This is a genomic window from Rhizobium sp. SAFR-030, from assembly GCF_059415005.1.
The window spans coordinates 112,767-340,370 of the sequence record NZ_JBPFDO010000003.1 but is presented as its reverse complement, the minus strand read 5'-3'; the positions used below and the strand labels follow the sequence as shown (position 1 = coordinate 340,370).

Annotated in this window: 217 protein-coding genes, 1 tRNA gene and 2 other RNA genes (1 of these 220 cut by a window edge); 100 read left to right on the top strand and 120 right to left on the bottom strand. The window is 63.5% G+C overall.

All coding sequences use genetic code 11. The annotated features are described in order from the left end of the window. The 5 genes from ACR65N_RS11165 to ACR65N_RS11145 all read right to left on the bottom strand — a co-directional run. Positions 1–300, bottom strand: the 5' end (the start) of a protein-coding gene (locus ACR65N_RS11165; protein WP_440457061.1) for an epoxide hydrolase family protein. The gene continues 852 nt to the left of window position 1, outside the view; only the first 300 of its 1,152 coding nucleotides appear in the window; the start codon lies at positions 298–300; its stop codon lies beyond the left edge, outside the window. Between the two features lie 163 nt (positions 301–463). Beyond that, the gene (locus ACR65N_RS11160) at positions 464–1,690 is read right to left on the bottom strand and encodes an aminotransferase-like domain-containing protein (RefSeq protein ID WP_440457060.1); all 1,227 of its coding nucleotides are present in this window, start codon (positions 1,688–1,690) and stop codon (positions 464–466) included. A 209-nt stretch (positions 1,691–1,899) separates the two neighbouring features. Continuing rightward, positions 1,900–2,919, bottom strand: a complete 1,020-nt coding sequence (gene ilvC / locus ACR65N_RS11155; protein ID WP_440457059.1) for a ketol-acid reductoisomerase — start codon at positions 2,917–2,919, stop codon at positions 1,900–1,902. 74 nt (positions 2,920–2,993) lie between these two features. Next, positions 2,994–3,590 (bottom strand): TetR/AcrR family transcriptional regulator C-terminal domain-containing protein, encoded by a 597-nt coding sequence (locus tag ACR65N_RS11150; RefSeq protein WP_430303918.1) that lies wholly within the window; start codon positions 3,588–3,590, stop codon positions 2,994–2,996. Between the two features lie 498 nt (positions 3,591–4,088). Beyond that, entirely contained in the window at positions 4,089–4,502 is a 414-nt protein-coding gene (locus tag ACR65N_RS11145) for a winged helix-turn-helix transcriptional regulator (protein ID WP_440457058.1), read from the bottom strand. 136 nt (positions 4,503–4,638) lie between these two features. Between ACR65N_RS11145 and ACR65N_RS11140 the strand changes: the two genes are divergently transcribed. Together ACR65N_RS11140 and ACR65N_RS11135 are read left to right on the top strand one after the other, a co-directional pair. Continuing rightward, positions 4,639–5,520 (top strand): SDR family oxidoreductase, encoded by an 882-nt coding sequence (locus tag ACR65N_RS11140; protein WP_440457057.1) that lies wholly within the window; start codon positions 4,639–4,641, stop codon positions 5,518–5,520. A gap of 88 nt (positions 5,521–5,608) precedes the next feature. Continuing rightward, positions 5,609–6,517: a bifunctional helix-turn-helix transcriptional regulator/GNAT family N-acetyltransferase gene (locus ACR65N_RS11135; RefSeq protein ID WP_440457056.1), complete on the top strand. Its 909-nt coding sequence runs from the start codon at positions 5,609–5,611 to the stop codon at positions 6,515–6,517. Positions 6,518–6,526: 9 nt separating this feature from the next. Here the strand turns inward: ACR65N_RS11135 and ACR65N_RS11130 are convergent, their stop codons facing one another. Both ACR65N_RS11130 and ACR65N_RS11125 read right to left on the bottom strand, forming a co-directional pair. Beyond that, positions 6,527–7,279 carry a pyridoxine 5'-phosphate synthase gene (locus tag ACR65N_RS11130; protein WP_440457055.1) on the bottom strand — a complete coding sequence of 251 codons (753 nt, stop codon included), beginning with the start codon at positions 7,277–7,279 and terminating at the stop codon, positions 6,527–6,529. 118 nt (positions 7,280–7,397) lie between these two features. Then, complete coding sequence (locus tag ACR65N_RS11125) at positions 7,398–8,522, bottom strand: ATP-dependent DNA helicase (protein WP_430303923.1); 1,125 nt, start codon at positions 8,520–8,522, stop codon at positions 7,398–7,400. A gap of 167 nt (positions 8,523–8,689) precedes the next feature. Between ACR65N_RS11125 and ACR65N_RS11120 the strand changes: the two genes are divergently transcribed. The 3 genes from ACR65N_RS11120 to ACR65N_RS11110 are packed head-to-tail and all read left to right on the top strand — an operon-like array spanning position 8,690 to position 10,419. Then, the gene (locus ACR65N_RS11120; RefSeq protein ID WP_440457054.1) at positions 8,690–9,073 is read left to right on the top strand and encodes a COG4315 family predicted lipoprotein; all 384 of its coding nucleotides are present in this window, start codon (positions 8,690–8,692) and stop codon (positions 9,071–9,073) included. Between the two features lie 60 nt (positions 9,074–9,133). Then, complete coding sequence (locus tag ACR65N_RS11115; RefSeq protein WP_440457053.1) at positions 9,134–9,649, top strand: RNA polymerase sigma factor; 516 nt, start codon at positions 9,134–9,136, stop codon at positions 9,647–9,649. Beyond that, complete coding sequence (locus ACR65N_RS11110; protein ID WP_440457052.1) at positions 9,646–10,419, top strand: anti-sigma factor family protein; 774 nt, start codon at positions 9,646–9,648, stop codon at positions 10,417–10,419. Before ACR65N_RS11115 ends, ACR65N_RS11110 begins: the two co-directional genes overlap by 4 nt. Positions 10,420–10,429: 10 nt before the next feature. Here ACR65N_RS11110 and ACR65N_RS11105 read toward each other — a convergent pair whose 3' ends face one another. The 3 genes from ACR65N_RS11105 to nthA are packed head-to-tail and all read right to left on the bottom strand — an operon-like array spanning position 10,430 to position 12,094. Next, on the bottom strand, positions 10,430–10,804 hold the full coding sequence (locus ACR65N_RS11105; protein ID WP_440457051.1) for a nitrile hydratase accessory protein: 375 nt from the start codon (positions 10,802–10,804) through the stop codon (positions 10,430–10,432). Continuing rightward, positions 10,791–11,450 (bottom strand): nitrile hydratase subunit beta, encoded by a 660-nt coding sequence (gene nthB / locus ACR65N_RS11100; protein WP_440457049.1) that lies wholly within the window; start codon positions 11,448–11,450, stop codon positions 10,791–10,793. Before nthB ends, ACR65N_RS11105 begins: the two co-directional genes overlap by 14 nt. Continuing rightward, positions 11,447–12,094, bottom strand: a complete 648-nt coding sequence (gene nthA / locus ACR65N_RS11095) for a nitrile hydratase subunit alpha (protein WP_440457048.1) — start codon at positions 12,092–12,094, stop codon at positions 11,447–11,449. The genes nthB and nthA overlap by 4 nt, the downstream gene beginning before the upstream one ends. A 192-nt stretch (positions 12,095–12,286) precedes the next feature. On the opposite strand from nthA, the gene ACR65N_RS11090 reads away from it, so the two are divergent. The 5 genes from ACR65N_RS11090 to ACR65N_RS11070 all read left to right on the top strand — a co-directional run bounded on the left by ACR65N_RS11090 (position 12,287) and on the right by ACR65N_RS11070 (position 16,695). Beyond that, positions 12,287–13,351, top strand: coding sequence for a helix-turn-helix domain-containing protein (locus tag ACR65N_RS11090; protein WP_440457047.1), 1,065 nt, complete (start codon positions 12,287–12,289; stop codon positions 13,349–13,351). Positions 13,352–13,747: 396 nt separating this feature from the next. Beyond that, positions 13,748–14,356, top strand: coding sequence for a RhiA family protein (locus ACR65N_RS11085; RefSeq protein ID WP_430303932.1), 609 nt, complete (start codon positions 13,748–13,750; stop codon positions 14,354–14,356). Between the two features lie 66 nt (positions 14,357–14,422). Next, entirely contained in the window at positions 14,423–15,046 is a 624-nt protein-coding gene (locus ACR65N_RS11080) for a RhiA family protein (protein WP_440457046.1), read from the top strand. Positions 15,047–15,182: 136 nt separating this feature from the next. Further along, positions 15,183–15,716: a hypothetical protein gene (locus ACR65N_RS11075; protein ID WP_440457045.1), complete on the top strand. Its 534-nt coding sequence runs from the start codon at positions 15,183–15,185 to the stop codon at positions 15,714–15,716. 133 nt (positions 15,717–15,849) lie between these two features. Further along, positions 15,850–16,695: an aldo/keto reductase gene (locus ACR65N_RS11070; protein WP_440457044.1), complete on the top strand. Its 846-nt coding sequence runs from the start codon at positions 15,850–15,852 to the stop codon at positions 16,693–16,695. Positions 16,696–16,786: 91 nt separating this feature from the next. Here the strand turns inward: ACR65N_RS11070 and ilvN are convergent, their stop codons facing one another. The 3 genes from ilvN to ACR65N_RS11055 all read right to left on the bottom strand — a co-directional run bounded on the left by ilvN (position 16,787) and on the right by ACR65N_RS11055 (position 19,378). Then, positions 16,787–17,359, bottom strand: coding sequence for an acetolactate synthase small subunit (gene ilvN, locus ACR65N_RS11065; protein WP_430303936.1), 573 nt, complete (start codon positions 17,357–17,359; stop codon positions 16,787–16,789). 29 nt (positions 17,360–17,388) lie between these two features. After that, positions 17,389–17,511 (bottom strand): hypothetical protein, encoded by a 123-nt coding sequence (locus ACR65N_RS11060; RefSeq protein ID WP_440457043.1) that lies wholly within the window; start codon positions 17,509–17,511, stop codon positions 17,389–17,391. A gap of 88 nt (positions 17,512–17,599) precedes the next feature. After that, positions 17,600–19,378, bottom strand: a complete 1,779-nt coding sequence (locus ACR65N_RS11055; protein WP_440457042.1) for an acetolactate synthase 3 large subunit — start codon at positions 19,376–19,378, stop codon at positions 17,600–17,602. Positions 19,379–19,753: 375 nt separating this feature from the next. Between ACR65N_RS11055 and ACR65N_RS11050 the strand changes: the two genes are divergently transcribed. Continuing rightward, positions 19,754–21,805, top strand: coding sequence for an ATP-binding protein (locus ACR65N_RS11050; RefSeq protein ID WP_440457041.1), 2,052 nt, complete (start codon positions 19,754–19,756; stop codon positions 21,803–21,805). 10 nt (positions 21,806–21,815) lie between these two features. Here the strand turns inward: ACR65N_RS11050 and miaA are convergent, their stop codons facing one another. Next, positions 21,816–22,724 carry a tRNA (adenosine(37)-N6)-dimethylallyltransferase MiaA gene (gene miaA / locus ACR65N_RS11045; protein WP_440457040.1) on the bottom strand — a complete coding sequence of 303 codons (909 nt, stop codon included), beginning with the start codon at positions 22,722–22,724 and terminating at the stop codon, positions 21,816–21,818. On the opposite strand from miaA, the gene serB reads away from it, so the two are divergent. Further along, the gene (gene serB, locus ACR65N_RS11040) at positions 22,723–23,613 is read left to right on the top strand and encodes a phosphoserine phosphatase SerB (RefSeq protein WP_440457039.1); all 891 of its coding nucleotides are present in this window, start codon (positions 22,723–22,725) and stop codon (positions 23,611–23,613) included. The genes miaA and serB overlap by 2 nt on opposite strands. Next, on the top strand, positions 23,610–24,197 hold the full coding sequence (locus tag ACR65N_RS11035) for a GNAT family N-acetyltransferase (RefSeq protein WP_440457038.1): 588 nt from the start codon (positions 23,610–23,612) through the stop codon (positions 24,195–24,197). Before serB ends, ACR65N_RS11035 begins: the two co-directional genes overlap by 4 nt. Positions 24,198–24,217: 20 nt before the next feature. On the opposite strand, the gene ACR65N_RS11030 is transcribed toward ACR65N_RS11035, so the two are convergent. The 5 genes from ACR65N_RS11030 to ACR65N_RS11010 form a co-directional block, all read right to left on the bottom strand. Next, a complete protein-coding gene (locus ACR65N_RS11030) occupies positions 24,218–25,774 on the bottom strand; it encodes a Do family serine endopeptidase (protein ID WP_440457037.1) in 1,557 nt (518 codons plus the stop codon). 160 nt (positions 25,775–25,934) lie between these two features. Further along, positions 25,935–26,927: a protease modulator HflC gene (gene hflC / locus ACR65N_RS11025; RefSeq protein ID WP_430303946.1), complete on the bottom strand. Its 993-nt coding sequence runs from the start codon at positions 26,925–26,927 to the stop codon at positions 25,935–25,937. Continuing rightward, positions 26,924–28,045 carry an FtsH protease activity modulator HflK gene (gene hflK, locus ACR65N_RS11020; protein WP_440457036.1) on the bottom strand — a complete coding sequence of 374 codons (1,122 nt, stop codon included), beginning with the start codon at positions 28,043–28,045 and terminating at the stop codon, positions 26,924–26,926. Before hflK ends, hflC begins: the two co-directional genes overlap by 4 nt. 145 nt (positions 28,046–28,190) lie before the next feature. Beyond that, a complete protein-coding gene (locus ACR65N_RS11015; protein ID WP_440457035.1) occupies positions 28,191–28,727 on the bottom strand; it encodes a dihydrofolate reductase in 537 nt (178 codons plus the stop codon). Further along, entirely contained in the window at positions 28,724–29,518 is a 795-nt protein-coding gene (locus ACR65N_RS11010) for a thymidylate synthase (RefSeq protein ID WP_440457034.1), read from the bottom strand. The genes ACR65N_RS11015 and ACR65N_RS11010 overlap by 4 nt, the downstream gene beginning before the upstream one ends. A 164-nt stretch (positions 29,519–29,682) precedes the next feature. Here ACR65N_RS11010 and ssrA point away from each other — a divergent pair. The 4 genes from ssrA to ACR65N_RS10990 all read left to right on the top strand — a co-directional run bounded on the left by ssrA (position 29,683) and on the right by ACR65N_RS10990 (position 31,261). Beyond that, positions 29,683–30,050, top strand: a transfer-messenger RNA (tmRNA) gene (gene ssrA, locus ACR65N_RS11005). A gap of 135 nt (positions 30,051–30,185) precedes the next feature. Beyond that, the gene (locus tag ACR65N_RS11000) at positions 30,186–30,689 is read left to right on the top strand and encodes an SspB family protein (RefSeq protein WP_430303950.1); all 504 of its coding nucleotides are present in this window, start codon (positions 30,186–30,188) and stop codon (positions 30,687–30,689) included. Between the two features lie 33 nt (positions 30,690–30,722). Next, a complete protein-coding gene (locus tag ACR65N_RS10995; protein ID WP_440457033.1) occupies positions 30,723–30,941 on the top strand; it encodes a DUF4169 family protein in 219 nt (72 codons plus the stop codon). 92 nt (positions 30,942–31,033) lie between these two features. Further along, a complete protein-coding gene (locus ACR65N_RS10990) occupies positions 31,034–31,261 on the top strand; it encodes a ribbon-helix-helix domain-containing protein (protein WP_440457032.1) in 228 nt (75 codons plus the stop codon). Positions 31,262–31,280: 19 nt separating this feature from the next. Here the strand turns inward: ACR65N_RS10990 and ACR65N_RS10985 are convergent, their stop codons facing one another. From ACR65N_RS10985 to ACR65N_RS10970, 4 genes are all read right to left on the bottom strand, one after another. After that, positions 31,281–34,931, bottom strand: coding sequence for an AsmA family protein (locus ACR65N_RS10985; protein WP_440457031.1), 3,651 nt, complete (start codon positions 34,929–34,931; stop codon positions 31,281–31,283). A 75-nt stretch (positions 34,932–35,006) separates the two neighbouring features. Beyond that, the gene (locus tag ACR65N_RS10980; protein ID WP_440457030.1) at positions 35,007–36,422 is read right to left on the bottom strand and encodes an FAD-binding oxidoreductase; all 1,416 of its coding nucleotides are present in this window, start codon (positions 36,420–36,422) and stop codon (positions 35,007–35,009) included. Positions 36,423–36,544: 122 nt separating this feature from the next. Continuing rightward, complete coding sequence (locus ACR65N_RS10975; protein ID WP_440457029.1) at positions 36,545–39,700, bottom strand: efflux RND transporter permease subunit; 3,156 nt, start codon at positions 39,698–39,700, stop codon at positions 36,545–36,547. After that, positions 39,697–40,887 carry an efflux RND transporter periplasmic adaptor subunit gene (locus ACR65N_RS10970; RefSeq protein WP_440457028.1) on the bottom strand — a complete coding sequence of 397 codons (1,191 nt, stop codon included), beginning with the start codon at positions 40,885–40,887 and terminating at the stop codon, positions 39,697–39,699. The genes ACR65N_RS10975 and ACR65N_RS10970 overlap by 4 nt, the downstream gene beginning before the upstream one ends. Positions 40,888–41,141: 254 nt before the next feature. Between ACR65N_RS10970 and ACR65N_RS10965 the strand changes: the two genes are divergently transcribed. Further along, the gene (locus tag ACR65N_RS10965; RefSeq protein ID WP_440457027.1) at positions 41,142–43,646 is read left to right on the top strand and encodes an ATP-dependent helicase; all 2,505 of its coding nucleotides are present in this window, start codon (positions 41,142–41,144) and stop codon (positions 43,644–43,646) included. A 25-nt stretch (positions 43,647–43,671) separates the two neighbouring features. On the opposite strand, the gene ACR65N_RS10960 is transcribed toward ACR65N_RS10965, so the two are convergent. Beyond that, positions 43,672–44,127, bottom strand: a complete 456-nt coding sequence (locus tag ACR65N_RS10960) for a winged helix-turn-helix transcriptional regulator (RefSeq protein ID WP_440457320.1) — start codon at positions 44,125–44,127, stop codon at positions 43,672–43,674. A gap of 140 nt (positions 44,128–44,267) precedes the next feature. Here ACR65N_RS10960 and ACR65N_RS10955 point away from each other — a divergent pair, with 140 nt between their 5' ends. The 3 genes from ACR65N_RS10955 to ACR65N_RS10945 all read left to right on the top strand — a co-directional run bounded on the left by ACR65N_RS10955 (position 44,268) and on the right by ACR65N_RS10945 (position 47,352). Further along, positions 44,268–45,026 carry an SDR family oxidoreductase gene (locus ACR65N_RS10955; RefSeq protein WP_440457026.1) on the top strand — a complete coding sequence of 253 codons (759 nt, stop codon included), beginning with the start codon at positions 44,268–44,270 and terminating at the stop codon, positions 45,024–45,026. Between the two features lie 105 nt (positions 45,027–45,131). Then, on the top strand, positions 45,132–46,133 hold the full coding sequence (locus ACR65N_RS10950) for a zinc-dependent alcohol dehydrogenase family protein (RefSeq protein WP_440457025.1): 1,002 nt from the start codon (positions 45,132–45,134) through the stop codon (positions 46,131–46,133). Between the two features lie 73 nt (positions 46,134–46,206). Continuing rightward, complete coding sequence (locus tag ACR65N_RS10945; RefSeq protein ID WP_440457024.1) at positions 46,207–47,352, top strand: amidohydrolase; 1,146 nt, start codon at positions 46,207–46,209, stop codon at positions 47,350–47,352. Positions 47,353–47,361: 9 nt separating this feature from the next. Here ACR65N_RS10945 and ACR65N_RS10940 read toward each other — a convergent pair whose 3' ends face one another. Beyond that, positions 47,362–48,729 carry a DUF2778 domain-containing protein gene (locus tag ACR65N_RS10940; RefSeq protein WP_440457023.1) on the bottom strand — a complete coding sequence of 456 codons (1,368 nt, stop codon included), beginning with the start codon at positions 48,727–48,729 and terminating at the stop codon, positions 47,362–47,364. Positions 48,730–49,016: 287 nt separating this feature from the next. Continuing rightward, entirely contained in the window at positions 49,017–50,243 is a 1,227-nt protein-coding gene (locus tag ACR65N_RS10935; protein ID WP_440457022.1) for a YeeE/YedE family protein, read from the bottom strand. A 188-nt stretch (positions 50,244–50,431) separates the two neighbouring features. On the opposite strand from ACR65N_RS10935, the gene pncA reads away from it, so the two are divergent. The 3 genes from pncA to ACR65N_RS10920 all read left to right on the top strand — a co-directional run bounded on the left by pncA (position 50,432) and on the right by ACR65N_RS10920 (position 52,207). Further along, positions 50,432–51,058: a bifunctional nicotinamidase/pyrazinamidase gene (gene pncA / locus ACR65N_RS10930; RefSeq protein ID WP_440457319.1), complete on the top strand. Its 627-nt coding sequence runs from the start codon at positions 50,432–50,434 to the stop codon at positions 51,056–51,058. Positions 51,059–51,191: 133 nt separating this feature from the next. Beyond that, positions 51,192–51,905, top strand: coding sequence for an AzlC family ABC transporter permease (locus ACR65N_RS10925; protein WP_440457021.1), 714 nt, complete (start codon positions 51,192–51,194; stop codon positions 51,903–51,905). Then, positions 51,902–52,207, top strand: coding sequence for an AzlD family protein (locus ACR65N_RS10920; RefSeq protein WP_440457020.1), 306 nt, complete (start codon positions 51,902–51,904; stop codon positions 52,205–52,207). The genes ACR65N_RS10925 and ACR65N_RS10920 overlap by 4 nt, the downstream gene beginning before the upstream one ends. A 25-nt stretch (positions 52,208–52,232) precedes the next feature. Here ACR65N_RS10920 and ACR65N_RS10915 read toward each other — a convergent pair whose 3' ends face one another. Beyond that, positions 52,233–54,062, bottom strand: coding sequence for an aminopeptidase P family protein (locus tag ACR65N_RS10915; RefSeq protein ID WP_440457019.1), 1,830 nt, complete (start codon positions 54,060–54,062; stop codon positions 52,233–52,235). 244 nt (positions 54,063–54,306) lie between these two features. On the opposite strand from ACR65N_RS10915, the gene ACR65N_RS10910 reads away from it, so the two are divergent. Then, complete coding sequence (locus ACR65N_RS10910) at positions 54,307–54,480, top strand: hypothetical protein (RefSeq protein ID WP_430303969.1); 174 nt, start codon at positions 54,307–54,309, stop codon at positions 54,478–54,480. A 114-nt stretch (positions 54,481–54,594) separates the two neighbouring features. Here the strand turns inward: ACR65N_RS10910 and ACR65N_RS10905 are convergent, their stop codons facing one another. From ACR65N_RS10905 to ACR65N_RS10895, 3 genes are all read right to left on the bottom strand, one after another. Further along, complete coding sequence (locus tag ACR65N_RS10905) at positions 54,595–55,476, bottom strand: 50S ribosomal protein L11 methyltransferase (RefSeq protein WP_440457018.1); 882 nt, start codon at positions 55,474–55,476, stop codon at positions 54,595–54,597. Between the two features lie 87 nt (positions 55,477–55,563). After that, positions 55,564–56,163: an SCO family protein gene (locus tag ACR65N_RS10900; protein ID WP_440457017.1), complete on the bottom strand. Its 600-nt coding sequence runs from the start codon at positions 56,161–56,163 to the stop codon at positions 55,564–55,566. 174 nt (positions 56,164–56,337) lie between these two features. Continuing rightward, on the bottom strand, positions 56,338–56,493 hold the full coding sequence (locus tag ACR65N_RS10895) for a hypothetical protein (RefSeq protein WP_430303972.1): 156 nt from the start codon (positions 56,491–56,493) through the stop codon (positions 56,338–56,340). 192 nt (positions 56,494–56,685) lie between these two features. Here ACR65N_RS10895 and ACR65N_RS10890 point away from each other — a divergent pair, with 192 nt between their 5' ends. Continuing rightward, positions 56,686–57,150: a chemotaxis protein CheW gene (locus ACR65N_RS10890; RefSeq protein WP_430303973.1), complete on the top strand. Its 465-nt coding sequence runs from the start codon at positions 56,686–56,688 to the stop codon at positions 57,148–57,150. Positions 57,151–57,243: 93 nt separating this feature from the next. On the opposite strand, the gene ACR65N_RS10885 is transcribed toward ACR65N_RS10890, so the two are convergent. The 10 genes from ACR65N_RS10885 to ACR65N_RS10840 form a co-directional block, all read right to left on the bottom strand. Beyond that, entirely contained in the window at positions 57,244–57,735 is a 492-nt protein-coding gene (locus ACR65N_RS10885; RefSeq protein WP_440457016.1) for a CreA family protein, read from the bottom strand. Positions 57,736–57,828: 93 nt separating this feature from the next. Then, positions 57,829–58,419: a 3'-5' exonuclease gene (locus ACR65N_RS10880; protein WP_440457015.1), complete on the bottom strand. Its 591-nt coding sequence runs from the start codon at positions 58,417–58,419 to the stop codon at positions 57,829–57,831. Between the two features lie 82 nt (positions 58,420–58,501). Continuing rightward, the gene (gene ligA, locus ACR65N_RS10875) at positions 58,502–60,661 is read right to left on the bottom strand and encodes an NAD-dependent DNA ligase LigA (protein WP_440457014.1); all 2,160 of its coding nucleotides are present in this window, start codon (positions 60,659–60,661) and stop codon (positions 58,502–58,504) included. A gap of 102 nt (positions 60,662–60,763) precedes the next feature. Then, complete coding sequence (recN, locus tag ACR65N_RS10870) at positions 60,764–62,437, bottom strand: DNA repair protein RecN (protein ID WP_440457013.1); 1,674 nt, start codon at positions 62,435–62,437, stop codon at positions 60,764–60,766. An 11-nt stretch (positions 62,438–62,448) separates the two neighbouring features. Then, positions 62,449–63,315: an outer membrane protein assembly factor BamD gene (locus ACR65N_RS10865; protein ID WP_430303978.1), complete on the bottom strand. Its 867-nt coding sequence runs from the start codon at positions 63,313–63,315 to the stop codon at positions 62,449–62,451. 186 nt (positions 63,316–63,501) lie between these two features. Next, positions 63,502–64,455 (bottom strand): UDP-3-O-acyl-N-acetylglucosamine deacetylase, encoded by a 954-nt coding sequence (gene lpxC / locus ACR65N_RS10860; RefSeq protein WP_430303980.1) that lies wholly within the window; start codon positions 64,453–64,455, stop codon positions 63,502–63,504. Positions 64,456–64,718: 263 nt separating this feature from the next. Then, the gene (gene ftsZ / locus ACR65N_RS10855; protein ID WP_440457012.1) at positions 64,719–66,515 is read right to left on the bottom strand and encodes a cell division protein FtsZ; all 1,797 of its coding nucleotides are present in this window, start codon (positions 66,513–66,515) and stop codon (positions 64,719–64,721) included. A gap of 87 nt (positions 66,516–66,602) precedes the next feature. Next, positions 66,603–67,934: a cell division protein FtsA gene (gene ftsA / locus ACR65N_RS10850; RefSeq protein ID WP_430303983.1), complete on the bottom strand. Its 1,332-nt coding sequence runs from the start codon at positions 67,932–67,934 to the stop codon at positions 66,603–66,605. Continuing rightward, positions 67,931–68,863, bottom strand: coding sequence for a cell division protein FtsQ/DivIB (locus ACR65N_RS10845; RefSeq protein WP_440457011.1), 933 nt, complete (start codon positions 68,861–68,863; stop codon positions 67,931–67,933). Before ACR65N_RS10845 ends, ftsA begins: the two co-directional genes overlap by 4 nt. After that, the gene (locus tag ACR65N_RS10840; RefSeq protein WP_440457010.1) at positions 68,851–69,777 is read right to left on the bottom strand and encodes a D-alanine--D-alanine ligase; all 927 of its coding nucleotides are present in this window, start codon (positions 69,775–69,777) and stop codon (positions 68,851–68,853) included. Before ACR65N_RS10840 ends, ACR65N_RS10845 begins: the two co-directional genes overlap by 13 nt. A 267-nt stretch (positions 69,778–70,044) precedes the next feature. Here ACR65N_RS10840 and ACR65N_RS10835 point away from each other — a divergent pair, with 267 nt between their 5' ends. Further along, entirely contained in the window at positions 70,045–71,349 is a 1,305-nt protein-coding gene (locus tag ACR65N_RS10835) for an MFS transporter (protein ID WP_430303987.1), read from the top strand. Positions 71,350–71,450: 101 nt separating this feature from the next. On the opposite strand, the gene ACR65N_RS10830 is transcribed toward ACR65N_RS10835, so the two are convergent. Continuing rightward, a complete protein-coding gene (locus ACR65N_RS10830; protein WP_440457009.1) occupies positions 71,451–71,819 on the bottom strand; it encodes a VOC family protein in 369 nt (122 codons plus the stop codon). Positions 71,820–71,891: 72 nt separating this feature from the next. On the opposite strand from ACR65N_RS10830, the gene ACR65N_RS10825 reads away from it, so the two are divergent. Continuing rightward, positions 71,892–72,338 (top strand): MarR family winged helix-turn-helix transcriptional regulator, encoded by a 447-nt coding sequence (locus tag ACR65N_RS10825; RefSeq protein WP_440457008.1) that lies wholly within the window; start codon positions 71,892–71,894, stop codon positions 72,336–72,338. A gap of 139 nt (positions 72,339–72,477) precedes the next feature. On the opposite strand, the gene murB is transcribed toward ACR65N_RS10825, so the two are convergent. From murB to ACR65N_RS10745, 16 genes are all read right to left on the bottom strand, one after another. Next, on the bottom strand, positions 72,478–73,452 hold the full coding sequence (murB, locus tag ACR65N_RS10820) for a UDP-N-acetylmuramate dehydrogenase (RefSeq protein WP_440457007.1): 975 nt from the start codon (positions 73,450–73,452) through the stop codon (positions 72,478–72,480). Next, a complete protein-coding gene (gene murC, locus ACR65N_RS10815) occupies positions 73,449–74,864 on the bottom strand; it encodes a UDP-N-acetylmuramate--L-alanine ligase (RefSeq protein WP_440457006.1) in 1,416 nt (471 codons plus the stop codon). Before murC ends, murB begins: the two co-directional genes overlap by 4 nt. Then, positions 74,861–75,982: an undecaprenyldiphospho-muramoylpentapeptide beta-N-acetylglucosaminyltransferase gene (gene murG / locus ACR65N_RS10810; RefSeq protein WP_440457005.1), complete on the bottom strand. Its 1,122-nt coding sequence runs from the start codon at positions 75,980–75,982 to the stop codon at positions 74,861–74,863. Before murG ends, murC begins: the two co-directional genes overlap by 4 nt. A gap of 7 nt (positions 75,983–75,989) precedes the next feature. Further along, a complete protein-coding gene (ftsW, locus tag ACR65N_RS10805) occupies positions 75,990–77,144 on the bottom strand; it encodes a putative lipid II flippase FtsW (RefSeq protein WP_430303995.1) in 1,155 nt (384 codons plus the stop codon). 1 nt (position 77,145) lies between these two features. Then, positions 77,146–78,552: a UDP-N-acetylmuramoyl-L-alanine--D-glutamate ligase gene (murD, locus tag ACR65N_RS10800; protein WP_430303996.1), complete on the bottom strand. Its 1,407-nt coding sequence runs from the start codon at positions 78,550–78,552 to the stop codon at positions 77,146–77,148. Positions 78,553–78,556: 4 nt separating this feature from the next. Next, positions 78,557–79,657: a phospho-N-acetylmuramoyl-pentapeptide-transferase gene (gene mraY, locus ACR65N_RS10795; RefSeq protein ID WP_430303997.1), complete on the bottom strand. Its 1,101-nt coding sequence runs from the start codon at positions 79,655–79,657 to the stop codon at positions 78,557–78,559. Between the two features lie 22 nt (positions 79,658–79,679). Further along, positions 79,680–81,116, bottom strand: coding sequence for a UDP-N-acetylmuramoylalanyl-D-glutamyl-2,6-diaminopimelate--D-alanyl-D-alanine ligase (locus ACR65N_RS10790; protein ID WP_440457004.1), 1,437 nt, complete (start codon positions 81,114–81,116; stop codon positions 79,680–79,682). Then, complete coding sequence (locus tag ACR65N_RS10785) at positions 81,113–82,573, bottom strand: UDP-N-acetylmuramoyl-L-alanyl-D-glutamate--2,6-diaminopimelate ligase (RefSeq protein ID WP_440457003.1); 1,461 nt, start codon at positions 82,571–82,573, stop codon at positions 81,113–81,115. The genes ACR65N_RS10790 and ACR65N_RS10785 overlap by 4 nt, the downstream gene beginning before the upstream one ends. A gap of 67 nt (positions 82,574–82,640) precedes the next feature. Continuing rightward, complete coding sequence (locus ACR65N_RS10780) at positions 82,641–84,386, bottom strand: peptidoglycan D,D-transpeptidase FtsI family protein (protein ID WP_440457002.1); 1,746 nt, start codon at positions 84,384–84,386, stop codon at positions 82,641–82,643. Further along, positions 84,386–84,856, bottom strand: a complete 471-nt coding sequence (ftsL, locus tag ACR65N_RS10775; protein ID WP_430304001.1) for a cell division protein FtsL — start codon at positions 84,854–84,856, stop codon at positions 84,386–84,388. The genes ACR65N_RS10780 and ftsL overlap by 1 nt, the downstream gene beginning before the upstream one ends. Before the next feature lie 2 nt (positions 84,857–84,858). Further along, on the bottom strand, positions 84,859–85,884 hold the full coding sequence (gene rsmH, locus ACR65N_RS10770) for a 16S rRNA (cytosine(1402)-N(4))-methyltransferase RsmH (protein WP_440457001.1): 1,026 nt from the start codon (positions 85,882–85,884) through the stop codon (positions 84,859–84,861). 14 nt (positions 85,885–85,898) lie between these two features. After that, positions 85,899–86,339: a division/cell wall cluster transcriptional repressor MraZ gene (gene mraZ / locus ACR65N_RS10765; RefSeq protein WP_440457000.1), complete on the bottom strand. Its 441-nt coding sequence runs from the start codon at positions 86,337–86,339 to the stop codon at positions 85,899–85,901. Between the two features lie 505 nt (positions 86,340–86,844). Further along, positions 86,845–87,276: RNase P RNA component class A (gene rnpB / locus ACR65N_RS10760), an RNA gene on the bottom strand. A gap of 54 nt (positions 87,277–87,330) precedes the next feature. Then, complete coding sequence (locus ACR65N_RS10755) at positions 87,331–88,518, bottom strand: NAD(P)/FAD-dependent oxidoreductase (protein WP_440456999.1); 1,188 nt, start codon at positions 88,516–88,518, stop codon at positions 87,331–87,333. 79 nt (positions 88,519–88,597) lie between these two features. After that, a complete protein-coding gene (locus tag ACR65N_RS10750) occupies positions 88,598–89,368 on the bottom strand; it encodes an N-acetylmuramoyl-L-alanine amidase (protein ID WP_440456998.1) in 771 nt (256 codons plus the stop codon). Then, the gene (locus tag ACR65N_RS10745; protein WP_440456997.1) at positions 89,365–90,105 is read right to left on the bottom strand and encodes a TerB family tellurite resistance protein; all 741 of its coding nucleotides are present in this window, start codon (positions 90,103–90,105) and stop codon (positions 89,365–89,367) included. The genes ACR65N_RS10750 and ACR65N_RS10745 overlap by 4 nt, the downstream gene beginning before the upstream one ends. Before the next feature lie 320 nt (positions 90,106–90,425). On the opposite strand from ACR65N_RS10745, the gene ACR65N_RS10740 reads away from it, so the two are divergent. The 3 genes from ACR65N_RS10740 to ACR65N_RS10730 all read left to right on the top strand — a co-directional run bounded on the left by ACR65N_RS10740 (position 90,426) and on the right by ACR65N_RS10730 (position 93,491). Next, positions 90,426–91,637 carry a pyrophosphate--fructose-6-phosphate 1-phosphotransferase gene (locus tag ACR65N_RS10740; protein WP_440456996.1) on the top strand — a complete coding sequence of 404 codons (1,212 nt, stop codon included), beginning with the start codon at positions 90,426–90,428 and terminating at the stop codon, positions 91,635–91,637. A gap of 63 nt (positions 91,638–91,700) precedes the next feature. Beyond that, the gene (locus tag ACR65N_RS10735; RefSeq protein WP_440456995.1) at positions 91,701–92,330 is read left to right on the top strand and encodes a hypothetical protein; all 630 of its coding nucleotides are present in this window, start codon (positions 91,701–91,703) and stop codon (positions 92,328–92,330) included. Between the two features lie 228 nt (positions 92,331–92,558). Beyond that, positions 92,559–93,491 carry a transglycosylase SLT domain-containing protein gene (locus ACR65N_RS10730; protein WP_430304009.1) on the top strand — a complete coding sequence of 311 codons (933 nt, stop codon included), beginning with the start codon at positions 92,559–92,561 and terminating at the stop codon, positions 93,489–93,491. A gap of 11 nt (positions 93,492–93,502) precedes the next feature. Here ACR65N_RS10730 and ACR65N_RS10725 read toward each other — a convergent pair whose 3' ends face one another. Continuing rightward, positions 93,503–94,858, bottom strand: a complete 1,356-nt coding sequence (locus ACR65N_RS10725) for a serine hydrolase domain-containing protein (protein WP_440456994.1) — start codon at positions 94,856–94,858, stop codon at positions 93,503–93,505. A 150-nt stretch (positions 94,859–95,008) separates the two neighbouring features. On the opposite strand from ACR65N_RS10725, the gene ACR65N_RS10720 reads away from it, so the two are divergent. The 4 genes from ACR65N_RS10720 to ACR65N_RS10705 all read left to right on the top strand — a co-directional run bounded on the left by ACR65N_RS10720 (position 95,009) and on the right by ACR65N_RS10705 (position 99,195). Beyond that, complete coding sequence (locus ACR65N_RS10720; protein WP_440456993.1) at positions 95,009–96,256, top strand: BtaA family protein; 1,248 nt, start codon at positions 95,009–95,011, stop codon at positions 96,254–96,256. Further along, a complete protein-coding gene (locus ACR65N_RS10715) occupies positions 96,253–96,924 on the top strand; it encodes a class I SAM-dependent methyltransferase (RefSeq protein WP_440456992.1) in 672 nt (223 codons plus the stop codon). Before ACR65N_RS10720 ends, ACR65N_RS10715 begins: the two co-directional genes overlap by 4 nt. 159 nt (positions 96,925–97,083) lie before the next feature. Then, on the top strand, positions 97,084–97,866 hold the full coding sequence (locus ACR65N_RS10710) for a glycoside hydrolase family 25 protein (RefSeq protein ID WP_440456991.1): 783 nt from the start codon (positions 97,084–97,086) through the stop codon (positions 97,864–97,866). A gap of 117 nt (positions 97,867–97,983) precedes the next feature. Further along, entirely contained in the window at positions 97,984–99,195 is a 1,212-nt protein-coding gene (locus ACR65N_RS10705; RefSeq protein ID WP_440456990.1) for a lytic murein transglycosylase, read from the top strand. A gap of 562 nt (positions 99,196–99,757) precedes the next feature. Here the strand turns inward: ACR65N_RS10705 and metF are convergent. The 4 genes from metF to ACR65N_RS10685 form a co-directional block, all read right to left on the bottom strand. Continuing rightward, positions 99,758–100,657 (bottom strand): methylenetetrahydrofolate reductase [NAD(P)H], encoded by a 900-nt coding sequence (metF, locus tag ACR65N_RS10700; protein ID WP_440456989.1) that lies wholly within the window; start codon positions 100,655–100,657, stop codon positions 99,758–99,760. After that, positions 100,654–101,670: an ArsR/SmtB family transcription factor gene (locus tag ACR65N_RS10695; protein ID WP_440456988.1), complete on the bottom strand. Its 1,017-nt coding sequence runs from the start codon at positions 101,668–101,670 to the stop codon at positions 100,654–100,656. Before ACR65N_RS10695 ends, metF begins: the two co-directional genes overlap by 4 nt. Positions 101,671–101,864: 194 nt before the next feature. Beyond that, on the bottom strand, positions 101,865–103,514 hold the full coding sequence (gene ettA, locus ACR65N_RS10690; protein WP_430304020.1) for an energy-dependent translational throttle protein EttA: 1,650 nt from the start codon (positions 103,512–103,514) through the stop codon (positions 101,865–101,867). Between the two features lie 109 nt (positions 103,515–103,623). Further along, a complete protein-coding gene (locus ACR65N_RS10685) occupies positions 103,624–105,402 on the bottom strand; it encodes a hypothetical protein (protein ID WP_440456987.1) in 1,779 nt (592 codons plus the stop codon). A gap of 171 nt (positions 105,403–105,573) precedes the next feature. Between ACR65N_RS10685 and ACR65N_RS10680 the strand changes: the two genes are divergently transcribed. From ACR65N_RS10680 to ACR65N_RS10670, 3 genes are all read left to right on the top strand, one after another. Next, a complete protein-coding gene (locus ACR65N_RS10680; protein ID WP_440456986.1) occupies positions 105,574–106,542 on the top strand; it encodes an alpha/beta fold hydrolase in 969 nt (322 codons plus the stop codon). Between the two features lie 82 nt (positions 106,543–106,624). After that, complete coding sequence (caiB, locus tag ACR65N_RS10675; protein ID WP_440456985.1) at positions 106,625–107,830, top strand: succinate--glutarate CoA-transferase; 1,206 nt, start codon at positions 106,625–106,627, stop codon at positions 107,828–107,830. After that, positions 107,827–109,476, top strand: a complete 1,650-nt coding sequence (locus ACR65N_RS10670) for a thiamine pyrophosphate-binding protein (protein ID WP_440456984.1) — start codon at positions 107,827–107,829, stop codon at positions 109,474–109,476. The genes caiB and ACR65N_RS10670 overlap by 4 nt, the downstream gene beginning before the upstream one ends. A gap of 195 nt (positions 109,477–109,671) precedes the next feature. Here the strand turns inward: ACR65N_RS10670 and ACR65N_RS10665 are convergent, their stop codons facing one another. The 5 genes from ACR65N_RS10665 to ACR65N_RS10645 form a co-directional block, all read right to left on the bottom strand. Then, positions 109,672–109,857: a hypothetical protein gene (locus ACR65N_RS10665; RefSeq protein WP_440456983.1), complete on the bottom strand. Its 186-nt coding sequence runs from the start codon at positions 109,855–109,857 to the stop codon at positions 109,672–109,674. A 190-nt stretch (positions 109,858–110,047) separates the two neighbouring features. Beyond that, positions 110,048–111,049 (bottom strand): hypothetical protein, encoded by a 1,002-nt coding sequence (locus ACR65N_RS10660; protein ID WP_440456982.1) that lies wholly within the window; start codon positions 111,047–111,049, stop codon positions 110,048–110,050. 401 nt (positions 111,050–111,450) lie between these two features. Beyond that, a complete protein-coding gene (locus ACR65N_RS10655; RefSeq protein WP_430304027.1) occupies positions 111,451–111,792 on the bottom strand; it encodes a RidA family protein in 342 nt (113 codons plus the stop codon). Positions 111,793–111,857: 65 nt separating this feature from the next. Beyond that, positions 111,858–112,196: a protein tyrosine phosphatase family protein gene (locus ACR65N_RS10650; RefSeq protein WP_430304028.1), complete on the bottom strand. Its 339-nt coding sequence runs from the start codon at positions 112,194–112,196 to the stop codon at positions 111,858–111,860. 109 nt (positions 112,197–112,305) lie between these two features. Then, positions 112,306–113,133: a DUF4432 family protein gene (locus tag ACR65N_RS10645; protein WP_440456981.1), complete on the bottom strand. Its 828-nt coding sequence runs from the start codon at positions 113,131–113,133 to the stop codon at positions 112,306–112,308. A 195-nt stretch (positions 113,134–113,328) separates the two neighbouring features. Between ACR65N_RS10645 and ACR65N_RS10640 the strand changes: the two genes are divergently transcribed. Continuing rightward, entirely contained in the window at positions 113,329–114,720 is a 1,392-nt protein-coding gene (locus tag ACR65N_RS10640) for a L,D-transpeptidase family protein (protein ID WP_440456980.1), read from the top strand. A gap of 76 nt (positions 114,721–114,796) precedes the next feature. Here ACR65N_RS10640 and ACR65N_RS10635 read toward each other — a convergent pair whose 3' ends face one another. From ACR65N_RS10635 to ACR65N_RS10600, 8 genes are all read right to left on the bottom strand, one after another. Continuing rightward, entirely contained in the window at positions 114,797–115,513 is a 717-nt protein-coding gene (locus ACR65N_RS10635) for an AAA family ATPase (RefSeq protein WP_440456979.1), read from the bottom strand. A 200-nt stretch (positions 115,514–115,713) separates the two neighbouring features. Beyond that, a complete protein-coding gene (locus tag ACR65N_RS10630; RefSeq protein ID WP_440456978.1) occupies positions 115,714–116,859 on the bottom strand; it encodes an iron-containing alcohol dehydrogenase in 1,146 nt (381 codons plus the stop codon). Between the two features lie 4 nt (positions 116,860–116,863). Then, a complete protein-coding gene (locus tag ACR65N_RS10625) occupies positions 116,864–118,243 on the bottom strand; it encodes an aldehyde dehydrogenase family protein (RefSeq protein WP_440456977.1) in 1,380 nt (459 codons plus the stop codon). A gap of 22 nt (positions 118,244–118,265) precedes the next feature. Continuing rightward, entirely contained in the window at positions 118,266–118,673 is a 408-nt protein-coding gene (locus ACR65N_RS10620; protein ID WP_440456976.1) for a type II toxin-antitoxin system VapC family toxin, read from the bottom strand. Beyond that, on the bottom strand, positions 118,666–119,139 hold the full coding sequence (locus ACR65N_RS10615) for a helix-turn-helix domain-containing protein (RefSeq protein ID WP_440456975.1): 474 nt from the start codon (positions 119,137–119,139) through the stop codon (positions 118,666–118,668). Before ACR65N_RS10615 ends, ACR65N_RS10620 begins: the two co-directional genes overlap by 8 nt. Positions 119,140–119,226: 87 nt before the next feature. Beyond that, on the bottom strand, positions 119,227–120,597 hold the full coding sequence (locus ACR65N_RS10610) for a glutamine synthetase family protein (protein ID WP_440456974.1): 1,371 nt from the start codon (positions 120,595–120,597) through the stop codon (positions 119,227–119,229). 60 nt (positions 120,598–120,657) lie between these two features. Continuing rightward, positions 120,658–122,160, bottom strand: a complete 1,503-nt coding sequence (locus tag ACR65N_RS10605) for an amino acid permease (RefSeq protein ID WP_430304037.1) — start codon at positions 122,158–122,160, stop codon at positions 120,658–120,660. Positions 122,161–122,281: 121 nt separating this feature from the next. Continuing rightward, on the bottom strand, positions 122,282–123,061 hold the full coding sequence (locus tag ACR65N_RS10600) for an N-formylglutamate amidohydrolase (protein ID WP_440457318.1): 780 nt from the start codon (positions 123,059–123,061) through the stop codon (positions 122,282–122,284). Between the two features lie 170 nt (positions 123,062–123,231). Between ACR65N_RS10600 and ACR65N_RS10595 the strand changes: the two genes are divergently transcribed. The 7 genes from ACR65N_RS10595 to ACR65N_RS10565 all read left to right on the top strand — a co-directional run bounded on the left by ACR65N_RS10595 (position 123,232) and on the right by ACR65N_RS10565 (position 130,677). Beyond that, positions 123,232–124,122, top strand: coding sequence for a MurR/RpiR family transcriptional regulator (locus ACR65N_RS10595; RefSeq protein WP_440456973.1), 891 nt, complete (start codon positions 123,232–123,234; stop codon positions 124,120–124,122). Positions 124,123–124,256: 134 nt separating this feature from the next. Continuing rightward, entirely contained in the window at positions 124,257–125,360 is a 1,104-nt protein-coding gene (locus ACR65N_RS10590; protein WP_440456972.1) for an ABC transporter substrate-binding protein, read from the top strand. Between the two features lie 102 nt (positions 125,361–125,462). Next, positions 125,463–126,353 (top strand): ABC transporter permease, encoded by an 891-nt coding sequence (locus tag ACR65N_RS10585; protein ID WP_430304040.1) that lies wholly within the window; start codon positions 125,463–125,465, stop codon positions 126,351–126,353. Next, positions 126,350–127,132 carry an ABC transporter permease gene (locus ACR65N_RS10580; protein ID WP_440456971.1) on the top strand — a complete coding sequence of 261 codons (783 nt, stop codon included), beginning with the start codon at positions 126,350–126,352 and terminating at the stop codon, positions 127,130–127,132. The genes ACR65N_RS10585 and ACR65N_RS10580 overlap by 4 nt, the downstream gene beginning before the upstream one ends. A 29-nt stretch (positions 127,133–127,161) precedes the next feature. Then, positions 127,162–128,223, top strand: a complete 1,062-nt coding sequence (locus ACR65N_RS10575) for an ABC transporter ATP-binding protein (protein ID WP_440456970.1) — start codon at positions 127,162–127,164, stop codon at positions 128,221–128,223. A 22-nt stretch (positions 128,224–128,245) separates the two neighbouring features. Next, positions 128,246–129,109 (top strand): hypothetical protein, encoded by an 864-nt coding sequence (locus tag ACR65N_RS10570; RefSeq protein WP_440456969.1) that lies wholly within the window; start codon positions 128,246–128,248, stop codon positions 129,107–129,109. Positions 129,110–129,333: 224 nt separating this feature from the next. Then, positions 129,334–130,677 (top strand): MFS transporter, encoded by a 1,344-nt coding sequence (locus tag ACR65N_RS10565; protein ID WP_430304044.1) that lies wholly within the window; start codon positions 129,334–129,336, stop codon positions 130,675–130,677. Positions 130,678–130,756: 79 nt separating this feature from the next. Here ACR65N_RS10565 and metH read toward each other — a convergent pair whose 3' ends face one another. Next, complete coding sequence (gene metH, locus ACR65N_RS10560; RefSeq protein WP_440456968.1) at positions 130,757–134,530, bottom strand: methionine synthase; 3,774 nt, start codon at positions 134,528–134,530, stop codon at positions 130,757–130,759. Positions 134,531–134,693: 163 nt separating this feature from the next. Here metH and ACR65N_RS10555 point away from each other — a divergent pair, with 163 nt between their 5' ends. Then, on the top strand, positions 134,694–135,941 hold the full coding sequence (locus tag ACR65N_RS10555) for an AGE family epimerase/isomerase (protein ID WP_440456967.1): 1,248 nt from the start codon (positions 134,694–134,696) through the stop codon (positions 135,939–135,941). A 51-nt stretch (positions 135,942–135,992) separates the two neighbouring features. Here ACR65N_RS10555 and ACR65N_RS10550 read toward each other — a convergent pair whose 3' ends face one another. Then, positions 135,993–136,199: a hypothetical protein gene (locus ACR65N_RS10550; protein ID WP_440456966.1), complete on the bottom strand. Its 207-nt coding sequence runs from the start codon at positions 136,197–136,199 to the stop codon at positions 135,993–135,995. 304 nt (positions 136,200–136,503) lie between these two features. Here ACR65N_RS10550 and ACR65N_RS10545 point away from each other — a divergent pair, with 304 nt between their 5' ends. After that, a complete protein-coding gene (locus tag ACR65N_RS10545) occupies positions 136,504–137,331 on the top strand; it encodes a polysaccharide deacetylase family protein (protein WP_440456965.1) in 828 nt (275 codons plus the stop codon). Between the two features lie 27 nt (positions 137,332–137,358). On the opposite strand, the gene ACR65N_RS10540 is transcribed toward ACR65N_RS10545, so the two are convergent. Further along, positions 137,359–137,586 (bottom strand): hypothetical protein, encoded by a 228-nt coding sequence (locus tag ACR65N_RS10540; protein ID WP_430304053.1) that lies wholly within the window; start codon positions 137,584–137,586, stop codon positions 137,359–137,361. A gap of 393 nt (positions 137,587–137,979) precedes the next feature. Here ACR65N_RS10540 and ACR65N_RS10535 point away from each other — a divergent pair, with 393 nt between their 5' ends. The 3 genes from ACR65N_RS10535 (at position 137,980) to ACR65N_RS10525 (ending at position 142,804) form a co-directional block, all read left to right on the top strand. Next, positions 137,980–138,240: a hypothetical protein gene (locus ACR65N_RS10535; RefSeq protein ID WP_440456964.1), complete on the top strand. Its 261-nt coding sequence runs from the start codon at positions 137,980–137,982 to the stop codon at positions 138,238–138,240. A gap of 55 nt (positions 138,241–138,295) precedes the next feature. Next, a complete protein-coding gene (locus tag ACR65N_RS10530) occupies positions 138,296–141,187 on the top strand; it encodes a hybrid sensor histidine kinase/response regulator (RefSeq protein ID WP_440456963.1) in 2,892 nt (963 codons plus the stop codon). A 576-nt stretch (positions 141,188–141,763) separates the two neighbouring features. Continuing rightward, the gene (locus ACR65N_RS10525; RefSeq protein ID WP_430304059.1) at positions 141,764–142,804 is read left to right on the top strand and encodes a fatty acid desaturase; all 1,041 of its coding nucleotides are present in this window, start codon (positions 141,764–141,766) and stop codon (positions 142,802–142,804) included. A gap of 20 nt (positions 142,805–142,824) precedes the next feature. Here ACR65N_RS10525 and ACR65N_RS10520 read toward each other — a convergent pair whose 3' ends face one another. The 3 genes from ACR65N_RS10520 to ACR65N_RS10510 form a co-directional block, all read right to left on the bottom strand. Then, complete coding sequence (locus ACR65N_RS10520) at positions 142,825–143,142, bottom strand: hypothetical protein (RefSeq protein WP_440456962.1); 318 nt, start codon at positions 143,140–143,142, stop codon at positions 142,825–142,827. A gap of 93 nt (positions 143,143–143,235) precedes the next feature. After that, positions 143,236–143,367: a hypothetical protein gene (locus ACR65N_RS10515; RefSeq protein WP_440456961.1), complete on the bottom strand. Its 132-nt coding sequence runs from the start codon at positions 143,365–143,367 to the stop codon at positions 143,236–143,238. A 3-nt stretch (positions 143,368–143,370) separates the two neighbouring features. Beyond that, entirely contained in the window at positions 143,371–143,604 is a 234-nt protein-coding gene (locus ACR65N_RS10510; protein ID WP_440456960.1) for a DUF4167 domain-containing protein, read from the bottom strand. 326 nt (positions 143,605–143,930) lie between these two features. Here ACR65N_RS10510 and ACR65N_RS10505 point away from each other — a divergent pair, with 326 nt between their 5' ends. The 3 genes from ACR65N_RS10505 to ACR65N_RS10495 all read left to right on the top strand — a co-directional run bounded on the left by ACR65N_RS10505 (position 143,931) and on the right by ACR65N_RS10495 (position 146,620). Beyond that, positions 143,931–144,953 carry an ABC transporter substrate-binding protein gene (locus ACR65N_RS10505; protein WP_440456959.1) on the top strand — a complete coding sequence of 341 codons (1,023 nt, stop codon included), beginning with the start codon at positions 143,931–143,933 and terminating at the stop codon, positions 144,951–144,953. Positions 144,954–145,005: 52 nt separating this feature from the next. Further along, on the top strand, positions 145,006–145,773 hold the full coding sequence (locus tag ACR65N_RS10500) for an ABC transporter ATP-binding protein (protein ID WP_440456958.1): 768 nt from the start codon (positions 145,006–145,008) through the stop codon (positions 145,771–145,773). 118 nt (positions 145,774–145,891) lie between these two features. Continuing rightward, positions 145,892–146,620 (top strand): ABC transporter permease, encoded by a 729-nt coding sequence (locus tag ACR65N_RS10495; RefSeq protein WP_440457317.1) that lies wholly within the window; start codon positions 145,892–145,894, stop codon positions 146,618–146,620. Positions 146,621–146,707: 87 nt separating this feature from the next. Here ACR65N_RS10495 and ACR65N_RS10490 read toward each other — a convergent pair whose 3' ends face one another. After that, the gene (locus ACR65N_RS10490; protein ID WP_440456957.1) at positions 146,708–147,289 is read right to left on the bottom strand and encodes a thymidine kinase; all 582 of its coding nucleotides are present in this window, start codon (positions 147,287–147,289) and stop codon (positions 146,708–146,710) included. Positions 147,290–147,687: 398 nt separating this feature from the next. Here ACR65N_RS10490 and ACR65N_RS10485 point away from each other — a divergent pair, with 398 nt between their 5' ends. The 3 genes from ACR65N_RS10485 to ACR65N_RS10475 are packed head-to-tail and all read left to right on the top strand — an operon-like array spanning position 147,688 to position 149,905. Continuing rightward, positions 147,688–148,242: a hypothetical protein gene (locus tag ACR65N_RS10485; protein ID WP_440456956.1), complete on the top strand. Its 555-nt coding sequence runs from the start codon at positions 147,688–147,690 to the stop codon at positions 148,240–148,242. Beyond that, positions 148,239–149,003, top strand: coding sequence for a hypothetical protein (locus ACR65N_RS10480; RefSeq protein ID WP_440456955.1), 765 nt, complete (start codon positions 148,239–148,241; stop codon positions 149,001–149,003). The genes ACR65N_RS10485 and ACR65N_RS10480 overlap by 4 nt, the downstream gene beginning before the upstream one ends. Before the next feature lie 35 nt (positions 149,004–149,038). Further along, positions 149,039–149,905 carry a hypothetical protein gene (locus ACR65N_RS10475; RefSeq protein ID WP_440456954.1) on the top strand — a complete coding sequence of 289 codons (867 nt, stop codon included), beginning with the start codon at positions 149,039–149,041 and terminating at the stop codon, positions 149,903–149,905. 8 nt (positions 149,906–149,913) lie between these two features. Here the strand turns inward: ACR65N_RS10475 and ACR65N_RS10470 are convergent. Next, positions 149,914–149,989: transfer RNA gene (locus tag ACR65N_RS10470), tRNA-Ile, on the bottom strand. A gap of 183 nt (positions 149,990–150,172) precedes the next feature. Between ACR65N_RS10470 and ACR65N_RS10465 the strand changes: the two genes are divergently transcribed. Continuing rightward, on the top strand, positions 150,173–150,979 hold the full coding sequence (locus tag ACR65N_RS10465; protein ID WP_440456953.1) for an SIMPL domain-containing protein: 807 nt from the start codon (positions 150,173–150,175) through the stop codon (positions 150,977–150,979). A 118-nt stretch (positions 150,980–151,097) separates the two neighbouring features. Here the strand turns inward: ACR65N_RS10465 and ACR65N_RS10460 are convergent, their stop codons facing one another. From ACR65N_RS10460 to dnaG, 5 genes are all read right to left on the bottom strand, one after another. After that, on the bottom strand, positions 151,098–151,421 hold the full coding sequence (locus tag ACR65N_RS10460) for a hypothetical protein (protein ID WP_440456952.1): 324 nt from the start codon (positions 151,419–151,421) through the stop codon (positions 151,098–151,100). Positions 151,422–151,545: 124 nt separating this feature from the next. Further along, positions 151,546–151,968, bottom strand: a complete 423-nt coding sequence (locus ACR65N_RS10455; protein WP_440456951.1) for a secondary thiamine-phosphate synthase enzyme YjbQ — start codon at positions 151,966–151,968, stop codon at positions 151,546–151,548. Positions 151,969–152,003: 35 nt separating this feature from the next. Next, positions 152,004–153,494, bottom strand: coding sequence for a DUF930 domain-containing protein (locus tag ACR65N_RS10450; RefSeq protein WP_440456950.1), 1,491 nt, complete (start codon positions 153,492–153,494; stop codon positions 152,004–152,006). 109 nt (positions 153,495–153,603) lie between these two features. Beyond that, positions 153,604–155,655 carry an RNA polymerase sigma factor RpoD gene (gene rpoD / locus ACR65N_RS10445; protein ID WP_430304087.1) on the bottom strand — a complete coding sequence of 684 codons (2,052 nt, stop codon included), beginning with the start codon at positions 155,653–155,655 and terminating at the stop codon, positions 153,604–153,606. A 393-nt stretch (positions 155,656–156,048) separates the two neighbouring features. Next, entirely contained in the window at positions 156,049–158,085 is a 2,037-nt protein-coding gene (gene dnaG, locus ACR65N_RS10440; protein WP_440456949.1) for a DNA primase, read from the bottom strand. A 484-nt stretch (positions 158,086–158,569) separates the two neighbouring features. Here dnaG and ACR65N_RS10435 point away from each other — a divergent pair, with 484 nt between their 5' ends. After that, the gene (locus ACR65N_RS10435; RefSeq protein WP_440456948.1) at positions 158,570–158,857 is read left to right on the top strand and encodes a BrnT family toxin; all 288 of its coding nucleotides are present in this window, start codon (positions 158,570–158,572) and stop codon (positions 158,855–158,857) included. Then, positions 158,820–159,149, top strand: a complete 330-nt coding sequence (locus tag ACR65N_RS10430) for a BrnA antitoxin family protein (protein ID WP_440456947.1) — start codon at positions 158,820–158,822, stop codon at positions 159,147–159,149. The genes ACR65N_RS10435 and ACR65N_RS10430 overlap by 38 nt, the downstream gene beginning before the upstream one ends. A gap of 37 nt (positions 159,150–159,186) precedes the next feature. On the opposite strand, the gene ACR65N_RS10425 is transcribed toward ACR65N_RS10430, so the two are convergent. After that, positions 159,187–159,639 carry a GatB/YqeY domain-containing protein gene (locus ACR65N_RS10425; RefSeq protein ID WP_440456946.1) on the bottom strand — a complete coding sequence of 151 codons (453 nt, stop codon included), beginning with the start codon at positions 159,637–159,639 and terminating at the stop codon, positions 159,187–159,189. Positions 159,640–159,957: 318 nt separating this feature from the next. On the opposite strand from ACR65N_RS10425, the gene carA reads away from it, so the two are divergent. Further along, on the top strand, positions 159,958–161,163 hold the full coding sequence (gene carA, locus ACR65N_RS10420; RefSeq protein ID WP_440456945.1) for a glutamine-hydrolyzing carbamoyl-phosphate synthase small subunit: 1,206 nt from the start codon (positions 159,958–159,960) through the stop codon (positions 161,161–161,163). A gap of 66 nt (positions 161,164–161,229) precedes the next feature. On the opposite strand, the gene ACR65N_RS10415 is transcribed toward carA, so the two are convergent. The 4 genes from ACR65N_RS10415 to ACR65N_RS10400 form a co-directional block, all read right to left on the bottom strand. Then, on the bottom strand, positions 161,230–162,606 hold the full coding sequence (locus tag ACR65N_RS10415) for an MATE family efflux transporter (protein ID WP_440456944.1): 1,377 nt from the start codon (positions 162,604–162,606) through the stop codon (positions 161,230–161,232). A gap of 239 nt (positions 162,607–162,845) precedes the next feature. Continuing rightward, positions 162,846–163,766 (bottom strand): LysR substrate-binding domain-containing protein, encoded by a 921-nt coding sequence (locus ACR65N_RS10410; protein ID WP_440456943.1) that lies wholly within the window; start codon positions 163,764–163,766, stop codon positions 162,846–162,848. Positions 163,767–163,900: 134 nt separating this feature from the next. Continuing rightward, the gene (gene ypfJ, locus ACR65N_RS10405) at positions 163,901–164,806 is read right to left on the bottom strand and encodes a KPN_02809 family neutral zinc metallopeptidase (protein ID WP_440456942.1); all 906 of its coding nucleotides are present in this window, start codon (positions 164,804–164,806) and stop codon (positions 163,901–163,903) included. Positions 164,807–164,905: 99 nt separating this feature from the next. After that, positions 164,906–166,114 carry an MFS transporter gene (locus ACR65N_RS10400; RefSeq protein ID WP_440456941.1) on the bottom strand — a complete coding sequence of 403 codons (1,209 nt, stop codon included), beginning with the start codon at positions 166,112–166,114 and terminating at the stop codon, positions 164,906–164,908. Positions 166,115–166,435: 321 nt separating this feature from the next. On the opposite strand from ACR65N_RS10400, the gene carB reads away from it, so the two are divergent. Genes carB through ACR65N_RS10380 form a run of 4 tightly spaced genes read left to right on the top strand, consistent with a single transcriptional unit; the run spans position 166,436 to position 170,886 of the window. Continuing rightward, complete coding sequence (gene carB / locus ACR65N_RS10395; protein WP_440456940.1) at positions 166,436–169,921, top strand: carbamoyl-phosphate synthase large subunit; 3,486 nt, start codon at positions 166,436–166,438, stop codon at positions 169,919–169,921. Between the two features lie 10 nt (positions 169,922–169,931). Then, entirely contained in the window at positions 169,932–170,189 is a 258-nt protein-coding gene (locus ACR65N_RS10390; RefSeq protein ID WP_440456939.1) for a DUF4258 domain-containing protein, read from the top strand. Further along, a complete protein-coding gene (locus ACR65N_RS10385) occupies positions 170,186–170,380 on the top strand; it encodes a DUF2283 domain-containing protein (RefSeq protein WP_440456938.1) in 195 nt (64 codons plus the stop codon). The genes ACR65N_RS10390 and ACR65N_RS10385 overlap by 4 nt, the downstream gene beginning before the upstream one ends. A 41-nt stretch (positions 170,381–170,421) precedes the next feature. Next, positions 170,422–170,886 (top strand): SRPBCC domain-containing protein, encoded by a 465-nt coding sequence (locus ACR65N_RS10380; protein WP_440456937.1) that lies wholly within the window; start codon positions 170,422–170,424, stop codon positions 170,884–170,886. 27 nt (positions 170,887–170,913) lie between these two features. On the opposite strand, the gene ACR65N_RS10375 is transcribed toward ACR65N_RS10380, so the two are convergent. Together ACR65N_RS10375 and ACR65N_RS10370 are read right to left on the bottom strand one after the other, a co-directional pair. Then, positions 170,914–172,413 carry a UdgX family uracil-DNA binding protein gene (locus tag ACR65N_RS10375; protein ID WP_440456936.1) on the bottom strand — a complete coding sequence of 500 codons (1,500 nt, stop codon included), beginning with the start codon at positions 172,411–172,413 and terminating at the stop codon, positions 170,914–170,916. After that, positions 172,413–173,645, bottom strand: coding sequence for a putative DNA modification/repair radical SAM protein (locus ACR65N_RS10370; protein ID WP_430304982.1), 1,233 nt, complete (start codon positions 173,643–173,645; stop codon positions 172,413–172,415). Before ACR65N_RS10370 ends, ACR65N_RS10375 begins: the two co-directional genes overlap by 1 nt. 229 nt (positions 173,646–173,874) lie before the next feature. On the opposite strand from ACR65N_RS10370, the gene greA reads away from it, so the two are divergent. Genes greA through ACR65N_RS10355 form a run of 3 tightly spaced genes read left to right on the top strand, consistent with a single transcriptional unit; the run spans position 173,875 to position 176,238 of the window. Next, positions 173,875–174,351, top strand: coding sequence for a transcription elongation factor GreA (gene greA, locus ACR65N_RS10365; protein ID WP_430304115.1), 477 nt, complete (start codon positions 173,875–173,877; stop codon positions 174,349–174,351). Positions 174,352–174,373: 22 nt separating this feature from the next. After that, a complete protein-coding gene (locus tag ACR65N_RS10360) occupies positions 174,374–175,441 on the top strand; it encodes a glycosyltransferase family 4 protein (RefSeq protein ID WP_440456935.1) in 1,068 nt (355 codons plus the stop codon). Further along, positions 175,438–176,238 (top strand): glycosyltransferase family 25 protein, encoded by an 801-nt coding sequence (locus ACR65N_RS10355; protein WP_440456934.1) that lies wholly within the window; start codon positions 175,438–175,440, stop codon positions 176,236–176,238. Before ACR65N_RS10360 ends, ACR65N_RS10355 begins: the two co-directional genes overlap by 4 nt. 25 nt (positions 176,239–176,263) lie before the next feature. Here ACR65N_RS10355 and ACR65N_RS10350 read toward each other — a convergent pair whose 3' ends face one another. Continuing rightward, a complete protein-coding gene (locus ACR65N_RS10350; protein WP_430304121.1) occupies positions 176,264–176,731 on the bottom strand; it encodes an Lrp/AsnC family transcriptional regulator in 468 nt (155 codons plus the stop codon). A gap of 242 nt (positions 176,732–176,973) precedes the next feature. Here ACR65N_RS10350 and trxB point away from each other — a divergent pair, with 242 nt between their 5' ends. The 5 genes from trxB to olsE all read left to right on the top strand — a co-directional run bounded on the left by trxB (position 176,974) and on the right by olsE (position 182,000). Beyond that, positions 176,974–177,948, top strand: coding sequence for a thioredoxin-disulfide reductase (gene trxB, locus ACR65N_RS10345; protein ID WP_440456933.1), 975 nt, complete (start codon positions 176,974–176,976; stop codon positions 177,946–177,948). A gap of 2 nt (positions 177,949–177,950) precedes the next feature. After that, on the top strand, positions 177,951–178,853 hold the full coding sequence (locus ACR65N_RS10340; RefSeq protein WP_430304124.1) for a LysR family transcriptional regulator VtlR: 903 nt from the start codon (positions 177,951–177,953) through the stop codon (positions 178,851–178,853). Between the two features lie 558 nt (positions 178,854–179,411). After that, positions 179,412–179,708: an ArsR/SmtB family transcription factor gene (locus ACR65N_RS10335; protein ID WP_430304126.1), complete on the top strand. Its 297-nt coding sequence runs from the start codon at positions 179,412–179,414 to the stop codon at positions 179,706–179,708. Between the two features lie 37 nt (positions 179,709–179,745). After that, positions 179,746–180,867, top strand: coding sequence for an alkene reductase (locus ACR65N_RS10330; protein WP_440456932.1), 1,122 nt, complete (start codon positions 179,746–179,748; stop codon positions 180,865–180,867). A 167-nt stretch (positions 180,868–181,034) separates the two neighbouring features. Continuing rightward, entirely contained in the window at positions 181,035–182,000 is a 966-nt protein-coding gene (gene olsE, locus ACR65N_RS10325; protein ID WP_440456931.1) for an ornithine lipid hydroxylase OlsE, read from the top strand. Positions 182,001–182,007: 7 nt separating this feature from the next. On the opposite strand, the gene ACR65N_RS10320 is transcribed toward olsE, so the two are convergent. After that, on the bottom strand, positions 182,008–182,277 hold the full coding sequence (locus ACR65N_RS10320) for a DUF2188 domain-containing protein (protein ID WP_430304135.1): 270 nt from the start codon (positions 182,275–182,277) through the stop codon (positions 182,008–182,010). 211 nt (positions 182,278–182,488) lie between these two features. On the opposite strand from ACR65N_RS10320, the gene ACR65N_RS10315 reads away from it, so the two are divergent. Then, positions 182,489–183,592 (top strand): calcium:cation antiporter, encoded by a 1,104-nt coding sequence (locus tag ACR65N_RS10315; protein ID WP_440456930.1) that lies wholly within the window; start codon positions 182,489–182,491, stop codon positions 183,590–183,592. Positions 183,593–183,804: 212 nt separating this feature from the next. Beyond that, positions 183,805–185,031 carry a PQQ-dependent sugar dehydrogenase gene (locus ACR65N_RS10310; protein ID WP_440456929.1) on the top strand — a complete coding sequence of 409 codons (1,227 nt, stop codon included), beginning with the start codon at positions 183,805–183,807 and terminating at the stop codon, positions 185,029–185,031. Between the two features lie 55 nt (positions 185,032–185,086). Here ACR65N_RS10310 and ACR65N_RS10305 read toward each other — a convergent pair whose 3' ends face one another. From ACR65N_RS10305 to ACR65N_RS10295, 3 genes are all read right to left on the bottom strand, one after another. Continuing rightward, on the bottom strand, positions 185,087–185,479 hold the full coding sequence (locus ACR65N_RS10305) for a type II toxin-antitoxin system VapC family toxin (protein ID WP_440457316.1): 393 nt from the start codon (positions 185,477–185,479) through the stop codon (positions 185,087–185,089). After that, positions 185,476–185,757, bottom strand: a complete 282-nt coding sequence (locus ACR65N_RS10300) for a type II toxin-antitoxin system Phd/YefM family antitoxin (protein WP_440456928.1) — start codon at positions 185,755–185,757, stop codon at positions 185,476–185,478. Before ACR65N_RS10300 ends, ACR65N_RS10305 begins: the two co-directional genes overlap by 4 nt. 94 nt (positions 185,758–185,851) lie before the next feature. Then, a complete protein-coding gene (locus tag ACR65N_RS10295; protein WP_440456927.1) occupies positions 185,852–187,054 on the bottom strand; it encodes a pyridoxal phosphate-dependent aminotransferase in 1,203 nt (400 codons plus the stop codon). Positions 187,055–187,360: 306 nt separating this feature from the next. Between ACR65N_RS10295 and ACR65N_RS10290 the strand changes: the two genes are divergently transcribed. The 3 genes from ACR65N_RS10290 (at position 187,361) to ACR65N_RS10280 (ending at position 189,394) form a co-directional block, all read left to right on the top strand. Next, on the top strand, positions 187,361–187,690 hold the full coding sequence (locus tag ACR65N_RS10290; RefSeq protein ID WP_440456926.1) for a hypothetical protein: 330 nt from the start codon (positions 187,361–187,363) through the stop codon (positions 187,688–187,690). Positions 187,691–187,837: 147 nt separating this feature from the next. Then, on the top strand, positions 187,838–188,740 hold the full coding sequence (locus ACR65N_RS10285; protein ID WP_440456925.1) for a DMT family transporter: 903 nt from the start codon (positions 187,838–187,840) through the stop codon (positions 188,738–188,740). 438 nt (positions 188,741–189,178) lie between these two features. Beyond that, a complete protein-coding gene (locus ACR65N_RS10280; RefSeq protein WP_046633016.1) occupies positions 189,179–189,394 on the top strand; it encodes a cold-shock protein in 216 nt (71 codons plus the stop codon). 126 nt (positions 189,395–189,520) lie between these two features. On the opposite strand, the gene ACR65N_RS10275 is transcribed toward ACR65N_RS10280, so the two are convergent. Continuing rightward, a complete protein-coding gene (locus tag ACR65N_RS10275; RefSeq protein WP_440456924.1) occupies positions 189,521–190,168 on the bottom strand; it encodes an MBL fold metallo-hydrolase in 648 nt (215 codons plus the stop codon). A gap of 70 nt (positions 190,169–190,238) precedes the next feature. Continuing rightward, entirely contained in the window at positions 190,239–190,424 is a 186-nt protein-coding gene (locus ACR65N_RS10270) for a hypothetical protein (protein ID WP_430304151.1), read from the bottom strand. A gap of 380 nt (positions 190,425–190,804) precedes the next feature. Between ACR65N_RS10270 and ACR65N_RS10265 the strand changes: the two genes are divergently transcribed. The 3 genes from ACR65N_RS10265 to ACR65N_RS10255 are packed head-to-tail and all read left to right on the top strand — an operon-like array spanning position 190,805 to position 193,412. Beyond that, entirely contained in the window at positions 190,805–191,272 is a 468-nt protein-coding gene (locus ACR65N_RS10265; RefSeq protein ID WP_440456923.1) for a MarR family winged helix-turn-helix transcriptional regulator, read from the top strand. A gap of 1 nt (position 191,273) precedes the next feature. After that, positions 191,274–191,978 (top strand): response regulator, encoded by a 705-nt coding sequence (locus ACR65N_RS10260; protein WP_440456922.1) that lies wholly within the window; start codon positions 191,274–191,276, stop codon positions 191,976–191,978. A 48-nt stretch (positions 191,979–192,026) separates the two neighbouring features. Beyond that, positions 192,027–193,412, top strand: a complete 1,386-nt coding sequence (locus ACR65N_RS10255; protein WP_440456921.1) for an ATP-binding protein — start codon at positions 192,027–192,029, stop codon at positions 193,410–193,412. Between the two features lie 54 nt (positions 193,413–193,466). On the opposite strand, the gene ACR65N_RS10250 is transcribed toward ACR65N_RS10255, so the two are convergent. The 4 genes from ACR65N_RS10250 to ACR65N_RS10235 form a co-directional block, all read right to left on the bottom strand. Beyond that, complete coding sequence (locus tag ACR65N_RS10250) at positions 193,467–193,808, bottom strand: tRNA-binding protein (RefSeq protein ID WP_440456920.1); 342 nt, start codon at positions 193,806–193,808, stop codon at positions 193,467–193,469. Between the two features lie 16 nt (positions 193,809–193,824). Further along, positions 193,825–194,643 carry a pyrroline-5-carboxylate reductase gene (gene proC, locus ACR65N_RS10245; RefSeq protein WP_440456919.1) on the bottom strand — a complete coding sequence of 273 codons (819 nt, stop codon included), beginning with the start codon at positions 194,641–194,643 and terminating at the stop codon, positions 193,825–193,827. Beyond that, positions 194,643–195,143, bottom strand: coding sequence for a type III secretion system chaperone family protein (locus ACR65N_RS10240; protein WP_430304157.1), 501 nt, complete (start codon positions 195,141–195,143; stop codon positions 194,643–194,645). Before ACR65N_RS10240 ends, proC begins: the two co-directional genes overlap by 1 nt. 465 nt (positions 195,144–195,608) lie before the next feature. Continuing rightward, on the bottom strand, positions 195,609–195,869 hold the full coding sequence (locus ACR65N_RS10235) for an accessory factor UbiK family protein (RefSeq protein ID WP_440456918.1): 261 nt from the start codon (positions 195,867–195,869) through the stop codon (positions 195,609–195,611). Between the two features lie 226 nt (positions 195,870–196,095). Here ACR65N_RS10235 and lgt point away from each other — a divergent pair, with 226 nt between their 5' ends. The 6 genes from lgt to ACR65N_RS10205 all read left to right on the top strand — a co-directional run bounded on the left by lgt (position 196,096) and on the right by ACR65N_RS10205 (position 202,152). Further along, positions 196,096–196,938: a prolipoprotein diacylglyceryl transferase gene (gene lgt, locus ACR65N_RS10230; RefSeq protein ID WP_440456917.1), complete on the top strand. Its 843-nt coding sequence runs from the start codon at positions 196,096–196,098 to the stop codon at positions 196,936–196,938. Between the two features lie 16 nt (positions 196,939–196,954). Next, positions 196,955–198,055, top strand: coding sequence for a class I SAM-dependent methyltransferase (locus ACR65N_RS10225; RefSeq protein WP_440456916.1), 1,101 nt, complete (start codon positions 196,955–196,957; stop codon positions 198,053–198,055). 122 nt (positions 198,056–198,177) lie between these two features. Continuing rightward, positions 198,178–198,969 carry a peptidoglycan editing factor PgeF gene (gene pgeF / locus ACR65N_RS10220; protein WP_440456915.1) on the top strand — a complete coding sequence of 264 codons (792 nt, stop codon included), beginning with the start codon at positions 198,178–198,180 and terminating at the stop codon, positions 198,967–198,969. A 1-nt stretch (position 198,970) separates the two neighbouring features. Beyond that, positions 198,971–200,122: a M24 family metallopeptidase gene (locus ACR65N_RS10215; RefSeq protein WP_440456914.1), complete on the top strand. Its 1,152-nt coding sequence runs from the start codon at positions 198,971–198,973 to the stop codon at positions 200,120–200,122. An 89-nt stretch (positions 200,123–200,211) separates the two neighbouring features. Continuing rightward, positions 200,212–201,063 carry a hypothetical protein gene (locus tag ACR65N_RS10210; RefSeq protein WP_440456913.1) on the top strand — a complete coding sequence of 284 codons (852 nt, stop codon included), beginning with the start codon at positions 200,212–200,214 and terminating at the stop codon, positions 201,061–201,063. Between the two features lie 156 nt (positions 201,064–201,219). Then, the gene (locus ACR65N_RS10205) at positions 201,220–202,152 is read left to right on the top strand and encodes a ribose-phosphate pyrophosphokinase (protein ID WP_430304165.1); all 933 of its coding nucleotides are present in this window, start codon (positions 201,220–201,222) and stop codon (positions 202,150–202,152) included. A 139-nt stretch (positions 202,153–202,291) separates the two neighbouring features. Here ACR65N_RS10205 and ACR65N_RS10200 read toward each other — a convergent pair whose 3' ends face one another. Continuing rightward, positions 202,292–204,334, bottom strand: coding sequence for a putative bifunctional diguanylate cyclase/phosphodiesterase (locus ACR65N_RS10200; RefSeq protein ID WP_440456912.1), 2,043 nt, complete (start codon positions 204,332–204,334; stop codon positions 202,292–202,294). A 270-nt stretch (positions 204,335–204,604) separates the two neighbouring features. On the opposite strand from ACR65N_RS10200, the gene ACR65N_RS10195 reads away from it, so the two are divergent. The 4 genes from ACR65N_RS10195 (at position 204,605) to pth (ending at position 209,439) form a co-directional block, all read left to right on the top strand. Further along, entirely contained in the window at positions 204,605–205,216 is a 612-nt protein-coding gene (locus ACR65N_RS10195) for a 50S ribosomal protein L25/general stress protein Ctc (RefSeq protein WP_430304167.1), read from the top strand. Positions 205,217–205,472: 256 nt separating this feature from the next. Continuing rightward, positions 205,473–207,851: an EAL domain-containing protein gene (locus ACR65N_RS10190; protein ID WP_440456911.1), complete on the top strand. Its 2,379-nt coding sequence runs from the start codon at positions 205,473–205,475 to the stop codon at positions 207,849–207,851. Positions 207,852–207,890: 39 nt separating this feature from the next. Then, entirely contained in the window at positions 207,891–208,619 is a 729-nt protein-coding gene (locus ACR65N_RS10185) for a substrate-binding periplasmic protein (RefSeq protein WP_440456910.1), read from the top strand. A gap of 82 nt (positions 208,620–208,701) precedes the next feature. Beyond that, the gene (gene pth, locus ACR65N_RS10180; RefSeq protein WP_440456909.1) at positions 208,702–209,439 is read left to right on the top strand and encodes an aminoacyl-tRNA hydrolase; all 738 of its coding nucleotides are present in this window, start codon (positions 208,702–208,704) and stop codon (positions 209,437–209,439) included. Positions 209,440–209,449: 10 nt separating this feature from the next. Here the strand turns inward: pth and clpS are convergent, their stop codons facing one another. Next, on the bottom strand, positions 209,450–209,758 hold the full coding sequence (clpS, locus tag ACR65N_RS10175) for an ATP-dependent Clp protease adapter ClpS (protein WP_440456908.1): 309 nt from the start codon (positions 209,756–209,758) through the stop codon (positions 209,450–209,452). A 222-nt stretch (positions 209,759–209,980) separates the two neighbouring features. Between clpS and ychF the strand changes: the two genes are divergently transcribed. From ychF to ACR65N_RS10160, 3 genes are all read left to right on the top strand, one after another. Further along, entirely contained in the window at positions 209,981–211,084 is a 1,104-nt protein-coding gene (gene ychF / locus ACR65N_RS10170) for a redox-regulated ATPase YchF (protein ID WP_430304172.1), read from the top strand. A 165-nt stretch (positions 211,085–211,249) separates the two neighbouring features. Then, positions 211,250–211,708 carry a MaoC family dehydratase gene (locus ACR65N_RS10165; protein ID WP_430304173.1) on the top strand — a complete coding sequence of 153 codons (459 nt, stop codon included), beginning with the start codon at positions 211,250–211,252 and terminating at the stop codon, positions 211,706–211,708. After that, a complete protein-coding gene (locus ACR65N_RS10160; RefSeq protein WP_440456907.1) occupies positions 211,705–212,172 on the top strand; it encodes a MaoC family dehydratase in 468 nt (155 codons plus the stop codon). Before ACR65N_RS10165 ends, ACR65N_RS10160 begins: the two co-directional genes overlap by 4 nt. Before the next feature lie 86 nt (positions 212,173–212,258). Here ACR65N_RS10160 and ACR65N_RS10155 read toward each other — a convergent pair whose 3' ends face one another. Beyond that, positions 212,259–212,486 carry a hypothetical protein gene (locus ACR65N_RS10155; RefSeq protein ID WP_440456906.1) on the bottom strand — a complete coding sequence of 76 codons (228 nt, stop codon included), beginning with the start codon at positions 212,484–212,486 and terminating at the stop codon, positions 212,259–212,261. A gap of 21 nt (positions 212,487–212,507) precedes the next feature. Next, positions 212,508–213,050 carry an adenine phosphoribosyltransferase gene (locus ACR65N_RS10150; RefSeq protein ID WP_440456905.1) on the bottom strand — a complete coding sequence of 181 codons (543 nt, stop codon included), beginning with the start codon at positions 213,048–213,050 and terminating at the stop codon, positions 212,508–212,510. Positions 213,051–213,153: 103 nt separating this feature from the next. Between ACR65N_RS10150 and ACR65N_RS10145 the strand changes: the two genes are divergently transcribed. Further along, on the top strand, positions 213,154–213,528 hold the full coding sequence (locus ACR65N_RS10145; protein ID WP_440456904.1) for a hypothetical protein: 375 nt from the start codon (positions 213,154–213,156) through the stop codon (positions 213,526–213,528). Further along, the gene (locus tag ACR65N_RS10140) at positions 213,509–213,841 is read left to right on the top strand and encodes a type II toxin-antitoxin system PemK/MazF family toxin (protein WP_440456903.1); all 333 of its coding nucleotides are present in this window, start codon (positions 213,509–213,511) and stop codon (positions 213,839–213,841) included. Before ACR65N_RS10145 ends, ACR65N_RS10140 begins: the two co-directional genes overlap by 20 nt. 47 nt (positions 213,842–213,888) lie before the next feature. Here the strand turns inward: ACR65N_RS10140 and ACR65N_RS10135 are convergent, their stop codons facing one another. From ACR65N_RS10135 to ACR65N_RS10115, 5 genes are all read right to left on the bottom strand, one after another. Next, positions 213,889–214,749, bottom strand: a complete 861-nt coding sequence (locus tag ACR65N_RS10135; protein ID WP_430304177.1) for a cytochrome c1 — start codon at positions 214,747–214,749, stop codon at positions 213,889–213,891. 26 nt (positions 214,750–214,775) lie between these two features. Beyond that, on the bottom strand, positions 214,776–216,047 hold the full coding sequence (locus ACR65N_RS10130; RefSeq protein WP_440456902.1) for a cytochrome b: 1,272 nt from the start codon (positions 216,045–216,047) through the stop codon (positions 214,776–214,778). Between the two features lie 11 nt (positions 216,048–216,058). Next, on the bottom strand, positions 216,059–216,637 hold the full coding sequence (gene petA / locus ACR65N_RS10125; protein WP_430304179.1) for a ubiquinol-cytochrome c reductase iron-sulfur subunit: 579 nt from the start codon (positions 216,635–216,637) through the stop codon (positions 216,059–216,061). 358 nt (positions 216,638–216,995) lie between these two features. Further along, the gene (locus ACR65N_RS10120; RefSeq protein ID WP_440456901.1) at positions 216,996–218,846 is read right to left on the bottom strand and encodes an ABC transporter ATP-binding protein; all 1,851 of its coding nucleotides are present in this window, start codon (positions 218,844–218,846) and stop codon (positions 216,996–216,998) included. Positions 218,847–218,942: 96 nt separating this feature from the next. Further along, the gene (locus ACR65N_RS10115) at positions 218,943–220,841 is read right to left on the bottom strand and encodes an ABC transporter ATP-binding protein (RefSeq protein WP_440456900.1); all 1,899 of its coding nucleotides are present in this window, start codon (positions 220,839–220,841) and stop codon (positions 218,943–218,945) included. Between the two features lie 403 nt (positions 220,842–221,244). Between ACR65N_RS10115 and ACR65N_RS10110 the strand changes: the two genes are divergently transcribed. Further along, positions 221,245–221,715 carry a tRNA (cytidine(34)-2'-O)-methyltransferase gene (locus tag ACR65N_RS10110; RefSeq protein ID WP_440456899.1) on the top strand — a complete coding sequence of 157 codons (471 nt, stop codon included), beginning with the start codon at positions 221,245–221,247 and terminating at the stop codon, positions 221,713–221,715. A 17-nt stretch (positions 221,716–221,732) separates the two neighbouring features. On the opposite strand, the gene ACR65N_RS10105 is transcribed toward ACR65N_RS10110, so the two are convergent. Together ACR65N_RS10105 and ACR65N_RS10100 are read right to left on the bottom strand one after the other, a co-directional pair. Further along, a complete protein-coding gene (locus ACR65N_RS10105) occupies positions 221,733–222,677 on the bottom strand; it encodes a flagellin N-terminal helical domain-containing protein (protein WP_440456898.1) in 945 nt (314 codons plus the stop codon). A gap of 146 nt (positions 222,678–222,823) precedes the next feature. Continuing rightward, complete coding sequence (locus tag ACR65N_RS10100) at positions 222,824–223,081, bottom strand: hypothetical protein (RefSeq protein WP_430304186.1); 258 nt, start codon at positions 223,079–223,081, stop codon at positions 222,824–222,826. 159 nt (positions 223,082–223,240) lie between these two features. Here ACR65N_RS10100 and hemF point away from each other — a divergent pair, with 159 nt between their 5' ends. The 3 genes from hemF to ACR65N_RS10085 all read left to right on the top strand — a co-directional run bounded on the left by hemF (position 223,241) and on the right by ACR65N_RS10085 (position 224,848). After that, entirely contained in the window at positions 223,241–224,155 is a 915-nt protein-coding gene (gene hemF / locus ACR65N_RS10095; RefSeq protein WP_440456897.1) for an oxygen-dependent coproporphyrinogen oxidase, read from the top strand. An 83-nt stretch (positions 224,156–224,238) separates the two neighbouring features. Further along, complete coding sequence (locus tag ACR65N_RS10090; RefSeq protein ID WP_430304188.1) at positions 224,239–224,511, top strand: hypothetical protein; 273 nt, start codon at positions 224,239–224,241, stop codon at positions 224,509–224,511. 139 nt (positions 224,512–224,650) lie between these two features. Continuing rightward, positions 224,651–224,848 (top strand): DUF1059 domain-containing protein, encoded by a 198-nt coding sequence (locus ACR65N_RS10085; RefSeq protein ID WP_440456896.1) that lies wholly within the window; start codon positions 224,651–224,653, stop codon positions 224,846–224,848. A 73-nt stretch (positions 224,849–224,921) separates the two neighbouring features. Here ACR65N_RS10085 and ACR65N_RS10080 read toward each other — a convergent pair whose 3' ends face one another. Genes ACR65N_RS10080 through ACR65N_RS10070 form a run of 3 tightly spaced genes read right to left on the bottom strand, consistent with a single transcriptional unit; the run spans position 224,922 to position 227,454 of the window. Continuing rightward, positions 224,922–226,178, bottom strand: coding sequence for a CCA tRNA nucleotidyltransferase (locus ACR65N_RS10080; protein ID WP_440456895.1), 1,257 nt, complete (start codon positions 226,176–226,178; stop codon positions 224,922–224,924). Further along, positions 226,175–226,822, bottom strand: coding sequence for a CoA pyrophosphatase (locus ACR65N_RS10075; protein ID WP_430304191.1), 648 nt, complete (start codon positions 226,820–226,822; stop codon positions 226,175–226,177). Before ACR65N_RS10075 ends, ACR65N_RS10080 begins: the two co-directional genes overlap by 4 nt. Then, complete coding sequence (locus ACR65N_RS10070) at positions 226,819–227,454, bottom strand: DUF1285 domain-containing protein (protein ID WP_440456894.1); 636 nt, start codon at positions 227,452–227,454, stop codon at positions 226,819–226,821. Before ACR65N_RS10070 ends, ACR65N_RS10075 begins: the two co-directional genes overlap by 4 nt. Between the last annotated feature and the right edge of the window lie 150 nt (positions 227,455–227,604).

Sequence of the window (227,604 nt, the reverse complement as noted above, 5' to 3'; positions counted from 1 at the left end):
TCCGTGCGTCAGGATGATCGGCATCGGCCGGGGACCATTGCCGCGCTGGTGGAGGAAGTGGATGTCGGTGCCCTCAACCCGTGCCATGTACTGCGGCAGGCGATTGAGAGCTGCTTCCTCACGCCGCCAGTCAAATTCGGTCAGCCAGTAATCGACCAGCCGACGCATGAATCTGCGTGGGGCCCCGGCCTCCCAGCTTTCGTCGTCGAAGGAGGTTGGCCATCGCGCGCCGGTCAGACGGCGACGCAGATCTTCGATGCCCTCATCGGAGACGCGAATCTGGAAGGGACGGATGCTCATGCTCGGGTCTCGCCTTCCCTGTGTCGGTCACTCTGCCAGCTGCTGACGAAGATCAATGACCGATGGCATCTGGGTCAAGAGAGCTCGGACAGCGGGTTCATCCATGACCGGAAAACCCGCCGGAATGGCGGGTCATCCTATCGTTACGCTGTGAAGGCGCCGGTCAAGCGGCCTTGGCTTCCGCGCTGCTGATCAGTCGGCCGAGGCGCTGGATGCCTTCCTCGATCATCGCCTCGTTGGCGCAGGAGAACGACAGCCGCAGCGTGTTGGTGCCGGACCGGTCGGCGAAGAAAGCCTGCCCCGGCACGAAGGCGACCTTTTCGGTCTCGATCGAGCGCGCCAGAAGCTCGGCACCATCGAGCCCCTTCGGCAGGGTAACCCAGACGAACATCCCGCCCTCCGGCTTCGTCCAGCTGGTGCCGGCCGGCATGTATTTTTCGAGCGCCGCCAGCATCGCGTCGCGCCGCGCGCTGTAGGCCGCGCCGATCTTGGCGACCTGGTTGTCGAAGATGCGTTCCGCGACCGTGGCGATGGCGATCTGGTTGATCGTCGAGGAATGCAAATCGGCGGCCTGCTTCATCAGCACCAGCTTGCGGATGACCGACATGTTGGCGACGACGAAACCAACGCGAAGACCCGGCGCCAGTGTCTTGGAAAAACTGCCGGAATAGATGGTGCGGGTGTTTTCGATGCCGCCCTTGCGCGCGATTTCGAGCGACAGGATCGGCGGCACCGGATCGCCGTCATAGCGCAGCGACTGGTAGGCCGCATCCTCGAGCACCGCGATGTCCAGTTCGTCGGCAAGGTCCAGCAGCTTTTCGCGCGCCGCGCGATCGACCGTCTCGCCGGTCGGGTTGGAGAAGTCGGCGGACAGATAGGCGAACTTCACCCTGCCGCCGTTCTTTGCTGCCGTCTCGCGGTAGGCTTCAGGCGTGCGGTTGCCGCCCGGCGTCAGTTGGTCGTAATGCGGTTCGTAGGCGTTGAAAGCCTGAAGCGCGCCGAGATAGGTGGGCCAGGTGACCAGCGCCGTATCGTTCGGCGACAGGAACAGCTTGCCGAGGTAATCCAGCGCCTGCTGCGAGCCGGAGGTAATGAAGACGTTGTCGACGGTGCACTCGATATCGATCTTCTTCATCTCGCCGACCAGCCATTCGCGCAGCGGTCGGTAGCCTTCGCTCACCGAATACTGCAGCGCGGCGTTCACCTGCGGGCTGGAGAAAATTTCCTGATAGGCTTCGTTGAACGCCTGGGCGGGGAACAGCGCCGGGTCCGGGATGCCGCCGGCGAACGAGATGATGTCCGGGCGTTCCAGGAGCTTCAGCAATTCGCGAATTTCAGAGGCGCGCATCCGACCGGAGCGCGTCGCAAAGATATGATCCCAATCAAGCACGGGCGTTTCCTCTTATTTCAAGTTTCTAAGCTCAAGCGTTACATAAAGTTCGATAGGTCAGCAATACTGACTTATCGATCATAATCAGATTTTTTCGGGTTTCCGGACGTAGTTGCCTCGCCCGGCAGACCGGTGCCGGTGGCGAACGACGCCAAAAGGCCGGAGCGTTCGCCCCGGCCTTCATGATTGCTGGCGAAGATGGCGAAAGCTTAGTTGACGGTCTTGTCCACGAGCTTGTTCTTGCCGATCCACGGCATCATGGCGCGCAGCTTGGTGCCCACCTCTTCGATCTGGTGGCTGTCGTTCATGCGGCGAATGCCCTTGAAGCGCGAACCGCCGGCGCGGTATTCCTGCATCCAGTCGGAGGTGAACTTGCCGGTCTGGATGTCGGTGAGCACGCGCTTCATCTCGGCCTTGGTCTCAGCGGTGATGATGCGCGGACCGGAGACGTACTCGCCCCACTCAGCCGTGTTGGAGATCGAGTAGTTCATGTTGGCGATGCCGCCTTCATAGATCAGGTCGACGATCAGCTTCACTTCGTGCAGGCATTCGAAATAGGCCATTTCAGGCGCGTAGCCGCCCTCGACCAGCGTTTCGAAACCGGCGCGGATCAGTTCCACCAGACCACCGCAGAGAACGACCTGCTCGCCGAACAGATCGGTCTCGCATTCTTCCTTGAAGTTGGTCTCGATGATGCCCGAGCGGCCGCCACCGACGCCGCAGGCGTAGGAGAGTGCCAGTTCCAGCGCATTGCCGGAGGCGTTCTGGTGAACGGCAACCAGGCACGGCACACCGCCGCCCTTCTGGTATTCGCCGCGGACCGTATGGCCGGGGCCCTTCGGCGCGATCATGACGACGTCGAGCGAAGCCTTCGGCTCGATGAGGCCGAAATGGACGTTGAGGCCGTGGGCGAATGCGATCGCCGCGCCATCGCGGATGTTGCCGGCGATCTCGGCCTTGTAGATGTCTGCCTGCAGCTCGTCAGGCGTCGCCATCATCAGCAGGTCGCCCCACTTGGCGGCTTCGGCGACGGTCATCACCTTGAAGCCGTCGGCTTCGGCCTTCTTGATGGTCGGCGAGCCGGCCTTCAGGGCAATGACGACGTTGTTGGAGCCGGAATCCTTGAGGTTCAGCGCATGGGCGCGGCCCTGGCTGCCGTAACCGACGATGACGACGTTCTTCGACTTGATGAGGTTGAGATCAGCATCCCGATCGTAATAGACGCGCATGTTCGAGTCCTTCCCTATGCGTGTTGATTTGAACGTGTGATCGACGCCACCTTCGGGCGACGCCGACATGTTGCTTACGCGCCGTGCAGCTGGAGGAAGGCGTCCACCGCCCTCGCCGCCTGGCGTGCATTGTCCTTGAGGCCTGCTTCGCCGAGCAGCATGCGCACATGCAGATCGGAGACGATGAGGCCGTAGAGCGTATGATACGCGCTGTCGGCATCTGGAAACCGCAGCAGATTGGCGCGCCGTCCGGCTTCCATCAGGCCGATCGCCCGACGGTCGATCTGGCGTCGTCCATGCTCGATGAGCAACCGCCCGAGCTTCGATCCCTCGCGGCTGGCCTGGCCGATGGCAAGCCGGTTGAGCGCCAGCGACACATCGCCCGACAGAACTTCCAGAAGGTCGCGACCGAATGTTTCAAGATGCTCGCGCATCAGGTCCGCCGTCAGCCGTCCACCGCTGCGCTCGAAGGTGCGTACCTTGCTTGCCTGAAAGGCGATCATCGCGGCCAGCAAACCATCACGGTCGCCGAACCACTTGTAGAGACTTTCCTTGGAACAGTTGGCGGCGCGCGCCAGTCCCGACGTCGTCAACGCCTTCTCGCCGCCATCGACCAGAAGCTTGAGCGCCTGCTCCAGAACGGCGTTCTGGCGCGGCGAAAACTCAGGCATTTCTGACAGCTCAGCGGACACGTCGGTCACCTCCCAATTAAGTACCGTACGGTACGGTTCCCCTTTTAGCCGGAGGTAAAGCGATGGTCAAGCGGGCTCGACATAGCGGGTGAAGAAAATGCTCCCGCGCCTCTTTAAGCGAGAAAGGAGAACCTTCGGCGATGAAAACCTATTCGTCTAAGGCGAAGTGGTCGGTGTCATTGCGCTGCTACAGGCGCGTGCCTAAGTCTTGGAGACAGGCCGCTTGGCGGCCTCAGCGAGATCCCAATGTTAAGGAAATGATATGCGTAAGTTGACCGCAGCATCCATCGTCGCCTTGGTCGCCGGATTGACCGGCTGCCAGACGGCACCCGATTCCCCGCATGCCACGACGGGCGTCTCTTTGTCGACGAATGATCCTTACGCGTCGCCAGGGCCGGTCGAGCCGCACCACCGTAACAGGTTTTCACGCTGAATATCGCCTGAGCCTACACCAATCAGGCTTCGCCGGCAGTCATGTCAGACCGGCGAAGCGTCGAATGTCTCGCGAGCACGCCTGACGGCGGCGTGGTTCGTGCCGGCCCAACTCAGTACGTGCGACAGCGCGTCGAACATCGAATGGCCGAGCGTCGTCATGCTGTACTCGACGCTGGGCGGCTTGGTCGGGAATACCGTGCGATCGATGTACCCATCGCGCTGCAGGTCGCGCAGCGTTTGCGTCAGCATTCTCTGGGAAATATCCGGCACCAGACGGCGCAGCTCGCCGAACCGGTAGGGCCGTTCCGACAGCGCATGCAGGAGCAGCATCGACCACTTTCCGGAGATCTGGCTCAACACATCGCGAACCGGGCAGTTGGATGTATCCCAGTCGGCAATGGCGGAGAGGTCGGATCGCTGAGATCCCAGCAGATGGGCAGGTGTTCGTTGATCCATGGTGGTTCCCTTCCGGTAACGATCTCCCCTGAAACTGCCTCCTTTACACCCGTGGGTCAATTCCTATCCTAGTGCTGCTCTCATTTTGAGACCACCCTTCCGGCTGCCGGGCAGCCATATCAGGAGAGACGACAAGATGACCAAGATTCTGGTGACCGGGGCCTCCGGCAAACTCGGCAGCGCTGTGCTCGCCCACCTGCTCGACGACGGGAAGATTGCTCCGTCGGACATTGTTGCCGCCTCGCGCGATCCGGCAAAGCTTGCTGAGTGGACCGCCCGAGGCATCGAGACGAGGCGCGCCGACTTCGATGATGCCGAGAGCCTTGCCGCGGCGTTCGCCGGCATCGACCGGCTGCTGCTGATCTCGACCGACGAACTCGCCCGCCCCGGCAAGCGTCTCCAGCAGCACCAGGCAGCAGTCTCCGCAGCAGCAGCCGCCGGCGTCCGCCATCTTCTCTACACGTCGATGCCGAACCCGGACGGCTCGCTGGTCAGCTTTGCGCCGGATCATCTGGGGACCGAGAAGGCGATCAAGGCATCCGGCCTCGCCTACACGATCATCCGGAATTCCTGGTACATCGACAACTACCTGATGGGCATGCCGCACAACCTGCAGGCCGGCGTCTGGTATACCGGCATGGGCGACGGCCGTGTCAGCAACATCTCGCGCGACGACTGCGCCAGGGCGGCAGCGGCGGCGGTTGCCGCACCGCCTGAGGGCAGCACGACGCTCACGCTCACCGGATCCGAAACGCTGGGTGCCGACGAGATCGGCGCAGCCGTCTCAAGCGCTGCCGGAAAGCCGTTGAAGGTTGTGCGTGTCTCCGATGAGGATCTCGCCGCCGGCGTCAAGGGTGCCGGCATGCCCGACTTCGTCGTCGATCTCGTGGTTTCCACCGATGCCAACATTCGCGCCGGGAATTTCGACCTCGTGACGAACGACTTCGAGATGCTGACGGGCAGGAAGCCGCAATCGGTTGCCGAGTACTTCAACGCGCACCGCGCCGAACTTGGCTGAACGAACCGGAGCGCCCAACCCGGCGTCGCTTAGAAAAACTTGACTCAGTCAACTATCGGCAGGATGCTTCTTCTGGAGGATCCTGCCGATGAACGACCCCATAGACGCCATTCGCCGCTTCAACCGCTTCTACACCACCCGCCTCGGCATCCTGTCGCGCGGCTATCTGCAATCGCAGTACACGCTGACCGAAGGCCGGGTGCTTTATGAGGTCGGCGCTCAGCCGGGCATCGCTGCTGCCGATCTCTTCCGCAGCCTGATGATCGATGCTGCCTACCTCAGCCGCATCCTCAAGAAGTTTCGCCTCGCCGATCTCATACAGGCGGAGCCGACGGAAACGGATCGGCGGATCCAGTCGCTGCGGCTGACCGCGGCCGGGGAACGCGAATGGCAAAGGCTCGTCGAACTGTCTCGACGGCAGATCGCCGGGACGATTGCCGGACTGGACGAAGCGTCAACGGCACAGCTCGTCCAGGCACTGCGGATCGTCGAGCAGCGACTGGACGCGACCGAAGACCAGATCGCAACACTGCGCCAGCCGCGGCCGGGCGACATCGGCTGGGTCGTCGAATCGCAGGCCCGCTTCTATGCCGAGACCTACGGCTTTGACGCAACGTTCGAGGGGCTCGTCGCCGAGGTCGCTGGCCGGTTTCTCAGCGGCTTCGATGCTGCGCGCGAACGGGCATGGATCGGCGAACGGGGTGGCCAGCGGATCGGCTCGATCTTCATCGCCAATGGCGGCAACGATATCGCAAAGCTGCGCCTCCTCTACGTCGACCCTGCCGCACGTGGGACCGGCCTCGGGAAACGGCTGGTGGCGGAAGCCGTCGATTTCGCGCGGCAGGCGGGCTACCGGCAGATCTCGCTGTGGACCTACGACCGCCTTGATGCTGCCCGCGGCCTCTACATCAAGGCCGGCTTCCGTCTGGCCGCCGAAGAACCGCAGACAGCGTTCGGCCAGGCCATCAACGGCCAGACATTCATGCTCGATCTCTGAACCTTTACGTCAGGCCTGCTCGCCGCAGGCGCGCCGGAAACGGCGCACCGTTTCGGCCATGCCGAATTCCAGCGCATCGGCCGTCAGCCCATGGCCGATCGACACCTCGGCCAGATGCGGCAGGCGCCGGGCAAGCGCCGGCAGGTTGGCGACGATAAGATCATGCCCGGCATTGACGCCGAGGCCTTCCGCATGCGCGGCATCGGCAGTCCGCCCGAGCAGGTCAAGCATGACCTTTGCCTTCTCCGGCGCGTCATAGCAGCCGCCATAGGGACCGGTGTAGAGTTCGATGCGGTCAGCACCCGTCGCCTTGGCAAGCTTCACCGCCTCGCCATCCCCGTCGCCATCGGCAAACAGCGAAACGCGCATGCCGCCGGCCTTCAGGCGCGCAACGATCGGCTTCAGCATCTCGCCCTGCGCACGGAAGTCGAAGCCGTGATCCGATGTCGCCTGCGACGGATCGTCGGGAACCAGCGTCACCTGCTCGGGCTCGGTCTTCTCGCACAGTTGCAGGAAGTCCTCGCTCGGATAGCCTTCGATGTTGAACTCGGCACTCGGAAATTCGTCGTCGATCAGCGCCCGCAGCACCGGCAGGTCGGAGAACCGGATGTGGCGCTGGTCCGGGCGCGGATGAACCGTCAGGCCATGGGCGCCGGCCTTGAGCGCGATCCGACCGAGATACGCCACGCTTGGCCAGGGAAGATCCCGCCGGTTGCGGAGCATGGCGACGGCATTCAAATTGACGGAAAGCTTGGCGGGCATTGCTGAATTCCTAGAGGACGCTGCAGGATGTTTACTGCATGCGGCCGCCTCTCGGCAACGCCGCAGACCGGCAGTGGCGGCCAAAATTCTCCGGCGCCGCGACGGGCCCCGGACGGCATCAGCGAACGATGGTGATGGTCTCGGCGGCCCGGGTGATCGCCGTGTAGAGCCAGCGCTCGCGGGTGTCGCGAAACGCCCAGCTCTCGTCGAACAGCACGACGTTGTTCCACTGCGAGCCCTGCGACTTGTGCACCGTCAGGGCATAGCCGAAATCGAACTCGTCATAGCGCTTGCGGGTCGTCCAAGGGATCTCGCCCTCTTCCTCGAACGCCTGCTTGAGCAGCTTGATCTTGGACGCACCACGGTTCATGTCGTCGTCTTCCGGGCGGATCATCAGGTTGATGCCCGGCTTCACCGTCTCGCGCGACGAACTCATCACCTGCCACAGCGAGCCGTTGAGCAGCCCCTTGGTCGGGTCGTTGCGCAGGCAGACCAGCTTGTCGCCCGACTGCGGGTAAGGCTGATTGAAACCCTTCAGCTCGCGCAGCCGCTGGTTATAGCGACGCCGGGTCTTGTTGGTGCCGACCAGCACCTGGTCGGCCTCCAGCACCAGGGTCTGGTTGACGTCGTTGCGGGAGATCACCTGCGCGGTTCCGTAGTCGCCGTGCATGATCTCCTTGCCCTCGCGAACCTGCATGGCAAGCTGGATGATCGGATTGTCGCGCGCCTGGCGGTGGATGTCGGTGAGCAGGTAGTCCGGCTCCTGCTCGGTGAAGAACCCGCCGCCGGACACCGGAGGCAATTGCCCCGGATCGCCAAGCACCAGGATCGGCCTGCCGAAACTCATCAGATCACGGCCGAGCTGCTCGTCGACCATCGAGCATTCGTCGATGATGATCAGCGCCGCCTTGGCAAGCGGGCTCTGGCGGTTGATCGAGAACATTGGCGACACGGAGGTCTTGCCGGTTTCCTCGTTCTCCACGGCCTCCTCGCCGCGCGGCCGGTAGATCAGCGAATGGATGGTCTTTGCATTGGAGGCGCCCCGCGAGCGCAGCACCTGCGCCGCCTTGCCGGTGAATGCAGCGAACAGAACCTCACCGTCGACATTCTCGGCAAAATGTTTGGCAAGCGTCGTCTTGCCGGTACCGGCATAGCCGAACAACCGGAAGACCTGGCTGCGACCGTCCTTCAGCCATTTCGAAACGGCCTTCAGGGCCTCGTCCTGTTGTGGAGCAAATTGCATCGTCCCTCTTCGCAGGATTCGTGCGGCATGCGCAACCGGAAAGAACGAAAGAGGATCAAATGCGCGGCCCGTGAAGAAATACGCGAGCCAACGGAATAAAACGCTGCCCCTCGGTGTCTCATAGCTGCCGGGCACTCGCCCGCTTCACAAACCTGGGAGGACCATCCATGACTTCGCTCCGCATGATCGCAACGGCCGCCGCGCTCGCCGTCTCTGCAACCCTCGCACTGGCGGCCGGCGCACCGGTCAAGACCATCGATACAGCAAAGGGCAAGGCGCTCGCTGGTGAGACCGGCATGACGCTCTACACCTTCAAGAAGGACAGCATGGGCATGTCCAATTGCGACGGCCCCTGCGCTGTAAACTGGCCGCCGCTGATGGCCGCCGCAGGCGCCAAGGATGAAGGCGGCTTCACCGTCATCACCCGCAAGGACGGCTCCAAGCAATGGGCAAAGGGCGGCATGCCGCTCTACTACTGGATCAAGGACACCAAGGCCGGCGACATCACCGGCGACGGCGTCAATGGCACATGGGAACTCGCCAAGCCCTGAGCCTTCACCGACGCGGATCAGGCGGTGTCAATCCGAACTGATCCGCTCTAGGGTTTGCCGATGAACCACCCGGACGACCAGAGCTTCGAGGGACAGGTCCTCGCCCTGCTGCCGGCGCTCCGCCGCTATGCGCGCAGCCTTGCCCGCTCGGATACGGAGGGGGAAGACCTGTTGCAGGACAGCCTTGAGGCGGCCCTCAAACAGCGTCGTCAGTGGCGCGGCCTCAATCTGCGTGGCTGGCTGCTGTCGATCGTGACGAACCATTACCGCAACGGCGTGCGGACCCGCAGCCGCCATCCGAGCGTCGATCTGGCCGAGGCCGCGCACGTTGCAACGCAGGATCCGGTATCTGATCCCCTGCAGCGGACACGGCTGCTGGCGGCGCTCGACAACCTGCCGGCAGAGCAGCGTGCCGTCCTGATGCTGGTGGTCGTCGAAGGCTGTTCCTACGCCGAAGCCGCCGGGCTGCTCGACCTGCCGATCGGCACCGTGATGTCGCGGCTGGCGCGGGCACGCCTGAAGGTCGGCGATTACATGAAGGCGGAAAACATCGTTCCGCTGAGGAGACCGACATGATTTCAGAGACCGAGCGGCCGAGCGAGGACGAGTTGCACGCCTTTGCCGACGGGCTGCTCGATGCAGGGCGGCAAAGTGAAGTTCGCCAATGGCTGGAGAGCAGTCCGCAGGATGCCGCGCGTATCGCAGAATGGCAGGCGCAGAGCCTGGCGATCCGTGCTGCGTTTTCCGCCTACGCCCGGTCGACCGCCGAGGATGCAGAGCTGCTTCGTCATCGCCCGGCGCGGGGTGCCGGATGGCGCAACCTCGCAGCCGGCCTTGCGCTCTTCGTCGCCGGTGCCGCAGCCGGCCATTACCTGCCGACAGTCGCGAGCCATGATCCCCAGCTCCTGGTGCAGGAGACTGAACTGCCGGACGAGGCGCGCGCCGCCTACCTGATCTATGCGAGTGAGGTTCGCCATCCCGTCGAGGTCGCGGCCGCCGAGGAGGCGCATCTCGCCACCTGGCTCGGCAAGCGCCTGTCGCATGCCAACCTCAAGGTACCGAACCTGTCGGCCCTCGGGTTTCACCTGGTCGGTGGCAGGCTGGTACCCGTGGAGGGCCAGGCCGGGGCGCTGTTCATGTATGAGGACGACAAGGGCAAGCGGCTGACGCTGCTGGTCGGGCGAAACACCGCCGATCGACAGACGAGCTTTCGCTTTGCCGGCAGTGGCAAGGTCGACACCTTCTACTGGATCGACAACGGCTTCGGCTACGCGATCACCGGCGAGGTTCCGCGTGACGTGCTGCGGCAGGTCGCCGAAGAAACCTACCGTCAGCTGCCCGCCTGAAGGTCGGCGATTACCGGCGTCCAGGATCGTTGGCAAGCGCGATCGGCTGGCCGTGCGGCGTCGCTTCGGCAGCCCGCTGCCAACTCCTCTGCAAGGCTATAACCATGTCGGTATCGGTTACACCCTTGGCCGCCAGCAGGCGTGTCAGCGCCGCCACCCAGGCGTCGAAATAGTCTGACCCATCCACCGCGCGGTCCGGCCGGTGCACCTCTTCCGACAGATGCTGCGCCCACTCGCTCCACTCAAACACCTGCCTCTCGTGCAGATGCACGGTCATGGCAAAGGCCTGCGCCTGCCACGGTTCGGCAAACACCGGATCTCCTTCGTCCGATCGTGGCAGGCCGGGCGACTGAAGCAGGTTCGAAGGCACGTCACACCGGCTCAAGATAGCTCTCCCAGGCATCAATCGAGACGCTCAGCGTCGGGTCACTTCCCTCGCCCCAGATCTCCGGTCCGTCGAAGACGACGGTGTAGACCCATTGCGGATTTTCGCCCGCACCATGGGCATTGTCGTCCGGATAGACGAAGGAGCCCTGGATCGCCTCGATCCGGCCGAGCTTGTCGCGCGCGTAACGCGGCAGCCGCGTATGTGTCACCGGGTTGAAATTCTTCGTGCGGACATCCTGGCCAACGACGAAGCGCGGCGGCTCCTCGACCGGTCGATCGCAGGGTCCACCTTCGGCCAGGACGCCTGCCACCAGGTCCGCCGTCAGCACCCGCTTCGGCGTCGCCGGCTCGGTCAGCTTGCGGCCCGTGGCGAGTTCGGCCATCGACACGAAGCCATGCCGCTCGAGAAGAACCTCGAGCGCACGGATCCAGATCTCGTAATAGCTGGCGGAAAGATAGATGGCAGGCGGAATGTTTTCGCGGGCATGCCGGCTTTCGTCGATGGTCCAGGCGCCGAAGGCTCCGCAGGAAAGCGTGATGCCCAGCGTCCGCCTTTCCCAGTCCGCGTGAAAATACGGCTCGTCGGGCTCAGGTGAAACCAGGCCGAAGCCCATCTGGCCGCCGAGATCGTGCGGACCGTTCATCGAGCGCCCTCCGGTGCAAGTGCAAGCCCGGTCCCGATCATCGAGTCACGCGTCACGAGCTTCGCCAGCTGGCCTTCGTTCAAGTCTTCGGTATTCGCCGGCCTTTGCGGCACCACGAGATACCGCAGTTCGGCGGTCGAGTCCCACACCCGCACCCTGGTGTCGCCGGCAAGGGTCACGCCGAATTCGGCAAGCACGCCGCGCGGATCGATGACGGCCTTGGCACGGTAGGCCGGCGCCTTGTACCACACAGGCGGCAGGCCGAGCACCGCCCAGGGATAGCAGGAGCACAGGGTGCAGACGACGATGTTGTGGGTCTCCGGCGTATTGAAGACCGCCCGCATGTGCTCGCCCTGGCGCCCGGTGAAGCCAAGGCTGGCAATCGCAGCCGTCGCATCCGCTCTCAGCCACGCAGCAAAGTCCGGCTCGCACCACGCCTTCGCCACCACCCGCGCGCCGTTGCGCGGACCAACCTTCGTTTCATAGGTTTCGACGATCGCATCGAGCGCTGCCGGATCAATCAGCCCCTTTTCCGTCAGCAGCGTTTCCAGCGCCCGAACGCGCGCCTGCATGTCGGTATAGCTGTTGTCGTGGTGATGATCGTGCTCGTGGTGATGGTGGTCGTGGTGTTCGCCGTGGGTCATCGCGGAACCTCTGTCTTTCACCCGAAGACAGCATTCCGCGAAACCTGGGTCAAGTACTGCAGCGCCTTCCCCGCGCCGCGAACGGTCCAGGAGAGGGCTGGTCGTGGCAACCCAAGGCGTCTGCAAATCTCATCTATACAACCTGAGATAATGTGATTATATTCCTGCTCGCGTAAGTGGTTGAGGACATCCGTGCAAGCGAGCGAGCCGATCAGCGACGTTTTCGCGGATCCAACCGATCCGGTAGAACGGGTCGAGTTTTCCGCTGACGGCACCGATCCTGCCGGCGATTGGCGGCGGTTATTTTCGTCTCTGCTCGACTGGCAGCCGGCGAGATCTCCCTCCACCAGTCGCCCCTTCTTCGGCAAGCTGACGGTCTATCACCTGGGCTTCTTCCTTGCCTGTCACATTGAAAGCAGCGGCGGGCGACTGTCGCGTACGCCGCTCACAGTCACGCGCGACGACCACGACCATTTCATCGTCACGATTGTCGTCGGCGGACAGATCCGCTTTGCTGATCAGAATGCCCGACGCATGCGACCGGGCGACGTATCCATCCTCGATCTTCGCACACCGATGACTTGCGTCTTCTCGCCTGGCGAGACGATCCACCTGATCATCCCGCGTCTGTTTCTGCCGCTTGCGGTGGCGCCGCCGGATCCCGTTGCCTTCCGGGTCCTGCGCCCGCACCGGGTTGCCTCGCGGTTTCTGGAGGACCTGGCGCGGATGCTGGTCCAGATGGCGTCCTATGCGGAGCGCGGCGAAGCCATGGCGCTGGCCTCTGTTCTGAAGACGCCGATCACCTTCTGCTTCGAAGGTCCCGACGCGAGCCCATCGACGGCCACCGTTTCCCGTCATGCCCCGGACCTGCGGCGCTTCATCGAAGACAATCTCGATCGCATCGACCTCAACCCGGCATTCCTGCTCAAGCGGTTTGCGCTCTCCCGCACGCAGATGTTTCGCCAGTTCCAGGCAAGCGGCGGCGTCGAGACCTACATTCGTCGTCGTCGCCTGCGGCGCTCGCTGGTGGCGCTTGCCGACCCGGCCTCCGCTCACCGGCAGATTGGCGAAATCGCCTACGACAATGGATTTCCCGACGAGACCCACTTCAGCCGGCTGTTCAAGCAAGCCTACGGAACGACGCCGCGCGCCTACCGCAGACAGGCCCGGCAAGGCAGCCTGGACATTCCCGCAGGCGTCGCAGGTGAGCCCGCCCAACGCCTCGTCGAGTGGCTGACGCAGCTCAAGGGGCCCTGAATCTCTGCTCCGAAACCCACCTTTCACAATCGGAAATCGGGACGCTGATGCTGATTGTCGGGACGCACGTCCCACGACGCCTGCACCGTGCGCGGCTATCGTCAGGTCATTCCAGCAGGCGTTTCCGCCATTCAGACGGGCCGCAGCTGCTGCTGCAAGACCAGCCGGGCGCTGTCACGCGACTCCGGCACCAGAGACCACACACGATCCGAATATCGCCGACGCAAAGCGGCCTTCCGCCGCAGCGGCCCGCGAACCTGCGCCCGCCCGTACCGTCGGGCGGCAATCAATCCGCTCCCCGGCGCCCGCCCGCCCGGCAAGAGACGGATGAGCCGGCGCCGCCCCCAGGGCGTCGGCTCCCTTTTCCGGGGACAAACGCCAAGGAAAGGCAGATCCATGACCACCTACTCGCTCACCTGCATCAACGATTCCCAGCTTTCCGGCAGCTTCGCCGTGTTTCAGAAGGCGCCGCCGACGACGACGCCCGGCAATGTCTTCTCGCTTGCCTGGTTCGCCCGCCCGACCGCTCCCAACAGCCGCGTCACCTTCACCTGGGGGCTCGACTACAGCTTCATCTGGTCGGAGACCGGCGTCCTGCGGCCCGGCATCAACTTCTCCGCGTCTCAGGTGGTTCCGGCTGATCCGAACGGCCTCAACCTGATCCAGCTGAAGAAGGATCAGTACGGCGCGACGACCTTTGCAGGCCCGACATCCGGCGGCTCGCTCGGTTCGCTCACCGTCAAGCAGCTGTCGAACGTCCAGCCGAACGCCACATCGGTCGGCATCGGCATGGCCGGCTCCGGCACCTTCGTCGTCCAGGCCCAGCCGAACATGACGGCCGTCTTCACCCCGCATCCGAACTACTGGGTGATCTTCGGCAACTTCGAGACCGGCGACGTCATCGACATCGAGGATGTCACCACGGCCGTCGAAGTCACCTACGGGGGTGCCCAGACCAGCCGCACCGCGGTCCTCAATCTGGAAAACATGATCGCTGTGTCCTGACGCATGTGGGCGGCCGTGCCGACGACGGCCGCCCACCCAACCGATGCTCATCCAAGGAGGCCGGCAATGTCGGATTACCAACTGACCTGCACCAACCACTCTCGCATGCACGGCTGCTTCGTGCTGTTTGGGGTTCCGCCCCGCATCGACGCGTCGCCGCATATCGTCAGCATCGCCTGGCGCGTCAGACCCGCAGCACCGGGAACGAGCGTCACCTTCGCCTGGTCGGACACGCTGAGCTTCGTATGGGGCGAACGACACCTCATCGGCCGGCGTCGTCGGTTTCGTCTGTCTGAAGAAGTGATCGGCGACTTCGACCGGGACAATGCGATCGATATCGACCGCGACGATTACGGTGCGCCCGCCTTTGCCAACCTGCGCACCGACGGAACGCGGGGTGCGCTGACCATCCGTCAGCTGAACGCTCGCTTCGAGCACATGATCTATCATGGGGTCGCCCTGGGCGGTGCGCCTCTGCTGATTTCCCGGTTCCACGCCAATGTGACGACAGACTTCATTGTCGAGCCGGGACGTATCTTTGTGCACTTCGGCGATCAATGCACTGGCGAGGCAATCGAACCGGACAATCTCGGGATCAGCCAGCTCGTCGAATTCAGTCCCAGCCGACCCAGCCGGTCCGTGATCCTCGGCCCGGACAACATCATCAGGCCGAGCGACCGCGACGACTGAGCGCCGGTCTCGTCAGCAACAAGATCGATGCGGGCCGGCCAGACCATGGTCGGCCAGATGAACTCCGGCAGGGCGGATGCCGGCGTGACCGCACAGACGTGCGGAAAATGCAGCCCTCAAACCTCGGAGAACAGACATGACAATTTCCGTAAACATCCTCAGCCGGCTCGCGAAAGCGGCCCTCGCAGCAGGCCTCATGACCATCTCGCTCGTTGCCGCCGGTCCCGCCTCGGCTGAACTCATCTACAGAGGTCTCCTGACCGACAATCAGGGCGCTCTGGACATGCGCACGAACCGGTTCGCGTTCAACTTGACGCTGTCGTTCAACAAGACCCTCAACTCCATCTTCAATGCGCCGCAGAACTTCCAGTGCGCCCTGCAGATGGACACGGTGAATGCCTTGCCGAATATCGGCAGCACATCGCCGATCCGCAACTTCTCGAGCTTCGAGGCGCAGTTCGACCAGGCACCGCCCAATCCTCCGGCTGGACATGTCAGCGTCACGGTGGCAGCTCCCTTCATCTTCGGCAATCCCGCAGAGACCTTCGCCAATGAGTTGAAGTCGGAGGCGATGAACACTCCGGAAACCTTCGCCGAAACCTACATTGTCGGCGTTCCCAACCGCGAGTCCGACGAGGACTGCAGGCTGCGCGCCAAGCATTTCAACTGATCAAAGCTTTGATCAGTTATCGGACCTCTGAAATGCGATGCTACCGCTCCCGGGCGGTAGCATCGTCAGTGCCACGGCTTGAAGCATGGCTCTCCGCCCTTATGTCCAGGGACATACATCTTGGGAGAACGTCATGCACGCAGATATGCCCTACGCCAGCCTGCCATCCGGAGAGGAGATCCCGGCGCTCGGCATCGGCACCTGGAAGATGGGAGAGGTTGCGGACGAGCGTCCGAACGAGATCGCGGCCATTCGGGCTGCAGTAGACAAGGGCATGACCTTGGTCGATACGGCTGAGATGTACGGCGAGGGTGCAGCCGAGGAACTGGCCGGCGAGGCGATCCGCGGGCGCCGCGACGATGTCTTCCTCGTCAGCAAGGTCTATCCGTGGAATGCCAGCCAGAAGGGTGTGATAGCTGCCTGCGAGCACAGCCTGAAGCGACTGGGCACCGATCGCCTCGACCTCTATCTGCTTCACTGGCGCGGCGATCATCCACTGTCGGAAACGGTCGCCGGCCTTGAGGCTTTGAAATCCGCAGGAAAGATGCGCCACTGGGGCGTCTCGAATTTCGATGTCGAGGACATGCAGGAGCTGATGAATGTTCCGGGCGGCGAGAACTGCGCTGCCAACCAGGTGCTTTACAACCTGTCTCGGCGCGGCATCGAGTATGACCTGCTGCCCTGGTGCCAGGAGCGGCGCATCGCCATCATGGCCTATTCCCCCATCGAGCAGGGCCGGCTGTTGCGCCATCCGGAACTGATCCGAATCGCCAAGACCAACCAGGCGACGCCGGCGCAGGTCGCGCTGGCCTTCGTTCTCGAGCGAGACAATGTCGTGGCCATTCCCAAGACGGGCCGGGTCGCGCGCGTCGAGGAGAACATCGGCGGGCTTGAACTCGACATCAGCGATGCGGACTGGGCCGCCCTGGACGCCGCATTTCCGCCGCCGCAACGCAAGCAGCCCCTCGAAATGCTTTGATCCTATGCTTGAAGCAGCGGAATCGATCTCCCAGCCAAGACAGCCAAGCCTTTGCCGGGATTCGATGTTCCGCTTTAGAGAACAGTGACAGTCACATCCCCTGGGCGCCGCGGTTCATCGCAGCGATGCCGGTGCGGCAGACTTCGATCAGGCCGAGCGGCTTCATGATCGCCACGAACTGGTCGATCTTCGATGACTTGCCCGTGATCTCGAAAATGAAATGCGTCACGGTGGCATCGACGACCTTGGCATGAAAGGCATCGGCCAGCCGCAGCGTTTCGGCGCGCCCCTCGCCGGTGCCGGTGACCTTGACCAGCGCCACTTCGCGCTCGATCGGCCGTTCCTGGCCGAGCTGGTTGGCGCGCACCGTCAGGTCGACGACCCGATGGACCGGGATGATGCGGTCCAGCTGCGCCTTGATCTGCTCCAGCACGCCGGGTGTGGCGGTGGTGACGATGGTAATCCGCGACAGATGCGACTCGTGCTCCGTCTCGGAGACAGTCAGGCTCTCGATGTTGTAGCCGCGCCCCGAGAACAGACCGATGACCCGTGCAAGCACGCCGGGCTCGTTGGTCACCAGGACCGAAAGCGTGTGGCGCTCTTCCTTGGCCGTTTCCGGCGTGATGAAGTAGGCAGAGCCGGTCGGCTGAAGATGTGCGTTCATCGTGTGTCCGTTTCCTCGGATGTCTTGGTTCAGGAAGCCAGCGTAATGCTGGCTGAGTTCACATGCTGGTTGGCGAGGCGTATCCGGTCGAAGGTGACCAAGGTTTCGTGTTGTTCCATCAGGCACACATGCATCGCATCGGCGAAATCCATGCCCCGTGCGAGCGCCTCGATCGCCCGGGGAAATTCGCTCCGACTGAATGATGATAGCGCCCTGCGTGCTCGCGTCCCTCTCCTGCGATCAAACCAGCTGCCGGCCCTTGGCGTCGATGGCGGTCGCGACCACTTCGTCCGTCGCTTCGTCGGGAAGCAGCATCTCGTTATGCGCCTTGCCCGACGGGATCATCGGGAAGCAGTTCGCAAGGTTTGCGACGCGGCAGTCGAAGATCACCGGACGCTTGACCGCCACCATCTCTTCCAGCTTCTCGTCGAGCTCGCGCGGATCGTCGCAGTACATGCCGACCGCCCCATAGGCTTCCGCCAGCTTGACGAAGTCCGGCATCGCTTCCGTATAGGAATTCGACAGCCGGTTGCCGTGCAGCAGCTGCTGCCACTGGCGGACCATCCCCATGTACTGGTTGTTGAGGATGAAGATCTTGACCGGCAGATTGTGCTGGATGGCGCACGACATTTCCTGGATGCACATCTGGATGGATGCATCGCCGGCAATGTCAATGACCAGCGCGTCCGGATGCGCCACCTGCACGCCGATGGCCGCCGGCAGGCCGTAGCCCATCGTGCCGAGCCCGCCGGAGGTCATCCAGTGGTTCGGCTCCTCGAAACCGAAGAACTGCGCCGCCCACATCTGGTGCTGGCCGACCTCGGTGGTGATGAAGGTCTCGCGGCCCTTGGACGCCTCGTAGAGCCGCTGGATGGCGTATTGCGGCATGATGACGTCCGACGAGTTCTTGTAGGCGAACGAGTTGCGGCCCCGCCAGCTTTTGACGCTCTGCCACCATTCGGCAGTCTGGTCTTTTGCCGGCTTCTGCGGCAGCGCCCGCCACAGCCGGACCATGTCTTCCAGGACCCTGCCGACATCGCCGAGGATCGGGATGTCGACATGGACGTTCTTGTTGATCGACGACGGATCGATGTCGATGTGGATTTTTCGCGAGTTGGGCGAAAAGGCGTTCAGGCGGCCGGTGATGCGGTCGTCGAAGCGCGCGCCGATGCAGACCATGACGTCGCAGTCGTGCATCGCCATGTTTGCTTCGTAGGATCCGTGCATGCCGAGCATGCCGAGCCAGTTCGGGCCGGAGGCCGGATAGGAGCCGAGCCCCATCAACGTCGATGTGATCGGGAAGTTGGTGAGTTCGACCAGTTCGCGCAGCAGCTTGGATGCTTCCCGACCGGAGTTGATGACGCCGCCGCCCGTATAGAAGACCGGACGCTTCGCCGAGGCCATCAGCTCGACCGCGGCGCGCACGGCATTGAGATCGCCTTCGATCTTCGGCTTGTAGCTCTTCTGCACGACATGGTCGGCCTTCGCCGTATAGGTGCCCGTGGCAAACTGGATGTCTTTCGGGATATCGACGACGACCGGGCCGGGACGTCCCGTCTGGGCGATCCGGAACGCCTCGTGGATGGTCGAGGCCAGTTCGTTGACGTCCTTGACCAGCCAGTTGTGCTTGGTGCACGGCCGGGTGATGCCGACGGTATCGCATTCCTGGAAGGCGTCGGAACCGATCAGCGTTGTCGGAACCTGGCCCGTCAGGCAGACGAGCGGGATCGAATCCATCAGCGCGTCCTGCAGCGGCGTCACGGCGTTGGTGGCGCCCGGGCCGGACGTGACCAGCATGACGCCGACCTTGCCGGTCGAACGTGCATAGCCTTCTGCAGCGTGACCAGCACCCTGCTCATGACGGACGAGGATGTGCTTGATGTCGTCCTGCTGGAAGATCTCGTCATAGATCGGCAGGACGGCGCCGCCGGGATAACCGAAGAGATGCTCTACGCCATTATCCTTCAGGGCCTTCAGAACGATTTCCGCCCCAGTCATCCGATTGTCTGTACCCGTCATGTCGCAATTCCGTCTGCTGCTGTTTGAAACGAGGCCGAGGCCTGGTTGAAGGCATAAAAAAAGGCCCCTGGAGGAGCCTTGGTTTGCGCATGGGTGGCTATCGCCGGACGGTTACTCCGTCCTGCCCATGCGCCATCCCACCACGATAAGTGCGTTCGATCTGTTCATGGGCCGAACAGTTAGTCATAAAATTTCCGTTCGTCAATGCAATTGCGCAATAAAACGCCAGAGGCCGCTTTCGCTCGGCCGGAGCTCGGGAGAAGCCCGTCGAAGCGGAAAGATCTTGTTAAGCGCACGCCTCTATGGTCGCCGTTTGAGCGGGCGCGTGACCGTTGGGTGAAATGCCTGGCTGAGCCCGAGTACAGGGGCCGTCTCTTGCGTAACCACGAGCTTCAGCACTCGATTTCGGCTGGCGAACAGGATCGGCGCGACGGCTTTCATCCCCGCAATCGGCTGCTTGGCCGCGTGGTGGCCTGCAGCGGCTCGCGCGCGACGATCGCGGCCGTCGCCGAACGCGGCACCACGGATCTCACCGAACTCTGGTCCGTCGGACGGCTGATCTCGATCAGCGTCGGCAACAACCGCGTCGTCGCCCTCACCTGCTCCATGTCCACCGGCTCGCAGGACTGGACGGAAGCCGCCGACAACGAGTTCCACATCGAGGTTGAACTGCTCGGCGAGGTTCGCGTCGGCGAAGACGGCCGCGAAGAGTTTTCCGGCGGCATCACCAGCTACCCCTATCTCGGCGCCATCGCCCACCGCATTCGCTCTGCCGACCTCATCCGCATCTATGATACCGGCAAGGCCGATACCTGCGTCATCGGCAGGCTGACGCAGGACGAGACGATCGATGCCGCGATCCACATCCCGTCCATGCTTTCCAAGCACTTCGCCATTGTCGGCTCCACCGGCGTCGGAAAGTCGACGGCCGTATCGCTGCTGCTTCACAAGGCGATCGAGGTCGATCCGAAACTGCGGGTTCTTATCCTCGATCCGCACAACGAATTCGCTGCCGCCTTCCCCAACAAGGCAGTCGTCATCGATACCGACACGCTGGATCTTCCCTTCTGGCTGATGCGCCTCGACGAATTCGCCGAGGTCATCTTCCGCGGCCGGCAGCCGGTTCCCGAAGAGCTGGACATCCTTCGCGACGTCATTCCGGAAGCCAAACGCGCCTTCCGCGGCGGCGACAGTTCGCTGATGCGCCGCAGCACGGAAAAAAGCTCGGTGACGGCCGATACACCGGTGCCCTACCGGATGGCGGACCTGCTGGCACTGATCGACGAGCGGATCGGGCGGCTCGAGGGACGCGCCGAAAAGCCGGCGCTGCGGGCGCTGAAGGTGCGTCTGACGGCCGCCATCAACGATCCGCGCTACCACTTCATGTTCTCCAACAACACGATCAACGACACGATCATGGAGACCATCGCCCATATCTTCCGCATTCCGGGCGGCGACCGCCCGATCTCGACCTTCCAGCTCGCCGGCATTCCCTCGGAAGTCGTCAATTCCGTCGCCTCGATCCTCTGCCGCATGTCGTTCGAACTGGCGCTGTGGAGCGACGGCGCGATCCACATGCTCGTGGTTTGCGAGGAAGCGCACCGATACGTTCCGGCCGACCGCGAACTCGGCTTCTTCCCCACCCGTCAGGCAATCGCCCGCATCGCCAAGGAAGGCCGCAAATACGGTGTGTCGCTCGGCGTCATCACCCAGAGGCCCGGCGAACTCGACCAGACCATCCTGTCGCAGTGCTCGACAGTGTTTGCCATGCGGCTCGCCAATGATCGGGACCAGGAGATCATCCGCTCGGCCATCCCGAATTCCTCTCTGTCAACGACTAGCTTCCTGTCGTCGATCGGCAATGGCGAAGCGATCGCATTCGGCGAAGCGATCGCCGTTCCGATGCGCATGAACTTTGCCCGCGTCGAAAAGAACATGTTGCCCAAGGCCAACGGGGTTTCCGACAAGGGCTCCGAAGTGACGCCGGACAACGTCGATCTGCGCGCCGTTGTCGCACGCATGCGTGCGGTATCCGGACCGGATATCGCGAGCTTCCAGCGCAGCATGGCCGCCAGCAACCATCGCGACGTGAGCGGCTCCGAAGCAGATGCCGGTGATGCCGAGGTGGCGCGCTGGGAGCAAGAACTGCGCGGTGAGACCCTCGCTACAGCCCCTCCGACGCTTCAGCCGGAGCTCGAGCCTTACCGCCCGGACATGCTTCCCGGCACACGGCTTGACGCAGCCGCCGCAGCCGAAACACGGGTCATCCGCCGCGAGCCGCCGCGAGACAGTGCCGCATCGTCGCCGTTCCGTCCCTTTGGTGTCGATGACACTGCGGGGACACGGAGTACGCTCGTGCGCCGCGAGGGATCGCTGCGGGAAAGCCTGCTGCGCAAGCCGCTGAGCAGCCTCTACGACAAGGACTGAGGCGAGACCGTCAGTTGCCGGCAAACGGATCGAGACGCCGCCAGCTGTCGTCCATCTGGTTGCGGAACCATGTCATCTGTCGCTTGGCATACTGCCGGGTCAGCGCCGAGCCGCGCTCGACCACCGTCTCCCGCTGCATGTCGCCGCTCAGCATGGCACCGATCTCGGCGACGCCGATCGCCCGCAGCACTGGCGCATCGGGCGGCAGATCAAGCTGCCGCAGTGTCGCAACTTCCTCGACAGCCCCGCCGTCCAGCATCAGGTCAAAACGCCGATTGATCCGCTCGTGCAGGAGCCGGCGATCCGGCAACACGATGATCTTTTCGGCCCGCTGCGGATCGATCAGTATCGGACCCTTATGCTCCTGGAGTTCGGCGATCGATCGGCCGCTCGCTTCCATCACTTCGAGCGCCCGCACGATGCGCTGTCCGTCGCTCGGCCGAAGTCGCCGGGCCATCACCGGGTCCACCTCCGCAAGCGCCGCGTGCAGCGGCTCCGCCCCTTCGGCGATCAACCGGCTGCGCCACTGGTCGCGGATGTCGGCGGGAATGGCCGGCATCTCCGAGAGCCCGCCTGTCAGCGCCTTGAAGTAGAGACCCGTGCCGCCGACGAAGACTGGCAGACGTCCCTCTTGGCGAAGGACCGGCAACAGCTGCTCTACGTCCCTCAGCCAGTCACCGGTGGAATAGGAGTTTCGCGCAGGCACATGTCCGTAGAGCAGGTGGTCGACGCCATCCATCTCCTCCTCTGAAGGCCTCGCGGTCAGCACCCGCAGCGTATCATAGACCTGCATGCTGTCGGCGTTGATGACCACGCCCCGATGCTTGCGCGCCAGTTGCACGGCGAGCGCCGACTTGCCGCTGGCCGTCGGCCCGGTTATCAGGATGGCCTCGCAATCGTCCCGAAGGTTTGTCATCATGGCTCTCGTTGCCACGCTCATTGCCCATCCGTCAAACCCCGTCCTTAATGCAAAGCTTGGAGAACAGGCCGCGGACGCAGTGAATTCCGCCGGTCTCTATTGGCTGGCCGATGGCATCGCCTGCGACATCGCACTGCGCAACGAGGCGGATCTGACGGCGTCCTACGCGGCATTGCGCGCGGCAATCGGCGGCAAACCGGTCGACGTGGTCGTCCAGGATGTGGAAACACGCCGCAAGAAGCTGCTGATCGCCGATATGGACTCGACCATGATCGGCCAGGAATGCATCGACGAACTGGCGGATGTCGTCGGGCTGAAGGATCAGGTCTCGGCAATCACCGCCCGGGCGATGAACGGCGAGATCGCCTTTGAGCCGGCGCTGCGGGAGCGCGTCGCCCTCCTGAAGGGGCTGCCTGTCGGCGTCGTCGATGACGTCATCGCTAAACGCATCACGCTGACCTCCGGCGGTCTGGAACTGATTGCCACGATGCGCGCCAAGGGCTTTCACACTGCGCTGGTATCGGGCGGTTTTACCGTTTTCACCGGTCCCATCGGTCAGATGCTCGGCTTCCATGAGAACCGCGCCAACGTGCTGCTTGAGGAAGACGGCATCCTCACCGGCACCGTGGCCGAGCCTATCCTCGGCAAGCAGGCGAAGGTCGACGCGCTGCAGGAAATCGCAGCCCGGCTCGGGATCTCGCCCGACGACGCGATGGCCGTCGGGGATGGCGCAAACGACCTTGGCATGCTGGATCTCGCCGGTGCCGGTGTCGCGCTGCACGCAAAGCCTGCCGTCGCCGCCCAGGCCAAGATCCGCATCGACCACGCCGATCTGACCGCGCTTCTCTACATCCAAGGGTACCGCAAGACGGATTTCGTGAAGCCGTGAGCGGCGCGGCAGAACCACGCATCATCCTTGAGACCGAGCGGCTGCTGCTGCGCAGCTGGCTCGAGCAGGACCGCGACCTGTTTCGCGAAATCAACGCCGACCCGAAGGTGATGGAATTCTTCCCTTTCCGTCGCAATCACTCCGAATCGGACCTGCTCTTCGAACGGGTGAACGCGATGGTCCTTGAAGAAGGGCTTGGCTTTTACGCCGTCGAGTTGAAGGAGACGCAGGAGGCTGTCGGCTTCTGCGGTCTGGCGCCGGCCAACATGCCGGGCATCTTCCCACCGGAAATGATCGAGATCGGCTGGCGCCTCGCCACCCGCTTCTGGGGCCATGGCTATGTCACAGAGGCCGCCGCAGCCCTGCTCGATCATGCCTTCCGGGTTCGTGGGCTGCGCAGCGTCGTATCGTTCGCGGTTGCCTCCAACCATCGTTCCACCGCCGTCATGCAGCGGATCGGAATGAAGGCCTTTCCGAATCTCGATTTCGATCATCCGCGGGTACCAGACAGCCACCCGCACCTGAAGCGCCACGTCACCTATGTGGCGATCAATCCCGCCGAGCTGGCGCGGCACCCCGGCTGAACCGGAGTGCCTGCTGCCGCTCATTCCAGCGGCAGTGCCACGAAGCGCAGTTCGCCGTTGGCGCCGGCGACCATCATGTGGGCGTTGCGACGGCCCTCGCCCTTCAACGCCTCGAAGCGGGCGGTAACATCGCTCGGGGAGGCCATGAAGTCCTGCGCGACCTCGACGATCACCTCGCCGGCCTTCAGGCCCTTTTCCGCGGCGGGCGAGCCGGCCGCAACCGCGGTGATCACCACGCCCTCGACGCTTTCGGCGATCTTGAACGCCTTGTGCTGTTCATCATCCAGCACCGCGATCGTCATGCCGAACGCCTCGACCGGACCCTCGGCGGCATCCTGTCCCTTGTCGGCATCGGCGTCCGGCGTCTGCTGTTCGCCTTCGGCAAGCGCCGGATCAGACGGATCGCCGGCATCGGCGCTGTCTTCCAGCCGACCGAGCGTCACCTTGACGGTCTGCTGCTTGCCGTCGCGCATGAGGACAACATCGACTTCGCGGCCGACGGTGCTCTCGGCGACCGCGAGCGGCAGGTCGCGCATCTCCTTCACCGGCTTGCCGTCGAAGGTCAGGATGACATCGCCGGCCTTCACCACGCCATTGTCGACCGGTCCGCCCTTGATGACGCCGGACACCAGCGCTCCCCGCGCTCCCTCAAGCCCGAGGCTTTCCGCCACGTCGTCGGTCACAGGCTGGATACGCACGCCGAGCCAGCCGCGCCGCGTTTCGCCGAAATCGATCAGCTGCTGCACGACGTTCTGCGCCAGTTCCGTCGGCACCGCGAACCCGATGCCGATCGAACCGCCGCTCGGCGAGATGATCGCCGTGTTGATGCCGATCACGTCGCCATACATGTTGAACAGCGGGCCGCCGGAATTGCCCTTGTTGATTGCCGCGTCCGTCTGGATGAAATTGTCGTAGGGACCGGCATTGATGTTGCGGCCACGCGCCGAGATGATGCCGACGGTGACCGATCCGCCGAGGCCGAACGGGTTGCCGATGGCCATCACCCAGTCGCCGATGCGCATCTGCTTGGAATCGCCGAACTTGACCGCCTTCAGAGGCGCCTTCGGCTCGACCTTCAATACCGAAAGGTCGGTCTTGGTGTCGGTGCCGACGAGCTTCGCCTTCAGCTTGTTGCCGTTCGGGAAGATCACCTCGATATCGTCGGCGCCTTCAATGACGTGGTTGTTGGTGACCACGTATCCGGATGGATCGATGACGAAGCCGGAGCCCAGCGAATTGACCTTGCGGTTGCCCTGCTGATTGCCCTGCCCGTCGAAGAAATCGTCGAAGAACTCCTGGAACGGCGAGCCATCCGGAACCACCGGCTGCGGACCGTTGCCGCCCGACTTGACGCTCTGCGAGGTGGAAATGTTGACGACGGCGTCGAGCAGCCCCTCGGCAAGGTCGGCGACGGATGCCGGACCCGCGCCGTTCTGTCTTGCCGGTGCCGGAGCAGCCGTCGCAGCCGCCGGTGTCGTCGTCTGCGACAGGGCGGGAGCGCCCGATCCGCCGATCAAGGTCAGCGCCATCACGGTCGCCAGGGAATGCCGCAAGGACAATCGAAGGGAGTTCACCATCAGGCATCCTCGGTTGAAATATCGCCACCTGACGCCAAGCATACGGCGGAATGAAGACAGGGGAAGTGACCTTTTCGCGAGCCCCCAGGAGATTGCATGAGCAGGAGCTCAGAAGAGCGAAGGGCGGCTCGTGGCCGCCCTTCGCAGGATCGATTGAGGTTTACGGCCGGGCCGGAGCCGCACCGTTTTCCGGGGCGACCGGCTGACCTGCCGGCGGTGTCGCCGGCTGTCCCGCCGGAGCCGCTGGCGGCGGCAGTTCCGGCCCGCTTCCAGAGCGCTGGCTTTGGTTGAAGTAGCGGAAGAACTGCGAGTCCGGCGACAGCACCATCGTCGTGCCCTTGTCGGCAAGCGCACCCACATAGGCCCGCATCGAGCGATAGAACTCGAAGAAGCCAGGATCGCGCGAGAAGGCCTCGCCGAAGATGCGGTTGCGCTGGGCATCGCCCTCACCGCGCAGGATTTCCGAATCGCGCTGCGCTTCCGAAACCAGTTCGACGACCTGACGATCGGCGATGGCCCGGCGGCGCTGGCCCTGCTCGTTACCCCGTGCACGGATCAGTTCGGCTTCCGCGAGACGCTCGGCCTTCATCCGCTGGTAGGTCTGCTGCGAGACCTCGCGGGTCAGGTCGGTGCGGCGGATACGCACGTCGCGGACGTCGAGGCCAAGAGATTCGGCTGCCGCCTGCAGGTCGGTGCGGACTTCCTGCATCATTGCCGAACGTTCGGCAGACAGTGCAGCGCCAAAATTGCGCAGGCCGTAGACCCGGCGCAGTGCGGCGTCGAGACGGGTGCGCAGGCGCGATTCCGCCGATTCGCGATCGCCGGAGACGGTTTCACGAAAACGACGGGGATCGGCGATGCGGTACACCACGAAGGCGTCCACCTCGTAGAAGGCGCCGCCGCGGACCTGGACGCGGATGTTGTCGAGGTCGAAGCGCAATGCGCGGTCTTCGATGTACTGGACGCGGTCGGCATCCATGAAGCCGAACGGCAGCTTCATGTAGATGCCCGGCTCCGATTTGACGGACTGGATCTCACCGAAGCGGACGACGACAGCCTGCTCGCGCTCGTTGACGATGAACACAGACGAGTAGACGAGGAACAGGATGAGGGCGAGGCCGATGATGACGGCTGGGAGACGGTTGGAACTCACGGGTTTGCCCCCCGCACGGCAGTGCCGCTCGTCGCATTGTTCTGCCGGATCATCTCGTTCAGCGGCAGGTACGGGATCGCGCCCTGCTTTTCATCCAGGATGATGGTGTTGGAGTTCTTCAGGACCTGCTCCATGGTTTCGATGAAGATACGCTCGCGGGTCACGTCCGGCGCCGTCGAATAGGCGTCGTAGATCGACACGAAACGCTGCGCCTCACCGGTTGCTTCGTTGACGACACGATCCTTGTAGGCGGACGCCTCTTCGCGGACCTGTGCCGCCTGGCCTCGGGCCTGGCCGAGCTTCTGGTTGGCGTACTGGTTGGCTTCCTCGACGAAGCGGTCCTCGTCCTGCTCGGCACGCTGGACTTCTTCGAAGGCATCGGCCACTTCGCGCGGCGGAGCCGCATCCTCGATCGGCACGGCATTGATGGAGATGCCGGAGCCATAAGTGTCCATCGTCCCCTGGATGATGTCACGCACCTCGTTGGAGACCTGCTCGCGGCCATCACGGAAAATGTCCTGTGCCGGACGACGTCCGACCACTTCGCGCATGGCGCTCTCCGAGACCTGCTGCAGGGTTGCTGCCGGAGTTTCGAGATTGAACAGGTAGGCTTCCGGATCGCTGACGGTAAACAGAACCGAGAACTGCACGTTGACGATGTTCTGGTCGCCCGAAAGCATCAGGCCCTCGGCGGAATTGGCGTTGCCGCGTCCGCCGATATTCTGCTGCTGCTCGGTAACCTTGACGATCTCGACCGTCTCGAAGGGCCAGAAGTGGTAGTGCAGGCCTGGGGCCGCAATCTCTTCCTTCGGCTTGCCGAAGCGCAGCTCGACGCCGCGCTCGTCCGGCTGGACGGTGTAGACGGACTGGAACGCGACGAACGCCGCGATGACCAGCAGGACGATGACGAAGGCGCCGCCGTTGAAGCCGCCCGGAACGATGCTGCGAAGCCTGTCCTGGCTGCGGCGGATGATGTCTTCAAGGTCCGGGGGGCCGCCATTGCCGCCGCCGTTGCCGCCTCCGCCACGCGGACGGTTGGGGCCTTGGCCCCACGGCCCTTGATTGTTGCCGCCGCCGCCCCCCCAGGGGCCGCCGCCATTCTGATTGCTCCAGGGCATCAAAACCTCTTTGTTCGAGTCACTCCCACCCCTCGACATGCCAGGTCACATAGGCGGCGATCGGGTTCCTGCCCGTTATAGGCATGCCAGGACCCGCTTTCAACGCGGCCGAACCTCACATCCGGGTGTTTGGTAACGAAATGTTTCAGATCGCATCATCTCGGCGTCGATAGACGGCAAAGCGGGTGGGGAAATTATCGCGCTCGCCAGCGGGAAAGGCCTGTTCTTCGATTTTTGTAAAGATCGTGTGGTCGATCACCGGAAAGAACGTGTCGCCGTCGTCGATAACGGTCTCCACATGGGTGATCGCCAGCCGGTCGGCGATCGGCATCGCCTGGCGGTAGATCTCGCCGCCGCCGATAATGGCGATGTCGGCAGCCCCGGTCTGCTCGGCGAGAACCTGCGCCCTGGCAATCGCTTCCGGCAGGGATGCGGCCGTCTCGACGCCGGCGGCGGCAAAACCGGCATTGCGCGTCACGACCACATGCGGGCGGCCCGGAAGCGGCCGGCCGCCGAAACTCTCGAACGTCTTGCGGCCGAGCACCACCGGCTTGCCGAGCGTCATCTCCTTGAAGCGCTTCAGATCGGTGGAGAGGCGCCATGGCAGGTCGCCGCCGCGACCGATGACGTTGTTGCGGGACACCGCAGCGACGATGACGATCGGTACCGGTCCGCCGCTCATACAGCCACCGGCGCCTTGATATGCGCGTCCGCCTCGTAGCCGACGAGCGCGAAATCCTCGAAGCGGAAGCCAAAAATGTCGTCGACGTCCGGGTTGATCTCCATCGTCGGCAGCGGCTTCGGCTGACGCTGCATCTGCAGTTCGGCCTGCTCGAAATGGTTCGAATAGATATGCGCGTCGCCCAGCGTGTGGATGAACTCGCCCGGCTTGTAGCCGGTCACCTGCGCCACCATCATCGTCAGCAGCGCGTAGGACGCGATGTTGAACGGAACGCCGAGAAAGATGTCGGCCGACCGCTGGTAGAGCTGGCACGACAGCCGGTCGCCCGACACGTAGAACTGGAAGAGGCAGTGGCAGGGCGGCAGCGCCATGTCGTCCACCTGCGCCGGATTCCAGGCCGAAACGATATGCCGCCGCGAAAGCGGATTGCGCTTGATGCCGTCGATCAGGTTGACGATTTGGTCGACCGAGCCGCCGTCGGTCGACGGCCAGGAACGCCACTGGTAGCCGTAGACGGGGCCAAGCTCACCCTTGTCGTCGGCCCACTCGTCCCAGATCGAAACGCCGTTTTCCTTCAGGTAGGCGATGTTCGTCTCGCCCTTCAGGAACCACAGAAGTTCATGGATGATCGACCGCAGATGCAGCTTCTTCGTCGTCAGGACCGGAAAGCCGTCGGCGAGATCGAAACGCATCTGGTAGCCGAACACTGACCGAGTGCCGGTGCCGGTGCGATCACCGCGGTCGGTACCGGTCGTCATCACATGCTGCAGGAGATCGAGATATTGTTTCACCGTATGTCCGCCGAACGTCTGTGCCTGCCGATTCCATGGCGCGCCATCTTACGGTCGGCGCGCCTCAAGATATAGGGCCGGAGATACGCTTGTCCCCGACATTCGGTGTCTTGCACCCGAAGGACAGCGTCGAATCCCCGTCGCGCGCAGCAATGATGTCGGCGCCTCTTTTCATCCGCGCGAGATGCCCCTATATAGGTGTTGCCGGGGCTTGCTCCGGATATGGCGATAAACGGTCGGTGTAATAAACCTATTGGACCCGGGGGCGGTACCCGGCGCCTCCACCAAAAACCGGTCGGTCTTCTGGACCGGCTTTTGATGGGGGCGAAATAGGATCGACAAGGGCGTAAAGATCGAACTTTTGCTCGGCATGATACCGCCGTTATCGGGTCACAAGTGTAGTTGCAAACGACAACAACGCTAAGGGTTATGCTCTCGCTGCCTAATGGCGGTGCGGGAAATCCGAACCAAGTCCTCTAGGTTAGCCCCTTGAGGCGGGGTCCGAAGGCACCTGGCAACAGAAGCCTTCACCTTCTCCTCCTCTTCGTTTTTGGTTATGATGATGACACTTGTTCCGGCGGGGCTTCCGCCGAGCATGCACGTGTCCTATAACGAGCCGAGCAAATCACGGCCAAAACCGACGATATACGATTGGAAGAAAACACCGATGAGTCAGGATCATATCCGTTACGACATTCTGGCGCAGGACGCTCTACGTGGCGTTATCCGTAAGGTCCTGACCGAGGTTGCCGCGACCGGCCGCCTTCCTGGCGATCATCATTTCTTCATCACCTTCCTGACCGGCGCGCCCGGCGTGCGCATCTCGCCGATGCTGAAGTCGAAATATGCCGAGCAGATGACGATCGTCGTCCAGCACCAGTTCTGGGATCTCAAGGTCTCGGATACGCATTTCGAGATCGGTCTGTCGTTCTCCGATACGCCGGAGCGCCTGTACATCCCGTTCAACGCGATTCGCGGTTTCTACGATCCTTCGGTCAATTTCGAGCTGGAATTCGAGGTGCCGCTGTCGGACGAAGAGGAAACCTCGGCCGAGATCACCGCCTACCCGGTGGATGTGGTTGCCAAGCCTGAAGGCGACGAGGAGCCGAAGTCCGAGGAAGACAAGAAGGGTTCCGTGGTTTCGCTCGATTCGTTTCGCAAGAAGCACTGATCGACCACACGCTGGCCGCTGCCGGAGAGCCGCATGAGCGCCGAGATCGTCAACCTTCGCCAAGCCCGGAAGTCGAAGCTGCGCTCGGAAAAAGAGCGGCAGGCGGAGCAGAACCGCATCAGTTTCGGCCGTACGCGGCAGGAAAAGTCGCTGACCGGCGCCCTCAACGAAAAGGCTGCCAAAGCTCTCGATCAGGGCCGCATCGAAAAGGCCGATGCCCCGCCTGGGGATCGGCAAGATGGCGGCGACTGAGCCGCCGTGCGCGGCTTCAGCAACATCAGTCGCTTGGCGGCGAATTCCGAATCACTTTATGAGCATCCTCATCAGCCAGGTAGGCCGCAGGCATGATCCGCAAGCATTCGGCAACGCTGCACGGCCACCGCACCAGCTTCTCGCTGGAAGACGGCTTCTGGGATGAACTGAAGGGCATTGCCGTCGTTCGCGGCGTCAGTCTCGCATCGCTGATCGCCGAGATCGATGACGGGCGCGATCCCGACAGCAACCTCTCCTCAGCCCTCAGGCTGCACGTGCTGGCCTGGCTGAAGCGGGAGACCCCACCGCAGACCGGCTAGGCTTGCGTCTTGCCCGATCTTAGTTGCCGTTGACGCCCGGCAGCGAACCATCGCCACGAAACAGGTCGCCGGTCGGCGGCACGGTCAGCTGCGGAGTCTGCGCCTCACGCTCGCGCTGTTCGCGCGCCTGGCGCTCCGTCTCGGCGCGCTGGCGCGCCTCCTCGTCGGCCTTCGCCCGGGCTTCGGCTTGCGCCTTTTCCCGCGCCACGCGCCGCTCGTTGTCCTGGAACGTGTAGAGCGTCACCTCACGCCGCAGCCGCTGCTTCTCCAGAACGCTCGCCTGCAGCGTTTCCACCCGCCGCCGCTCGCGCTCGAAGGCGCGCAGGGACAGGAAGTTGGTCATCGAGCCCGCCAAGACCATCTCCTCCGGTGCCTCGATGGGTCCGCGATAGGCGAGCCGCACCGACGGATCGCCGCCGGCGATGGCTTCCTCACCGGCGTCGTAGCCGATCTCCAGTACCCCATCGAGCGCCTGGCGCACCAGATCGATGCGCAACTCGCCCGTCAGCTTCGTCGCACCGGCCTCGGTCGCAACGTTCTGCGCCCGCAATTGTCCGCCGCTCATGGTGAACGGCATGTCGACGGAGCCGACCGCCGTCCGTCCGGCATGCACGAGGTCGCGCAGCAGCGGGGTCACCTTTGGCTCGGTCACCTCACCCTCGATGCGATCGGCTGCCACAAACAGCGCCGGCAACAGGTCCGGATTGATACGGCCGAGCGTCAGGTCGTTGAAGTGCAGCACGCCGGAGCCGCTGGCTGCCGAGAGGAGTTCGGCAGGTGTCTTGGCCGTTGCCTCTGCGGCAAGCTCCAGCGAGATCCGACCGCTTGCCACGGGCTCGCGGTCCTTTTGCCAGGTAAGCGGCGCCAGATCGGCATTATCGATGCTGAACCGCGTCTGCAACACGCCGATACCTTCGCTGTTCGACATCGACAACCGTCCGGCAATCTGCCCTCCGGACCACTGTCCCTTGGCATCTTCCAGGCTGACGGTACCGGCACGGCTGAGAAGACGTCCGGTGAGGTCTGTTATCGGCGGCCTGTCCAGGCCACGCAGATTTTCGGCGGTCAGGTCGACGCTAAGGTCGATGCCGGCAAAGATCGGCAGCGCGAAAGGTTTGTTCGACAGCGCATCGCCATCGGCCTCCGTCAGCGGCCCGTAAATGCCTTCGCCGAGCCATGCGAGGTCGACGGCACCAAGCGCCAGACGACCACGCACCGTCGGAAGACTGGCGGTGCGATCGAGGCTGAGAGCGCCGCTGACAGCATTGCCGGCGATCTGGCCGGAAAATTCCGAGGCCTCGAGCGTCTGCGGCTCTACCTTCAGCAGACCTTTGATTTCGGCCGGAAGCCCCATGCCGAACTGCGGCAGGCCGATGCCGGCCATCAGCATCGTCGGCTCGAGATCCGTGCTGTTGACGATGAAGCTGTACTGGCCTTCGCCGAACCTGTCGGCCGCGACGGCGAAGTCGCCCGCAGCTTCGAGCCGGGTTCGGTTCGTCGTATAGACGAGCTTGCCCCTCGCAGGTCCCTCGCCCTGCCGATGCAGATCGAGTGCCAGGCTGGCATCGCTGTCGCCATCGAAGGGCAGCGGATCGAACCCCGCCTGCGCGGCGATCACCGCAGCATCCGGGTTGTCGAGCGACAGGCTGCCGTCGATGATCGTCTCGGCGGTCAGGTCCAAAATGTTGGGCGAGCGGATGTCCGCGGTGATCTGGCTGCCGTGCGTCTGGCCGTTGATCTTGGCGTCCAGCCCGTCGCCGAGCGTGACGGTCGCCTTGAGGCTGGTATCGGCAAACGAAGGGCCGCTACGCGCAAGACGGCTGAGGATCGGGTGGGCGGGAAGTCGGTCCCTCAGCATCGCCACGAAGGCCGTCGGATCGGCGGCGTCGAACGCCAGCGTGCCACTGCCGGTATAGGCCAGCAGCGAGCCCTCGGCGCTGCCCTGCCCGCTGATCTTTGCACCGGCGAGATCGCCGATGGTCAGCCGCTGGACGGCAAGCTTGCCGTCGCCAAGGTCGACATTCGTCTCGACGTCCTGCGCGGTGATGCCGAAGGCCGTCAGGCGCTGCGCCTTCACATGCGCAGCCAGCCGGTGATCGAGCACGTCTTCGCCTGCATCTTCGCCGGTCAGCAGCGATGCCAGCGCCCGCAACGCGTCGAGATCCACATCGTCGCCGGCAAGATCGACGGTCAGCGACGGGGTCTCCTCGCCAGCGGAGCGGCGTTCGAGGCTTCCCTTCAGCGTCGCGACGCCGGCCGCAAGCTCCAGAGCCTGAAACTGCTGGACCTGCGGCGTCAGGTTGACGTTGGCCGAAAAGCCGGCCGCCTTCAGCTGGCGGATTGCTGGATCCACCTGGCCCGTCAGCCAGTCGGAGAAGCCCGACGGCTGGTTGGAGGCAAGCAGCATGCGGCCGATGAACGATGCGTTGCCGGCGAGCGACAACTGCCCGTTGGCCTCCACCTGCGTCCGTCCCGGCAGCGTCGCGACGGCATTCTCGACCGTCCAACCGTCTCCCGCCGGTCGTACGTCAAGCCGCACGTCGCGCACCGTCGTCCCGTCGGCGACGATCGCCGGCAGGCGGATGCTGGCTTTGCCCGGCACCTGTGGGATCGGGATACGCGCTGCCATCTCGATCAGTGCATTGAGCCGGTGCTGCGCCGAGACATGTGGATTGCGCGCCGTCTTGCCGCGCATCAGGTCGGCCGTCAGCCGGTTCACGTCCACCTGCTGGCCGTCGGCGGTGAGCAGGAACTCCGGCTTGTCTCCGGTATCCAGCGTCGCCTCGCCGGTGATCACGTAAGGGTTGTCGACCGCGCCGATCTCGATGCGGTATTCCGGCACGCGCAGCCGGTCGTTGGTGAGCTCGAACTTGCCGCGCGTGCGTGGCGGCGGTGGCGGCTTGGCGCCCTGCGGCAGCACCGGATTGATCGGCTGATCGAGGAAGGAGAGACCGAAATCGCCCTTGTACTGCGGCCGTGCTTCGGCAACCGACAGCGCCCCGTCCAGTTGGACCTCGACAGGCTGGATATCCGGCCAGATCTTCATCCGCAGCGGAACGACGCCCGCCTCGGGCGCGCCGCTCGACAGCGAGAATTTCGATTCCCGGCCGTCCAGCGTCGCATTGCCCTCCACCCGCCAGGGACCGGCAAGCGAGCTTGCCGACATGTCGGCGGTCATCCCCGTGACGTTGCGGTTGCGCCCTGTTGCTTCGTCGATGAAGGCAATCTCGGCGCCGGTGACATGTACGCCTTCCAGGACGACGTTGCGGGCAACGAAATCCGGGCGGCTGCCGCGCATCCAGTCCAGCCGGCCATCCTTCAACAGCCGGATGCGCGCCTTCGGACGGTCGATGCGCATGTCGAAGATGCGTACCTCGCCCGACAGGAACGGCGCCAGCTCCATGTCCATGGAAAACTGCGCCACCTGCACAAGCGGCGTTCCGTCGACGTCCTGGCCGACGCGCACATCGGTCATCGTCACCGACGGAAACGGCAGGATCCTGGCATCCACGGTTCCGTGGACCGTGACCTTCTTGCCAAGAATGCGGCTCGCCTGATTTTCAAAGTCACGGCGAAAATCGGACCAGTCGACGAAGAACGGCGCCAGCAAGGCGGTAAACAACGCGACGACGACAAGGCCGCCGATCACCAGCATTATCCGTCCGAGCACCGCGCCACTCTCCTTGGTCTGAACGACCAGTTTAGTTGCACCCGAAAATGGGGCAACCCTTCCTTTACGGGATACTCAAGCCTGCGGGCGCAGGATCTTGCCGGGATTGAAGATGTCGTGCGGATCGAGAGCCGTCTTGATCGACCGCATCAGCGCCAGCGCCGGACCCGCCTCCTGCTCAAGGAAGCTCATCTTCCCCTGGCCGATGCCGTGTTCGCCGGTGCAGGTCCCGTCCATCGACAGCGCGCGGCGGTTCAGCCGCTCGACGAAAGCTTCGGCCCGCTCGATGTCGGTCGGATCCTTGTCGTCGAACAGGATCAGCACGTGAAAGTTGCCGTCGCCCGCATGGCCGACGATCGGCGCCAGAAAGCCGTTCTCAACGATGTCGGCATGGGTCTCGGCCACGCAATCGGCGAGCCTGGAGATCGGCACGCAGACATCGGTCGACAGGCCGTTCAGGTGGGGCGCAAGCGCCCGCGATGCCCAGTAGGCGTCATGCCTCGCCTTCCACAGCTTGGCGCGCTCCTGCGCATCACCGGTCCAGCGGAAGGTCTCGCCGCCGCACTCCTCGGCGATCATGGCAAACTGCTCGGACTGCATGGACACAGTGTCCTCGGTTCCATGGAACTCGACGAACAGCGTCGACTTCTCCTCGTAGCTGAGGCCCGAATAGGCGTTGCAGGCGCGGATCTGCGTCTCGTCCAGAAGCTCGATGCGGGCGACGGGAATGCCCATCTGGATAGTCATGATGACGGCATCGCAGGCGGCCTTCACCGATGGGAACGCGCAGACCCCGCCGCCGATCTTTTCCGGAATTCCCTGCAGCTTGAGGGTGATCGAGGTGATGATGCCGAGCGTGCCTTCCGAACCGACCAGGAGCCGTGTCAGGTCGTAGCCGGCAGACGACTTGCGCGCCCGGGTGCCGGTGGTGATCTCTTCGCCGTCCGCGGTCACCACGGTCAGCGACAGGACATTGTCCTTCATCGTGCCGTAGCGCACGGCATTGGTACCGGAGGCGCGCGTTGCCGTCATGCCGCCGATCGAGGCATTGGCGCCGGGGTCGATGGGGAAGAAAAGACCGGTATCGCGCAGGTAGGTATTCAGGGCCTCGCGGGTGACGCCGGGCTCGACGGTCACGTCGAGATCCTCCGCGGAGACCCGCAGCACCTTGTCCATCCGGCTGAAGTCGAGAGAGACGCCACCGGACGGCGCGTTCACCTGACCTTCGAGCGAGGAGCCTGTGCCGAACGCGATAACCGGAACCCGGTGTGCGGCGCAGGCCTTCACCACCGTCTTCACGTCCTCGACCGTTTCGGCGAACACGACACCATCCGGAAGCTGGCTCGGCAGGTAGGTGGTGGTGTGCGCATGCTGCTCGCGAAACGCTTGGCCTGTCTGCAGACGATCACCCAGCTCCTGACGCAAAATTTCCAGAACGGCCACCATCCCTGCGTCGTTGCGCTGGCCGCTCAATGCGTCTCTCATCACCATCGTCTGTCTCCGCGTCTGCCGGGCGAATGTCGCCCGGCATTTGGTAGGTGACGATGAGTGCTTTGTCCAGCGCGGGAGAGCCGCCCGGCGACCTCTTCGCAGCAATCACAAGGGCTTGTCGGTCACTCTGCCGCCAGCAGTGGCGGCTTTGTCTCTTCGTTGGCGGCCCGGTTGGCGGCCCGCTCCAACTCGTCCTCGAGACGCTGCTGCTCATGCGCATGGGGCTTTGCGAAGCGGGCGAGCAGCAGATAGGCGACGGGCGTGATGAACAGCGTCACCAGCGTCGCCAGTCCCAGTCCGCCGACGATCACCCAGCCGAGCGCTATGCGCGCCTCGGCGCCGGCGCCTTGTGCGAAGACCAGCGGCACGCCGCCGAGGATCGTTGCGATCATCGTCATCATCACCGGCCGAAGCCGGATCCTGCAGGCCCGCTCGATCGCATCGCGCACCGCCACGCCGCGATCACGCAACTGGTTGGCGAACTCGACGATCAGGATACCGTTCTTGGCCATGACCCCGACCAGCAGCACGAGACCGATCTGGCTGTAGACGTTGAGCGTCGAGCCGGTGACCAGCAGCGCTATGACGGCACAGGCAAGCCCGAGCGGAACCGTCGTCATGATGATCACCGACGACAGGATGCTCTCGAACTGGGCGGCCAGCACCAGGAAGATGATGGCGATGGCGAAGCCGAAGGTGACCGCCATTCCGCTGGAGTTTTCGCCGAGCGTCTTGGCCTCCGCCAGCGGCATCAGGCGAGCGCCAGCCGGCAGCAGCGGCTGGGCAAGCGCCTGAACCTCTTGGAGCGCCTGCCCCAGCGACACGCCATCCTTGAGGCTTGCCGACAGCGAAACCGCGGCAAGCTGCTGTTCGCGGTTGAGGCGCGGCGCGACGGCGCCTTCCTTCAGCGTGGCGATGGTCGACATCGGCACGACCTTGCCGTCGCCGGTGCGCAGGAAGATGTTTTCGAGATCGGTCGGATCGTTGAGCGGCTGCGTCGAAGACAGCAGCTTGACCGGCAGGGCCTCGCCATCGACGAACACGTCAACCACCGACCGGCCTTCGAGCAGCGCCTGCATCGCGGCCGACAGACCGGTAATGTCTATGCCGAGGTCCGATGCCCGCTCGCGGTCGATCGAGACCGAAAGCTGTGCCTGGGTGGGCTCGTTGTCGAGACGCGGCGTGTCGAAAGAGCCGCTGCCCTCCATCGCCTCGACCAGCTTGATGGCAGCAGCCGTCAGGCTCGCATGCTCGTTGCCGACCAGCGCCACCTGCAAGCCGCTACCGGCACCGCGAATGCGCAGGCTGTTCGACTGGATGGCAAAGCCGCGCACCGCCGGCACGCGGGCCGTCGCCGCGTTGATGTCGGTGACGATCTGGTTCTGCGTGCGGGCACGCTCTTCCCATGGCGCCAGTGTCAGCACCATGAAGCCGCTGTTGGTCGAGCCGTTCATGCCCGAAACCGAGAAGATGTTGCGGATCTCGCCGGAATCCACGAGCGGCTGGAGGTTTTCCTCGACGCGCTTCAGCTGGTCCTGCGTGTAATCGAGGCTGACGCCCTGCGGCGCGGTCAGCCGCATCATCACCATCGAGCGGTCTTCCATCGGCGTCAGCTCGTTCTTCACCAGCCCGAAGGCGGTGAAGGCGGCAAACGAGAAGAACAGCGAGAAGGTGATCACCACCAGCGGCGCGTTGAGGCAGAACCGCAGGCATCTCGCATAGGTGCTGGCGAACAGGTCGCCGAAGCTCGACAGCCAGCCTTTCGGCTCGCTCATCGGCTTGGTCAGCATTCGCGACGCCAGCATCGGACAGAGCGTGAGTGCCGTCACCGAAGACAGAGCCACGGCGAAGGCCAGCACGAAGCCGAACTCGCGGAACAGTCCGCCCAACTGGCCAGGCAGGAAGGACAGCGGAATGAAGACGGCCGCCAGCGTCGCGGTGGTTGCCAGGACGGCAAAGAACACTTCCTGGGTACCCAGGACGGCGGCTGCGCGTGGGCCCATACCTTCCGACCGTCGCCGGACGATGTTTTCGAGGACGACGATCGCATCGTCCACCACAAGCCCGGTGGCCAGCACGATGGCCAGCAGCGTCAGGATGTTGATTGAGAAGCCGACGAGATAAATCGCCGTCAGCGTACCGATCAGGGCAACGGGCATGGTCAGCGCCGGGATCAGCGTCGCCCGCCAGTCGCGCAGGAAGAGATAGAGAACCACCACGACGATCATTGCCGACAGGCCAAGCGCCAGCTCGACCTCGTGCAGTGCGCCTCGGATGAACACCGCGTCGTCGGAGGTGATGACGACACGCGTGCCTTCCGGCAGCGCCGCCTGCAACTCGGCGACCGCGGCTGCGACGCCCGTCGAGATGTTCAGCGTGTTGGACTGCGCCTGGCGGATGATACCGAGGCCGACGCCCTGCACGCCGTTCGACCGCAGTGTCGTTGTCCCCTCATCCGGACCCAGCATGACGCTTGCCACGTCGCGCAGACGGATATTGTCCTTGATCAGGACGTTCTCGAAATCCTGCGGCGTCGACAGGTTCGCCGTCGCGCGAACGACGATGTCCTGGGTGCGACTGGTCAGCGATCCGGCTGGAACGTCAAGTGCAGCGCTGGAGAGCGCAGTGATGATATTGGCCACCGTCAGGCCGCGGCTGGCCAGCGCCCCCTGATTGATGTCGACCCGGAAAATTTTTTCCTGGTCACCGTAGAGCTCGACGTCGGCAACGCCCTCGACGGCCGCCAGCCGGTCGGTGATCTCGTTGTCGACCAAGAGCGTCAGGTCTTCCATCGACAGCGTCGAGGATGTCACCGCTAGCCGCATGATCGGCTGCGAATCCGAGTCGGCCTTGATAATGCGCGGCTCGTCGGCATTGTCGGGGATCTGGTTGGACACCCGGCCGATGGCATCGCGCACATCGTTGGCGGCAACCGCAAGATCGACCGTGTCGCTGAATTCCATCGTCACGCGGCTGGAGCCGAACTGCGATTCCGACGACAGCGTCTTCAGGCCGCTGACCCGCGCCACCGCGCCCTCGATCACCTGCGTCAGTTCCTGGTCGACGGTCTGCGGAGCGGCGCCGTCATAGGTAGTCCGCACGGTGATCACCGGCTGATCGACGTCGGGAAGCTCCCGCACCTCGACGCCGACGAAGGCGGCAAGACCGGCCACCACCAGAAGCGTGTTGATCACGGCCGCCAGGATCGGTCGGCGGACGAAAAGCGCGGTGAAGGTCGATTTGGCTGCGTCGGGCGTCGTGTCCGTCGTATCGCTCATGTCCGCTCAGCCTCCGCCACCTGCTGCGTCGCGCCCTGGATGCGCACCGGCTGGCCTTCACGCACACGCTGAAGGCCTTCGGTCACGACCAGATCCTTGTCGTGCAGGTCCGCATCGACGAGCACCGTGTCTGGATTGCGCTGAACGATATTGACGCGCACCTTCTTCGCCTTGTTGTCGACCACCTGCCAGACATAGGAGCCGTCGGCATCCCACTGGACCGACAGCGGATCGACTGCCGGATAGCTATCGCCGGGAAAGCGCATGGCGACGCTGAACGACATGCCGGCGCGCAAAAGGTCTCTGTCGTTGGCAATGCGGGCCCGCACGCGGATGGTCCGGCTGGCAGCATCGACGCGGTTGTCGATCGATTCGATCGTGCCGCTGAACATCTCCCCGGCCCGCCCGACCGATGTCGCCTCCACCGGCATGCCCGGACGCAGCGACGTGACGAAGCGCTCAGGCGCCCAGAAGTCGACGAGGATCTGCGACCGGTCGTCCAGCATCACCACGGTCGTCTGCGTCGTTACGTTGTCGCCGACATTGACCGCGACGATGCCGGCGATGCCGTCGATCGGCGCGACGATGTCGCGGCGGCGCAGGTTGAACTCGGCGGTGCTGAGCGCCAGGCGTGCCGACTTCTCGGCGATCTGCGCATCGAGCACATCGAGCCGCGGCATCGACTGCAGGTTCTTGTAGGAGTTAGACTTCTCGACCGCGCTGCTCAAGGTGACCTGCGCCTTGTCGCGCTCGATGAGCTGTTCCTCGTCATCGAGACGGGCCAGCACATCGCCCTTCTTCACGGCCTGGCCGGCCGCCACGCGGATCTCTTCGATCGTCCCGGCTGACTGCGGCATGACGACGACCGACTGGATCGCCTCGCCGCTGCCGATGGCCGACAGCCGGTCGTTGACGGTGCCGGTCACCACAGGCACGGCGACGACGAGCGTGCCGCGTCCGCTGCCGCCCTGGCCACCACCCTGTCCTGCGGACTGGCTGCCGCGGCCGGCGCCCTGTCCGGCCGGCGCTTCGGCGGCCGGCGCTGGAGCATGCACCAGCGCCACCAGTTGCTGCGGAACACCGAAGCGAACCAGGGTCGCACCGGCGCTCGGGCTGATCAGCAGCCAGACGAAGACACCGGCCATCAACACTGCCAGGCTGAGCAGCAACTGCTTCCAGATTCGCATTCACAACTCCGATTGGGGGGAACGACACGTGTCCCAAGTATCCTGTGTTACGAATGGAGAGGCAACATTGGATTGCCAACCTTGCCGAATTGTAACGTTGCGGCGAAAGCAAGCGCATCGGCCTGTTGTCGGTGCCGAACAAAGCGGCAGCTGCATTGCCGGTTCCCGGTTTTTGCTGCGGGAAAGGCCGGATCTGGAATAAAACCAGAACATCAACTATGGCCTTGTTCTACCGGAATCATTAGATTGGCCGCATGACGAACAGTTTCGACGACATTCCGTTCTTCGACGAGGAACCGGATCACACGCCCCGGCAGAAATCCGGCCAGGTGCAGGCCCAGTCCGCGCCGCCTCACCCCGCAGGGCTTGGCATCGCGGCACGGGCGATGGCGGCGCGCGACCAGAAGAGCGCCGGCGACTATCTCTCGGGCCTCAATCCGGAACAGCGCGAAGCGGTCGAGACCGTCGACGGGCCGGTGCTCGTGCTGGCCGGTGCCGGCACGGGCAAGACGCGCGTGCTGACCACCCGGATCGCCCATATCCTGGCGACCAACCGCGCCTATCCCAGCCAGATCCTTGCCGTCACCTTCACCAACAAGGCGGCGCGCGAGATGAAGGAGCGCATCGGCGTTCTGGTCGGCGGCGCTGTCGAGGGCATGCCCTGGCTCGGCACCTTCCACTCGATCGGCGTCAAGCTTCTGCGCCGCCACGCCGAGCTTGTCGGTCTTCGGTCGGATTTCACCATTCTCGATACCGACGACGTGATCCGCCTGATCAAGCAGTTGATCCAGGCCGAGGGCCTGGACGACAAGCGCTGGCCGGCCCGCCAGTTCGCCGGCATGATCGACGGCTGGAAGAACAAGGGGCTGACGCCGAAGGATATTCCGGAAGGCGATGCGCGCGCCTTTGCCAACGGCAAGGGCCGCGAGCTCTACGCCGCCTACCAGGCGCGCCTGAAGACGCTGAACGCCTGCGATTTCGGCGACCTGCTGCTGCATCCGATCGACCTTTTCCGTCGCCATCCGGACGTGCTGAAGGATTATCACCAGCGCTTCCGCTACATCCTCGTCGACGAGTACCAGGATACCAACACCGCCCAGTACATGTGGCTGCGGCTGCTGGCCCAGCGTCCTAAGGACGTCGCGCAGAACGTCTGCTGCGTCGGCGACGACGACCAGTCGATCTACGGCTGGCGCGGCGCCGAGGTTGACAACATCCTGCGCTTCGAGAAGGATTTTCAGGGCGCCCGCGTCATCAAGCTGGAGCGCAACTACCGCTCCACCGAGCATATCCTCGGCGCCGCCGGGCATCTGATCGCCCATAACGAAGGGCGCCTCGGCAAGACGCTGTTCACCGACCGCACCGATCCGGACGACGAAAAGGTCATCGTCCACGCCGCCTGGGATTCGGAAGAAGAAGCCCGCGCCGTCGGCGAAGAAATCGAGCGGCTGCAGCGCGGTGACGGCAATGGCGTCAAGCACAAGCTCAACGACATGGCCATCCTCGTGCGCGCCTCGTTCCAGATGCGCGAGTTCGAAGACCGCTTCGTCACGCTCGGCCTCAACTACCGGGTGGTCGGCGGCCCGCGTTTCTACGAGCGCCTCGAGATCCGCGACGCGATGGCCTACTTCCGGCTCGTTTGCCAGCCGGCCGACGACCTCGCTTTCGAGCGCATCGTCAACACCCCGAAGCGCGGCCTCGGCGACACCACCATCCGCACGCTGCACGACTATGCCCGTGCCCGCGACGTGCCGATGCTGGCTGCCGCCAGCGACCTTATCGAGACGGACGAGGTCAAGCCGAAGGCCCGCAAGGCGCTGTTCGACGTGATTCAGAATTTCAGGCGCTGGAGCGAACGGCTTGAATCCACGACACATACCGAGCTTGCCGAGCAGATCCTCGAAGAGTCGGGCTATACCGACATGTGGAAGAACGACAAGTCGGCGGAAGCGCCGGGCCGGCTCGACAACCTGAAGGAACTCGTCCGCTCGATGGAGAGCTTCGAGAGCCTGCGCGGCTTCCTTGAGCACGTTTCACTGGTGATGGACGCCGAGCAGAACGAGGAAATGGATGCGGTCTCGATCATGACGCTGCATTCGGCCAAGGGTCTGGAATTCGACACCGTCTTCCTGCCCGGCTGGGAGGAAGGCCTGTTCCCCCACCAGCGGGCGCTCGATGAGGGCGGTCGCTCAGGGCTGGAGGAAGAGCGGCGCCTCGCCTATGTCGGCATCACCCGCGCAAAGCATCGTTGCCACATCTGGTTCGTCTCCAACCGCCGCATCCACGGCCTCTGGCAGTCGACCATGCCGTCACGTTTCCTCGACGAACTGCCGCCGGCCCATGTCGACGTGGCCGCCTCTGACAGTGGCTACGGCGGCTATGGTGGCGGGCGCGGCGGCTACGGCCAGTCACGCTTCGACAAGGCCGATCCGTTTGCCAACACCTATTCGACGCCCGGCTGGAAGCGCGCACAGGCCAACAAGACCGACGCCACCCGCGACAACTGGGGCACCCGCTCCGGCCATGCCGTGGAACGCATCGGCTACGGCGAAAGCGGACCGCGGACGAAGACCATCGACGGCGAACTGGTGGCGAAGTCGGTATCGGACACGCCCTCGGCCTTCTCCGTCGGCGACCGGGTCTTCCACATCAAGTTCGGCAACGGCAACATTTCGACGATCGAGGGCAACAAGCTGACGATCAATTTCGACAAGGCCGGCCAGAAACGCGTGCTGGACGGGTTCGTGGAGAAGCTGTGAGGAGCTTGGTCAGTCTGCGACGCGACTAAACTTCGGTAGTCAATTGCCACCGCTCAGGCGCAGCCGCCTGTAGCCTAACGCCCTCTTCAACCGCGTTACCTACCCCGCCCGCCCGCCCCGCGAACGCGGCGCGGGCGGCCTCGATCGTGGCGTGGTGTTTTTCGGCCCAGATCCAGACGCCGCAGAAGGCTTCGCCGAGGCTGTGGCCGAGGTCGGTCAGCGTATAGTCGACATGCGGCGGGATCACCGGGTGGACGGTGCGCGAGACCAGTCCGTCTCTCTCCATGTCGCGCAACGTCTTGGTCAGCATTTTTTGGCTGATGCCGCCGACATGCCGACCGAGCTCGGTAAACCGCAGCGTGCCGCGCGCCTCCAGCTCCTCGAGGATCAGCATCGTCCACTTGTCGGCCACCTGGCCGATGATGCCGCGCACCAGCTCTTCCAGCGCCGGATCGATCTCCTCGTCCAGATCCCGCGCCATGCCGTAACTTTTTCCGCCCGCAACAGCCTGGTTCACAGACACTCTCCTTATGGTGCGTATAGAACTTTCCGGTGCCTTCTTCCGGAAAGAGAGGATGCGCCATATCTCCTGTCTTTGCAATCATCTAGGAGATCGCGATCATGCAGACGACAGGCAACACCATTCTCATCACCGGCGGCGGCTCCGGCATCGGCCGCGCGCTTGCCGAAGCGTTTCACCGGCTCGGCAACCAGGTGATCATTTCCGGCCGCAGGCGCCAGACGCTGGACGAGGTCACGTCCGCCAATCCCGGCATGGCGGCACTCACCGTCGACATGACCGATGCCGACAGCATCAAGGCATTTGCCGAGGAGGCAGTGCGCGCGCATCCCGGCATCAACGTCGTGATCCATAATGCCGGCATCATGAAGCAAGAGACGCTGACCGCGGCGCCGGACTATCTGGCGGCCGCGGAAGAAACCATCGCCACCAATCTGCTCGGCCCGATCCGGCTGACCGCGGCCCTCCTGCCCCACCTGCTGAACCAGGAGAACCCGGCGATCCTCACCGTATCGTCCGGCCTTGCCTTCGTGCCGATGGCCGCAACGCCGACCTATTCCGCCACCAAGGCGGCGATCCACTCCTATTCGATGGGGTTGCGCCGTCAACTCGTGGAGACGCCGGTGCGGGTGATCGAGATCGCTCCGCCCTACGTGCAGACGACGCTGCTGGGCGAGCATCAGGCAAACGACCCGACGGCAATGCCGCTTAAGGATTTCATCGACGAGGTGATGGAGATCCTGACGACGCAGCCGAACGCCGAGGAAGTCATCGTCGAGCGCTGCAAGCCGCTGCGCTATGCGGCCGAAAGCGGCAACATGGACAAGATGTTCGAGATCGTCAGCGGCCTGCGCCACTGAACGGTGAATGGAGGCGCTCCGGCGCCTCCATATTACCCTTGCCCAGCACGGCTTCCCCGCTAGGTCATCCGGTGTGAACCGACCTGCCGACCGAGGAGCCTTGCCATGAGAGCCATCGTTACCGCACCGGGCGGACTGGACGCCCTGAAGCGCGTTGACCTGCCTGACCCCGGGCGCCCGGGGCCCGGAGAAATCCGCGTCGCCCTGCATGGCAGCTCGATCAACTACCACGATTATGGCGTGGCGAGCGGCAAGATGCCGAGCGACGGGCGCGTACTGCTGGCCGATGGCGCTGGCGTGGTGGAAGACGTCGGCGCCGGCGTCGATGAATTCAAGACCGGCGATCATGTCGTCTCTTGCTTCTTCCCGGACTGGCAGGATGGCCCGCCTCTCTCGGGCGGTTTCTCCCGCGTGCCGGGCGATGGCATAGACGGCTTCGCAACCGAATTTGCCGTCCGGCCGGCGACGGCCTTCACCCACGCGCCGAAGGGCTTTGGCCATGCCGAGGCGGCCACCATCACCACCGCCGGATTGACGGCCTGGCGGGCACTGGTCGAAGTCGGCAAGCTGAAGGCCGGCGACACGGTGCTGGCGCTCGGCACCGGAGGCGTCTCCATCTATGCCCTGCAGATCGCCCGGGCCATGGGCGCCCGCGTCGCCATAACCTCGTCATCGGACGAGAAGCTCGAGCGGGCACGCGCACTTGGCGCGGAATTTACCGTCAACTACAAGCGCCAGCCGGACTGGGGCAAAGAGATCCTGGACTGGACCGGCGGACGGGGCATCGATCACGTTGTGGAAGTCGGCGGTCCCGGCACACTTGCCCAATCCATCCAGGCAGTCGCCATGGGCGGCCGCATCACCCTGATCGGCGTCCTGACCGGCATCAGCGGCGACGTTCCGACCGCCGCCCTGATGGGCAAGCAGGCGATCCTCTCCGGTATCATTGTCGGCAGCCGCCGCCACCAGCAGGATTTCGTCCGCGCTCTCGATACGGGCATCCTCCGGCCGGTGATCGACCGGGTCTTTCCGCTGCAGCAGCTCGCTGACGCGTTTCGCTACGAGGAAAGCGGCGCGCACTTCGGCAAGATCGGCATCGAGTGGTAAGCGGGCGATTTGCCCGGCTTGCCCTTGCCGCGCTGCCCGGCTAGGTCTTGAACCTTCCACACGGGAGGCCACCATGTTCCTCAGCGATCAGGACGTCCTGGACATCACCGCCTGGCGCCGCAAGCTGCACGCCATGCCGGAGGTCTCCGGCGACGAGCACCGAACGGCAGCCGAGGTGGTGAGCTTGCTGGCCGCGACAGAGCCGGACGAGCTTGTTTCGGGTCTCGGTGGGACCGGCATTGTTGCCGTGTACCAGGGCAACGATCCCGGTCCGACGGTGATGTTTCGCGCTGAACTCGACGCGCTGCCGATCGAGGAGATCACCACGGTCGCGCACCGCTCGCAGATCCCCGGCAAGGGCCATATGTGCGGTCATGACGGCCATATGGCCATTCTTGCGGCCCTCGCCCGCGCGTTCGGCCGCCAGAGACCGACGAGCGGCCGCGTGATCCTGCTGTTCCAGCCGGCGGAAGAGAATGGCGTCGGCGCTGCAGCAGTGCTGGCCGATCCTCGCTTCGCCGCGCTCAATCCGGACTATGCCTTCGCTCTCCACAACATGCCGGGCATCGCCTTCGGACACAGCTGGATCAAGGCCGGACCGGCAAACTGCGCCTCGTGCGGGCTGAAGATCAAGTTGACGGGAAAGACGGCGCATGCCTCGATGCCGGAAACCGGCACGTCGCCGGCCCCGGCTGTCGCGGATCTCATCCCGGCACTGACGGCGCTGCGCACGGGTAGCCTCCAGTCGGATGATCTGGTGCTGACGACGGTTACCCATGTGAGCATCGGCGAACCGGCCTTCGGCATTGCACCGGGATCAGCAGAGGTTTGGGTAACGCTGCGCACTGTGTCCGACGGCGCCATGGCCGCGCTGCGCGCCAAAGCGGAAGCGCTCGCGCGCGAGGCGGCAGAGCGCCACGGCTTGCAGGTCGATTTCAGCTACCACGACGAATTCCGCCACTGCACCAATGATGCGGATGCCGTGTCGATCATCCGAGCAGCGCTCGATGGCGAAGGCCTGTCCCACGAGGCGGGAGAGACGTTCAGGGCTTCGGAGGATTTTGGCCGGTTCGGCGATAAGTTGAAATCGGCGATGCTGTTTCTCGGCGCCGGCGCCGGCTACGCGGCGCTCCACAACCCGGACTATGATTTTCCGGATGGCTTGATCCCGGTTGGTGCCCGCATCTTCATGCGCATCGCCAAAGATCTTCTGGGCTGACGACGGCTGTTAGCCGTCGCCCTTCAGGTAGTCGACCAGCGTGCGGCGACCGTCGCCACTCTCGGCCGTCGATGTCGCCGGCGATGAGCCGCGCGGGTTGATCTTGCGCAGCGCCGCCGTCGGCACGCTGCCGTCATGGCGATTGATAATGATCATGTGCGTGACGTCGCCACGCCGGAATGCCTTCAGGAACTTGTCGTAATTGGCGAATGCGACGCAGCCGTGAGAATCGCCCGGCGCGCTGCGCAGCAGGTAGGTGTGGGCCAAAAGGCCGGTGCGGCCAAGCGGTGCTACGCCGTCGGTCGGGGTCAGGCGGATGGCGGCGACGCCATGGAACGGCTTTTCGCGCATCGACAGCTTGTAGGTGCCGGGAGGCGTCGGCCCGCGCATCTTCACATGCGTGAACTTCGGATTGTCGCGCATGTTGCCGATACCTGAATGGGCCTCGAGCTTCTCGCCATTCGGCATGTGAACGACGCCGTTGGTGATGTCGTAGACAGCGATCTTGACGCCGCGGTCCGGCCACGGAACGGAGCGGGCCGCGCTCTTCATCGGATTTTCGGGGCGGGCATAGGCGAGCACCTTCGGCGCTTCGTCTTCGCTCTCGTCGGCAGCGTCCGCGGCGTCGGGCTTGGCATCCCGCGTCGAGGGCTTGGCAGCCGAAGGCGCAATGACCATAGCCAGCGCGTTGGACGGCGGCCGGGTGATCGGCAGCGGGCCGGCCATCGGCAGGCTGTCGTCTTCTGTCGGACCGACGGCATTGGCAACGGCCAATTCCGCCGGGCTCTGCAGATCGGCAATCTCCACCTCTCCGCCGTCTGCATTGCCTGCCGGCGATGCGTCCCACGCGGTCTCGGTCGGCGGCGCGACAAGCACGGTTTCCTGCATGGCTGCCGCCATCGCCACCTTCAGCTCGTCGGCGGTCGGGCGCTTGTCGGCCAGCGTGGCGAACTGCTTCTCGGCCTCGGCGCGCGCAAGAGCGAGCGCCAGCGACCCCTTGACGTTATCTTCTGCCGGACGACGCGCTTCCAGATGTGCGAGCGTTGCACCTTGCAAGCGAGCGGACTTGGGATCGGCAGCGGCGGTCAGGCGGGAGAATTTCGCGATGCGCAGCGCCCGCTCGCCGGCCGACGCGGGTGCGATGAGCGGCTTGAGGTCGAGCGAGGCACGCAGGTCGTGGGCGAAGGCTGCCGGCTTGAGCGAGCCCATGTTCTGGACGGTTGCCAGAGCACCGACCATCCAGCCACCGACCATCAGCGTCAGGCCGATGGCTGCGGTACCCTTCAAGAGCTTGCGCGGTGCAGAGACCTTGGCCGGCTGCGCGGCGCGCCTGGAAGACTTGGAGGCGGAACGTCTCGCCGCGATTGCCGATGCCATGATACGCGTCACCCTCTACCCGCTACTCGAACTTGCGGCGCTGACAAAGCTGCGCCGCACGGAACCTGTCGGCAGCGAGCGGACCGCAAGATGCGTGGCCCAGTCGTGTCTGCCGGATAGCTGATAGAATGACGAATTATGGTAACCAATGTGTTTACGCGGGCCCCCGTCGTGTCCGATTGCAAATATTAACCGAACCTGACGGAAGTTTAACCGAATTGCGGCGCTGGCGCGGCGCGGCCTTTAAAATGCCGCAGCCGCGCACTTTTTACGGGCGGAAACGTGTGTCAGCCGTCGTTGCGACGGATCGACGAACGCTCGAGGAAGAACCACGGCCGCAACCGGACGCCAAGCACATTGCCGGCAAACGCGGCGACCGCCCATAGATAGCCGTGCAGGCTGCCCGACGCGATCCCCGAAAAGTAGGCGCCGATGTTGCAGCCATAGGCGATGCGCGCACCATAGCCGAGCAGCAGGCCACCGACGACGGCGGCCAGCACCGAGCGCAACGGGATGTCCAGCGACGGGGCGAACCGGCCGGCAAGAGTAGCGGCCAGCATGGCGCCGGCGATGATGCCGAAATCCATGACCGATGTGACGTCCGCCAGCACGCTCTGCGACAGCGCCTTGGCGTTCCCCGGTGTCTGCCAGTAGGCCCACTGGGTCGGATCGATGCCGAACAGCTGCGCACCCTTGGCGCCCCACAGCGCGAAGGCGGAAGTGATGCCCCAGGGACGACCGGCAATCGCCAGCGTCAGGAAGTTCAGAGCCACCAGTGCCACGGCGCCGGCGACCAGCGGCCAGGGACCGCGCAGGTAACGCTGCCATCCGTGCCGCGGCGAGGACGGCGCCTGTTCAAGCGTCCCATGCCGGCGGCGTTCGACGAAGATGGTGATGGCTGCGATGGCGCCAAACAGGATGAGCGAGACGGCGATGCCGCCGGCTGCACCGAACAACTGAAAGAGCGACGTCGGCGGCACCGACGGCAGGCTGACCCACCAGTCGAAGTGGATGGTTCCGAGCAGCGAGCCGATGACGAAGAACAGCAGCGTCACCAGCATTCGGGCGTTGCCGCCGCCGGCGGTGAACAGCGTGCCCGATGCGCAACCGCCGCCGAGCTGCATGCCGATGCCGAACATGAAGGCGCCGGCGATGACGCCAATGCCGGCCGGTGAGATATTGCCGCGGACCTCGTTGCCGAACAGCGTGCCGTTGGAAAGCGCCGGGAAGAACAGGATCACGGCGAGCGCCAGCAGCAGCATCTGGACGCGCAGGCCGCGGCCTCTGCCGTCGGCGATGAAGACGCGCCAGGCCGACGTGAAGCCGAACGCCGCATGGTAGAGCGCAATGCCAAGGCCGCCGCCGATGAGGAAGAGCGCGCCATGCGCGGTACCATAGACGGCGCCGAGCAGCAGAGTGCCGAGAACGAGGACGACGAGTGCCACGAGGCCAGGCGCGCCCAATGGCGGGAGTTTCGGCACGCCGACGGCGGTCGAGGGTTGTGCAAAGGCCATAAGATGTCTCCTGGGATCTAACCTTCAGATAGAGCTTAAATGGCCACGCGGCGAGCAACCTCATTTCAATATCCGTGCCCAAGCCGGAATGCTGTTCTCCAAGAGCGTCGAAAGGATCGATCGGCGCTTGATCCTTCGCCGTCGGCTTGGCATCCTGTCCAGATGAGGTGCTACGCCTGGAGACGATGATGAAGGCCCTGCTGCTGATCGACCTGCAAAACGGTTTTTGCCCGGGAGGAAACCTGCCGGTGCCGGCCGGCGATGCCGTTGTGCCAATCGCAAACCGGCTGATCGAGGACGGCGGCTACGACCTCATTGTCGCGTCGCAGGATTGGCACCCGGCCAATCACGGCAGTTTTGCCTCGCAGCATCCGGGCGCCAAGCCGTTCGACACCGCAACGCTGTCGGGCAAGCCGCAGGTGCTCTGGCCGGATCACTGCATGCAGGAAAGTCCGGACGCGGAATTTCATCCCGAGCTCAATACCGACGCCTTCGATTACGTGCAGCAGAAGGGCGAAAATCCCGCCGTCGACAGCTATTCCGCGTTTCGCGACAACGACCACGCCGCCGTCACCGGCCTCGCCGGCTATCTGCGCGCACAGCAGGTGAGCGAGCTCGACATCTGCGGTCTGGCGACCGACTACTGCGTCAAGTTCTCGGCGCTCGATGCGCGGGAAATGCTGCCCGGCGTGCAGGTACGCTTGATCGAGGATGCCAGCCGCGGGATCGATCCGCAGGGCGTTACGGCAGCGATCTCCGAGATGCGCGACAACGGCATTGCCATCGTCACGAGCCGCGAAATTCTCGCCGACTGACCATCTTGGCTGCTGCGATCGGGTCTGCGTCAGGCCCCGCTCGCGCCCGCGCGCCATCTTCCGCGCGATTGTCGGAGGCGGCTTCCATCGCCATGCGAAAGGTCCTAAGTCTTGCCCATCAGGGGGCGACAGCATGCAGCAAAACTTCTTCTGGCAGGGCGCCAAGACGGGCCTTGTCATCGGCTTCTCGACCATGCCGTTCGGGCTGATCTTCGGCGCCATTGCCGTTGACGGCGGCATCACGCCGTTGCACGCGACGATGATGAGCGCGGTGATCTTCGGCGGCGCCAGCCAGCTGGTCGGCGTGCAGATGTTCGGCAGCCACGTGCCGGCCTGGCTGATCGTGCTGTCGGTGTTTGCCGTGAACTTTCGCCATGTCCTGTATTCGGCAGCCATCGCGCCGCACTTGCGCAGCTATCATTCGCTCACCCGGGCGCTCGCCTTCTTCTTTCTCACCGATCCGCAATTCGCCGAATCGGCCAAGCGCGTCGATAGCCACGGACGCGTCGAGCCAAGCTGGTATTTCGGCATGGCGACCATCGTCTACGCGCTGTGGGTGGGAAGCTCCGGCATCGGCGCGCTGTTTGGCGAAATGATTGGCGACCCTGCGGCACTGGCCATCGACGTGCTGTTGCCGGTCTACTTCCTTGGCCTGGTGCTCGGCTTCCGTCGCCGCCCGTTGTTTTCGATCGTGGTGCCGGTGAGCGCCGTGGCATCCATCGTCGCCATGCACACGATAGGCTCGCCGTGGCACGTCAGCGCCGGGGCACTTGCCGGCGTGATCGCAGCAGTGATCCTGCACCGCGACGTACCGGCTGCCGCCGCGACTGAGGAGGCAGGCCTGTGAGCGATCTTCAACTGACGCTGATCATTCTCGCGGCCGGGCTTGCGACCTATCTGACGCGCATTGGCGGCTTCTGGCTGATCAGTTCCATGCGCAGCATTCCGCCGCGCATGGAAACCGCTTTGAATGCCGTGCCCGCCGCCGTGCTGACGACCCTGGTGGCTCCATCCTTCTTCAACGGCGGCTGGGATGTGAAGATCGCCATGCTGGCGGCGCTTCTGCTCGGCCTTCGCCATCCAGGCCTGCCGCTTCTGGCGACAGGCTGGGGCGTAGCAATGCTGCTCCGCCACCTCGTTCTCGTGTGACAAGGCAAACTCTGAAGGCTGCGCCTCAGAGTTCCGCCGTCGCCCGGTCCAGCCAGTCGCGCACCTCCGGTTCGGAAATCATCGGCGTCAGCTTCTCGCGCACCGTCCGGTGATAGACGTTGATCCACGACAGCTCGTCTGCCGTCAGCAGATCCTTGACGATCAGCCGGCGGTCGATCGGGCACCAGGTCAGCGTCTCGAAGCCCATCATCGGCATGTCGCTGCCATCGATCGCTTCGAGCTCGGTGATGTAGATGAGGTTTTCGATGCGAATGCCGAACGAACCGGGGCGATAGTAGCCGGGCTCGTTGGAAAGAATCATGCCGGGCAGCAGCTCCTGCGTTGACAGGCGGGCGATGCGCTGCGGTCCTTCATGGACCGACAGATAGGATCCGACGCCGTGGCCGGTGCCATGTGCGTAGTCGGCGCCGGCCTTCCACAGGGCGATGCGCGCCAGCGGATCGAGATCGCAGCCCCGCGTCCCTTTCGGGAAGCGTGCGGCGGAAATAGCGATCATCCCCTTCAGGACCAGCGTGAAGAAGCGCTTCTGCTCCTCCGGGACCGAACCGACCGCTACCGTCCGAGTGATGTCGGTCGTGCCATTGACGTACTGCGCGCCCGAATCGACGAGGAACAGCTCGCCGTCGCGCACCGGCCGGTCTGTGTCGGTCGTCACCCGGTAGTGAATGACGGCGCCATGCTCGCCGGCACCGGAAATCGTATCGAAGGAGATATCCTTGAGCGGGTTCTGCAGGCTTTCCCCGGTGCGGGTCCGAAAACCTTCGAGAGCCTTTACCGCGACAATCTCGGTGATGCTGCCCGGCTGCTGGCTGTCGAGCCAATGCAGGAACGCCACCATGGCTGCGCCATCCTGCACATGCGCGTCCGCCGAACCGCGCAACTCGACGGCGTTCTTCACAGCCCGCGGCAGGCGGGCCGGATCCGTCGCTTCGACGACCACACCGCCTGCGCCCTCGATGGCGACGACGAGCGCCGCCGAGGTGGCATCCGCGTCGATCTGGATCTTCGCGCCGCCGGCAGCGATCTGCGACAGGCGCGCCAGCAGATCGGCCGGCGCCGACAGGCTGGCGAGCGCCGAGAGATGCGCCTTGGCGTCCGCGCCCAGCTTGCGTGGATCGACGAACAGTTCCGCTTCGCCATCGGCGGCGAGGATGGCGCGCGCCAGCGGATGCGGCGTGTGCGGAACGTCGGAACCGCGGATATTGAAGATCCAGGCGACGGAGGACGGATCGGCGATCAGCACGGCGGCGAGCCCCTTGCCTTCAAGGCCTGCGGCAATCTGGGCGATCTTTTCCGCCGCCGGCCGGCCGGCATGGCTGTCCTGCTGAACGGTGATGGCGCCCATCGGCTCGGCCGGACGGTCGCTCCAAAGTCCGTCGATCGGGTTGCCGTCGAGCAGCACGAGCGTGCCGCCGCGCTCCTCCACGGCCACCGTCAGCCGCTTCAGTTCGGCCGGGCTGTGCAGCCACGGATCCAGGCCGAGCCGCAAGCCCTTAGGTGCCTGCTTGGCGATCCAGGCATGCGGCGGTTCGCCGACCAGATCGCCGGGTGTGAAGGTCGCCGGATCCACCTGCTGAACGACCTGCGTCGTGTAGCGCCCGTCGACGAACACGATCGCCTGGCTGCGCAGGATCAGCGCCATGCCGGCAGACCCGGTGAATCCGGTCAGCCAGGCCAGCCGTTCGGCACAGGCCGGAACGTATTCGCCCTGGAACTCGTCGCCCCGCGGCACGAGAAAGCCGTCGATGCCAAGCGCATCGAAGCGTTCGCGTAGCGCCTGGACGCGCGCCGGACCGAACTGCGGAGACGAGGTGTTGTCGAACGACTGAAACATGAAGGGGCTTTCGATAGCGATTCCGGGAAAGGCACGATGTTAGCCAAAAATCGCGGCAAGGCCAGCACCCTGACCGGCCCTCAAGCCTGCGGAGTGTCGGTCAGCTTCGCGACGGGCCGCCCGAGACATGCGCCCAGAGCATGGCACGCCTGCCGCATTAACTCTGATAAGCCTGAATAAGAGGCACTATATTCAACCCATCGAGCCGACGGATGGTTGGCTCCCCGAGACAAGGATCGCTCCGATGGCAAATTCCTTCTTCCGCAATGCATTCGATCGCGTCGTCGCGGCGCGTGAACGTCAGGCAAGCCGCTATGTGAACGGCGCCCTGCTCTATCTCGACGACGAGCGTCTGGCAGCCCTCGGCACCAGCCGCGAAGAACTGCGCCGCAAGGGTGCGACCCGCTACCTGTTCTAAGACTTTGGCAGCGGCCCGGCTTCCAACCTGCCGGGAGACAAGAGACGTTCAAGGCGGCCCGCTGGTGCCGCCTTTTCTTTTGCCCGCGCCCTTGGCCGATCGCCTACCCGATGCTCAGCGCGCGTGCCGCAGATGGATGGTTACCCAGCCATTGCGCCAGATGGTCTCGACATGCGCCAGACCGGCACCACTATAGGCGGCGATCACCTTCCACCGCTGACTGGCGAGAATGCCCGACAGGATGACGTCGCCGCCGGGCGACAGGTGCATCGCCAGCTGCGGCGCCATGCGCATCAGCGGCCGGGCGAGAATATTGGCGATGATCAGATCGAACGGTCCGTGGCGGCGGAACGACGAGGAATGAAAGCCCGGCGCCGTTTCCAGCGTGATGCCATGCCCGATGCGGTTCAGGCGGACGTTCTCCGCAGCCACCCGCACCGCCACCGGATCGATATCAGTTGCCAGCACCGGGATCTTGCGCAGCTTCGCGACCGCGATCGCCAGCACGCCGCTGCCGGTGCCGAGATCGAGCGCGTTGCGTGGCGGGTGCGCGCGCATGACCTTGGCGATCATTTCCAGGCAGCCAGACGTGGTGCCGTGATGACCGGTGCCGAACGCCTGGCCGGCATCGATCTCGATCGGCAGGTCGCCATTGCGGATCTTGTCGCGGTCATGCGATCCGTGGACAAGGAAGCGACCGGCACGGACAGGCTTCAACCCTTCCAGCGACTTGGCGATCCAGTCGATATCCGGCAGCACCTCCCGTTGGATCTCCAGCTCCGGATAGCCTGCGGCGATCGTGGCGGCAAACCGCTCGTGCACATCCGCCTCGTGCGCCTGCAGCAGGTAGACGGACGCCTCCCACCGGTCGGCCTTTTCGTCGACCTCGGTGGTGCCGATGGCGAGATCCTCTTCGCCGAAGCACAGCGTCAGGAGTTCCAGGATATCTTCCGATTCCCGTTCGGTGACGGTGACGTAGAGGCGGATCTCACTCAAGGTCGGTTCTTCCTGCGGCTGCGTTGGCTGATGGCAGCCATGCCACAAAACCTTTCACCGCATCAAGTTCGACGAGCCCGTGGCGGCTCATCCTTTGACGAGGTTCTCGAGTTTCTTCAGAGCCGTCTCCTCATTTTCGCCATAGGCGATCGTGCCGGCGAACCGGCCGCCATTGTCGAGGAGGAAGACCGACGCCGTGTGATCCATCGTGTAGTCGCCGTTCGGCGCCTTCTCGTCGACCGGCACCTTGCGAGCGTAGACCCGGAACCCCTTGACCATCTCGCCGACCTTGACCGGGTCACCCGAAATGCCGACGATCCGGTCGCTGACATTGGAGACGTAGCGACCGAGCACATCCGGCGAATCCCGCTCGGGATCGACAGAGATGAAATAGGCGTTCATCCTGGTTCCGTCCGGATCGACCTTGTGCAGCCAGGCGTTGAGCTCGAACAGCGTCGTCGGGCAGACTTCCGGGCAATGCGTAAAGCCGAAGAACAGCGCCGTCGGCTTGTCCTGGAAGGCCTTCTCGCTGATCGGCTTGCCATCCTGCGCCACCAGCTGGAACGGCACACCGAACGGGCCCTCGGCGATATCCTGCTTCGATCGGGTCATCTCGTAGGTGAGCCATCCGAGCACCCCGGCCATCACGGCAACGGCGACCCAGAGAACGGTACGGACGGTTTTCATGATCGGGAAATGCTCCTGAGCAAATGACGGCAACTGGGGGCGGCAAGGGTAACGGCAAAGATCCGTGCAAGCCTTAGGCTGCCGGGTGCGCGGCTTCAAATCAAATCGACGGAGAGCGCCAGAGCGCGCCGATTTGTCCCAGAGCGATGGCGCCCCGGCGACAGGAGCGCCGCCTCACATGCACCAGGAGGCGAGGCTTTCCGACATTGCCAGGAAGATCGCAGAACCGTTGCGGATCCAGCCGTAGACGGCGGCACTCAGCACCGCCGAGAAGAGCAGCAGGCCAATCAGCCAAAACGGTAGTGATTGGTACTTTCCAGAGGATTCCATCGATGCCGGTTCCGCGTGGCTACGCTTGCGTGCGCCAAGCATACTACGGCTTAGCGAATGTTTAACCCTTGTTTGCGAGAGTTTTTCCAACCGAGGTGATCCGCTGGCGCATGATGGCGCACGTCTGCAGGCGATGAAGAGGGTTACCGGCTCCGTCTCCAGCCATCACCGCAGATTGGGAAAGTTTCGATCATGACCAACGCACTCAAGCAGTCCGGAGCCTATCTCGAGATCGTCTCCTTCCACCTCGGCGATCAGGAATTCTGCATCGACATCATGGCGATCCGCGAAATCCGCGGCTGGGCCCCCGTCACGCCGATGCCCCATACGCCGCCCTACGTCCTCGGCCTCATCAACCTGCGCGGCGCCGTCATCCCGGTCATCGACATGGCCTGCCGCCTCGGCATGAAGATGACCGAACCGTCGGAGCGCGCCGCGATCATCGTCACCGACATCGCTGGCAAGCTGGTCGGCCTGCTGGTCGAGCAGGTGTCCGACATGATGACGATCAAGAGCGAGGACCTGCAGCCGGCGCCGGAGATCATTCCGGAAGCACAGCGCGCCTTCTGCCGCGGCATCGTCGCACTGGAAAAGACGATGGTCTGCTTCCTCAACCTCGACACCGTCATCGCCGACGAACTGGCGCAGGCCGCCTGACAGCACGTAGAGCGTGCCGATAGGAAGCCCCGGTTTGACCGCCGGGGCTTTTTCATGTGCGTCGAACGGATAGATCGTTGGATGCGGCGACGCTCAGTTCGGTGCGCCGTTCGTCCATTTCGGGCTCTGGTTGAACAGGGGCACCGTGGAGATCGCCATCTTCGCCGAGCCGTCGGTCAGCTGGCGTGAGTTGACCAGGTAGATGAGCGTGTCGTTGGTCTTGTCGTAGATGCGGTTAACGACCAGCTTCTTGAAGATCAGCGACATGCCCTGGCGAAACACTTCCTCGCCGTCCTGCGACATGTCGATATCGCCGATCTCGATCGGCCCGGTCTGGCGGCAGGCAATGGAATTGTTCGACGGATCTTCAAACCAGTTGCCGTTCTTCAGCCGATCCAGCACGCCGCGATCGAAGTAGGTGACATGGCAGGTTACGCCCTTCACCTTCGGATCGTTCAGAGCATCGACGATGATGTCGTTGCCCATCCAGTCGACGCCGACCTTGCCGACGACTTCGGCGGACGCGGGTCCGCACAGGACCGCAAGAGGAAGGGTCGCGGCAAGAGCGAGGGAAGCGAGGCGCATGGAAATTCTCCGGGTCAGCGATTGCCCTTGAGATAAGGAGCCGGCCGCTTTTTACAACGTCATCACCAACCGTCGGTCTGGAGCCCTCAACCGTCAGCGCATGCGCAGCGTGCACGGGGCGTAGCCGCCGGCGTAGAGGCGTCCCATCGTCATGCCGATCCGGGCGGGGATCTCATGGGCATGCGCGGCACCGACGGAGCGCGCGATCGCCAGGGTCGCCTCGGCGCAGATCTTGGCATCCTCGGCAGCGTTGTGGTGCGCGAATGTCAGGCCGAGATGGTGGGCAAGCACGTTCAGCCGATGCGACGTCAGGTGCGGCCAGACATTCTTCGCCATCTTGACGCTGCAGAGATAGGAGAGCTCGGGATACCCCTGGCGGTAGAGATCGAGGCAGGCACGCCAGACGCTGAAATCGAAGGAGGCGTTGTGGGCGATCATCGTCGCACCGCGAAAGTCGTCGAGGAACTCGTCCATCACCTCAGGGAACTCGCCCGCATCCTCCACATGCTCGGGACGGATGCCGTGGATGGCGATGTTGAACGACGAGAACCGCATGTCGCGGGGCCGGATCAGCCGCTCCTCGACCCGCACCACGCGACCATCCTCGATCCACGCCAGCCCCACCGAACAGGCACTGCCGCGCTGCTCATTGGCAGTCTCGAAATCGATGGCGATGGTTTTCAAGGGGAGGTCCCGGTTGGCTCTGGAGCTGCTTTTACCGATCGGCGACTGATTCGGCAAAGCGTGGGCTCCACGTTGCCAGCCCTCACCCGCCGATCAGCGCCAGCCACTCGTCCTCGTCCATCGTCTGGACGCCGAGCTCAGCCGCCTTGGCGAGCTTGGAGCCCGCACCCGGGCCTGCCACGACGATGTCGGTCTTCTTGGAGACCGATCCGGCGACCTTGGCGCCGAGGCTTTCAGCGCGTGCCTTGGCCTCGTCTCGGGTGAACTTCTCCAGCGCGCCGGTGAACACCACGGTCTTGCCGGCGACCGGGCTGTCGGATGCCGCGACTTGTTCGGCCGCCTTCGGTGTCACTTCTTCCAGAAGTCGCGTCACCACCTCGATGTTGCGCGGCTCCTTGAAGAACTCGACGATGGCGCGCGCGACGATCTCGCCGATCCCCTCGATGTTGTTGAGGTCCGTCCACGCGTCTCCGGAAAGATCCGCCGCCTCCTTCATCGACTGATTGAAGGCCTCGTAGGTGCCGTAGTGCCGGGCCAGCAGCTTTGCCGTTGTTTCGCCGACATGCCGGATGCCGAGCGCGTAGATAAAGCGGTTGAGGGCAATCGAGCGCCGCTCGTCGATCGCGTCGAACAGCTTCCTGACGCTGACCCGGCCAAAACCCTCGATATTCTCGAGCTTGGTCAGGCTCGACTGCTCCTGGCGCTTCTTCAGCGTGAAGATATCGGGCGCCGTGCGGATCTGCAGGGCCGGATCCTCGGCCTCGAAGAAGAAGTCCACCTGCCTCGAGCCCAGCCCCTCGATGTCGTAGGCATTGCGGGAAACGAAATGCTTGAGGTGTTCGGTCGCCTGTGCCCGGCAGACAAAACCGCCGGTGCATCGGGTCACCGAATCGAGCTTGCCGCTCTTCTCGTTCTTTTCCCGCACGGCATGGCTGCCGCAGACCGGGCACTTCTTCGGAAACATGTAAGCGCTGGCATCGGGCGGGCGCTTCTCCATCACCACGTCCAGCACCTGCGGAATGACGTCGCCTGCCCGCTGGACGATCACCGTATCGCCGATGCGGATATCGTGGTCCTCCGGCCGGATGCGGTCGCCGGAATTGCCGATGCCCTTGATGTAGTCTTCGTTATGCAGCGTCGCGTTGGTGACGACCACGCCACCGACGGTGATCGGTGTCAGCCGCGCCACCGGAGTGAGCGCGCCCGTGCGCCCCACCTGGATGTCGATGTTCTCGACGGTGGTGAACGCCTGCTCGGCGGGGAACTTGTGCGCCGTTGCCCAGCGCGGCGAACGAGAGCGGAAGCCGAGGCGGCGCTGAAGCTCCAGTTCGTCGACCTTGTAGACGACGCCGTCGATGTCGTAGTCGAGTTCCGGCCGCTGCAGCCCGATCTCGTGGTAATGCGCCAGGATGTCCTCGACCGAGGTCAGCCGCTTCATCAGCGGATTGACCGGAAAGCCCCATTCCTTGAATTTTTCCACCATGCCCATTTGGGTGTCGGCCGGCATGTCGGACATGTCGCCCCAGGCATAGGCGAAGAATTTCAGCTTGCGGCTGGCCGTCACCTTCGGGTCGAGCTGGCGCAGAGACCCGGCCGCCGTGTTGCGCGGGTTGACGTAGGTTTGCTTGCCTTCCGCCTCCATCTGCGCGTTGAGCGCCAGAAAATCGCTCTTCGCCATGTAGACCTCGCCGCGCACCTCGACCACTGCCGGAGCCCCGGCGGGCAGCTTCTGCGGAATTTCGCTGATGGTGCGGATATTGGCGGTGACGTTCTCGCCGGTCGTCCCGTCGCCGCGCGTCGCAGCACTGACCAGGCGACCCTTCTCGTAGCGGATTGACATCGACAGGCCGTCGATCTTCGGCTCGGCCGTGAAGGCGATCGAACCGTCCGGGAGACGACCGAGGAAGCGATAGACGGCGCCGACGAAATCGGCGACGTCATCATCCGAGAAGGTGTTATCAAGCGACAGCATCGGCCGCGCATGGGTGATCTGTGCGAAGGCAGCGAGCGGCGCCGAGCCGACCCTCAGCGTCGGGCTGTCGCTGCGCTGCAGGCCCGGAAAGCGCGTCTCGATCGCATCGTTGCGACGCTTCAGCGCGTCGTAGTCTGCATCCGGGATCTCCGGCGCGTCGCCTTGATGGTAGAGCACATCATGGCGGGCGATCTCGCTCGCCAGAAACTCCAGCTCCGCCGCCGCCTGGTCTTCAGTCAGATTTTCAACGGGCGTTTTATCGGCGGCCATGGTGATCGACTCCTCGCGAGCTGCAGAGTCGTTTTCTAGAGCTTTTTATCGGGATGAAAAGAGTGTGCCGGCTGCCTGCAGAGCTGGAGGAGCGCTAAAAGTTCAACCGCGTCCGGCAAGCAGGCTTGCGGCAGCAGCCCGTGCCTCGTCGGTGACAGACGCGCCGGCAAGCATGCGGGCGATCTCTTCCGTCCGGTGTTCCGGCGACATGGTGGCGACCCGCGTGGCGATCTTGTCCGACCCGTCGCCGGCCGGTCCTTTGGAAATCAGCAGATGCGTGGCGGCGCGCGCCGCCACCTGCGGTGCATGCGTGACCGACAGCACCTGCACCTTGTCCGACAGCCGCTTCAGCCGCTGGCCGATGGCATCCGCCACCGCACCGCCGACGCCCGTGTCGATCTCGTCGAAAACCAGCGTCGGTGCCGAGCCGCGATCAGCGAGCGCCACCTTCAGCGCCAGCAGGAAGCGTGACAGTTCGCCGCCCGAGGCGACCTTCATGATTGGACCGGGGCGGGTTCCCGGATTGGTCTGCACGTGGAACTCGACCGTATCGATGCCCTCGGCGCCGGGATTCTGCGGATCGGCCGAGACATTGACCATGAACCGCGCCCGCTCCAGCTTCAGAGCCGGGAGCTCTGCCATCACCGCCTGCGCCAGCGCATCGGCGCCGCGATGACGTTTCTCGGAAAGCACGAGTGCGGCGCGATCGAATTCGGCCTTGCTTGTCTCGGCCGCCTGCTCAAGCTGGCCGAGCCGTTCTTCGCCGGCATCGAGATCGGCCAGATCGGCGATCATCTTTTCGGCGAGTGCCGGGAGATCGGCGACGGCAACCGAGTATTTGCGGCCGGCGGCGCGAAGCGCGAACAGCCGCTCCTCGACGCGCTCCAACTCGCGCGGGTCGAACTCGGTGCGGCGCAGTGCGGCTTCCGCCTCCATCTGCGCGCTGGACAGGATGTTGAGCGCCTCGTCGAGCAGCTGCACCGTGTCTTCCAGCAGGCCGGGCGCTTCCTGGCTCTTGCGCTCCAGCCGGCGCACCAGCGAGGCGATGAGCGGCACAGGCGAGGCATTGCCGTTCAGGAATTCGCACGCCTCGGCAATATCGCCGGCAATGCGCTCGGACTTCTGCATCCGTGCACGCGCTTCGGCCAGCTCGTCTTCCTCGCCGTCGCGCGGGCTCAACCCTTCGAGTTCTTCGACGGAGGCCCGCAGGTAATCGGCCTCGCGGGCAGCCGCCTCCACCTTGGCGCGATGGGTCTTCAGCAGCCGGTCGGCATCACGCCACTGGCGATAGAGAGCAGAAACCTGGCCGACCTCGTCGGTCAGCCCGGTGAAGGCATCGAGAAGTGCCCGGTGCGCATTGATATCGACCAGCGCCCGATCATCGTGCTGGCCATGGATCTCGACCAGCAAAACACCGGCCTGGCGCATCATCTGCACGCTGACCGGCTGGTCGTTAATCGAAGCCTTGGTACGGCCATCGGCCGATTGCACGCGCCGGAAGATCAGGTCGCCGTCATCATCCAGTCCGTTCTCGCGCAGCAGCAGGCGCGCGGCATGACTGGCCGGCACGTCGAACACAGCCGTCACCTGGCCACGCTCCAGGCCGTGACGCACGAGACCGCCATCGCCGCGGCCGCCAAGCGCCAGCGACAGGCTGTCGAGGAGGATGGATTTGCCCGCCCCGGTTTCGCCCGTCAGAACCGACAGGCCGCTTTCGAAGGACAGGTCCAGCCGCTCGATCAAAACGATGTCGCGGATCGACAACTGGATGAGCATGCGAACCCTATTCAGGAGCCAAGCAGTCGGGCCCCGGCACGAGAGATCCACGAGCCGCTGTTCTCGCGCGGCTCCAGGCCGCCGCCCTTCAGCAGCTTGTAGCTGTCCGCGTACCACTGGCTGTCGGGATAGTTACGGCCCAGCACGGCAGCTGCCGTCTGCGCCTCTTCCGTCACGCCGAGCGCATAGTAGGACTCGACCAGCCGGGCGAGTGCCTCTTCGACCTGATTGGTCGTGCCGTACTGCTCGACGACGACGCGGAAACGCGAAATCCCGGCAAGGTACTCCTTGCGCTCCAGATAGTAGCGGCCGACCTGCATCTCCTTGCCCGCGAGCTGGTCGCGGGCGAAGCGGATCTTTGCCTGCGCGTCCTCGACATATTCCGACTTCGGAAAGTCGGTGACGACCTTCTGCATCGCGTCGATGGTGCTGCGGGCGAACTTCTGGTCCTGCGTCACATCGGCGATCTGCTTGGAATAGGACAGGCCGACGAGATACTGGACATAGGCGCTGTCGTCAGAGCGCGGATACTGCTTGAGGTAGCGGTTGCCGGTCTGGATGGCGTCGTCGTTCTTGCCGAGGCGATACTTGGCATAGGTGCTCATCACCAGCGCCTTGCGGCCCCATTCGGTGAACGGGTTCTGCTTTTCGATGGAATCGAACTTGCGGCTGGCTTCGGTGATGTTGCCGGCCTTCATGTTGGCCAGGCCCTGATTGTAGAGCTGCTCCGGCGGATCGGTCGCCAGGCCGAGCTTGGTGATATCGACGTCCGGATCGGACTGGCACGAGGTCACGGCGATGCTGGCGGTCACCATCAACAGTGAAACTGCTGCGATCCGCGCCGCATTCGTCATTCCAACAGACTTCGTCTCAGTCATTCGACAGTTCCCGATTGCCACGCGATAGTACATCGTCCGCCCAGGTTGGCGTTCTAGCCATAAAAGAAGCGGGAGAGCAACGCAATGATGGTGCTTTGACGCATTTTTGTGGCACCGGCACAAGGCTTGCGGCAAAAAGAAAGGCCGCCTCAAGGAGGCGGCCTAGGCGGACTGGACTGTGAAATTTTAGCCGACCCAGGGTGCGAATTCCGGGGCGCTGACGGCGACGAATTCGCGGGCTCGGACCCGCTGGCTGCGCACCGGTGCCTCGACCACTTCATAGGCGGTACGATCGTTGAGGAGCGCCTTCAGGGCGTTGGCGTTCATCTTGTGGCCGCCACGATAGGAGCGGTAGCAGCCGATGAACTGTGCACCGGCCAGCGCCAGGTCACCCACGGCATCAAGCGTCTTGTGGCGGACGAACTCGTCGGTATAGCGAAGGCCTTCGACGTTGACGACCGAGTTGTCGTCCGAGATGACCACCGAGTTTTCAAGCGAAGAGCCGAGAGCGAAGCCGGCCGCCCAGAGGCGCTCGACGTCGCGCATGAAACCGAAGGTGCGGGCCCGCGACAGTTCATCCCGGAAAACCTGAGCGGTCAGATCGCCCTTCCAGGACTGGCGGCCGATCAGCGGCGAATCGAAATCGATCTCGACTTCGAAGCGCGTGCCTTCGTACGGGCGGAACTCGGCCCAAGACGCACCCGAATCGATGCGCACCGGCTTCAGAACCCGAATGTAGCGGCGCTTTTCGCCAAGGTTGACGACGCCGGCCTGCTCGATGGCTTCGATGAAGGGGAAGGACGAACCATCCATGATCGGCATTTCGGCGCCATCGACGTCGACGACGACGTTGTCGAGGCCCAGCGCGTAGAATGCCGCCATCACGTGCTCGATCGTTGCGACCGAACGCGACAGCGACGTGCCGAGCACGGTGCAGAGATCGGTATTGCCAACCTGCGAGGATACGGCGCGGTATTCGACGGTCGAGCCATCGGCGAAGCCGCGGCTGAAGATAATGCCAGTACCGGCTTCCGCCGGCTGAAAGGTGATCGAAACCGGGCTACCCGAATGGACGCCGATGCCGGAAAGCGTAACCGGCGAAGCGATCGTCGTTTGAAAACCCAAAAGTCCGATAGTCATTACGTTAGCCTTTTTACTGCCGGGCCGGGCCGCATGACCGGTCCAGGACCCTTTTTGAGATCCGCTGCGGCGCATCGCCGATTCTCGGACCCTCTTGGTGGTTCGTACATACGGCGGCAGGCGCCTCAATCCAAATCACTGTTCGTTTCGAATTGTTACGATCGTGACGGTTCTCGGATTTCAACACTTTCAGGTAACGCTCTGTCTGAATGCAGAAAACCCGGGACGATGCCCGGGTCTTCAAGATTACCAACTCTGTAACGTCAGGTGGACTGGCGGCGCAGGAACGCCGGGATTTCCAGCTGGTCATCCTCATGCTGCGAGGAAGACGGAACACCGCGACCGTGATCATCGAGATTGCCGCGGCGCGGAGCGTAGAGGCTGGCTTCCGGCGACAGCGGGCGACGCTGCTGCGAGGCTGCGGCAGGTGCCGAGGTCATTTCCGCAGAAATGCCTTCGTCTTCGTCGCGACGGCCAAGCGAATTGGTGATTCGCTTCAGCAGACCCATCGGACCGCGCTCTTCTGCGGCGTGATGCATCGGCTGCGTACGCTGTTCCATCTCCGCCTTCACCACCGGCGGAAAATCTTCCACCTTCGGCATGCGGACCTGCTCGACCGCCTGACGGATCATCGGAGCCGCAGGTTCGACGGCAGCCATCCGCGGAGCCGGCTGCGGTGCAGCCATCTGCTGGGGCTGCGGCGCCTGGTAGGCAGGCGCTGCGTGGTAGACCGGCGCCAGCTGCGGAGCCGGAGCCGGCCGCTGCTGGACGGGTTCTACCGGGGCTGCAGCCTGGAAAAGGCGGCTCTGCGGGCGGAACTCTTCCTGCACGGGCATCGGTGCGGGCTGCTGAGCGACCGGCTGCGGTGCCGGTGCGACAGCCTGCGGAGCCGGTGCCGGGATGGCGAGTTCACGTTCCATCTGGGCTTCTGCCTGACGGATGGTTTCAGCGACCGGATCAACCGGGACGGTGCGGGGTGCCTGCGCCATTGCAGGCTGGAATGCGGCCGGAGCCGGAGCAACGGCCGCCGAAGGACGGATAAGCGGCTTCTGGGCTGCGCGCATTTCGGCTGCACGCAGGTCGTTTTCGGCCATTGCGCGGTCGATGCCGGTGGCAACGACGGAAACGCGGATGACGCCTTCAAGCGCTTCGTCGAAGGTCGCGCCGAGGATGATGTTGGCGTCCGGATCGACTTCTTCGCGGATGCGGGTTGCGGCTTCGTCGACTTCGAACAGCGTCAGGTCGCGACCGCCGGTGATCGAGATCAGCAGGCCCTGAGCGCCCTTCATCGAGGTTTCGTCGAGCAGCGGGTTGGCGATTGCGGCTTCCGCAGCCTGCATTGCACGGCCCTGGCCGGACGCTTCGCCGGTGCCCATCATCGCGCGGCCCATCTCGCGCATCACCGAACGAACGTCGGCGAAGTCGAGGTTGATGAGGCCTTCCTTGACCATCAGGTCGGTGATGCAGGCAACACCCGAGTAGAGAACCTGGTCGGCCATCGCAAACGCGTCGGCAAACGTGGTCTTGTCGTTGGCGATGCGGAACAGGTTCTGGTTCGGGATGACGATCAGCGTATCGACCGTCTTCTGCAGTTCCTGGATGCCCATTTCGGCCAGACGCATGCGGCGGCCGCCTTCGAAGTGGAAAGGCTTGGTGACGACGCCAACGGTCAGGATGCCCTTGGAGCGTGCCGCCTGGGCAACGACCGGAGCCGCGCCGGTGCCGGTGCCGCCGCCCATGCCGGCGGTGACGAAGCACATGTGGGTGCTGGACAGATGATCCATGATCTCGTCGAGGCATTCTTCAGCGGCAGCCCGGCCGACTTCCGGCTGCGAGCCAGCGCCGAGGCCTTCCGTCACCTGGACGCCCATCTGGATGATACGTTCGGCCTTCGACATCGTCAGGGCCTGGGCATCGGTATTGGCGACGACGAAATCGACGCCTTCCAGTCCCGCGGTGATCATGTTGTTGACTGCGTTGCCGCCGCCCCCGCCAACGCCGAAGACGGTGATCCGAGGCTTCAGCTCGGTAATGTCCGGCTTTTGCAGATTGATGGTCATCTTAACCGTTCCTTCTTTCTCTGGCCGCCTCGCCAAGCTGGCCAATTCTCTAAACCTAAGCCGACACCCTTGCCCGAAGCTAATGCGTCAGAAACTTTCCTTCAGCCACTGCCCGACACGGGCGATGCGGCTATTGCCTGTTCCGAACCCGGTCAGGAGACCGCCCTGCCCGGCATGTGTTTCCATTTCCGCCACCTGCGGATAGATCATCAGGCCGACTGCCGTGGAGAAGGCCGGGCCCTTGGCTGCCGTCGGCAGTCCGGAGACCCCCATCGGCCGGCCGATTCGAACGTTGCGGGCCAGGATCCGGCGCGCCGTTTCCGGCAGGCCGGTCAACTGGCTTGCACCGCCGGTCAGCACGACGCGCTTTCCGACGATCGGGCTGAACCCGGACTTCTGGATCCGGTCGCGGATCAGTTCGAGCGTCTCTTCCAGACGCGCCCGGACGATCCGGGTCACCAGCGCGCGCGGCACCTGAGTCGGCTGGTCGCGGTCGTCTTCGCCGATCGGCGGGACGGAAATAAGGTCGCGCTCGTCGGCGGCAGAAGCGATTGCCGAACCGTGAACCACCTTCATCCGCTCGGCGTCCTCGATACGGGTCGAAAGGCCGCGCGCCAGGTCGGTCGTCACGTGATGGCCGCCAAGGCCGATCGCGTCTGTGTGCACGAGCTTGCCTTCGGCAAACACCGAGATCGTTGTCGTGCCGCCGCCCATGTCGATGGCGGCGCAGCCCAGTTCGACCTCGTCGTCGACGAGAGCGGCAAGGCCGCTTGCGTAAGGCGTCGCCACCATGCCCTCGACGGACAGATGAGCGCGGTTGACGCAGAGCTCGATATTCTTCAGCGCCGCCCGTTCGGCGGTCACCACGTGCATGTCGACGCCCAGCAGGTCGCCGTACATCGCGAGCGGATCGCGGATGCCCCGCTCGCCATCCAGCGAGAAGCCGGTCGGCAGCGAATGCAGCACGGCGCGATCCTGACGGAGCGACTGGTGGCTTGCCGCCATCAGCACCTTGCGCAGATCCGAGCTTTCGACTTCCTGGCCGCCGAGATCGATGGTCGCGGTGTAGACGTCGCTGGTCAGACGGCCGGCGGAAACGTTGACGATCAGGCTGTCGACGGTAAGACCCGCCATCCGCTCGGCAGCATCGACGGCCAGCCGCACGACGCTTTCGACCGCGTCGAGATCGGCGATCACGCCAGACTTGACGCCCCGCGAACGCTGGTGACCGATGCCGATGACCTCGACGTTATGGGTGCGACCCGGCAGGATCTGGCTTTCCTTGCGCGGCGTCAGGCGGCCGATCATGCAGACGATCTTGCTGGAGCCGATATCCAGTACCGACACCACATGCGAACGCTTCGACGGCAGCGGCTTCAAGCGCGGCAAACCCAAACCGGAAGAACTGAACAAGCTCACGTCTGGCCTCCCGCCTTCTTGAGCGCCTTGGCACGTGCCGCCAGCGCCTCTCCCCGCCGCTCGGCGGCACCTGCGGTCAGCCGAACCGTCGTGCGGTCGGCCAGACGCAGATCTATTCCTGCGATATCACGCTCCAGCACACCCTCCTGGGCCTCGAAACGCGACAGAAGGCCAAGCGCCTCGTCGACCTTTTCTTCCGGCAGATTGATGACGATGCCGTTGTCCAGATGCAGATCCCAGCGACGGCCGGCGACGCGCACATAGGCGCGGACCCGGTGACGGATATCCGGCCACTTTTCCATTTCCTTGTCGAAGACGGCGGCCGCAGTCTCGGCGTCGCGTCCGACGAACAGCGGCAGCGACGCGAACTTGTTGTCGCGCAGCGGCGCGATGACCGATCCGTCCTTCTCGATCAGCGACAGTTCCGAACCGTGCTGCCAGATGCCGAACGCCTCGCGCTCCTTCAGCGTCACCTCGATGGTGCGCGGATAGAGCTTCCTAACCTCGGCGCTTTCGACCCAGGGCAGATCGGAAAGCTTCAGCCGTGCGGCCTCGACGTCCATCGATACCAGGGAGGTCGTGCCATCCAGGCCGAGGAGCTGCAGGATGTCGATTTCGGAAGTCTGGGCATTGCCGGAGACCATAACCTTTTCAATGGCAAAGCCGGCAGCTGACGTGGTGGCCTGAGCAACATCCTTTGCGTGACCGCCAAGCGACATGCCGTAGAGGCCCACAATGCCGAACATGGCGAATACGGAAACCGTGCCCGCATGAGCCGGAACATGAATACGGCCGGTCGCCAGCGATACACAGAAGCGCACGACGCGCCGCATCGGGCGCGGCAGAACCATCCGCTCGTCGGATCCCATTGCAGCATGCGTCGGGCGGCTGCCGGCGGCAGGCCCACGTTTACCAATCACCGCAAACACGAAGCGTCCTCCACCATCCAGCGGACGAGATCACCAAAGCCACGGCCGGCATGCGCCGCCATTTCAGGCACCAGGGAGGTTGGAGTCATACCCGGCTGGGTGTTGACCTCGAGCCAGATCAGCTCGCCATCCTCGGAGAACCGGTCGTCGAAGCGGAAGTCCGAACGACTCACTCCCCGACACCCCATCGCCTGATGCGCCTTGACTGCCAGTGTTTGAATCTTTTGGTAAATATTTGGTAAAATATCTGCCGGAATGACATGCTTCGAGCCACCGGCGGCGTACTTTGCATCATAGTCGTAGAAGGTGCCGGACAGCGGCACGATCTCGGTTACGCCGAGTGCCTGGTTGTCCATCACACCGCAGGTCAGTTCGCGGCCGGCGACATACCGCTCGACCATCACCCGGTCTCCGTAGCGCCAGTCGGCGGAACCGAGAACCTGCGGCGGGTGCGACTGCCCTTCGCGAACGATCACCACGCCGAAGGACGAGCCTTCGCTGACCGGCTTCACGACATATGGCGGCTCCATCGGATGCTCGGCACCGATCGCGTGGCGGTCGAGCTCGAGGCCCGGCGCCACGGGGATCCCGGCAGCGGCCGCAACTGCCTTCGCCCGCGACTTGTCCATCGCCAGCGCGGAGGCCAGGACGCCCGAATGGGTGTAGGGGATCTGCAGATATTCGAGGATGCCCTGGATGGCGCCATCTTCGCCGAAGGGTCCGTGCAGGGCATTGAAGGCGACGTCAGGCCTAAGGTCTGCCAGAACCGCTGCGACGTCCCGGCCGACATCGACCCGCGTTACGCGAAAACCTTCCGCCTCGAGGGCCTCTGCGCAGGCGGCACCGGACGACAGGCTGACAGGACGCTCGGAGGAAAGCCCGCCCATCAGAACTGCCACATGCCTACCACTCATCGAAACGCTCCTCGAAAATGACGGGACTTAAGCCCCGGCGCTTGCGTCAACCTGATTCCTGCGCAGGTTCATTAGAGAGCAGACATGGTTAATGAATCGTTTACTTTCGTTAACTTCACGCTGGTGGCGGCACGCTACGCTGCCCTCTGCCCGGCTCGGATCGCCCGCGAACCAAGGCAGAATGAGGGTTTGCGCGTTCTGAAAATTACGCTAAGGAGCGCGCGGACCTTCTTTTAGATCCGCTTTAGAACCTCAGTGGATAACAAAATGACCCAAGCGATGCACACCGTGTCGTCGTCCGCCGAGCCGTTGGTACCTGTTGCAAAGAATTCACCTGCACAAGTCCTGACGGCCAGTCTGGTCGGCACGACGATCGAGTTTTTCGACTTCTATGTCTATGCGACGGCCGCGGTGCTGGTCTTCCCGACGCTTTTCTTCCCGAACAGCGATCCGACGACCGCCCTCCTCGCCTCTTTTGCAACCTTCTCCATCGCCTTCTTCGCCCGTCCCTTCGGCGCCATCGTGTTCGGCCACTTCGGCGATCGCATCGGCCGCAAGACGACGCTTGTCGCGGCACTCCTGACGATGGGCATCTCGACGGTGGTGATAGGCCTTCTGCCGACCTACGAGCAGATCGGCGTGATCGCGCCGCTGCTTCTGGCCGTCTGCCGCTTCGGCCAGGGCTTCGGCCTCGGCGGCGAATGGGGCGGAGCCGTGTTGCTCGCAACCGAAAATGCGCCTCCGGGCAAGCGCAGCTGGTACGGCATGTTCCCGCAGCTCGGCGCGCCGCTCGGTCTCTTCCTGTCCTCTGGCATCTTCTGGCTGCTGCTGCACGTGATGTCTCAGGAGGCGCTGCTCAGCTGGGGCTGGCGCGTTCCGTTCATCTCCTCGACGCTGCTGATCGTCGTCGGTCTCTGGGTCCGCCTCTCGATCACCGAGACGCCGGCCTTCCAGAAGGCGATCGACAGCCATGAGCGCGTTGCCGTGCCGGTCGCGGTGCTGTTCCGCAAGTACAAGCGCAGCCTGGTGCTCGGCACGTTCGTGGCGCTCGCCACCTTCGTGCTCTTCTACATCGGCTCGGCCTACCTGCTCTCCTACAACGTCAAGGTCCTGAAGATCCCGTTCGTCGATGCGCTGGAAGTCCAGCTTCTCGGCTCGATCGTCTTTGGCCTGTTCATCCCGATTGCCGGCAAGCTTGCCGACCGGGTTGGACGGCGTGAGCTGCTGATCGGCGTCACCGTACTGATCGGGCTGTTCTCGTTCGCACTGCCGACGCTGATGACCAGCGGCGAAACGATGATCTTCGTCTTCTCGGCCGCCTCCATGGCGCTGATGGGCGTGACCTACGGCCTCATCGGAACGGCGCTCGCTGCACCCTTCCCGACGGCCGTGCGCTACACCGGTGCATCGATCACCTTCAACTTCGCCGGAATCTTCGGCGCCTCGCTGGCGCCCTATATCGCGACGTGGCTGCAGGGCACCTACGGCATGACCTATGTCGGCTACTATCTCGGCCTGTCGGCAGTCATTACGCTCGCCTGCATCCTGCTGTCGGGCAAGGAAGAAGTCTGAGTCCAGCCGGAATCGAACTGACGGGAAAGCCCGCGAAGCCATTGGCCTCGCGGGCTTTTTTCATGGCGGATAGGCCAGGAACGCTCCATGCGAGATCTCGCTCAGGCCGAGACGGTATGCGCGGTGATCGTGTAGCCAAACGGATCGACGAAGGCGAAGTACCGTCCGAACGGACCGTCCTTTGGCGGGAAAGCGATGCGCACATTATGCTCGCACAGATGCGCGTGCAGTTCGTCGGCGTCATCGCAGCCGAACCAGAGCGCGATCCCGACGCCGAGCTTCTGCGTATCGTCAAGGTCTTCGATCGGCGTGCGGACGGCAAACGGGATGGGCTGCGTTTCAAAGACGACAGCACCCGGAGGCGCTTTCGCCGACGGCGTCAGTCCGACAACGTCCTGGTAGAAGCGACGGGCCGCTTCCAGGTCCTTCGTCTGGATGCCGATGAAGTCTGGTCCGATGAGTCGCGCCATGAGCTGTCTATCCTTTTCAAGCCTGAACCGATAATGTCAGGGTACTGACATTAATAATGTAAGGGCCCTGATATGTCCAGCCTGATGGATCCGCCGAAGGACGATACCTACCGCTCGATCGGGTATGCGCTGAAGCGCGCGCAGCAGGCGCTGCGCGGCCACCTCGACACGCAGCTTCGGGACGTCGGACTGACGATGCCGCAATATTCGGTGCTTGCCGGGTTGGAAGTCAGTGCCGGCATGTCGAATGCCGATCTGGCGCGGCGGGCCTTCGTGACGCCGCAGACGATGCAGGCGATCATCGTGACGCTCGAGAAAGCCGGCCTCATCGAGCGAATGGCGCATCCGGAGAATGGCCGGATTCGCCAAACGGAACTCACGCCGGCGGGGCGGTCAGCTCTGAAGGCGGCTCATGAGATTGTCGCAGATGCAGAAGTGCTGGCCCGCGCCGCCGTTGCGCCAAGCGATCCCGAGATCATCTACGCGGCCCTGCTGCGCATTGCGGACGCCATGCGCTGAGCGTGTCCGCGCCTTCATGAAGCAGGACGGTGCTGCTTTTTCGCAGTGGGAAGGTGGTCAGACAGTTCGGAATGGCGCTTGCTGTCAGCCAGGTCCGTTCAGGAAACGCACGTCTCCAAGAACGGACCTGTCCGTCGTTTTATTCGGTCGTAACGCCCTGGAACGGCTTCACCTCACGCCCCGGCATGAAGATGCCGAGCCGCTTGATTTCCCATTCCAGCTTGATCCCCGAGGTCTCGAACACCCGCTGGCGTACCATCTCGCCGAGATATTCCAGGTCATAGCCGGTGGCGTGGCCGATATTGATCATGAAGTTGCAGTGCAGGGATGACATCTGTGCGCCGCCGTTCATCAGCCCGCGGCAGCCGGCCTCGTCGATCAGTTCCCAGGCGGAATGGCCGGCCGGGTTCTTGAACGTCGATCCGCCGGTCTTCTCCTTGACCGGCTGTACCGTCTCGCGATGATGACGCACTGCGTCCATCTCGGCGCGGATCTTGGCGCGGTCGTCGGCAAAGCCCTCGAAGACGGCATGCGTGAAGATCAGGTCGGCAGGCGCTGCCGAGTGACGGTAGCTGTAGCCCATCTCGTCCTTGGTCAGCACGTGACGCTCGCCCTTGCGGTCCATCGCATGGATCTCGACGACGCGCGCCGCCGTCTCGCCACCATTGGCGCCGGCGTTCATCTTCAGAGCCCCGCCGATCGACCCGGGAATGCCGTAATAGAAGGCAAAGCCGCCGACACCATTGTCCATCGCCATCGCGGCGATGTGCTTGTCCGGGCAGATGGCACCGGCCATGATGCGGTTCTCGCCGACCAGTTCCAACTGCCCGAACCCCTTAGCCGAGAGCCGCAGGACGACGCCGGGAATGCCGCCGTCACGCACCAGCAGGTTGGAACCGACGCCGACTACCGTCAGCGGCACGTCTTCAGGCAGAAGCTTCAGGAAGGTTGCAAGGTCGTCCGCATCGTGCGGCTGGAACATCAGTTCAGCCAGACCGCCGGCCTGGAACCAGGTGACACGCTCCATCGGCGTATCCGGCGTCAGCCGGCCGCGCAGTGCACTGTCGCCCGGGCCCAGAGAGGCCAGCAGCTTTTCCCCATTCACCTGCTTCATGAACCCAGTCCCGATATGCCTTCAAGTTCCTTGGGCAAGGCTGCTGCCCATTGCGTGATGTTGCCGGCCCCGAGGAGAACGACGAAATCGCCCGGCTTGGCGATGCCGGCGACGATGCCGGCAAGCTCCGACGGGCTCTCCATGTAGCGCGCGTCGCGATGGCCGCCGGCGCGGATCCGCGAGACCAGCGTCTCGGAGTTGATGCCCTCCATCGGCTCTTCGCCGGCCGCGTAGACCGGTGCCAGGACAATGCTGTCGGCATCGTTGAAGCAGGTGACGAAGTCCTCGAACAGGCTCGAAAGGCGACTATAGCGATGTGGCTGATGAACCGCGATGACGCGGCCCTGGCAGCTCTCGCGCGCAGCTCTCAGAACGGCGCGGATCTCGACCGGGTGGTGCCCGTAGTCGTCGAATACCGAAACGCCGTTCCAGGTGCCGGTGAGCGTGAAGCGGCGCTTGACGCCGCCGAACGAGGCGAGGCCCTTGCGGATCGCCTCTTCCGAGATGCCGAGGCGATTGGCGACGGCGATCGCAGCCGTTGCATTGGAAATGTTGTGGCGACCCGGCATCGGCAGGGCGAGATCATTGAAGGTGAACACGCGACCGGTGCGCCGGCGACGGATCTCCACGTCGAAGATGGCACGCGTACCTTCCATGCGAATGTTGGAAAAGCGCGCATCCGCCTGCGGGTTCTCGCCGTAGGTGATGATCTTGCGGTCTTCGATCTTCCCGACAAGCGTCTGCACTTCCGGATGGTCGATGCACAGCACGCCGAAGCCGTAGAACGGCACGTTCTCGACGAACTGCCGGAAGGCCGCCCGCACCGCATCGAAATTGCCGTAGTGGTCCAGATGCTCCGGATCGATGTTGGTGACCACCGCGACGTCGGCGGGCAGCTTCAGGAAGGTACCGTCCGATTCGTCGGCCTCCACCACCATCCACTCGCCCTCGCCCATGCGCGCGTTGGTGCCATAGGCATTGATGATGCCGCCGTTGATGACGGTCGGATCGAGCCCGCCGGCTTCCAGCAGCGTCGCCACCATTGAGGTGGTCGTCGTCTTGCCATGCGTGCCGCCGATGGCGATCGCATTGCGGAAGCGCATCAGTTCGGCCAGCATTTCGGCGCGACGCACGATCGGCAGCGATTTTTCACGCGCCGCGACGAGCTCCGGATTGTTCTTCTTGATGGCCGTCGACACGACGACGACTTCGGCCTCGCCGAGGTTCTCCGGCTGGTGACCGACAAACACCGGAATGCCCTTGTCGCGCAGCCGCTGGACATTGGCGCCGTCCGACTGGTCGGATCCCTGGACCCGATGGCCGAGATTGTGCAGCACCTCGGCAATGCCGCTCATGCCGATGCCGCCAATGCCGATGAAATGGACGAGGCCGATGGCCTTCGGCATCTTCATGCCTTCACTCCTTTGAATTCTGCAATCGTCTTGCCGTTCGCCATAGCCTCTACCATGTCGCCGAGCAATTGCGTGGCGTTGGTCCGCGCCCGTCCCTTCGCCGCCGCCGCCATATCGGCAAGCCGACCGGGATCCGACAACAATTCGGTGAGGTCGGCCGCCAGGCTTTCCGGCGTGATGGTCGGCTGCCGCCGCATCAGCGCAGCGCCGGCCTCGACGAGGATCTGCGCGTTATGTCCCTGGTCGTCGTCCAGCGAATGCGGTAGCGGAACCAGGATAGACGGTCGACCGACGACTGCCAACTCCAGGACAGTCGATGCACCCGACCGCGACAGCACGAGGTGGGCATCGGCGACCCGAACCGGGAGGTCGGAGAAGAAAGGAGCGATTTCGGCCGTTGCGCCGAGCCTGTCATATTCGGCCTTCAGCGCCGCCTCATCCTCCGGCCGCGCCTGCTGCGTCAGCACCAGGCGGCTGCGCAATGCCGGATCGAGCAGCGCGATTGCCGACGGCACCATCTCGGAAAAGAAGCGCGCACCCTGGCTGCCACCGAACACGACAAGGCGCAGCGGGCCGCCCGGCAGCGGCGTGTCATAAGGCTTCTCGGCCGCCACCAGCACCGAAGATCGCACCGGATTGCCGGTTTCGACGATCTTTGCCGCATGCGGACCGGCGACCGGCAGAAAGCCGCCGGCGATCGCCTGGACACGCGAGGCGAGTGCCTTGTTGGCGCGTCCCATCACCGCGTTCTGCTCGTGGATCATCGACGGTACGCCGAGGCCGGTCGAGGCCAGCAGCGGCGGGATCGTCGGATACCCGCCGAAGCCGACGACGACGCGCGGCTTCACCCGCTGGATCACGCGTCGGGCGGTGCGCATGCCCTTCCACAGGGTCAGCAGCACGCGCAGCACCGCGACCGGGTTCTTGGATCCGAAGGTGGCCGAGGGCACGACATGGATCTCGTCCGCCGGAAATGTCCCGGCGAGTTTCTCCGCCCGCCTGTCGGTCACCAGATGCACGGAAAAGCCGCGGTCGCGCAGCTCGTGCCCCAGCGCCTCGGCCGGAAACAGATGGCCGCCGGTTCCCCCGGCGGCAAGTAGGATAAGTCCCTTGCTCATATGGTCCCTATTCTGCCGGCACGCCGTGCGAAACGCGGAACAGGCTGCGCTCCTGGGCGCGCTTTTCCGGCCGGTGACGCGTCAGCGCCAGGATGAAGCCTGCGGTCACGCCGATGGCAATCATCGACGAGCCGCCATACGAGATCAACGGCAGGGTCATGCCCTTGGCCGGCATCAGCTCGAGATTGACGCCGACATTGATCATCGACTGGATGCCGATCTGCAGCACGAGGCCGGCGACGGCAAAGCGGTTGAAGTCGTTGCGTTCACGGTAGGCGTGGCTGAGCCCGCGCACGACGATGAAGGCGAACACCGCCACCAGCGCCATGCAGAACAGGATGCCGAACTCTTCGGCCGCCACCGAGAAGATGAAGTCGGTATGGCTGTCCGGCAGGATGCGCTTGACGACGCCTTCCCCGGGTCCCTGGCCAAACCAGTCGCCGCGGATGATCGCCTCGCGGGCGGTGTCCACCTGGAACGTGTCGCCCTCGCCGGTCATGAAGCGGTCGATACGGCCGGCAACGTGCGGAAAGATGTAGTAGGCCGACACCAGACCGCCGACGCCGAGGCCGCCAAGCAGGATGATCCAGATCCACGGCATGCCGGCCATGAAGAACATCGCGCCCCAGACGGCGCTGGTGAGGATCGTCTGGCCAAGGTCGGGCTGTGCGACGAGCAGCGCACCGACGATGGCAAACAGGATGATGGCAAACAGGTTGCCGGGGATTTCCGGCTGACGCGCGTGCTCGGCAAACAGCCAGGCGCAGACGACGATGAAGGCCGGCTTCAGGAATTCCGAAGGCTGGATCGACAGGCCGGCAATCGAGAACCAGCGGCGCGAGCCCTTGATCTCGACGCCGAAGAACAGCGCCAGCACCATCATCAGGATTGAGGCCACAAGCAGAATGACGGCTGCGCGGCGAACCTGGCGCGGCGTCAGGAACGACAGGCCGATCATCACCATCAGCGATGGCGCAAGGAACAGAGCGTGGCGCTTGACGAAGTGGAAGGGCTCGAGCCCGATGCGCTCCGCAACCGCCGGCGACGCGGCAAACGACAGCATGAAGCCGATGCCCATCAACAGGACGAACGTCGCCAGAAAGAAGCGGTCGATGGTCCAGAACCAGTCTGCGAGCGGTCCCCTGTCTGCGCGACTTACCATATCACTTCCCCTTTTCCGGCTCGACGAGCATGGTCACCCCATCCAGGCCTGCGACAAGCGACACGAATTGCTCGCCGCGGACCTCGAAATTCCTGAACTGGTCGAAGCTGGCGCAGGCCGGCGACAGCATCACGACGCAGTCGCCACCGTGAGCCTGGGCATCCGCCGCGGCATGGGCGACAGCCCTCTCCAGCGTACCGGAGATCTCGTAGGCCACCGCTTCACCGAGCGTTGCGGCAAACTCGGGCGCCGCCTCTCCGATCAGGTATGCCTTGACGATATGCGGGAAGAGTGGCGCGAGGCTTGCGATGCCGCCGGACTTCGGCAGGCCGCCGGCGATCCAGTAGATCCGGTCATAGCTCGAAAGTGCCGGTGCCGCGGCATCGGCATTGGTCGCCTTGGAATCATTGACGAACGTTACCGCTCCCGCACGACCGACCGGCTGCATCCGGTGCTTCAGCCCGGGAAAACTCTGCAGGCCGCGTCGGATATCGTCGCTCGAAACGCCGACGGACAGGCAGGCCGCGATGGCGGCCGTGGCGTTCTGCGCGTTGTGCGAACCTCTCAAGGTCGCAATCCCGGCAAGGTCTGCGACCGTTTCCGCGGTGCCGTCTTTGGCCAGAATGATTTCGGATCCCTGCGCAAAGAGGCCATCGGCCAGCACGCTGCGGCGCGAGATCCGCGTGACTGCGACGCCTGCCCGCTCCAGCCGGTCGGCGATCAGGCCCGAATGGCTGTCGTCGACCCCGACGATCGCCGTCCGGCTGCCGGCCACCAGCCGCTCCTTGACCTCGGCATAGTGCTGCATCGTGCCGTGGCGATCGAGATGATCCGGCGTCAGGTTGAGCAGGATGCCGGCCGTCGGGTCGATCGTCGGCGCAAGGTCGATCTGGTAGGACGAGCATTCGACAACGTAGAACCGCTCCGCCTGCGGCGGGTCGAGCGTCAACACGGCGGTGCCGATATTGCCGCCCAGCTGCGTATCGCGGCCGCTCGACCGCAGGATGTGCGCGATCAACGCCGTCGTCGTCGATTTGCCGTTCGTCCCGGTAATGGCGATGAACGGGCAGTCGGGCGCATGGGCCCGCCGCTCGCGGACGAAAAGCTCGACGTCGCCGATGATCTCGACGCCGGCGGTGCGGGCGAGATCGACCGTCCAGTGCGGCTTCGGATGGGTGAGCGGCACGCCCGGCGACAGCACGAATGCCGATTGCGATGACCAGTCGATGCCGTGCAGATCCGCCGTGGCGATGCCCTCGGCCTGCGCCTTGGCGACGCTGTCGGGATTGTCGTCCCAGGCCGTGACGTCCGCCCCGCCGGCCACCAGCGCCTTGGCGGTCGCCAGACCCGACCCGCCAAGCCCGAACAGCGCGACCTTCCTATTCGAGAACGTCGTGACCGGGATCATCGCTCTACCGCAGCTTCAGTGTCGACAGGCCGAGCATGGCCAGACCCACGGCGATGATCCAGAAGCGGATGACCACCTGGCTTTCGGTCCAGCCGAGCTTTTCGAAATGGTGATGGATCGGCGCCATCAGGAACACCCGGCGTCCAGTCAGCTTGAAGAAGCCGACCTGGATGATCACCGACATGGTTTCCATGACGAACAGGCCACCGACGATCGCCATGACGATCTCGTGCTTGGTGGCGACTGCCACGGAGCCGATGAGGCCGCCCAGCGCCAGCGATCCGGTATCGCCCATGAAGATGGCGGCCGGCGGAGCGTTGAACCACAGGAACCCAAGTCCGGCGCCGATCACCGCGCCGAGGATGACAGCCAGTTCACCGGTGCCGGGCACGAAGTTGATCTGCAGGTAATTGGCGAAGACCGCGTTGCCGGCGAGGTAGGCAATGATGCCGAACGAGGCGGCGGCAATCATCACCGGCACGATGGCGAGCCCGTCGAGGCCATCCGTCAGGTTGACGGCATTGCCTGCGGCGACGATGACGAAACCGCCGAACAGGATGAAGAACACGCCCATGTTGAGGAGCAGGTCCTTGAAGAACGGGAACGAGATCGAAGTGCCGAGCGTCGAGCCGGCCGGCGAATTGGCGACCGAGACCCGCATCATGAAGTAGACGGCGATGCCGGCAATGATGAACTCGATGCCGAGGCGCGCCTTGCCTGAAAAACCCTTGTCGGTCTGCTTGGTGACCTTCAGATAGTCGTCGTAGAAGCCGATGGCGCCGAAACCCAGCGTTACGAGCAGGGTCGCCACCACATAAACGTTCGAGAGGTCAGCCCAAAGCAGCGAGCCGCCGACGATACCCGCAAGGATCATCAGCCCGCCCATGGTCGGCGTCCCGGCCTTCTTGAAATGCGTCTGCGGTCCGTCGGCGCGGATCGGCTGCCCTTTGCCCTGGCGGATGCGCAGCGATGCGATAATCTGCGGACCGAAGAGGAAGACGATCAATGCGGAGGTGAACAGCGACGCCCCTGTCCGGAACGTGATGTACCGGAAGAGGTTGAAGACTTGGAAGGTGCCCGCGAGCTCCACTAGCCAGATCAGCATGCTGGGTCTTTCTTAAAGCCGGTCAAAGTTGGGGCTCCCTGTCGGGCAATGCCGGATAGTTGTCAATAAGCGCGGCGACGATCTTGCCGAAGCCGAGGCCGAGGGAGGATTTGACCATCAGCACATCGCCCGGAATGACGCTGCGCACGACGTGGTCGACCAGTTCCGCCGTAGCAGGTCGATATTCCACCTGCACGCTGTCCGGCAGTGCATCGCGCAGCGCCGCCATTTCCGCACCCGCAAGCCAGACATGCTCGATGCCGGCCGCCAGCAGAGGACCGGCGAGCTCCTCGTGCACGCGGCCTGAGAACTCGCCCATCTCCAGCATGTCGCCGAGCACGGCGATGCGGCGGCCGGTCAGTTCCGGTTCGCTCGCCGCCAACAGCGCGATTGCCGCCCGCATCGAAGCGGGATTGGCATTGTAGCTTTCGTCGATCAGCGTCAGATGTCCCTCGCCGATCCCGAGTCGATGCCGCTCGCCGCGGCCCTTGACCGGCCGGATGTCGGCAAGTGCGGCGCGCGCAGCTTCGAGATTAGCGCCGAACAGCGCCACCACGCCGAGGCAGGCGATGGCATTTTCGGCGATATGCCGGCCCGGCGCGCCGATCTGAACTTCCACAGTCTCGGAGCCGAGGACAGCCCAGATGGTCGAGCCATCGGCCGTTCCCTCGAAGTCGGCGAGCTGGAAGTCTGCCTTGGCGTGCTGGCCAAACGTGAGCACCGTCTCGACACCGGCTTCCTGGGCCATACGCTCGAGATAGCCGTACTGCTTGATGTCGCGGTTGAGCAGAGCCACGCCGCCCGGCTCGAGGCCCTCAAAGATTTCCGCCTTGGCGGCGGCAATCTCGTCGAGGTTCTTGAAATGGCCGAGATGGGCAGCGGCAATGGTGGTGATGACCGCCACATGCGGGCGAACCATCTTGACCAGCGGCCGGATCTCGTCGGCATGGTTCATGCCGATCTCGAACACGCCGTACGCGGTATCGGCGGGCATGCGGGCGAGCGTCAGCGGCACGCCCCAGTGGTTGTTGAACGACGCGACTGCCGCATGCACCTTGCCGGATGGTGAAAGAACCGAGCGAAGGATCTCCTTGGTCGTCGTCTTGCCGACCGAACCGGTGACGGCGACGATCTGCGCGTGGCTGCGGGCGCGGGCGGCAACCGCCAGCTTGCCGAGCGCCACCAGCACGTCCTCGACGACGATCATCGGCACCGTCAGGCGGCCGAGCGCCGGAAGCTTCGCCTCGCTGACGACCATGAGCGCCGCACCATTGGCAACAGCGGTGGTGGCGAAATCATGCCCGTCCACCCGATCGCCCTTGATGGCGAAGAAGGCTTCGCCGGGGGAAATCGAACGGCTGTCGATCGAGATGCCCGTGATGCCCTCGGGAAGCGTCTGTCCGGACGGCCGACCATCCATGACGGCGACCATTTCGGCCGTAGTCCACAACCAACTCATCGTGACGCCTCCTCCAATGCCTTGCGAAGCTCGACATGATCGGAGAACGGCAGCACGGTCGCCCCGATTGTCTGTCCCTCCTCGTGCCCCTTGCCGGCGACGATCAGCGTATCGCCGGCGTTGAGCATGGAAACCGCCGCGCGGATGGCCGCGGCGCGATCGCCGATTTCGATCGCCTGCGGTGCTGCCTCCAGGATCTCCGCACGGATGGTCGCCGGCGTCTCGGAGCGCGGATTGTCGTCGGTGACGATCACCACGTCCGCGAGCCTCGCGGCGATCTCGCCCATGATCGGGCGCTTGCCCTTGTCGCGGTCGCCACCGCAGCCGAACACGACGACGACCTTGCCGGTGGTGAAGGGACGGACCGACCCCAGAACGTTTTCCAAAGCTTCCGGCTTGTGCGCGTAGTCGACATAGGCGAGCGCCCCCTGCTTCGTCTGCCCGACGAGCTCGAGCCGGCCGGACGCACCGACCAGTCTTTCGAGCCCCGCCATCGCGGTCTTTGCGTCAACACCGGTGGACATCGCAAGTCCGGCAGCGACCAGCGCATTGCTAATCTGGAAATCTCCGGCCAGCGGGATGTCGACTTCGAAGATCTGGTTTTCGGCATGCACCTCGATCATCTGCTTGTGGCGGAAGTGCTCGACGCGCTTGAGGCTGAGATAGGTGCCGGAACGACCCACTGTGCGCACGTCCTGACCGGCGGCCTGTGCCGCCTCGACCGCCTGCCGCGACCAAGGATCGTCGGAGAAGATCACTGCCGGGGAGCCCTTCGGCAGCAGCACGTCGAACAGCCGCATCTTGGCCGCCATGTAATCTTCGACCGTCGGATGGTAATCCATATGGTCGCGACCGAGATTGGTGAAGCCCGCCGCAGACAGACGCACGCCATCCAGCCGCCGCTGGTCGAGACCATGGCTGGAGGCCTCCATCGCCGCATGCGTCACGCCTTCGCCCGCAAGTTCGGCCAGCAGCGCATGCAGCGCCACCGGGTCCGGCGTCGTCAGCGAGCCGTATTCGTTGCGGGTGGGCGAAATCACGCCGGTGGTGCCGATCTGCGCTGCGGCAAGCCCCGCATGGGCCCAGATCTGTCGGGTGAATGAAGCGACGGACGTCTTGCCGGCGGTGCCGGTGACGGCCACCATGGTCTGCGGCTGGTCGCCGTAAAGGCGTGCGGCGGCAAGCGCCAATAATCTCCGCGGATCGGCAACAGCGACGACGGGGACGGCAAGCGAAACCGGCTGGTTGGCCACCACCGCGGCAGCCCCGCGCCGAACGGCTTCTTCGGCGTATACGGAACCATCGGCCTTGTTGCCGGCGATCGCGACGAACAGCATGCCGGGCTCGATCCTGCGGCTGTCCGCGGAAATGCCGGTGATCTCGATGTCACCGGCAGATCCCGCCAGTGCGCTTTCGATCTCCGGGAAGTCGCTCCCGAAGAGATGTCTCAGTTTCATTGGTACCCTCTCTCGCGTTGCGGCCCCTGTCCGAAGGCCGCGAATCGTCGGGTCCATTCATTATGACCTAATAGGACACAAGCATGGCGGAGCCGTTCTGTCCAAACCGCGGTTTTACACCGAGAATGGCAGCGGAACGGCTGATGATGTCGTGCACCATCGGCGCGGCGCTGTTGCCGGCGAGCACGGCCCGATCCGTCTCGCTGCGCGGATCGTCGATGAAGGTCAGCACCACGTATCGCGGCTTGTAGATCGGGAAGGCCGCCAGGAAGGCGTTGAAGTTGTGGTCGTGGTTGTAGCGGCCGTTGATGACCTTGTCGGCGGTGCCCGTCTTGCCGCCGACGTCGAAGCCGTCGACCTGGGCGTTCTTGCCCGAGCCGTTGACGCCGTTCCACTCGAACAGCCAGCGCATGTTGTCGCTGGTCGTCGGCTTGATCACGGTTTCCGCCGTTGCGTCCGCCTGGGCTTCCGTACGCGGCAGGAATGTCGGCTCGATCAGCCGCCCGCCATTGACGAGCGCCGCACCGGCCACCGCCGTCTGCAGCGGCGTTGTCGACACGCCGTGGCCGAAGGAGATCGTGATCGAGTTGATCTTCTTCCACTCGCGCGGCTGGCTGGGCATGGCGACTTCCGGCAGTTCGGTGCGCATCCGGCTCAACAGGCCCAGCCGCTGCAGGAACGCCTTGTGACCGTCGATGCCGACGACGTCGGCCATTTTCGCCGTGCCGATGTTTGACGAGTACTGGAAGACTTCCGGAACCGTGAGGAAGCGACCCTTGCCGTGGAAATCCTTGATGGTGAACCCGCCGATACGGATCGGATAGCGGGCGTCGAAGCTGTCGTTGATGTTGACCTTGCCGCTGTCGAGCGCCATCGCCAGCGTGAACGACTTGAAGGTCGAACCCATTTCAAAGGTGCCGTTCGACATCCGGTTGAGCCAGCCCTCTTCGCCGCCGACTGTTGGATCGTTCGGATCGAAATCGGGCGCCGAGGCCATGGCCAGCACTTCGCCGGTATTGGCATCGAGAACGACGCCGCCGGCGCCCTTCGCCTTGAACTTTGCGATGTTGGACATCAGCACTTCGCGCAGGATCGCCTGGACGCGCACGTCGATCGACAGCTTGACCGGCTCCAGCGGCTGGTTGCTCGTCATGCCGAGTGCGGCCAGTTCGGCGAGCCCCTGGCTGTCGATGTAGCGTTCCATGCCGGCGACGCCGCGGTTGTCGATATTGACGTAGCCGACGATATGAGCGGCGGTCGGACCGCCGGGATAGAAACGGCGCTTCTCCGGGCGGAAACCGATCCCCGGGATGCCGAGAGCCAGAATTTCACTCTGCTGCTTCGGCGTCAGCTGGCGACGCAGCCACTGGAAGCGGGATTTGGACGACAGCTTGTTGTAGATCTGCTTGGCGTCGAGATCGGGCAGCACGAGGCGCAGCTTCTCGATCACCTCGTCGGCATCGACGATCTTGTGCGGCTCGGCAAACAGCGACACTGTCCGAATGTCGGTCGCCAGAACCTCGCCGTTGCGGTCGAGGATGTCCGGACGCGAGGCCATCAGCCGGTCGGCCGGCATGATGCTGGATGTCGTTTCCGGCTCGCGCATGCCGTAATAGGCGAGCCGCCCGCCGATGACGCAGTAGAAGCAGACGAAGCCGAACATGATCAGGCCGACGCGATTGCGCGCCTGGCCGGCCTTGCGCTTGCGAACGCCCTCGAAATTGACGGCGCCGCCCGCTGCACGAGCGCCCTTGGCGCCGGAGGAGAAATGCGCCCTGCTCTTCAGAACCATGACACGCGAGAGAAAAGCCATCAGCGTCTTACCGATCCGGTTGAGATTACATCGACGTTGGACGTGCCACGCGCCAGCGGAACCGGTATCCGGCTGGCAGGCTGGGCAGCCTTGGCTGCGTTGACGCCGCGAATGGCCGCCGCCACTTCCGGGTCGGTGCCGGCGATCAGGTCCTCGATCGTCGTTTCCGGCTGCGGCAGCTGCGCCTTCGACATCGGCAGCTCCCTGGGCATCGCCAGCTGGGTCGGCGCTGTCGGCACGAGTTCAAGCTCGGACGCATAGACGCTCATCAGCCGGTGCAACCGGTTCGGCTGGTTCAGCAGCGCCCAGTCGGCCTTCAAGAGGTCGATGGTGTCACGCTCCAGGCGGATTTCCGTCTCCAGGCGGCGAACCTCATCGAGCTTCAGCTCGGCGCTGTGCTTGATGCTGTAGGTGACGACGGCCATCGTCGTCATCACACCGATCAGCACGAGATCGAAGCTACGCAACATAATCAGGCTCCCATCTTTTCCAGGCTGGCAAGGTCAGGCAGGTCGAAGATCGAAAAATCCGCGGCCGAAGCCGGTGCGGCTGTCCGGAAGGCAGCCCGCAATTTCGCCGAACGGGATCGCGGATTGATGTCGGCTTCTTCCTTGGAGGCTGACATCATGCCCTTGCCCACAGGTTCGAAGACCGCTGCCTTTTCCTCTACCATCGGAAGATGGCGCGAGCCTGACGCCTTGCCCGAACGGTCGGCGAGGAAGCGCTTGACGAGCCGGTCCTCGAGCGAATGGAAGCTGACGACGACAAGCCGACCACCGGGCTTCAGAGCTCGCTCGGCGGCAAACAGCGCCTGGGCCAGCTCGCCCAACTCGTCGTTGACGAAGATGCGCAGTGCCTGGAACACCCGGGTCGCCGGATGGATCTTGTCCTTTGCCTTGCGCGGATTGACGCTTTCGATGAGGTTGGCGAGATCCCGGGTCGTGGCAAACAGCTCGCCGGCACGCCGCTTCTCGATTGCGCGGGCGATGCGGCCGGCCTGCTTTTCCTCGCCGAGAAAGCCGAAGATGCGGGCGAGATCACCGGGCTTGGCGCGATTGACGACGTCTGCCGCCGAAACGCCGGCTGCCGACATGCGCATGTCGAGCGGCCCGTTGCGCTGGAACGAAAAGCCGCGCTCCGCCTCGTCGATCTGCATAGAGGATACGCCGACGTCGAGGACGACACCGTCGAGACCGCCTTCCGGCGCATGCTCTGCAAGATTGGAAAATTGCGAAGGGACAAGGCGAAGCCGCCCGGGGTTTTCGGCGACCAGCGCCTGACCGGCGGCAATCGCCGTCGGATCGCGGTCGAGGGCGATCACTTCGGCGCCGCGTGAAAGAATGGCGCGGGTGTAGCCACCCGCGCCGAATGTACCATCCAGGATGATTTTACCGGGTGCGGGAGCAAGCGCCGCAAGCACTTCCTCCAGCATGACCGGAATGTGGCGAGCCGGTCCGCCATCGGCCTCGGAAATTCCGTCGCCAAGATTCGCCGCCATTCCGCTCCCCTGTCTTAACCGGGCCGCACCCCCAACCGGGCACGCCCCTCTCTTGCCGCCGACTGCGCCTCGTGGAACGCCGCCGGCTGCCAAAGCTGAAAATGATCCGACCTCCCGACGAAGGAGACCTCCGTCGTGATGCCGGTGAAGTCGCGGATGAAATCCGTGACCGTCAGGCGACCCTCCGCATCGAGCCGCATGAACACACCACCGCCATGCACCAGAAGCGACATGGCATTGGCCTCCGGCGAGAACGGATCGGCGGAGGCGATCTGCCGCTCGTATCGATCGAGCAGATCCGGACCACCGACGCTGATCGCCGGAAACACAAGATCCTGGAGACAGTACAGCTCCTGGATATCCCGCTGCGCAAGAACCGCACGGAACGGCGCCGGAACGGAAACCCGCCCCTTCGCATCGATCCTGTTCGTCGCATTGGACAGGAAGCGGTTCATGACGCCAAACATCCGCTCCGTTACGCACCGGAGCACGCACGCGCCCCGCATGACACGAGTCAGCAGACACAACCCGGCCGTTCAGGCGGAATGGTTTCCGCCCGCGTCTCCCCGAAGGAAGCGACCCGAACCTGTCCGATGAAAAGGCACTGAATTGCCCGCTCGCAGTGTGGTTTTGGGATAACATGGGACCATATGGGCGTCAATGGGAGGCCGCCCCACGCACAGGCGACCGCGTCAAATATTTATGACCTGTTAAGTTTAACAAAGGGTTAGCAAGCCGACGCTCGACGCGAGCCATCAAACGCCGCAGCGCAGCGTCAAAGTCGGCCCTAAGTCGTTGCGCGGCCGGGAACATTAGGGAAATTCTCGGCATGGCTAGCACGCGCAACTACAACCAGTACGGGAAGCCGCGACACTTCGACAACAGGAGAACGCGCCGGTCACTGCCGAAATGTTGGGGGAAAACGAAACCCTCTCCAGGTTGCGCAGCAAGAGAGGTAAAATCGCCAGTTGGCCTGTAAGCCGGGTTCTGTATGGCACCGGTGCGAGCACCGGAACGTGGCAGCCATTCATCTGGGACGGCACTCGCGCGCCGCCTCTCGCAACCCACCCGAACGACTGGCCCAGAAACAGGCTGTGGCACCGCAAGCGGCACCCGCGTCGTCCCTATTCGGTCTTGCTCCCGGTGGGGTTTACCGTGCCGGTCCTGTTGCCAGTCCCGCGGTGGGCTCTTACCCCACCCTTTCACCCTTACCCCGCCAGCTCTTCCCCTCATCGTCAGGAGAACAGCAGGCGGGGCGGTTTACTTTCTGTGGCACTTTCCCTGGGGTCGCCCCCGCCGGACGTTATCCGGCACCGTGTTTCCGTGGAGCCCGGACTTTCCTCACCCTACCGCCTTTCGGCATTGGTAAAGCGCGGCTGCCCGGCCAACTGGCAGGGGCTCCTTAGACGGTTTGGAAAGTGAAAGCCATAGGAAATCCAACGCGGATCACCCGAAGGACGCGTCAAACGGCACGCCATAAGTATCGTCGGTCACACGCCCATGCAGAAGCAGGTCGGCGCCCAGTCGGCCGATCTCGTCGGAACTCTTTGCCGCCGCGCCGCAGCCGCCGGTCAGCACAGCGATATGCGGCGACTGCGTGTAGGCAATCGCCGGATAGCCGCTCGGCGTCTTGGAAACAACGCACGCAGCCGTCGAGATTTTCGTCCGGTCCACCGCCGGGACCAGCGTCTCGACGATGTCTGCGTGATGATTGCGCACGCTGTCGCGACCGCCCGTCCGGAACCAGGCGCGCATGGCGGCATCGTCCCTCACCAGAAGATCGTCGGGATCGCCACCAATCTTCAAATGGGTACGGCCGTCCGGGTAGCGGACCGGCGGCAGCATGTAGATGTGGCGCGACGGATCGCGCGGCTCGTAGATCAGCGACGGCATGCCCGCGAACCGCGGAAGGTCGGCATCGGCGATCTCGAAGAAGGTCACCGTGCGCGCATAAACGGACATTCTGAGCGGCTGCGGCAGCAGTCCCTCGGCGGTCGAGAAGCCGCCCGCCGCAACCAGCACCTTCTCGGCCGTGTATCGACGATCCTCGGCGGTCAGAACGATAGCGAGGCCACCCTCCTCCCGCACGCTGACCACGGTCTCGGAGATTAGCTTTGCGCCTTGCCGCTCCGCCAGCAGCGACTGCGCGGCAACCAGCGCCCGCGGATTGATGTAGCCCGCCTGACGTGCCTCGAACACAGCCTCACAATGCGTCTCAAACCCGAAGCCGGGAAAGGCATCGGACAGTTGCGCATCGTCCAGCAACTGCGTTTCGACGCCAAGCTCGGCAGCGGCTGAGCAGATCCCGCCGATATAAGAGTGGCCGGTGGCCCGCTCCGGGCCGACCATCAGGCAGCCGACCTCATGATAGAAACGAATGCCGCTCTCTCGTTCGATCTCGGCATAGCGGGCGATCGATCGATTGGCGAGGCGCGCCCAGACCGCATCGGGATCGATGGTGCGGGTGATCCGCGCCTCGTCGTAATGGCTTGCAAAGACGCCGGAATGCCTCTTCGCATCCTGCGGTTCGTCCGGCCCGATCAGCGCAACGCCTTCGACCGCGGCCGAAAGATGCCGCGCCGCAGCCGACCCCATCATTCCCCGGCCGACGACGATGTATCTGAAGTCCGCCATTTGATCGGCATCCCTTCAAGGTGCTGGATTATCAACCGCCTAACCGAGGCGGCGGAATCAGAGTGCGAAGCCTTGGGCTCTAATGCGTGCCCTGGTACCGTGGCAGTTCAGCCAGCAGCCGGTGCAGCGTCTCGATCGTCGACATGTCGGCGATACCGTCGACGCGCTCAGGCCGGAAATGCCGCTGGAACGCCTCGACCACGCCTTCCGTCCGCTCGCAGAATTCGCCGGTGATCGCGATCCCGTAACCGTAAAGCGCCAGCATGCCCTGCAGCGCCTCGATCGGCTGCCCGCTTTCGCCGCGCTGGAAGTAACGGCCGCCGCGCACCGGGCTCGGCTCGACCCAGTGACCGACGCCTGCAGCTGCCAGCCGTGCCCATGGAAACTTCTCGCCCGGATCCACCTTGCGGCGCGGCGCCACGTCGGAATGCGCCAGCACGCGCTCGGTCGGGATCGACCAGCGCGCCATGCAGTCGCGACAGAGGGTGATTACCGACTCGATCTGCTCGGGTGAATAGTCGGGAAGTCCGCCGGGATGGCCCGCATTGGCGATCTCGATGCCGATCGACCGGGAATTGATATCGCTCTCGCCGCCCCACAGGCTCTTGCCGGCATGCCATGCGCGTCGCGCTTCCGGCACCAGTTGAACGATGCGGCCGTCAGGCCAGACGAAATAGTGGCTGGAGACCTGGCTTTCGATGTTCTTCAGCCAGGACAGCGCCTGCCCGTGATCGCTCATGCCGGTATAATGCAGGATGATCATGTCGGGTGCGGTTCCGCCGACGCGTTCGCCATGGTTCGGAGACGGCTCGACGCGCGCTCCGGAAAAATCGGGCACCAGTGCAGTCATGCCGCCTTGCGTTCCTTGGCGATCGCTGCGTAGGCCGCATTCAGCGCCGCCATGCGCTCGTTGGCCGCGGCATGCAGGGCGGCCGGCACGCCGCGGGCAATCAGCTTGTCCGGATGATGCTCGGCAACCAGCCGGCGGTACCGCTTGCGGATCTCGGTGAAATCATCCTTCGGAGAGACGCCGAGCACCTGATAGGGATCGACGCCTTCTATGTGCACATGACGCGCCATGATCCGCCGGAAGTGCATCTCGTCGATGCGGAAGATCTCGGAGATGCGCGACAGGAAGGCGAGTTCCTTCTCGTGCACCATGCCGTCGGCCTTGGCGATATGGAAAAGGCCGTCGACGACGCTTTCCAGCATCTCGCAGTTCTGCTCGCCAGACCCGCACAGCTTCGACAGCTTTTCCGCATAGGCTTCGTAGCCGGCAACGTCCTGGCGGGCGAGGTTGTAGAGCCGCGCCACGTTGCGCGCTTCCTCTTCCGGAAAATCGAAGATCTGCCGGAAGGCCTGGACTTCGGATTCGACCACGGCGCCATCGGCCTTGGCCATCTTTGCCGACAGGGCGATGATGGCAACCGAGAACGAAACCTGGCGACGGGTCTCCGGATCGCCTTCGAACAGCGTCCGTATAGCCTCGACAAGCCGCGAGAGGGCGTTGTTGGCGGCGTCGCCGACACTGCCCAGCAGCCGCTCCCACAACGAATTCAACTGAAGGCAGGCGAAATCTAAGAACATGCTGCACCACATCAAATTCCGGCACCCTTGGCAAGCTGCCGGCGACTTCCCCCCGATTAACTTTTTGTCATCCTGGACCGGCACGGGGCCGTCGGTAGCGCCGCGATCGGCGCCCGGAGCGGCTTTAGGCAACCTCCTGTGAAGCGCTCGTAGGCCGCCGTGGCCGGTCACATGTTTTGAACCGATTGAATTGCGGACTGTTCCAAAAACCAGGCGAAATGACGGAAATTCTTGAGAAATTCACTTTACAGCCGCGGCCTCGTGACGCATCCATTTGACCAGTCTTAGACGCATAGGCGCGACGGCGCGAAGGAGGTTCGATGGCGAAACAGAAAGTGGCGATGCTGACTGCGGGCGGACTTGCGCCGTGTCTTTCCTCCGCGGTCGGCGGTCTCATCCAGCGCTATACCGATGTCGCGCCGGAGCTCGAACTGGTCGCCTACCGGTCAGGATACCAGGGATTGCTGCTCGGCGATCGAATCGAAATCGACCCGACGATGCGCGAGCGCGCCCACCTTCTCCATCGCTACGGCGGCTCTCCGATCGGCAACAGCCGCGTCAAGCTGACCAATGCCGCCGACTGCGTCAAGCGCGGCCTGGTGAAGGAAGGCGAGAACCCGTTGCAGGTGGCGGCTGACCGGCTTGCCGCCGACGGGATCACCATTCTCCACACGATCGGCGGCGACGACACCAACACCACGGCGGCGGACCTTGCCTCCTATCTTGCCGCCAACGGCTACGACCTGACGGTGGTCGGCCTGCCGAAGACGGTCGACAACGACGTCGTGCCGATCCGCCAGTCGCTCGGCGCCTGGACCGCGGCCGAAGTCGGCGCGCATTTCTTCGACCATGTGAGCAACGAGCAGAGTGCTGCGCCGCGCACGCTGGTCATCCACGAGGTCATGGGCCGGCATTGCGGCTGGCTGACCGCCGCCACCGCCCGCGCCTACATCCAGGAGACCCGGTCGAACGAGTATGTCGAGGGGCTGATGATGAACAGCCAGATGAAGAACATCGACGGGCTCTACCTGCCCGAGATCGCCTTCGATCTCGAGGCGGAAGCCGAACGGCTCCGTGGGATCATGGACACGTGCGGCTACGTGACCCTGTTCGTCTCGGAAGGCGCCGGCCTCGACACCATCGTTGCCGAGCGCGAGGCATCCGGTGAAGCCGTCAAGCGCGACGCCTTCGGCCACGTCAAGATCGACACGATCAATGTTGGCGGCTGGTTCCAGCAGCACTTTGCAACTCTGCTCGGAGCGGAGCGTTCGATGGTGCAGAAGTCCGGCTATTACGCCCGCTCCGCCCCCGCCAACAGCGATGACCTGCGCCTCATCCAGGGCATGGTCGATCTGGCCGTCGAAAGCGCCCTCAACGGAGTTTCCGGCGTGACCGGGCATGACGAGGGACAGAATGGGAAATTGCGCACCATCGAATTCCCGCGTATCAAGGGTGGAAAGCATTTCGATCTGTCGGCGCCGTGGTTCGCAGAGGTAATGGACGTCATCGGCCAGTCCTACAGGCCGGCCTGATCAGATCGCGTTGGGCACAGGAATGACCGGGAAGACGACGTCTTGCCGGTGCGGGAGGAGAAGATGAGCATTCACACCATGCTGATGGTTGCAGCCACGGCCCTGCTCGTCTTCCTGCTGCCGTCGCCATGCGGCCGCCTGCTGCGCGACCATGTCCATGCCCGTGGCCGCGCGAGATCGCTTCTCCTCTTGCCGGCCATCTGGATCGGCTATGTCGCCGCCGCCTTCTGTGCCGGTGCCGCATATCTCGCCCTGCGATCCACCATGCCGGCGATGATCGAGACCTTCACCTGGCTTGGGCTCGTCGTTCTGATGATCTTCGTCATGCGCTCGCAGCAGCGACGTTTCGTCAACCGGATGGCCGACAACGACAATCTCCGGCAGTCGGGCACCATCCGGACACTCGGGCAGATCGTCGTCGAGGCCGGCCGGCCCGGACTGGTGCTGGCGCTCCTGGCGATCTTCCTGCAGACCGCCGAATCAAGCGTTTCTCCCCTACAGTTCCTCAGCGCAGCCGGCATCGCCCTCCTCCCGGCCGTGCTCGTTGCTCCCCTCCTCCAGCTGCTGATCGCCGAAAGCGTCGCCCGGCAAATGCTGCGCGTCCGTCGTCGCAATCAAGCTTCGCGCAAGCCTCGAACGCGATTTATAGCAAGCCGTGCGGTGACTGCCGGATATCGCCGGATTGCCGCATGACACGCAACGTCTTGCTGCGGATGCGGTCATGCGTTAATGAACCTTAATGGACAGTCGGATACCGGCGGGCGTGGGGCATTCATCTTCATGAGAGTGAGACCGATGGCGATTACCCGATTTCTCGGTTGCAACGCAGTTGTAGCCGTTGCGATTTGTGGAGCAGTTTCAGGTTGCTCGAGCGTTCAGTCGGCATCGAAGACAGACGGCGCAACGCCGGCCGACGTGGCGGTGACGGATCCGTCCGCCGCCAAGGTTGCCGGTGAAGCGCAGGTTGCGTCCGCTACTGCTCCGAAGACGGGTCGACTGTCGACCACCGAAATCGCTGCAGCGACCGGCCCGGTCGCAGTGCCGGCAGGCATGACGACGGCGGTTCTCGAAAAAGGCACCCGCGTTCACGTTCTTGCACTGCCGACCGGCACCGCGGCTCTTCAGGCGCAGAACCAGTCGGTCATGGCATCGCTGCAGACGAGCGACGCACCGGTCGCGACGCCGGCACTGGCCGTTGCGCCGACATCGGTTTCCAAGACAGGCGCGCTGCAGGCGATCGACATGGCAACGGCGCAGACCGTCACCCGTCCGACGACCGCTGCCCAGTCGCTTTCGGCACCGACGCTTGCATCTGCCCCGAAGGCTCTGCCGGAAGATGTCACCACGCCGTTTGCAGCCATCCCGACGCCGCGTCCGCGGATCGCAGCATCCACACCTTCGTCGATGGTCGCCTATGCAGGTCCGAGCCAGCCGGTCTCGGTCATGTCGACCGACTTCTTCCCACCGGCACCCGGCGGCCCGATCGCCCGCAAGGCGGACACCAGCAGCCCTGAGCTCAACAAGCTGATCAAGCGTTATGCCGGGCTCTACGGTGTGCCGGAATCGCTGGTCCACCGCGTCGTCCACCGCGAGAGCCGCTACGACCCGAAGGCCTACAACAAGCGCGGCTTCTTCGGCCTCATGCAGATCAAGTATTCGACCGCCAAGTCGATGGGCTATGACGGACCGGCCTCGGGCCTCCTGGATGCCGAGACCAACCTGCGCTACGCCATCAAGTATCTGCGCGGCGCCTGGCTGGTTGCCGACAACGACAGCGACGGCGCCGTCAAGAACTATGCGCGCGGCTACTACTACGACGCCAAGAAGAAAAACATGCTGCACGTGCTGAAGTAGGCGGCGAGGCCCTAATCAGGCACCGCTTTCAACAACTCCGCGATCAGCGCTGCCGGTCGATACCGCGCCCACCAGGGCGACAGGCCGAGCCGCACGACGACCATCCTTTCAGATCGCATGACCGTCACCGACTGGCCGTCATGGCCTTCCAGCGAAAACGTGTCGGCCGGCAGAAGATGCCTCTCGTTCAGCCGTGGCAGCCACGTCTGCATCTTCGAATAGATGCCTCCCGAAGCCACTGTTCCCTCACCCATCTGCGACACGAAGCCTTCCGGCAGCAGCCGCTGTCCCTGCCAGACGCCGTCCTGCGCCAGAAACAGGCCGAAACGCGCCCAGTCGCGGGCCGTCGCGTACATGTAGGAACTGCCGACGAACGTCCCGGCGGCATCGGGTTCCATCACCGCGCTGCGCATGCCGAGCGGCCCGAACAGCGCTTCCCGCGGATAGCCGAGGGCCCTGGCCGGATCCTGCAGACAATCCATCCACAGCCTGGACAGCAGCACTGCAGTGCCGGAGGAATAGCCGAACCGTTCTCCCGGCTTCTCCGCCAGAGGTAGTGCGACGACGAATTTCGCCATGTCCGGTTCCAGGTAGAGCATCCGCGTGACGTCGGCGACCGAGCCGTACTCCTCGTTGAAGGCAAGCCCGCTCTCCATGGCGAGCAGGTGCCGAAGCTCTATCTCCCGTCGGGCATCCTGCCGCCACTGCGGCAGCAACCCGCTGTCCTCCAGCGTCATGCGTCCGTCGCGGATCATCCTGCCGATCAGCGATGCATTCACCGTCTTGGTCATCGACCAGCCGAGCAGCGGCGTGTCCCGGTCAAACCCTTCGCCATAGACCTCGCCGACGATCCGCCCGTCCTTCACCACCACCGCGGCCCGCATGCCCGACCCGGTCAGGTCCGGGCGGGCAAGCACAGCGGCAACCGGATCGATCGACGTGACCGCCTCGCCGTCCGGCCATGCACGCGATGCAGTCTCCGGGCTCGCAGGCGGTGGCGGGGGCGCAGAGATTGCAGCGGTGCGGCTTCCGGCGGGCTGGACGCTGCAGCCGAGGCCCGGCCGGTAGACGGCCTCGCTCGGTGCAATGCCGCCGATCAAGGCGGTGCGCACCCGCAAAGCTTCCCGGTCGACGCTGACGCGCATCAGCCGCAGCAGCGGATGGCCGGGCGCCTGCACGTCATCCGCCAGCACCTCCGCCTCAGGGCGGTGGGCAATGAAGACGTTGGAGCAGACGATCTTGGCTGCATAGCCGCTGCCGACCCTGAGCAGTTCCGGCGGCACCGCGTAGAGCCAGACAATGCCGGCGCCGATGACGACCACCAGCATCAGCAGAAAGATCCTCATGAGGCCTTTGACGAGGCGCATGCGGTTCCTCCGGTTGGCGCCGCATGCAATCAGCATTCGCCGTCGAAGGAAAGCCCGTCGGCTGGTCTCTCCCGGTGCGCCTGCGTCATCAAACTGTAGCAGCGCGGAACTACAGGCTTGAAGAATTCCAAGCCAGACGGGGGATTCGACATGGCGGAAATGGCATCGGAAGCGCGCTTTCGGAAAAACGGAAAGCTGAAGACCGCCCTCCTGCAACACAAGGCTCTGTCGAAGAACGGCGTGTCGGAACGCCTGTTCGGCCTCCTGTTTTCGGGCCTCGTCTATCCGCAGATCTGGGAGGATCCGGATGTCGACATGGAAGGCATGCAGCTCGCCGAAGGCCACAGCATCGTCACCATCGGCTCTGGCGGCTGCAACATGCTGGCCTATCTCTCCCGCGCCCCGCGCTCGATCGATGTGGTCGACCTCAACCCCCACCACATCGCCCTCAACCGGCTGAAGCTTGCCGCCTTCGAGGCGCTCCCGGCGCATGGCGACGTGGTTCGGCTGCTGTCGGCAACCGGCGCCACGAGCAACAGCCAGGCCTTCGACCGGTTCATCGCCGCCAGGCTCGACACCACCACCCGCGCCTACTGGCAGGGCCGCACACTCTCCGGCCGCCGCAGGGTCGGCGTCCTCGATCGCAACATCTACCGCACCGGGCTGCTTGGCCGCTTCATTGCTGCCGGCCATCTTCTGGCACGGCTGCACGGCGTCGATCTGACGACGATGGCGCAGGCGCGATCGCTGCGCGAGCAGCGGCAGTTCTTCGACGACCAGATCGCGCCGCTCTTCGACAAGCCGCTGATCCGCTGGCTGACCAGTGCCAAGAGCTCGCTCTTCGGCCTCGGCATCCCGCCGCGGCAGTATGACGAGCTCGCGAGCCTCGCAGCTGATGGCTCGATCGCCCCTGTGCTGCGCCAGCGGCTGGAAAAGCTCGCCTGCCACTTTCCCCTGCGCGACAACTACTTCGCCTGGCAGGCTTTCGTCCGTCGCTACCCGCAGCCGCATGAAGGAACGCTTCCGACCTATCTGCGGCCCGAGCACTACGCCGCCATCCGCGCCAATGCCGGCCGGGTAAAAGTCCACCACGCCACCTTCACCGAGCTTCTCGCCGCAAAGCAGGCGGGCGCCGTCGATCGCTACGTTCTCCTCGATGCCCAGGACTGGATGAACGACACCCAGCTCAACGAGCTGTGGACGGAGATCACCCGCACGGCAGCACCGGGCGCCCGCGTGATCTTCCGCACTGCTGCGGAAAGAAGCGTCATCGCCGGGCGCCTCTCGCCGGCGCTCGATGCGGAATGGCGCTACCTCGAAGAACCGTCACTGCGCCTCAACCGGCAGGACCGTTCGGCGATCTACGGCGGCTTCCACATCTATGAGCGGGCGCAATGAGCGCCCCGCACGGTCTCGATCCGATGCGCGAGGACGACCACGCGCTGCGCATGGACCGGATGTATCGCTACCAGCGCCACGTTTACGACCTGACGCGCAAATACTATCTGCTGGGCCGCGACCATGCGATCCGCGAGCTGCACGTCCCGGCGCACGGCACGCTGCTGGAAATCGGCTGCGGCACCGGCCGCAACCTTCTCCTCGCGCATCGCCAGTATCCGACGGCGCGCCTCCACGGTCTCGATATCTCCGCCGAGATGCTGGCTTCCGCTGACGCCAATTTCCGCGGCAAGCCCGTGCAGCCGGTCCTGGAAGTTGCCGACGCGACGCGGTTCTCGACGATGGAATTTGGCGTGGACGGCTTCGACCGCGTGCTGATCTCCTACGCACTGTCGATGATCCCGGACTGGCAGGCAGCGCTTGATGCGGCCCTCCTCGCGCTCCGTCCCGGCGGATCTCTGCACATCGTCGACTTCGGTCAGCAGGAGAACCTGCCGGCATGGTTCCGCGCCGGCCTCCGCTCATGGCTGACCCGCTTTCATGTGACACCGCGCGCGGATCTGGTCACGGCGCTCGAACAGCGGCTGGAGAACCGCGGTGCGGATATGACATTCACCTCGATCGGGCGAGGCTACGCGTGGCACGCGGTCGTCCGGCGCACGGCTTGAACCCGCCGACATCAATGCCTCTGCCGAGAGGCGACGGCACCCGCCCAATGTTTCCGCTTGATCAAACGGTTTGTTTACGGCGTTATCGCTAGCAAGGCATTCAGCCTGCGCGTCGTGCTCTTCGACACGCGGCACCTCAGCGCTTCATACGGGACGTCCATGCTTCGGCCACTGATCGCCATCCTCGCCTGCGCCGTCCTTGCCAGCGGCTGCACCTCGGCAAGTTACGACCTGATGGACACGAATTCCCTTCGACCGTCGAAGTTCAAGGACAATGATCCGCAGAGCTTCGGCACCAAGGGACCGGACCGTCACCAGGTGCACGGCATCGACGTCTCCAAGTGGAGCGGCCGCATCGACTGGCCGAAGGTCAGGCAGTCCGGTGTTTCCTTCGTCTTCATCAAGGCGACCGAGGGCAAGGACAGGATCGATCCGGCCTTCGAGACGAACTGGCGCAGTGCTGCAGCTGCCGGCCTGCCGCTGGCGCCCTATCATTTCTACTATTTCTGCTCCACCGCCGACGAGCAGGCCGACTGGTTCATCGCCAATGTGCCGAAGCAGGCGGTGCAGCTGCCGCCGGTTCTCGACGTCGAATGGAACCCTGCCTCGCCGACCTGTCGCACGCGCCCGGATCCGGAGGCCGTCCGCGTCTCCATGAGCCGTTTCATGGACCGGCTGGAGGCGCACTACGGCAAGCGGCCGATCATCTACACCTCGGTGGACTTCCACCGCGACAATCTCGTCGGCCAGTTCAAACAGCATCATTTCTGGGTCCGGTCGGTCGCCGCGCATCCCGAGAAGATCTATGCGGATCGTCGCTGGGCCTTCTGGCAGTACACCTCGACCGGCCTCGTGCCGGGCATCGAGGGCGAGACCGACATCAACGTTTTCGCCGGCACGGACAAGAACTGGCGCCAATGGGTGGCTTCCGCGCAGAACTAGGGCTACCTGTCTCCAACGATCCTGACGGGCTGCGGAAATCGCTTGCAGCCTGCTCCCGCCCATCTTCGGTCACAAAGCTTTCCGAGATGAAGAAACCATTTGTCTGAGGATTATCGCATGTTGCGCGCCAAAGCTTCTTCCTTCCTGCTTGCCTGTTCACTCACCGGCCTTCTTGCAAGTACGGCCTTCGCCCAGACCACCGAGGCGCCGAAGCCTGCCTGCGGCGGCGAACTCTCAAGCTTCCTCGAAGGCGTGAAGGCGGATGCAGTGGCAGCCGGCGTTCCGGCAGAGGCGGCGGACAAGGCGCTCACCGGCGCACAGATCGACCCGAAAGTGCTATCGCGCGATCGCGCCCAGGGCGTCTTCCGCCAGACCTTCCTCGAATTCTCCCAGCGTACCGTCAGCCAGGGCCGCCTCGACATCGGCCGCCAGAAGATGCAGCAGCTCGCCAGCGTCTTCGGCCGCGCCGAGCAGGAATACGGCGTGGCGCCCGGCGTCATCACCGCATTCTGGGCGATGGAGACCGATTTCGGCGCCGTCCAGGGTGACTTCAACACCCGCAATGCCCTGGTGACGCTGGCACACGACTGCCGTCGTCCCGAACTCTTCCGGCCGCAGCTGATCGCGCTGACGGAAATGGTCCAGCACGGTGATCTGGATCCGGCGACCAATACCGGTGCGTGGGCTGGCGAAATCGGCCAGGTCCAGATGCTGCCGCGCGACATCATCGCCCATGGCGTCGATGGCGACGGCGACGGCCATGTCAACGTCAAGGCGAGCGGCCCCGACGCTATCCTGACTGCTGCATCGTTCATCAAGAGTCTCGGCTTCCAGGCCGGTCAGCCGTGGATCCAGGAAGTCGAACTGCCGGAAAGCCTGCCTTACGAAAAATCCGGCCTCGGCAACGAGATCCCGGCCGGAGAGTGGTTCAAGCTCGGCGTCAAGCCGCGCGACGGCAAGACCGATTTCAGCAACCTGCCGGCGGCGCTCGTGCTGCCGCAGGGCCGCAAGGGTCCGGCCTTCCTCACCTACCCCAACTTCGCCATCTATCTCGAGTGGAACAAGTCGTTCATCTACACGACCTCGGCCGCCTATTTCGCCACACGCCTCTCCGGCGCGCCGCCCTACCTGAAGGGCAACCCGGAGCCAGGTCTTGATGTGGAGACGATGAAGGCGCTGCAGGCCAAGCTCGACGCCAAGAGCCATGACGTCGGTGAGATCGACGGCATCCTCGGATCCGGCACGCGCCGCGCCGTGCAGCGCGAACAGCTGCGCCTCGGAATGCCTGCGGACGGTTGGCCGACACAGGCGCTGCTCGACGCGCTCTGAGAGCTGGAACGGACAGATCGCGGACGCTGGAAGACGGCGTCCGCGATCTGCTTTTTGGGATCAGGGAGCTTTCGATCGAGGGTCGCCATGATCTCCGGGACGGGGTGCTCTCGGCTTCAGATCTGAGTCCGGACGCGCATTCGGGCCGAAAGCATCACGGAATATGACGCTTGTTAACAACCCACACAGAAAAGTTCACGCTTTATAAAGCATCTTTATAAACGGATTTTCTCTGCGATATCAACGTGTTGACGCTCTCAATTAACGGAATAGGCGCAGGCCCTTGCGGCAGTGCAGCACATTATTCGCTTTGCAGGGCGGAAAAAACCGCCCTACATTCAGTCTGTCAACGCAAGGAGGCAGACATGGGTCGAACCTATTCTTTCAATGTCCTTCTCGTCGGTGCAGCGTTCGTATTCGTCGCTTCAATGCTCTTTGTCTGAGCCGAGGCAAGCAATCCGTCTGACGAAAAAGCACCGCCCGTAATTTGACAGGGGTTTTTCAACCGGCTGGGGCGGCCTAAACCGCCCTCACCTCCTAGATTTCGAAACGACGATCTGGCTCAGGCCGCTGCTCCGGCCTGGGCCTTTTCGCATGGGCTGCGGCCCAGCCGCTCGAGCGTGCCGACAACCAGCGGCGCCCGGTTCATCGTGTAGATGTGGAATTCGTGCAGGCCACGGCGCGTCAGATCTTCTATCTGCTCGGCGGCAACATCGGCGGCCACCTTCGCCCGCTCTTCCGGCTTGTCGTCAAAGCCCTCGAATCGGCGATCAAGGAAGGCCGGCACCGTCGAACCACAGCGAGCGGCAAAGCGCTTCAACTGCGACAGGTTCTGGATCGGCATGATGCCGGGAACAACGGGGATGGTGATCCCAGCCTTGCGGACCTTTTCGAGGTAGCGCTCGAACACGTCGTTATCGAAGAAGAACTGGGTCAGAGCCCGGTCGGCACCGGCATCGGCCTTGCGCTTCAGCATCTCGATGTCGCTGTCGACGTCGGCGCTTTCCGGATGTTTTTCCGGATAGGCCGAGACCGAGATCTCGAAGCCACCGATCTCCTTCAGCGCCGCCACCAGTTCGGCAGCGTTTGCATAGCCGTCGGGATGCGGAGCATAGGCGGTGCCGATGCCGCTCGAAGGATCGCCGCGCAACGCCACGATATGACGCACGTCCAGCGCCTTCAGGTCGTCGATCACCTGGTGCGTCTCCTGCCGGTCCGCATCCACGCAGGTCAGGTGCGAGGCCGTCGGCAGGCGCATTTCGCCGATCATCCGCTCGACCGTGGTGAAAGTCGGTGCCTTGGTCGTTCCACCGGCCCCATAGGTCACCGAGACGAATTCCGGCTCAAAGCGGGCAAGTTCAGAAACCGTCTGCCAAAGCTGGTCTTCCATTTCGACGGACTTCGGCGGAAAGAACTCGAAGGACACGCTGAAGGGTGTCTGCGTCGTGCGGTGCGAGGTCATGAGGCGTTTTCCAGTGGCAGAGAAGAGCGCGTGACGGTCGTGGGGGGCGCTGCGGCAACCGGCGAGCGGGCAAGCCAGATGGTGACCGTGAGCGCCGGGGTATCTTTCTGGTCCTGCGGTCGCAGGTCGATGACCTTCTCGACCGACAGGCCGACCTTGCCCAGCCAGTCGCTGACAATCTGGTGGGAAAAGCCAAGCCGCAGATGGGCATGGTCGTCGCGCAGGTAGTCCAGCGAGTGCGGGGCGAGATCGACGATCACCAGCCGTCCGCCCGGACGCAGGACCCGCGCCGCCTCGGCGATCGCGCGCTCCGGCTGTTCCAGGAAGTGCAGGACCTGATGGATCGTCACCAGATCGAAATCACCCGCCTCGGCAGGCAGGTTGAAGATGTCGCCGTGGCGGACGGAGGCTTTGAGGATGCCGGCCCGGTCAAGATTGGCGCGCGCAACCGACAGCATGTCACGGCTTGCATCGATCCCAACGCCGCGACGGTACTGGTTCTGGAACAGCTGGAGGATGGAGCCGGTGCCGGTACCGAGGTCGAGCAGCGAGTCCATCGCCTCTTCGCCGACCAGATCGACGAGCGCCGCTTCCACCTGCGCTTCGCTGACGTGGAGGCGGCGCAGCTCGTCCCATTCGGTGGCGTTGCGGCTGAAATACGCCTGCGCCCTCTCGGAGCGGATGCGTTTCACTTCGGCCAGACGTTCGCCGTCGCGGACAAGCACCGGATCGGTCGGATCCGCCTGCCGCAGCAAGAGGCCGGCCAATTGGGTCGTCTCGCCTTCACGGCTCAGGCGGAAGAATGCCCAGGCGCCTTCCTGATAGCGTTCGATCAGCCCTTCTTCGGAGAGCAGCTTCAGGTGGCGGGAAATGCGTGGCTGTGATTGGCCGAGGATGTCGGTAAGGTCGCTGACGGTGAGGTCGCCGCCCGACAGCAGCATGAGGAGCCGGAAGCGAGTAGGCTCGCCCGCCGTCTTCAACACGTCCACCAGTTTTTCCAGCGCCAGACTCATCAGCAACTTCCAATCAAGACATAAAGATATCTTTATATCGATGGTGCATGTGCTGCAAGTGAAAATTGGCGTGGCTGGTCGGAGAACCCTAGTCCCGATCTTCCCAGATCATCCGGCGTATGTCGCCGAACGCGCTTCGAGCCGCCTGCACCGAGGCAGGCGGCTCGAACATCAGTTCAATGTATCCGCAGCAATCAGCGCGTCAGGCGCTTGTAGGCCTGGCTGCCGGGGTTGAGGGCATCGGGGCCGAGGCGACGGATCTTGTCCTGCTCGTAATCCTCGAAATTGCCTTCGAACCATTCCACATGGCCGTCGCCTTCGAAGGCAAGGATATGCGTCGCCAGCCGGTCGAGGAACATGCGATCGTGGCTGATGATGATGGCGCAGCCGGCGAAGTTCTCGAGCGCCGTTTCGAGCGCGCCGAGCGTTTCCGTGTCGAGGTCGTTGGTCGGTTCGTCGAGCAGCAGGACGTTGCCGCCGGCCTTCAGCATCTTGGCAAGATGCACGCGGTTGCGCTGGCCGCCCGACAGATTGCCGACCTTCTGCTGCTGGTCGCCGCCCTTGAAGTTGAAGGCGCCGCAATAGGCTCTGCTGTTCATGTCGAACTTGCCGAGCTTGATGACTTCGGCGCCGCCGGAGATTTCCTCCCAGACAGTCTTCGAGCCGTCGAGCGCATCGCGGCTCTGGTCGACATAGCCGAGATGCACGGTGTCGCCGATGCGCACCGAACCGGTATCCGGCTTTTCCTGGCCGGTGATCATCTTGAACAGCGTCGTCTTGCCGGCGCCGTTCGGGCCGATGATGCCGACGATGCCGCCCGGCGGCAGCTTGATCGACAGGTCGTTGATCAGCGTGCGGCCTTCAAAGCCCTTGGTGATGCCTTCCAGCTCGATGACGACGTTGCCGAGACGCTCAGAGACCGGAATGATGATCTGGGCATCGCCGGGACGGATGCCCTCGGCCGCGTCCACCAGCTGCTCATAAGCCTTGATACGGGCCTTGGATTTCGCCTGGCGGGCCTTCGGGCTGGAGGCGATCCATTCCTGTTCGCGCGACAGCGCCTTCTGGCGGCCTGCTTCTTCGCGGTTCTCCTGCTGCATGCGCTTGGCCTTGGCCAGCAGGTAGGCGGAATAGTTGCCTTCGTAGGGAATGCCGCGGCCGCGGTCGAGCTCGAGGATCCAGCCGGTGACGTTGTCGAGGAAGTAGCGATCGTGGGTGATCATCATGACGGCGCCCGGATAGTCGCGCAGGTGCTTTTCGAGCCAGGCGATGGTCTCGGCGTCGAGATGGTTGGTCGGTTCGTCGAGCAGCAGCAGGTCAGGCTGCGACAGCAGCAGGCGGCAGAGCGCAATCCGGCGGCGTTCACCACCCGACAGCAGCGTCACGTCCGAATCCTTCGGCGGGCAGCGCAGTGCTTCCATCGCCATCTCGACCTGCTGTTCCAGGTCCCACAGGTTCTGGCTGTCGATGATGTCCTGGAGCTTGGCGCCTTCGTCGGCGGTCTCGTCGGAATAGTTCATCATCAGTTCGTTGTAGCGCTCGAGCACGGCCGTCTTGTCGGCAACGCCGACCATGACGTTCTCGAAGGCGTTCTTGGTCGGATCGAGATGCGGCTCCTGTTCCAGGTAGCCGACGGTGGCGCCTTCGGCCAGCCAGGCTTCGCCGGTGAACTCCTTGTCCTGACCGGCGATGATGCGCAGCACCGTCGACTTACCGGCACCGTTCGGGCCGAGGATGCCGATCTTGGCGTCCGGGTAGAAGGACAGGTTGACGTTCTCGAGGATTTTCTTGGCGCCGTAGGACTTGTTCAGTCCCGACATGTGGTAGATGAACTGACGTGCCATGGATAAAGGTGCTCCGGGGGGAATTTGGTTTTGCCGCTATGTAGGCGAAACGAGCCGCCGGAGCAATGCGGCAATGCCGCTGGGGGCGGCTGAACGCGGCTTTTCCCTGCTACCGGAAGGCCGAATGGTCGATCCGGAACAGCCGCAGGCTGCCGGGCGGCCCGTCCGCGAGCGGCACAAGCCCCGGCCATTCGCCGCCCCGCGTCAGGACGGCAAACAGCGTGTCGTCGGCAATCTCCTCCACCAGCGGAAAACGGCAGAGCGCCAGGTAATCGAACGGCGCTGCGGCGTCCCGGCGAACGGCGCTGTCGGTGGACAGGAATGCCCGGTACATCCGCAGCATTCCCGGTGCTGCGCGATGGAAGGGGAGCGAGGCGATCGAGAACCCGGGCGGCAGACCGTCGAGCATCACCAGCCCCAGCGAACTCGGCGCCAGGATCCGGCCCGGCGGAAAATCCTGCAGAACAGACAGATCGGCAACGGGACAGAGATCGACGGCCATGTAGTCTAGCGCATCGGGCAGGAAAGGCTCCGCCGGAACCAGACGCGACAGCAGGATGCCGACCAGCAGGGTGAGCATGGCGGCGGCACCAGTGACCCTCGTCGTTACTCTTGAGCCGCTTTTCACCTGATCCCATACCGGAGGCAGGAACAGCAGCACGCCGACCGCCGGAAATCGGATGAACCGGGTCTGGGCGAATGTCAGCAGCAACAGCGCCGTTGCCACGCAGAAGATGATGAGGAAGGCAGCGTCTCGCTCCTTCAGCCGGTGCCGGAGGATGGGCAGTGTACCGACGACGACGACCAGCAGCAGCCCGAGACTGACGATCTTGATCGTCTCGCCCACCCGGTAGAAATCGAGGAAGGAGTTTTCCTGCTGCACCCGGTCGAGCCACAGGCTGCGCACCAGCGGATCGATCGTACCGTATGGTCCGTCAACACAGGCAGGAAAGGCAAGCACCAGCAGCAGAACGATGCCGATGGCCGGAAGTGACAGCGACAACAGCCGGATCAGGCGGCGGCCGGAATGCACCGACCAGACCGCAATGGAGGTGACTGTCGCATATCCGAGAAATGCGGAAACATACGGTGCGGAGAGCGCATCGCATTCCGTTGACACCATGCGCGATGGTCCAATCAGCAGCAGGCCGGTGACCAGCGTCGCGCTCGCAACCCCGGCAGCAACCGACAGCTGCACGCTGCGGCTCGCTTTGACGCCAGAGATCCAGGCCAGGCCCGGGCCGACCATCAGGATCACCAGGACAGGCGCAAGTTCCAGCCCGATGGCGAAGGATACCCCGCAGGCGGCACCCGCCAGGAACCCACCGAAGGCAGACCAGCGGGAGATCCCGTACAGCGCCAGCATCAGGATGACGATCTGCAGGTTGTGATGGTCGATCCGCCCCGGCATGAATTCCCAGAGCGTCAGCGGCATCATCGCAAAGCTTGCCACGACATGCAGCGGCAGAACCCCGACCGTCTTCCCCGCCACCCGGACGGCCGTCGCCACCCAGAGCCAGCAATAGCTTACGAGCAGCACCGGCTGCCAGAGCCGGAACGCCCACCAGAGGGCATTCTCCGGCGACATGACCGTCCGCAGGGCGAAGGTCAGCAGCACATATGGCAGGTCGACAAGCCGCGACCATGGCGACACGTAGGCGCCGGGCATGTCGATCCCGACGATCGTCAGGTCGAACCAGCGTCCATGCACGAGAAGCTGCCGGATCTGGATCGCCCGTAGCGCGTCGTCGACGTCTCGGTAGTAAATCCGTCCATCGAAAAGATCGAAGCAAAGAACGGCGACGGCAGTTATCAAGGCCGCGACGAAGAGCGGCGAGCGCCGTCCGTCCCGGGCAGCAAAGGATGCATCCGCAGGCTGAGATTTCATGCAATCACTCCCGCGCAACCCGCAGGGCGCCTCGATCGCCCGGCCCGACCGGCAGGTTTAGCAGCAAAGCTCTGCCAATCCATTAAATGCTGTAGAACCCGTTGCTTCTTGTGCCGCGGCTGGGCACAAATCCCGTGAAGGTTCGGCGGGAGACGGCCGCAAGGAGAAACCATGTTCGAAATACCCGAGACGGTGCAGAGCCCGACCGGCGCTGTCCTTTCGCTGCGCCGTCAGCCGGCCGATGGCACAGCGCGCGCCGTCCTGCAGATCTGCCACGGGCTGGCCGAGCACAGCGGTCGCTACCGGCGCTTTGCGCAGTTCATGGCCGGTCACGGCTTTGCGGTCTACGCCCACGACCACCGCGGCCATGGCCTGACGTGCGCCCCCGATGCCGTCCAGGGACGCTTTGCATCGCGCGACGGTGTCGACAAGGTGATCGCCGACGTGAAGGCGATCGCCGACCTTGCGGCGCTTGCTCATCCCGGCCTGCCGATCGTGCTGTTCGGCCACTCGATGGGGGGCCTGATCACCCTCAACAGCGCCGTCAGCCATCCACGCACCTATGCCGCACTGGCGATCTGGAACGCCAACTTCGCAGTCGGCCTGATGGGACGGGCAGCGCAGGCGGTGCTGAAGACCGAGCGGGCGCTGAAAGGTTCGGATGTGCCGAGCACGATCCTGCCGAAGCTGACCTTCGACACCTGGGGTCGTTCGATGCCGGATGCCAGGAGCCAGGCCGACTGGCTGAGCCGCGACCGGGCGGAGGTCGAAGCCTACGAGGCGGACCCGCTCTGCGGCTTTGACATCAGCGTCTCGATGTGGCTGGACGTCTTCGCGATGACGTTCCGCGGCATGGCTCCGGATCTCCTGTCACGGCTGCGCAAGGATATGCCGATCCACCTGGTCGGCGGTGGGCAGGACCCCGCCACCGACGGCGGCAAGGCAATCTCGTGGCTGTCGCATCGCCTCGCCGAGCGTGGCCAGTCGCGCATCACCAAGCGCATCTACACGGAGATGCGCCACGAGACGCTGAACGAGATCGGTCGCGAGCAGGCAATGGCGGAGTTCGCCGATTGGGCCATGGCGGCGCTGGCGCTCGGCCAACTTTCACCGGCGACCGGTGAAGGCGGGCTGGAATGACATCATGACAATTAATCATGTGCCGGACGGCACGGCTGAGGCTATGACACGACGCAGGGCATAGAAGCACGGCGCGAGGAAAATGGCGGGCGAGAGCGGTAAGAAGGCACCACTGGACGGCATTCGCGTCATCGAACTGGCGCGCGTCCTGGCGGGGCCGTGGGCCGGGCAGATGCTCGCCGATCTGGGTGCCGACGTCATCAAGATCGAGAACCCGCAGGGTGGCGACGATACCCGCGCCTGGGGGCCGCCCTTCGTCGAAAGCGACGGCGGAGAGAACCTCTCGGCCGCCTACTACCATTCCACCAATCGTGGAAAGCGCTCCGTCGCGGTCGATTTCTCGACGCCGGAGGGCCAGGAGGTCGTTCGTCGGCTGGTTGCCGGTGCCGACGTGCTGATCGAAAATTTCAAGCTGGGCGGGCTGAAGAAATACGGCCTCGACTACGAGAGCCTGAAGGCCATCAACCCGAAGCTGGTCTACTGCTCGATCACCGGCTTCGGCCAGGACGGGCCCTATGCGGCGCTCGCCGGCTACGACTACATCGTCCAGGGCATGTCCGGCTTCATGTCGGTGACCGGCGCGCCGGACGGCGAACCGATGAAGGCGGGCGTGGCAATCGCCGATATCTTCACCGGCATCTATGCCGTAACCGCCATCCAGGCAGCCCTCATCCACGTGATGAAGACCGGCCAGGGCCAGCAGGTGGACATGGCGCTGCTCGACGTCATGTCGGCGGTGCTTGCCAACCAGAACATGAACTACCTGATCTCCGGCACGCCACCGGTGCGGCTCGGCAATGCCCATCCCAATATCAGTCCCTATGAGGTCGTGCCGACTGCCGACGGCTACCTGATCCTTGCTGTCGGCAATGACGGCCAGTTCCGCCGCCTCTGCGCGATCCTCGGGCTCGCTGCCATGGCCGACGACGAACGATTTGCCACCAACAGGGCGCGCGTCGCCAATCGCGATGCGGTGCGGGCTGCTGTGACCGCCGAGACGGTCCGCTGGACGAAGGCCGACCTGCTTGCCGCCTGCGGCGAGAACGCCGTTCCGGCCGGCCCGATCAACTCCATTGCCGAGATGTTTGAGGATCCGCAGATCGTTGCGCGCCAACTGAGGATCGACCTGCCGGCGGCCGACGGCACTTCCATTGCGGGCGTGCGCACGCCCATCGTCCTTTCCGAGACGCCCCTCTCCTACCATCGCCCGAGCCCGGCGCTTGGCGAGCACACGGCAGAGGTTCTCGCGGAACTCGAACATACAGAACAGAAAAGGCAGACCTCATGAAGACCGGTGGTCAACTCATCGTCGACGCCCTGAAGGCGAACGGCGTCAAGCGCGTATCCTGCGTCCCGGGCGAAAGCTACCTCGCGGTTCTCGATGCGCTGTATGACAGCCAGATCGACGTGCTGGTCTGCCGCCAGGAAGGCGGCGCGGCGATGATGGCCGATTGCTGGGGACGCCTGACCGGCGAGCCCGGCATCTGCATGGTCACCCGCGGGCCTGGCGCCACGAACGCCTCCGCCGGCCTGCATGTCGCCATGCAGGATTCCATCCCGATGATCCTGTTCATCGGCCAGGTCCAGCGCGATGCCCGGGAACGCGAGGCCTTCCAGGAGGTCGAATACCGCCGCGCCTTCACCGAATTTGCCAAATGGGTGGGCGAGATAGACGACGCCCGCCGCATTCCCGAGTTCGTCACCCGCGCCTTTGCCGTCGCCACCTCCGGCAGACCCGGCCCTGTCGTGCTGACACTGCCCGAGGACATGCTGGTCGATGTGGTCGAGGCTCCGGAAGCCCGTCACTACACGCCGGTGGAAAGCCATCCGGGCGCAAGCCACGTGGCAGCATTCGCAGACATGCTGCGCGAGGCGCGCCGGCCGATGTTCATCCTCGGCGGCACCCGCTGGAACGAACAGGCGGTTGCCGACATCCGCGATTTCGCCGAACGCTTCCACGTGCCGGTCGGCTGCTCCTTCCGCCGCCAGATGCTCTTCGATCACCTGCACACCTGCTATGCGGGCGATGTCGGCATCGGCATCAATCCGGCGCTCGCCTCCGAGATCAAGGACAGCGACCTGATCGTGCTGATCGGCTCCCGCATGTCGGAGATGCCGTCGTCCGGTTATACACTTCTCGACATCCCCTACCCGTCGCAGAAGATCGTCCACGTCTACCCGGATCCGGAAGAGCTCGGCCGCATCTACCGCCCGGACTTGGCAATCTGCGCGGGACCAGCCGAATTCGTTGCAGCGCTGCGCGACCTGGAGCCGCCGGCCTGGCCGGTCTGGGCCGAACGCTCGGCTACCATGCACGATGCCTATCTGAAATGGTCGACGCCGCCGAAGACCGGCCCGGGCGAGGTACAGATGGGCCCGATTATGGACTGGATCGAGGAGAACACGCCGAAGGACGCGATCTTCACCAATGGCGCCGGCAACTATGCCACCTGGCTACACCGCTTCCACCGTTTCCAGGCCTACAACACGCAGGCCGCCCCGACATCCGGCTCGATGGGCTACGGCCTACCGGCAGCGGTCGCTGCCAAACAGCTGTTCCCGGAGCGCGAGGTCGTGTGCTTTGCCGGCGACGGCTGCTTCATGATGCACGGCCAGGAGTTCATCACGGCCGTCCGCTACAAGCTGCCGATCATCACGGTGCTGGTCAACAATGGCACCTACGGCACGATCCGCATGCATCAGGAGCGTGAGTATCCCGGCCGGGTCAGCGCCACCGACCTCGTCAACCCCGACTTCGTCGCATTTGCGCATGCCTATGGAGGCCATGGAGAGCGGGTCGAGAAGACGGCCGATTTCGGCGCCGCCTACGAGCGCGCCCGGGCATCCGGTAAGCCGTCGATCATTGAGGTGATGCTCGATCCGGAAGCCATCACGCCGACGAGGACGCTGAGCCAGATCCGCGATCGGTCGTGAGAGGGCATCGGTGATCTAGGTGTAGCTTAAGCAATCGGCCGAACTCAGACAGGCTAGGAGTCGCGTGTGTGGCCTGTGGGCCATTGGCAAAACTTGAAACATAGCGAGCTACTAGATGCCGCCCGCGAACAAGCCAGTGATTTCATATCGTTCGAAACGAAAATAGGTCATGCGAGGATGGGAAAGCGGGCTCGATTATTCCACGCTGTCCGCCTCAGCTGTTGTCTCCTTTTTCGACGGAAGACGCTCTAGCTTCTCCATAAAAGCCTTCCCGGGAGAATAAGTGTACTCTTCTCCCACATTCTGGCGGAGGTGCTCTTTGAGCAACTCCATTTTGGTTTGGGTGCGTAATTCGTAACGCTCGTCGTCGGTGAGGTCCATACCGTTTTGCGATGCGTAGGAAACGTCACTAGCTATTATGCTCACCTTAAATAGCTCCTGGCGGCGGCCATTTATTGCTATGATCTCCGATATCAAACTCTAAGAGTTGTGTAGCAAATAGCCAGTATAGTTGCGGAGACAGCAACGTACGGGATTCTGGATATTAAGAAGTCAACAATACTAACCTGACCTAATGTCTGAAACGCGTCAAGCAACCGCTCAGAATTGCTGAACAGGCGATATGTAACATAAATAATACACCGACAGGAACCGAACAAAGAATCGCATAGAGCCGTACATTTCTCGTTCCCTGCTTTACATAACCCGCAAGCTCAGTGGGAAATAGATTTATGTTAGCCTTCAATTCGCGTAGATCTTTCCCCAAACGCGATATGTGAGCAGTCAGATCTTTTCGTTCTTCGGTAAGCTGATCAATATTTTGCTGTATGGCTTCTTCTCTTTTCGCTTGATCCCCCAGAACCGTTTTTGCAACAGCTATTTCCTCTTGAATTTTCTTATAATGGCCAGAAACCTCCTGTAACTGAATTTCAAGAGATTTTATTTCAGCACCTTTTTCGTCAAGCTTCCGATCCAGCTCATCGATTTGCTCTTGATTAGCTTGTATCTCATCAAAGGAAATTTGTGCTCGAGCAAAATACTTGCTCAGGCTGTCTTCAGCCCTCTTCATCTCCCGATCTGCGTTCTGAGCAAATCGGACCATTCCAGTTATATGCTCTTTTTCGACACCTGAAACTTCCACTTTCGTAATTTTTGCGGTCTTGAAAAAACCTGTTTCAGATGGACGGAGACCGAAGCCCTTAATGAAGTCATTGACTGAAAAAACAAATTCCCCCTCAGAGAAGGCAGCAGTCAGATGTCTCTCCTCCTGGCTGAGATAAGGCACAAAGCTGAACTCCATTTCGTTGTAGGTCTCATATCCTATCGCATTAACTCGCACGGTAGTAATGTAGATGACTTCGCGCAGATCGAAATCAAGCCACGTTTTGCGACCCTTGATATAACCGTCTTCCGTCTCGTTACCTACGAGGTTCGTTGAACGGCGCGATTTGTGAGAGAAGAAACTCAGGTCGATATTGATCGGCTCCGGAAGAGCACGGGAGAAAGCGGCTTCAATTGCCGTCATGTCGGGCTCAGACGGCGCATCAATGACGCTAGCTTCTCTATCATTCATCGATCAAATCCTACATGCGAGTGTGCGAAAGAAACATTGTTGTTTGACGCCTCGAACAACGTAAATATACAAAAAATCGCATTACTATTCGACAAAAATCAGACTACAGATCCATCTATTGGAAAAAATTCGTCAAAAGTGAACTGTTGAACAAAAGTGCTTCTCAATTTCGGAGCCTTCGGCCTCGCTTCCATGCGTTAAACACACGATGATCTTCATAGTGGCTTAGGCAACTACTAGCGGCACCAGTGGTTCGAACGAAGGCGCAACTTCCAACCTACGTTCCCCGATAAGCAACGACCTATCTCCGCTCGCACGCCACCCTGCGCCCAAAGCAAAACCGCCCGAAGCCTGGCGGCCGCGGGCGGTTCTGATACTCACTGATCTGTTGGTCGGTCGGCTCAGAGAGCGGCGGTGACGATGAACTCGACCTTGTAGTCCGGCGTCGCGAGCGCTGCTTCGCTGGTGGCGCGGGCCGGCGGGTTCGCCGGGTCGATCCAGCCTTCCCAGACAGCGTTCATTTCGCCGAACGTCGACATGTCGGAGAGGTAGATGATCGTCTGCAGGATCTTAGACTTGTCGGAACCGGCAGCGACCAGCAGCCGCTCGACTTCGGCGAGCGCCGAGGTCGACTGTTCCGTCACCGACGTTCCCTCACCGACCTGGCCGGCCAGATAGACGGTGTTGCCGTGGACGACGGCGCCGCTCATGCGCTTGCCGGGTTCGATACGCTTGATGCTCATGGAGATGCTCCTCATGGATGAGCTGATACTGAAACCGCAGGCGGTTCCGTGGGAAAGGGTCAGTGTCAGCCGCGCAGGTGCTGGCTCTTCTCGTAGATCGCCGTGGAGCGGGCACCGGAGCGGCAGTAGCCGAGCATCGGGCGTGGGAACTCGTCGAGAGCGTCGACCATGCCGCGAACCGCATCTTCATCGACACCCATCCGGCCAACCGGAATATGGGCGATATCGAGCCCCAATTCCTCGGCACGGGCGGAAATCTCGGCGAACGAAGGCTGGCCGGGCTCCTCCTCGTCCGGACGGTTGCAGACGATCGACTTGAACCCCATGGCCTTGATCTGATCGAGATCCGCAACGGTAATCTGTCCGGTGACGGCGTATTCGTCGTTGATCTGGCGGATGTCCATGGCATGGCCTTTCGGAACGGTCAAAACAGGGGTCTTCACTTACGATGGCAGCCGGATTGCGTCAATGCGGCGCGGCCTTTGCTGGTACCGGCGATGTCTCGGGCATGTATCAGACGAAGCAGAAGCGCAGGCTGTATTCGGCGCTCTCGCCGGGCTTCAACATCTTCAGTTCGCCCGACTTCTTCAGCTCTTCGCGCGACACCCAGCGATGCGACACCGGCTCGATGCCGAGCACATGCGCCGGAGCCTTCTGGTTGCGCCAGACCTGCAGGTGAGGCAAGCCTTCGGTGCGGAACCGGACTTTCAGCGTGACCCCGCCAAGCGCCGCGATCGGCCCGAGCATCACCTCGGCCCATTCCTCGCCGGGCACGGCCGCCGGAACGCAGAAAACACCGCCTGGCTCCTCGCCGAAATTCCACGGGAGACCGCCGCCCTCGAGCATCTTGCCGGACAGGCGCACGTGATCGTCGAACAGCCAGGCGCCGATGTTCATGTGGTACATGTGGACCCGGGCGAACGGCGTGGCGCCGACATTGATCACCCGGTCGGAAAGGCAGACCTCGCCGCTCGACCCGTCGATACGCCAGTGCCGTTCGAGAACCGCCTGCCCGCCATCTGCGGTATCGACCGGGATGCGAGCCTTGCATTCAGCGTCCTCTCCTTGCGCATCCCAGAACAGGATTTCTGCCGGATGCGCGGAAAAGGATCCGTGCAGCGGATAGCGCCGCCCCTGGGGATCGCCGTGGATCGGCTCGGGATGACGGATATGGTCTGGCCCGCAGGTGAACAGGAAGCCCTCAAGTGAGTGATCGATTCGCGGATCGCCATCGTCGGGAATGGCGCGCCCGGGGGCGATGTCCGTTCCATTGACGATCATGCTGCCGATATCGAGAACGCTGCTCGGATCGAGGAAAAGCTTAGGGCCTTGGGCCGCCATCAGTGCCTTCAAGCATCACCTCCACGGTTCCGGGCTTGCTGCAGCCCCCATGAACCCACACATTAAGGCTTCGTTCACCATAACTTTCTATTTTTCCACACTGGCGTCAAAATTCGACTGTCTGAGGAAAGCTGAAACGTTGGGAACGAGGCGGACAGACCGCCGTTACCTATTGAAACTGAAATCGGTGATATCGTGAAGTCCGCACTCCTGACAAGCATCAGCCTTTCTCTCGCACTGTCCGTAGCTCTGTCACAGCCGGTCGCTGCGCAGGGCGCCTATGGCGGCTACGGCGGGCAACCGATCCTCGTGGCACCCGATGGCGCCATCCTCGATTATGTGCCGGAAGCCGGCCAGGTGGTCATCAGCCGCGACCAGATGGGTCGCCGCACGCTGCTGGATCATTATGGCAACCTGATAGCCACGGAAATGCGCGGCGACGCCTATCGGCCAAACGACGGCTATGCATCCCGGCCGCAGGCTCCCTACCCTGCTGCCCCCCGTTACGACGACCAGGCAAATGGCGCCGTACGTGACTATCGTCAGTTCCGCGACGGGGATCCCGCCGACGTGACGAGCGGCATTCCGCGCGACGGCGCAATCGAGCGCCTGCCGCTCGATGCCGACGGCGGCTTCATGGACGACAGCCAGCAGGAAGCAGCCCTGGAACCCAGTCAGCCGGCGCTGCCGCAGCCGAACCTCGTCCCGCGGACCAATCAGCAGGTAATCTCGGTCACCAAGAAGCCCGAGGCCGAGATCGTCGCGCTGCAGGTCTATCTCGACCGCCAGGGCATTTCGCCCGGCGTCATCGACGGCCACCTCGGCGACAACGTCAACAAGGCGGTCGCCGCGTGGCAGGAAATGAGCGGCGAGACGCTCGACCCGAACAATTCCGAAGACATCATGCAGCGGCTGTCCTATTCCGGCGGCCTGCCGATCGTCGACTACACGATCACCCCGGCCGATGCGGCCGGTCCGTATGTCGCCTCGATTCCCGAGGACTACGCTCACAAGGCACAGCTGCCGGCGATGTCCTTCACCTCGACGACCGAGGCACTCGCCGAACGTTTCCACATGGATGAGGGATACCTCAAGGCGCTCAACCCGAATGCCGATTTCACCGTTCCGGGAACGACGATCAAGGTTGTCGTGCCGGGCGAACCGAAGACCGGTGAAGTCGTGCGGATCGTCGCCGACAAGAGCCGCGAGCAGGTGTTCGCCTATGGCTCCGACGGCAAGCTGGTAAGCGCCTACCCGGCGACCATCGGCTCGTCCGACACCCCGTCGCCGACCGGGACCCATACGGTGCAGCGCATTGCCCTCAACCCGGGCTATACCTACAATCCGAAGATCAATTTCCAGCAGGGCGCCAACGACAAGATCCTGCAGATCCCGCCGGGTCCGAATGGACCTGTCGGCACGGTCTGGATCGCCCTATCGAAGCCGACCTACGGCATCCACGGGACGCCTGAACCGTCGAAGATCGGCAAGACCAACAGCCATGGCTGCATTCGACTGACGAACTGGGACGCCACCGAGCTTGCCAAGATGGTCAAGCCCGGCACCGTCGTCGAGTTCGTCGACTGATCCTCAACCGAACATTACCACAAGAAAAAGGGCGCCCTCACGGCGCCCTTTCTCGTTTCCCGATCCTGGCTGCCGGTCAGGCCGCAGCGCGCCTGAAGTTGAGGATGCGCGGTGCGCCCGAACGGATGATGCGAACCGGCATCAGCCGCTTGACTTCGTCTGCCAGGGCGCGGGCGTTGTCGCGCGCCTTGTCGAGGTTGGAGACCTTTGCCGGGTCCAGCGAATACAGGGTGCCGCCGACTTCGAACAGTTCGCGGAAGGCCGTACGCTCGTTGATCGGCGTATTGAGAACGTTGACGCCACGCTGCGCCAGGAGCCCCTTGATCGCCACCAGCGACCGCGTCGTCACCATCGGCGCGACGCGCGTCAGCACCACCGAATGGGCGATCACAAGCCCCGCACGCTCCTTCATCATCGCCAGCAGGTCGAGGATCTGCGCCGCGCCCTTGGCGTCCATGGCCGAGCCCTGCACCGGGATCATCACGTGATCCGAAAGCCCGATGGCCGTCGTCACCATCGCGTCGCGGGCACCGGCCAGGTCGATGATCAGGTAATCGGAGGTGGCCGCCGCCTCGCGCAGATGACATTGCAGCGACGCGACCGTAACCTCCGTGATGATGGTGATGTTGCGCACCGCGCCGGACATCTCGTGCCACTGGCTGATCCAGCGCTGCGGATCGGCATCGATCAGCGTCACCCTATGTCCTTGATGAGCAAGCTCGGTCGCGAGCAGCAGTGCCGCAGTGGTCTTGCCGGCTCCACCCTTGGCGTTCGCGAATGAAATGACTGGCATTATCTGTCCTTGAGGAGAATGGAGCCGCATCGCTCGGTATGCACCGCAGATCATGGTGCTGATGGCTCGATCCTGCTCAAACAGGGTTAATGGTTCGTAAACCGGCCCTCCGTCGATATGACCCGGAAGATCTTGGAGCGCGCCGTTGACCCTGGTTCAGAGCGGGCGCGCCGTATGACGACGCGCCCTTAAAGGTGGGCTCAGAAGCAGTCGCGGAACAGCTGCTTCGTGTTTTCCAGGGTCATGGCGACCGGGTTGCCGCCGCAGGACGGATCCTCCAGCGCCATCGCCGCCAGTTCGTCGATGCGATCGGGCTCTATACCCATCGCCGAGAGGGTCTGCGGCACATGCAGTTCGGCCCGCAGCGACAGGACGTAGTCGTAGAAGCCGTCAAACCCGCCGGAGATGCCGAGATAGGCTGCGGCGCGCTCGATCTTCGCCTCGATCGCCGACCGGTTGAACCTCAGGACCGGCGGCATCACCACCGCATTGGTCATCCCGTGATGGGTATTGTAGACGGCGCCGATCGGGTGCGACAGCGCATGGATGGCGCCGAGCCCCTTCTGGAAGGCAACAGCGCCCATGGCAGCCGCCGCCATCATGTTGGTGCGCGCCTCGAGGTCATTGGCCTCGTGGTAGGCGCGCGGCAGGAATTCCTTGACCAGCCGCATTCCTTCCAGCGCGATGCCCTGGCTCATCGGGTGGAAGAACGGCGAGCAATAGGCTTCCAGGCAGTGGGCGAAGGCATCCATGCCGGTGCCGGCGGTGATCACCTTCGGCATGCCCATGGTCAGTTCCGGATCGCAGATCACCACGCCCGGCAGGAACTTGGGATGGAAGATGATCTTCTTCACATGCGTCTGCGAGTTGGTGATGACCGAGGCGCGGCCGACTTCCGAGCCGGTGCCGGCAGTGGTCGGCACCGCGACGATCGGCGCGATGCTGTCGCTGTTGGCCCGCGTCCACCAGTCGCCGACATCCTCGAAGTCCCAGACCGGCCGCGTCTGGCCAACCATGAAGGCAACGCACTTGCCGAGATCGAGGCCGGAACCGCCACCGAAGGCGACGACGCCGTCATGGCCGCCATCGCGATAGGCCCGGATGCCAGCCTCGAGGTTCTTCTCGTTCGGATTGGGATCGACATCGGCAAAGATCGCGCGGCCGAGACCGGCTGCCTCCAGCACCTCCAGCGCCCCGAGCGTGATCGCCATATTGGCCAGACCGCGATCGGTCACCAGCAGCGGCTTCTTCATACCGAGCGACTTGCACGCCTCGGCGAGCTCCTTGATGCGGCCGCGCCCCAGCTTGACGGCGGTCGGATAGCTCCAGTTGGCGGTGATGTTCATGGGTTCAGGCTTTCTTCAGGTGATAGGATTTCGGACGCGTCAGGTTGTGGAAGCCGAGCGTCGACAGCGAGCCGCCGCGGCCGGTCTGCTTGACGCCGGTCCAGACCAGCGCCGGATCGAGGTAGTCGGCCCGGTTCATGAACACGGTGCCGGTTTCCAGTTCGGCGCCCAGTTGCGACGCACGCTCCTCGTCGGCAGTCCACAGCGACACGGTCAGCCCGTATTTGCAGTCGTTCATCAGCGACAGCGCTTCCTCGTCCGATCTGACCTTCATGATGCCGACCGCCGGACCGAACGTCTCCTCGCGCATGAACTCCATGGAGTGATCGACATCGACCAGCACCTGCGGCATCAGGTAGGCACCGCCGTCGTCCTGCGGAAAGAGCTTCGGATCGATGAGCGCTTTCGCACCCCTGGACACTGCATCGGCCACCTGTTCGCGGACCGTCTTGGCGAACCGCGCATTGGCCATCGGCCCGAGCGTCGTCTCCTGCTCCAGCGGATTGCCGAGCTTGTAGTTGGAAACCCAGGCGACGGATTTTTCGACGAAGGCATCGTAGAGGCTCTCATGCACGTAGATGCGCTCGATGCCGCAGCAGCATTGGCCGGAGTTGAAGGTGGCGCCGTCCATCAGCGTGTCGACGGCGGCGTCGAGGTCGGCATCCTCCATCACATAGCCGGGATCCTTGCCGCCCAGTTCGAGGCCGATGCCGGTGAAGGTGCCGGCGGCAGCGCGTTCGACGGCACGGCCACCCTGAACCGATCCGGTGAAGTTGATGAAGTCGAACGATCCGGCAGCAATCAGCTTCTCGGTCGTCGCGTGATCGAGGAAGAGGTTCTGGAATACGTCTTCGGGCACGCCGGCCTCGACAAAGGCGCGCACCATCCGCTCACCCACTAGCAGCGTCTGCGCCGCGTGCTTGATGACAACCGTGTTGCCCGCCATCAGCGCCGGTGCCACAGTGTTGATCGCCGTCATGTACGGGTAGTTCCAGGGCGCGATGACCAGCACGACGCCGTGCGGCTGACGCTCGATGCGACGGGTGAAGGCGCTGCTGTTCTCGATCTCGATCGGCGCCAGCGCATCGGCGGCGATAGACGCGACATAGTTCGAGCGCTCGTTGAAGCCGCGAAACTCGCCGCCGTAGCGGATCGGCCGGCCCATCATCCAGGCAAGTTCCGGCACGACCTCATCGGTCATCTCGTTGAGGCGAGCGACGCCCTTCATCACCAGTTGGACGCGCTCGTCAAGCGGCCGTCTGGCCCAGTCCCTCTGCGCCTTCTTTGCCCTCGCCACAGCGTCTGCGGCAGGCTCGAAAGCCATCGCCGGCCGTTCGGCATAAACCGAGCCGTCCACCGGCGAGATACATTGTAGCATCGACATGTCAGTCTCCAGTCAGAGCCTGCTAGCAGGCGAGTGTCTTCACGTGACCCTGACCGCCGTAATCGAGGATGGCGCGGTCGCGTGTGATGATGGTCAGGTCGTGTTGGCGGGCGGTTGCGATGAGGATGCGATCCGCCGGGTCGTTGTGGATTGGCGTCGGAAGAAAAGACGAAGCCACCAGGATTTCCGGTGTGACAGCCAAGATATCTGCCCCGGATTGACTGACAAAATCCTGAAACCAGACGAGTGAATTCTTAGTCGTCGGCAGTCTCCCCTTGGATACCAGCATTCCTATCTCCCAGGCCGACATCGCCGAAACATAGAGAGTAGACTGCTTCGAGGTCAGTATTGACGCTGATCGCTGCGTTATCGGTCCGAACTGAGTGATCCAGATCATCGCACATGTGTCGATCAGATAGGCATCAGTCATCTTCGTAGACTTTGCCCCAATCCGGATCGGCAGGTGCTGTGAGATCCAGATCATCGGGAATCGTCATTGTCCCTTTCATGCAACCAAACATCGGATGAAGCTCTAGCAGTTCACCGCCTTCGGTCTCCATCCAGCGCTTGCCCTCCCGGTAGATGACATCAGCCTCTGTGAACATCTTCTGCCCTGATGGCTGTGGCGATGCTGCTATTGCCTCGGCGTCGTATGGCTGCTGCTTGTCCTCGCCGAAACCGGCAATCCCTCCTCGCCTTTTCTGCGCTACATCATCCAGGGTAACCCTCAGAAACCCCGCAATTTGGTCCTGCTCGTCCGCGCTCATCTTGCGTTCGCCATTCAACATGCGTGAGACTGCGCTTGGGTCCAGCCGCATGAACCGCGCCAGGTCGCGCAACGATGCGCCCCTGTCGGCAAGTTTCTGATGGAACCAGGCACTGTCAATGCTAGCCACTCTAACCTCCTGATCGCTTCATGATCAGCCGGCAAAATAGCATGATGCGAAGAGGTCAACAACGAGCCGGCATCCGTTGCGATTATCTCATGCGCGCTCGAAGCCTCTCGCCACCTCCCAATCGGTCACCCGCCGATCATATTCCTCCTGCTCCCATTCTGCCGCGCGCACATAGTGGTCGATGACGTCGTCGCCGAGCGCCTTGCGCAGCATGGCCGACCCCTTCAGCAGTTCCGTGGCGTGGCGCAGGGTTCGCGGGATTTCCTCAACGCCGCTGCGGCCATAGGCGTCGCCAACGAAGGCCGCGTCCAGCTCCATCTTCTTCTCGATGCCTTCGATCCCGGCGGCAAGCAGTGCGGCCATTGCCAGATAGGGGTTGAGATCCGATCCGCCGATCCGGCATTCGATGCGGATGCCCTTGGTGCCTTCGCCGCACAGGCGGAAGCCGGCGGTGCGGTTGTCCTTGCTCCAGACGATCTTCGTCGGCGCGAAGGTGCCGGCGACGTATCGCTTGTACGAGTTGATGTAGGGCGCCAGAAAATAGGTGTACTCGCTGGCGTAGGCGAGAAGCCCGGCGACGTAGTGGCGCATCAGTCCGGACATGCCGTATTCGCCGTCCTTGTCATGGAACAGCGAGGTCTTGCCGTCGAGGCTCCACAGCGACTGGTGGATATGCGACGACGAACCGGCGGCATTGTAGTGCCACTTGGCAAGGAACGTCACCGACTTACCCTTCGACCAGGCGATCTCCTTTGTGGCGTTCTTGATGATCACGTGCCGGTCCGCCATGGTCAGCGCTTCGGCGTAGCGGACGTTGATCTCCTCCTGGCCGGCGGAGGCTTCGCCCTTGGAGTTTTCGACCGGCACGCCGGCGGCCTGCAGGCCGATCCTGAGCGCCCGCATCACCTCTTCCTCCTTGGTGGTCTGGAAGATGTGGTAGTCCTCGTTATAGGCGCTGGCGAGCTTCAGGTTGCGATATCCGGCCTCGCGCGCCGCCTCGAATGTCTGGTCGAACAGGAAGAATTCGAGTTCGGTTGCCATGAAGGCGGAAAGCCCCATCGCCTCCAGGCGCGCCACCTGCTTCTTGAGAATGGCGCGCGGCGAATGCGGCACTTCCTCGTGCGTGTGATGGTCGAGCACGTCGCAGAGGACCAGTGCCGTGCCTTCAAGCCACGGCGTCTTGCGCAGCGTCGAGAGATCCGGCTTCATCGTGTAGTCGCCGTAACCGGTTTCCCAACTCGTCGCCTTGTAGCCGGAGACGGTCTCCATCTCGATGTCGGTCGCCAGCAGATAATTGCAGCTGTGCGTTTCCTTCCAGGCGCTGTCGACGAAATACTCCGCCTGGAAACGTTTGCCCATCAACCGCCCCTGCATGTCGATCTGGGCCGCGATGACCGTATCAATGCGCCCGGCGGCGACGTCTTTCTTCAGCTCGTCGAATGTGTAGGTGGATGCCATGAGAATACCCGCAAATGATGGAGAAGCGGCCCGCAGGTGCGGGCCGCGCTGAGATTGCGTTCACTTGGCCGCAGCAGCGGCCGCCTGATGTTCAAGCGCGAACTCCTCTTCCGGCGACAGGATCAGGCGATGCCGGCCGACGAGCGCAAAGTAGGCGATCGCGACGGCGAACCAGACAAGCACCCAGAGCACGCCCTTGGTGAAGTTCGGATCCTGGACCTGGTAGAGGAGCGTCACGATGGCGATGATGATCGTCAGCACCGCGCCCGGGATGCCGAGCGGCGAGCGGAACGGCCGCTCGATGTTCGGCAGGTTCCTGCGCAGCATGATGAACGAGATCGCCTGCATGATGTAGGAAAACATCGCGCCGAAGACCGCCATGTTGAGCAGCACGCTGCCGATCGCGCTGCCGCCAGCCTCGGCTCCGAGCGAGAACCAGATGACCAGCATCACGGCAAGTCCGACCACGGCGCCGGAGATCATCGCCACATGCGGCGTCTTGAACTTCGGATGGGTGACGGACAATGCAGTGGGGAAATAGCCGGCCCGCGACAACGAGTAGATCTGCCGGCCCTGCGCGTAGAGGATCGTGTGGAAGCTGGCGATCAGGCCGGTCAGCGCCACGAGGCCGAGGAGCACCACGCCGCCATCGCCGTAGACTGCCTTGAAGCCGTCGAGCAGTGGTTCAAGCGATGTGCCGAGATGGAAGGATCCGACACCAGGCACCGACGGGTTGAGCAGCACGATCATGAATGCCGACACCATCAGCGTGATCATGCCGAGGATGATGCCGCGCGGCATGTCACGCTTCGGATCGACGGACTCTTCGGCGGCGAGCGGCAACTGCTCGATCGCCAGGAACAGCCACACGGCGAATGGCAGCGTCGCGAGCACGCCGGTGAAGCCGAAGGGGAACCACGACCCGTTGCCGTCCGGCAGTTCCATTGCAGCACCATCCGGCCCGACGCCGATGTTAAGCGCCCAGCGCGAGAAATCCATGCTCGGAATGGCGCTGATCCAGAAGAACACCAGCACCGCCAGCGAGATGACGGTGATCACCAGCGTCACCTTGAACGACAGTTCCAACCCGTAGACGTTGAGGGCGAGGAACATCAGGTAGAAGACGATCCACACCAGTGGCGAATAGACCGGGTCGAGCCCGAGGATCGAGTTGATATAGGCGGTGATGAAGGTCACGATGACCGCCGGCGTCAGCACGTATTCGACGTTTTCGCAGAGCCCCGTGACAAAGCCGCCCCAAGGTCCCATCGCCGTGCGGGCGAAGGAATAGGCTGCACCCGTGTGCGGCAGTGCCGGGCTCATCTCGGCGATCGAGAAGGTCAGACCGAGATACATCACGGCGATGATGATGCCGGCCACCAGCATGCCGCCCCAGCCGCCGGTTGCAAAGCCGAAATTCCATCCGGAAAAATGTCCGGAAATGACGGCGCCGACCCCCAGCGCCCAAAGCGACCAGACCCCGGCATAGCGCGAAAGTCCCCGTTTTTCGAAATAGCCAGCCTCAGCCTTCGTATAGCTGATCCCCGTGGAAGAATTGTCCATTGCCCTCTCTCCTGTTGATAGAAGAGGGCGACCGTGCCTTGCGCACGGCCTGCCCCAGACGGCACATCGGCCGGCGGTATTGCCGAAACGACGAGCCCAGCATGCACTGCTCCCTCGGGTCTTATCCTTGGCTCTGCTGCAGACTTTCCGTCAGCAGGCCTGAGAGAAAATCGGCCGCGACCCCCTGGCCGATTTCGTCTTCGATGAGGTCGTTTCGAACCTCGATCATGACGTTCAAGAGCCCGTGCGGCAGCGCCTGCCGCTCGAGCGTATGCGTGACCCCGTCCGCGGGTCCGTATGGCTGGTTGCGCTCCACACGGTAGAGCGACGTGTCGGCGGCGGCTGTCAGCATGCGGTCCGCCAGCCGGCTGTCGGTATCGTGCAGGATGCCGATCTCCACGGTCCGCGCCCTGCCAAAATAGACCGGGGTGAACGAGTGGACTGTAACGAGAACCGTTGACTGCCCGCGCGTCTGCCGCGCCGAAATTTCGGCTGTGATGCGGTTCTGGAAAGGGAAGTAGAGCGCCGCCGCGCGCTGTGCCTTGTCCGCCTCGCTCAGTTGCTCGTTGCCCGGAATGCGAAAGACTTCGCTGACCGGCCGGATGGCGGCCGGAGAATTCGGCGGCCGGTTGCAGTCGTAGACCAGGCGTGAGAACCGCTGATGGATCAGCACCGCGTCGAGCGCCTGCGACATCTTCTGCGCGACGGCGAGTGCTCCCGGATCCCATGCGATGTGCGAGGAGATAGCGTCGTCCGAAAGGCCGAGCGTACCCAACCGTTGCGGCATCCGCAGCGACGCGTGCTCGCAGACCAGCAGCACGCCACCCTGCCCTGCGGCATTGTCGACGGCGACGGGATCTCCGTCGGCAGGCGTCAGGAACTCGTTGGGTGCCAGCATCATCTTGTTCAGCGTCACGCTCCTGGAACAATAAGAAGAGAATTCTTCATGATGAACCGCCGGTCAACTGCATTCTGAAAGAATCTTTTCAGGATGTGGATTGACTCGTGGCGCTCGGCAATTGTTAACTTCTCCTCAATACCGGCAAAGACCGGAAGGGAACAGGACAGCTCGTGACGTCGCCATCGCACACAGTGCTGGAAGTGATCCGTCTGAACTACGACGGGCTGACGCCGGCTGAGCGGAAGCTGGCAGACAGCCTGCTGGACAACTATCCGGTATCCGGCCTCGGCAGCATTACGGCAACGGCGGAGAATGCCGGCGTCTCGACGCCGACCGTCGCGCGCATGGTTCAGAAGCTCGGCTACAAGGGCTACCCCGAGTTCCAGTCGCATCTGCACCAGGAGCTGGAGGCGACGATCTCCAACCCGATTGCCAAGCACGACCGCTGGGCGGCGGGCGCGCCGACGGCGCACATCCTCAACCGCTTTGCCGAGGCGATCACCGCCAACCTGCGCGACACCCTGTCGAGCCTCGACGTGAAGACCTTCGACGGTGCCGCCGACCTGCTGCGCGACGAGAAGCGTAGCCTCTACTTCGTCGGCGGCCGCATCACCGGGGCGCTTGCCGAATACTTCTTCACCCACATGCAGGTGATCCGGCCGAAGACCACGCTGATCTCGACCAACCGCAGTTCCTGGCCGCAATATCTGCTGAACATGAGTGCCGGCGACGTGCTGGTGATCTTCGACATCCGCCGCTACGAGCAGGAGCTTGCAACGCTGGCGGAAGCAGCGGCCGCCAGCGGCGTGATCATCATTCTGTTCACCGATGTCTGGTCCTCACCGGTCGCCAGACATGCGCCGCACGTCTTCAAGATCCGCATCGAGGCACCGTCCGCCTGGGACTCCTCGGTCGTCACCCTGTTCACCGTCGAGGCGCTGATCGAGGCGGTGCAGGCAGCGACCTGGGAGAAGACCCGGAAGCGGATGGATTCGCTGGAAAAACTTTTCGAACGCTCGCGGCTGTTTCGTCGGGCAGAACCGACGGATCGCTCTAACTAGCGAGAATTCAAAGGGGAATATCAACGAAGTCGACAATAAGCAGACCCGCAGATACCCGTTTTCGACTGTCACATGCCATTCATGAACTCGCTCTACGAGTCGCGCCACACACGGAACCCCAGGAGGACATCGTGATGACCAAGACCCATCGAATGCTATCCCTGACGACGGCGATCGTCGTTGCCTCGACCAGCTTCGCCTTTGCCGAGCCGAGCGCCGAAATCGTCGCTGCTGCCAAGAAGGAAGGCATACTGACCACCGTCGCCCTGCCCCACGACTGGTGCGGCTACGGCGAAGTGATCGCCGCCTTCAAGAAGAAGTATCCGGAGATCACCGTCAATGAACTGAACCCGGACGCCGGTTCAGCCGACGAAGTGGAAGCCATCAAGGCCAACAAGGACAACAAGGGCCCGCAGGCACCGGACGTCATCGACGTCGGTCTGGCCTTCGGTCCGCAGATGAAGGCCGAAGGCCTGCTGCAGCCCTACAAGGTGTCGACCTGGTCGGAGATCCCCGACAACGTCAAGGACGCCGACGGCTACTGGTACGGCGACTATTACGGCGTCATGTCGCTGCTGGTGAACAAGGATCTGGTGAAGACCGTTCCGGCCGACTGGTCCGACCTGACGAAGCCGGAATACGCAGGACAGGTGGCGCTTGCCGGTGATCCGCGCGCGTCGAACCAGGCGATCCTCGGCGTGCTGGCAGCCGGCATGGCTGGCGGCGCAAAGGCCGGCAAGGAAGCCGGCGAAGCCGGTCTGAAGTATTTTGCCGAACTCAACAAGGCCGGCAACTTCGTTCCGGTCATCGGCAAGGCCGGCACGCTCGCCCAGGGCGCCACCCCGATCGTCGTCATGTGGGACTACAATGCGCTGTCCGCCAAGGACACGCTGGCCGGCAACCCGCCGGTTGAGGTCGTGGTTCCGAAGTCCGGCGTACTCGCCGGCGTCTATGTGCAGGGCATCTCCGCCTACGCCCCGCATCCGAACGCTGCAAAGCTGTGGATGGAACACCTCTATTCGGACGAGGGCCAGGTCGGCTGGTTGAAGGGCTACTGCCACCCGATCCGCTTCAACGCCATGGCAAAGGCCGGCAAGATCCCGAAGGACCTGCTCGACAAGCTGCCGCCGGCTGCATCCTACGAAAAGGCCTACTTCCCGACGCTCAAGGAAGTCGATGACAACAAGGCCGCCGTCACCGCTGCCTGGGACAAGGTCGTCGGCGCCAACGTCAAGTAATCCGCAGCAAAGACCCGCCGTCCCGGTTGCCATGACCGGGGCGGCGATGCACTCTGCGAAGAACAAGATCGTCGAACGGCGACGCAAGAGGGTTCGAGGGGAATGACGTTTCAGACACAAGCGGCCGCATCCGCGCCGCGGTTACGACGGCGCCTGCCCCTTCACTGGCTGGGCGTCCTGCCGTTTGCCGCCTTCGTCCTGCTGTTCCTCATCATGCCGACGATGAAGATCGTCATCGGCGCCTTCCAGCGCCCGGACGGCGGCTTTACCTTCGACAACGTCCTCAACCTGTTCACGCCGTCGATCCTCGGCGCCTACGGCATTTCGATCCGCATCAGCCTCGCCTCGTCCTTCTTCGGCTGCCTGATCGGCTTTGGCGTTTCGGCCGCGGTCGTGCTCGGCGATCTGCCGCGCTGGATCCGCGGTCCGATCATGACCTTCTCCGGTGTCGCGTCGAACTTCGCAGGCGTTCCGCTGGCTTTCGCCTTCCTCGCGACGCTGGGTCCTGTCGGCTTCCTGACGCTGTTTATCCAGACGCAGCTCGGCATCAACCTGCGCATGCTCGGCTTCAACCTTCTGTCCTTCTGGGGGCTGACGATCACCTACCTGTTCTTCCAGATCCCGCTGATGATCCTCATCATCACGCCGGCGCTGGACGGGCTGAAGAAGGAATGGCGGGAAGCCGCCTCGATCCTCGGTGCGACGAATGTCCAGTACTGGCGCATGGTGGCGCTGCCGATCCTGACGCCGGCGCTGCTCGGCACGTTCGCGCTGCTGTTCGCCAATGCATTCGGCGCAGTGGCGACCGCCATCGCCTTGACCGGCTCGTCGCTGAGCATCGTTCCCATCCTGCTGTTCGCGCAGATACGCGGCGACGTGCTCGGCGATCCGCATCTCGGCTACGCACTGGCCTTCGGCATGATCGTCGTCACCGGCTTTGCCAACGCGATCTACATCTGGCTGCGCACGCGCAGCGAAAGGTGGATGAAGTGAAGCGTCTCTGGGCCTGGCTGGCACTTTCCGTCGGCGTTTTGTATTTCATCCTGCCGCTGATCGGCATGACCAACTTCTCGCTGAAGATGCGCCGTGGCGAATACTCGTTCGATGCCTATGCGCGCGTCTTTGCCGACGACCGTTTTCGCGAGACCTTCTCCTATTCGGTGACGATGGCGCTGCTCACCATCGCCTTCGGCGTGCTGCTGGTGGTGCCGACGGCCTACTGGGTGCGGCTGAAGCTGCCGCACCTGCGGCCGTTCATCGAGTTCATCACGCTGATGCCGCTGGTCATCCCGGCGATCGTCATCGTCTTCGGCTATATCCGTCTCTACAACACGTCGAGCTGGCTGCCGCTGACCGGTTCGGCCACGGGCACCAACGTGCTGCTGATGTTCGGCTATGCAACGCTCAGCCTGCCTTACATGTACCGGGCGGTCGACACAGGGCTTCGAACCATCGACGTCACGACGCTGACGGAAGCCGCCCAGAGCCTCGGCGCCAGCTGGTTCACCATCATCACCCGCATCATCCTGCCCAACGTCATCGTCGCGGTGCTGTCGGGCGCTTTCGTCACCTTTGCCATCGTCATCGGCGAATTCACCATGGCGGCGCTCCTCAACAAGCCGGCCTTCGGCCCATACATGCAGCTGCTCGGCGCCAACCGCGCCTACGAGCCGGCGGCGCTCGCCGTGATCGCATTCTTCATCACCTGGGCCTGCCTCGGATTGATGCAACTGGTCTCGCGGCTGCAGAAATCCACCCAGCGGCCGGTTTGAGGTCAGCACGGTTTGAGAAAGACATTTTCATGAGCTTTTTGACCCTTACCCATCTGCAGAAGTCCTTCGGCGCGACGAAGGTCGTGCACGACTTCAACATGACCATCGAAAAGGGCGAATTCGTCTCGTTCCTCGGACCGTCCGGATGTGGAAAGACGACGGTCCTGCGAATGATCGCCGGCTTCGAGATGCCATCGGGCGGAACGATCGAGATCGACGGCAAGGATCAGACCAACCTCAAGCCGAACCAGCGCACCATCGGCATGGTGTTCCAGGCCTATGCGCTGTTCCCGAACATGAACGTCTTCGACAACGTTGCGTTTGGCCTGAAAGTCGCCGGCAAGCCGAAGGCCGAGATCGAGGCGCGGGTGAAGGAGATGCTGAAGCTGATCCACCTGGAGCACCTGGCCGACCGCTATCCCTACCAGATGTCCGGCGGTCAGCAGCAGCGCGTGGCGCTTGCCCGGGCACTGGCGCCGGCGCCGCAGGTGCTGCTGCTCGACGAGCCGCTGTCGGCGCTCGATGCCAAGATCCGCGTCTCGCTGCGTGAGGAAATCCGCCTGATCCAGCGAAAGCTCGGCATCACCACCGTCTTCGTCACCCATGACCAGGAAGAGGCCCTTTCGATCTCCGACCGCATCGTCGTCATGAACGGCGGCCGCGCCGACCAGATCGGCACGCCGGCCGAGATCTACAATCGTCCGACCACTCGTTTCGTCGCCAACTTCGTCGGCACCCTGAATGTCGTCGAAGCACACGTGATTGACGCCACCTCCGGCACGCTTCGGGTCGGGGAACAGACGCTCGTCCTGCCGCAGCCGATTACCGACCAGCGGAATGGCGCGGCAGTGTCGCTCGCCTTCCGGCCGGAAGCGGCGTCCCTCGCCTCGCCCACCGTCGCCGACGCTGCCCTTGCCGGCACCGTTCTCTCGTCCAGCTTCCTCGGTTCCGTCGTGCGCACGAAGGTAGACCTCGGCGGCAACACGATCTCCTTCGACATGTTCAACGATCCCAATGCGCAACCGCCGCGGGTCGGCGAGCGGGTGGCGCTGCGCCTGTCGCCCGAGAGCCTGATGGTTCTCGGCGAATGACCGCCTGAACCGAGATAGCAGCATGCGCATCGACATCATCGACACGATCACCGACCCGGGCAAGGCTGGCCGCGCCAACGAGGACCGTTTGGGCTTCAACCGCGACGCCGCCTTCGTGCTCGACGGCGCGACCGGCCTCGGCGACCGGCAGTTCATGCCGACCTATGGGTCGGACGCCGCCTGGATCGCCGAATTCGCGGCCGCGCGGCTGACCGATAGTTTCACGGCAACCGCCGACGCCCGGCAGACGGTCCGGACGATCTCCGCTGCTGCGCGTACGGCTTTTGCGGCCGTCGCCGGCGACCAGCCCCGCTATGCCTGGCCACTCGCCGCCTTCGCCGCACTTCGGGCAACGCCGCAGGCTCTGCAGTTCTGCGGCTTCGGCGACAGCGTCATCTACATCCTGCACGACGACGGCCGGGCGGAAACCTTCACCGCTCTGCCCGAAGCCCCGGCGCGCGAACAGGCCGCCGCCCGCATCCATGTCGACAGGCTGGGCGGCATCGGCGCCGGCGGTATCGCAACCAGCGATCCGCAGACGCTCGAACAGCTGCGACGCAGCCGTGAGCGACAGAACACGAACGAAGGAACCGTCTGGTCGTTTGGGCTGGTGCCGGAGGCGGCCGACCACCTGGTGACGCAGGACGTGGTGATGACCGGCGGCGCGACCGCCATCATCTGCTCCGACGGGCTGGCCGATCTGGTCACTCTCTACGGTGCCTATGACGCTGGTGGGCTCGTGCGCCGCGCGGCGACCGCCGGCCTGAGGCCGCTGCTGGGAGAGTTACGGCGGTTCGAGCGGGAGCTTGATCCGGACGGGTTGACCTATCCGCGTTTCAAGCAGTCGGATGATACCACCGCCATCCTCTGCCGTCTTGAGATCTGACGCAATTCGTCAACATCTGCAGAGACTTGCAGGCGATTGCGGAATCGTTTCGGGAACGTGTTGAATCAATTTCTGAGGCGAGATTGCCGACGTCCTGCTGTGCCGTTCCGGTCGCAGTCTGGCTCCCGGGCACTGGACTGTTACAGGCTACACCAGATTCTGCTTGAAATGACCGTCTCGAAGGGTAACGAGACAGGGTCACCGTCCGAAACAAGGTCACCAGCATGTCCCCGACCACGCCCGTTGCGGCCGCGCCGCATCGCCTCACTTCACAGGACTACCGCACGCTTGGGCTTTCCGCTCTCGGCGGCGCTCTGGAATTCTACGATTTCATCATCTTCGTCTTCTTTGCGACCGTCATCGGCCACCTGTTCTTTCCGCCGGACATGCCCGACTGGATGGTGACCATCCAGACGTTCGGAATCTTCGCCGCTGGCTATCTCGTGCGGCCGGTGGGCGGCATCATCATGGCGCATTTCGGCGACCGCTTCGGCCGCAAGAAGGTCTTCACCTTCTCCATCCTGCTGATGGCGCTGTCGACGCTCGGCATGGCGGCGATGCCGACCTATGCGACGATCGGCATTGCCGCACCGATCCTGCTGATCGTCATGCGCATCCTGCAGGGTGCGGCGATCGGCGGTGAGGTGCCGGGCGCCTGGACCTTCGTTGCCGAGCATGTGCCGTTCCGCCGTGTCGGCTTTGCCTGCGGCTTCCTCTGCTCGGGCCTCACACTCGGCATCCTGCTCGGGTCGTTCATCGCAACGATCATCAATACCGTCTTCACGCCCGAGCAGGTCTCGGCCTTCGCCTGGCGCATCCCGTTCCTGCTCGGCGGCATCTTCGGCCTCGTCGCCGTCTACCTGCGCCGCTGGCTGCAGGAAACGCCGATCTTCGCCGAGATGAAGAAGAGCCGTGCACTGGTGCGCGAACTGCCGCTGAAGGCGGTGCTGCGTGATCACCCGCGCGGCGTGATCATCTCCATGCTGCTGACCTGGGTGCTGTCGGCCGGCATCGTCGTCACCACGCTGATGACCGCCACCTTCCTGCAGAAGCTTTACGGCTACAGCGCGCAGGTCTCGCTTGCCGCGACGAGCTTTGGCACGCTCTTCCTGATCGTCGGTACGGCGTCCGCCGGCGCAATCGTCGACCGCGTCGGCTCGGGGCGTTTCTTCACCGTCGCCAGCCTGTTCTTCGGCATCGCGACCTTCGCCTTCTACACCTATGCCGGCGTCTCGATGACCGTGCTCTTTGCCCTCTACGCGGTGATGGGTCTGGCGGTCGGCATGGTCGGCGCGGTGCCCTACGTGATGGTGCGGGCGTTCCCGGCGCATGTCCGCTTCAGCGGCCTGTCCTTCTCCTACAACGTCGCCTACGCGATCTTCGGCGGCCTGACGCCGCTCGCCGTCAGCGCCATGCTGCCGGTCAACCCGATGGCGCATGCCTGGTACCTGGTGTTCATCGCCGCGCTGACCTTCGTCCTCGGCCTCTACCTGATGGCCCGGGGCGACGAGATCGAAGCTGAGGTCGGCATCGAGGAACTGGCACACAGGACCGCATCGCGGGCCTGATCTCGCTACCTGAAGACAAGCAAAACCCGCGGAAGGCGTTCGCCTCCGCGGGTTTTTCCTGTCTGGTATCCGGCTCAGATCACGCGGCGTCGTCGACCGCGTCCTCGGGCTTTGCCGGCACGTAGTTGAGGACCGGTCCAAGCCAGCGCTCGATCTCTTCCACGGGCATGTTCTTGCGCCGCGAATAGTCTTCCACCTGATCGCGCTCGACCTTGGCCACGCCGAAATAGTAGCTGTCCGGGTGACCGATATAGAGACCGGACACCGACGAGCCGGGCCACATCGCATAGCTTTCGGTCAGGACCACGCCGGTGGTGTCTTCGGCCTTCAGGAGATCGAACAGCGTCCGCTTTTCCGTATGGTCAGGTTGGGCCGGATAACCGGGTGCCGGACGGATGCCGGCATAGGTTTCCGAAATCATGTCTTCCGGCGTCAGCGTCTCGTCGGTCGCATAACCCCAGTATTCGCGCCGCACCTGTTCGTGCATGCGCTCGGCGAAAGCTTCGGCAAAACGGTCCGCCAGCGCCTTGACGAGGATCGACGAGTAGTCGTCGTTCGCCCGCTCGAAGCGTTCGGCGATCGCCACCTCCTCGATGCCGGCCGTCACCACGAAGCCACCGACGTAATCCTGCTTGCCGCTTTCGACCGGTGCCACGAAGTCGGACAGCGCCACGTTCGGGCGGCCGTCGCGCTTCGACAGCTGCTGGCGCAGCGTGAAGAAGGTCGCCAGTTCGTCCGTTCGGCTGTCATCGGTGAACAGGCGGATATCGTCGCCGACGCTGTTGGCCGGCCAGAAGCCGATCACCGCGCGCGGCCGGAACCACTTCTCGTCGATGATCTTCTTCAGCATCGCCTGGGCGTCGCTGAACAGCTGGCGGGCAGCCTCGCCCTGCTTTTCGTCCTGGAGAATGGCCGGGTAACGGCCCTTCATTTCCCAGGTCTGGAAGAACGGCGTCCAGTCGATATAGGCGGCGAGCTCCTCAAGCGAGTAATCCTCGAACACCTTCGTGCCGAGGAACGACGGCGTCTTCGGCTCAAAGGCCGCCCAATCGACCTTCTGGGCATTGGCACGCGCGCGGGCGATCGGCAGGCGGATCTTGTCCGCTTCCGAGCGGGCGTGAGCCGCGGCAACCTTGGCATATTCGGCACGGATGTTGGCGACGTAGTCCTCGCGGCCACCTTCCGCCAGAAGGTTGGATACAACGCCGACAGCGCGGCTGGCATCGGTGACGTAGACAGCCTGGCCGGCACTGTATTTCGGGTGAATCTTGACCGCCGTGTGGACGCGGCTGGTCGTCGCGCCACCGATCAGCAGCGGCACGTCAAACCCCTGACGTTCCATTTCGGACGCCACATGCACCATCTCGTCGAGCGACGGCGTGATCAGGCCCGACAGGCCGATGATGTCGACCTTCTCGGCAATTGCCGTCTCGAGGATCTTGGTGGCCGGCACCATGACGCCAAGATCGATGATCTCGTAATTGTTGCAGGCCAGCACGACGCCGACGATGTTCTTGCCGATGTCGTGGACGTCACCCTTGACCGTCGCCATCAGCACCTTGCCGGCCGACTGGCGCTGGCTGCCGCCGTTCAGGCGCTTTTCCTCTTCCATGTACGGAAGAAGAACCGCCACGGCCTGCTTCATCACACGGGCCGACTTCACCACCTGCGGCAGGAACATCTTGCCCGAGCCGAACAGGTCGCCGACGACGTTCATGCCGGCCATCAGCGGCCCTTCGATGACGTGCAGCGGCCGGTCAGCGCTCTGGCGGGCCTCTTCGGTATCGGCTTCGATATAGTCGGTGATGCCGTTCACCAGTGCATGCTCGAGGCGCTTGGCAACCGGCCACTCACGCCAGCTGAGATCCTGCACCCGGGCTTCCTTGCCGGCCGCGCCGCGGTAGCGTTCGGCAACGGTCAGCAGGCGCTCCGTGCCATCCGGCCGGCGGTTGAGCACGACGTCCTCGCAGGCCTCGCGCAGGTCGGCATCGATGTTCTCGTAGATCGCCAGCTGGCCGGCGTTGACGATGCCCATGTCCATCCCGGCCTGAATGCAGTGGTAGAGGAACACTGCATGCATCGCCTCGCGCACCGGCTCGTTGCCGCGGAACGAGAAGGACAGGTTCGACACGCCGCCGGAGATGTGCACGAGCGGCATTTCCTGGCGGATCGTGCGGGTCGCCTCGATGAAGTCGACGCCGTAATTGTTATGCTCGTCGATGCCTGTGGCGACCGCAAAGATATTGGGGTCGAAGATGATGTCTTCCGGCGGGAAGCCGCCCTGTTCGGTCAGGATCTTGTAGGCACGACGGCAGATCTGCACCTTGCGGTCATAGGTATCGGCCTGGCCCTGCTCGTCGAACGCCATGACCACGACCGCGGCACCATAGCGGCGGATCAGCTGCGCCTGCCGGATGAAATTCTCTTCGCCTTCCTTCAGCGAGATGGAATTCACCACCGCCTTGCCCTGCACGCATTTGAGGCCGGCCTCGATGATCTCGAACTTCGACGAGTCGATCATGACCGGAACCCGCGCGATGTCCGGCTCGGCGGCGATGAGGTTCAGGAACTCGACCATGGCGCGGCCCGAATCGATCAGGCCCTCGTCCATGTTGATGTCGATGATCTGCGCGCCGTTCTCCACCTGGTCGCGGGCGACGGCGAGCGCCGAGGTGTAGTCGGCAGAGGTGATCAGCTTGCGGAACTTCGCCGAGCCGGTGACATTGGTGCGCTCGCCGACGTTGACGAACGGGATGTCCTTGGTGAGCGTGAAGGGTTCGAGGCCCGACAGCGACATGAACGAGCGATGCTCGGGCAGCTGGCGCGGCTTGAACGGTGCGACCGCTTCGGCAATCGCCCGGATATGGTCGGGCGTCGAGCCACAGCAGCCGCCGATGACGTTGATCAGGCCTTCGCGGGCGAATTCCTTTACCTGACGGGCCATGTCGTCCGGCGACTGGTCGTACTGGCCGAACTCGTTCGGCAGGCCTGCATTCGGATAGGCGCAGACGAAGGTGTCGGCAATCGCCGAGACTTCCTGCAGATGCGGCAGCATGGCATCGGCGCCGAGTGCGCAGTTGAAGCCGATGGTGAACGGGTTGGCGTGGCTGATCGAGTTCCAGAAGGCGGTCGGCGTCTGGCCCGACAGCGTCCGGCCGGAAAGGTCGGTGATCGTCCCCGAGATCATCACCGGCAGGCGGATGCCCTTTGCGGCAAAACGCTCCTCGCAGGCGAAAATCGCCGCCTTGGCGTTCAGCGTGTCGAAGATCGTCTCGATCAGGATGATGTCGGCGCCACCGTCGATCAGGCCGTCGATCTGTTCGGAATAGGCAAGCCTCAGGTCGTCGAAGGAGACGGCGCGGTAGCCGGGATTGTTGACGTCCGGCGAAATCGACGCGGTGCGGTTGGTCGGACCGATGGCGCCGGCGACGAAGCGACGCTTGCCGTCTTCGCGGGTTGCCCGCTCGATCGCCCGGCGCACCACCTGCGCGCCTTCCTTGTTGAGATCGTAGACGGCGCCTTCCATCTCATAGTCGGCCTGCGCGATGCGCGTCGACGAGAAGGTGTTGGTCTCGATGATGTCGGCGCCCGCCATCGCATAGCGATAGTGGATGTCCTCGATCGCCTGCGGCTGGGTGAGGATCAAGAGGTCGTTATTGCCCTGCTGATGGCAGGCGCAGCCGATGAACCGGTCACCGCGAAAATGGTCTTCGTCGAAGCCGAGGCCCTGGATCTGCGTGCCCATGGCACCGTCGAGGATGAGGATCCGTTCGCTCGCCGCCTTTGCAAGCGCCTCGAAGATTTCCCGTCCGTCGCGCGCAGCACCTTCGGGACCGAATAGATGATCGAACACGGACGTACTCCTCAGGCTCGTCATGGATCAACGTTGATCACATAAACATATCTTTATGTCAACATACAGCGAATTTCAGGCGGTACCCCGGATGGCTCATGACATGCCTCCGCCCGGACGGTATAGGCATGTTCGACCACCATTCCAAGTTTCGGGAGACTTCATGATCGCCGCCGGACCGCTTCCCGCCCTGTGGGCAGACCGCCCTTATCATCGCAAGTGGCTTTTGTCGCAGGCGGAAGCGCTGATGGATTTCTTCCAGGTCCGCGCGATCAATCCGAAGGGCGGCTTCTACGACCTCGACCCGACGGGTGCGCCGCTCGATACCGACAACCCGGCGCGCGGCATTCACGCAAGCGCCCGCATGGTGCATTGCTTCGCCATCGCCGACCTGATGGGCCGTCCAGGTGCCGCTGACGTTGTCGATTACGGCATGCGCTATCTCTGGGAGAAGCATCGCGACCAGACGCATGGCGGCTACTTCTGGCAGGCAAATGACGACGGCCCGGCGGACGCCTCGAAGCAGGGCTACGGCCACGCCTTCGTACTTCTCGCCGCATCTTCTGCCAAGGTCGTCGGCCACCCGCTCGCCGACCGCATGCTCGCCGACATCACCGAGGTCATCGAGACGAGGTTCTGGGAGGACAGCCACGGCGCGATCGCCGAGGAATTCTCCGCTGACTGGCAGCCGGTGCCCGGCTATCGCGGCCAGAATTCAAACATGCACCTGACCGAGAGCCTGATGGCCGCCTTCGAGGCGACCGGCGAAACGCACTACCTGAGGAAGGCCGAGAGCATCGCCGACCTTCTGATCAACCGGCGCGCCCGCGAGGAAGGCTTTCGGGTCGCCGAGCATTTCAACGAGAACTGGGTGGTCGATCGCGATTACTACCATGTCAACGAGATGTTCCGTCCCGCCGGCACGACGCCCGGCCACTGGCTGGAATGGGCGCGCCTGCTGCTTCAACTCCATGCGCTCGGCGGCAAGCGCCACGCCTGGATGCCGGAAGCCGCGACCGCCCTCTTCGAGCGTTCGATGACGCTTGGCTGGGACAGGCAAAAGAGCGGTTTCTTCTATACGCTCGACTGGCAGGACAGACCGGAGAAGACGGCCAAGCTCTGGTGGCCGATGTGCGAGGCGGCCGGTGCGGCGCACTTCCTCAATGCCCATGTGCCAGACGCTTTCCATGAAGAGAGCTACCGGACGATCTGGTCGAAGATCGCCGACAACTTCATCGATCGCGACAACGGCGGCTGGCACGAGGAACTGACCGAGGATCTCGTTCCGGCGTACACGCTGTTTCCCGGCAAGGGCGACATCTACCACGCCCTGCAGGCCTGCCTGATCCCGCTGTTTCCGGCAACCGGAAGCCTCACCAAGGTAATCCGCGAAAACGGCGCCTCCCTCTGAAGTGACGGTCTGCGGGCACGCGGAGGCCGCATGATTTGATCGTCGCTCGGACTAGCGGGCGACGATCATCTGCCGGAGACGATCCTCCTCGCGCACGCCATTGACGTAGAGTTCGATGATGGTTGAAGCCAGCAGGCTGGCCTCGACGCTGTTGCGGGCAAAACCCTGCCGCGACAGGGCGGCGTCGAATACGCGCTGCAGCATCGCCAGTTCGTCTGGCGCGAGCACGCCATCCAGAACAGCCTGATCCTTGATCATCGGAATCACCTGTCATGCTTGGACAAAGGCAGCCGCATCATGCGGAGGCCGGAGGGAAACCGTCGCGCTGAACGCCAGCGGGGGTCGGCGGTTTCCCTCACCACCAGGGATGGCAGATCGAATTTACTCGCATCCTCGACCGCGTCTTGCACAGAAGGCGCATGGCGTTACCAGATCCTTGCGTCCCGTTCTGGAACGTTCCGTTCTGGCACAGGCTTGTCGAGCGAACGGTGCGACATCGACGGGACTCGCCAAATCTCGGCGGCCGCAGTAGGAGACGCAGCCACCGGATCCCAGCTAGACCATGATGAAACCGACACTCCTCAGCCTCCTCGCCCTGTCCTTCGCCCTCGACGCATCAGCACAGACACCGCAGCCATCACCAGCGACGCCAGTGGCAGTCACTCTGCCTGCCGCGCCGCTGCCGCATGCTGCCGCCACGCCAGCCAAAAGATCGGCGAAGCTGCTCGAACCGGCGCTGCATGTGAAGGGTTCGGGAGACAAGGCGCGTCCGCGGATCGCGCTGACATTCGATGCCTGCATGGGCAAAGCCGACGAGCGGATCCTCTCGGTGCTGATCGGCGAGCAGATCCCGGCGACGATCTTCGTCACGGCCCGCTGGCTGCGGAGCAATCCGGATACCGTCGCGGTTCTCAAAGCCCACCCTGAACTGTTCGAACTGGAGAACCATGGCGAGAACCACGTGCCGGCAATCGACGTGCCGGTGTCCGTCTACGGCATCGCCGCGGCCGGCTCGACTGCCGCGGTGCTGCAGGAGGTGTCAGGTGGTGCAAATGCGATGCAGACTGCCGGCCTTGACGCACCACGCTGGTTCCGCGGCTCGACCGCGAAATATGATCTCAGCGCCATCCGCCAGATCCGCGGCATGGGCTATCGGATCGCCGGTTATTCGGTGAATGGAGACGGCGGCTCGCTCCTTGGAGCGGGCGTCACGGAAAAGCGCATCGGTGCAGCGAAGGATGGCGACGTGGTGATCTCCCACATCAATCAGCCCACACACGCGGCAGGCGAAGGCGTTGCAAAGGCGCTGCTGTCGCTGAAGCGCCGCGGCGTCGAGTTCGTCAGGCTGTCGGAGGCGGAGGACCTCGGAGACGACGAAACGACTCGCTGAAGTCTGGCTACCTGTAGAGCGTGCAGTTCAGCGTGAGGTGCGTTCCGCCTGCGGCAAAAGCAGGGCTGCATCGAGCCGGTGATAGAAGGCGTCGGCATTCGCCTGCAGCAGGCGCGTCTTCAGCCGCTCCACTTCGACTCGCGCCGTCTGGTTCAGGAGGCTCGCAAGTTCCGCGTCTTCGACGCCGTCCGCCTTCATCAGCAGGGCGATCAGAGGGTCGCTTGCAAGATCGTTGAGGGTCAGTTCCGGTTTCATCGTCTTTGTCCTCCGTGCATGCGAATCACTATGCGGATGGATTACGACAAAAATGTCTCGGAGGAAAAAGTAGCCGCTGTCACCTACGCTCGAGAGTTTTCCACTGTTCTGCTGAAGACCCATAGAACACAGGCAATTCAATGCAGGCCAGAAATCCGCAGGCGTCTCGGATACAGCGCCTGCTCAGGCCATCGCGCATGCTGTGGAAAACCTGTGGAAATCCCGCCCGCGCTGAGCGCGGCGTTGTCCGTTCGTTCGATCTCCGTTCCGCATACGCCACCGCGTTCGCACCGCCGTTTACGAAGCCTCGTCATACGGCCGTTAACCATTTTCCTCCAGACTGGAACCGGCCCGCAGATGACGCGTTGTGGACCTCGGATGGAGACAGACGACATGAAGCAGAAGATTTTCGACTGGCTGGGCGTGCAGGACGCGCTGGAGGCAACCGGCACCTATGCGGATGGTGTTTCCACCTCACCCGCGACGAAAAGATCGCCGAGACGCGCAGCGAACGCCTGCGGATATCCTACGGTCGAGACTTCCGCACAGCTCACCGTATTGCCGATACCGTGCCGGTTCTTCACTGACCGTTTCGTCTACTGGCTGACATACGCATCCGTGACCGCCGTTTCGGTCCGCCTCAACTTGTCTTAACCGGAAAAACTCCTATAACCTCCGTGAATTACGGGTGCGGCGGGGTTTTTTGCACATGTTTCGGCGTACGGGACTTTCGGGGCTCGATCTAGACCAACTTTTCATCGTGTCACCCAACCCATACGTGATCCTGGACCAGGACTTCACGATGCTGGGTGTCAACGACGCCTACCTCGCCGTCACTATGCAGGGTCGCGAATCGATCATCGGCCGGAACATGTTCGACGTGTTCCCCAGCGATCCCGATTCCGTGCATGGGAAGATGCTGCGTCAATCGCTGGCGAAAGTGTTCCGCACCGGTCAGGTGGATCACCTGCCGCTGATTACCTACCCGATCGCACGCCCCGACGGCAGCCTGGCCGAGCGTTACTGGAGTGCGACCCACACTCCGATCAAGGACGATACCGGTGACGTGCGGCTGCTCCTCCAGCACACGGTCGACGTGACCGAACTGCATCTGCTGCGCCAGGCCAATCCCGAGGCGACCTTCCAGATCCAGACCGACGTGATGCGCCGGGCCGATGCCGTGCAGGGCGAAAACCTGGCGCTGGGTGAAGAACGTGAATACCTGCGCAGCCTGTTCGAGCAGGCACCCGGCTTCATGGCTGTTCTGCATGGCCCCGAACATATCTTCGAAATCACCAATGCCGCCTACGAGACTGTCGTCGGGCGCGGCGGCCTGAGCGGCCGGACGGTTCGCGATGCCCTTCCCGACCTCGTCGGACAGGGTTTCTACGAGCTTCTCGACAAGGTCTATCGGACAGGCGAGTCCTACAGTGCGTTTGGAGCGCGGATCAGCCTGAAGCCGACGAAGGTGGACGACGCCGAAGAGCGGTTCCTAGATTTCATCTACCAGCCGCTGCGCGACCAGTCGGGCAATGTCAGCGGCATCTTCGTCCAGGGTCACGACGTCACGCAGCTGAAGCGCGCGCAGGAGGCCGCCCGCGAGAGCGAGGACCGGTTCCGCACGCTTGCCCAGTCGATGCCCGACCATGTCTGGACTGCGACCGCCCAAGGTGTGCTGGAATGGTGCAATCCGGCAATGCTCAGCTATGCGGGATGGCTAAACGAGGCTGCCGTGCCGGAAAGCTTTGCCGTGCTGCTGCCGCCGACCGAAAGCGACCGCATCCGCGGGCTGTGGCGTGCGACACTGGCATCGGGCGAAAACTTCCAGTCGGAGCTGCGCCTGCGCGGTCATGACGGCAACTACCGCTGGTTCATTACCCGCGCCGTACCGATCCGCAATGCCGACAGCCAGATCGTCCGCTGGGTCGGCACCAACACCGACATCGAGGATCAGAAGAAGACCGAGAGCCGGCTGGAAAGCCTGGCGACCACTCTCGAGAGCCGTGTGGAAGAGCGCACAGCCGAACTGCTGAAGACCCAGGAAGTGCTCCGCCAGAGCCAGAAGATGGAAGCGATCGGCAATCTGGCAGGCGGCATCGCCCACGACTTCAACAATCTGCTTCAGGTCATCACCGGCAATCTGCAGCTGCTGGCCCGCGACATCGGCGGCAACGAGGCTGCCGAGCGGCGGTTGAACAGCGCGCTTGCCGGCGCGACCCGCGGCGCGCGCCTGGCATCGCAGCTGCTGTCCTTCGGTCGTCGCCAGCCGTTGGCGCCCAAGGTCATCAATCTCGGGCGCCTGGTGCGCGAGATGGACCATCTGATGCGCCGCAGCCTCGGCGAGGCAATCGAGATCGATACGATCGTCGGCGGTGGGCTGTGGAACACCCAGGTCGATCCGTCGAACGTCGAGAATGCGCTTCTGAACCTTGCGATCAACGCCCGCGACGCGATGGACGGCCACGGTCGCCTGACCATTGAGCTCGGCAACGCCTATCTCGACGACCATTATGCGCAGAATGCCTTCGACGTCGAAGCAGGCCAATATGTCATGCTGGCAGTCAGCGACACCGGCTGCGGTATGCCTGCCGATATCCTGGCGCGCGCCTTCGATCCCTTCTTCACCACCAAGCCGGAGGGCAAGGGAACCGGCCTCGGCCTTTCCATGGTCTACGGCTTCGTCAAGCAGTCCGGCGGTCACATCAACATCTACAGCGAACCCGGCAGCGGCACGACTGTGCGCATCTACCTGCCCCGCTCTATGCAGAGCGAGGACGTACTGACCGAAGACGTCGGCGGCCAGGTGACCGGCGGCAGCGAAACCATCCTCGTCGTCGAGGACGACGATGCGGTCCGCGACATCACCGTCAGCCTGCTGCTGGATCTCGGCTACAAGGTGCTGAAGGCCCGCGACGCCGACAGCGGCCTGGCGATCATCGAGAGCGGCGTGCAGATCGACCTGCTGTTCACCGACGTCGTGATGCCCGGTCGCCTGAAGAGCAGTGAACTCGCCCGCAAGGCCAAGGAACGGCGGCCCGATATCGAGGTGCTGTTCACGTCGGGCTACACGGAAAATTCGATCGTCCATGGCGGCCGCCTGGATCCCGGCGTCAACCTGTTGAGCAAGCCCTATGCGCGCGAGACGTTGGCGCGCAAGATCCGCTCGCTGCTCGACCGGGCGCGAGAACGGGCGGCGCTCAATGGCACAGGTGCCGGCGAACAGTCCCCCACCCCTCCAGTGCCCAGCTCGATCCGCGTCCTGTTCTGCGAGGACGAGGCGCTCATTCGCATCTCGACGGCCGATTACCTGCAGGATTTTGGCTTCACCGTCGTCGAAGCCGGGACCGGTGGCGAAGCGCTTGAGGCCATGGACGGTGCGGCAATCGACATCCTGGTCACTGATGTCCACCTTCCGGACATGAACGGTCTTGATCTTCTGCACAGGGTACGCGAGGTGCATCCGGACCTGCCGGTGATCTTCGCCACCGGCGACATGCATGTGCCGGGATCGGAAGCCTTGGAAAAGGCGAGCCTGATCACCAAGCCCTACGACTACGACCTGCTGGCAAAGCGGATCAGGGACATGGTGGCTGGCAGCTGACCACCAGGATCGGGCGCTGGCCGTCAGGCAGGCAGGACAGCTGCGACCTCACGCCGCGGCTGCACGCAAGGCGTGATGGCCCACGAGGCCCGGACAAAACTTGACAAGCGCACTCATATCATCTAACTGAAACCATTGAATTTACGTGTAAATGGCGCCGCTGGCGCGGTCATGTTCTCCCGTCAACGTCAAAGCAGCGGATGCGTCCATGGGTGCTTTATGGGCGCCTGTCGTGTGCCGCCATCAATGCAGGCCGAATGGCTCAATCAAACCAGACAGTTGATCGGGTTCTATCGCGCAGTCATCTGAAAGCCTGCAGCTGGGACCAGCTTTCGAGCATGCATGTGACGACGATGAAATCCGCAGCGGCAAGACGGCATAGACGCCGGAATGTCGGCTGAAAAAGCCTCGAAACATGATATTGCCCACGCTGCCGGCGAAGCAGGATGCAGAGCCGGACGAATTACCCCGGCGGCCAGTGACGGTGTCGATGTCGCTACGCCGCACGGATGTGCCCTGCCCGCCGACGAACATGTTTCGGACGCGACGCCAGAGGCTGAACAAGGAAGACGTTTTATGACTGCCGATGCAGCCACCACGAAGGCACCACAGCAGGACACCGCAGCCGCATGGCTGAAGATCCTGTCGAAATACCGTCAGCCCCGGTTCGGCCGCAGCGCCTTCGAGCTCGCCGTCACCGTTCTGCCGTTCGTCGCCTTCTGGGCCGGCGCCTGCATCTCCGTCTACTACGGCTTCTGGCCCGGGCTGATCCTGATCCTGCCGGCCTCCGCCTTCCTGCTGCGGCTGTTCATGATCCAGCACGATTGCGGTCACGGCTCGTTCTTTGCCCGTCGCCGCCTCGATGACTGGACCGGCCGCGTCATCGGCGTCTTCACGCTGACCCCTTATGATTACTGGCGCAAGGCGCATGCCAGCCACCACGCCACGGCCGGTAATCTGGATGAGCGCGGCGTCGGCGACATTACCACGCTGACGGTCGAGGAATATCGCAGCCGCTCCTGGTCCGGCCGGCTTGGCTACCGTCTCTACCGGCACCCGCTGGTGATGTTCGGCATCGGGCCCGCCTGGCTGTTCCTGTTCAAGCAGCGCCTGCCCTTCGGCATGATGCGCTCCGGCCGCCTGCCCTGGGTCTCGACCATGGCCACCAATCTGGCGGTTGCCGTCCTGACGGTGCTGATGATCTGGGCCGTCGGTCTGGTGCCCTTCATCCTCGTGCATCTGCCGACAGTCCTGCTCGCAGGCGCCGCCGGCGTCTGGCTGTTCTACGTCCAGCACCAGTTCGAGGAGACCCACTGGTCGACCTCGGAGGAATGGCAGTTCCCGCAGGCCGCGCTGCATGGCGCGTCGCATTACGATCTTCCGCCGGTGCTGCGCTGGCTCACCGGCAATATCGGCGTCCACCACATCCACCACCTGTCGAGCCGCATTCCAGGCTATCGCCTGCCGGAAGTGCTCGTCGACCATCCGGAACTTGCCGGCATCGGTCGCATCACGCTGTGGCAGAGCATTCAGTGTGTGCGGTTGGCGTTGTGGGACGAGAAGGCCGGCAAGCTCGTCTCGTTCCGCGAAGCCTCGACGCGTGCCGTGGCGGCCTGAGCAATCCCGCCGGCCTCGCGTCAGGGGCCGGTCTTGCCGGGCGTCTTCGCCCAGGGCGACGTGCTGGGCGATCCAGCCTCGACCGTCGGCTCGATCGGCGCGGGCTGCGCCTCTTCGTCGCCGGCGTTCTTTCCCAGTAAATCCCTGAGGGCCGCAGCTTCCGGCCGATCGCCGGTAATCTCGAGGAAGCTCTTGACGTCGAGCCGCGTCTCCATGCCGCCGGATGGCGGATTGGCGCGGTGAATGACCGTGTCCTCGCCCGGCGTCGTGCCGCGCTCCAGCAGCCATCGGTCGCCGTTCGAGCTTGCGCTAAATTGGATCGGGTCTCCGCTCATCATCGATCTCCCAAGGTTGAAGCGCAGCATTTCCAGCGCGCCTGAAGAGCACAGCTCCTCGCCTGAACGGGCAGCGGCGCAAAAGGATGCGTCGTGTCAGACCCGGCGATCAGGCGACGTCTTCTTGAGCTTGGTCCACATCAGCCGGCAGCCCCAGAGACCGAGGATCACCAGGTCGACGGCGAGGAACAACAGGAAGTAGTGATAGATCTGCAGGTCGCCGAACATCCCTCAGGCCACCGGCGTGCGCGGAGCAGGCGCCGCCATGAGGCGAAAATAGTGTTCGGCGTGCTGGTAATAATTCTCCGCCTCGATGCGTTCGCCGGCAGAGCTCTTTTCGCGCGCAAGCGCCAGGTAGTGCTCGTAGGTCTGCCGGTCGCTTCCCGACCGACGGCTGGATGAATGACTGCTGCGACCGTCCGCGCGCGTGCCGGACTGTCTGCTGGATCTCTGGGAATTGTTCATGAAATCGATGAGGCCGGGTTCCGGCCTTCTCCTTGATGGATGATGGAAAGACTGAGGGCGCGTTCGACGGGTCTGCTGGACTGCCATCCGATGAAGCGGGAGGCGTAACCGTCTCGGGGTTCGCCTCAGGGCATAGATGCCGGTTCGGGGCGCGCTCGTGATGATATGACTGCTAGCTCACCAATGTGGCCCTTTCAAGTCGTCGCATCACACGCCGAAACTCAGTCTCACCCGGTTCCACGCCTGATTAATCGTTGTCATCAGCGAGATTGAATGGCAGTGACAGGTGAGGTGCCGTCAGGTGCCCGATCTAGGAGGAGACACCCATGACATTGCATTTCACTCGCCGTCAGACACTGCTGACGCTGGGCGCTGCCGGTGCGGCTTTCGCGCTCGGCATCCCGGCCCGCGCCGCCACCCGCAACCTCGCCGTCCTCAATCTTGCAAGCCATGCGCCGAGCTTCATCGCTTTCGAGCGCGGCTACTTCAAGGAGGCCGGCCTCGACATCGAAATGAAGTTCTTCGAGGCAGCGCAGCCGATGGCCGTCGCCATTGCCTCCGGCGATGCGGAATTCGGCGTCACCGCCATGAGCGGCGGCCTGATCAGCCTGGCGCAGAAGGATGCCGTCAAGGTCGTCGGCGGCGCACTGATCGAAGAGAAGGGCGTTGCCGGCGCCGTGATCCTTGCGTCCAACAAGGCCTATGAGGCTGGCCTTACCGATCCGTCGAAGCTGGCCGGCAAGAGCTTCGGCATCACCACCGCCGGTTCATCCTTCCACTTCATGGCCCATAAGATCGCTGCCGCCAACAATATCGATCTTGCCGACATCCAGCTGCGCCCGCTGCAGAAGCTCGGCGCCATCGTCGGCGCGCTGTCGACCGGCCAGATCGACGCCTGGGCGATCCAGGCCAACGTCGCCAACAAGATGATCCGCGAAGGTGCCGCCCGCAAGATCGGCATGGTCGCTGACTACGCGCCGAACTACCAGGTGACCACCGCCTTCACCTCGACGAAGAACGCCAGGGACGAGCGCGCCCTGACGCAATCCTTCATCGCCGCCTATTCTCGCGCCATCGACGACTACAATGCCGCCTTCGTCGACAAGACGAGCGACGAAGCCGAACGCAACACGCTGGCGAAGCTCGTCCACAAATACGTCGAGAAGGACAGCCCGGAGGACGTTGCACGGCAGAACCTGATGGAAGGCGCGATGCGCATCAACAAGGGTCTGGCGCTGTCGCTCGGCAGCTGCGTCGAACAGCTGGAATGGTTCAAGTCGGAAGGCATGGTCAAGGATGCCATCACCAACGAGCAGCTGTTCGACACGTCCTATGTGAAGACGATCTGATCGGATTTGCGGACATTTCCGCCGGCCGCGCGGCCGGCGCTCAGGAGGCCCGATGGACCTGAAACTGAACAATGTCAGCCACCACTACGGCGCGGTGGAGGTTCTGCGCGACATCTCGCTGGAGATCCCGCAGGGACAGATCGTCTGTCTCGTTGGGCCCTCGGGCTGCGGCAAGTCCACGCTCCTGCGCTTTCTGGGCGGCCTGGAGCGGCCGGACCGTGGCGAAGTCCTGCAGGTGGGAGAGCCGCCGGCGGACTGTCTCAATCCCCTCACCTACGTCTTTCAGCATTTCGCCCTGCTGCCGTGGCGAACGGTGGACGGCAATATCCGGCTGGTGCTCGAAGATCACCGGCTGCCGCGGCGCGAGATGGATGCGATCGTCACCGATGTTCTGGAGCGCACGCGGTTGAGTGATTTTCGCAACGCGCTGCCGAAGCAGCTGTCGGGCGGCATGCGTCAGCGCGTCGCGATCAGCCGGGCGCTTGCCGTCCGCCCGGCCGTGATGCTGATGGACGAGCCGCTTTCGGCGCTCGACGCGCAGACCCGCGAACTGCTGATGGACGACCTCGTCTCGCTGTGGACCCGCCAGCCGTTCACCTCCGTCTACGTCACCCACAATCTGAACGAGGCGGTGCGCCTCGGCCACCGGGTGATCGTCCTCTCCCGCCGCCCGGGGCGGGTGCGCGAGATCGTCGACATCGACATCCCGCTCGCCGACCGGCATCTCGGCGACACGCGTCTCGAGGAAAAGCAGAAGCAGCTCTGGGACCTGATGCGCGAGGAAGCGATGGCTGCCGACAAGGAACTTGCCGATGTCTGATGCGCAAACGATCCCCCTCGCCCCTGCCACCGCCGGCACGACGACGAGCCGAGACGGCGCAGACAACATACGGGTGCCGTTTCGCGGCGGCGGCTTTTCGCCGATCCCGGTACGCGGCATGGCGATCCTCGTCTTCGTTGCGCTGATCATCGTCGCCGAAATCGGCACCCGCACCGGCATCATCTCCAATCTGACGCTGCCGCGCCCGTCGGCCGTGCTCGAAACGCTGGTGCAGCTCTGGCAGACCGGAGGCCTGTGGCGCCATCTCCTGCCGTCGCTGCAGCGCCTGCTCGTCGGCGGGTCGCTGGGCATCGCTGCCGGCATTTCGCTCGGCGTGCTGATCGGCCTGTTCAGCTACGTCCGGGCGGGCCTTGTTCCGCTCGTCGCGGCACTCTTCCCGATCCCGAAGATCGCCCTCCTGCCGCTTTTCGTCATCTGGTTCGGCATTGACGAGATGTCGAAATACGCGCTCATCGCCTTCGGCACCTTCACGCCGACGGTGGTCGCCACCTACGGCGCAGTCGACAATGTCGACCGGTCGCTGATCCGCATGGGGCAGAGCTTCGGCCTCAGCTGGTGGTCGATCGTCCGCAAGATCGTCCTGCCCGGCGCCTTCCCGGCGATCCTTTCGGGGCTGCGCGTCTCTGTGTCGATCGCCATCATCCTGCTGGTTGCCGCCGAAATGCTCGGTGCCCAGTATGGCGTCGGCTCCTACATCCTGGAGGCCGGCTCGCTCTATGATCTGGAAAAGCTGTTTGCCGGCGTGACGATCCTGTCGGTCATGGGCCTCATCGTCAACTTCGTCATCGGCCAGATCGAGCGGCGTTTTCTCAGCTGGCGCGGATGATGCCGGAGCCATCGGTGGCGCCCAAGGCTGCCTGAAGCGCCCATGCCCCGGTGAGCGACAAACATCGTGACCCGGGCGCTCGACGCCTCAGTCGCAGCGCATCTTCTCGGCCCAGTGCCGGCGGCAGAGCGACACGTATTTGTCGTTTCCACCGACCTCGACCTGGGCGCCCTGATGGATGACCTCGCCCTCCGCATCGACCCGCACCACCATTGTCGCCTTGCGGCCGCAGAAGCAGATGGTGCGCACTTCGCGCAGCTCGTCGGCGATTGCCAGCAGCTCCTGCGAGCCGGGAAACAGCTTTCCCTGGAAATCCGTGCGCAGGCCGTAGGCCATGACCGGAATGCCGACGCTGTCGCTGATGCGCGCCAGCTGCCAGACCTGGTCGGAAGACAGGAACTGCGCCTCGTCGACGAAGACGCAGGTGATCGGCTCGGCCGCGTGCATCTCGACGATCGACGAGAAGAGATCGTCGTCAGGACCGAAGGGAATGGCATCCGAGGCAAGCCCGATGCGCGACGCCACCTGCCCCTTGCCGGCGCGGTTGTCCAGCCCGGCGGTAAAGATCACCGTGCGCATGCCGCGCTCCTGGTAATTGTAGGAGGCCTGCAGCAGCATGGTCGACTTGCCGGCATTCATCGTCGCGTAGTGGAAATAGAGCTTGGCCATCCCCCCTTTTGCCGCCCGACGGACGCCGGCGGAAGAGCCGGCGTGATGAAGCCACAGAGATTTTTGAGGGGTGGTGGGGGTGGGTGGGGTGGGGTGGGGTGGTGGGCAGTAATGACTGTTTGTCTGGGATCGCGGGCAATCATCCAGCCTTGTGTGTCTCAATAAACAAGACGGTGAAGCCACAGGCTAGTATCGACCGCGACCGGTCTTACCGAAACCCAGCATTCGTCTATAGAAACGAGTTGCGGAGGGCGTGGATGCGGAGGTCGGGTATATCCAGGCGGTCATGCGGGATTGGATTAGATCCCGCGTAGAGCTATCGAAGTACAGGTCTGCATCAGAATCTAAATGCAGCTCTATTTGATGTTTGATATCCTCCGCCTTTGACAGGGGAGGTAATGATGAGACGCAATGGATTTGTATATACAGTAGTATGTTCGATCATGCTGACGAATTTGTGGACGCCTGAAGCTAGATCGCAACAATACAGTACGAACACCGACCCAAAGCCGATCTTGCGGAGGCTGATCAACGCCTTTCGTACCTGCGGACCTCCGCATGCTTATCAGATACTTGGCCCCCAGCTGTATCAGACGATTTTCATGCAGACCGGCGGCATGGGATGCTATCAGCAGATCACGGCTGCGGGCTCGGTAACGAACATGCAGGTTGAAGATGTTGAACAGTTGCCAGCCGGGCCGATTTTTACCGTTCGCGTGACGCACCAGTCCGGGTTTCTCGTCGACTGGTTCATCGGGTTCAGCAATTACACCGGAAAGGTCGAGTACCTCACCTTCGTTGCAGCGTCGCCAGCGTCGCCAGCCCCTACTATCCAAGACGGCCCTACGGGGGCCGCTGGCACCAGCCCAGTTGGCATACCGACCAACCAAACGGCAGTCATTTCGGGCGCAGATTCCGACTGCGCGGCAAAATGGGGGACGATGTGCCAATGAAAGCGGTCATGACACGCAGGAAGCTGGCAGTCGGCACGGGAGCGTTTCTCGGAGCCTATGGTCTTAGGGTCGGCTGCGCTTGCGCCCAACAGACGATCGGCTGCTTCGCAGTTGATCCGACGGCCGTTCTGAAGAGAACGTTCAAGCAGTTTTCCTTCTCAGGCCCTGCCCTCTCCATAGTGATAAAGCCGGATTCCGGAGACAGCGACCTTGATCGCGCCCTTGTCTTTGCTCTCAAATCGTTGCGGACTACTTTTTCCGTTTCGCCTAGCTTCGGCTTTTTCGATGATTCCGCCTTCGGGCAACCGAACGCGATAGCGACCCCCCACAAGCGCGACGGAGAGAGTAGCGATGGCAACATAATTTTCGGTCAGAACATGCTGAAAGACCTTATGCGGTACCGGGATCCCGGCGCTGCGGTGCTTGCGGTATGCGCACATGAATTCGGGCACATCGTCAGCTACAAACTGAACCTGATGAAGGAACTTAATCCCAACGAAACCCAGCCTCTGAGAGCTGAGCAGTACGCCGACTACATGGCCGGCTTCTTTGCAGGGCAGAAGAAGCTGCAAATCCCAAGCTATCCTGCCTATGACTTTCTCGAAACGCTGGGCAATCTCGCAGGCGGCGACCACGGGACGAAGGAGCAGCGACAAGAGGCAGTCTATGAGGGCTACAAGGACGCGCACGATCAAAAAATGACCATGGCTGAAGGAGTATATCGGGGATCCGATTGGGCAAAACAACGGCCAGCAACCTAGGAGGAGCTTTGATGCGCAGAAGGCACTTCATTACCATGGCTGCGATCGGCGGGATCGGATGGGCGATACCCCGCCCGGGCGCGGCACAGGCAGATCGTTTCAACGAGATCTGGGCGACGCTGCAGTCGGATCCGGCGCTAATCGACCAAGCGATCACGTTTCGTGACTTCGCCCTGGAGGACGACGGTGTGACATGCATCAACGTCGTCAACGACGGAACGACCACCTGTATGGTCAGCGCAGCGAGGCGCCCGCCGCGTCTGGCACCTTCAGAGCTGAAAATCTCTCGCGCCGCGCAAGACCTGATCATCTACTATGAGGTCACGAACAAAGCGAAGTACGACCGGGAGCTTGAAAAGCCGATCTGGCCAGGTGGAGAATCGGGTGTGACTGTCGGCTTCGGCTATGACCTTGGTTATGTATCGAGGGCCGACTTTCAGGCGGAATGGAAAGATCTCATCCATCCGTTTGCGATCGAAACTCTGGCATCCGTGTGCGGCCTGAAGGGGCCGAATGCGCAACGTTCGCTTGACAGCGTCACCAGGGTGCGGATTGATTGGGATGCTGCCAACAAGCAGTTCTCCACGGTTCTTCTACCGATTTTCGTCGCCCAAACGGAGAAATTTCTTCCTAACCTTTCGACGCTTCACGAGGACTGCCGTGGTGCACTTGTGTCGCTCGTCTTCAATCGGGGCACCGCAACCAGCCTGAACAACGACACGCGCGATACGCGGCGAGAGATGCGGGACATCAAGGCGCTGATGGCCGCTCAGAGTTTCAAGGAGATTCCGCAGAAGCTGAGGGATATGACCTGGATATGGAAAGATAACCCCAGAGCCCGAGGCGTGGCGCTTAGACGCGAGGCGGAAGCTGCGCTGTTCGAACGAGGTCTCAGCGCGTAGTCCGAATTTGGTGGGCCTGGAGAGACTCGAACTCCCAACCAAGCGGTTATGAGCCGCCGGCTCTAACCATTGAGCTACAGGCCCTTTCGTCGTCGACGAAGGTGCCGGAGGCAATGGTCTCTCCGGCGGTTCGGCTCTAACGCAAATCGTTGCCATCCACAAGCCGTCGCCGCATTGGCTTCACAATCTGCGGGCAGGTCTCCATGCGGCACCAAAACGGTCCCGGACGCCGTCCGGGCATAACCACATACGCCGCGGAGGACCTTCATGACGTTCAACTTTTCCCTCTCCCTGCCCCGCTCGAACACCGGCCCGCTGGCAGCGCTGATCCTGTCGGCCGCCCTCGTCGCGCCGGCGGCAGCCTTCGCCCAGGCACCGCCACCGCCGCCCGGCCATCCGGCTCCCGCCGGTGGACCGATGCATCCAGGCCAGCCTGCCCCTACCCTTCGGGTCACCGGCGAAGGCCGCGCCGCGGTCGCTCCCGACATGGCGATGCTGACGCTTGCCGTGACGCGCATGGCCGATACCGCGGATGCAGCGCTTGCCGCCAACAATGCGGCGCTGCGCGAGGTGCTGGCGGCGCTGAAGGAGGATGGCATCGCCGAGCGCGACGTGCAGACCAGCGAGTTTTCGATCTTCCCGCGCTACAGCCAGCCCGATCCCAACCGGCAGGGCAACACCGAAGCGCCGAAGATCGAAGGCTACCAGGTCACCAACGGGCTGACGGTGCGGGTGCGCGACCTCCAGAAGCTCGGCGCCATCCTCGACCGCTCGGTCAAGCTCGGCGTCAACCAGGGCGGCCAGATCAGCTTCACCAATGCCGATACCGCCAAGGTGACGGACGAGGCGCGCCGCAATGCGGTGGCCGATGCGATGGCCAAGGCGAAGACACTTGCCGACGCCGCCGGCGTGCCGCTCGGCCAGATCGTATCGATCGAGGAGAACAGCCAGCGTCCCGAGCCGATGCCGATGATGCGCATGGCCATGGCCAAGGAGGCCGACGGCGTGCCGGTTGCCGGCGGCGAGAACACTTATACGGTCGCCGTCGAGATGCGCTTCGAGATCGGCCGCTGACATAACGAAACGCCGCCTGGCCGGGTCACGGCACAGGCGGCGTCTTTCCATATTCCGTCCCTTCGGTCCGGCGCCAGGCGACAGACCGAAGGGACGAGGTTCTCTGAGGCAGAGAGGACTAGCGGCGGATAACCGGGCAGCCACGCTCGTTGGCGAAAACCATCCGATCCGGACCACGGCGGTCGAAACCGGACACGACGACGACGCGACGGTTGACGTCGACCACGCGGGCACGGCGAAGGCCCATGCGCGAAGCCTTCTCCTCGGCAAGACCTGGCGAGCAGACGTCGCGGTGACGCGGACGGCCGCGATAGTCGTCACCGCGGTACTGTGCCTGGATGACCAGGCCATTGTCGGCAGCCGAAGCGGTGGCAAGCGGTGCAGCAATGCCGGATAGGGCGATCAGCGCGGCAAGACCGGTCTTTGCGAGAAACTGTTGCATGGATATTCCCTCCAAATGTTTGGTTCGCCTTGGTGGCGATGGAGGCAATCTAGGGCGGCGGATCTGAATGGCCACCAAATTCGCCATTCACCCGGCGTTCATTCAAGAAGGCCGTTTGCGGGCCTCACGGCGACAGATGCATGACCACTTCGCGGCGGTGCGGCCGGTCGCGATGCTCGAACAGGTAGATCCCCTGCCAGGTGCCGAGCGCCAGCCGGCCGCCCGTGACCGGGATACCGATGGACACCGTCGTCAGTGCCGATTTCACATGCGCCGGCATGTCGTCCGGGCCCTCGGCGGTGTGGATCATCCACGTCATCGATGGATCGTCGCTTGGCGGCACCAGCCGGGCGAAAAAGCCCTTGAGATCGCGCTGCACGTCCGGATCGGCATTCTCCTGCACGATCAGCGAGCAGGAGGTGTGGCGGACGAAGAGCGTCAGCAGGCCCTCGCTGAAGCCGCAGGCGTCGATGAAATCCGCCGCCTGCGCCGTGAACTCGTAGAGCCCCTGCCCGCGCGTCGACAGGCTGATGATCTTCTGCGGCATATATTCCTCCTGCCTCTCAGTGGCGGACCATCCGGTCAGAGTTCCGGAAACCGGCGCTTGCGCCACTCGCTGCGCGGCACGGCGCCGCCGACCGCGAACGAGAAGCTTGTCACGGTGGTTGCGTCCTTGTCGACAGTGCAGCGGAAGCTGACATCGTACCAGACGCCGCCGGCACGAAATGCGCCGCGCCGCACATCGAGCGAGGTGCTGCCGGCTCCCAGCGTATAGGCCGGGATGAGTTCCGGCATGTAGCGCGGCGCGTTATTGCGCAGCTGGGCCTGAAGCTCCGTACCGCACAACTGGCCGGCGCGGGCGCCGCGCGGTATGTTGCCCATCGCCGTCATCGCCGTCATGTCGCCGGTGGCAGACGCCGAATAGAGACGCTTGGCCTCCTTGAGTGCCGGTGCAGCAGCAGCCGGCGGCGCTGCGGGGCGCGGCGTTGGCGTGACGCTGGCCGGCGGCCCTTCCACTCCATCGCCCGCTCCCTCGCCGGCTCCCTCCTCGGCAGGTGGCGGCACCGCCTGTGGATCGGCGGCATCCGCCCTCGGCAGAACCGCAAGCACTTCCGGCGCGGCTGGCGCGGGCGTCGTGGCTTCCTGCCCACCACCCGCCACTGCATCCGGTGCTGCATCATTAGGGGCATCCGGCGGCTGCGTCACGTCGCCCGGCGGCGGCGGCGGGGCAGCATCCGCGACATCCTGCTCGGCAGGCTTTGCGTCTTCCGCCGGCGGCTGTTTAGCCGGTGTTTCTTCCGGCTTGACCGCGTCCGGCTTCACGTCGTCCGGCTTGGCCTCTTCGGGCTTCGGCTCGTCGGGCTGCGTCTCGTCCGGCTTGGCCTCTTCGGCGTCCGGCGCACCGGTCTGCGCACTGTCGCCGTCCGCCGCCTGCTCCGGTCCCTGGTTCTTATCGCCGAACTTGAACACCGGCTGCAGAGTGGGGATCGGTGCGCCGGGCTCGGATTGCGGCTTAGCCTGCTCCTGCTCCGCGGTCTCCGGTGGTGGTGGTGGTGGTGGCGGAGGAGGAGGAGGAGGTGGTGGTGCCGCCTCCTCCTGCTTCGGAGGCTCCGGTGGCGTCTCAGGCTGCGGCGGCTGTTCCGGCTCCGGCGGCTTCTCGGCCTCTTCCGGCTTGTCGAATTCGGGAATCTTCAGCGGTTCCGGCGGGGGCTCCGGCTGCGCCTCGGGCACCTTTTCGGGTTCGGGCACCTGTTCGGGCTCCGGCTCCGGCGGTGGAACGATCTCCACCGACACCGTCTCCTCCGTAGGCGGGCTCTGCGTCGGCTGCGGCAGGTCGACGAGCAGCGCCGTCACCACCAGCACATGCAACAGGATCGAGGCGCCGATGCCCCAGCGCACATAGGCGGCCGATGCCCCGCCAGACGGCAGATGCGCCTCCGGTAGCGACCCGCCCACGCCGGAGCCCTCGATCGCCTGATCGGCGATCTCCGCATCGGCACTCGGCGAATTTCTGTCGGACGCGTCCTGCATCAGCACCATGTAGGGAAAATCACCGCCCGGATCGAGAGGCAAATCGAACTTCTGGAACGCAAGGACCCGGCAGGATCGCTCCCGCCGGGTCCTTGTCGATTAACAACTCGGCAAACTCTGCTGCCGAGGAAGAGATACAGCGGGCGAACCCTTAGCTGTCCAGGAAGCTCCGCAGCTTTCTGGAGCGGCTCGGATGCTTCAGCTTGCGCAGCGCCTTCGCCTCGATCTGGCGGATACGTTCGCGGGTCACCGAGAACTGCTGGCCGACTTCTTCCAGCGTGTGGTCGGTGTTCATGCCGATGCCGAAGCGCATGCGCAGGACACGTTCCTCGCGCGGCGTCAGCGAAGCCAGCACCCGGGTCGTCGTCTCGCGCAGGTTCGCCTGGATGGCGGCATCGATCGGCAGAAGCGCGTTCTTGTCCTCGATGAAATCGCCCAGGTGGCTGTCCTCTTCGTCACCCACAGGGGTTTCGAGCGAGATCGGCTCCTTGGCGATCTTCAGAACCTTGCGCACCTTTTCGAGCGGCATGGCGAGCTTTTCGGCCAGTTCTTCCGGCGTCGGCTCGCGACCAATCTCGTGCAGCATCTGGCGCGATGTGCGGACGATCTTGTTGATCGTCTCGATCATGTGCACCGGAATGCGGATCGTGCGGGCCTGGTCGGCGATCGAACGGGTGATCGCCTGCCGGATCCACCAGGTGGCGTAGGTCGAGAACTTGTAACCGCGGCGGTACTCGAACTTGTCGACCGCCTTCATCAGGCCGATATTGCCTTCCTGGATGAGGTCGAGGAACTGCAGGCCGCGATTGGTGTACTTCTTGGCGATCGAGATGACGAGGCGAAGGTTCGCCTCGACCATCTCCTTCTTGGCGATCCGCGCCTCGCGCTCGCCCTTCTGCACCATGTGAACGATGCGGCGGAATTCGGTGACCGAGATACCGGTCTCCGTCGCCAGGTTCTGGATCTCCTGGCGGATATCGCGGATCGTGTTGCTCTCGGCGCGGGCAAAGTCCTTCCAGCCGCGGGCGGCCAGATTGGCGATCGACTTCATCCAGTGCGGATCGAGCTCGGCACCCTGATACTGCTCAAGGAACGAGTCGCGCTTGACGCCGTAGGATTCCGCCAAACGCAGCAGGCGGCCTTCGTTCTGCACCAGACGCTTGTTGATGTCGTAGAGCTGCTCGACAAGGCTGTCGATGCGGTTCTGGTTGAGCGACAGCGACTTGACGGCCGTGATCAGCTGGTCCTTGAGCTCCTTGTAGCGGCGCTCCTGGCCCGACGAAAGCGTACCGGTGCACGAGAGGCGGGCCTCCACCTGCTGGTCCTGCAGCTTGCGCAGCTTCTTGTAGGTATCGGCGATCGTATCGAGCGTTTCCATGACCTGCGGGCGCAGTTCCGCTTCCATGGCAGCAAGCGACAGGCTCGACTCGTCGTCGTCCTCCTCTTCCTCTTCCATGGGCGGCAATTCGCCACCGACATTGGTCACGTCGTCTTCGCCGGACGGCGCGCGCAGCCGCCGGGTCTTTTCCTTCTCTTCGGCAGCCTTGCGGTCAGCCTCGATCTTTTCCGGGCTCTGGAACTGCGGCGCAGCCTTCGCCTCGGGACCGGAATAGGTGGTCTCGAGATCGATGATCTCGCGCAGCAGCGTCGTGCCTTCGTTCAGTTCGTCACGCCAGATGATCAACGCCTGGAAGGTGAGCGGGCTCTCGCACAGCCCGGCGATCATCGTCTCGCGGCCGGCCTCGATCCGCTTGGCGATGGCGATTTCGCCTTCGCGCGACAGAAGCTCCACAGAACCCATTTCGCGCAGGTACATGCGCACGGGATCGTCGGTGCGGTCCGTCGGCTCCTTCTTCTTCGCGGTTGCGACAGCCGTGTTGCCGGCAGGGGCGAGTTCGCCGCCTTCAGCTTCCGCCTCGTCGTCGCTATCGTCGTCGTTGGATGTCTGCTCTTCGGCTTCCTCGTCCTCGACGACGTTTATGCCCATGTCGGAAAGCATGGCCATCGTGTCTTCGATCTGTTCCGAGGTTACCTCTTCTGAAGGCAGCACCGCATTCAGCTCGTCCATCGTCACGTAACCGCGCTTCTTGGCGAGCTTGATCATCTTCTTGACGGCATCATCCGAAAGATCGAGAAGCGGACCGTCCGTAGCGCCGTCACGTTCGTTCTCAGCTTCGTCGTTTTCTTTGACTTTCGTTGCCATGTATTTCGTCTTTCCTTGGACGTCATTCGCGATGTTCCGACAACCGCCGACGCGTTTGCGAAGCACAGTCGAACACGTACCGGGTGGACAATTAATTCCCGCTTAACCAAGAGGAAGTCCCGCTGCCCGGGGAGCTACCGCCCTCACGCCAACGATCCTGATCCTCGTGGCTGATACGTTTGCTCCGCCTACTTATGCCAGAAACGGTGATTCCCACAATTTCCCTCTCCGTCAAGCCTTTCTAAAGGCAATGCGCAGTTAAAAGCGGAAAAAGCGAGACAGCATACAGCTTTCCTTAGGCCAGCGCTGTGACTGCCGCTTATTTAAGGACCGTGCCAATAAAGACAAGAGCCAGCGCCCTTCTAAAAGTTGCACTACGTCAACCGTTACCCATCAACTGCCATGGCTGACTGCAATTCCCTTGACGCGACCCGACATCACCCCGAACCCGTCAATGATCGCTTCCTGGTTTTCCATTCGCACGATTTCGAGCTGCACCTCGGACAGCGCCCGCAGCAGCGGCTCGATGCTGTTCTCGTCGGCAGCCTCGGTGGCGGAGGAGATTTCCCGCTCCAGCTCCATCTTCTGCACCCGCAGCGCCTTCGTCCGCTTGTGCAGCGACAACGCCTGCCGATACCCCTCGCGCGCATCCTCCATGGCGGCCTGCGCCGTCGCCGTCCACAGCCGCGCATTGCGCACCTGCTGCTCGAGCGCCTTCACCAGCGGCTCGAACCCCTGCGCATTCAGTTTTTCGATCAGATACTCACGCGACAGTTGGATGCCGGCCGTCGCGGCCGCCGGCAGCATCGCCGACCAGAAACGCTGCAGGTCGCGGTTTTCGAAATCGATCGCGGCGATCTCGTCATACTCCTCGAGCAGCAGTTCCGGGTGATTGACGATGGTGATCGCCAGCACCACTTCGCGCAGCGCCGGCAATTCCTGATAGCCACGCACGAGGCCCGACCGAGCCAGCCTGTCGGAGACGCCGAGATTGCGGGGTCCCGTTCCCGCAAAGCCGTTGGGGGAGCCCCGTCCGCCATCCTGGCCGCGTCCCCGCGGCGAAAACCCCTGTTGCGAATAGCCCTGCCGCGCGCCGCCTTGCGCCATGGCAGGCCGGAAGAATGCGTTCAGGCGCTCGCGCACATCCTGCTGGTAGAAGCGCTTGACGCTTTCATCGCCGATCACCGAGACGATCTGCTTCAGGCGGGCTTCCAGCTCGGCACGCTTTTCCGGAGTGTCGAAGGTGACGTTCTGCGCCTCGCGCATCCAGATCATTTCGGCGAGCGGCTTGGCCTGCGCCAGCACGCGGTCGAACGGCGCACGCCCTTCCTGGCGCACAAGATCGTCCGGATCCTTGCCGTCCGGCAGCAGCGCAAAACGCACCGAGCGGCCGGGCTTGATATGCGGCAGCGCCAGGTCGGCGGCGCGGCTGGCGGCCCGAAGACCGGCACCGTCGCCGTCAAAGCAGAGGATCGGCTGCGGCGACATCCGCCAGAGAAGCTCCAGCTGGTTTTCGGTGAGTGCGGTTCCGAGCGGCGCAACGGCGTTCTCGACCCCCGCCTGGTGCAGGGCAATGACGTCCATGTAGCCTTCGACGGCAATGATCGTCAGCCCGTCGCCGTCGGCGCTCCCCACCTGTCCCTTGACCGCCGCCTGCGAGGCGCGCCGGGCGCGAGTGAAATTGTAGAGCACATTGCCCTTGTGGAAGAGCTCGGTCTCATTGGAATTCAAATACTTGGCCGGCGCATCCGGCGACATGGCCCGCCCGCCGAAGGCGATCACCTTGTCGCGCGACGACAGGATCGGGAACATGATACGGTCGCGGAAGCGGTCGTAGGAGACGGCGATCCCCTCGCCATGCACGACGAGGCCGCACGCCTCGATCTGCTCGCGGGGCACGCCCTTGCCCGCCAGGTGCTCCTTGAGAGCGTTGCGGCTCTCGGGAGCATATCCGAGCCGGAACGTCTCGATGGTCTTTGCAGTGAGCCCGCGGTCCCGCAGATAGGCGCGTGCCTTGGCGCCGCCGGCGCTTTGCAACTGGTCCTGGAAGAACAGTGTCGCCAGTTCCATGACGTCATGAAGCGTACCGCGTTCCTTCTCGCGCCGCTCCGCCTGCACATCCGGCTGCGGCATCGGCACGCCGGCGAGATCGGCAAGCTGCTGCACGGCTTCGGGGAAGTTCAGCCCCTCCAGTTCCTGCATGAAACGGAAGTGATCGCCAGATACGCCGCAACCGAAGCAGTGGTAGCGGCCCTTGCGGTCCTCGCAGTGAAAGCTCGGGCTCTTCTCGCCATGGAACGGGCAGCAGGCCCAATAATCGCCACGCGAAACATTGCTTTTCTTGCGATCCCACGTCACGCGACGACCGACCACCGCCGAAATCGGCACGCGATCGCGTATCTCGTCGAGAAAGCTGTTGGAAAAGCGCATCATCACCTCGTGGGAGCTTTCACCATATAGGCCGTTGCCGCGCCGGACGCCACACCGGCTCGAGGTTTCGCCCGATATACACAAGCAGTCCGCAAGCCAATCGATGGAAGCTAGCCCGGCTTGCGTCAAATTTGAGGCAGCGTGTGCGCCGCAAAAATTATGTTTTTGTAATTTGATTTCGACGCGGCGCGGGTCTTCAGTGCGGTGGTCTTCCCAACGTCCCACTCTCTCTCGGGAAGACGATTGCGAGACAACCCGATCCCCAAAGCGGGCATCTCGCGCATCGCACGCCCTGCCCCCGGGCCACGATGCAATGTCCAGGCGTAAGAGGCAGGGCCCGTCCAGGCTCTGCCTCGCTTGGCAAAATCACGCAAAACCTCCCGCTTTTCATGGTTACGCCGACGGCCTCTTCGCGTCAGGATGGCGTGCCGCTCGTTCGTTGACAATACGGCGACTGTATATACACTTTGCAATACAGGGCGCCATGGAACTGGATGATATCAGCAGTTTCGAATGGGATGAGGGCAAACGGCGAGCCAATCTCGCCAAGCACGGCCTGGATTTCATTCACGCGTCGGCAGCGCTTGGCGGAGATCGACTGGATATTCCGTCCGACAGAGATGGCGAAAGTCGAGTGCTGGCAATCTGCATGTTCGCGGACCAACTGATCGCAGTGGTATTCACAATGAGGAACGGCGTATGCCGGATCATCTCAGCAAGGACGGCGCGCAAGAATGAGCCAAGAGCATATCGTCAGCTATACGGCGGATGAAATCCGAGAAAAGCTTGCGCGCGGCGAGAGCCAGACCGACTGGGCGCGGGTCGATGCGCTCACCGACGAGGAGATCGAAGCGGCCATGCGCGACGATCCCGACTGGCAGGATCTGATCGACATCGACTGGTCAAAGGCGAGATGGGTGACGGCGCACAAGAAGAAGGCGATCTCGATCCGCCTCGACGACGACATCGTCGACTTCTTCCAGGCCACCGGAAAAGGGTATCAGACGCGCATCAACGCGGTGCTGCGCCACTTCGTCAGCGAGCAGAAACACAAGAAGGGCTGACGCAGCGAAGGTCAGCCCCCGGCCCCTTTTCGGCCTCCTACTTCAGCATCTCCTTGACGATCGCCGACGCCTTGGCAAAATCCATCTGGCCGGCATAGCGTTCCTTCAGCAGACTGATGCACTTGCCCATGTCGCGCAGTCCCTGGGCGCCGACTTCTTCGATCACTGCCTTGCAGATGTCGCGGACCTGCTCGTCCGACAGCTGCTCCGGCATGAAGTCGCGGATGACCTCGATTTCCTCGCGCTCCTGCTGGGCGAGTTCCTCGCGGCCGCCGTCGGTGTACATCTTGGCCGATTCGTCGCGCTGCTTGATCATCTTCTGCAGGATCTGCATGATCTCGTCGTCGCTGACCGGATCCTTGCCGGCACCGCGATGCGCGATGTCGCGATCCTTGATCGCGGTCTGGATCAACCGGACGGTCGACAGCCTGCGGCTATCCTTGGCCCTCATCGCATCCTTCATCGCATCGGAAAGCTTGTCGCGCATCATGATCGTGTTCTCCTTCGGGCAGCGCAGGTCGGCGTGAAGCCCACCAGCCTCCCGTTCGTGCTGCGCCCTCATAGCCCAGTGCCCCGGCCTTATCAATCTGGCGCGGCTAGGCACCGGCCGGCATAAGACAGAAATCCATGTGAAGAGCAGCCCGTACGATTGACCAGGTAGGCCGGTTTCGTTATTTTCCCGCACCTGCACGAGAATTAAAACCGAGAGCACTGCGCGAAACCTTCCGCGCGCCCTTTTCTGCGACCATAGATGGCCCCAGGGCTCTGCTGCTTGACGCGGCGGGGCAGCGGGCGGAGACGAACCGAAATGACTGAAACAGCACCCTGGACAACCCGCAAGCCGACCGCCGTTCTCGTCCTCGCCGACGGAACCGTCATCGAAGGCATCGGCATTGGCGCCACCGGCAAGGTCACGGCAGAGGTCTGCTTCAACACCGCCCTCACCGGCTACGAGGAAATCCTCACGGACCCCTCCTATCTCGGGCAGATCGTCACCTTCACCTTCCCGCATATCGGCAACATCGGCACCAATGATGAAGACGTCGAGGACCTGACACCGGCGGCCCGCCGCGGAGCGGTCGGCGTCATCTTCAAGGCCGACATCACCGAGCCTTCCAACTACCGTGCCAGCCGCCATCTCAACGACTGGCTCGCCTCGCGCGGCATCATCGGCCTGTCGGGCATCGACACGCGCGCCCTGACCGCCTGGATCCGTGAGAACGGCGCACCGAACGCAGTCATCGCCCATGATCCCAACGGCGTCTTCGACATCGAGGCGCTGAAGGCGGAAGCCAGGAACTGGGGCGGCCTCATCGGGCTGGACCTTGCCAAGGAAGCGACGTCCGGCCAGTCGTCGCACTGGACGCAGACGCCATGGGTGTGGAACGAAGGCTACGGCGAGCTTAACCCGAATGATGCGAAGTATCACATCGTCTGCGTCGACTACGGCGTCAAGCGCAACATCCTGCGCCTGTTTGCCGGCCTCGACTGCAAGGTGACCGTGGTTCCCGCCAGCACCTCTTCGGAAGACATCATGGCTCTCAACCCGGACGGCGTCTTCCTGTCGAACGGCCCCGGAGATCCGGCTGCCACCGGCGAATACGCAGTCCCGGTGATCCGCGACATCATCAAGACCGAGACGCCGACCTTCGGCATCTGCCTCGGCCACCAGATGCTCGGCCTCGCACTCGGCGGCAAGACCGAGAAGATGCACCAGGGCCATCACGGCGGCAACCATCCGGTCAAGGACTACACCACCGGCAAGGTGGAGATCGTCTCGATGAACCACGGTTTTGCGGTCGACTCTAAGTCGCTGCCGCAGGACGTGGAAGAGACCCACGTCTCGCTGTTCGACGGCACCAATTGCGGCCTGCGCCTGAAGGACAAGCCGGTGTTTTCCGTACAGCATCACCCGGAAGCCTCGCCCGGCCCGCAGGACAGCCACTACCTGTTCCGCCGCTTCATCAACATGGTGCGCGAGCGCAAGGGCGAACCGGCACTCGCGGAACGCTGAGACATTTCGCCGATCCGAAAGCATACCCAACGGCCCGCCTGATCAGCGGGCCGTTTTCGTATCGGCTCAGCGGCGCACCAGCAGCCAGAACCGGATGCTCAGCATCAGCGCCGCGGCCATCAGACCGGTGACGAAGCCAGTCCACACTCCGGTGCCGCGCCACTCGAACACGAAGCCGAACAGCCAGGCGCAGAAGAAGCCGATCGGCCAGTAGGCGATCAGCGCCAGGATCATCGGCACCTGGGTGTCCTTCAGACCGCGCAGCAGGCCGGCGGCAACCGCCTGCAGACCATCGAACATCTGGAAGATGCCGGCCGCGACAATCAGCGGGATCGCCAGCAGCAGCACATGTTCGGCATCCGGCTGGCTGGTGTCGAGAAACAGGCTGCCGAGCGTCGCCGGCATGATGGCGAACATTGCACTGCCGACCACAGAGAAGCACAGCCCCACCAGGACGACGGTGATGGCGGCGCGCCTGACGCCTTGCCGGTCGCCCTGCCCAAAGGCCAGCCCGACGCGAACGGTCGCCACCTGCGCCAGCCCGAGCGGGATCATGAAGGCGATCGAGGCAAGCTGCAAGGCGATGCCGTGGGCTGCCAGTTCCGCCTTGCCGAACAGGCCCATCAGCAGCGAGGCGGCCGAAAACAGACCGGCTTCCGCCAGGATGGTGAAACTGATCGGCACGCCGAGTGCCAGGATTTCGCGCAGTGCCGCCCAGTCCGGCCGCCAGAAGCGGACGAAGATCTCGTAGGCGCGCATCTCGGGCCGGCTCTCGGCATAACCGACCATCAGCGCAAAGCCGAGAACGTTGGCGCTGAGCGAAGCGATGGCCGCACCGTTCATGCCGAGCTGCGGCAGGCCGAAATGGCCGAAGATGAGGCCGTAATCGAGCGCGGCATTCAGCACCAGCATGCCAAGCGTCACGTAGAGCAGCACGCTGCCGCGCTGCAGGGCGCCGATGAAGGAGCGCATCACCATCAGCAGCAACGCCGGGAACATGCCCCATTGCAGGATGCGCAGATAGCTTTGCGCCAGCGCCGCCACGTCGGGGGCCTGCCCGAGCGCCAGCAGGATCGGCTCGGAAAACCACAGCAGCGGCGCGGTCAGGATGCCGTAGGCGATCACCACCCACATCCCCATGCGCACCGAGCGGCGCGCCTGGGTGGCGTCGCCGCGTCCGACCGCCTGCGCCACCAGCGGCACCACGGCGCTTGAAAAGCCGCTGCCGAAAATGAAGACGATGAAGAACATCTGGCTCGACAGAACCACCGCTGCAAGCTCGGTCGTGCCGAGCCAGCCGACCATCACCACATCGGTGGTGTTGATCGCCATCTGCGCCAGCTGCGCACCGACGAACGGGATCCCAAGTCCGACGGTCGCACGAATGTGCGTCGACCAGGAATTGTCGCGCAACCCGCCGGCCGCGCCCAGATGCTTCTCCATTGCCATCACTCCGAGACGAAAAAAGCCGTCGCCCCAAATTTGGGCAGACGGCCTGGCCATGCTCTAGTCAATGCCGGTCTTTCAGGCAAGGCGCTTTGCGCCACCAGAAGAAGATTTGCTGGATCGATCACCATCGCTGATCGATGAGGCCGAGGGGAGATCTCGGCGCTCCGGCGCCTGTCGTCATGGCCGAGGCGCGAGGCAGGACCGGACAGGCGAAGCCGCGCTTTCTGATAGCATCAAGCCGGCATCTCGCGGTCAAGCAGCCGCCGTTCGTTGCGCAGAAACTCGACGAACGCCTTCAGTGGCTGGGGCATCTGCCGGCGGCTGTTGTAATAGAGGAAAGGTCCGGGGAACGTCTGCCACCAGTCTTCGAGCACCGGCACCAGCGCACCCGAGGAAAGAGCCGGCGCCAGAAAATCCTCGAAGGTGAAGATGATGCCGATGCCGTGGCAGGCGATCGCCACCTCCATGTCGGGGGTTTCGCCGATCAATCGGCTGGGCGGCAGAATGGTGAACTCGCGGCCATTCTCCTCGAACGGCCAGGGCAGCGCTCCACCGCCGGAGAAGCGGTGCAGGATGCACTGGTGCTGCAGCAGATCCCGCGGATGAAGCGGCGCGCCATGCTCGGCGATGTAAGCGGGTGCGGCGGCCGCGACATAGCGCTGCGTGCGCGGACCGATGGGCACGGCGATCATGTCCGGCTGCAGAGACTCCTCGTAGCGAACGCCGGCATCGAAGCCCTCGCCGATCACATCGATCAGCGCATCGTTCGTCGACACATCGAGCGTGATGCCGGGATAGGTCTTCAGGAAGTTGGCGGCAATGTCCGGCAGGATGGCTCGCGCGACGATGCCCGGCACGTTCAGCCGCAGCCGGCCGACCGGCGTGTCGCGAAAGTCGTTGATGCCATCCAGCGCCGCCTCGATTTCTGCGAGCCCCGGTCGAAGCCGTTCCAGGAGCCGCTCGCCGGCTTCGGTCGGCGAGACGCTGCGGGTTGTCCGGTTGAGCAGGCGCACACCGAGCCGAGCCTCCAGCCTGCGCATCGAATCGGAAAGCGCCGAGGCTGACACGCCCCGCAACCGGGCCGCAGCCCTGAAACTTTGTTGCCGGGCAATCGCAGCGAAGGCATCGAGTTCATCAAGGGGAACGTCAGGCATGTACGATAATCCGGACAGAGAAAGCGTGTTGTCCCTGATTATCGCACAGCCGTTGAGACAGTAGAAGTGGTCAGACGGTCGGATCCAAAGACCCGACCGTGTCGTCGGCAGCCGATCCGCTGCCTCCCGGTTGGCTAGAGCTGCTGATAGTTCGGCGAGAACGTATCGCAGGTCTTCATGTCGCCGCTCGTAAAGCCCTTCTGGAACCAGCGCACACGCTGCGCCGAGGTGCCGTGGTTAAAACTCTCCGGCACGACATAGCCCTGGCTGCGTTTCTGCAGCGTGTCATCGCCAATCTGCTGGGCAGCCTGCAGTGCCTCCTGCAGGTCGCCCTGCTCCAGGATGCCGCGCTGTTCCGTCGACTTGCCCCACACGCCGGCAAAGCAGTCCGCCTGCAACTCGACGCGCACCGACATGCGGTTCGCTTCGGTCTCGTTCATCGACTGGCGCATCTGGTTGAACTTGGGCAAGACGCCGATCAGGTTCTGCACATGATGGCCGACCTCGTGGGCGATCACGTAGGCCTCGGCGAAATCTCCCGAGGCACCGAAGCGGCTGGAAAGTTCACGGAAAAAATCCGTGTCGAGATAGACCTTGTGGTCGCCGGGGCAGTAGAACGGGCCGCTTGCCGAAGAGGCAAAGCCGCAGGCCGAGCGGGCCTGGCCGGAAAACAGAACCATCGTCGGCTCGCGGTATTGCTGGCCGTTGGCGGTGAACACCGTGTTCCAGGTGTCTTCGGTTTCCGCAAGCACGGTGCGCACGAACGCGGTCATCTCGTCATTGGCCGCCGGACGCGTCGTCTGCTGCTGGCTTGGCGTTCCATCGGTGGGAGCAATGTCCCCGCCGGACAACAGCGTCAGCGGGTTGATGCCGAGCACCGCGCAGACGATCAGGATCAGCACGATGCCGCCGATGCCGATCCCGCCGCCGCGGCCACCGCCGCCGATCGGGATCCTGAACCCGCGACCGCCGAAGGATCCGCCCCCGGCGCCGCGCTGGTCATCGACGTTGTCTGATTGCCGGCGCCCTCTCCATTCCATCTGCCATCTCCCTCTAAGGCTGCATCTTCTTGATGCGGCCATATAACGCGGCTGACGGAAAGGCGATCCGTGGCCAACGAGATAAAGGCAAGCGCCGCCTCAGGCGACCCGCAACTCCTTGCGATCCGGCAGGAAGACCGTCAGCAGGCCGAGCGCCGGCAGGAAGGAGCAGATCGTGTAGACGAAGCTGATCCCGTAGCGGTCGGCGAAGATCCCGAGCACGGCTGCAGCAATGCCGCCAATGCCGAAGGCAAGCCCGAAGAAGATGCCGGCGATCATCCCGACCCGTCCCGGAACCAGTTCCTGCGCCAGCACCACGATCGCCGGGAAGGACGAGGCGATGATGAAGCCGACAATCGCCGACAGGGCAATCGTCATCGGCAGGTTGGCATAGGGCATGGCGAGCGTGAACGGCAGGACGCCGAGGATCGAGAACCAGATGACCACCTTGGAGCCGAACTTGTCGCCGATCGGTCCGCCGACCACCGTCCCCAGCGCCACAGCCCCGAGGAAGATGAACAGCATGACCTGCGACTGCTGGACGCTGACGCCGAAGCGGTCGATGACGAAGAAGGTGTAATAGCTGCCGATCGACGCCATGTAGATGTTCTTGGAGAAGGTCAGCAGCGCCAGAACGACGAGCGCGATCGTCACCGTGCGCCTGGAAAGGTTATGCGCGTTCAGCACCCGTTTGCGGCCCTTGTTGGCCAGCATGTGCGCCTTGTACCACCGCGCAACCCAGGACAGCACGAGGATGCCGAGCATGGCGATCACCGAAAACCAGGCGACGCTCCACTGGCCGTTCGGGACGATGATGAAGGCCGCCAGCAGCGGGCCGATCGCCTGGCCGAAATTGCCGCCGACCTGAAAGACCGACTGGGCAAAGCCGAAACGTCCGCCGGACGCCAGCCGGGCCACGCGCGACGATTCCGGATGGAAGACGGCCGAGCCGATACCGATCAGCGAGGCGGCAACCACCAGCATCATGTAGGAATGCGCTCCGGCGAGCATGAAAAGCCCGATGAAGGTGGATCCCATGCCGACCGGAAGCGAGTAGGGATAGGGCTTCTTGTCGGTGATGATGCCGATCACCGGCTGCAGCAGCGAGGCCGTGCACTGGAATGCCAGCGTCAGGATGCCGATCTGCCAGAAGTCCAGCGCGTAGCCGGTCTTCAGCATCGGGTAGATGGCTGCGATCATCGACTGCATGATGTCGTTCAGCATATGGCAGAAGCTGACTGCGAGGATGATCGGCAGCACCGTCACTTCCGCAGCTGCAGCCAAGGGTTTCGTCGTCGCATCGGCCATCTGGTCGCTCCGCCTGCTTGCGCGCCAACGGTCGTCATCATGAATGGCCGTGCGGCAGGTTGTGTTTGCGAAGCTCTAGACCCGGCGGCCGGACCTGTCCATGACGACTGGGCGCGATCCGGTACGGTTGACAGATTTCGTCGCGCTCGGATGCGACACCGCCGTGATTTCCTGTCGATTAGGCAAATTATGGGGTTCCGTAGCGGGCAAGATTTGCCTATAAGCCGCGTCTAGCCTGAAATGACTATAGATCGCGCGACCCGACCGGTGACCTCTTCACCGTGCCGGCTTTTCGCGCAGGAAAAAAAGCGGAAGAATACCATGCCAAAGCGCCAAGACCTGAAATCGATCCTCATCATCGGCGCAGGTCCGATCGTTATTGGCCAGGCATGCGAGTTCGACTATTCCGGAACGCAGGCCTGCAAGGCCTTGAAGGAAGAGGGCTACCGGGTCATCCTGGTCAACTCCAACCCCGCAACGATCATGACCGACCCGGGCCTGGCCGACGCAACCTACGTCGAGCCGATCACGCCGGAAGTCGTCGCCAAGATCATCGCCAAGGAACGCCCTGACGCGCTGCTGCCGACCATGGGTGGCCAGACGGCGCTCAACACGGCGCTCTCGCTCAAGCGCATGGGCGTGCTTGACCGCTACAATGTCGAGATGATCGGCGCCAAGCCGGCCGCCATCGACATGGCCGAAGACCGCGCGCTGTTCCGCGAAGCCATGTCGCGCATTGGCCTCGAAACCCCGAAGTCGATGCTGGCCAACGCCACCGACATCAAGGACGCCGACCGCAAGACCCATGAGGCCGAACGCAACAAGCTCAAGGAGACGCTGTCCGGCGCCGACCTCGACAAGGCGCTCGATGCGCTGGAAAACACCTGGAATCTCGGCGAGACGGATCGCAAGCAGCGCTACATCAGCCACGCGATGGCGATTGCCGCCCAGGCGATCGACGTCGTTGGCCTGCCCGCCATCATCCGCCCGTCCTTCACCATGGGCGGAACCGGCGGCGGCATCGCCTACAACCGCTCGGAATTCTTCGAGATCATCAGCGGCGGGCTTGATGCCTCGCCGACCACCGAAGTGCTGATCGAAGAATCGGTGCTCGGCTGGAAGGAATACGAGATGGAAGTGGTCCGCGACACGGCGGACAACTGCATCATCATCTGCTCGATCGAAAACATCGATCCAATGGGCGTTCATACGGGCGACTCGATCACTGTCGCTCCGGCGCTGACGCTGACCGACAAAGAATACCAGATGATGCGCAACGCCTCGATCGCCGTGCTGCGCGAGATCGGCGTCGAGACCGGCGGCTCCAACGTGCAGTTCGCCGTCAACCCGAAGGACGGCCGGCTCGTCGTCATCGAGATGAACCCGCGCGTCTCGCGCTCGTCCGCTCTCGCATCCAAGGCCACCGGCTTCCCGATCGCTAAGGTCGCCGCCAAGCTCGCCGTCGGCTACACGCTCGACGAACTCGATAACGACATCACCGGCGGCGCCACGCCTGCCTCTTTCGAACCGTCGATCGACTACGTCGTGACCAAGATCCCGCGTTTCGCCTTCGAGAAATTTCCCGGCGCCTCGCCAGTGCTGACCACCGCCATGAAGTCGGTCGGTGAAGTCATGGCGATCGGCCGCACCTTTGCCGAATCGCTGCAGAAGGCGCTGCGCGGTCTTGAAACTGGCCTGACCGGGCTCGACGAGATCGAGATTCCCGGCATGGAAGAGGGCGAAGGCTCGAAGAACGCCATCCGTGCGGCAATCGGCACGCCGACCCCGGATCGCCTGCGCCAGGTCGCCCAGGCGCTGCGCTTCGGCCTGTCGGAAGCCGAAGTTCACGAGGCCTGCAAGATCGACCCGTGGTTCATCGCCCAGTTCAAGGCGATCGTCGACATGGAAGAGCGCGTTCGCGAGCACGGCCTGCCGACCGATGCCGAGAACCTGCGCACGCTGAAGGCCATGGGCTTTTCCGACGCCCGCCTTGCGAGCCTCAGCAAGAAGCGTCCGAAGGAAGTGGCGGAGCTGCGCAACGCGCTCAACGTCCGCCCCGTCTTCAAGCGGATCGATACCTGCGCTGCCGAGTTTGCCTCGCCGACGGCCTATATGTACTCGACCTATGAGACGCCTTTCGTCGGCCAGCTGCGCTCGGAAGCTGAAGTCTCCGACCGCAAGAAGGTGGTCATCCTCGGCGGCGGCCCGAACCGTATCGGCCAGGGCATCGAGTTCGACTATTGCTGCTGCCATGCTGCCTTCGCGCTGAAGGATGCCGGCTTCGAAGCGATCATGATCAACTGCAATCCGGAAACCGTCTCGACGGATTACGACACCTCCGATCGCCTGTACTTTGAACCGCTGACGGCGGAAGACGTCATCGAGATCCTGCGCGCCGAGCAGGAAAAGGGCGAAGTCATCGGCGTCATCGTGCAGTTCGGTGGCCAGACTCCGCTGAAGCTCGCCGAGGCGCTGGAGAAGAACGGCATCCCGATCCTCGGCACCGCGCCGGACATGATCGATCTTGCCGAAGACCGCGATCGCTTCCAGAAGCTGCTGATGAAGCTCGACCTGACGCAGCCGAACAACGGCATCGCCTATTCCGTCGAGCAGGCGCGCCTGGTGGCGACGGAAATCGGCTTCCCGCTGGTGGTACGCCCCTCCTACGTTCTCGGCGGCCGGGCCATGCAGATCATCCACAATGAAAGCATGCTGCAGAGCTACCTGCTGGACACCGTCCCCGGCCTCGTACCGGAAGACATCAAGCAGCGTTATCCGAACGACAAGACCGGCCAGATCAACACGCTGCTCGGCAAGAACCCGCTGCTGTTCGACAGCTACCTGACCAATGCCATCGAGGTGGACGTCGACGCACTCTGCGACGGCGAAAGCGTCTTCGTGTCGGGCATCATGGAGCACATCGAGGAAGCCGGCATTCACTCGGGCGACAGTGCCTGCTCGCTGCCGTCGCGTTCGCTCTCCCCGGAGATGCTCGACGAACTCGAACGCCAGACCGCCGCCATGGCCAAGGCGCTCAACGTCGGCGGCCTGATGAACGTCCAGTACGCCATCAAGGACGGCGTAATCTACGTGCTGGAGGTCAATCCGCGTGCCTCGCGCACGGTGCCTTTCGTCGCCAAGACCATCGGCGCACCGATTGCCAAGATCGCCGCACGCATCATGACCGGCGAGAAGCTCGATGCGGCGATCGCCGCCTACGGCGAAAAGCCGGATCCGCGCAACCTGAAGCACATCGCTGTCAAGGAAGCCGTCTTCCCGTTCGCCCGCTTCCCCGGCGTCGATACGCTGCTCGGCCCGGAAATGCGCTCGACCGGCGAAGTCATCGGCCTCGACAGCAACTTTGCGCTGGCCTTCGCTAAGAGCCAGCTCGGTGCCAGCGTCGAGCTGCCGCGCGACGGAACGGTGTTCGTCTCGGTGCGCGACGAAGACAAGGACCGCGTACTGCCGGCCATCAAGCTGCTCGTCGAGATCGGCTTCAAGGTCATGGCGACCGGCGGAACGCAGCGCTTCCTGGCTGAAAACGGCATCGAGGCGATCAAGATCAACAAGGTTCTCGAAGGCCGTCCGCATATCGAGGACGCCATCCGCAACCGTCAGGTGCAGCTCGTCATCAACACGACCGACAGCAACAAGGCGATCTCGGATTCCAAGTCGCTGCGTCGGGCGGCGCTGATGCAGAAGGTGCCGTACTACACGACGATGGCCGGTGCGCTTGCCGCCGCCGAAGCCATCCAGGCGCTGAAGAACGGCCAGTTGGAAGTCCGCCCGCTACAGAGCTATTTCTGAGGCATCCAAAATGGACAAGCCGCTCCGCTTCACCACGCATTGCGAAACGGTGATAGCGGAGCGGCAACTCGACAGAGCATGGGTGGAGGAGACAGTTCGCCATCCGGATTGGCGGGAGGATGATCCGTCCGGACCACCGGTCGAACGACGCTTCTCCATCATACCGCAGCGGGAAAATCGAATTCTGCGGGTTGTATGCTTGGAAACCGCCACTGAGATCCGTATCATAACGGCGTTTCTTGATCGGAAGGCGCGACAGCCCCAATGAAGCCGAAGCTTGAATATGACGCTGCAGCCGATGCTGCCTATATTCGCTTCTCCACCGAGCCGGTGTCGGAGAGCGAGGAAGTCGCGGCCGGCATCGTGCTAGATTACGACCATGATGGCCGCATCGTCGGTCTGGAAGTGCTGAATGCTCGCGCCAATCTGCCTGCCGCGGCGCTTGAAGACGCCGCCTAGTCCATCGTCCCCTCCTGTCTCTTCGTCTCGCGAGCCCGCCTATGCCCATCCAGGATCCCGTCGAAATCGTCAGCAGCCGCGTCTTCGCCTTTCACCGCGACGAACTGTTTTCCGCCTTCTCCGATCCGGAGCGACTGGCTGAGTGGTGGGGGCCGGACGGCTTTACCAATGTCATCCACGACTTCGAGTTCCGTCCGGGCGGCACCTGGCGGGTGACCATGACGGCGAGCAACGAAACCGACTTTCTCAACCACTCGACCTTCGGCGATATCGTCGAACCGGAACACGTCACCTATACCCACCACGGTCCGGTGCACGAATTCGACATGGACATGCGCTTCGAAGCGGTGAGCGATCACATCAGCCGGCTGACATGGCGGATGATGATGGAGCCTTCCGAGGAAACCGCGGCGCTGGCAAAATTCATCGCACTCGCCAACGAGCAGAATTTCGACCGGCTGGAGGCCCACCTTCAGACCCGGGCCGAGGGATCCGTCCGACCGTAGAGCCAGCGCATCGACAATGACGCAGGCTCATTGAAGGGCTGTGGCAAGCTCTCGAACCATCGTCATCTCGCGCGTGAAGCGGTCCATCTCCTGGGCTTTGCGCGCCGCATCCGGGATGCGCAGCAGATAGGACGGGTGGACGGTGACGAACAGCTTGCGGCCCTCCGTCATGCCGAACGGGCGACCGCGCACGTCCTCGAGGCGATCCTTCTGGTCTGTCAGCGCGAAATAGGCGGTCGCCCCCATCGCCACGACCAGTTTCGGCTGCACGAGATCAACCTCCTGCTTCAGCCACCAGCGGCACTGCTGGATTTCGCTCTGGTTCGGCTTCTGGTGGATCCGCTTCTTGCCGCGCGGTTCGTACTTGAAATGCTTGACGGCATTGGTGACATAGAGCCCTTCGCGGTCTATGCCGACCTCGTTCAGCACCTGGTCGAACACCCTGCCCGCCGGACCGACAAACGGCCGGCCGGCGAGATCCTCCTGGTCACCCGGCTGTTCGCCGACGAACATGACGCCGGCCTGTTCCGAGCCTTCGCCGAACACCGTCTGCGTCGCCTTGCAGTGCAGGTCGCAAAGCGTGCAGCGGCGCGCCTCGAATTTCAATGCCTCAAGCGTTCCGGCAGGCGGCGCATCGGGGTCGGCGAGATCTGCCGCGACACGTTCCTGGACCCGCGCGTGAAAAGCCGGCGGCTGGGAAGCTGCGCGTTCCGCCATCTCGATGACCTTGGCCTCGGCATTGGCAATGAGATCGGGGATGAGTTCCGCTTCCGGCAGGTTCTTCCAGTACTTCTTCGGCATCTCGGCGGTCATCGCCTTCACCTTCAGCCGTGCGGGATTAAAGATGTTGGCGTAGTAGATTCGCCACAGATCGTCGGTGACGTCGGTGAGCTCCGGCTTGACGGCCGGCTCGTCGGTGACGGTCAGTGCGTCGCCGTCCCAGGCGGCCGACCCTTTCGGCGTGGCGATCACCCAGTCCATGTCGAAAAACCGGCGGCGAAAGAACGGCGCGATGCGCGCGACGATGTAGTGATCGGGTTCGAACCAGGCGAAGAACGACCGACGGCGGCCGGTCGGGTCGGTCGAGGCGACCTCCTTGAAGCGCACGAATGCCTTCATCTTGTGGCTGTCACGACGGACCGACTTTTCCAGGCGCCGGGCGGCGATGACATCGGCATCCGAGACGATCTGCAGCAGGTTGCGCTCCGTGCGGATGCGCCAAAGCAGCCGGTAGAGCAGAGCAAAGCGCGCCGGCTCCGAGTGGCAGATGACGCTCTCCGCCAGTTCGATAAAGGCCGGCGGCACATGGATCGCCGCAGCGGTGGCCGGCAAGAGCGCATCCGCCGGGCCACCAATGCCCGACAGCGCGCGCTGGCCGTCGGCTTCGTCCAGACCGGTCAATCGGCCGCGCTCATCTTCGATGCGCCAGTCGATCGCCTGCGGCTCGACATTCGCCATCATCAGCCGGCGGGCCGCATCCCGCCATTCGGTAAACTCGCCGCGGCCTCTCAGAACAATGGTCTGCATCAGAAAAGCGACAGCTGTTCCGGCTTCGGCCCGAACATCGAGCGCAGGTCCGACCGGTCGATCAGCCGGTGCGGCGTCCAGCCTTCCGCCTGGATGAACGGCTGCACCTTGCGCAGCGAAACGCCGAGCCGCCCCAGATCCTCCAGTCGCATCTTCTTGAACCGCCGAGCCGAAAGGATCGACTTCACCGTCTTGGTGCCGAATCCTGGCACCCGCAGCAGCATCTCCCGCGCGGCGCGATTGACGTCGACCGGGAACTGCTCGCGGTGGCCGAGCGCCCAGGCAAGCTTCGGATCGAGATCCAGATCGAGATTGCCGTCGATCGACGACGAGGTGATCTCGCCGATGTCGAAGCCGTAGAAGCGGTAGAGCCAGTCGGCCTGGTAGAGGCGGTGCTCGCGCATCAGCGGCGGCTTGACGAGCGGCAGTTTCGACGAGGCGTCCGGGATCGGGCTGAAGGCGGAATAGTAGACGCGCTTCAGCCCGTAGCTGCCATAGAGCCGCGCACTCGTGCCGAGGATCGTCGCGTCGCTTGCACCGTCGGCGCCGACGATCATCTGGGTGCTCTGGCCGGCCGGAACGAAGGTCTTCCGCCGCTTGGTCTGCAACGTGGCATCCGCGGCGTCCTCGATCTTCAGCCGCAGCTCGCCCATCGCCCGGCGAATGTTGTCGGGCTTCTTTTCCGGCGCGAACTGGCCGATGCCGTTGTCGGTCGGCAGCTCGATATTGATCGACAGTCGGTCGGCGTAGAGCCCGGCCTCCTCGATCAGCGCCGCCGAGGCTTCCGGGATCGTCTTCAGGTGGATATAGCCGCGGAAATTGTGGATCGTCCGCAACTCGCGGGCAATGCGCACCATCTCCTCCATCGTGTGGTCGGACGAGCGGATGATGCCCGACGACAGGAACAGGCCCTCGATGTAGTTGCGGCGATAGAATTCGAGCGTCAGCCAGATCACCTCGTCGGGGGTGAACCGGGCGCGCTCGACATTGCTGGACGAGCGATTGATGCAGTAGGCGCAATCGTAGATGCAGAAGTTGGTGAGCAGGATCTTCAGCAGCGAGATGCATCGGCCGTCCGGCGCATAGGCATGGCAGATGCCTGAGCCCTCGGTCGAGCCCAGGCCTCCCGTGCCCGCGGAGTGTCGCTTGGTCGTGCCGCTCGATGCGCAGGACGCATCGTATTTCGCGGCATCGGACAGGATCGCAAGACGTTCTTTGAGCGACTTCTTCATTAGCGCGTTCACTAAATGTTCTGCCGAGAAGAGTCAAGCGCCGGCTGTCTATGGCACTCCATCTTGCAAGCGGCCGCGCCCGCCCTATTTCGAATTCCCTAGCCATCCGCGTCGTCATTCTGCTATGCTTCGCGGAACTTGAGTTGTCGCATGGTTCCGGGGTTCTGCTCCGGGACCTGTTTCTTTTTGTGGCCGCAGGTTGCGGCCATGAGACTGAGGAAAAAAGAAAATGGTTGATAAGGTACCGATGACGCCGTCCGGTTTCACCAAGCTGCAGGAAGAGCTGCGCTGGCGCCAGCAGGAGGAACGTCCCCGCATCATCGAGGCCATTTCCGAGGCACGCGCCCATGGCGACCTGTCGGAAAATGCTGAGTACCATGCCGCCAAGGAAGCCCAGAGCCACAACGAAGGCCGCATTACCGAGCTCGAGGATCTGACGACCCGTGCGGAAGTCATCGACCTCAGCAAGATGTCCGGATCCAAGATCAAGTTCGGTGCTACGGTCAAGCTGATCGATGAAGATACCGACGAGGAAAAGATCTACCAGATCGTCGGCGACCAGGAAGCCGACGTGAAGGAAGGTCGCATTTCGATCTCCTCGCCGATCGCCCGCGCGATGATTGGCAAGGAGGCCGGCGAGTCGATCGAAGTCGTCGCGCCGGGCGGCTCGAAGGCCTACGAGATCCTCCAGGTCACCTGGGGCTGATCGTCAACCGCAGGCAGCCACCGTGCCCTCAGATCTGAGCGACGTCGAGGTTATCGCACCGCACTTCAAGCGGCGGCTGTCGGGGGTCACCTCGACGGTCATCCAGCTCGTGCCGGTGCAGAACCGGCTGGGCCAGAGGGTCGTGACGCTCGGGCCAGGCCTGCCGCCTCACCTGCCCTCCATGCGCTACACGCAGCTGGCAGGCCTCTGGCGCCCGCCGCAGGGTCGGGCGGTGCGCGTCTGGCACGCGCGCCGCAACATCGAGATGCTGCCCGGCATCCTGCTGCGTGACGTGTTGCGCATGCCTCTGAGGCTCGTCTTCACCTCCGCCTCGCAGCGCCGCCACACCGGCTGGACGAAGTGGCTGATCTCGAAGATGGACCGTGTCATCTCCGTCTGCCGCAAGACCGCCTCCTATCTCGAGCGCGACAGCGACGTGATCCTGCACGGCATCGATCTGCAGCGTTTTCATCCGGCAGCCGACAAGCAGGCCGCCAGGGTTGCCGTCGGTCTCGATAATGCCTTCCGCTACGTTGGCTGCTTCGGTCGCGTGCGCCACCAGAAAGGCACCGACCTGTTCGTCGACGCGATGATCCGGCTTCTGCCGCATCATCCGGATTGGAAGGCGATCATCGCCGGCCGCGCGACGCCGAAGCACAAGGGTTTCGAGGATGACCTGAAGGCACGCGTTGCCGCGGCGGGCCTTGCCGACCGCATCCTGTTCGTCGGCGAGCATCGCAACATCGAGGACTGGTACCGGGCACTCGATCTGTTTGTCGCGCCGCAGCGCTGGGAAGGTTTTGGGCTGACGCCGCTCGAGGCGATGGCAAGCGGTGTCCCGGTCGTGGCGGCACGCGTCGGCGCGTTCGAGGAGCTGATCCTCGAGGGACAGACCGGCCGACTGGTCGAGCGCGGCGATCTTGAAGCCTTCGTGGCGGCGATTGCCCCCTATATGGGCGATACGCGCCTCGCGGCCACCGAGGGGGCCGCCGCGCATGACCACATGCAGGCCAACTTCTCGATCGAGCACGAGGCCAGAGCCATCGGTGCGGTCTACGCCGATATTTTCCGCAACGGGCAGCGGCGATGATCGTCTATGTCGTCAACCTGGACCGGGCAGAACAGCGTATGGCGCGCATGCAGGCGCTGCTGGAGGCCCGGGGGCTCGTCTGGCGCCGCATCCCCGCCGTTGATGGCCGCGCGCTGTCGGATGAGACGCTGGACGAATGGAGCATTCGGCATGGCGACGGCGAACGGCTTCTGTCGCCCGGCGAGATCGGCTGCCTGCTGAGCCATCGCGAGGCCTGGCGGCTCATCGTCGACAGCAACGAGCCCGGCATCGTCATCGAGGACGACCTGCACCTGTCGGCCGATGCGCATGAACTCATGTCCGCAGCCGCGTGGCTGCCCGCCGACGCCGACCTCGTCAAGATCGAGACGACCGGCAAGACCGTGGCGGTCGATCGACGGTGGATAACGGCAGGCGCCGGTCACCATCTCGTGCGCCTGAGGGGCGCCCATCTCGGCACCGGCGGCTATATCGTCACGCCCGGAGCGGCCCGTCGGCTGCTGATGACGATCACGCGCTGCGACCGCGCCATCGACCATCTGCTGTTCGATCCCCAGTCACCGATCTTCCACAGCCTCGTGACCTATCAGCTGAACCCGGCACTCTGCATCCAGGACCAGTTCCTGACGCGTGACCGGGCCGGCCTTGATGGGGAGATCGAACGCTCCTGGGCGATCCACAAGGCGCCCATGCCGCTTCACCGAAAGCGTGCCCGAGAGCTGCGTCGGTTGGGCCAGCAGATCCGGGCCGCAATCGCCGGCATGCCGTTCGGTTCAGTTCGCAACTGCCGCATCCCCTTCCCGGCAGACCGGCCGTAGGTGCCTGCGAAGTCAAGGAATGGCGTCAGACTTCCACCAGCCCCAGCTTCTTGACCTGCCGGATGGTCAGCATGGTCTTGACCGTATCGACATGTTCGTTGGCGGCCAGCACCTCGATGACGAAGTCCTGGAAGCCGCTGAGGTTTTCGGCCGTGCAGCGAAGGAGAAAATCGCTGTCGCCGGAGACCATCCACGCCTCGCGGACGATCGGCCAGCTCTGCGCCAGCGCCGCGAACGCCTTCAGATTGGCCTCCGACTGGTGCTTCAGTCCGACGATGCAGAAGGCGACGAGGTCGTAGCCGAGCTTCGGGGCGTTGAGGATGGCTGCGTAGCCCTCGATGACGCCGGCCTCCTCCAGCTTGCGGACGCGCCTGAGGCACGGCGGGGCGGAAATACCGACCCGCTCTGCGAGTTCGACATTCGTCATTCGCCCATCGCGCTGCAGTTCCCGGAGAATCTTGATGTCGATAGCGTCGAGTTCGGCTTTGATCACGGGCAACCCTTGTCGTTTCGGCATGCTATTGCCGATGCGCCACCCAAAGGCAAGCATTTGGCGCAAGATTATGTCGCCCCTACGCAGGATTATTGTGCGTAACCGAGCCTGCACCCCGCCAACTGCGCCGCCGACCTTGAATTGGTGTGGGGAACGATCATAAATGAGCGTCAAAGGCGAGTGGTGGAACGGCTGCGGTTGAACGCCTCCACCCTCTCATGCCATCTGAAAGGAATGTCCCCATGTCAGCCCGTCACACGCAGGTCCTCATCATCGGCTCCGGCCCTGCCGGCTATACCGCCGCGATCTATGCGGCCCGGGCCATGCTGAAGCCGGTGTTGATCGCCGGCATGGAACAGGGCGGCCAGCTGATGATCACCACCGACGTGGAAAATTATCCGGGCTTTGCCGATCCGATCCAGGGTCCCTGGCTGATGGAGCAGATGCTCGGCCAGGCGCGCCACGTGGGTGCAGAGATCGTCAACGACCTGGTGACGGATGTCGACACCAGCCGCCGCCCCTTTACCGTGCGCACCGATAGCGGCCAGGTCTGGACCGCCGACACGCTGATCATCTCGACCGGCGCCAAGGCAAAATGGCTCGGCATCGAAAGCGAGCAGCATTTCCAGGGATTTGGCGTCTCGGCCTGCGCCACCTGCGACGGGTTCTTCTATCGCAACAAGGATGTCATCGTCGTCGGCGGCGGCAACTCCGCTGTTGAAGAAGCGCTCTATCTTTCCAATATCGCCAGGTCGGTCACCGTCGTGCACCGCCGCAACAGCTTCCGCTCGGAGAAGATCCTCCAGGAACGGCTGTTCCAGCGCCCCAACGTCGACGTGCTGTGGAATACCGAGGTCGCTGAAATCACCGGCGAACCGGCAAAGCCGCCGATGCCGCCGTCCGTCACCGGTGTCCGTCTGCGCGACACAGTGACCGGCGAGATCAGCGCACGTCCGATCGACGGCGTGTTCGTGGCCATCGGTCACGCGCCGGCCGTCGAACTGTTCAAGGACAAGCTGAAGCTGAAGCCGAGCGGCTATCTGTGGACGGCTCCGGATTCGACGGCCACCGATGTGCCGGGCGTGTTTGCCGCCGGCGACGTGACCGACGACACGTTCCGCCAGGCCATCACCGCTGCTGGAATGGGCTGCATGGCGGCGCTCGAGGCGGAACGTTACCTTGCCGGCATCCTGCCGCTCGCTGAAGCGGCGGAATAACGATGGTCGTACCGCTCGATTGGGACAAGCTGCGCATCTTCCACGCCGCCGCGGAAGCCGGGTCCTTCACCCATGCCGCCGATAAGCTGCACCTGTCCCAGTCGGCGATCAGCCGTCAGGTCAGCGCGCTGGAGCAGGATGTCGGCGTCAAGCTCTTCCACCGCCACGCCCGCGGCCTGATCCTCACCGAGCAAGGCGAGCTTCTGTACCGCACGGCGCATGACGTTCTGCTGAAGCTCGAAACCGTCAAGATGCAGCTGACGGAGACCACCGACAAGCCGAGCGGCAAGCTGCGCGTCACCACGACGGTCGGCCTTGGCCAGGGCTGGCTGACCGACAAGGTGCAGGAATTTCTGCAGCTCTATCCGGAAATGTCGATCCAGCTGATCCTCGACAACGAGGAACTGGACGTCAACATGCGGCACGCCGACTGCGCGATCCGCCTTCGCCAGCCGCAGCAGTCCGACCTTATCCAGCGCAAGCTGTTTACCGTCCACATGCACGTCTACGCGGCGCCCTCCTACATCAACCGGTTCGGCGAGCCGCAGACGATCGAGGATCTCGATACGCACCGGATCATCACCTTCGGTGAACCGGCTCCCAACTACCTGCTCGACGTCAACTGGCTGGAATATGCAGGCCGCAACTCGGACAATCCACGCCTTCCGCATCTGCAGATCAACAGCCAGACGTCGATCAAGCGCGCCTGCCTCCTGGGAATCGGCATTGCCGTCCTGCCGGACTACATCGTCGGCCGCGATCCCGGACTGATTCAGCTCGCCATCAATGCCGACATCCCGTCCTTCGACACCTATTTCTGCTATCCCGACGAGATGAAGAACGCCGCCAAGCTGAAAGTCTTCCGCGACTTCGTGGTGGCCAAGGCCCGCAACTGGAATTTCTGATGCGCGATCGCCCCTGCGCGAGGCCCCCTTTGTTCAACAATTTCAACGCGCTTTCGCCCCGCTACGTTTGAATGGGGAACGCTCCAGCCCAAGCCGTGCGTAACCCGCATGGCTGTCCTGCACAAAAACGGATTGTTCCCTGCACAAGAAAGAACCATATCGCACACAGCTGATGCACATGGTGGCTTTTCCTCCCAGTTCCACCGCAGCAGCTGTTCCCCTCTGGAGGTTTTTTGACCTTCACACTTAAAGGGCCCTGGAGAAATCCGGTGGCCCTCTTTTTTTTGCCATTTCACCTGACATCAGAATTTCTCCCGGTCGCTGCGTTTCGGTCTTGTCGGAGCGACAGGAACCACCCATATCCAGTTCAGCCAGCGCACTCTTGGCGACATCCCCTCGTCGCCCGCTCTGGCTGTTCCCCTCTGGAGGTTCTTTGACCTTCACACTTGAGGCCGCGGAGCGATCCGACGGCCTTTTTTTTTGCCCACCGAATGCCAACCCCTTTAAATCGTCTTCCATCGATCTATATATCGATCGTAGGCGATCAACGGTGAGGCCATGGACAAGACCGAGATTTTGAAAGCGCTGTCGCACCCGATGCGCGTCGAATTTCTGGAATGGATGCGGGCGCCCGAGGAGCACTTCTCCACGCAGGCGCATCCTCTCGACATGGGCATCTGCGCCAACCAGTTCGAGAAGCGCTGCGGCCTGTCGCAGTCCACCGTCTCGGCACATCTTTCCACGCTCGAGAAGGCAGGGCTGGTGCGGCTCAACCGGGTCGGCCAGTGGACCTTCTACCATCGCGACGAAGACACCATCCGCGCCTTCATCGACCATCTCGGGACGACGCTCTAGTCCCTCTCCCACTCTGTCAATGCAAAGAGGATATCCCATGCCGACACTTTTCGACGCCGTCACCTTCGGCGACCTCAAGCTCAAGAACCGCATCGTCATGGCACCCCTGACGCGCAACCGTTCGCCGCGCGCCGTCCCCAACGACCTCAACGTCGTCTACTACGAACAGCGCGCTACGGCCGGCCTTATCGTCTCTGAAGGCACGGCGGTGACCCAGCAGGGCCAGGGCTATGCGGACGTGCCGGGTCTCTACCTGCCGGAAGCGCTCGAAGGCTGGAAGAAGATCACCGATGCCGTCCATGCCCGCGGCGGCGCCATCGTCGCTCAACTCTGGCACGTCGGCCGCATCTCGCATGTGTCGCTGCAGAAAGATGGCGCCGCTCCGGTCGCGCCGTCGGCTGTGGCTGCCAAGTCGAAGACCTACATCATCAACGAAGACGGCAGCGGCGGCTTTGCCGAGACATCCGAACCGCGCGCACTGGAACTGGCGGAACTGCCGGGCATCGCCGACGACTTCGGCAAGGCTGCCCGTGCGGCGGTCGATGCCGGCTTCGACGGCGTCGAGATCCACGGCGCCAATGGCTACCTGCTCGACCAGTTCCTGAAGGACGGCGCCAACCAGCGCACCGACGCCTATGGCGGCTCGATCGAGAACCGCGCGCGCCTGACGCTGGAAGTCGTCGATGCCGTTGCCAAGGCCATCGGCGCCGGAAGGACCGGCATCCGCCTGTCGCCGACAACGCCCGCCAACGACATTACCGACAGCAATCCGCAGGCGCTGTTCGACTATGTCGTAGAACAACTGGCCACACGCGATCTCGCCTTCATCCACGTCATTGAGGGTGCGACCGGCGGCCCCCGCGATCATCAGTATGCGGGCGCAAGCTTCGACTACGACGCGTTCAAGGCCACCTATGTGAAGGCAGGCGGCAAGGCTGCCTGGCTCCTCAACAACGGCTACACGGCGGAGACGGCGAAACAGGCCGTCGAAAGCGGCAGGGCAGATCTCGTCTCCTTCGGCCGGCCGTTCATCGCCAACCCGGACCTCGTGCGCCGCATCAAGGACGATGCCGCCTGGAACGAGATCAACCCTAAGACGCTCTACGGCGGCGGTGCCGAAGGCTACACAGACTATCCGACGCTGGAAGCGGCGGAGTAACCACTCCAGAGCCATCGTTGAAAGGGCCGGGCCAACACCCGGCCCTTTCGCTTTTGCGCGGTGAACCTGTATCGCCGACGATGCACTGAAATTCCGCTTGCCGCGGCCGACCGGTCATCTAGTCTGCACCGGGCCGACCCCGGCCGATTCAGGGAGTGTTACGCCACGTGCTTTATTCTCTTGTCTCACGGGCGCTGTGGCCGCTCTTCTTCGTGACTGGCCTCGGTGGTGCCTATCTCGCCTTCCAGTCCTCGGTACCGCTTCTCTGGTTCAACGTCGTCTATCTTGCGGAAGTCACGCTGATCGCGCTTGCCGAGAGGCTGATGCCCTACGAGAAATCATGGCTTGCGGGAGACGGCGAAACCTTCAACGATGTGGCCCACACGCTGCTGAACAAGGGCGCCGTGCAGATCCTGGCGGCAATCGGCGCATCGCTGCCGATTGGGGTGGCGATCCTCGTGCAGCCGGTCACCGCACCGCATTTCGAGCTCTGGCCGGATAACCTGCCGATGCTGCTGCAGGTGGCGCTCGGCCTGGTGATCGCCGAACTGGGCCTGTATCTCGCCCATCGCATCGCCCACGAGAACCTGTTCTTCTGGCGGTTTCACGCCCTTCATCACAGCGTTGCCCGGCTGTGGGTGGTCAACACCGGCCGCTTCCATTTCATCGATTCCGGCTTCAAGATCGCGCTCAGCCAGATCCCGCTCTATCTGCTCGGGGCGCCACTGCCGGTGTTTCTCTGGATCGGCGCGGTCACAGCCTTCATCGGCCTCCTGACGCATTGCAATCTCGACGTTCGCACCGGCTGGTTCGACTTCGTCTTCAGCACTCCGCGGCTGCATCGCTGGCATCACTCGCGGGTGCTGGCGGAAGGCAATACCAATTACGGGGAAAACCTCGTCGTCTGGGACCAGATCTTCGGCACCTACTTCAATCCGCCTCGTCCTTCGTCGACCGATATCGGCATCAGCGGCCGTGTGGCACCGGGTTTCCTGGAGCAATTGGCCCAGCCGTTTTCGCGGCGCGGCGCCCGGCAGATCCTCGGGAAAGCGCCCAAAAACCTACCGGTGAATGCCGAGCAACGAACTGGTGCAGTGCCGGACGACGGAAGGATCGTACCGCCTCCGGCCTGAGCGAGGGTCAACGCCCGGCAGGGTCTGCGGCCGCCTGATCGTCCTCGACATCCGCTTCGGGACGATCGCCGCCATCGCTATACTCGACGTGCCAGACACCGTCCGCGTCCTGCCAGCTGATCTCTTCGGAATCACCGCCGACCTGCTGTTCGGCCGCGACGATGCGTGCGGCCTGAAGTGCTTCGTCATGCGTCGGGAAGGTCTCGGAGAACACGTCTCCCAACCGGTAGGCCCAACCGCCATCATGCTGAACCACCTTGTAAACAACCTTGGCCATCAGTTCCTCCTTCAGGATTTCATGTCTTCCATTGATACTGCGGACACTGCCCGCGCAGGGAAAGCCCCAATGCACGCTCCGGGTTCCCTTCGAGTATTGCCCCGCACTCACTTCGAACCGCAAAGAAAGGCCTGAGCAGCGGCGCCTGCCTCCTTGATCGGCTGCCCCGCTGCCATAGATCCGTTCCGAAAGCCGGGAGCATGAGCCTACTATGCCATCACTGATCAGGCAGGAAAAATTCCTTCTGGCCGCATTGCTGGTGGCGATCGGTACCTACCTCGTCGAGCACACGATCCTGGAGGCCGGCAAGACGGCAGCGCTGCTGGCGGCAATCGCGCTCATCCTCGTCATCGTGCTGGTGTCGACGCGCGTTGCCCACCATGCCGAAATTCTTGCCCACAAGGTCGGCGATCCCTACGGCACGATGATCCTGACGCTGTCGGCGGTGGCGGTCGAGGTGATCATCCTCGCCATCCTGATGAGCGACAGCAACTCGCCGACCCTCGTGCGCGACACGATCTATTCGGCTGTCATGCTCGACATCAACGGCATCCTTGGCCTTGCTGCCCTGCTTGGCGGCCTGCGACACGGCGAGCAGCCCTACAATGACAATTCCGGCAAGACCTATGGCGTGATGATCCTGACGGCCATGGGCATCTCCATGGTGGTGCCGGAATTCATCCCGATGGACCGTTGGCACTACTACTCGGCCTTCACGATCTGCGCCATGATCGCGCTCTACGCCCTGTTCCTGCGCATGCAGGTGGGCCCGCACAGCTATTTCTTCAGCTACAGTTACCCGCGCGCCGCGGCCAAGCCGGCAGCCGAGGGCGGCCACGCTCCGCAGGACGGCGCCGAGGGCTCGACGGCGAAATCCATCACCGTGATCCTCATCGGCGTCGTGCTGATCGGCGCGCTCGCCGAATTCATGTCCGCCTTCATGGGCACCGGCCTGGCAGGGAGCGGTGCGCCGCCAGCCCTGATGGCCGTCGTCGTTGCCGGCATCTCCGCGGCACCGGAGATCCTGACCGCCCTTCGGGCAGCGCTGCGCAACCGCATGCAGGCAGTCGTCAACATCGCCATGGGCGCCTCTCTCTCGACGGTCATCCTGACCGTGCCGGTGATGGAGGGCATCGCGCTCTACACGGGCCAGCCTTTCGTCATGGCAATGACGTCCGTGCAGACGGTGATGGTGACGATTACCCTGATCGCCGCGGCCATCAATCTCAACGACGGCGAGACCAACGCCATCGAGGGAATGACCCACTTCGTCCTCTTCGCCACATTCATCATGCTGACCATGCTCGGTCTGTAGCGCTGCCTGCCGCGGCCCGACACGATGTCGCAAACCGTGGATGCGCATGCCGCCGCTCACCGATCGATAAAGCAAACTTGAACTCGCCGTCATCGGCGAAAGGCTGCGTGCCGCCCTACATCCTCCATGTCAGCTGTCATCGATGCCTTGGCATTGCGCAGCCAGATCAAGCGAACGCTCCCCTGGAGCGCGCCAACGACCGGGAGAAGACCATGAACCGCCTGACCCTCGTGCTTGCCGGCACGATCCTTTCCGCCAGCCTTGCGGGCATCCCTGCCATCGCCCAGACGTCCGGGAAACCTGCCGAGACGAAGGCCCCGAATGCGCCGGACCAGAAACCCGCCTTCGAGAACCAGACGCGCGCGCCGCAACCGCCGCAGATGCCGAAGATCGAGACACAGGTGGTTGCCAAGGATCTTCCGCACCTCTGGTCGATGGAGTTCCTGCCGGACGGCCGGATGCTGGTCACCGCCAAACAGGGCGCCATGCATATCGTGTCCAAGGATGGTCAGGCCGGTCCGGCGATCGATGGCGTCCCCAAAGTACTGGCCGGCGGCCAGGGCGGTCTTCTCGATGTGGCGCTCGCTCCGGACTACGAGAGCTCCGGCATCATCTTCTTCTCCTTCTCCGAAGAGCGTGAAGACGGCAACGGCACCTCGGTCGCCTCGGCCCGTCTGGTGGCCGACAGCGATGGCGGCGGAAAGCTGGAGGAGGTGACGGTCATCTTCCGCCAGACACCGAGCTATGACGGCAACAAGCACTTCGGCTCGCGCCTCGCTTTCGGGCCAGCGGGCGAGCTCTACGTCACAGTCGGCGAACGGTCGGACCCCGAACCCCGGGTACAGGCTCAGGACCTGGCAAGCGGACTCGGCAAGGTGTTCCGCATAGACCAGCAGGGCAAAGCGCTGCCGGACAACCCCTTCGTCAGCCAGGACGGCGCCATGGCGGAGATCTGGTCGCTCGGCCATCGCAACGTCCAGTCGTCGACGGTCGACAGCCAGGGCCGGTTCTGGCTCGTCGAGCACGGCCCGCGAGGCGGCGACGAACTCAATCGTCCCGAACCCGGCAAGAACTACGGCTGGCCGGAAGTCACCTACGGCGTCGAATACAGCGGCAGCCCGGTCGGCAACGGCGTGACCAGAATGGCAAATACGGAGCAGCCGGTCTACTACTGGGATCCGGTGATCGCCCCCTCCGGCATGGCGCATTATAACGCCGACGCCATTCCCGAATGGAAGGGTGCTTTCCTGGTTGGCGGACTGGTCAGCCAGGGCATCGTCGTCCTGCACATGGAAAACGACCGCGTGACGCATGAGGAACGCGTGCCGCTCGAGGCTCGGATCCGTGACGTGAAGGTGGGGCCGGACGGCGCCGTCTATGCCGTTACCGAGCAGCGCGGCGGCGGCGCATCGACCATCGTCAAGCTGACCAAGGCGTGACAGGCTCTCTCTGCGGAATATCTGGCATCATGGCGTTTCGGGGAGAGGCATCGCCTCAGAACCGGAACGCCAGTGGATGCTCGACAAGCGCCCGGTCGATCGTCACCAGTTGCAGCCCTTCGGTCTGGCACTGCGCCAGCAGCAGCCGGTCGAACGGATCTCGCGTCGGCGGCTCGGGCAGAACGAGGGCGGTCACATGGGGAACGTCGATGCGGAGGATGGTGAGCCTTCCATCCTCAAGAATGCTCTGCATTCGCTCAAGCGGTACACCAGGATCAAGTTTACCAAGCCGAGATTTGATCGCAATTTCCCACAAGCTGGCAACGCTGACGTATCCGGAAAAAGACGGCGAGCTCAGCAGCCCGTGTAGGACTGGGAACTGTACCTGAAGTCTGTTGCACAACACCGAAATGATCACGTGGGTGTCAAGCAGGCAGCGGACCATCAGGGTAATGGCCTGAGCAGAAAATCCTCAGGCAGCGGATCGTCGAAATCATCCGCAATGTAGGGGAATGGATCTGTCACGCCGAGAGCACGCAGACGAGCCTGCATCGCCTCCCAGTCGATCCCGCCCTTGCGCTCACCAGCTTGTGGCTTCTCCACATGCGGAACGAGATCGAGCAGCGGCTTGCCGTCGCGCATGACGGTCACCGTCGCCCCCTGCTCCACTTCCTGGGCAAGCTCGTCAAAACGCTCATGCACGTCGCGGATCGAAACGGTTTTCATAGTCCCGAAGGTAATCCGGCCCCGTCTGCCGGTCAACGGCAACAAAAAAGGCCCGCCACCGGCGAGCCCTTCATCATTTGTTTGACTGCGTGGCTTACCGGCAGGCGCCGCAGAAGCGCTGGATGCGGCGGCACGCCTCTTCCAGCAGGTCTTCCGACGTCGCATAGGAGATACGGAAGTTCGGGCCGAGGCCGAATGCCGAACCGTGGACGACGGCGACGCCTTCGGTCTCCAGCAGTTCGGTGACGAAATCCTCGTCGGTCTCGATGACCTTGCCCGACGGCGCCGTCTTGCCGATCAGGCCCGCGCAGGACGGATAGACGTAGAAGGCGCCTTCCGGGTTCGGGCAGGTGATGCCGCTCGCCTGGTTCAGCATCGACACGACAAGATCGCGCCGGCCTTCGAAGATCGCCTTGTTCTTGACGACGAAATCCTGCGGACCGTTAAGAGCCTCGACGGCCGCCCACTGCGCGATCGACGATGCACCCGAGGTCTGTTGTCCCTGGATCATGTCCATCGCCTTGATCAACTCGATCGGACCTGCCGCATAGCCGATGCGCCAGCCGGTCATCGCATAGGCCTTGGAAACGCCGTTCATGGTCAGCGTGCGATCATAGAGCTTCGGCTCCACCTCCACCGGCGTCACGAACTTGAAGTCGCCGAAGGTCAGGTGCTCGTACATGTCGTCGGTCAGCACCCAGACATGCGGATGCTTCAGCAGAACGTCGGTCAGCGCCTTCAGTTCGTCATGCGTATAGGCCGCGCCCGTCGGATTGGACGGCGAGTTGAACAGGAACCACTTGGTCTTCGGCGTGATGGCCGCTTCCAGTTCGGCGGCGGTCAGCTTGAAGTTGTTCTCCTGGCGCGTCGGAACGGCTACCGGCGTACCACCGCAGATGGCCACCATTTCCGGATAGGACACCCAGTAGGGAGCCGGAATGATCACTTCATCGCCCGGATTCATCGTCGCCATGAAGGCGTTGAAAAGAATCTGCTTTCCACCGGTGCCGACGATCGTCTGCGCGGCGGTGTAGTCGAGGTTGTTCTCGCGCTTGAACTTCTTGGCGATCGCCTCGCGCAGCTCGGGAATGCCCGAAACCGGCGTATACTTCGTCTCGCCACGGTTGATGGCGTCGATCGCCGCCTGCTTGACGTTGTCCGGCGTGTCGAAGTCCGGCTCGCCGGCGCCAAGCCCGATCACGTCGCGGCCCTTGGCTTTCAGTTCGCGGGCTTTCTGCGAAACGGCGATGGTGGCGGACGGCTTTACGCGGGAAAGTGCATCGGCGAGGAAGGCCATGATGGAGGGATCCTGAAGCTGTTGAACGGCAGGCCGGCTCGGCTTTGCCGTAAGTTTCTATGTCGAAAGACGAGCCCTGTTTCAAGGTCAATCGCAACCCGCATCGGCGCTTTCTGAGGCAGATGGTCGCCATTGCCCCTCGCATAGGCACGATCTGCAAAGCCGCAGCCTGATGCTGCAGGTTAACCAAGGTTAACAGCGCCTTGTTTTTGCCGCAACAATTGCGGCTGACTGCCTCAATCACGTCCTTGTCGCGACGCTTTCGAACGCTCTTTTCAGCTTACCGAAGACGAGAGAGGGCCAACCATGTTTCTGGACGACGAAGACGCCACCGCAAGGATCGGCCGCTGCCGTGCGAGCTCCGGCTTTTGGGTCGCCGTCACGGCGGTCGCCGCCTGTGTGGTGATGATGACCGCCCTTGCCGGCACAGCCCGCGCCGAAGACGTCTCGCATATCTCGCAGGTCATCGCACCGCAATTGCTGCTCGACGGCGGCCCGTCCGCCGATAGCCGGCTGCTCTTCGGCGTCCTGACGGTGGTCTTCTCGATGGCCGCTGCCGGCCTCTGGTTCTGGAGCTTTCGCGGCACGGCAGGTCATCGGACCCGCAACCATGGAAAGCGGATCAGCGAGTCCTGAACTCTTCAAAGTGCCCTCCTGTCATGACATCGCCCTGCCCGGGCGTCACTGCAGCGCGACCGCCCTCATCGGACGCCTTGAAGTACAAATGCACGACTGCTAGAGCCGAACCTGCAGACTGATCAGCTCTCCCGCAGGATCCCCCGCATGACCCGCGTCCAGGCGAACCTCGTTCTTCTTCTCTCGGCGGCCATCTGGGGCGGCGGCTTCGTTGCCCAGGCAACAGCCATGGACCGGATCGGTCCCTTCTGGTTCGTCGGCCTGCGTTTCGCCATCGCCGCAGCTGCGGTCCTACCCTTTGCCCTCATGGAACAGAAACGGATCGGTCGGGCGCCGACATCGGCCGAGATGATCGGTTTCGCGCTTGTCGGCTGCGCGCTGTTTGCCGGCGCCATCACCCAGCAGATCGGGCTGATGACGACGACCGTTACCAATTCCAGCTTCCTCACCGGTCTCTACGTCGTCTTCGTTCCGGTCCTCTCCATCCTGGTCTTCCGCAAGGCGCCGCACTGGATCATCTGGCCGGTTGCCCTGCTGTCACTCTTCGGCATCTTCCTGCTCGCCGGGGCGAGCGTCTCCAGCCTCTCGACGGGCGACTTCTGGAGCATTCTCTGTGCGGCGTTCTGGGCAATGCAGATCTTGCTCGCCGGCCACTTCGTTTCCCGCTCGTCGCGGCCGCTCGCCCTGTCGGCCACCCAGTTCGCCGTCTGCGCCGTGCTGGCAATGGCCGGCGGGCTCTTGCTTGAACCGCTGTCGCTCCAAAGTGTACGTTCCTCGCTGGTGGAGATCCTCTATGTCGGGCTGATCTCCTCAGGCCTGGCCTTCGTCCTGCAAGTCGTCGGGCAGCGGTATACGACCGCCCCCCAGGCGGCGATCTTCCTGTCGTCCGAAGCTCTGTTCGGTGCCTTCTTCGGCGCTGTCCTGCTGGGCGAGAGCCTTCCGGCGACCGGCTACGTTGGCTGCGGGCTGATCTTCATGGCGATGCTACTCGTCGAACTGGTGCCGGAAATTCTCAAGCGCCGAAACAACAGCCGTCGAATGCGCGCTTAGACGACAGCAAAACGTCTTCTCTGGCGTTGCTTGAAGCTATGCTAAGCCGTTCATCCCGTTAACTTATGTCGATGAGTGGGCTATCCTTTTCAGGTGGTCCGCTGGAGGAATCCAGGTTCCGCACGCGAAACGTGCAATATGTTCGACAACGCTGCCTGCCGCCGCAAAACTTTTTCTTGCCAATTTTTCATAAACACAGCACTCTGTGCATGTTCGGGCAATTTGCGAGCATGGGAAGAGCTATAAAAAAGCGTTTCGGAAGCGCCAAGACTTCCGGGCGGGGGACACGGAAGGGTATCGTCGTGAACTCTTCTTATACCCACGTGGTAATACGGGCCCCTTTCCTCCATTTCGAAATGCCTGCCGCCAGCCCCTTGTGGGCGAACATCGTAATGCTGTCCGCCGCTGAACACGGACAGAGGAAAAAGGACCTGATGCATGGCCGAGACTGGCACTGTAAAATTCTTCAATACGGACAAGGGCTTCGGCTTCATCAAGCCGGATAACGGCGGCGCCGACATCTTTGTCCACATCTCTGCCGTACAGGCTTCCGGCCTGTCCGGATTGTCGGAAAATCAGAAAGTAAGCTTCGACACGGAACCGGATCGTCGCGGCAAGGGCCCAAAGGCAGTCAACCTGCAGATTTCCGGCTGATTTGCTCCACGGCTTTCACTCGAGTTGAAGCCCGGCAGAGATGCCGGGTTTTTTTGTGCCCGAAACTGCGCGATGCTTGAGGAAGCAGCTGAGCGACTACGAGCTCACGGCTCACCCTCAGCTGACTTAGATGCCGCGCAAGAAGACGTTGTTGCGCCGCTCGTCGCCGATGCGACTGCCGGGACCGTGGCCGCACAGGAAACCGACCTCGTCGCCCAGCGGCAGCACCTTGTCGCGGATCGATGCCAGCAGCTGCTCGTGATTGCCGCCCGGCAGGTCCGTGCGACCGATCGAGCCATTGAACAGCACGTCGCCAAGGATCGCGAAGTTCATCGCCGGGTTGACGAATATGACGTGGCCTGGCGCATGTCCTGGGCAGTGCAGGACATCGAACTGGTGCTCTCCGAGCGACACGCGATCGCCTTCCTTCAGCCAGCGGTCCGGGGTCAGCTTGCGGGCGGGAATGTCGAAGCCGAGCGCTGCGGCGCGCGTGTCGAGGATGTCGAGGAGAGGTTTGTCGTCTTCGTGCGGCCCGATGACCTGAACACCCAGTTTCTCGCGCAACTCGTCTGCGCCGCCTGCGTGGTCGATGTGGCCGTGGGTTATCCAGATTTCGCCGACCGTGAGGCCCTGCTGCTTGACGACCTCGATGATCTTGTCGACGTCACCACCCGGATCGATGACCACCGCGTCCTTCGTCTCCGTATCGAAGAGGATCGTACAATTCTGCTGGAACGGAGTGACCGGAATAATGCCTGCCTGGAGCTGCCCCATGATGCCTCGCTGATCGACTGGAAATCGATCCGGGTATAGCGCCCTTCCCTGCCGGCTGCAGCGAAAAAGATCAGTTGGAGGAGATCTGGTAGGGGCTTTCTGCAGACACCGGCGGTGCGAGCGAGACGCAGGCGAGCAGCACCGCGGCAATGGCGATCTTCAGCGAAAACACCGTCACCAGCACCGAACGCATCGGATGAGCGGCTTCGGCGCGCGACGATGTCGGATGAAATTCGGCGGACGAGAGCAAGGCCATGATTTATCTCCTGTTTGTTGAAGCTCGCAACGGACATCTGCCGAGAAAGGTTCCGCTCCCGTCACATCGGATTGCGAAACAGTTGCATTCCTGCCGCAGCTCGCCACCGGCGGCGCGCGGCTGTTGCAGCTTCCTCCGCCGGTTGATGATCCGGTTGATGATGTTGCATGGGGAGACAGTCTTGACCGCTGCACATTCGGGTTGATTGTTGAAACGCTTCGCGCTTTATCAGATCTGACGTTGAACGTTCCGCTCGACGCGGCGACGGCGCGGGTACGTTCCGCTCTGCCGGGATCTGCCGGCGCGTTGCGAGCCTTTGAAAGGGATGAGGATTGTCGCCGGGATCGACTGGAAAAGCCGTCAGGAAGGTTCACCCGCCGATGCCCGCCGTCGATGAAAGCAAGATCGACTTCGAGACGATCGAGCTGTTCTTCTTCGCCTATCGCGATTTCGTCTCCGATCCGGACGCCATCCTCTCCAACATCGACATGGGCCGGGCGCATCACCGGGTGGTCTACTTCGTCTGCCGGCAGCCCGGGATGATGGTAACCGACCTGCTCGACACCCTGCAGATCACCAAGCAGAGCCTGGCACGCGTCCTGAAGCAGCTGATCGACAGCGGCTACATCCGCCAGATGGCCGGTGCAAAGGACCGCCGCCAGCGCCGCCTCTACCCGACGCTTGCCGGCCGCGAACTTGCGCTTGCTCTTTCCGAGCCGCAGTCTCGCCGTATATGCTCGGCATTGCAGGACCTGACGGCGGAACAGAAAGACGGCGTCCTGTCATTCCTGCGGGCCATGCGTGGCCGCCGCGAAGGTTTGCCAGTGTCCGAGCAAGAGGTGGACTGAAATGGGTGTTGCGAGCGTGCCGCTTTCCGATGACGCGGCCCACCTGCTGGTGGTGGACGACGATACGCGCATTCGCGATCTGCTCCATCGCTATCTGATGGAACAGGGATTTCGAGTGACCGTCGCCGGCGACGCCGGAGAGGCGCGGCGCAAGCTGCAGGGGCTCGATTTCGACCTGATGATCCTCGACGTGATGATGCCCGGCGAAACCGGCATCGCCCTCACCCAGTCGATGCGCGACAAGCGCGCCATCCCGATCATCCTGCTGACGGCGCGGGCCGAGGCCGACGCGCGCATCGAGGGCCTGGAAGCGGGCGCCGACGACTACCTGCCGAAACCGTTCGATCCGCGCGAACTGGTGCTGCGCATCAACAACATCCTGCGTCGCAATGCCAATGCCGATGTGCCGAAGATCGACCAGATCATGTTCGGGCCCTTCACCTTCTCGATTGCACGCAAGGAGCTGCGCCGGGCGGCGGAAACTATCCGCCTCACGGATCGCGAACAGGAAATCATGCTGCTGTTTGCCTTGCGGGCGGGCGATACCATTCCCCGTCACGAACTGATCGGCGACGATTCCGAGGTTGGCGAGCGGACGATCGACGTGCAGATCAACCGGCTGCGGCGCAAGATAGAGGAAGACCCGGCAAATCCGGTCTATCTTCAAACCGTCCGCGGCATAGGCTACCGTCTCAGCATCGACTGACGCGAGAGATCAGAGCAATCGGCGGCGCGAACCGTCGCAAGAGGCAGAATGGCGATCATCGACACGATGCGGCGCGACATCGGCAGGCTACGGCCGCCCGGCTGGGCGACGTTCGGCCGCTGGCTGAAGCGGCACATGCCGACCGGCTTGTTCACCCGCTCGGTGCTGATTGTCATCATCCCGATGCTGTTGCTGCAGACGGTTGTGGCCGCCGTGTTCATGGAGCGTCACTGGCGGCTCGTCACCGAACGGCTGTCGCAGGCGGTCACCCGCGACATCGCCGCAATCATCGAGATCATCCGCATCTATCCGCCGGCAAGCGGCGATTACAGCGAGATCATCCGCATCGCCCGCGACAAGCTATCGCTGACGCTTCTGGTCGAGCCGGGCGGTCAGTTGCCGCCGCCGCGCTCCAAGCCGTTCTTCTCGATCCTCGACGATTTTCTGGCCGACCAGATCAACCAGCAGATCCGCCTGCCCTTCTGGATCGACACCGTAGGCGACAGCCGGCTCGTCGAGATCCGCATCCAGCTCGACGACAAGGTGCTGCGCTTCTTCACCGTCCGCAACCAGACCTATGCTTCCAACACCCATATCTTCCTGGTCTGGATGTTCGGCACCTCGCTGCTGTTGATCGGCATCTCGATCCTCTTCCTGCGCGGCCAGATCCGGCCGATCCTGGCGCTGGCCAACGCGGCGGAGAATTTCGGCAAGGGTCAGCGGATGCAGGATCCCTTCGTGCCGCGCGGCGCCGACGAGATCCGCCGCGCCGGCATCGCCTTCATCCAGATGCGCGAGCGCATCGAGCGGCAGATGGAGCAGCGCACCGCGATGCTGACCGGCATCAGCCACGACCTGCGCACCATCCTGACTCGCTTCAAGCTGCAGCTGGCACTGGCGCGCGACAACCCCGATCTGGCCGGCATGAGCGCCGACGTGGACGACATGCAGAGCATGCTGGAAGGCTATCTGGCCTTTGCGCGCGGCGAGGCCGAGGAGGATTTCGGCGAGCTGCGGCTGAGCGAGCTTCTGGAAAAGATCGTGATGGATTTCGCCCTGCACGGCAAGACGATGACCTACAGCATCGACGGCGAGGATCTGCTCTCGGTGCGTCCGAACGCCTTCATGCGGCTCGTCGGCAATCTTGCGGCAAACAGCCAGCGCTACGCCAGCCATCTGCATGTCGACGCCCGCCACAGCGCGAAATGGCTGACGCTGGTGTTCGACGATGATGGCCCCGGCATTCCGGAACAATCGCGCGAGGACGTCTTCAAGCCGTTCTTCCGGCTGGACGAGGCCCGCAATCTCAACGCGTCCGGCACGGGTCTCGGGCTGGCCATCGTTCGCGACATCGCCCGCGGCCATGGCGGTAATGTCACGCTGTCGGACAGTCCGCGCGGCGGCCTGCGCGCCGTAGTGCGCGTCCCGGCGTGATGAGCTGGACTGAACTCGTGAAACAAGCGACGGCTGTGCAAGCCGGCGGCTTTCCTACATCATCTTCATGCCGTTCGGCACGCCGCGTTCGACGGCGGCCAGCACGATCGCGCCGCTCTCGTCGGCAAAGCCGAGCGTCAGGACCTCGGAGCGCACCGGCCCGATCTGACGCGGCGGAAAATTGATCACGCCGAGCACCTGTCGCCCGACGAGCGTTTCCGGCGTGTAGTGCACGGTGATCTGCGCCGAAGAACGGCGGATGCCGATTTCCGGGCCGAAATCGATCTTCAGCTTGTAGGCAGGCTTGCGAGCCTCGGGAAATTCCTCCGCCTCGACGATGGTGCCGACGCGGATATCGACCTTCTCGAAGTCGTCCCAGGTGATCTCGTTTGCCATTGCCAGCCTTCCCGTCCTAGCCGCCCAGTTCCTGCGCCCGGTCGCGGGCGGCAGCCAATGCCCGGTCGAAGATCGGCTGGATGCCGTCATCGGCCATCAGCACGGCGAGTGCGGCAGCCGTCGTGCCGCCGGGAGACGTCACGTTCTGGCGCAGGCGCGCCGCCTCGTCCGGCGATTGATGCAGCAGTTCGCCGGCACCGGCCACCGTCTCGCGGGCAAGCCGCATGGCAAGATCCGCCGACAGGCCGAGCTTACGGCCGGCTTCCGCCATGCACTCGACGAGATAGAACACGTAGGCCGGGCCGCTGCCCGAGACGGCGGTGACGGAATCGATGTCGCTTTCGCTCGTCACCCATTCGACCGGACCGCTGACCTTCAGCAGGTCATGGACGGCCGTCCGCTGCTCGTCGCTCACCCGCGCATTGGCGTAGGCGCCGGTGACGCCGCGACCGATCATTGCCGGCGTGTTGGGCATGGCCCGCACCATGGCGGCGGCACCCAGATGATGTTCGAAGAACGACAGCGTCTTGCCGGCGGCAACCGAGACGACCACCGTCTGCGGACCGACCAGCGGACGAAGCGGCGGCAGAACCGTCTCCATCACCTGCGGCTTGACGGCAAGGAACAAGATACCCGCTTCGATGCCTGCCGGAGCGGAGGTTTCGTGGCGTGCGCCGGCTTGCGCAAGCGCCGACATCATTGCCTCGGAGGGCGCTGGATCGATGACCAGGATCGACGAGCCCGGCACGCCGCTCTTCAGCCAGCCGGTGAGCATGGCGCCGCCCATGTTGCCGGCACCGACCAGGACCACCGGTCCTGAGAGGTTGCCCGGCATCAGCACTCTCCGACGGTTTCGAACAGCACGGCTTCCATGGCGCTCTTGGCGTCCATGCCGGACCAGACGACGAACTGGAAGGCCTGGTAATAGGTCTCGCAGGTTTCGAGCGCGTTCGACAGGAGAACCTCGACCTGCTGGTTCGTCGGTTCGGCACCGCCGGCAAGCAGCAGCGACTGGCGGAAGATCACTACGTCCTCCTGCCGCCACAGGTCGAAGTGGCCCATCAGAACCTGGCCATTGACGTGCGACAGAAGCCGGATCACCTCGTTTACCCGTGCATCGGCGACCTTGATGTCGAAGGCACAGGCCAGGTGCAGCGCCTCGAATTCCTCCATCCAGGAGAACGAGACGTTGTAATCGGTCCAATGACCCTCGACGGTCATGGCGATCTCGTCTTCACCGGAGCGCTCGAACGTCCAGTCGTTGGAGGCGGCAACGAACTCGATCATATCGACCGGGTTCGAGTGACGTTCCATATCCATCTCAATGAGGCTCATGCGGCACCTTCTAAACCGGAATGAAAGCGGCATTCGTGTAAGTTCACACACAACGGACGCGGACACTGAACCGGAAATTCACCTGTTCCGATGATCGTCCGCGACCGCCACCCTAGTACCTGCACCCTGTCTGGAGCTTGCGGCCGTCGTTTCGAATCATCATTTAAAATCAGTGTATAGGCGAGGAGTCCCAGCACCAGCCCCCGAGCCTGCATTTTGCGGGGACGACTCAACTGGAGGCCTCCGAAACGGCATCAGCGACTCGGATTAACCGACTCTGCCGTCTCGCTTTTTCGCATGTGTCCACAGGCTGCAATTTTGTTGGCCGAAAACCTGCGGCGCGGCGGTGGTCAACAACGAAAAAAGCGCGTCCCCGCCTGATATGGGGGCCGCGCCGTGTTTGCCGCATAAGGAAGAAGAAGGCGCAGCAGGATCCGGCCGCGAACGACCGCGATCCTGGCCGGGTCAGCCGACCTGGCTGTCGAGTTTCGCCTCGAGCGCTGCAATGCGCGCCTTCAATGCGTCATTCTCGTCGCGCGCCTTGATCGCCATCTCGCGGACGGCTTCGAATTCCTCGCGCTTGACCACTTCCATCGAGTTGAGGATGCGCTCCATCTGCGCATGGATGGCGGTCTCCGCCTCGCGCCGGACGCTCTGCGCCGCACCTGCCGCATCGGTCATCAGCCGCGCGAATTCATCCACCATTCTGTTGGTTCCGGTCGACATGCCATCGATCTCCCGTTCTGTCGCCACGTCCGCGGCGGTGCTCTGCCTGATGCAAAGGAGTTAGGGTCACACGTCCACCCTTGCAAGAAGAATCCGGAGACCGGCTGGCGCAGCGGACACTTCCCTGAGGATGAACGGCCGCTTTATGAGAATCGTCTTGACCCGCCAAAGGCAATAAAGTCATGGTCCGCCGGATATGCGGCACAGCCGGCCGAGGTAAAGTAACTTGTATTCAGCACCCAGTCTCCTCGCCATACTGCCCTTCCCGCAGATCGACCCGATCGCCTTTTCGATCGGCCCGGTGGCCGTGCACTGGTACGGGCTGGCCTATGTCGCGGGCATCCTGCTCGGCTGGCTCTACGCCAAGCGGATGGTGGCGCGGGCCGATCTCTGGCCGGGCGGCGTATCGCCGATGGCGCCGGAAAAGCTCGATGACTTCCTGGTCTGGGTCGCCGGCGGGATCGTGCTCGGCGGGCGCATCGGCTACATCCTCTTCTACGATCTGGGCTCGGTCATCGCCAACCCCATCCGGGCGGTGGAAATCTGGAACGGCGGCATGTCCTTCCACGGCGGCCTGATCGGCACGACCATCGCCATGATCTGGTTTGCCCGCCGCAACGGCGTTCCGGTCTGGAGCCTCTTCGATACGGTCGCCGCCGTCGTTCCCTTCGGCCTGTTCTTCGGCCGCATCGCCAACTTCGTCAACGGCGAGCTGTGGGGCCGCATCAGCGACGTTCCGTGGGCCATGGTATTTCCGACCGGCGGACCGTTTGCCCGTCACCCGAGCCAGCTCTACGAGGCAGCGCTCGAAGGCATCGTGCTGTTCCTGGTCCTGCGGATCATGACCCACCACGTGAAGGCGCTTCGCCAGCCGGGTGTGGTCGCCGGCACCTTCGTCTGCGGCTATGCCCTGTCGCGCATCCTTGTCGAATTCTTCCGCGAGCCCGATCCGCAACTCGGCTACCTGGCGTTCGGCTGGCTGACCATGGGCATGGTCCTGTCGCTGCCGATGCTCCTGGTCGGCCTCTGGGCCGTCTGGCGTGCACGCCGGGCCACCCCGATCCTCTGACGCGACGAGGCTTCCCGTGACGCCGCTTGCCGACAAGATCAAGTCCCTGATCCGCATCAACGGCCCGATCAGCGTGACCGACTATTTCGCGCTCTGCCTCGCCGACCCGGAATATGGCTATTACCGCACCCGCGAGCCCTTCGGCACCGCCGGCGATTTCGTCACCGCGCCCGAAGTCAGCCAGCTGTTCGGCGAGATGCTCGGCATCTTCATGGTGCATGCCTGGCAGCAGCACGGCAGCCCGAGCCCCGTTTCGCTCGTCGAGATCGGGCCCGGTCGCGGCACGATGATGCTCGACATGTTGCGCGTCATCCGCAAGCTGGCACCGCCGCTTTTCGACGGCCTCAGCGTCCATCTGGTCGAGACCAGTGAGCGGCTGCGCGGCGTCCAGCGGGTAACGCTGGAAGCATTTTCGTCCAAGGTCAGCTGGCACGCGGCCTTTGAGGAGGTGCCCGACGGCTTCACGCTGCTCGCAGCGAACGAACTCTTCGACGCCATCCCGATCCGCCAGTTCGTCAAGACGCCGACCGGTTTCCGCGAGCGCATGGTTGGCCTCGACGCAGAAGACCGTCTGGCGTTCGGCATCGGCATCGCATCCATCGATACGGCCCTTCTGCCGCTCGGTTCGGCGCAGACAGCGGATGGAACCGTCTTCGAAGTTGCGCCGGCCCGCCAGGCAGTGATGAACACCCTGTGCGAGCGCCTGAAGCGCAATGGCGGCAGTGCCGTCATCATCGACTACGGTCACATGGTGACCGGCTTCGGCGATACGCTGCAGGCGGTGCTGCGCCACGAATACGACCCGCCGCTCGCCCATCCCGGTGAAGCGGATCTGACCAGCCACGTCGATTTCGAGGATCTGGCCCGCATCGCCCGTGCCTGCACGATCCAGATCAACGGCTGCCTGCATCAGGGCGATTTTCTCTACGGCCTGGGGCTCGCCGACCGTGCACGAGCGCTCGCCAACGGCAAGTCGGAGTCCGAGCAGCGGGCGATCGCCGTCTCCGCCAATCGACTGGCGGCGGCCGGCGAAGGCAACATGGGCGAACTCTTCAAGGTGCTCGTCGTCTCGAGCCCGTCCGTGACGCTGGCGCCCTTCAGGCCGGTCTCCACCTGACCGTTCCGCCCGTTGACATCCTGCGCAGGCCCGGTCCACATTCCGGCCGAACGAAGCAGCTGGCCGGTTTGCCGGCCATGCTGGGCGGCAACGATCCCCGAACGGAATGACAGAAAGACGCCATGCAGGACCACGTGCCGACGCCGATCGAAAGCCCCTTGCTGACCGCGCAGACGGCTCAGGCCGTCCGTCACGGCTTTTTCACCCGCCTCGGCGGCGTCTCTTCCGGCATATACGACAGCCTCAATGTCGGCCTCGGCTCGCATGACGACCGCACGGCCGTCGTCGAGAACCGCCGGCGTGTTGCCGCCTGGTTCGGCCAGCCTGCGGAACGGCTGGCGACGGTCAACCAGGTCCATTCGCCGAACGTGGTGACCATCGACGCCGCCTATGCCGGCGAACGTCCGAGCGCCGATGCGCTGGTGACAGCCGCGCCCGGCATCGTGCTCGGCGTGCTGGCCGCCGACTGCGGCCCGATCCTGTTCGCCGATGCGAAGAACCGGGTGATCGGTGCCGCCCATGCCGGTTGGAAGGGCGCGCTCGCCGGCGTTGCCGAAAACACCGTCGAGGCGATGATCGCGCTCGGCGCCCAGCGCGACGAGATCTGCGCATGCCTTGGCCCGTCGATCGGCCGCGACAGCTATGAGGTCGGGCCGGAACTCGTCGAGCGGTTCCTCTCCGAGGATGCTGTATTTGCCGAATTTTTCACGCCCTCGAACAAAGCCGGCCACGCGATGTTCGACCTGCCGGCACTGACGACACGCCGCCTGCAGCGCGCCGGCATCCGGGCGGAAAATCTCGGCATCGACACCTATTCAGATCCACAGCGCTTCTTCTCATATCGCCGGACGACCCACGCCGGCGAACCCGACTACGGACGACAGATCTCAGCGATCGCGATCACGGAGGAATAGGATGGCCCTGCATTTCGAGAGGAGCGAATATGCCGAGCGGCTGGCACGCCTGACGCAGGCGATGCAGGCCGAAAAGCTCGACACCATGCTGATCTTCGCCCAGGAGAGCATGTACTGGCTGACCGGCTACGACACCTTCGGCTACTGCTTCTTCCAGTGCCTCGTGGTGAAGGCCGACGGCCAGATGACGCTGCTGACCCGGTCGGCCGACCTGCGCCAGGCCCGTCACACCTCTATCCTGGAAAACATCGCCGTCTGGGTGGATCGGGCGAATGCCGATCCGACCCTCGATCTCAAGGAGCAGTTGAGCGAGATGGATCTGCTCGGCTGCCGGATCGGCGTCGAATACGACACCCATGGCATCACGGGCCGGATCGCCCGGCTGCTCGACAACCAGCTCTCCTCCTTCGGCCAGATCGTCGACCAGTCCTATCTGATCAGCCGTCTGCGCCTGGTGAAGAGCCCGGCCGAGATCGCCCATGTAGTGCGCGCCGGAGAGCTCGCCGACGACGCGCTCGACGCAGCCATATCGCTGACCGGCGCCGGCGCCAGCGAGGCGGATATCTTGGCGGCGATGCAGGGAGCCGTGTTTGCCGGCGGCGGTGATTATCCCGCCAACGAGTTCATCATCGGATCCGGCGCCGACGCGCTGCTCTGCCGCTACAAGGCCGGCCGCCGCAGGCTCGACGCGACAGACCAGCTGACCCTGGAATGGGCCGGCGTCAGCGCCCACTACCATGCGGCGATGATGCGCACCGTCATCGTCGGCGAGCCGACGAGCCGACACCGCGAACTCTACAATGCCTGCCGCGAAACCATCCTCGCCATCGAATCCGTTCTGCGGCCGGGCCATACGTTCGGCGACGTGTTCGACACGCATGCCCGGATCATCGACGAGCGGGGCCTGACCCGCCATCGGCTGAACGCCTGCGGATATTCGCTCGGTGCCCGCTTCTCGCCGTCGTGGATGGAGCACCAGATGTTCCACGCCGGAAACCAGCAGGAAATCCTGCCCGACATGTCGCTGTTCGTGCACATGATCATCATGGATTCCGACAGCGGCACGGCGATGACCCTCGGCCAGACCTATCTGACGACGGCCGACGAGCCGCGCAGCCTGTCGCGTCACCGCCTCGACCTCATCACCTGCTGACGGACGGATGGTTATCCCCGCTCGCGGTTGACACTGCCGGAAGCCGAACCGTAAGCTTTCGGAGGGATGCGGGCGAGAAGGACGTGGGGATGCACCGAACTGGCCTGGGCTTTGCTCCGCTGCTTTTCGCGGCTCTTCTGTCTGCCTGCAACACCACCGATGCCCTGACGCCGCAGGTCGATGTTGGCGGCGGCCTCTATCCCTCCTCTTCGCAGGTCTCGCAGGCGGACGCGCGCCGGCTCGCCGAGGCCCCGGAGCCTGACGGTGACACAGGATATTACCCGAGCGCGCCACCGCGTGCCGGGCGACCGCAGAACTCGCTGCAGGCTCAGTCGCAGGCCATCGAGGAGGGTGGCCGATCAGGCGTCGCCTCGGCGCCTCTGGATCCGCCGCCAAGCAGCCGGCAACGGGCCACCAGTCTGGAGGATGAGGCGGAGCCACAGGCCCCTTCCCGCTCACCGCCGCTGTCACCGGCTGCCGCTGAACCGCCGGCTGACTCCGAGCCATCGGCCCGCGAGGCAAGCGTCGAAACCGCACCCACTGAGACCGCGCCCACCGACACCGCGAAAGCCGAAGGCGCGACCATCCGCTTCCTGCCGATCATCGGTGCGCCGGTGCAGGCCGTGACGCCGCTGTCGCGCCAGCTGGGCGCCTCGGCACGTGCCGGCGGCCTGACCATCCGGCCCTCGGCCGACACCAGCAGCGAACACATCCTCAAGGGCTACCTGTCGGCTTTCGACAACGAGGGCAAGGTCACCGTCGTCTATGTGTGGGACGTGCTGGACCCGGCGGGCGGGCGGCTGCACCGCATCCAGGGTCAGGAAACCGTGCCGGCTTCGGGCGGCGATCCCTGGGCGGCGGTGCCCGCAGAGACCATGCAGCTGGTCGGCCAGAAGACCATCGGTGAATATCTGCAATGGCGGAATACGACTGCTCGCTGAGAGTGCAATATTGATGTCCGCAAGCCGATCTTGATGCAAAACAGCCACCCTCCACAGGGGTTTAGCGAAAATACCGGAGGTTTGGATGAGAAGCCTTGCATTCGAGACCAGCCTCGGTAAAAGGCGCCCATCCAGCGTCAAAACGGGCGGGCCACAATGAAGGTTTTCGCAGGGAATTCGAACCGGCACTTGGCCGACGCGATCTGTTCCTACCTCAACGTTCCAGTAGGGAAAGCAAGCGTCAGACGGTTTGCAGACCAGGAAATCTTCGTCGAGATCCAGGAAAACGTGCGCGGCGAGGACGTCTTCGTCGTCCAGTCCACTTCCTTCCCGGCCAACGACCACCTGATGGAACTGCTGATCATGATCGACGCCTTCCGTCGGTCCTCGGCAAAGCGCATCACCGCAGTCCTTCCCTATTTCGGCTACGCCCGCCAGGACCGCAAGGCCGGCCCCCGCACGCCGATCTCGGCCAAGCTGGTCGCCAACCTGATCACCGAAGCCGGTGCCGACCGCGTCCTGACGCTTGACCTGCATGCCGGTCAGATCCAGGGCTTCTTCGATATTCCGACCGACAACCTCTACGCCGTGCCGATCCTGGCGCGCGACGTCAAGGAACACTACGACCTGAAGAACGTCATGGTGGTCTCTCCCGATGTCGGCGGCGTGGTGCGTGCGCGCTCGCTTGCCAAGCGGCTGGATTGCCAGCTTGCCATCGTCGACAAGCGGCGTGAGCGTGCCGGCGAATCCGAAGTGATGAACGTCATCGGCGACGTCACCGGCAAGGACTGCCTGCTGATCGATGACATCGTCGATTCCGGCGGGACGCTCTGCAATGCGGCAGAAGCGCTGCTGAAGAACGGCGCGACCAGCGTTACCGCCTACATCACCCACGGCGTTCTCTCCGGGGGCGCTGTCGCCCGCGTGTCGTCCTCCAAGCTCAAGGAACTGGTGATCACCGACACCATCCAGCCGACGACGGCCGTGCAGTCGGCACCGAACATCCGCGTCGTGTCGACGGCCGCGCTGATGGGCGAGGCCATCAACCGCACGGCGCTTGAAGAGTCCGTCTCCAGCCTCTTTGACTGACACATACGTTCTTGCGCCTGTGCCGGATCGCCCATTGGGGTGGGCGGTGGCGCTGCACAAACTGAAAAGGCCTTACTGCCCTTTACGATCGGGCAGTGAGGCCTTTCTTCGTCTGGCCGGAGGTTTGTCGGTCAGGCGGTCAGGCCACCCTCTCCTGCTCGCATCCGTTAACGAGCGCCTCGATGTCCTCCAGCGGCACCGGCTTGCCGAACAGGAAGCCCTGCACCTGAGCACAGCCTTCGCGCCGCAGGAAATCCCAATGCTTCATCGTCTCGACGCCTTCCGCCAGCACCGGAATGTTGAGGCTCTGGGCAAGGATCAACGTCGATCGGACGATCGCCGCCGACTGGTTGTTGGTGTCGACCTTGTCAACGAACGACCGGTCGATCTTGATCTTGTCGAACGGAAAACTCATCAGCGTCGAAAGCGACGAGTAGCCGGTGCCATAATCGTCCATGGCGATGCGCAGGCCGATCTCCTTTAGCTGCTGGATGATCAGGAGCGCCCGCTGCTGGTCGCCGATGATGCCGGACTCGGTGATCTCCAGCTCAAGCCGGTGGGCCGGCAGGCCGGTCTCCTCGAGGATCTGCTCGATCTTCGACGGAAAGGTCATGTCGGCCAGCTGCTGCGCCGCGACGTTGACGGCAATGCTGAACGGCCGCTTCCAGCCGGCCGCCTTGCTGCAGGCCTCGCGCAGCACCCATTCACCGATTTCGATGATCAGGCCGGTGCGCTCGGCGATCGGGATGAATTCCGCCGGCGATACCTTCTTCCGCTGCGGATGGTTCCAGCGCAGCAGCACTTCGAAGCCGACGACCTCGCGGGTCTCGGCGTCGTTCTGCACCTGGTAGTGCAGCTCGAACTCGCCGTTCACCAGCGCCGAGCGGAGGTCCATGGCCAGTGCATTTCGCTCGCGCACCGCCTGGTCCATCGACGGGTCGTAGAAGCAGACGCTGTTCGGACCGGAAACCTTGCCGCGATACATCGCGACATCCGCCTGGGCGATCACCTCGTCCAGCGACGCCGCAGTGCGATCGTAGACGGAGATGCCGACGCTCGACGACACGCAGAACACCGATTCCTTCCAGTCGATCGGCTTGTTGATCTCGGCCAGCAGCCGCTGCGACAGACTGGTGCCTTCCATCCGGCCATAGTAGCGGCGGGTGATGGCGACGAACTCGTCGCCGCCGACGCGTGCCACGAACTCGTCGGGTCCGATCGCCGTCGCCAATCGAGCGCCGACCGTGCGGATCACCGCGTCGCCCGCCGCGTGGCCGTGGACGTCGTTGATTTCCTTGAACCGGTTGAGGTCGAAGGACAGGATGGCGATCTGCCCGGGCAGGTTCGGTGAAATGCGTTCGAGCTCCAGCAACTCTTCCTGAAGTGCCGCGCGGTTCGGCAGCCCGGTCAGTGCGTCGTGCAGCGAAAGGTGCCGGTAGCGGGCAACGGCGGCCTGGTTGGTGCTGGCATCGAGAAGATAGGTGCAGGCGGCCAGTGCCAGCAGCGCGATCATGATGCCGAGCACCGAGATGCCGAGGATCGCTGGCGACAGCATGTTGTCGTCGACCGGAATATCCGGGGACAACACGACCTCGACGGCCGACATGGCGATAAAATGCGTCGTGACGATGCCCGATACCAGCGCCAGCGCACCGGTATACTTGCAGAACCGGTTGCGCGGCCGGACCACCTTGTTGGTCGTCAAGGCGCCGAAGACGGCGCCGAACAACACTGATGCCACCACATACTCTTCCCGCCAGACGATTGTTCCAGGCACGGTGTAGGCGGCCATCCCCGTGTAGTGCATGGCGGCAATGCCAAGCCCCATGATCACGCCACCCGCCTCCACCAGCCGGCTCCCGTCGGCGAAGGCGGCGATCCCGAAACCGGCGGTGCATGTCAGCACGGAGATCAGCAGCGAAAGGAGGGTGACGACCGGCTCGTAGCCCGCTTGACCACCACCGGTATAGCCGAGCATCGCCAGGAAATGCGTTGTCCAGATCACCGAACCGCCGACGAAGCCGGCCAGCGCAACCCATACCGGTTTTTCCGAACCACGGGCCCGCAGCGCGCGTGAGAAAAGCCGCACCGCTAGGTAGGACCCGAGGATACACAAACTGATGGCCGCTGCGACATAGATAAAGTCGTGGTGGTCGAAGAGGCAGGTGTAGACAAATTGCATCTGGGCGCTCGCGTGCTAACGGTCGGAGACTAGGGCAAGATTCTATCTGATTGCTTATCACATCTATTACACAATATGCTAATATACAGAAATGCGATCAGCCGTACATGGCTTGTCATGCAGTCCCATATGTAATATGCACCCCCGGTCCGCGTAGACACCCTTGGAGGCAACGCGGATGAAGCGCATCGGACGATGCCCTTCCAAACTCGCCGCATAAAGGCTTCCAAGCCTGGGCGGGTTCTCCAAATAACCTCGAAAGGACATGCCATGAGCCACGATACTTACGAGCTCAAGGCCGAGGCGCGCGAACGGGTTGGTAAGGGGTCCTCCCGTGAACTTCGCCGCAACGGTTTTATTCCTGCCGTCATCTATGGCGACAAGCAGGCCCCAGTTTCCATCGTGCTTTCCACCAACGAGGTGACGAAGCGCATCCACGCCGGCGGCTTCCTGACCACCGTCGCAACCATCGTCCTGAACGGCGAGAAGATTTCGGCCCTGCCGAAGGATTTCCAGCTGGATCCGGTACGTGACTTCACGATGCACGTCGACTTCCTGCGCGTCTCTGCTGACAGCCAGGTCACGGTCGAAGTTCCGGTTCACTTCATCAACGAAGAGAAGTCGGGCGTGAAGGTCGGCGGCGTTCTGAACATCGTCCGTCATACGGTCGAAATGAACTGCCCTGCCAACGACATCCCGGAAGCGATCGTCGTTGACCTGGACGGCTTCAAGATCGGCGACAGCGTTCACATCTCGCATGTGAAGCTGCCAAAGGGTGCGACGCCGGTCATCACCGACCGCGACTTCACCATCGCCACCATCGCTGCACCGGCCGTCATGCCGGAAGAAGCTGAAGGTGGAGCAGAAGCCGCTTCCGAATAAGCACGGCTGCTGCCAACCAGATCTGAACCCGCCCCGGGCAACCGCGGCGGGTTTTCACGTTATTGGTTTACCGATCTTTACGGGAAACCATTCGATTCCCTCGGAATTCGCTGGTTTGTTGCGTTTGGAGACTGTTTCGGTGCCGACGCCGGAAACTGCGCTTCAGCAAAGCTTAATCAATCGATGAAAGCATCACGACGGGAACGGGACCACCTTCTGAGGTAGCCGGCAAACAGAAGGCATTACGAGTGGACGCATGACTCACTCGGTCGAAAACCGCTTCATCGCCATCATTTCAGCAGCGTTGCTCATCCTTGTCGCGCCGCTGTTCACGCTGTTCCTCGCCCTTTCATCCCGTCAGGCCGCCGAGAGCCTGCACGAACATGTTGCGATCCTGACGGCCGTCAATGCCCAGGCGCTGGCCAAGCCGCTTTGGGATCTGGATCTCAAGAGCATCCGCCAGATCACCGGCACTCTCCTGAATGAGACCGGCATCCGCGTCGTCCAGGTGAAGGACACGCTCGGCACGCTGGACATCACCGAAAGCAGCGTGCGCGATGCCAGCGAGCCGCTGGAGCGGACAACGCTTGACGTCGTCTATCGGTCCAGCGAGACCACGCAGCAAAAGGTCGGCACGCTCGTCATCCATTATCGAAGCTTTGGCCTCTTCTCCGCACTCAGCCGCATGGAATTGGCCTTCATTTCCATCTTCACGCTCGCCATCCTCACTGTCTTTACGGCCGCGGTCATCGGCAACCGGATCATGGTCATGCGACCGCTGCTGCGGCTGACCGCGGCGATCGAGGCGACGCGACGGCTCGGCTCCCGCCACCACGTGGATTGGCACACGACGGACGAGATGGGCCGCCTGGCTCAGAGCTTCAACGAGATGCAGATCCAGCTGGAGCGCGAGGAATACGAGCTGAAGCAGGCGCACCGGCAGACCCGGGAGACCTACAACCTGACGCCGGCCATGCTGTTCTCGCTGAACGACCAGGACTTGATCTGGGCCGTCAGCGACTACTGGCTGCTGGCCACGGGCTATGCGCGAGGAGAGGTTCTCCGCCAGCCCTTCGTCGACCTGATCGTTCCGGAAGATCGCGCCCGCTACGTGGCCCGCAAGCAGCAGAAGCGCTCAATCGTCGGCGTCTGCGATGTCACCGTCCGTTTTCGCTGCGCTGATGGCAATCTCATCGACGTGCTGATCCTCGAGACCGCCCTCAAGTCGGCAGGCACCGATCTTCCCGCGTCGCTGAGCGTCATGACGGACGTCACCGAGCTCAAGCAGTCGGAAAGCCGCAATCATCGCCAGGCCATCTCCGACCACCTGACCGGCCTTCTCAACCGCCAGGGCTTTGAAGCGGTTCTCGACGAACAGATCGCCGCCGCCGATGCGAGCGGCACCCACCTCGCTTGCCTGTTCGTCGATCTCGATCGCTTCAAGTCGATCAACGACACGCTTGGACACGCGGCCGGCGATGCGGTGCTGTCCCAGTTCGTCGGGCGGATCCGGCCGCTGACCAACGAGAACGATGCGGCAGCCCGGCTGGGCGGCGACGAATTCGCCCTGCTGATCACCGGCGCCGATGCGGAAGCGCGGGCATCCGACGTCGCGCAGAAGATCGTCGATCTCTTCGACAAACCGTTCCGCGCCGCCGGCACCGGCGTCAAGCTCAGTGCCAGTATCGGGCTTGCCTTCTACCCGCGCCACGCCGGCAGTGCTGCCGAGCTTCTGCAGCGCTCCGACATGGCCATGTATGCGCGCAAGCGCGACGGCCGCAACGGCGCCAATGTCTATGACGAATCCATCCTCGACCGCGCCCGCCAGCGCGCCGAAATCGAGAGCGACATCGAAGCGGCGATTACCGCAAGCTGGTTCGAAGCCCATTTCCAGCCGATCGTGCGGGTCGGCGACGAGACGATCCTCGGCTTCGAGGCGCTGATGCGGTTGCGCCATCCGCGCAAGGGACTTCTATCTCCGGCAGCGATCGTCGACGTTGCGGAGGAGACCGGCTCGATCAGTGAGATCGGCAATCTCATCCTTGAGGATGCGCTGGTCAACCTGGCCCGGGTGTCGCGCCTGCCCGGCATGGAGGACACCTATGTGGCGGTGAACTTCTCGCCGCTGCAGTTCGACGCAGGGCTGCCGACGCGGCTTGCGGCGATGACCGCGCGATACCGCATCCAGCCTCGCCGGCTGGTGCTGGAAATCACCGAGGCGGTGCTGATGCACGACAACCCGGAAATCCGCACCATCCTCGACCAGTTGCACGCTTTCGGCTGCCGCATCGCGCTCGACGATTTCGGCACCGGCTATTCGTCGTTGAGCTACCTCAGCCGCTTCCCGGTGGATATCGTCAAGATCGACCAGTCGTTCGTCCGCACGATCGGTTCCGGCGCCAAAGACGTCGAACGCAGGAACCGGATGCTCGTCGAAGGCATCAGTGCCATCTCCCACAAGATGAACTGCACGGTCGTCGCGGAAGGCGTCGAAACCGAGGGCCAGTACGACCTCCTGAAGACGATCGGCATCGATTGCGCCCAGGGCTACCTGTTCTCCAGGCCGCTCGCCATCGGCGATCTGCTGACGCAACTCGACGCCAGAAGGAATCTGCTGGAGACTCGCGCCGGTTGACGGCATAGTCGGGACACAAGACCGTTGTGGATGGGGACAATGAGACGTCCGGCTCTGACCTGCAGCATGGTTCTCCTGACGAGCGGCGCACAGGCGGCCGATATCAGCTTCGCGACCGAATCCTACCCGCCCTATACCTATCAGACCGAAGACGGATCGATCGACGGCGCAGGTGCCGCCCAGGTTCGCGCGATAATGGCCGGTGTCGGAGCAGACGTCGAGTACCGCATCGACATCATGCCCTGGGCCCGGGCGCTTGCGCTTGCCCAAACGCAGTCCACCTCCTGCGTCTTCGCCGCGGCACGCACGCCGGAGCGGGAGACCACGTTCCAGTGGGTGGTGCCGATGCTGATGGACGTCAACCTGATCGTCGCCCGCCAGTCCTCCTCCATCACCGCAACGACCATCGCCGAAGCGCTGCTCTATTCGGTCGGCACGCAACGGGAAGACTACACCGAAGGCCTGCTGCGCCGCGCCGGGTTCGAGAGGCTGGACCTCAGCGCCAGCTTCGATCTGACGCTGGCCAAGCTGCTCGGCGGCCGGATCGATCTGATGGCCATATCCCAGGACGTCTATGATCGCCTCGTCAGAGAGCACGTACCGATCCGAAGGATCGTCGTGCTTTCGATGCAGCAGCTCGGGATTGCCTGCAACCCTGCTCTGCCGGCAGCGTTGATCGCCCGCATGCAGTCTTCGCTCGACCGCCTCCGCGCGTCGGGCGAGCAGGATCGCATACAGCAACGCTACGGGCTTCCGCCGGTGCGCTGAGTGAGGTGTCAGCGGGATTGCGCTTGACTTGCCCGGCTTTTCGCGTTGGGAACATCGGCGCGACTGCGAAGGGAACCGCCATATGCTGATCATCGCCGGGCTCGGCAATCCGGGGTCCAAATATTCCGGGAACCGCCACAACATCGGCTTCATGGCCGTCGACGCGATCCAGCGCCGGCCGGGCTTCTCGCCCTGGTCGAAGAAGTTCAAGGCGGAGATCTCCGAGGGCGAACTAGGCGGCGACAAGGTGCTGCTCATCAAGCCGCAGACCTTCATGAACCTGTCGGGCGAATCCGTCGGCGAAGCGATGCGCTTCTACAAGCTGTCACCCGCGGACATCGTCGCCATCTATGACGAACTCGACCTGGTGCCGGGCAAGGCCCGCATCAAGCTCGGTGGCGGGCATGGCGGCCACAACGGCGTCAAGTCTCTCGATGCCCACTGCGGCCGCGAATACCGCCGCCTGAGGCTTGGCATCGGCCATCCGGGCTCCAAGGAGCAGGTACAGAACCACGTGCTTGGCGACTTCGCCAAGTCGGACAGGGTCTGGCTCGATCCCCTGCTCGACACGCTCGCCGACAATGCCGAGATGCTGGTGAAGGGCGAGGATTCGCAGCTGATGAACAAGCTGGCGCTGGCGGTCGGCGCGAAGCCGGATGACGCGCCGGCCAAGCCCGCCAAGGGTGACAAGCCCGCCAAGCAAGGCGCCGGGCAATCGCACATCCGCGCCGCGCGCAACTTTGCCCAGCCCAAGGCCCTGCCGACCACCGGCCCGATGGCCGACATGCTGAAGAAGATGTTCGGGGCGAAGAAGGACTGACGCTCGAGCCCTACTCTTCCGGCTCGGCGGTGAACATCAGCGGCAGGCCGGCTTCCTTGGCGAGATCCATCGCCTCGGTCACCTTCGTCTCGGCAATATCCTTGGTGCACACCACGACGACGCAGGAGCCCATCTTGTGGGCGGTCATCATCACCCGCTGGCTCGCCTCCGGCCCCATGCGGAACACCACCTTCAGGACAAGCACCACGAACTCCCGCGGCGTATAATCGTCGTTGTGGAGCAGCACCTTGTAGAGCTTCGGGCGCTCGACCTTGGGCTTGGTCACCGTCTTCGGTGCAAGTTCGGTCTCGTTGGCCATGAGATGGCATCTCCAAACACATGAAACAGTCAGCGGAATGCAGCCGGGGCCACCGGCGCACTTTCGCCGCGGGTTTCTCGACCGACGTTCCGATCACCCTCAAACATAGTTCGCCAGCGCCGCTGCGCCAGTGGACAGAGTGAAAGCCGGCGCGACCCTTGACCCGCTGGCCGCTTTCCCCCATAGCCACAGCAACATCGAAACAACGACGGGTGAACCCTTATGGGCTTCAAATGCGGCATTGTTGGCCTGCCGAATGTCGGCAAGTCAACCCTCTTCAACGCGCTGACCAAGACGGCGGCAGCCCAGGCGGCAAACTATCCGTTCTGCACCATCGAGCCGAACACCGGTGAGGTCGCCGTTCCGGATCCGCGCATGCAGACGCTCGCCTCGATCGCCGGCTCCAAGGAAATCATCCCGACGCGCATCTCCTTCGTCGACATCGCCGGCCTCGTGCGCGGCGCGTCGAAGGGCGAAGGCCTCGGCAACAAGTTCCTCGCCAACATCCGCGAAGTCGATGCCGTCGTGCACGTGCTGCGCTGCTTCGAGGACGACGACATCACCCATGTCGAGGGCCGTATCAATCCGGTCGGCGATGCCGAGACGATCGAGACCGAGCTGATGCTCGCCGACCTCGAAAGCCTTGAGCGCCGCGTCGAGCAGACCCGCAAGCGGGCCTCCTCGAAAGACAAGGACTCCGTCGCCCAGCTGCCGATCATGGAAGCGGTCGTCAAGCTGCTCAACGAGGGCAAGCCGGCCCGTCTGCTGTTGAAGACGCTGGCTGCCGACGAGATCGAGATCCTCAAGGGTCTCAACCTGCTCACCTCGCATCCGGTCCTCTACGTCTGCAACGTCGCGGAAGCCGATGCCGTCGATGGCAACGAGCACACGAAGGCTGTCGAAGCCATGGCAAAGGCGCAGGGCGCCGAATGCGTCATCATCTCGGCCGCCATCGAATCTGAGGTCGCCCAGCTTCCGGAAGAGGAATCGAAAGAATTCCTCTCGGCGCTCGGCCTGGAAGAGGCCGGTCTCGACCGGCTGATCCGTGCCGGCTACAACCTGTTGCACCTGATCACCTATTTCACGGTCGGCCCCAAGGAAACCCGCGCCTGGACGATTGTCCGCGGCACCAAGGCACCGGCTGCCGCCGGCGTCATTCACACGGATTTCGAACGTGGCTTCATCCGCGCCTTCACCATTGGCTACGACGACTATGTCGCCTTCAAGGGCGAAGTTGGCGCCAAGGAAGCCGGCAAGGGTCGCGACGAGGGCAAGGAATATGTCGTCCAGGACGGCGACGTCATCCACTTCCGCTTCAACACCTAAGGGCTGTTTCTCAACCCGATCTGGCACTGCCGCCCCTCGCTCGACGGGCGGCAGTTTTCGTTTGGAAACCACCCGGCAACTGCGCCGGTACCGGAACGACGACAAACCCGCTTGGCATCGTCTTCTCTTCGTTTACAGTCGCCGCCACATTGAACGGGAAGAGCAATGCTTTATTTCGAGGATTTCACGCCGGAGCGCGTCCTGCCTCTCCAGCCAAAGACCGTGTCGGCCGACGAGATCATCGTCTTCGCACAGGAATTCGATCCGCAGCCCATGCATCTTTCCGAGGAGGCTGGAAGAGCGAGCATCCTCGGCGGCCTCGCGGCCTCCGGCTGGCATACGGCAAGCCTGTTCATGCGCATGATGTTCGACGGCTGGCTGTCTGGCTCGGCCTCGGAAGGTTCGCCGGGCATCGAGTTCATGGAGTGGAAGAAGCCGGTGCTCGCCGGCGATACGCTCTCCGGTCACTCGACGGTGGTGGAAGCCCGGGCTTTGCGCTCGCGCCCTGGCCTTGGGCTGGTCAGGTTCCTGCACGAGGTGCAGAACCAGCGCGGCGAAACCGTCATGCGCGGCGAAAACCCGATCATGTTCCGCCAGCGCGCGTCAGCGGAGGACGCCGCATGAGACTCATCGAACTCTCGCCGATCGGCCAGAAGATCGAGACCGGAACCCTGCTGTTCACCGCCGAGGACATCATCCGCTTTGCCAGGCAGTTCGATCCGCAGCCCTTCCATGTCGATCCGGAGGCCGCCAAGGATTTCGTCTTCGGCGGGCTCTGCGCTTCGGGCTGGCATACCTGCGCCGGCTGGATGAAGATGTTCCTCGCCTACTGGACCGTTGAGCAGGCGCGCCTTGTCGCCGACGGCATCGAGCCGCCGAAGCTCGGCCCCTCGCCCGGCTTTCTGAAACTGCAATGGCTCCGGCCGGTCTATGCCGGTGACCGGATCAGCTATTCGGTGACGCTGACAGAGAGCCGCCCGCTTGCCTCGCGCCCCGGGACGTGGATGAACTCCACCCTCAACGAGGGCGTCAATCAGGACGGCAAGCCGGTCATCCGGTTCGAGAGCAGCATGCTGGAGTTCGAGTAGCCAGGATCAAGCTTCAGGCTGCAAGTTCAGCCGCCGACACGGGGGATGGCTCCTTTTCCGCCAGCCCGCTACCGCCTTCCCTGCCCTCAGCGCGTCGCAAGGACCGCGACGCCGGCGCCCACCATAGCGGCGCCAGCACCGCGATTGACACGCTGAACGAGGTGCGGACTGCGCATCAGGCGTCGCGCTCTGCGTGCCAGCAGCACGTGGCAGCCGATCACCACGACCTCGACCAGCAGGATCACCAGCGCCAGCTGAAAGGCCTGCGACAGCGTCAGGTTCGTGCCGACGACGTTCGGCAGAAGCGCGATCAAAGCACCTGCGCTGCCGGCAACTCAGTGCCCGTCGAACGACACCAGCGTGCGGACCTCGACGCCGAGCGCTTCAAGCTTTTGGCGACCCCCGAGTTCGGGAAGGTCGATGACGAAGCAGGCCGACACCACTTCTGCGCCCAGCTGCCGCAGCAGCTTGACGGCGCCCTCGGCCGTGCCGCCAGTGGCGATCAGGTCGTCGCAGAGGATCACCTTGTCGCCCGGCTTTACCGCATCGACATGCATCTCCATCTCGTCGACGCCGTATTCGAGGCTGTAGGCCACCCGCACGGTGGTGTGCGGCAGCTTGCCCTTCTTGCGGATCGGCACGAAGCCCGACGACAGCTGGTGCGCCATCGCGCCGCCGAGAATGAAGCCGCGCGCCTCGATGCCGGCCACCTGGTCCACCGACAGCGACGCATACGGCTTTACCAGCTCGTCCACCGCCTGGCGGAACGCCTGGGCATCGCCCAGCAGCGTGGTGATGTCGCGAAAGATGATGCCCGGCTTCGGGTAATCGGGAATGGCGCGAATGGCAGCGGCGAGCTTCGACTGTGTGGTTTCCATGGGTGCTCCGAACGTGGCTCGGCTCCGCATAGCAGGATTTGGCCTGATCCACATCCGTATTCTGCCCACCAGTCGACTGTGGTACGCTCGAAGAAACGGAGGAATGCGCGTGCAGATCCGGGTTCAGGACGACATCATCCTTGCCGCTCATGTGGCGGACGCACCGGTCCTCTTCGAAAGGATCGTCACCCTGCGTCCGGGTGAATCCATCCGGCTCTCGGTGAATGGAGTTCACGGTACCTGGGTGAAGATTTCGATGCACGACCGAGGCGGCACACGTCATGGCCTCGCACCGGTCGGCGCGATGGCGGAGACGTGGAAGAGCCTAAGAAGCTCTGCCGACTCGTCCGTAGACCTCGAGATCCTTCCGCCGATCAACCACCACACGGATGATTACCTTCGCCTCGTCGAGACCTCGATGCCGGAGTGGAACTCACAAGAGGATGAAGAGGCCTACGGTGGATTGCGACCTCTTTGATATCGCGCTGTTCCGCTTCCCCTTCTCCGAGCGAGAGGGCGGCAAGATTCGGCCGGCACTCGTGCTTTCAAATCGCCGATTCAATCTCGATCATCAGCATGCCGTCATGGCGATGATCACGACTGCCAGACAGGTGTCCTGGCCGAGCGACGTCCAGATCGAACATTTCGGGGCAGCGGGGCTGACTACGTCGAGCGTAATCCGATGGAAACTGTTCACGCTCGAGAAGAGCCTCTACCTCGGCAGGGTCGAAACCCTTGTAAGCGCCGATGCGAACCGCGCACGACTCGCGCTTTCAGAAATCCTGGCATGAAAAAAGGCGGCCGGAGCCGCCTTTCTTACCGCTGGGGAGCGTTGCGCTCAATGCTCCTTGCGGGCGTAGATCGACTTCTTCGTCAGGTAGATGAGGATCGTGAAGATCGCCAGAAACACCATTACCATGAAGCCGGTGCGCTTGCGCTCTTCCAGATGCGGCTCGGCCGCCCACATCAGGAAGGCCGCGACGTCCCGCGAATACTGGTCGAGGGTCTGCGGCGCACCATCCTCATAGGTCACCTGGCCATCGGCAAGCGGCGGTGCCATGGCAAGCGCCGGTGCGGCGATGAAGTAGGGGTTGTAGTGCGTGCCCGGTGCCACCTCGACGCCGGCCGGCGGCTCACGGTAGCCGGTCAGCAGCGCGTGGATGTAGTCCGGGCCGCCTTCCTGGTACTGGGTGAAGATGTCGATGATGAACTGCGGAAAGCCGCGGGTCACGCCGCGCGCCTTGGCGAGCAGCGACATGTCCGGCGGTGCGGCGCCGCCATTCGCCGCAGCTGCCGCCTGCTCGTTCGGGAACGGCGACGGGAAGTGATCCGACGGCACGGCCTTGCGAGTGAACATTTCGCCCGCATCGTTCGGACCGTCCTGGACCTCGTAATTGGCGGCGAACGCCTTCACCTGGGCTTCCGAATAGCCGAGCCCTTCCAGCGTGCGGAAGGAGACGAGGTTCATGGAATGGCAGGCGGAACAGACTTCGGTATAGACCTTCAGGCCGCGCTGCAACTGGCCCTTGTCGTAATGGCCGAACGGTCCGGCAAAGCTCCAGTCCATCTCTTCCGGATGGTGGATCGGATAGTGCGGCGTGCCGCCTTCGGCATGCGGAGCCTCCTCGGCGGCCCCGGCGATGCCGCCGAGACCGGTGAAGAGGGCAAGAGACAGGAGGCCTGTTGCGAGCATTTTCATGGGTGTCATCCTCTCGGTCTCGGCCATCACGCGCGCATGTCGGCGGTCATGTTGCCGTTCTTCGTCAGAACGGCTTCCGTGATGGAATTGGGAATGCGCCGTGGCGTCTCGACCAGGCCGAGAACCGGCATGATGACGAGGAAGAAGGCGAAGTAGTACAGCGTGCCGAGCTGCGACATGACCACGTAGAGGCCTTCCGCAGGCTGCGCACCGAGCCAGCCCAGCATGATCGCGTTGATGACGAAGATCCAGAAGAACAGCTTGTACCAGGGGCGGTAGACGGCAGAGCGGACCTTCGACGTGTCGAGCCAGGGCAGGAAGAACAGGATGATGATCGAGCCGAACATCACCAGGACGCCGCCGAGCTTGGAATCGATCGGCCCGACATTGAAGGTGATGGCGCGCAGCATCGCGTAGAACGGCAGGTAGTACCACTCAGGCACGATATGTGCCGGGGTCTTCAGGGCGTTCGCCGGGATGTAGTTGTCCGGATGGCCGAGATAGTTCGGCATGTAGAAGATGAACCAGGCATAGGCGATCAGGAAGATCGACACGCCGAGCGCATCCTTCATCGTCGCATAGGGCGTGAACGGCACCGTGTCGGTCTTGGTCTTGATCTCGATGCCGGTCGGGTTCGTCTGGCCGGTGACATGCAGCGCCCAGATGTGCAGCACGACGACGCCGGCGATCATGAACGGCAGCAGGTAATGCAGCGAGAAGAAACGGTTGAGGGTCGGCTGATCGACCGCAAAACCGCCGAGCAGGAACTGCTGGATCCACTCGCCGACCAGCGGGAAGGCCGAGAAGAAGCCGGTGATGACGGTAGCGCCCCAGAACGACATCTGGCCCCAGGGGAGCACGTAACCCATGAAGCCGGCCGCCATCATCAGCAGGTAGATGATGACGCCGAGGATCCAGAGGATTTCGCGCGGTGCCTTGTAGGAGCCGTAGTAGAGGCCGCGGGCAATGTGCAGGTAGACGGCGATGAAGAAGAACGACGCGCCGTTGGCATGCATGTAGCGCAGCAGCCAGCCGTGGTTGACGTCGCGCATGATCTTTTCGACCGAGTTGAACGCGACAGTCGTTTCGGCAGCGTAATGCATGGCCAGCACGACGCCCGAGACGATCTGCACGATCAGCATCACCGACAGCATGGCGCCGAAGGTATAGGCATAGTTGAGGTTGCGGGGGACGGGATAGGCGATGAAGCTGTCATACATCATGCGCGGCAAGGGAAGCCGCGCGTCGATCCACTTCTCTATGCCGGTCGACGGCTGGTAGTTGGAATGCCCACTCATCTGATGTCCCCTCAGCCGATCCGGATCACGGTGTCGGATGCAAATGTAAATGTCGGAATGGCCAGGTTCTGCGGCGCCGGGCCTTTCCGGATGCGGCCCGCGGTATCGTAGTGCGAGCCATGGCAGGGACAGAACCAGCCGCCGAAATCGCCGGACTGGCCGAGCGGCACGCAGCCGAGATGGGTGCAGGAGCCGATCATGACGATCCAGTTCTCCTTGCCCTCGCCGGCCGAACGGTCAATGTCGGTCGCCTGCGCATCGGCAGCGACATTGGCATTGCGGGCGATCGGGTCCTTGAGGTCGGCAAGCGCGACAGCATTGGCCTCCTCGACTTCCTTGGGCGTGCGGTTGCGGATGAAGACCGGCTTGCCGCGCCATTTCACCGTCAGCGACATGCCCGGCTCGACAGCCGTGACGTCCACTTCGATGGAGGCAAGCGCGAGCGTTGAAGCATCCGGCCGCATCTGGTCGATGAACGGCCAGGCGACCGCGACGGCGCCCACCGCGCCCGCCATGCCCGTCGTCAGGTAAAGGAAATCGCGGCGAGTTGGCTCGCTCACGGTCCCGCCATTCGTGTCGTGCTCACTCACGGTCAACCCATCCTTTGCACAGAAATGTTATGAAGTCGCATTGCCCCTCGTCCCGTCAGCAATCCAATTTGGACACAATTGGACCGCATTCTCCCCGCGCAAATTTCTAAGCGCGATGCAACAATAAGTCTAGCCTCCGCAACAGCATATGGGCAGATTGTCGCGGCCCGGATACGCGGGAAAAACAGCCGTCGTCGCATGTCTGGGAAATGCCGCTACCGGCCGGCCGGTGGCTGCCCTCACCCGACACGGTTGCATCGGTCACCGGTCCGATTCTGAGTGAGGCTCCACGATCTCCCGCGGGGCCGAACAGGCCAGACCCGCTGCGCAGCATGGCTTTCGGTCGCAGAAACCCTGGTCAGACGGCGAGGAAGCCGCCCGATTGACGCAGCCACAGTTCCGAATACAGCCCGCCCGCCGCCACCAGTTCGGCATGCGTCCCCTCCTCGACGATCCGTCCCTTGTCCATGACGATCAGCCGGTCGAGCGCAGCGATGGTCGACAGCCTATGGGCGATCGCCAGCACCGTCTTTTCGGTCATCAACTCGTCGAGGTTCGACTGGATCGCTGCCTCGACCTCCGAATCGAGTGCAGAGGTCGCCTCGTCGAGCACCAGGATCGGCGCATCCTTCAGCATCACCCGGGCGATCGCCACCCGCTGCCGCTGGCCGCCCGAGAGCTTGACGCCGCGCTCGCCGACATGCGCGTCGAACCCCTTGCGGCCGCGCTGGTCCTCAAGCGCCAGGATGAATTCTTCGGCGCTTGCGCGGCGAACCGCCGTCAGCAGCTCGGCATCCGTCGCGTCCGGGCGGCCGAACAGGATGTTGTCGCGGATCGACCGGTGCAAGAGCGAGGTATCCTGGGTCACCATGCCGATCTGCGCCCGCAGCGATTCTTGTGTCACGCGAGCGATGTCCTGCCCGTCGATGAGGATGCGCCCGCTTTCCACGTCGTAGAACCGCAGCAGCAGGTTGACGAGCGTCGACTTGCCGGCGCCCGAGCGCCCGACGATGCCGACCTTCTCACCCGGCCGGATAATGAGGTTCATGCCGTCGATCACGCCCTTGCCGCGTCCATAGTGGAAGCTGACGTTTTCGAAACGGATTTCCGGCTGCCGGACCTCGAGCACCGGCGCCTGGGCGACATCGGTCAGCCCAATCGGCTGCGAGATCAGCTCGGCAGCGTTCTGCACCGTGCCGAAATTGCGCATGATGCCGTTGAACTGTGTCATCAGCCGGCCGAGCAGGAAGTTGAGGCGCAGCACGAGCGCCAGTGTGAATGCCACTGCGCCGGAACTGATGCGGCCCTCAAGCCACAGATGGATGCAGAGCGCCGCCATGCTGGTGATCATCACGCCGGACAGAAGTGCCATCGAGCCGCGCACGCCGGTGATGAAGCGGGTGAACATCAGCGTCGTCTTCTGGAAGGTGTCGAACCCTTCGCGCATGTATCGGTCGTTGGCATCGTCGCGTCCGAACAGCCGCAGCGTCTGGATATTGCTGTAGGCATCCACCATCCGGCCAGACAGCATCGAGGCGGCTTCCGCCGTTTCGCGCGAATGGATGCGGATACGCGGCACGAAATAGCGCGCCAGGAACGAGAAGATGACGACCCAGACGATGACGATCAGCGCCAGACGCCAGTCCAGCCCGCCGATCAGCGCCAGCATCGACACCGAGTAGATACCGACGAACCAGACGCTTTCCATCAGGGACGTCACGAGGTCGCCGGTCGCCTGGCCGCCGGACCAGACCTTGGTGACGATGCGGCCGGCGAAATCGTTCTGGAAGAACGACAGCGACTGGCGTGCCACGTGCTGATAGGACTGCCAGCGCACGAGGTTGTAAAAACCCGGCGTGATGACCTGCTGGTCGACCAGCGCCGTGGTCATCGTCACCACGAAGCGGACGACGGCGATCAGCACCAGCATTGCGGCAAGTTCGGCGCCGTGCGCCTGGAGCAGGCCCTGCCAGCCCGCCGCCTTGTCGACCGTGCCGAGAATATCGACCAGCCGGCCGACGAACCAGAACAGCGCCGCCTCGATCGCCGCCGTCAGGCCGCCCAGCACCAGCATCGCGAGGAACGGCGCCTTTGCCTGGCGCACATAGAACCAGATGAAGGCGAAGGTGGTCCTCGGTGGCCGCAGATCGTCCCTTCGGGCATAGGGCTGGATTCGGGCTTCGAAGTAGCGGAACAAGGCATCGATCATAAGATCGGTATAGGCCGTTTCCCCGCCGCAGCAAGGCTGCGACGGGTTAAATCTTGGCAATGGCCATGGCGCCCGGGACGGACGCGGGTTCGGGCTTTACTCGGCCGCCTCGTCGCTCTCGTCCAGGTCGCCCGGCTCGATGCGCATCTCCAGCGATTCGGGCGCGCCGTCATTGCCGAGGAAGCCGCCGGACTGGCGGTTCCACAAATCGGCATAGATACCGCCTTCGGCCACCAGTTCGACATGCGTACCCTGCTCGACGATGCGACCCTGGTCGAGCACGATCAGCCGGTCCATCTGCGTCAGGGTCGACAGCCGGTGGGCGATCGCGATGACCGTCTTGTCCTCGATCAGCTTGAACAGGCTCTCCTGGATCGCCGCCTCGACTTCCGAATCGAGCGCCGAGGTCGCCTCGTCGAGGATCAGGATCGGCGCGTCCTTGAGGAACACCCGGGCGATCGCAATCCGCTGGCGCTGGCCGCCGGACAGCTTGACGCCGCGTTCTCCGACATGCGCGTCGAGACCGGCGCGCCCCTGCAGGTCGACGAGCCCCTGGATGAACTCCCATGCGTTGGCGCGCTTCGCCGCCTCGATGATCTCCGCGTCCGTGGCCTGCGGCCGGCCGTAGGCGATGTTGTCGCGGATCGACCGGTGCAGCAGCGAGGTATCCTGCGTCACCACGCCGACGAGTTCGCGAAGGCTGTCCTGCGACACGCGCGAGATGTCCTGCCCGTCGACGAGGATGCGGCCGGCCTCGACATCGTAGAAGCGCAGGAGCAGGTTCATCAGCGTCGTCTTGCCGGCACCGGAGCGACCGACAAGACCGATCTTCTCGCCCGGCTTGATGGTCAGCGAGAAGTCGTCGATGACGCCCTTGTCCTTGCCGTAGTGGAAGCGCACGCCGTCATAGACGATCTCGCCGCGTGGCGCGGCAAGCGGCTTGGCAGCCGGCGCGTCGACGATGTCGTGGCCCTTGGTCATCATGCCCATGCCGTCATAGACGGTGCCGATGTTTTCAAAGAGCGCCGCAACCTCCCACATGATCCACTGCGACATGCCGTTGATGCGCATGGCAAGGCCGATGGCGACCGCGATTGCGCCGACCGAAACGCTTCCTTCCAGCCAGAACCAGATGCCAAGTGCCGCCACCGCGAACTGCACCAGCGCATTGTTGATGTCGACGGCGATGTTGAGAAGCGAGATCTGCCGCATCTGCCGGTGCACGGTGCCGAGGAAAGCGTCCATGCCTTCCTTGGCGTAGACTTCTTCGCGTCCCGCATGCGAGAACAGCTTCACGGTGCCGATATTCGTGTAGCTGTCGACGATCCGGCCGGTCATCATCGAGCGCGCATCCGCCTGCTCGCTCGACGACTTGCGCAGCTTCGGGATGAAGTTGCGCAGGATCAGGCCATAGATGATGATCCAGGCGACCAGCGGAACGCCGAGCCGCCAGTCCACCGAGGCGACCAGTGCCAGCATCGAGACGAAGAAGCTGATCGCATAGACGAACACGTCGATGATCTTGATCGCCGCATCGCGCACCGCAAGCGAGGTCTGCATGACCTTGGTGGAAACCCGGCCGGCGAACTCATTGGCAAAGAAGCTCATCGAGTGGCGCAGCAGGAAACGGTGCATCTGCCAGCGGGCGATCATCGGGAAATTGCCCGACAGGACCTGGTGCATGGTGACGGTGTGCATGAGGCCGGCCAGCGGCAGGCCGACCAGCAGCAGCGCCGCCATCGCCGCCAGGTGGCCGCCTTCGTTGGCGAGGAAGGTCGCGCGGTCGGCATTGCTCAGCCAGTCGACGATATTGCCGAGGAACTGGTAGAGAAACACCTCTGCGACGGCGATCGCCATCGAGCAGAAGCCGAGCAGAAGCAGCCAGGGCCAGACCGGCTTCGTGTAGTGCCAGCAGAAGGCGAACAGCCCGGTCGGCGGCAGTTTCGGCTCGCCGGCGGGATAGGGATTTACGCGTGATTCGAACCAGGCGAACATGGGGAAGTAAGCTCCGTCTGTCGGAAACGCCGCGACCGCGCTCATCGTCTCCGCTAGGTCAGATGGTCAGCATGCGGCGGATGTCAAATGGCGCGGCCGCAATCGGCCGCGAAGGAATGAGAACCAGAAACGTTGGGAAGACCGTGCGCGAGCCGCGGTGCCTAGGCCTGCAGACAATCCGGTCTGCGGCGAAGGCGCGAAAGCACCGTCATATCCATGTGCACCTCCTTCGGCTGGCGTCAAAGCGATGGCATGCCTGTACCAGCCCGCGTCGCTTTTGGCCAGCCTCGTCGTCCGGCAAGCCACCCGCCGCCCGGGCATCATCGCCGGCTGGAAGGCTTGCGCGGTAGCCAGTGCCGATGACATAGCCATGGCTTGCCGCAGTGCCCGCACAGGATAGCCCATGACCCGCTTGCGTATCGCTCTCTACCAGCCGGACATTCCCGGCAATACAGGCACGATCCTTCGGCTTGCCGCCTGCCTGGGTCTTGCGGTCGATATCATCGAGCCGGCCGGTTTCGTGCTTTCCGACAAGAACCTCAGGCGCGCCGGCATGGATTACCTGGCGAGCGTGACCATGACTCGGCACGTCAATTTCGAGCGGTTCGACGCCTGGCGACGCGGCGAAAATAGGCGTCTTGTGCTGGCCTCAACCAAGGCCGCCGGCCGCTACACCGACTTTGCCTTCCGCGACGACGACGTGCTGCTGTTCGGCCGTGAAAGTGCCGGCGTGCCGGATACCGTCCACGACGGTGCCGATGCGCGCCTGCTCATCCCGATGGTCGACGGGCAGCGTTCGATCAACGTCGCCGTTTCGGCGGCGATGATCGCCGGCGAGGCACTTCGCCAGACCGAATGGACCTCAGGCGCCTGAAGCGCCGAACTGCGGGGCTAGCGCAGCGTCTGCATTCCACGCCCCATAGAGGCATTGGCGATGTTCAGCCCGCTTGCCTGCAGCATCTGCTGGACGCCGGTTGCGGCCTGCCGTGCCGCCGCTTCGTCCAAACCGGTGTCGAGCGCGACACCTGCGGGAAGCCCCAGGCTTTGCAGAAGACCTGACGTCTGACCGATCCGGTTGCCCGCGTCATGCATCGCGTCCCTGCCGCGCTTCATGGCGATCAGCATGCTGTCGACGGCAAAGATCATCCCGCCGATCTCGGCTGGGCTGGAGGTTACAGAGAGGACGATCTCGCGCGCTCCGGCCTTGTTCGACACGACGGATCCGACATCGAGCAGATAGCGATCGAAGGCAGCGCCGGATCGGTCGATGCCGGCATACGACCGCGTCAGCAAGCCGTCGGCGGCATCGCCCTCTGCAATCAGGTTCGACAGCGCGGTGTCATGGTCGACGATCTTGATGTCGGCCGCCCCGGACGCATCCACATCAACGCCGGCGACCAACGCTATCATGCGCGGCGCCTCCGCAGGTCCCGTCTTCAGCAGATTGCGCCCGTCGAAGCTGCTCTTTGCGACGGTCGCCTGCAACTGCTGCTTCAGCCCGTTGATCCGCTCGTCGAGTGCGCCGCGGTCGGCATTTCCGGCCTTCGCCGACACCAGCGTGGCGCGGATCTCGGCCACCAGGCCGGAGGCGGCCCGCAATCCGGCAGAGGCCACGTCGACGACCGCACCGGACGCGGAGATCGCGTCATCGACGCTCGAAAGCGACAGCGCGCTTGCCGGGAAGGTGGTGGAGATCGACCAGTAGGCTTCGTCGGATCTCGTGGGTGAAGTGTCGGCGGCGGCCTGCGGCGGTGTTGTTGCCTGGAGCACTGCGAGCATCGGGCGGCCGATGTCGGTCGCGACCCGAAGCGCCATCGGGTTGAAGGAGGTAGACACGCAGGAAGCTCCGCCGTTCATGGGCTGTGACGCCGCGCCTGATGCGCGGTCGAATGCGTTCTAACCTGCTGAGCTTTGAACTTGGCTTGCAGCGGTCGCTGCAATTTTATCGATCTGAGATGTTTCCGGCAAAAGTGCTCGACGGATCAGTCGGCGGTCGGCAGGCGGCGCATGGTAAACTCGATCCGATCGCCCTCAAGCTGCCGCCAGCTCTCGACTTCGGTCCAGTAGGCGGCCTTCGGGAAACTGTCGAACCATTCCCGCGCCTTCTGCCGGGCATCCTCGCGCGTCATGCAGAAGGTCTCGCGGACAAACAGTCCCGTGCGCCCGCCCGCCTTCTCCTGGCGGTGCCGGTTTATCCTGCGCTTCAAGCCGTCGAGCGGCGGTGGTGTAAACTTCGCCATGCGCTCTACCTCTGGAATTGCAGATAGTTTTGCACAAGCGCGTTTGCGAGTCGATACTGGGGCCTTCCGGTTGGTTGCGCCACGGCGAGCGCCTGGGGTAAAGCCGCATCCGGACCATTTTCTGGCCACCGGGTCGATTCGAATGCAAGGATGAACCTCATGGAGCGACCACAGATTCCGACGGGACTGCCGGCGGACATCGAGGACAAGAAGGCGACCGCCCGCCAGTGGTTCGAAAGCTTGCGCGACCGGATCTGCGCTTCCTTCGAGGCGCTGGAGAATGAGCTTGAGGGTCCCCTGTCCGATCGCGACCCTGGCCGCTTCCGCGCCAAGGACTGGCTGCGCGACGACGGGCACGGCGGCGGCGGCCGGATGTCGATGATGGAAGGCCGGGTGTTCGAGAAGGTCGGCGTCCACACCTCGACCGTCCATGGCGAATTTTCCGAGGAATTCCGCAAGCAGATGCCCGGCGCTTCCGAGGATCCGCGCTTCTGGGCGTCGGGCATCTCGCTGATCGCCCACCCGGTCAACCCGAACGTCCCGGCCGTTCACATGAACACCCGGATGGTGGTGACCTCCGGCACGTGGTTCGGCGGCGGGGCCGACCTGACCCCGGTACTCGACAGGCGGCGCACCCAGGACGATGCCGACACGCTGCGCTTCCACGAGGCCATGCGCGATGCCTGCCATGCCCACCCAAAGGTCGCCGACTATCCGCGCTTCAAGACCTGGTGCGACGAGTATTTCTTCCTGAAGCACCGCAACGAGGCGCGCGGCGTCGGCGGAATCTTCTTCGACTGGCTCTACCCGCAGGAGGAAAAGGGTGGCTGGCAGTCGAACTTCGATTTCGTCCGCGACGTCGGCATCGCCTTCGACCAGATCTACCCGGCACTGGTGCGCGACAACTTCAACCGCGATTGGACGGAGCAGGATCGCGACGAGCAGCTGGTCCGTCGCGGGCGCTACGTCGAGTTCAATCTTCTCTACGACCGGGGCACGATTTTCGGGCTGAAGACCGGTGGCAATGTCGAGGCCATCCTGTCCTCGCTGCCACCCCTGGTCCGCTGGCCCTGACGCTGATTTGAGTTGACATATCGCACGTCAGGATCATCCTCCGACTGCTAGCCTTGATGGGATTGCACTGGAGGAATATCGTCATGGTATCCACATCGAACAGCATGCCAGCATCTCCGCAGATCGACCGGGACCGGTCGATCGGACCCTCCGAACTGATCGACCGTCTCGCGGCGGACCTGCGGGACCGCAGCGATCCGGATCTCCCGCTGTCCTTCTACGCCGGACAGATCCGCCGGCAACTTGCCCGCGAAGCCATGGCGGAGGCCAATCGCCCCGCCCATGACGGACCCCGCCAGCAACAGGCCGGCGAGGTGCATCGATCGGTGTTCCACGCCTGGGCTCTGTCGGAGTGAAGGCTCTGCTGCGCCGGTAGAACGGGAGGTCGACCGGCGCGGACTTGACGGCATTGGAACGCCGGAAGCTGCCATCCGTTGAACGTGACGAGCGGCGCGTGGAGGACGCGCCGCGACAAACGAACCACGGAGGCATGCAATGAGACGCTTCGAATGCGGAAGCCTGGTGCCGGGCTGCGACTGGCACACGCGGGCAAACGAGGACGCCGAAATCGTCCGCCGCGCAGTCGACCATCTGCGCACGGCGCATGGCGAAGACATCATCCGCGAAACGATGGTCGACAACATCAAGGCCCGAATCAGCGACGATGACGATGTGGTCAGGACCCAGGCCTGAGCCTGAGGTCTGTTGTCCGCACCGCATCGCGTACCCACACCCGCCGCAGACACGGCGGGTGACATGATGTCGCTCAGCCGGCCGCCATCTCCCGGAGCCGGGCAAGCAGCGCCTCCCGGTCGAGGGCAAAGTTCCGGTCCAGCCAGACAGTCTCCAGCGCCGACAGCAATTGCCCGATCCGCGGCCCCGGCTCGACGCCGAGCGCCGTCACATCGGCGCCGCTGAGCGGGAAGCGCGGCTTTTCGAACCGCTCGGCCCGCGCCAGCAACGTCGAAAGCCTGGCGGCGCGCAGCATCGCCGCATCGTCGTTGACTGCCGCAGCCCGGGCGCTCGACAGGGCGAGCTTGAGGCGCATCAACAGCCCTGGTTTGCCGTGGACATAGAGCATCCGGTCGAGCGCAGTCTCGGCGGTTTCGGCGCTTGGCACCGGGGCCGTCGCCCAGGCGGCAATCCGCTCGGCCTGCGCGTTCGACAGCCGCAGGCGTTTTGCCATGGCCGCCAGCCGTTCGGCATCGGGCGGCAGCATGGCAGCAAGCCGCAGCAGCGGATCCGGCTGCCAGCCCAGCGCCTGTTCGGTGGGGATCAGGCCGTGCACGGCATCGATGCCCCATTTCTCGGTTTCCGGCAGGATGGCGGTCAGCACACCCGTGGTGCGCATCCAGAGCAGCGACCGCGACGGATCGACAGCCGACAGCAGTTTCTTCATCTCCGACCAGACACGCTCGGCAGACAGACCGGAAAGCTTGTCCTTGGCTCTGGCTACCGCCCGCAGACCGTCGGCATCCGGCCGCCCCGAGCCGTAGGCGGCAAAGAAGCGGAAGAACCGCAGCACCCGGAGATAATCTTCGGCAATCCGTGTCGAGGCATCGCCGATGAAACGCACCGTGTGCGTCTCGATGTCCTTCAGGCCGTCGACAAAATCGACGACCGAGCCATCCTGCCTCGCGTACAGCGCGTTGATGGTGAAGTCGCGCCGCTCGGCATCGGCCTGCCAGTCCGTGCCGAAGGCGACCTGCGCATGCCGGCCGTCGGTTTCAACGTCGCGGCGCAACGTCGTCACCTCAAAGCCGCGCCCGTCGATGACCAGCGTGACGGTGCCGTGGTCGATGCCGGTCGGCACCGCCTTGATGCCGGCGACCTTCGCCCGTTCGACGACGACCTGCGGCAGGTTGGTCGTGGCGAAATCGACATCGGAAATCGGCAGGCCCATCAGCGCGTTTCGCACAGCGCCGCCGACGATGCGGCCCTCGCCGCCATCGGCGTTGAGCAGAGAGAATACCCGCTGGACGGCGGGATCGGCGAGCCAGGTCTCACTTGCGAGGCTGGTCATGCGTAAAGCCTTTCGTAAAGCGTGCGGACGATGCCCGCGGTAATGCCCCAGATGTTCCAGTCGCCGTAGGGCATCTGGTAGAAACGCCGCACCATGCCCTGCCATTCCCGGCTTCCCTCGACATGGTTGTCGGGATCCATGAGGAAGGCGAGCGGCACCTCGAACACGGCATCGACTTCCGTCGGATTGAGGCTCAGCTCAAAACCGCGCTGCACCACCGAGAGCACCGGGGTGATGCGAAAGCCGCTGGCCGCGAGATAATCCGGCAACCGCCCGACCGGCTCGACGAAGCGTCGGTCGAGCCCGATCTCCTCTTCCGCCTCGCGCAGCGCCGCAATCTCGGCCGCCCCATCCTCGGGATCGATGGCACCGCCTGGAAAGGCGATCTGGCCCGAATGCTTGCGCAGTCCGGAGGTCCGTTGGGTGAGGATCACCTTGGCCCCGTCCGGATCGTCGATCACCGGCACCAGCACCGCGGCATCCTTCAGCGACAGGCGCTCGACCTCTGCCAGCATCTCCGGATTGAGGAGATGGTCGCCATGGTCGCGCCATGCATCGACAACCGGCGCGCCACGCTGGCGGCCGGCGCGCCGGCGGAATTCGTCCGCCGAAAAGAAGTTCGGGTTGAGCAGCGCCTGCGTCATGGCGACGGATCATCCGACTGGGCGGCGAGCTCCGCGGCCGGCATCACCGGAAACACCAGGCCCGCCGACCTCAGCGCAAACATCTCGACGCCGTCGACGTCGATCACCTCTCCTTGCCCGACCAACTCGTACATCACCGACCGCGAGACCAGGGCCTCCAGCCGGCCGCGCACCAGCAGGTACGGCTTCAGCTGACGCTTGTCGCCTTCGACGACGAAACGCAGCGGATGCGCCTCATCGGCCTCGACCAGATCGCCGACATTGGTGCGGAAGGTCAGGACCGGTGCGCCGTCCCGCTCGCCGATCGTCATCTCCACCGCCAGAAACGGCGCGTCCTCGACGCGGATGCCGACCTTTTCCACAGGCGTGACGAGATAGGTCTTGCCGTCCTCGTCCTTGCGCAGAACCGTCGAGAACAGCCGCACCAGCGCCGGCCGGCCGATCGGCGTTCCCAGATAGAACCAGGTGCCGTCGGCCCTGATCTCCATGTCGAGGTCGCCGCAGAAAGGCGGATTCCACCTCTCCACCGGCGGCAGGCCAGGCTTGCCTCCGGACGTCTGTTCTGCGGCCCGCGCGATCATCGCTGCCAGACCGGCCGCATCTGCTGCAGTATTTATTGTCTCGCCCGCCATAATTTCATTCACGGTTGGTGTGTATGCGATCCATTCTCACGAGATAGTCATATAGTTCGTTCTTGTCAGCCGCTGGTGCGGGAATAAGTTCGAAAGGATGCGGCGCTCGTACCACCGATGTGATTCGCACGAACGGCAGAATGCCGGGGC

Coding starts and splice junctions, on each gene's coding strand:
- ilvC (WP_440457059.1), bottom strand. CDS start 2,919: ATGCGCGTCTATTACGATCGGGATGCTGATCTCAACCTCATCAAGTCG.
- ACR65N_RS11150 (WP_430303918.1), bottom strand. CDS start 3,590: ATGCCTGAGTTTTCGCCGCGCCAGAACGCCGTTCTGGAGCAGGCGCTC.
- ACR65N_RS11145 (WP_440457058.1), bottom strand. CDS start 4,502: ATGGATCAACGAACACCTGCCCATCTGCTGGGATCTCAGCGATCCGAC.
- ACR65N_RS11140 (WP_440457057.1), top strand. CDS start 4,639: ATGACCAAGATTCTGGTGACCGGGGCCTCCGGCAAACTCGGCAGCGCT.
- ACR65N_RS11135 (WP_440457056.1), top strand. CDS start 5,609: ATGAACGACCCCATAGACGCCATTCGCCGCTTCAACCGCTTCTACACC.
- ACR65N_RS11130 (WP_440457055.1), bottom strand. CDS start 7,279: ATGCCCGCCAAGCTTTCCGTCAATTTGAATGCCGTCGCCATGCTCCGC.
- ACR65N_RS11125 (WP_430303923.1), bottom strand. CDS start 8,522: ATGCAATTTGCTCCACAACAGGACGAGGCCCTGAAGGCCGTTTCGAAA.
- ACR65N_RS11120 (WP_440457054.1), top strand. CDS start 8,690: ATGACTTCGCTCCGCATGATCGCAACGGCCGCCGCGCTCGCCGTCTCT.
- ACR65N_RS11115 (WP_440457053.1), top strand. CDS start 9,134: ATGAACCACCCGGACGACCAGAGCTTCGAGGGACAGGTCCTCGCCCTG.
- ACR65N_RS11110 (WP_440457052.1), top strand. CDS start 9,646: ATGATTTCAGAGACCGAGCGGCCGAGCGAGGACGAGTTGCACGCCTTT.
- nthB (WP_440457049.1), bottom strand. CDS start 11,450: ATGAACGGTCCGCACGATCTCGGCGGCCAGATGGGCTTCGGCCTGGTT.
- nthA (WP_440457048.1), bottom strand. CDS start 12,094: ATGACCCACGGCGAACACCACGACCACCATCACCACGAGCACGATCAT.
- ACR65N_RS11085 (WP_430303932.1), top strand. CDS start 13,748: ATGACCACCTACTCGCTCACCTGCATCAACGATTCCCAGCTTTCCGGC.
- ACR65N_RS11080 (WP_440457046.1), top strand. CDS start 14,423: ATGTCGGATTACCAACTGACCTGCACCAACCACTCTCGCATGCACGGC.
- ACR65N_RS11075 (WP_440457045.1), top strand. CDS start 15,183: ATGACAATTTCCGTAAACATCCTCAGCCGGCTCGCGAAAGCGGCCCTC.
- ACR65N_RS11070 (WP_440457044.1), top strand. CDS start 15,850: ATGCACGCAGATATGCCCTACGCCAGCCTGCCATCCGGAGAGGAGATC.
- ilvN (WP_430303936.1), bottom strand. CDS start 17,359: ATGAACGCACATCTTCAGCCGACCGGCTCTGCCTACTTCATCACGCCG.
- ACR65N_RS11060 (WP_440457043.1), bottom strand. CDS start 17,511: ATGGATTTCGCCGATGCGATGCATGTGTGCCTGATGGAACAACACGAA.
- ACR65N_RS11055 (WP_440457042.1), bottom strand. CDS start 19,378: ATGACGGGTACAGACAATCGGATGACTGGGGCGGAAATCGTTCTGAAG.
- serB (WP_440457039.1), top strand. CDS start 22,723: ATGGCTCTCGTTGCCACGCTCATTGCCCATCCGTCAAACCCCGTCCTT.
- miaA (WP_440457040.1), bottom strand. CDS start 22,724: ATGATGACAAACCTTCGGGACGATTGCGAGGCCATCCTGATAACCGGG.
- ACR65N_RS11030 (WP_440457037.1), bottom strand. CDS start 25,774: ATGGTGAACTCCCTTCGATTGTCCTTGCGGCATTCCCTGGCGACCGTG.
- hflK (WP_440457036.1), bottom strand. CDS start 28,045: ATGCCCTGGAGCAATCAGAATGGCGGCGGCCCCTGGGGGGGCGGCGGC.
- ACR65N_RS11015 (WP_440457035.1), bottom strand. CDS start 28,727: ATGAGCGGCGGACCGGTACCGATCGTCATCGTCGCTGCGGTGTCCCGC.
- ACR65N_RS11000 (WP_430303950.1), top strand. CDS start 30,186: ATGAGTCAGGATCATATCCGTTACGACATTCTGGCGCAGGACGCTCTA.
- ACR65N_RS10995 (WP_440457033.1), top strand. CDS start 30,723: ATGAGCGCCGAGATCGTCAACCTTCGCCAAGCCCGGAAGTCGAAGCTG.
- ACR65N_RS10990 (WP_440457032.1), top strand. CDS start 31,034: ATGATCCGCAAGCATTCGGCAACGCTGCACGGCCACCGCACCAGCTTC.
- ACR65N_RS10980 (WP_440457030.1), bottom strand. CDS start 36,422: ATGGTGATGAGAGACGCATTGAGCGGCCAGCGCAACGACGCAGGGATG.
- ACR65N_RS10975 (WP_440457029.1), bottom strand. CDS start 39,700: ATGAGCGATACGACGGACACGACGCCCGACGCAGCCAAATCGACCTTC.
- ACR65N_RS10970 (WP_440457028.1), bottom strand. CDS start 40,887: ATGCGAATCTGGAAGCAGTTGCTGCTCAGCCTGGCAGTGTTGATGGCC.
- ACR65N_RS10965 (WP_440457027.1), top strand. CDS start 41,142: ATGACGAACAGTTTCGACGACATTCCGTTCTTCGACGAGGAACCGGAT.
- ACR65N_RS10960 (WP_440457320.1), bottom strand. CDS start 44,127: ATGGCGCGGGATCTGGACGAGGAGATCGATCCGGCGCTGGAAGAGCTG.
- ACR65N_RS10955 (WP_440457026.1), top strand. CDS start 44,268: ATGCAGACGACAGGCAACACCATTCTCATCACCGGCGGCGGCTCCGGC.
- ACR65N_RS10950 (WP_440457025.1), top strand. CDS start 45,132: ATGAGAGCCATCGTTACCGCACCGGGCGGACTGGACGCCCTGAAGCGC.
- ACR65N_RS10945 (WP_440457024.1), top strand. CDS start 46,207: ATGTTCCTCAGCGATCAGGACGTCCTGGACATCACCGCCTGGCGCCGC.
- ACR65N_RS10940 (WP_440457023.1), bottom strand. CDS start 48,729: ATGGCATCGGCAATCGCGGCGAGACGTTCCGCCTCCAAGTCTTCCAGG.
- ACR65N_RS10935 (WP_440457022.1), bottom strand. CDS start 50,243: ATGGCCTTTGCACAACCCTCGACCGCCGTCGGCGTGCCGAAACTCCCG.
- pncA (WP_440457319.1), top strand. CDS start 50,432: ATGAAGGCCCTGCTGCTGATCGACCTGCAAAACGGTTTTTGCCCGGGA.
- ACR65N_RS10925 (WP_440457021.1), top strand. CDS start 51,192: ATGCAGCAAAACTTCTTCTGGCAGGGCGCCAAGACGGGCCTTGTCATC.
- ACR65N_RS10915 (WP_440457019.1), bottom strand. CDS start 54,062: ATGTTTCAGTCGTTCGACAACACCTCGTCTCCGCAGTTCGGTCCGGCG.
- ACR65N_RS10910 (WP_430303969.1), top strand. CDS start 54,307: ATGGCAAATTCCTTCTTCCGCAATGCATTCGATCGCGTCGTCGCGGCG.
- ACR65N_RS10900 (WP_440457017.1), bottom strand. CDS start 56,163: ATGAAAACCGTCCGTACCGTTCTCTGGGTCGCCGTTGCCGTGATGGCC.
- ACR65N_RS10895 (WP_430303972.1), bottom strand. CDS start 56,493: ATGGAATCCTCTGGAAAGTACCAATCACTACCGTTTTGGCTGATTGGC.
- ACR65N_RS10890 (WP_430303973.1), top strand. CDS start 56,686: ATGACCAACGCACTCAAGCAGTCCGGAGCCTATCTCGAGATCGTCTCC.
- ACR65N_RS10885 (WP_440457016.1), bottom strand. CDS start 57,735: ATGCGCCTCGCTTCCCTCGCTCTTGCCGCGACCCTTCCTCTTGCGGTC.
- ligA (WP_440457014.1), bottom strand. CDS start 60,661: ATGGCCGCCGATAAAACGCCCGTTGAAAATCTGACTGAAGACCAGGCG.
- recN (WP_440457013.1), bottom strand. CDS start 62,437: ATGCTCATCCAGTTGTCGATCCGCGACATCGTTTTGATCGAGCGGCTG.
- ACR65N_RS10865 (WP_430303978.1), bottom strand. CDS start 63,315: ATGACTGAGACGAAGTCTGTTGGAATGACGAATGCGGCGCGGATCGCA.
- lpxC (WP_430303980.1), bottom strand. CDS start 64,455: ATGACTATCGGACTTTTGGGTTTTCAAACGACGATCGCTTCGCCGGTT.
- ftsZ (WP_440457012.1), bottom strand. CDS start 66,515: ATGACCATCAATCTGCAAAAGCCGGACATTACCGAGCTGAAGCCTCGG.
- ACR65N_RS10840 (WP_440457010.1), bottom strand. CDS start 69,777: ATGAGTGGTAGGCATGTGGCAGTTCTGATGGGCGGGCTTTCCTCCGAG.
- ACR65N_RS10835 (WP_430303987.1), top strand. CDS start 70,045: ATGACCCAAGCGATGCACACCGTGTCGTCGTCCGCCGAGCCGTTGGTA.
- ACR65N_RS10830 (WP_440457009.1), bottom strand. CDS start 71,819: ATGGCGCGACTCATCGGACCAGACTTCATCGGCATCCAGACGAAGGAC.
- ACR65N_RS10825 (WP_440457008.1), top strand. CDS start 71,892: ATGTCCAGCCTGATGGATCCGCCGAAGGACGATACCTACCGCTCGATC.
- murB (WP_440457007.1), bottom strand. CDS start 73,452: ATGAAGCAGGTGAATGGGGAAAAGCTGCTGGCCTCTCTGGGCCCGGGC.
- murC (WP_440457006.1), bottom strand. CDS start 74,864: ATGAAGATGCCGAAGGCCATCGGCCTCGTCCATTTCATCGGCATTGGC.
- murG (WP_440457005.1), bottom strand. CDS start 75,982: ATGAGCAAGGGACTTATCCTACTTGCCGCCGGGGGAACCGGCGGCCAT.
- ftsW (WP_430303995.1), bottom strand. CDS start 77,144: ATGGTAAGTCGCGCAGACAGGGGACCGCTCGCAGACTGGTTCTGGACC.
- murD (WP_430303996.1), bottom strand. CDS start 78,552: ATGATCCCGGTCACGACGTTCTCGAATAGGAAGGTCGCGCTGTTCGGG.
- mraY (WP_430303997.1), bottom strand. CDS start 79,657: ATGCTGATCTGGCTAGTGGAGCTCGCGGGCACCTTCCAAGTCTTCAAC.
- ACR65N_RS10790 (WP_440457004.1), bottom strand. CDS start 81,116: ATGAGTTGGTTGTGGACTACGGCCGAAATGGTCGCCGTCATGGATGGT.
- ACR65N_RS10785 (WP_440457003.1), bottom strand. CDS start 82,573: ATGAAACTGAGACATCTCTTCGGGAGCGACTTCCCGGAGATCGAAAGC.
- ACR65N_RS10780 (WP_440457002.1), bottom strand. CDS start 84,386: ATGGCTTTTCTCTCGCGTGTCATGGTTCTGAAGAGCAGGGCGCATTTC.
- ftsL (WP_430304001.1), bottom strand. CDS start 84,856: ATGTTGCGTAGCTTCGATCTCGTGCTGATCGGTGTGATGACGACGATG.
- rsmH (WP_440457001.1), bottom strand. CDS start 85,884: ATGGCGGCGAATCTTGGCGACGGAATTTCCGAGGCCGATGGCGGACCG.
- mraZ (WP_440457000.1), bottom strand. CDS start 86,339: ATGAACCGCTTCCTGTCCAATGCGACGAACAGGATCGATGCGAAGGGG.
- ACR65N_RS10755 (WP_440456999.1), bottom strand. CDS start 88,518: ATGGCGGACTTCAGATACATCGTCGTCGGCCGGGGAATGATGGGGTCG.
- ACR65N_RS10750 (WP_440456998.1), bottom strand. CDS start 89,368: ATGACTGCACTGGTGCCCGATTTTTCCGGAGCGCGCGTCGAGCCGTCT.
- ACR65N_RS10745 (WP_440456997.1), bottom strand. CDS start 90,105: ATGTTCTTAGATTTCGCCTGCCTTCAGTTGAATTCGTTGTGGGAGCGG.
- ACR65N_RS10740 (WP_440456996.1), top strand. CDS start 90,426: ATGGCGAAACAGAAAGTGGCGATGCTGACTGCGGGCGGACTTGCGCCG.
- ACR65N_RS10735 (WP_440456995.1), top strand. CDS start 91,701: ATGAGCATTCACACCATGCTGATGGTTGCAGCCACGGCCCTGCTCGTC.
- ACR65N_RS10725 (WP_440456994.1), bottom strand. CDS start 94,858: ATGCGCCTCGTCAAAGGCCTCATGAGGATCTTTCTGCTGATGCTGGTG.
- ACR65N_RS10720 (WP_440456993.1), top strand. CDS start 95,009: ATGGCGGAAATGGCATCGGAAGCGCGCTTTCGGAAAAACGGAAAGCTG.
- ACR65N_RS10715 (WP_440456992.1), top strand. CDS start 96,253: ATGAGCGCCCCGCACGGTCTCGATCCGATGCGCGAGGACGACCACGCG.
- ACR65N_RS10710 (WP_440456991.1), top strand. CDS start 97,084: ATGCTTCGGCCACTGATCGCCATCCTCGCCTGCGCCGTCCTTGCCAGC.
- ACR65N_RS10705 (WP_440456990.1), top strand. CDS start 97,984: ATGTTGCGCGCCAAAGCTTCTTCCTTCCTGCTTGCCTGTTCACTCACC.
- metF (WP_440456989.1), bottom strand. CDS start 100,657: ATGACCTCGCACCGCACGACGCAGACACCCTTCAGCGTGTCCTTCGAG.
- ACR65N_RS10695 (WP_440456988.1), bottom strand. CDS start 101,670: ATGAGTCTGGCGCTGGAAAAACTGGTGGACGTGTTGAAGACGGCGGGC.
- ettA (WP_430304020.1), bottom strand. CDS start 103,514: ATGGCACGTCAGTTCATCTACCACATGTCGGGACTGAACAAGTCCTAC.
- ACR65N_RS10685 (WP_440456987.1), bottom strand. CDS start 105,402: ATGAAATCTCAGCCTGCGGATGCATCCTTTGCTGCCCGGGACGGACGG.
- ACR65N_RS10680 (WP_440456986.1), top strand. CDS start 105,574: ATGTTCGAAATACCCGAGACGGTGCAGAGCCCGACCGGCGCTGTCCTT.
- caiB (WP_440456985.1), top strand. CDS start 106,625: ATGGCGGGCGAGAGCGGTAAGAAGGCACCACTGGACGGCATTCGCGTC.
- ACR65N_RS10670 (WP_440456984.1), top strand. CDS start 107,827: ATGAAGACCGGTGGTCAACTCATCGTCGACGCCCTGAAGGCGAACGGC.
- ACR65N_RS10665 (WP_440456983.1), bottom strand. CDS start 109,857: ATGGACCTCACCGACGACGAGCGTTACGAATTACGCACCCAAACCAAA.
- ACR65N_RS10660 (WP_440456982.1), bottom strand. CDS start 111,049: ATGAATGATAGAGAAGCTAGCGTCATTGATGCGCCGTCTGAGCCCGAC.
- ACR65N_RS10655 (WP_430304027.1), bottom strand. CDS start 111,792: ATGAGCATCAAGCGTATCGAACCCGGCAAGCGCATGAGCGGCGCCGTC.
- ACR65N_RS10650 (WP_430304028.1), bottom strand. CDS start 112,196: ATGGACATCCGCCAGATCAACGACGAATACGCCGTCACCGGACAGATT.
- ACR65N_RS10645 (WP_440456981.1), bottom strand. CDS start 113,133: ATGGCGGCCCAAGGCCCTAAGCTTTTCCTCGATCCGAGCAGCGTTCTC.
- ACR65N_RS10635 (WP_440456979.1), bottom strand. CDS start 115,513: ATGCCAGTCATTTCATTCGCGAACGCCAAGGGTGGAGCCGGCAAGACC.
- ACR65N_RS10630 (WP_440456978.1), bottom strand. CDS start 116,859: ATGAACATCACCGCCAACTGGAGCTATCCGACCGCCGTCAAGCTGGGG.
- ACR65N_RS10625 (WP_440456977.1), bottom strand. CDS start 118,243: ATGTCGATGCTACAATGTATCTCGCCGGTGGACGGCTCGGTTTATGCC.
- ACR65N_RS10620 (WP_440456976.1), bottom strand. CDS start 118,673: ATGACTGATGCCTATCTGATCGACACATGTGCGATGATCTGGATCACT.
- ACR65N_RS10610 (WP_440456974.1), bottom strand. CDS start 120,597: ATGGCATCCACCTACACATTCGACGAGCTGAAGAAAGACGTCGCCGCC.
- ACR65N_RS10605 (WP_430304037.1), bottom strand. CDS start 122,160: ATGGACAATTCTTCCACGGGGATCAGCTATACGAAGGCTGAGGCTGGC.
- ACR65N_RS10600 (WP_440457318.1), bottom strand. CDS start 123,061: ATGATGCTGGCACCCAACGAGTTCCTGACGCCTGCCGACGGAGATCCC.
- ACR65N_RS10590 (WP_440456972.1), top strand. CDS start 124,257: ATGACCAAGACCCATCGAATGCTATCCCTGACGACGGCGATCGTCGTT.
- ACR65N_RS10585 (WP_430304040.1), top strand. CDS start 125,463: ATGACGTTTCAGACACAAGCGGCCGCATCCGCGCCGCGGTTACGACGG.
- ACR65N_RS10575 (WP_440456970.1), top strand. CDS start 127,162: ATGAGCTTTTTGACCCTTACCCATCTGCAGAAGTCCTTCGGCGCGACG.
- ACR65N_RS10570 (WP_440456969.1), top strand. CDS start 128,246: ATGCGCATCGACATCATCGACACGATCACCGACCCGGGCAAGGCTGGC.
- ACR65N_RS10565 (WP_430304044.1), top strand. CDS start 129,334: ATGTCCCCGACCACGCCCGTTGCGGCCGCGCCGCATCGCCTCACTTCA.
- ACR65N_RS10555 (WP_440456967.1), top strand. CDS start 134,694: ATGATCGCCGCCGGACCGCTTCCCGCCCTGTGGGCAGACCGCCCTTAT.
- ACR65N_RS10550 (WP_440456966.1), bottom strand. CDS start 136,199: ATGATCAAGGATCAGGCTGTTCTGGATGGCGTGCTCGCGCCAGACGAA.
- ACR65N_RS10545 (WP_440456965.1), top strand. CDS start 136,504: ATGATGAAACCGACACTCCTCAGCCTCCTCGCCCTGTCCTTCGCCCTC.
- ACR65N_RS10540 (WP_430304053.1), bottom strand. CDS start 137,586: ATGAAACCGGAACTGACCCTCAACGATCTTGCAAGCGACCCTCTGATC.
- ACR65N_RS10535 (WP_440456964.1), top strand. CDS start 137,980: ATGAAGCAGAAGATTTTCGACTGGCTGGGCGTGCAGGACGCGCTGGAG.
- ACR65N_RS10530 (WP_440456963.1), top strand. CDS start 138,296: ATGTTTCGGCGTACGGGACTTTCGGGGCTCGATCTAGACCAACTTTTC.
- ACR65N_RS10525 (WP_430304059.1), top strand. CDS start 141,764: ATGACTGCCGATGCAGCCACCACGAAGGCACCACAGCAGGACACCGCA.
- ACR65N_RS10520 (WP_440456962.1), bottom strand. CDS start 143,142: ATGATGAGCGGAGACCCGATCCAATTTAGCGCAAGCTCGAACGGCGAC.
- ACR65N_RS10515 (WP_440456961.1), bottom strand. CDS start 143,367: ATGTTCGGCGACCTGCAGATCTATCACTACTTCCTGTTGTTCCTCGCC.
- ACR65N_RS10510 (WP_440456960.1), bottom strand. CDS start 143,604: ATGAACAATTCCCAGAGATCCAGCAGACAGTCCGGCACGCGCGCGGAC.
- ACR65N_RS10505 (WP_440456959.1), top strand. CDS start 143,931: ATGACATTGCATTTCACTCGCCGTCAGACACTGCTGACGCTGGGCGCT.
- ACR65N_RS10500 (WP_440456958.1), top strand. CDS start 145,006: ATGGACCTGAAACTGAACAATGTCAGCCACCACTACGGCGCGGTGGAG.
- ACR65N_RS10495 (WP_440457317.1), top strand. CDS start 145,892: ATGGCGATCCTCGTCTTCGTTGCGCTGATCATCGTCGCCGAAATCGGC.
- ACR65N_RS10490 (WP_440456957.1), bottom strand. CDS start 147,289: ATGGCCAAGCTCTATTTCCACTACGCGACGATGAATGCCGGCAAGTCG.
- ACR65N_RS10485 (WP_440456956.1), top strand. CDS start 147,688: ATGATGAGACGCAATGGATTTGTATATACAGTAGTATGTTCGATCATG.
- ACR65N_RS10480 (WP_440456955.1), top strand. CDS start 148,239: ATGAAAGCGGTCATGACACGCAGGAAGCTGGCAGTCGGCACGGGAGCG.
- ACR65N_RS10475 (WP_440456954.1), top strand. CDS start 149,039: ATGGCTGCGATCGGCGGGATCGGATGGGCGATACCCCGCCCGGGCGCG.
- ACR65N_RS10465 (WP_440456953.1), top strand. CDS start 150,173: ATGACGTTCAACTTTTCCCTCTCCCTGCCCCGCTCGAACACCGGCCCG.
- ACR65N_RS10460 (WP_440456952.1), bottom strand. CDS start 151,421: ATGCAACAGTTTCTCGCAAAGACCGGTCTTGCCGCGCTGATCGCCCTA.
- ACR65N_RS10455 (WP_440456951.1), bottom strand. CDS start 151,968: ATGCCGCAGAAGATCATCAGCCTGTCGACGCGCGGGCAGGGGCTCTAC.
- rpoD (WP_430304087.1), bottom strand. CDS start 155,655: ATGGCAACGAAAGTCAAAGAAAACGACGAAGCTGAGAACGAACGTGAC.
- dnaG (WP_440456949.1), bottom strand. CDS start 158,085: ATGCGCTTTTCCAACAGCTTTCTCGACGAGATACGCGATCGCGTGCCG.
- ACR65N_RS10435 (WP_440456948.1), top strand. CDS start 158,570: ATGGAACTGGATGATATCAGCAGTTTCGAATGGGATGAGGGCAAACGG.
- ACR65N_RS10430 (WP_440456947.1), top strand. CDS start 158,820: ATGAGCCAAGAGCATATCGTCAGCTATACGGCGGATGAAATCCGAGAA.
- ACR65N_RS10425 (WP_440456946.1), bottom strand. CDS start 159,639: ATGATGCGCGACAAGCTTTCCGATGCGATGAAGGATGCGATGAGGGCC.
- carA (WP_440456945.1), top strand. CDS start 159,958: ATGACTGAAACAGCACCCTGGACAACCCGCAAGCCGACCGCCGTTCTC.
- ACR65N_RS10415 (WP_440456944.1), bottom strand. CDS start 162,606: ATGGAGAAGCATCTGGGCGCGGCCGGCGGGTTGCGCGACAATTCCTGG.
- ACR65N_RS10410 (WP_440456943.1), bottom strand. CDS start 163,766: ATGCCTGACGTTCCCCTTGATGAACTCGATGCCTTCGCTGCGATTGCC.
- ypfJ (WP_440456942.1), bottom strand. CDS start 164,806: ATGGAATGGAGAGGGCGCCGGCAATCAGACAACGTCGATGACCAGCGC.
- ACR65N_RS10400 (WP_440456941.1), bottom strand. CDS start 166,114: ATGGCCGATGCGACGACGAAACCCTTGGCTGCAGCTGCGGAAGTGACG.
- carB (WP_440456940.1), top strand. CDS start 166,436: ATGCCAAAGCGCCAAGACCTGAAATCGATCCTCATCATCGGCGCAGGT.
- ACR65N_RS10390 (WP_440456939.1), top strand. CDS start 169,932: ATGGACAAGCCGCTCCGCTTCACCACGCATTGCGAAACGGTGATAGCG.
- ACR65N_RS10385 (WP_440456938.1), top strand. CDS start 170,186: ATGAAGCCGAAGCTTGAATATGACGCTGCAGCCGATGCTGCCTATATT.
- ACR65N_RS10380 (WP_440456937.1), top strand. CDS start 170,422: ATGCCCATCCAGGATCCCGTCGAAATCGTCAGCAGCCGCGTCTTCGCC.
- ACR65N_RS10375 (WP_440456936.1), bottom strand. CDS start 172,413: ATGCAGACCATTGTTCTGAGAGGCCGCGGCGAGTTTACCGAATGGCGG.
- ACR65N_RS10370 (WP_430304982.1), bottom strand. CDS start 173,645: ATGAAGAAGTCGCTCAAAGAACGTCTTGCGATCCTGTCCGATGCCGCG.
- greA (WP_430304115.1), top strand. CDS start 173,875: ATGGTTGATAAGGTACCGATGACGCCGTCCGGTTTCACCAAGCTGCAG.
- ACR65N_RS10355 (WP_440456934.1), top strand. CDS start 175,438: ATGATCGTCTATGTCGTCAACCTGGACCGGGCAGAACAGCGTATGGCG.
- trxB (WP_440456933.1), top strand. CDS start 176,974: ATGTCAGCCCGTCACACGCAGGTCCTCATCATCGGCTCCGGCCCTGCC.
- ACR65N_RS10340 (WP_430304124.1), top strand. CDS start 177,951: ATGGTCGTACCGCTCGATTGGGACAAGCTGCGCATCTTCCACGCCGCC.
- ACR65N_RS10335 (WP_430304126.1), top strand. CDS start 179,412: ATGGACAAGACCGAGATTTTGAAAGCGCTGTCGCACCCGATGCGCGTC.
- ACR65N_RS10330 (WP_440456932.1), top strand. CDS start 179,746: ATGCCGACACTTTTCGACGCCGTCACCTTCGGCGACCTCAAGCTCAAG.
- ACR65N_RS10320 (WP_430304135.1), bottom strand. CDS start 182,277: ATGGCCAAGGTTGTTTACAAGGTGGTTCAGCATGATGGCGGTTGGGCC.
- ACR65N_RS10315 (WP_440456930.1), top strand. CDS start 182,489: ATGCCATCACTGATCAGGCAGGAAAAATTCCTTCTGGCCGCATTGCTG.
- ACR65N_RS10310 (WP_440456929.1), top strand. CDS start 183,805: ATGAACCGCCTGACCCTCGTGCTTGCCGGCACGATCCTTTCCGCCAGC.
- ACR65N_RS10300 (WP_440456928.1), bottom strand. CDS start 185,757: ATGAAAACCGTTTCGATCCGCGACGTGCATGAGCGTTTTGACGAGCTT.
- ACR65N_RS10295 (WP_440456927.1), bottom strand. CDS start 187,054: ATGGCCTTCCTCGCCGATGCACTTTCCCGCGTAAAGCCGTCCGCCACC.
- ACR65N_RS10290 (WP_440456926.1), top strand. CDS start 187,361: ATGTTTCTGGACGACGAAGACGCCACCGCAAGGATCGGCCGCTGCCGT.
- ACR65N_RS10285 (WP_440456925.1), top strand. CDS start 187,838: ATGACCCGCGTCCAGGCGAACCTCGTTCTTCTTCTCTCGGCGGCCATC.
- ACR65N_RS10280 (WP_046633016.1), top strand. CDS start 189,179: ATGGCCGAGACTGGCACTGTAAAATTCTTCAATACGGACAAGGGCTTC.
- ACR65N_RS10275 (WP_440456924.1), bottom strand. CDS start 190,168: ATGGGGCAGCTCCAGGCAGGCATTATTCCGGTCACTCCGTTCCAGCAG.
- ACR65N_RS10270 (WP_430304151.1), bottom strand. CDS start 190,424: ATGGCCTTGCTCTCGTCCGCCGAATTTCATCCGACATCGTCGCGCGCC.
- ACR65N_RS10265 (WP_440456923.1), top strand. CDS start 190,805: ATGCCCGCCGTCGATGAAAGCAAGATCGACTTCGAGACGATCGAGCTG.
- ACR65N_RS10260 (WP_440456922.1), top strand. CDS start 191,274: ATGGGTGTTGCGAGCGTGCCGCTTTCCGATGACGCGGCCCACCTGCTG.
- ACR65N_RS10255 (WP_440456921.1), top strand. CDS start 192,027: ATGGCGATCATCGACACGATGCGGCGCGACATCGGCAGGCTACGGCCG.
- ACR65N_RS10250 (WP_440456920.1), bottom strand. CDS start 193,808: ATGGCAAACGAGATCACCTGGGACGACTTCGAGAAGGTCGATATCCGC.
- proC (WP_440456919.1), bottom strand. CDS start 194,643: ATGCCGGGCAACCTCTCAGGACCGGTGGTCCTGGTCGGTGCCGGCAAC.
- ACR65N_RS10240 (WP_430304157.1), bottom strand. CDS start 195,143: ATGAGCCTCATTGAGATGGATATGGAACGTCACTCGAACCCGGTCGAT.
- ACR65N_RS10235 (WP_440456918.1), bottom strand. CDS start 195,869: ATGTCGACCGGAACCAACAGAATGGTGGATGAATTCGCGCGGCTGATG.
- pgeF (WP_440456915.1), top strand. CDS start 198,178: ATGCAGGACCACGTGCCGACGCCGATCGAAAGCCCCTTGCTGACCGCG.
- ACR65N_RS10215 (WP_440456914.1), top strand. CDS start 198,971: ATGGCCCTGCATTTCGAGAGGAGCGAATATGCCGAGCGGCTGGCACGC.
- ACR65N_RS10210 (WP_440456913.1), top strand. CDS start 200,212: ATGCACCGAACTGGCCTGGGCTTTGCTCCGCTGCTTTTCGCGGCTCTT.
- ACR65N_RS10205 (WP_430304165.1), top strand. CDS start 201,220: ATGAAGGTTTTCGCAGGGAATTCGAACCGGCACTTGGCCGACGCGATC.
- ACR65N_RS10200 (WP_440456912.1), bottom strand. CDS start 204,334: ATGCAATTTGTCTACACCTGCCTCTTCGACCACCACGACTTTATCTAT.
- ACR65N_RS10195 (WP_430304167.1), top strand. CDS start 204,605: ATGAGCCACGATACTTACGAGCTCAAGGCCGAGGCGCGCGAACGGGTT.
- ACR65N_RS10190 (WP_440456911.1), top strand. CDS start 205,473: ATGACTCACTCGGTCGAAAACCGCTTCATCGCCATCATTTCAGCAGCG.
- ACR65N_RS10185 (WP_440456910.1), top strand. CDS start 207,891: ATGAGACGTCCGGCTCTGACCTGCAGCATGGTTCTCCTGACGAGCGGC.
- pth (WP_440456909.1), top strand. CDS start 208,702: ATGCTGATCATCGCCGGGCTCGGCAATCCGGGGTCCAAATATTCCGGG.
- clpS (WP_440456908.1), bottom strand. CDS start 209,758: ATGGCCAACGAGACCGAACTTGCACCGAAGACGGTGACCAAGCCCAAG.
- ychF (WP_430304172.1), top strand. CDS start 209,981: ATGGGCTTCAAATGCGGCATTGTTGGCCTGCCGAATGTCGGCAAGTCA.
- ACR65N_RS10165 (WP_430304173.1), top strand. CDS start 211,250: ATGCTTTATTTCGAGGATTTCACGCCGGAGCGCGTCCTGCCTCTCCAG.
- ACR65N_RS10160 (WP_440456907.1), top strand. CDS start 211,705: ATGAGACTCATCGAACTCTCGCCGATCGGCCAGAAGATCGAGACCGGA.
- ACR65N_RS10150 (WP_440456905.1), bottom strand. CDS start 213,050: ATGGAAACCACACAGTCGAAGCTCGCCGCTGCCATTCGCGCCATTCCC.
- ACR65N_RS10145 (WP_440456904.1), top strand. CDS start 213,154: ATGCGCGTGCAGATCCGGGTTCAGGACGACATCATCCTTGCCGCTCAT.
- ACR65N_RS10135 (WP_430304177.1), bottom strand. CDS start 214,749: ATGAAAATGCTCGCAACAGGCCTCCTGTCTCTTGCCCTCTTCACCGGT.
- ACR65N_RS10130 (WP_440456902.1), bottom strand. CDS start 216,047: ATGAGTGGGCATTCCAACTACCAGCCGTCGACCGGCATAGAGAAGTGG.
- ACR65N_RS10120 (WP_440456901.1), bottom strand. CDS start 218,846: ATGATCGATGCCTTGTTCCGCTACTTCGAAGCCCGAATCCAGCCCTAT.
- ACR65N_RS10115 (WP_440456900.1), bottom strand. CDS start 220,841: ATGTTCGCCTGGTTCGAATCACGCGTAAATCCCTATCCCGCCGGCGAG.
- ACR65N_RS10110 (WP_440456899.1), top strand. CDS start 221,245: ATGACCCGCTTGCGTATCGCTCTCTACCAGCCGGACATTCCCGGCAAT.
- ACR65N_RS10100 (WP_430304186.1), bottom strand. CDS start 223,081: ATGGCGAAGTTTACACCACCGCCGCTCGACGGCTTGAAGCGCAGGATA.
- hemF (WP_440456897.1), top strand. CDS start 223,241: ATGGAGCGACCACAGATTCCGACGGGACTGCCGGCGGACATCGAGGAC.
- ACR65N_RS10090 (WP_430304188.1), top strand. CDS start 224,239: ATGGTATCCACATCGAACAGCATGCCAGCATCTCCGCAGATCGACCGG.
- ACR65N_RS10085 (WP_440456896.1), top strand. CDS start 224,651: ATGAGACGCTTCGAATGCGGAAGCCTGGTGCCGGGCTGCGACTGGCAC.
- ACR65N_RS10080 (WP_440456895.1), bottom strand. CDS start 226,178: ATGACCAGCCTCGCAAGTGAGACCTGGCTCGCCGATCCCGCCGTCCAG.
- ACR65N_RS10075 (WP_430304191.1), bottom strand. CDS start 226,822: ATGACGCAGGCGCTGCTCAACCCGAACTTCTTTTCGGCGGACGAATTC.
- ACR65N_RS10070 (WP_440456894.1), bottom strand. CDS start 227,454: ATGGCGGGCGAGACAATAAATACTGCAGCAGATGCGGCCGGTCTGGCA.